Here is a 227,793-nt window from a genome sequence, read left to right on the forward strand (position 1 = left end):
AGAGTGAGATAGAGAAGAGCAACCAATCATAGCCCCGCCCACCCGGGCGGGGCTTCTTTATCCACCCATTACGTTGTCTCCCTCCCACCGCAGGCCCCATCCGGCACGACACTTGCGCCACGCTGCGCCGTTCCTTCTTCCCACTTCCTTCTTGCGCCTGCAGGGCGCACTTCGCGTTATACCTCGACCTTTTTGTCACAAACACGTTCCGAACATGTCTCGAATCAGCAACATCCTCACCCTCCTGGCCCTTCTGCTGGGCAGCGCCGCCTGCTTGAAGGCCGAACCGACCCAGTACTGGGCCGCCTGGGCCTTCGACGTCTGGGAAAGCGGTGACTTTTCCACCCAGACCAATCTGGAAAACCGCCACACCGATGGGCTGAAGCTCGACTACCTTCGCCTGACGCAAAAATTCGAGTACCAGCTCAACGACACCTGGGCCTTCGTCATCAGCCCCACCATCGAATCCCAGCGTCGCCCCGGCGACTGGCGCGAGACCTACCGCCTGGAATTCGAGCTCAACCCCACCTTCAAGCTGACGGACCGCCTCTCCCTCAAGCTGCGCAACCGCTACGAAGCACGCCGCCGCGAAGGCTCCGGCAACGAAGCCTTCGACCGCTTCCGCCACCGCACCATGCTGACCTACAAGGCCGCCTGGCTCCCCGGGATGACCTCCGTCAGCATCGCCAACGAGATCTACTACGACTTCAATGCCGAGCGCCTCATGACCAATCGCTTTTACCCGGTCATGCTCGGCTTCAAGATCAACGATCACATCAAGGCCAGCACCTACTACATGTATCAGTCGGGCCGCACCGCCGTGCAGAGCGACGACTGGGCGGGCTTCCACGTCATCGGCGTCTCCAGCACCTTCTCGTTTTAAGACCCGAGAAAACCATCCCTTTGATGAAGCCCCGTTTTAACCAACGGGGCTTTTTTGTGCGCGGTTCGCGAAGGCGATACGGGGGCACCCCACTACCCCACCGATTGCGCGAGCAGCATGAGGCCGAGCTGCACGAGGCCCACAATAAAGCCGATCACGCCGCCGAGCAGCTCGATCTGGCGAAACTCCTGCCCGGCCAAGCGGTGGATGACCGCCTCCAGCTGGCCCAAATCGAACGCCTCCACCTTTTCGCGCACGAGACGCTGCACATCGAGGTGCTGCTCCGCCTCGTTGGCAAAGCGCGCCTTGATCGGCTCCGCTTGCCGCGTCATCTCCTCCAGCGCGATCTTGTGCACCTGCCCCAACATGCTGTCGTTGAGGAAGCTACCGACCAGCGGCATCTTTTTCAGGCGCGGGCCCATGCGCTCGTAGATCAACGTGTCGGCCGCCTGACGTAGGTAGGGGTTGAGGTCGATCTTCTGGATCTCGGCCTTCAAGGTGTGGGAGGTCAGCAGCTCGGTCGCCACGATTTCGCCCGTCTTGGAGGCGATCTCACGCTGGCGGCGCGGGATCAGGCCCTGGTAGCGAATGCCGAGCAGCCGCTTCTCCTCGCGCGGGCTGAAGAGCATATGGATAGCCAGCCGATTGGTCAGCCAGCCAATCAGGGCGGAGATAAACGGGAGCGTTGCCAGAATGATCCACTGCATGGGGTTATGCAATAAGGCGCGGGATGGGCCGTAATGCAAGTTTTGGGGCCATGCTTGGCGCAGGCGCGCAAACGTGTCACTGGTAAAACCATGAGCGAGCGCGCACCCCTCGTGCAACCCACCGAGTCCGGCCCCTACTGCGCGGCGGGCGATTTTTACATCGACCCATGGCGCCCCGTCGACCGGGCAGTGATCACCCACGCGCACAGTGACCACGCGCGCCGGGGTGCCCGCATTTACCTGTGCGCCGAGGTGGGCCGCGAAATCCTGCGCGAACGCGTCGGCGGCAGCCAGTCCACGATCGAGACGCTGCCCTACGGCGGCTCGACCACGATCAACGGCGTCAAGGTGTCGCTGCACCCCGCCGGGCATATCCTCGGCAGCGCGCAGGTGCGGATCGAGCACCAAGGTGAGGTGTGGGTTGTCAGTGGAGACTACAACCCGACGCACGCCAGCAACTCCTGCACCCCGTGGGAGCCCGTGCGCTGCCACACCTTCATCACCGAATCGACCTTCGGGCTGCCGATCTACCGCTGGCCGGAGCCCCAGGAAGTCTTTGGCGAGATCCACGCCTGGTGGCGGCGCAATCAGGAGCAGGGCCTCGCCAGCGTATTGCCCGCCTACCCGCTCGGCAAGAGCCAGCGCCTACTGGCCGGGCTCGACGCTTCCCTCGGGCCGATTGCCGTGCACGGGAGCGTAAAGACCTACCTGCCGATGTACGAGCGCGCCGGGGTGAAGCTCGCGCCAACCATGCCCTTGAGCGAGGAATCCGTGCCCGAGCTGAAGGGCCGGGGCCTGATCGTGACCTCCTCCGCCGCGCAGGAAGTGGGGCTGATCCGCAAGCTCGGCGGCGTCAGTTGGGCCTTTGCCAGTGGCTGGATGATGACCCGCGCCGCCCGCCGCAATCGCGACTTCGACCGCGGCTTCGTGCTCAGCGACCACGCGGACTGGCCCGGCCTGCTCAAGGCCGTCGAAGCGACCGGGGCGGAGCGCATCGGTGTCACCCACGGCCAAGTCGACGCCTTCAGCCGCTACCTGCGCGAGCAGGGCAAAGACGCCTACGTTTTCCCCACCCGCTACGTCGGGGAAGCACAAGGCGAAGGCCTGCAGGAAGACACCCCCGCCGAAGCCGCCCGCCCTGAGTCGGTTGACACTCCCCGCGCCGAGGCCTAGACCCCGTAAACGATGTACGAGCTCCTTTACTTCCTCCAGCTTGCGCTGACGGTTTACGCCCTCTACCACGCCTTCCGGCATGGCGCACCCTGGTGGTGGTTCCTGCTCATCTTTTTCTTCCAGCCGCTGGGCGCGATCATCTACCTCGTGGTGGAAGTATTGCCGGGGATGCGCGCGCAAAACAACCAGGTGCGCATGGCCAGTGCGCATCGCTCCGAGCCGACCAAATCCGACGTAAAATCTCTGCGTCGACAGGCCGAGGAAACGCCTACGCCGCGCAATTACGCCCTGCTGGCCGATGCCCTCGCCCGCAACGGCGAGCCGGAAGAAGCCGTGCGCCTTTATCGCGAAGAGTGCCTGCACGGCCACAACGCGACCGATGCCGAGCTGCTGGAAGGCCTCGTGCGGGCCCAACTGGCGGCCAAGGACGGCCCCGGTGCGCTCGATACGCTCGACCGCATCCCCGACCAAGGCATCTCCGCCGAAAAGCAGGAGCGCCAGCTGTTGCGAGGGCGCGCGCTGATGCTGGCCGAGCGGAATGAGGAGGCGCTCGCTCTGCTGGAGCAGCTCGTGACCGTCTACCCCGGCGAAGAGGCCCGCGTCTGCCTCGGCGAAACGCAGGCCAAGCTCGGCCAGAGCGAAAAAGCCCGGGAGACCTTTCAGGAAGTGATCCGCAACGTGCGCCGCCTCAAGGGCAACTGGCGCCAGCGGCAAGTGACCTTCCTCCGGCGCGCCCAGCGAGGGTTGAAGAGCCTGTAGCGGCTTATTGAGTGGACAAAGACGGAGCCTTATTCACCACACGCGAGCTTTTATTTACACCACAGTGGCACCCATCTGGGGTGCATTCTTGATCCTTAGAAATCCCGGAGTGTCGGTCCGCTACTGCGGACCTCAACCCCGCGCTGAGAGCTGGCAAGCCTTTGGCTTGCTGGATGATGCAGCATCCCGGAGGGATGCCAGCAAGATAGCCGGTGGTTGAGGACGCTTGGCGTCCGACACCACCGGATAGTTTCGAACCAGAGTTTGCACCCTGGAAGGGTGCCACTGCGAAAGGGCTCGCTCAAAAGGACACTAGCAGGTTTTCGGCGGGTAGATGAGGATAGCCGCCTAGCGCGTTAGGCTTGTGGCCGGTGCGGTTGGTTGCTAATATCCAGACTGTTAGCCCAACCACCCGTCGATCTCCCTTGCCATGAAGTATTTTCGCCCCTGCCTCTGCCTGTTCCTCACCGGTACCCTCGGCCTTTCCGCCGCCCTCACCCCGCCCAGCTCCGACTGGAGGGACTACACCGCCTCCCAGCACCCCGACCTCGCCACCATGCGCTGGATGGGCTCGGGTGAAGATTTCTGGCCTTGGATCTGGTGGTACCCGCAGCTCAAGTGGATCTACCTCGACCACCAGGGCACCAGCGCAAGCGATCCCTACCGCTTCTGGGCAGGGCTGCTGCATCACGACCTGCTCTACGCCTACACCAGCCCGGAGGTGACGCTGCCCGGCGGCCTCTTGCCCGGCGCAAAGTTCCGACTCGCCCGCGATCCCGCCGCCACCGACCGTTTTCTCGACCTCGGCGTCTACCACTGGCGCGACGCCTTCATCGAGGTCGCGATCAACGACGTGGTGGTCCGCCGCCGCCAGATCGAGGCCTGGGAGCCCGCCTATTTCCACCTCGACCTCTATTACTTCGACGCCGGCATCATCCCGCCCGCCAGCGACGGCCAGTTGCGCATCGTCGTCCGCCAGACCACGACCGAAGACCTTGACCCGACCGATGGTATTCCTGATTCCGGGGACACACTGCCGCTGCACAGTATCCCGCTCGTGGCGCTCGACCACCGCGACACGCACCTCCCCGCCTACCGTGCCCACGAGAAAGACGCCCTCGTGGAGGCCTACGAAGACACCTTGGCCGAAGGCGGGCGCTGGGGCTCCAATTCCCACCTCTTCGCGCCCAATGAAGGCTTCCTGAGCCTCGACGGCGTCCACCGCAACCGGTACCCCACGGGGCACTACACGCCGTATACGGTTTTCGACTATATCGACGAGCTGGCGCGTAATTCCGAGGCGATGGACGCCGGCTCGTTCCGCCCCTGGGGCTATCCCTCGCTCGCGCAATATCCCGCCCCCGGCAGCGATCCCCGCGACTCGGTGGAGCCGATCAACCTCTACGCCCAGGACCAGTTTTACGAGCAGATGCTGGAACGCGGCATCCCGGCAGTAGGCACCGTCGTGCCTCCCACATTCCACCCCAGCGTGACATATACCGACAACGGCCAGACCGTAAGCCTGCCCGTGCTCGACGAAACGACCGTGCGCACGCACTACGCGACCGATTGGCCCACCGGCACCAACTTCCTGATCGACAACCCCACCCGCCTGGCCGACACCGGCGAATGGGTGCGCTATGAGGTGGGCCTCATCTTCAACGGCCAGAACCAGTTGCTCGACGGCCAGACGACCTTTTACTTTTACGCGCCCGACGGCACGGCCTACTTTGGCAACGGCCCCGTCATCAGCCCCACCGACCCGACCCGCATGCGCATCTGGCTCTTCGAGGGCGCCGACACGATCCCCGCCCTCGATACCACGGCTTACCACACCGCCTACCTGCAGCCGTGGGACGCCGAGCGTATCCTGACCCGCCTCAGCAATCAGGGCTACTCGTTCTTTGCCCACGACGAGGCGCTGCGCATCCCTCTCTTTTTCGTGCGCCGCTACCAGCACAGCGTGCCTGCCTGGGAGTTTGGCAACGAGCCCGATATCACCCCGCTCTTCTGGGATGCCTCTGGCGACACCATGCGCGCCGAAGCCCGCGCCGACTTCTTTGCCTGGCTCGACGCGCTCCTGACCGATCCCGCCACCGCCACGCAACACGTCTCCGCCGGTGCCTTCGCCGATGTCTCCAGCCTCATCACCGTCTACGGCGCGCCCGGCGGTGCCTTCCCCACCCTCCTCGACGGCCTGGAAGCCCGTGCGCTCGACGCCCTCAGCTTTCACCACTACTGGCGGGCGGACCGGCAGAACTACCTCAACTTCCTCTCTCGCCTGCAAAACGAAGCGCTCTACCTGCTCGACTATACCACCCGCCCCCTCGTGCTCTCCGAGATCGGCTACCTCGACTATGGCACGCTGGATGGCATTGCCGCGCAGCCTTACCTGATCCGCGACGTGGACGACCTGGTGGTCGACGCCCCCACCTACGGCGTCCATCACGCCCAGCTCTACGTGGGCAACGGCGAGAACTGGATGATCTACTTCGAGCCCTGGAGCGGCTGGCACGCGAGCGCCCCCTATCAGCTGACCAACGACGGCATCGACATCGTCTCGCAGCCCAACCAGCCCTTCCTCGACCAATTCCTCGATGCGCAGGATTGAGCGGTGCGGCTTGACTTACCGGGCAAAGCGGTCACGGTAGGAAGAAATCGTAGCACTGTAATATGGCATTGGGCGTTCAGATCCGGCGGTGTATTTACCGCGAACTGAACCGAGTCGCCTACCGAGGCGTTCCCGGTGTTTGCGGCTAAACGGATTGCAGGCCCATCGCGCCTGACCGAGCCGAGCGGACACCGGGCTTGACCACGATTCGAGCCGTCCAGAAACCGCGTCCGCCGCACCGATTCCTTACTCGGCGGGCGCAAAGCGACGGCTGGGAACCCTCGATTGCGCCCCACCTTACGCGGACCACTTCCGCGAGGGGCGCAGGAAGACCGCACCTGCCCTACAGTGAGAATACTTTTCGTTACGGACCTGCATTACCAGCAGCCGTGGTTTGACTGGATCCGCGATCAGGCCCCCGAGCACGACCTCTTGTGCCTCGGTGGCGACCTGCTCGACCAAAACCACCCGGCGCCCCACCACAAACAAGTCGACTGCGTGGGCCAATGGCTGCACGAGCTGACCCAGCCCACCTACCTCTGCAGCGGCAACCACGACCGCCCCTGGGACTCCGCCCGCAGCCGCTGGCTACCCGCCGACTGGCTACACGCGCTAGGCGACGTCCACCTCTGGGCGCACGCCTCCATTGTGCCCTGTGGCGACTTGCGCCTGCTCATCGGCCACTACCACGAGCCCCTGCCGCACGGTGAAGCCGACATCTGGCTCGTCCACACCCCACCGGCAGGCAGCTCGGTCTCTCGCCCCGCCCACGGTCGGGATATGGGCGACCGGCGCCTCGCGATCGAGCTGCACCAACGCCGCCCGGCCCTCGTGCTCTGCGGCCACCAGCACCGGCCCGCCTACTGGTATGCCCGCCTCGGCCCCACCCTCTGCGTCAACCCCGGCCTCAACTGGGGCGCTCCCTTCCCCAACCACGTCGTCGTCGACACCAGCACAGGCCTCGTGCACTGGCACTCCGCCAGCCGCCCGTATGCCGCCGCCACCACCCTCAACCTCCGCCCGCAACTGGCGTCCCTCGCCTGATCGGCCACCCACGACTTTACCATCATGAACACCAAGCCCATTTACCTCAGCCGTCCCGACTACAACCGCCTCAAGGCGCTCGTCAACGCCCTCATCGCCTCCGGCAACAAAGGCGTGGCCCTGCATAACCTCCATACCGAAATCAGCCGCGCGACCGTGCTAGACCCGGCCAGCATCCCCTCGTTGCTCGTCACCCTGGGCTCCCGCGTGCGTATTCGCGACCTCGATACCGACGAGCGCGAAACCTACACCGTTGTGATGCCGGCGGAAGCCCAAGGCGGCGACCGCATCTCCGTGCTCGCGCCCATCGGGGTGGCGCTGCTCGGCTATGGCGAGGGCGACGAAGTGGCGTGGCAAACCCCGGGTGGCCTGCGCCGCTTCTGGATCGAAGCTGTTGAACAGCCCGCGCCGGAGGCCAAAGCGCCCTCGCCCGACATCCTGGCGCAAATCCTCGGCACGCGCGGCTGATCAAGCTGCCCAAACATTCCGGGATGGTCGCGGGCGGCGCAAATGTCGATAATGTTGCCCCATGCGCCGCTTCACGCAGCTGTTCATCGAGCTCGACGCCTCCAACAAGACCAACGAGAAGGTGCGCGCGCTACGGGAATACTTCCAGAGCGCGCCGCCGGAGGATGCCGCATGGACGCTATGGTTCCTCATCGGCAAGCGCTTCCCGGCCCTCGTGAAGAGCGCCCGCCTGCGCGAGTGGACGAGCGACCTCTCCGGCTATCCCGACTGGCTCGTCGCCGAGTGCTACGAGCGCGTGGGTGACGGCGCGGAAACCGTCGCCCTGCTCCTGCCGGAGGCCCACCCCGAAGGGCTCGAAGAACCGCTGCACGACGTGGTGCAAGAGCGCCTGCTGGCCTTGCGCGACTGGGACGACCTCGTGCAATTCCAGCTCCTGCGCGAGACCTGGGCCCAGCTCGACCGCCGCCAGCTCTTCGTCTTCAACAAGATGCTGACGGGAGCCTTTCGTGTGGGAGTCAGCCGCAGCCTTGTGATCCGGGGCGTGGCGGAAGCGGCGGAGCTCGACCGCGGCACCGTCGCCCACCGCCTGATGGGCGACTGGCAGCCCTCGCCCGAGTTTTTCCAGCGCCTCATCGCCAAAGGCGAGACCGATGAAGACGCCTCGCGCCCGTATCCCTTTTACCTCGCCAGCCCGACCGACCAGCCAACGACCGAACTGGGTGAGCGCGCGCAGTGGCAGGTGGAGTGGAAGTGGGACGGCATCCGCGCCCAACTCATCAAGCGCCATGGCCAGCTTTACCTGTGGTCTCGCGGCGACGAACTCGTGACCGAGGCCTACCCGGAGGTGATCCAGGCGGCAGCGCGCCTGCCCAACGGCACCGTGCTCGACGGCGAGCTGCTCTGCTGGCGCGAGGGACGTCCGTTGGGCTTCAACGCCATGCAGACGCGGATCAGCCGCAAGCAACTGCCCGAACGCATCTTGCGCGACTGCCCGGTCAGCTTCCTCGCCTACGACTGCCTTGAAGACGGCGGGGACGACATCCGCCCGCTACCCCTGCGCGAACGTCGCGCCCGGCTGGAGCGCATCGTGGGCCGCTTGCACGCCGGCGAGCGCCTGTTGACCTCCGAAGTGGTCGACGCGCCCGACTGGGAGACGCTGGAGCAGCGTTGGCAGGAGAGCCGGCAGCGCGGGGTGGAGGGCTTCATGCTCAAGGGGCTCGACTCGCCCTACGAGTCTGGGCGCGTGCGCGGCCAATGGTGGAAGTGGAAGGTGGCGCCCTACACGGCCGATCTGGTCATGATTTACGCACAAGCCGGCCATGGCCGCCGCGCCAGCCTCTTTACCGATTACACCCTCGCGGCGTGGGATGGGGACGAGCTCGTGCCCGTGGCCAAGGCCTACAGCGGCTTGACCGACGCCGAGATCCGCGAGGTCGACCGCTGGGTGAAGCAGCACACGCTCGCCAAACGCGGTCCGGTCCGCACGGTGCCAGCGCATCATGTGTTCGAAATCGCGTTTGAAGGCATCCGCGCCAGCACCCGCCACAAGAGCGGCATCGCCTTCCGCTTCCCCCGCATCCACCGCTGGCGCCAAGACAAAAAGCCCGCCGACGCCGAGCAACTGGAAACCCTCAAGGCCCTCCTGCTTGAAGACGGCGGTCTACCCACCGAACAAAATGGCGAAGTCGCCAGCGGCCCGCTGCAGCAGGAGATGCTGTAGGCCCCCTACCGTCGCCGGCGCGGGAGATCGGTTTCCTTTTCGATCACCGTGTCATCCGGCAGCACGACTTTTTCCAGCTCGACCCAGAAGCTGCCGACCGCCACTTCGCTTTCCATGCGCAGGGGCAGTTGGCGTTTGTCGTCGGAGAACCAGAAATAGATGCTCGCGCCGTCGCTCTTTTTGAAGACGCCGCCGAGGTCCTTTACATTGGGCTCGACCAGTACCGTATCGTATTTGCCGATGCGGAACTTCTTTTCTTCCTTCTTCGTCACCTCCACCGTACTGAGCATCACTTCCTTGCCGTTGGTGGTCGGCGCGCTCAGCTCGGCTCCCAAATCCAGCGGCAGGGTGCGGAGCAGGAAGGTGAGGCCGATGACGTCGTAAATATGGTCCGGCACGGCAATCCATTCGCGGATGGTGCCGTCGGTCACGTTCTGGTAGCGCACGCGGTTCTCGTCCCAATCGAACTCGAAAAGCGTGTCCTTTTCGCTGCCACCCTCGCGCTGCGAATTGACGTAATGCAGGCTACGGGTCAGCCCCAGATCGGTATAGGAAGTGGCCTCGTTGCGCACCTTGTAAAACTTGTCGGCAAAGCTGTTGGTACGGGCCTGCATGGTGAATTTCCACGCGGGCTGGCCCTCCCATTCGGCCTTCTCGGTCTTGATCACGGCCGTGCCGACGGCAAAGATGCCCCAGCCGATCTTGTAATGCAGCTCTTCCCCGGCCTTGAAGGGGATGGGCCGCTCCCCGAGCAGCGGCGCCAACTCGTCCGAGAGCTGGCGCGCGGCAGGGTCGAGCACCGGTTGCGCCCCGGCAGAAATGCACAGGGCGAAGACGGCGCACAAGAGCCCCCAGAGGCGGTGCCGCTGAGGGCTGAACATCATGAAACAGGCGGGAGACACTACCCGTTTAGAGCTATTTGACGCGCATGGCGTTCAAATTCCAGATCTCCTTGGCGTATTGTGCGATCGTGCGGTCGGAAGAGAACTTGCCGACGCGGGCGGTGTTGTAGATCGCCATGCGGGCCCAACGCTTCTTGTCGGCGTAGGCATCGTTGGCCTGGCGCTGCGCCTCCACGTAGGCGCGGAAGTCGGCCAGCGCGAGGTAGGGGTCGCCGCCTTGCAGCAGGCTGTCCTTGATCGGCTTGAGCGCTTCCGGCTCGGAGGGGGTCCAGTAGTTGCTGCCCACCCAGTCGACCACCGCGCGCAGGTCCTCGTCCTGGTAATAGACGTCCCACGGGTTGTAGCCACGAGCGCGCAGGGCTTCGACTTCCTCGACCGTGAGGCCGAAGATGAAGATGTTTTCCGGGCCCACTTCTTCGCGGATTTCCACGTTCGCGCCGTCGAGGGTGCCGACGGTCAGCGCGCCGTTGAGGGCAAACTTCATGTTACCCGTACCGGAGGCTTCCTTGCCTGCGGTGGAGATCTGCTCGGAGATGTCGGCGGCAGGGATCATGCGCTCGGCCAACGTCACGCGGTAGTTGGGCATGAAGAGGACCTTCAGCTTGCCCTTGATCCGGTCGTCGTGGTTGATCTTGGCGCCCACCGCGTTGATCGCGTGGATGATGCGCTTGGCCAGGTAATAGCCCGGCGCGGCCTTGGCACCAAAGAGGAACACGCGCGGCTGCATCTCCATATCCGGATTTTGCAGCAGCTGGCGGTAAAGGTGCAGGATGTGGAGCAGGTTGAGGTGCTGGCGCTTGTATTCGTGCAAGCGCTTGATCTGCACGTCGAAGATCGCATGCGGGTCCACCTTTTCGCCCGTGCGATCGAGGATGATCTGGGCGAGGTGCTCCTTGTTGCGGTGCTTGATCTCCATGAACCGCTCGCGGAACGAGCTGTCGTCGGCGTATTTGTCGAGGCCGCGCAGCTTGTCGAGGTCGAACTGCCAGCCGTCGCCAATGCTGTCGGTAATGAGGGACGACAGCTCGGGGTTGCAGCCCTGCAGCCAGCGACGCGGGGTGATCCCGTTGGTCTTGTTCTGGAGCTTGCCCGGGTAGAGCTCGTCGAAGTCCTTGAAGAGGTCTTCCTTCAGCAAGCGGGTGTGCAGCGCGGCCACGCCGTTGACGGCGGTGGAGCCGATGACCGACAGGTAGGCCATGCGGATCATCTTGGGGCTGCCTTCCTCGATCAGCGAGAGGCGTTGCTTCATCTCGTTGTTGCCGGGCCACTTGGCCTCGACTTCTTCCTCCAGGAAGCGGCGATTCAGCTCGTAAATGATTTGCAGGTGGCGCGGCAGCACCTTTTCGAACAGCGGCACGCTCCACTTTTCCAGCGCCTCGGGCATGAGGGTGTGGTTGGTGTAGTTGAACACCTTGCGCGTAATCGACCAGGCTTCGTCCCAGGCGATTTCCTCTTCGTCGACGAGCAGGCGCATCAGCTCGGCCACGGCCACGGCCGGGTGCGTGTCGTTGAGCTGGATGGTGTTCTTCTCGTGGAACTTGGCCCAGTCGCTGTTGTGCTTGCGCCAGCGGCGGATCACGTCTTGCAGCGAGCAGCTGACGAAGAAGTATTGCTGCACGAGGCGCAGCTCCTTGCCGCTCTCCGAATTGTCGTTCGGGTAAAGGACCTTGGAAATAGTTTCGGCGATCGCCTTCTCACGCACGGCCTCCACGTAGCCGCCGTCGTTGAACACATCGAGGTTGAAGTCCTGCGAGGCACGGCTCTCCCAGAGGCGGAGGAAGTTGACCGTTTCGGCGCCATAGCCGCAGATCGGGATGTCGTAGGGCAGGCCCATGATCTCCTGCGTGTCGATCCACTTCGGGCGCGGGTTGCCGAATTCGTCGAACTGCATGTCGACGCGGCCGTAGACGCGCACGCTCTTCATGTACTCGGGGCGGCGGATCTCCCAGGGGCAGCCAAAGCTGCGCCAGCTGTCGGGGCGCTCCACCTGCTTGCCGCCGATGATCTCCTGGCGGAAAAGGCCAAACTCGTAATAGATACCGTAGCCCACCGCCGGGAGGTTGAGCGTGGCGAGCGAGTCGAGGAAGCAGGCGGCGAGGCGGCCCAAGCCCCCGTTGCCGAGGCCCATGTCGTGCTCTTCGTCGAGGATCTCTTCGAGGTCGAGCCCGAGGTCCTTCATCGCCTTTTCCACCGCCTTGTGCAGGCCGCTGTTCCAGATGTTGTTGTTCAGCATCCGGCCCATCAGGTATTCCAGGCTCAGGTAGTAGACGCGGCGGGCGTTACCCTCGTGGTGGGTACGCATGGTGGCGTTGAAGCGCTCCAGGATCCGGTCGTGGATCGCGTGGCAGGTAGCAATCCACCAGTCGCGCTTGGTCGCGGTTTCGGTATCGCGCGCCAGCGTAAACTTGAGGTGGTTGAGGATCGACTGCTTCAACCCTTTCGCGTCGGTATTGATGTTGAAATTAAAGTTCTTTTCAGCCTGGGCAGAGCTCATTACGACTTAGGTTCGAGTGTTATGCGGTAGAGATTCCTTCGGAGGAAATTGCTCATTGGGCGCCATTTAGCAAAACCGAATCGGAAAAAAAGCGTCCGTTTCGCCGCCCGCCCGCTCTCCGGGCAAAACGCATCTCCACCACATACGACTTCGATGTCGCTACACCGAGTGCTGCATTGCCCGCCGCAGGGCATCCCGGAGCGACTCGATCTTGATCGGCTTGGCCAGATAGTCGTTCATGCCCGCCGCCGCCGCGTTCTGGCGGTCGCCCTCCATCGCCCCTGCGGTCAACGCGATGATCCAGGGCAGCTCGGCGTCCTGCGACAAGGTGCGGATGTGCCGGGTGGCCATCAACCCGTCCATCTCCGGCATCTGCACGTCCATCAAAATGACGTCGAAATAGCCCTCCTGAAAGGCCATGACCGCCTCGATGCCGTTGGCCACCACCATCGGCTCGTAGCCCAGGCGGCTCAGCATCATGCGTACGACCCGCTGGTTGATGAGGTTGTCTTCCGCCACCAGAATGCTCAGGGGGGAAGTGGGCACGCCATCCGACCCCGCCCCTGCAGCCACTTCGCGCGCCGCATCCGGGCGAGAGAAAACCGCTCGCCAGAGCTGGCGCGGCTTGATCGGCTTACGCACGATCTCGTCGGCCTTCGGGTGCGAATCGCGCGCATGTGCGGCCATCAGCACCCGGGCCGGGCGCGAATCACCCGGCCACTCGTCGAGCAGGTACGAGACGCTGGCATCCACGATCAGGCACTCCGGCGACATCGTCCACTCGGCCCGCAAAGTATTGATATCGGAAAACAGGCGGGTGCGCAGGCCCCAGCGCTCGAGGTAAGCGGCCCACATGCGCCCGATCACCACATTGGGCATCACGACCCAGGCGGTGCGCAAAGCCTTGCTCGGCACCCGCTCCTCGTATTGCGCACCCATCGTCGCCGCCCCCGCCACCGGGATCTTGACGGTGAAGTGGAACGTCGCGCCGGCCCCCGGGCGTGATTCCACCCACATCGTGCCGCCCATCGTCTCGGCCAGGCGCTTGCTGATGGCCAGGCCCAGCCCCGTGCCCCCAAAGCGGCGCGTATTGGAAGCATCTACCTGCGAGAACGACTTGAAGAGACGGTCGATGCGATCTGCCGGGATGCCGATGCCCGAGTCTTCGACCCGGAAATGCAGCGTCGCCGCATCCTCCATCGCCACGTAAATGACCACCTGCCCCGCGTCGGTAAACTTGATGCCGTTGCTGAGCAGATTGACGAGGATCTGCCGCAGGCGGGTGACATCGCCCACCCAGCGCGCCGAAACCTCCGGCGCCACCTGCACGCCCAGCTCCAGCCCCTTGCGCGCGGCCTCCACCGCAAACAGGTCGAGCGAATCTTCGAGACACTGCTGCAAGTCGAACTCGCTGGCCTCCAGCTCCATCCGGCCCGCCTCGATCTTCGAGTAGTCGAGGATGTCGTTGATGATAGCCAGCAGGTTGTCGCCGCTCACCTGAATGGTGCGCAGGTAGTCGCGCTGCTGGTCGCTCAAATCGGTATTCAGCATCAGGCTGGCCGCACCGATGACGCCGTTCATGGGCGTGCGGATCTCGTGGCTCATCACCGCGAGGAACTCGCTCTTGGCGCGATTGGCCTTCTCCGCATCGTCGCGGGCCAGGATCAGCTTCTGCTCCGCCTCGACCGTGAGGGTGGCATCCCAGTTGGCGCCCACCACGCGCCGCACCTTGCCCTCTTCGTTGCGGAAGAGGCGGCAGACGGCCCGCAGGAAGCGCACCTCGCCCGTCGGCTGGCGGAAGATCCGGGACTGGAGCGAGATGGTCTTTTCCTCCGGCCCGGCATTGCGCGCCCGCTCGATAGCAGCGGCCAAATCCTCCGGATGGATCATCTCCGCCCACTTCTCGAAGTCCAGCGGGAAGGAAGCCCGGTCGACCCCGAAAATCTCGTACATGATGTCGTTCCAGACGATCCGGCCCGACTCGTATTCGTACTCCCAGATCCCGATCTCACCCGCGCGCGTGGCTACGTCGAGGCGCTGCGTCACTTCGCGCACATGGTTTTCGGCCTGGACCCGCTCCGTCACATCGCGGCTGATGCACAGCACGCCCGCCACCTCGCCATTGCGGTTGAGAATGGGAGAGCGCACGACATCGAGAATCACCTCGCGCCCACTCTTGCCCGTGACGATGGCTTCGCTACGCAGCGTCCGCCGCTCGGCCGCCACCTTGCGGTCCAGCTCCAGCCAGGTTTCGCCGATCTGCGGCCCGAAGATGTCCACATCGGTCTTGCCGATCAGCGACTCCGGGGGCTGCCCCACGAAGCGGCCAAACGCCGGATTGCCGCCGAGGTAGTTCCCGTACGGGTCTTTGTAAGATACGTGGTCGGTCAGGCTGCTGAAGAGCGAGCGGATCAGATCGCGGTCGCGCTCGGCCCGCAGCTGGGCCTGCTTCTGGCGCGTCAAGTCGTTGAAAAAGCCGTCCCAGATCACGCTGCCGTCGGGCAGGCGACGCGGGCGCGCCCGGCCCAGGATCCACCACTCCCAGCCATTGGTATGCACCACGCGAAACTCGCGGTACCACTCCTGCAGCGTGCGCCCCGAAGACAACAGCGATTCGCGCACCGCCTGCCGGTCTTCCGGGTGAATGCGGTCCCACAACAGCTGCACGTTTTCGCAAATCTCCTCCGGCCGCGCCTCGAAGAGCACCTGCGAAGCCTCGCTGCAAAACAGAACCTGCTCCACCCCGTTGGCGAGGCGCTGGTACTGGATCAGCAAGCCCGGGATCTGCGCGGCGATCTGCTGGTAGCGCGACACCACCTCGTCTCGCTGGGCCTGCAGGCGGCGCTCTTCCGTCACGTCCACCAACGCGAGCAGCAGCCCGCTCTTGCCGGTTTCGGGGTCCGTCAGGCGGGTCTTGTAGACCATCAGGCGCCGTTGGCCCATGGACCCAGGAAAAAGCACTTCCCGCACATCCTCGTCGCGCCCGCTGGCGAGAAACTCGCGGTCGTGCGCCTCGATCTCCTGGGCCACCTTCCGGTCGGGGGCAACCTCGCTCACCGTCTTGCCCAGAAGTTGGTGCACCGGCAGGCCATAAAACTCCGCCGCCGCCGCATTAATGGTGACGAAGCGGCCCTCGCTGTCCTTGAACAACACCGGCAAGGGTAAGGAGTCGATCAGCCCCAACAGAAACGTCCGGTCCTTTTGCTGCGCCTGATGGAGCGCCCGCTGGCGGCCCCATTTGCGCCCAATGATCATGGCGACCAGAAAGTAGATAAAGGACGCGGCGATCAAAAAGCCCAGGTACGGCCACGCCACCCCCCGCAGCCCCACCATCTCATCGACTTTTGGGTGGTAGGCAAACAGCCCCCAACGAAACGGCCCCACAAACCGGTGCCGCAGCTGACCGTCTTCGCTCTCCATCGTCTGGCTGAGCCGCAGCGTCATCGGGAAGTAGCTGATCAGGGCCTCATCGGTCACCTGCATGCGTTGCTCGCTGGCGCGGAGATCGCCCCACCATGGCGGCAGATGGTCCTGCAAACGCCGCCCCCGTGCATCCAAAGGGCCCGGTGCCGGCCAGATGCGCCCGTGAGTGTGATTGAGCAGATACAGGTTTTGTTGCTTGAGCACCCCCAGCAGCAGCGCCGACGTATGTTCGAGCAGCAGATAGCCCAGCCTGCCTTCCCCATCCTGCCAACGCGCGACCATCCAGCACGCCTCCGGGTTCCCGTCCCCATCCAGCGAAAATTCCCCGTAGTAGACTTCGCCGAGGGCCAATTCCGGCACCTCATCCCAAGGCAGACCTTTTTTCGCCTTCGCTAGAATCAACTCCGGCGAGTCGCCCTCAAGGGAGTAGCCGGAGATCAAAGCCCCGTCGGCATCCAGCAAGGCAGCGCTGCGAAAGAACGATGCTTTCGCTCTCAAATAAGCACTCAACACCTCGTTGAGGTGGTCTGCCCCATGATCGTGGTTGTGACTGTGCTGGTGCTCATGTTCGTGCTCGAACTCGAACTGCACAATCAGAAAGTCGAGGTCGCGCAGCAGGCTCTCGCCCGCCCCTCTCACCGCTACCAGGCCGGCGGAAAGATCCGCCCACTGGCGTTCCTGCACCACCGCCAGGCGGTGCGCACGGTCGTGGTTGAGCAGCCAACCCACCGCCGCAGCAGTCGCCAACGTCAGCAGCAGGAAGATGCTGACGCTCGCTCCGATCCACGAGGGCCGAGGGTGACGTGCTTTAACCATGGGGTTTACGTTATCTTAGAAGAAGGGAATTCGAAATGAAACTAGTGTTTTTCCTTCAAATTCGGCTTTTACTGCGGAAAGTTTACTCTTACCGCGGTCAACAATCCTTTACTCAGCACCGATAACGTCTCCTACAGCCCCAGCCGCTGGTCGATCTCGCCCTTGCGTAGCTCAAAGAAAGTCGGCTGCCCCTCCGGGTTGGTCAACGGCTGGCGACAGCGCAACAAGGCTTCGGCCAACGGCAATACCTCTGCCTCGGTCGGCAAAGGGGAGAGCCGCACCAGCCGCTTGACCGCCAGCCGATGCGCTGAAGCCCGGGCATCCTCCGCCCGAAACGAGCGCGCGCCCTGCTCGCGCACCAGCCCGATCAAATCGTGCAGATAATCGACCGCCGCCTCCGGCTCGAACCAGCCCGGGATGCTCGACACGCGGTAAAAATTCTTGCCGAAAGGCTCCAGCGTAAAGCCTAGCTCCTCCCAGAACCCCGGGTGCCGCTCCACCGTATCCACCTCCAGCGGCGAGAGCTCCAAGGAAAGCGGGAAAAGTAAAGTCTGGCTCGACTGCTCGGCCTGTGCCCCCTGCGCCTCGATCCGCTCAAATGTCACCCGCTCCTGCGCCGCCCGCAGGTTGAGGCACACCACACCCTCCCGCGATTCCAGCCAGGCCAGCCGATCCTGCACGATCCCCAGCACCTTCCAGCTCAACTGCGGGGCCGGGGCAGCGGTCGGCTTCGCCGCCAGCGGACGCGCCACCGGGGGGCTTGCCCGGGGCGGAGCAGGCTGAGGCGCTGCCGTTTCTTTCTTTGGCAACGGCGCAACGCGGATTGGCGGACGCGGCGCGGCTTTGGCGATCGGGGCCGGGCGCAAGGCAGGCTTGGGCGGCTCGGGGGGCGCCGCTGGCGGAGTCTCGGTCGCTTTGGCGGGGGGCGACGTCGGCTCCTCGGCGGGCGGCAACGGCTGCGCGGCAGGCACATCGTCGGCTTCCACCTCTTCCTCGGCCTCATCCTCTATCGGCTCGGGCTCCGGCGCAAAGTCCTCCACCCGCTCAGCTCGCTTCAAGGTATGCCGCGCCGCCTTGCGCAGCGTCTCCAGCACCGCCTCCATGATAAAGCGGCGCAAAAAACCCTCTTCGCGGAAGCGCACCTCGCGCTTGGCCGGGTGCACGTTCACATCCACCGTCGCCGGCGGCACGTCGAGAAACAAATACGCCACCGGGTAACGCCCGCTCGGCAAATAGCTGTGGTAGGCCTCGACCAACCCGTACTGGACCAGACGGCTGTCCACCGGGCGGCGATTGACGTAGGCCAGCATGTCGGCCCGGGTCGCCCGCCCCACCCCCGGCTCGCCCAACAGGCCCCAAACCCGGTAATTGCCGCCGTTGTGCGTCTCCTCCGCCAGCTCCAGCTCGACCAGCTCTTGCCCCAGGCGCGCGCCGTAGATCTCCTGCACGCGCTCGCGCAAAGTCGCGCACTCCGGACTGCGAAACACCTCCCGCCCGTCTTCGATCAACGTAAAGGCCACCTCCGGGTGCGCGACCGCCAAGAGGCGGCACAGGTGCGTGATGTGCGCCGCCTCCGTGCGGTCGGTCTTCAAAAACTTGCGGCGCGCCGGCACAGCGTTAAACAGCCGCGCCACCTCGATATGCGTGCCCTGACTCATGCCGCAGCCGCTCGGCGCGCTCCGGCGGCCCCGCGTCACCTTCACCTCCGTGCCCAACTCGGCCTCGGCCGGGCGCGAGCGCAGCAGGAAATCGCTCACGCTCGCGATACTGGGCAACGCCTCACCCCGAAAGCCGAAGCTCGCGATCCGGCTCAAATCATCTGCACTGCGGATCTTGCTCGTGGCGTGCCGCTCCAGGCAATTGACCACGTCCTCCGGGTCCATGCCGCAACCATTGTCGGTCACGCGGATCAGGCGTTTGCCGCCCTGGCGGAACTCGATCTCGATGCGCGTCGCCCCCGCATCCAGCGAATTCTCGACCAGCTCCTTCACGACAGCCACCGGGCGCTCGACGACTTCCCCGGCCGCGATCTGGTTGGCCACATGGTCGGGTAGTTGTACAATCCTCGGCATCGCAAACAGGATGCAAGCTCGCGCCCGCTTGGCAAGAATGGGAGCGAAGCCGAATCTTCGGCCGCAGATGGACGCAGATTTACGCGGATAGGAGTAGAGTGATCCGTGGACAGCGTAAACGTAAGCTTCCGAGCTTGTCCTTCCCGTGGGATTCTTCGGATATAAAAGAATCGGAGGCAATTACGCCTCCGATTAACAGAAAGGACATCAGGTGAATCGGTACGAACTGATCCTGATTCTGGCCATTATCCTCATGATCTTAGCCGTTCTGAGGTAGCCAGAGGGGGCCGCAAGGCCCCCGTTCTTTCCATCTTGTATCCGACAATTCCTGCAAAATTGCAAGCCGATTGCCAACCCGCATCGGCGCACCTCCTCACACCTCGCCTTCCCCTATTCTTGCAATCTGGCCGGGTTCCGCCACGGTACAGACATGCCGAATCGCCTGGCGCACGAAAAGTCCCTTTACCTCCGTCAACACGCCGACAACCCCGTGGACTGGTTCCCGTGGGGAGAAGAGGCCCTGGAGAAGGCCCGCAACGAAAACAAGCCGCTGCTTGTCTCCATCGGCTACAGCAGCTGCCACTGGTGCCACGTGATGGCACACGAGTCGTTTGAGAGCGTCTACATCGCGGAGCTGATGAACCGCCACTTCGTGTGCATCAAGGTGGACCGCGAGGAGCGGCCCGACCTCGACCGCCTTTATCTGGAGGCCGTGCAGATGATCAACGGCCACGGGGGCTGGCCGCTCAACGTCTTTTGCCTGCCCGACGGTCGCCCGTTTGCCGGCGGCACCTACTTCCCGCCCGAAGACCGCAACCAGGGCATCGTGCCGTGGCCGCAGTTGCTCATGCGCGTGTCCGACTACTTCAAGCGCAACCGCGCCGATCTCGAAGAAAACGCCACCGCCATCATCGGCAACCTCAAGCTGGCCAACGACCCGGTGGGCGCCACCGGCGACGGCTTTGAAAACGCCGCGCTGGTCGAGGCCCTGCAGCACCTGCAGCCCGGCTACGACAAGGAATACGGCGGCTTTGGCAGCGCGCCCAAGTTCCCGCCCACGGGCCTGCTCGAGTTCCTCTTCTCCATGCGCAACACGGCAGCGATCGATGACCGCCAGCCCCAGTTGCGCCAGGCCATCGACCAGATCGTGCCCCACACGCTGGAGGCGATGGCGCGCGGCGGCATCTACGACCAGGTGGGCGGCGGCTTCTGTCGCTACAGCGTCGACCGCTACTGGACGATCCCGCACTTCGAAAAGATGCTCTACGACAACGCGCTGCTCATCCAGGCCTACACCGAAGGCTGGCGGCGCTACCGCAACCCGCTCTTTGCCGCGGTGGTCGACGAGACCTGCCAGTGGCTGGAGCGCGAGATGATGCTGCAGCCGGGCGTCTTTGCCGCCAGCCTCGATGCCGACAGCGGGGGCGAAGAAGGCAGCTACTACGTGTGGACGCCCCAGCAGATCGAATTCGTGCTCGCCAACTTGCCCCGCAAGCAGACCGTCGACGCGGAAGACTTTTGCCGGGCCTACGGTGTGACCGAAGAGGGCAATTTTGAACACGGCACCACGCAGTTGACCCTAGTTGAGCGCGATTTTGACCAGCGCCAGTTGTACGAAAATGCGCGTCGCCTGCTTTTGGAAGATCGCCAAAGCCGTGTCGCCCCGGCGCGCGATGACAAAGTGCTCGTCTCGTGGAACGCGCTGCTCTGGAAATCCCTCGCCGAGGCCGCTTTCACCTTTGGCCGCTGGGATTGGATGAACTGGGCCAAGGCTGGCGTGGATTGGATGTGGGAGCACCAGATGCGCGACGCGGACAGCGACACCCCCCGCCTCTACGCGGTCAACTACGCCGGCGAGGCCCGCCAGAACGCCTTCCTCGACGACTATGTGGCCGCAGTCGAGGCCCTGCTGGCGGTCGCGAGCAAGGTCGAGTGGCTGGAGACGGAGAGCGCCGACACCTACCTCTACCGCGCCAAGCGACTCACCAACAGCATCTTGAAGCACTTCCGCGACCCCAACGCGGTCGGCTACTTCTTCACCAGCGACGACCACGAAGGCATCCCGCACCGTGCCAAGGAGTGGTTCGACACGGCCACCCCCGCCGGCAACAGCGGCCTCGTCTCTATCCTCTCCCAACTCTACACGCTCACCGGCGACGCCCGCTACGTGCAGGAGCTGGAGCGCCAACGCGTCTGCTACACCGGACTCATCGATCAGGCGCCGCAGGGCGTCGGCCACGCGATGGCCCACTGGGCGCAGGACGCCGTCGGCATCGCCGTGCTCAAGGCTGGCCGTGGGGTGAATTGGGAAGACGTCCGCCTCGCGCTGGAGACTCGCCCCTGGCGACCGCTCTTCCTCCAAACGGTAGAGGATCTGGAAGGCTACCAGCTCTGCGTGGGCACCCAATGCCTTGCACCGGAACGAGATTTGGACGCTCTAGTCGGAAAATTCTAGACACCCGGCGTTCTACCCTCAGAAAATCAGATACTCGCAACGTTAATGCTGGACGTGCGGGTATTTGCACGCAACTTTGAGAGCGTAAGCGTGTTTGAAATACTGATCTAAACGAGCGTTTATCCCCTGAACGATGTCCAGTGATACCAAGGAAAACATTCTGCAGGCGGCGGAGAGCCTCTTTGCGGAGCGCGGCTTTAACGGCACGAGTGTGCGCGACATAACCGACCGCGCAGGAGCGAATGTCGCCGCCGTCAATTACCACTTTGGCAGCAAGCACGACCTGTTTGTGGAGCTGATGCGCCGCCACGTAGAGCCGATCAACCGCCTGCGCCTTTCCTACCTGGAGGAACGCCGCGAGCGCAGCGGCGGCCTGCCCCTCACCGTCCAGCAGATTTTTGAAGCCTTCTTCGAGCCGATGGGGGAAACCCTTGTCGATGAGAACGGGCGCCCGAAACTGACCGCAATTCGATTGGCTTTTCGCGCCTTCCATGAAACTCCAGAGCTCCTCCAAGCGTTAAAGAGTGAGTGTTTTCGCGAGGTCTGCGACACCTTTGGTGCAGAACTCGCTAAGACCGTCCCGCACCTCTCATTCGACGATCTACTGATCCGCTTCAATTTCGCCCTGAGTACCATGGTCGGCACACTTCTGCACCTCCCGGATATGCCCTGCTTCTGCGCAGGCAAGACGGACGCGGCGGCGTTCCGGTCGATTATCCGGCAAATGACGCTCTTTGTCGCCGCCGGCTTTGTCTACGATCAGGCGGAAGTCACCCAGCGGTGATCCTTCCACCCACATGCCTCCCGCTCCGCCTCAGCTCACCACTCGCACACTTGTTTGTTTGATTTCCCTCGCGGGGCTCGCCGGTTGCTCGATCGGCCCGGCCCCCGATGTTGCTGAATTTGCACCCGCGTCCCCACCCTCCTGGGCCGGCACGGAAGTCCCTGAAACGGAGCCCGCCCAGCCCGTGGAGCTCCAATGGCTGGAGCAATGGCACGACCCGCAGCTCGCGGAGCTGATCCAGGAGGCACTTCGCTACAACCGCGACATTCTGGCCGCCGCCTCTCGCATGGAGGCCGCCGCCGCCCGGGCTCGCCGCGCCGGAGCCAACCTCTGGCCCAGTCTCGATGCCGACGCCAGCTTCAACCGTGGCGCGGGCGCTCAGGCCCAAGGCAACAACGCCACGACCAACCGCTTCGACGCCGGCCTTACCGCCAGCTGGGAAGTCGACCTCTGGGGTCGCCTGCGCCTCGCCCGCGACGCCGCCCGCCTCGACTACCAGGCCGCAGAGGCCGATTACGCCGCCGCCCAGCTCTCCATCGCCTTCCAGGTCTCCCAACTGTGGTTCGACTTGATCGAGGCCAACCAGCAGGTGCTGCTGGCCGAAGACACGCTGCAAAGCTTTCAGGCTGGCCAGAACATCATCCGTCAGCGCTTCGAGCGAGGCCTGAACGAGGCGCTCGACCTCCGCCTCGCCCGAGCCAATGTCGCCAGCGCCCGCAACCAGCTGGCCCAGCGCAACCTCCAGCGCGATACGATCGTCCGCAGCCTCGAAGCCCTGCTGGGGCGCTACCCCGGCGGTGAGCTCTCCACGCTGAAGGACCTGCCCACCCTGCCCCCGGCACTGCCCGCCGGCCTGCCCGCGCAGATCCTCGAACGTCGGCCCGACCTGGCCTCGCTCGCCCGGCAGCTCCAGTCTGCCGCGCGCGAGGTGGGCGTGGCCGAAAAAGCCTTCCTGCCCAGCCTGCGCCTCACCGCCAGCGGCGGCTACGTGAGCAGCGAGTTCGACCGCTGGCTGCGCGACGATGCCGGGCAATGGTCGATCGTCAGCGGCCTCACTGCGCCGATCTTCGACTCTGGTCGCCTGAAGGCAGACGAACGCCTTGCGCGCGCCAACTTTTCCCTCGCCGCCGCCACTTATCAGGACGCGGCCCTCAACGCCTTCCGCGAAGTCGAAACCGCCCTTGTCTCCCAACAATGGCTTTCGGAGCGCGAAGACGCCCTGCGCCTCGCGGCCGAAGAAAACGACCGGGCCGAAGAGCTGGCCTGGGATCAATACCAGCGCGGCCTCACCAACATCATCACCGTGCTGGAAAGCCAACGGCGCGCCTTCAACAGCCGCAGCGATTACCTCACCGTCCGCAACGCGCGCCTGCAAAACCGCCTCGACCTCTATCGGGCGCTTGGCGGCGCGCCCTTCGCGTGGGAGCAGATGCCCACCGTCCCGCTCGTCCAACTCGAACGCTAAACGCCTCTCTTTCAATGTCCCGCGCCAGTAAAATCGTTTCCGCCGTCCTCGTGACCGGCGGCATCCTCGCTGCCACCGGCGGCTTCGCCTGGTATTTGGTCAACTCCAAGCCGGAGGTCGCACCGGTCCCGCAACCCCGGAAGATCCCGCAGGTCGAGTATGTGACCGTGCAGCCGGAAGACTGGCAGCTGTGGGTCGATACGCAGGGCAACGTCACCGCCCGCACCGAGACTTCGCTCACCTCCGAGGTGGCGGGTCGGATCCTCCGCATCAGCCCCAGCTTCAAGCCCGGCGGCTTCTTCGAAGCGGGCGACGTGCTGCTGGAGATCGACCCGCTGGATTACGAGGCCGCCCTCGCCAACGCCCGCGCGCAACTGGCCCAGGCCCGCCTTGCCCTCGCGCAGGAAGTCGCCCAGGCCGAGCAGGCGCAGCAGGACTGGAGCGACCTCGGCCAAGGCGACACCCCTACCGAACTCGTCTTGCGCGAGCCTCAGCAGGCCATGGCCCGTGCCAATGTCGCTGCCGCCGAAGCCCGCGTAAAGCAGGCCGAGCGCGATCTGGAGCGCACCAAAGTCCGCGCCCCCTACGCCGGCCGCATCCGCGACAAGATGGTCGACATCGGCCAAAACGTCTCCGGCAGCACCACGCTCGCCTCCATCTACGCCGTCGACGTGGCCGAAGTGCGCTTCCCCCTTTCTCCCTTCGAGCTGAGCTACCTCGACCTGCCCGAAGCCTACCGCGACGACGAGAACTCCGAAGCCGCCCCGCGCGTGAAGCTGACCCAGACCCTCGGCAACGAGACCTACTCCTGGGACGGCTACCTCGACCGCACCGAAGGCACGGTCGACATGCGCTCCCGACTCACCTACGCCGTCGCCCGCGTGCCCGACCCCTACGGCTCGCCCGGAGGCGACCAGCCGCCGCTCAAGATCGGCTCCTTTGTGCAAGCCCACATCGCGGGGCGCTACCTGCAAGGTATCTACGTGGTGCCCCGCAAGGCGCTGATCGACCAGGACACGCTCTACGTGATCGAGCCCGAGAACGCTCTCACTGCCCGCGACGTCAGCGTCTATTGGTCGGACAGCGAGCGCGCCATCATCTCCGGCGGGCTCCAACCCGGCGAACGCGTCTGCCTCACCCCGATCATTTACTTCCTCGAAGGCATGCCCGTCCAGCCGCTCACGCCCGACCCGCTGGCCGAGGCCGAATCGCCCGTCGACGGCCCCAAGCCTGAAGCCTCCACCGCCAAGAGCGAACCTGCGGCGGAAAAGCGAGGTGATGCATGAGCGGCCTGATGGAGTGGTTTACGCGCAACGGCGTCGCGGCCAACCTCGTGATGTTCGTCGTGATCGTGGGCGGCATCTTTGCCATCCCTTCGCTCAATCTGGAGATGTTCCCCAAGATGACGCCCGACACCATCCGGGTGAACCTCTCCTACCCCGGCGCCACCCCCTCCGAAGCCGAAGAAGGCCTCGTGATGCGGGTCGAGGAAGCCATTCAGGGCCTGCAGGGCATCAAGGAAATCGACTCCATGGCCTGGGAAGGCGGCGGGCGCGTCTCGGTCGAGGCAGCGGACGGCTTTGACCTCAACCGCCTGAAGGAAGACATCAAAGGCCGCGTCGACGCCATCAGCTCGTTCCCGGCCGACGCCGAGCGCCCCACCGTCGAAGAACAGATCTGGACGCGCGACGTGCTCGAAATCGCCGTGTATGGCGATATGGACGAGAAATCGCTCCGCCGCGTGGCCGAAAAGGTGCGCGACGACCTCCTGCGCACCCCCGGCATCAGCCAAATCGAATTTCAAGGCGCTCGCGACTACGAGATCGCCATCGAGATCGACGAAGAGACCCTGCGTAAATACGGCCTCACGCTTGAACAAGTCGCCGCCAGGGTCAACGCCGCCTCGCGCGACGTGCCGGGCGGCTCCGTCAAGGCAACCAGCGGCGAGCTGCTCCTGCGCACCCTCGGCCAGGCCTACCGCCACGACGACTTTGCCGACATCACGCTCTTGACCCGCGAAGACGGTACCTCGATCAAGCTGGGCCAGATCGCCACCATCCGCGACGGCTTTACCGACGACGACATCATCAGCTACTTCAATGGCCACCCGGCGATCTTCGTCGAAGTCTTCGAAGTCGGCAACGAGAGCCCGCTCGACATCGCCTCCAAGACGCGCGCCTACATCGAGAACCAGAAAGACCAGTTCCCGCCCGGCGTGCACCTCGAGATCTTCAGCGACTCGTCGTTCTACCTCAACGCGCGCCTCAGCATGATGCTGACCAACGGCATGCTCGGCCTCCTGCTGGTCATGTGCGTGCTCACGCTCTTCCTGCGCCCCGCCCTCGCTTTTTACGTCGCGCTCGGCATCCCGGTCTCGTTCCTCGGTACGCTGATGGTCGCGCCGTGGGTCGACCTCTCGATCAACATGGTGTCGCTCTTCGCCTTCATCCTCGTGCTGGGGATCGTGGTCGACGACGCCATCGTAGTCGGCGAAAGCGTCTTTACCGAGTACCAGCACCGCAAGCCAAAGGACAAGGAAGGCCGCATCGTCGCCGCCATCCACGGCTCGCACCGCGTGTCGGTGCCGATCATCTTCGCCGTGCTCACCACGATGGTGGCCTTCGCGCCCGTATTCTTCCTGCCCGGCCCCGCTGGCGACCGCTTCCGGCCCATCCCATACGTGGTGATCCTCACGCTCGCGTTCTCACTGATCCAGAGCAAGCTGGTGCTGCCCTACCACCTCTCGACCCTCAAGGTGGGCACGGGCGACCGCAAGAAGCTGGGCCTGCTCACACGCATCCAGCGCAAGGTGGCCGATAGCCTCGAGCACTTCGTCACCCGCTTTTACCAACCGGTGCTCAGCTTTTGCCTGCGCCACCGCTATGCCACCTGCGCGGCCTTCATCGGCGTGCTGCTCATCACCATCGGCCTGGTGCGCGGCGGCCACATGCGCTATCAGCCCTTCCCCCGCGTGCAGAGCGACACCATCAACGTCTCGCTCGAATACCCCGACGGCACCGCACTGCCCACCACCATTGCCGGCCTCAACCAGCTGATGGACTCGTGGGAGAAAGTCGTCGACGACGTGATGGCCGAAGGCCATGCCGACCCGGTCAAGAACATCGCCATGAACTCGCGCTACAACGTGAGCCAGGGGCGCATCCAGATCGAGCTGACCAAGAGCGAAGACCGCGACATCACCACCCAGGAGATGGTCAACCGCTGGCGCCAGAAGCTGGGGCCGATGCCTGGCGTGCAAACCCTGAGCATGAGCGGCGAAATCGGCGGCGGCAGCTCGCGCCCGATCAACGTCCAGCTCGTCGGCGAAGACTTCGAAGAAATGGAAGTGGCGGCGCAGGAGATCAAGGACATGCTCGCCACCCTGCCCGACCTCTACGACATCTCCGACTCGTTCACCAGCGGGCGGCGCGAGATCAAGCTGTCGCTCAAGCCACGCGGCGAAGTGCTGGGGATCACCACCAACGACCTCGGGCGGCAAGTGCGCCAAGCCTTCTACGGCGCCGAAGCCCAGCGCATCCTGCGCGGGCGCGACGAAGTGAAGGTGATGGTGCGCTACCCGCGCGCCGACCGCGAGAGCCTCGCCGCGCTGCACAACCTGCGCATCCGCCTCGCCGACGGCAGCGAAGTGCCCTTCGACGAAGTCGCGGAGGCCGACATCGGCCATGGCTTTTCCTCCATTACGCGGATCGACCGCCAGCGCGTGATCAACGTGACCTCCGACGTCGACAAGACCTCGGCCAACATGACGACGCTGAACGCCCAGATCGAAAACAACGTGCGCGGCATCCTCGCCAAATACCCCGGCGTCTCCAGCTCGCTCGAAGGCGAGGCGAAAGACACCCGGGAGTCCAACCAGGCGCTGCAGATGGGCTTCTACTTCGTGCTCTTCCTCATCTACGTGCTGCTCGCGATCCCCTTCAAATCCTACTTCCAGCCGCTGATCGTGATGTCCGCGATCCCGTTTGGCATCGTCGGAGCAATCTGGGGCCACTTCGTCACCGGCACCTGGGGCGCCAGCGGCTACACGCCTCAGCCCATCACCCAGATGTCGATCATGGGCATCATCGCCGCCATCGGCGTGGTCGTAAACGACAGCCTCGTGCTGGTCGACTACGTCAACGACGAGCGCCGCCAGGGCAAGGACGTGGTGCAAGCCGCCCACGACGCCGGGGGTCAACGCTTCCGCCCGATCTTACTAACGTCGCTTACCACATTTTTCGGGCTTGTACCGATGCTGTTGGAGCGTAGTCTACAAGCACAGTTCCTGATCCCGATGGCCACCTCCCTTGCCTTCGGCGTGCTCTTTGCCACCTTCATCACCCTGCTGCTTGTCCCGGGGCTCTACGTGATCCTCGAAGACTGCAAGTGGGCGACCAAGAACTCCGTGCGCTGGCTGCGCGGCAAGCCCTTGATGCCCGTCCCCCGCCGCGACCTGAATCAGGAACCGGTCGTGATGACCTGAGCCACTTTTTCGAGGCCAGACTACAAACCTAAGACCATCCCCTAGAAAATAATGGGAGCGGGCCCTGACCAAGCCCGCTCCCATTTTTTTGTTTAAAGCATCGTAGCGTCTATGCCAGCTGCTGGCGCCATTGGGCGATCTGCCCTGCGACCTGCTTCGGGCCGGGCATACCGGGCCGCTCACGGGCCTGCAGTGCGCGCTCGACGTTGAAGACGTCGCGCCAGTCGCTCTCGAAAGCTTCGTGGATGGCCTGCACGTCGGAGTCGTCGAGCTGGTTGATCGCCACGCTCTTTTCCTCGGCCTTGGCCACAATGGCACCGATCACGTGGTGCGCCTGGCGGAAGGGGATGCCCTTGCGCACGAGATAGTCGACGAGGTCGGTCGCGAGCAGCGCGGCATCGGCCACGGCGGCATCGCAACGGGCCTTTTTCGCCTTCATGCCCTCGACGGTGCCAGCCAGCACGCGCAGGCAGGCCTGGAGCTGATCGAAGGCATCGAAGACCGGCGGCTTGTCTTCCTGCAAGTCGCGGTTGTAGGTGAGCGGCAGGCCCTTGACCATCGTGTAGAGCGCAGCCACGTGCCCGTGCAGGCGACCAGACTTGCCCCGCACCAGCTCGGCAGCGTCGGGGTTCTTCTTTTGTGGCATCAGGCTGGAGCCGGTGGTAAAGGTATCGGGCAGCCACACAAAGCCAAACTCGGCGCTGTTCCAGAGGATCAAGTCTTCCGAGAGACGCGAGAGGTGGATGCCGCAGAGGCCGCAGGCATGGGCGAAATCGAGGAACAAGTCGCGATCGCTCACGGCGTCCATACTATTGCGGGTGACGCGAGGGCGACCGTCGGCATCGACGAAGCCCAAGGCCCGGGCGGTGAACTCGCGGTTGATCGGCAGCGTCGTACCGGCGATGGCACCGGAGCCGAGCGGGCACCAGTTGGCGTCGTCGTGGATGCGCTCCAACCGCTTGGCATCGCGGCCGAGCATCTCGACATAGGCAAGGAGGTGGTGGGCAAACGACACCGGCTGAGCACGCTGCAGGTGCGTGTAACCGGGGATGTAAACCTGCTGGAGCGCCTCGGCCTGGGTGAGCAGCACGCGCATGAAGGCGTGCACGTCTTGCACCAGCTCCTGCGTGGCCCACTTGAACCAGAGGCGCATGTCGGTCGCCACCTGATCGTTGCGGCTGCGGGCCGTATGCAGCTTGGCCGCCGCCGGCACCCGCTGGGTCAGGGCCTGCTCGATGTTCATGTGCACGTCTTCGAGCGCGGTCTGCCACTCGAAGCGACCGGCGGCGATTTCTTCGCGCAGCTCGTCGAGGCCGGCGACGATCGCCTCGGCCTCATCGGTCGTGAGGATGCCCACGTGGGCCAGCATCCGCGCGTGGGCCTGGCTGCCCTGGATGTCGAACCGCGCCAGCCGCTGGTCGAAGCTGACGGATTCGCTGAAGTGCTGCATGAGTTCGGCCGGCCCGCTGGAAAAACGGCCGCCCCAGGTTGCTTGAGTCTGCATGGGCAGGAGGCTGGAGGCCCTTTGCCCAGCTGGCAACTGACAAAAAAGGCCAGCCGCGGTTTGCGGCTGGCCTTCTCTCAAAAGGGACGGCGGGCGTCCGGAAGCGACTAGTATTGGTTGGTCGCTTCGGTTTCGCGCACGATCCGGGTGATCTGGTCGCTCTCCATCGTGACCTGGAAGCGGACGTCGTCGGCTTCGAGGGCTTGGACAGTGACTTCCCACACCGCTTCGTCACCCGGGGCGATCGAGGGCACCGGATTCAGGACGATCGTCTGGCCATTGGCCGAGGAGACCGTGGTGCGGCCTTGGGCGTTCACGAAGCGCTGGCTGTCTTCGAGTTCGATCGTCACGCGGACGTTCGTGCCCGGAGCGGAACCTTGGTTCGTCACGGTGATTTCGTAGGTGACGTTGGAGCCGACTTCAACCGGGTCGTCGAGGTCGATCACCTCAAGCAGGATCGCCGGGATACCGGTCACGTTGGTCGTGCAGGTAGTGGAGATCGGGTTGGCGCAGAAGCCTTGGGTGGTGGCGGTGAAGGCCACGGTGCCGGCTTGCGAAGCGGTGAAGGTAGCGGTGATCTCGCTGGAGGCGCCCGGGGCGACATTGGCGAGGTTCCACACCACTTGGTTGCCTTCGACACGGCCGCCAGCGGTCGCACCTTGGAAGGTAACGCCAGCCGGGATCGGCAGGGTCACAACGGCGTCGCGGGCAGCGGCATCACCCACATTGCCAACCGACAAGGTCACGTTGATCGGGCGACCGATAAAGCGTTCTTGCGGGGCTTCGCAGGCGATCTGCAGTTGCGGGGCGCTGACGACGGTGGTCATCACATCTTCCGCGCTCACACCTTGGGCGCTGTTGGCCGTGGCGGTGTTTTCATACGAGCCGGCGCCATTGGCCTGCACGTCGACGGAGTAGGTCTGGGCCTGGCCCGGGGCGAGGTTACCCACATCGATGGTCACATTGCTGCGGCCGTCGGTGGTGGTCATGCCTTGGGGCAGCGGGTCGTTGATCACGACGCCGGTCAGCTGGCTGGAGCCGGTGTTGGTGATCGTAAAGGTGTAGGGGATCACGTCGCAGGGCAGCGCGGTGTCCGGACCGGTCTTGGTCAGCTGCAGGTCAGCACGCACCACGCGGATGGTTTCGCACAGCACGGGGCTGAAGGTGGCGATGCCGCAGAGCTCGATGATGCCTTCTTCCGGGGCGGTGCCGCGGACGGTGATCGTCTTGGTCTGGCCGGGCTCGAGGTCGCCGAGGGTCCAGATGGCGACGCCGCCTTCGACGGAGTCAGCCGCCGGGGAGGCGTCGGAGATGTCGAAATTGGAAGAGACCTGGTCGCGAACCGTCACATCGGTGATGCGGAAGTCGCTGGTATTGGTCGCGGCGAGGGTATACTGGAAGGGCGAGCCAACCATGACCTCCTGCGGGACGGTCTTCTCCAGCAACAGCACGCTGCTATCCTGGTCGCCCGTGGGGAATGCCATGGAGCCCTTCACGTAGGTAATGCCACCTTGCTGGAAGGTGGAGTGCGAGGGACCGTAGCCGCCCGTCGAGCGAGCGGAACGCTCGGCAGTGGGGGTGCCAGTGGGCGATTGTTGCTGGCTTGCGCAACCTGCGAGGAAAAGCACGGCAGACAGCAAAAGCCCAGCAGCACTCAAGAGGTGTTTCGGCCGATTGTTCATAGCTGGATACTTAAGAGACGTTGAGTTGACTGGTTATGAAATACGCGCGCAGCCACTGCAAGCAAATGTTTCTCCTGCAGCGACAAGCGAGGCATGTGGTCGGTTGATGCCCTTCAACGTGGGGCTACTGTGACAGAAAAAGCGATTCTGACCAGTTTTAAGCGCAAATAAGTATGCACCCTCCCAACGTGGCGGGGCGTTCAAGCCTTTCTGGGCCAAGGAAAAAAAAGCGGCCGCCCCGGGCAGGGCGGCCGCCGTATATAAAAAGCACAGGCAACTGCGTTTTACGCAGCGCCGAAGAAGCTCTTGACGCGGGCCACGGCGTAATCGCGGTTCATCATGGCGATGAAGTCCATGCTGATGCCCTTGGGGCAGGCTGCGGAACATTCGCCGATGTTGGTGCAGTTGCCGAAGCCTTCGGCATCCATCTGCCCCACCATCTTGAGGCTGCGGCGGTCTTTCTCCGGGCGGCCCTGCGGCAGCATGTTGAGCTGGCTGAGCTTGGCGGAGGTGAAGAGCATGGCGCTGGCGTTGGGGCACACGGCCACGCAGGCGCCACAGCCGATGCAGGCGGCGGCGTCCATCGCGCGGTCGGCCACGTCCTTGCCGATGGGCAGGGCGTTGGCGTCTTGCGCCGCACCGATGCGCTGGTCGACAAAGCCGCCCGACTGCATGATGCGCTCGAACGAGCTACGGTCGACCGCCAGGTCGCGCAGCACCGGGAAGGGCGCGGCACGGAAGGGCTCGATCGTGATCGTGTCGCCGTTGCCAAAGCTGCGCATGTGCAGCTGGCAGGTGGTTTGCAGGGCGTTCTTGCCGTGCGGGATGCCGTTGATCGTGAGCGAGCACATCCCGCAAATGCCTTCGCGGCAGTCGTGGTCGAACGCGACGGGCTCCTTGTCTTCGCTGATCAGCTTTTCGTTGAGCAGGTCGAGCATTTCGAGGAACGACGAAGAGGTGGACACCTCGTTCATCTGGTAATCTTCGAAATGACCGCCTTCCCCGGCGCTCTTTTGGCGCCAGACCTTCAGCTTAACGGAAATGGTACCTTCGGACATGGGTCTCGGTAGTTAAGGTTTTGAATCCGGGCGCGCTTACTTGTAGCTGCGGACGCCGAGTTTGACGTTTTCGAAATCCAGGTGCTCCACGTGGCGCACCGGCTCCTTGTCGTCGCCCTTGTACTCCCACACCGCCGCATGGCTATAGGTGTCGTCGTGGCGGAGGGCTTCGCCGTCGGGCGTCTGGTGCTCGACGCGGAAGTGACCGCCGCAGGACTCCTCACGGGTGAGGGCGTCGCGGCACATCAGCTCGCCGAATTCGAGGAAGTCGGCCACGCGGCCCGCGCGTTCGAGCTCGATGTTGAGCTCGTTGTTGGTGCCGGGCAGCTTCAAGTCTTGCCAGAAGCGCTGGCGGAGCTGCTGGATCTCGCCGATCGCCTCGGTCAGCCCTTCCTTCGTCCGGGCCATGCCGCACTTGTCGAGCATGATCTTGCCCAGCTCGATGTGCAGGCTGCGCGGGCTGGAAGAGCCCTTGATGTTGAGCATGCGGTCGATCTTGGACTGGACGAAGTTTTCGGCCTCGTCGAAGCCCTTGTCGGCCGTGGTCGTCTCGCCGGCGCGGCCGATCGGCAGCTCCGAGCCAAGGTAGTTGCCCACCACCGCCGGGGTGACGAAGTAGCCGTCGGCCAGGCCCTGCATGAGGGCGGAGGCGCCGAGGCGATTCGCACCGTGGTCGGAGAAGTTGGCCTCACCGGTGGCAAAGCAGCCTGGGATCGTCGTCATGAGGTTATAGTCTACCCAGAGGCCGCCCATCGTATAGTGGGGCGCCGGGTAGATCATCATCGGCTCCTTGTAGGCGCTGGTGCCGGTGATGTTCTCATACATGTCGAAGAGGTTGCCGTAGCGCTCGGCGATGGTGTGCTCGCCCAGGCGCTGGATCGCGTCGCGGAAGTCGAGGTAGACCCCGAAGCCCGTGGGTGCGATGCCGCGACCGTCGTCGCAGGCTTCCTTGGCCGAGCGGCTGGAGATGTCGCGCGGGGCCAGGTTACCGAAGCTCGGGTACTTGCGCTCGAGGTAGTAATCGCGATCCTCTTCGGCCACATCGCTGGGCTTGATCTCGCGGCGGCGCAGCTTGGCGGCGATTTCGCGGCTCTTGGGCACCCACACACGCCCGTCGTTGCGCAGCGACTCGGACATGAGCGTGAGCTTCGACTGGTGCTCGCCCTCCTGCGGGATGCAGGTCGGGTGAATCTGCGTGTAGCAGGGGTTGGCGAAGCCGGCACCGCGCTTGTAGGCGCGCCAGGCGGCCGTCACGTTACAGCCTGCGGCGTTGGTGGAGAGGAAGAAGACGTTGGAGTAGCCGCCGGTGGCGAGGACCACGGCATCGGCCGCCCAACGCTCGATCTTGCCCGTCACCATGTTACGGGTGATGATGCCCTTCGCGCGCTGCACGCCGTCCTTGTCCGTCACGAGGACGAGGTCGAGCATTTCGTGGCGGTTGTACATCTTCACCTGGCCGAGGCCGATCTGGCGGCTCAGGCTCTGGTAGGCACCGAGGAGCAGCTGCTGGCCCGTCTGGCCGCGAGCGTAGAAAGTGCGGGAGACCTGGGCACCACCGAAGGAGCGGTTGGCCAGCATACCGCCGTATTCGCGGGCAAAGGGCACGCCTTGCGCCACGCACTGGTCGATGATGTTGGTGCTGACTTCGGCGAGGCGGTAAACGTTGGCCTCACGGCTGCGGAAGTCGCCCCCCTTGACGGTGTCGTAGAAGAGGCGGTAGACCGAGTCGCCGTCGTTCTGGTAATTCTTGGCGGCATTGATACCGCCCTGGGCCGCGATCGAGTGAGCGCGGCGGGGGCTGTCCTGGTAACAGAAGCAGGAAACGTTGTAGCCCAGCTCGCCGAGGGTGGCCGCGCCGGCCCCGCCCGCCAGACCAGAGCCGACCACGATGATGTGGTACTTACGCTTGTTGGCCGGGTTGACGAGCTTGTACTTGAATTTGGCGCTGGTCCACTTTTGCGCCAGCGGACCTTCCGGAATTTTGGGATCGAGATTCATGGCTTGCGGTGTCCCTGCGAAATTAGTGGTTGGCTTCCGAGGCGGCATCGGCGTGGGCGCCGAAGTAGTGCTCGTACTGCGCGTTGATATGGTCCTGGTGCGGGAGGGCCTGCAACAGGCCGGCGGTGGGCAGGCTGGCAAAGCCGAGGAACACGACCCAGCCGATCACGGCGGCGAGCACGCGCAGGCGCGGCGTCCACACGCTGTTACGCAGGCCCAGGCTCTGGAACATGCTGGCCACGCCGTGGCTCAAGTGCAGGGCGAGCAGCGCCATCGAGACGATGTAGAACACCGACACGTACCAGAAGTGGGGGCCGAAGCCGATGCCCACCATCGCATACACGTCGTGCTGCTCGGTATGGCCCAGCGGCAGGAGCTTGTCGTGCACGCCCCACAGGGTGGAGGTGCCGGTAATCTCCGTGTGCAGCTCCTTGAACTCCGGGTGCACGCTCTGCACCGTGAAGTGCAGGATGTGGAAGATGATGAACGCCAACAGCACCAGGCCGGTGTAGCGCATCGTCTTGCTCGCAAGGGTCGCCTGCAGCTTGGCTTTGGCGGAGTAGCCGAGAGGGCCACGCGCGCGACGATTTTCCAGCACGAGCTGGACCGCCACCACGACGTGTACGACTACCGCCGCCAGGAGCACCAGGCGGACGACCCACAGAGACCCGTAAGGCAGGTGCTGCAGCTTGTAAGCATATTCGTTAATCCAGTCCGGGTGCAGGAACATCTGCAGGTTACCCAGCATGTGGCCACAAACAAAGCCTACCAGTACAAAACCAGTCAGGGCCATGAGGTATTTCTTGAACAACGAACTCATGGAAAGCGGTAATTAGAAGCAGTTGCAGTCAAAATTCAGGATTTTGTGCTAATGAACGGGGCAAGTACAGTAAAGCTTATTGAATTGTATTGGATAATTCAATCCCGCTTATAACAGAAATACGCCCCTCCCTTAAGCATATCTAATCGACCTCTTTCGAGAATATGTTAGCCCGCCGTATCTTTGGCTTGAACAGCCCTGTCGGGCAGGATTAAAAAACATGGGAAACACCCCAACGCGCCCCTGAGGCAAACCACGCCATTATCTACCGGCGGTTTCTCTCCGGCGCATCAGGCGGTCGGCTCGGCAACCCGCTCTTCCCCTCCCTTTGCGCCCCCACCCGGCGGCGCAAAAGGAAAAAACGCTGCTCATTTGAAATGCGTAGCGGGATAGAGTCTTGCCTTTCCTCCGCAAACCTATTGACTGAACCCAGCGACCAACCGCCAGCCCACGCGCGTCCATGCTGTCCAGCACGCCTACTGTCACCTCCCAGCCGACGATCACCGATGCCATTTCGGCCATCGATACGGCTCAGCGGTCCGCCCGCCAGCAGCAAGGGCTGATGGACGACTTCGTCACGACGGCGGAAAAACTCCTCGTCGAAGCCGAGCAGATCCTCGACAAGGCCGAGCGCATCCAGGACTCCGGCAGCACGGTCGACCTGCTCATCGTCGAGAGCAGCACCAAATTTGAAGGCATCGTCTCGCTGACCGAGAAGGTCTCCAACCAGGTCCAGAACTTCTCGATGCTGGTGGAAAACCTGCAGGACAACCTGCGCCAGATCATCAACATCCTCGACCACCTGCAGGACTCGATCAGCAGCAGCGGCGAGCTGAGCGGGCGACGCAGCCACGAAGACGAAGACGAGGAAACCGGCGCCGGCGTGCACATGTTTGGCGACGAAGGGGAAGACGACAACACCTCCCTCACCAACCCGTCCAAGATCCAGGCCATCATCAGCGAGACGACGAAGGACATCGACAGCCTGCACGAGACCGTCCTCCTCGTCTACGAAGACACCCAACTCGCTCAGGAAGCTTCCGAAGACCTGCGCCTGCGCATCAGCGAAGTGCGTGGCCACATCGAAAACCTCAAGGGCGACTACGCCGCCAACAGCCGCCTGATCGAGCAGTTCAAAAGCCTCAGCGAGCACATCCACCGCCTGACCGATCCCATCAGCCACAATCGTACGCAGATCGAGATGGGCCTCGAGGCCGTGGCACGCCTCAGCGACGGCTCCAGCAAGTCCAAGGCGGCCCTCAAGCGCTATTTCAAGAAGGTCAACAAGGAGACGGAGCGCCAGCACAACCCCGTCACCTTCTCCCAGGCCGCCAGCAGCAAGCCCGTCATCGTGCGCAGCTTCCTCTCCTCCCTGCTCGTGGGAGGCGTGGCTGCAGTGATCAACCTCGCTCTGCCCATCGCCCAAGGCCTGACCGTCGAGCCCCTCGCGCTGGGCCAGGTGCTCTTCATCGGCCTCGCCACCTACCTCGTGGCCACCATCGCCAGCGCCCAGGCCATCACCAACGCCGAGCACGAAACCGCTGGCGAATAAGCGCGGCCAGCAGGATGTTATTTTACGAGCGCCGGAAGTGATTCCGGCGCTTTTTCGCGTTTTTTGGGCAGAGGATTTGGTCTCACGCCAAGCCGCGAAGGCGCAAAGGAAATTCAGTCCTTCGCCTTAAAGCAGGGCCTACCCTTTCTATCCTCTACAAAACTCTCTGCGTCTTTGGCGCCTTGGCGTGAGGCCCATCTTCTTCAGTCCTTATCTGCGCTTCATCTGCGGCTAAAATACCCTCTTTCTTTTTGCTTAAGGCAGCTCCTGCCCGCGACCTGCCAAAAAGAGGCGGTACCAGTCTTCGCGGCCCAGCTCGATTTTCTGGGCGGCGGCGCAAGCCTTGATCCGCGCAGGGTCGCGCGTCCCCACCACCGGCTGCACGCCGGCGGGCAAGCGTAGCAGCCAACCCACTACGATCGCTTCCGGCGCCACGCGGTACTTCTGCGCCAGCTCGCTGACCAGGGCGCTCGTGGCCTCGATCCGCGCCTTCACCTCCGAGCCCTGCTTAAACTCGTCCCCTACCCGGCGACCGGAAAGATAGCCGTAAGCCAAAGGTGCCCAGGCCTGGGTGCGAATCTTGTGCAACTGATGAAAATCGAGCGTCCCATCTGCCACCGTGCCCACCATCGGCTGGCGATCGGCCCCCGAGACGACCGCGCAATCGAGCAAGCTGCTCTTGATCAGACTCAGCTCGATCTGGTTGACGACGAGCGGCTGGTCGAGCGCGGCCTGCAGACGCATGATCTGCCACGGGGTATGGTTGGAGACGCCGAAATGCCGCACCCGCCCCTGCGCATGCAGCTCGCGAAAAGCCTGCGCCACCTCGTCGATCTCCATCAGCAGATCGGGCCGATGGAGCAGGAGGCAGTCGAGATAATCCGTCTGCAGGCGCTCCAGCGAGGCGTTGACCGTGCGCATGATGTGCGCGTAGGAAAAATCGAAACGCTTGGGCGCGCCCGCCTCCGGCTCGTCGGCAAAGCGGATGCCCACCTTGCTCTGCAGCACATAATCGCGCCGCTTCAGGCCCAGCTCGCGCGCCAACTCCCCGAACAGGCGCTCGCTGCGGCCCCGACAATAAATGTCGGCGTGGTCGAAGAAGTTGATGCCCGCCTCTTGGGCCGCGACCAGCGCCGCGCGCGCCTGCCGACGGGCATCTTCGGAAATGTCCGTCCCCGGGGCCCAGTCGCCGCCGAAGTGCATACACCCCAGCGCCAACCGGCTCACGCTCTTGCCTTGGAAATCGATCTCGCCGCTCATGCCGCCAGCTTATCGCCTACCGGCGGGCTGACAACCATTTGCGACCGATTAACGGTGCGGAGCGTATATCATAGCGTTGAGGACCAAAAAAAAGCTGAGGCCATCGACGGCCTCAGCTGAAAGGTTTTTCTCTGCAGCCCCTCAACTAGCGATGAGCCTTGCGGCGCTCGAGCGAGGCCTTGATGAAGGCGGCGAAGAGCGGGTGCGGCAGGCGGGGCTTCGACTGGAACTCGGGGTGGAACTGCACGCCCACAAACCACGGGTGGTCGGGGTTTTCGACGATTTCCACCAAGTCGCGCTGCGGATTGACGCCCGCCAGACGCAGACCCGCCTGTTGCAAGGCCTCGCGGAACTGGTTGTTGAACTCGTAGCGGTGGCGGTGGCGCTCCGACACGGTCGGCTTGCCATAGGCCGCGCGCGACCAGCTGCCATCGAGCAGAGCACACTCGTAGGCCCCCAGGCGCATGGTCGCACCCTTGTCGCGCACGTCGCGCTGGTCTTCCATCAGGTTGATCACCGGGTAGGCCGTCTGCGGGTTGAACTCCATGCTGTTCGCGCCCTCGAGGCCGGCCACGTTGCGGGCAAACTCGATCACCGCGATCTGCATCCCCAGGCAAAGACCAAAGTAAGGGATCTTCTGCTCGCGGGCAAAACGGGCGGCCTGCACCTTGCCCTCGATCCCGCGCGAGCCGAAGCCGCCAGGCACGAGGATGCCGTCGTATTTCGCCAGCTCGGCGACCGCTTCGCGGGCCTCCAGATGCTCGGAGTCGATCCGGTGGACCTCCACCGCGCAGTCGTGAGCGATACCGCCGTGGGTGATCGACTCGTAGACGCTCTTGTAGGCGTCCTGCAGCTCGATGTACTTGCCCACCACCGCGATGTCGATCCGGTGCTTGGGGTATTTGAGGATGCGCACCACTTCCGGCCACGCGTCTTCCTTCACCTCAAGATTGCCGAGGCCCAGCTGGTCGAGCACGAGCTGGTCGACGCCCTCGTTTTCGAGCATCAGCGGCACTTCGTAAATCGAAGTCTCCACGTCGCGCTCTTCGATCACGGCCTTGACGGGCACGTTGCAGAAAAGGCTCAGCTTTTGGCGCAGGTCGCGGGCCAACGGCTTTTCCGTACGGCAGACGAGGATATCGGGCTGGATGCCGATCTCGCGCAGCTTGGCCACGCTCATCTGGGTCGGTTTGGTCTTCAGCTCACCGGCGGCGGCGAGGTAGGGCACCAGCGTCACGTGGATCGTGACCACATTTTGGCGCCCCTGCTCGAGCACGAACTGGCGGATGGCTTCCATGAAGGGCAGGCCCTCGATGTCGCCCACCGTGCCGCCGATCTCGGTGATGCACACGTCGACCTCTTCGTCGTTCGGGTCGAAGCGGCTCTTGATCTCGTTCGTCACGTGCGGGATCACCTGGATCGTCTGGCCCAGGAAGTCGCCCCGGCGCTCGCGGCGGATGATCGTGTCGTAGATCTGGCCGGAGGTCAGGTTGTTGTGGCGCGAGAGGTTGCCGTTGGTAAAACGCTCGTAGTGGCCGAGGTCGAGGTCGGTCTCCGAGCCGTCGTCGAGCACGTAGACTTCGCCGTGCTGGAAGGGGTTCATCGTCCCCGGGTCGACGTTGAGGTAGGGGTCGAACTTCTGCAGCTTCACCCGCAGCCCGCGCTGCTCAAGCAGAGCGCCGAGCGCGGCCGCCGTGAGGCCCTTGCCCAAGGATGAAACTACGCCACCGGTGACAAAAATGTATTTGGTCATGATCCAGAAAAACAATCGCGCCGCGCGTACGCACGGAAGTGGATACGGTCGTGGAAACAGACATCTAAGGGGTCACAAGGCGCGGCAGGCAAATGAAAATTCCACCGACTCGCCACCTCATGTCTCAAGCCCCGCTCCCACGCCGGTTCAGTTGGCGCCCGATACGGTCGGGATCACGGCGACAATCGATAACCGCATAGATCGAAACCACCCCGTCTTCTACCCGGTAATAAATCGCATAAGGGAAGCGCCTGGAGAGCATCCAGTGAAAGCCCGCCTTCAACCGGTGGACGCCAGCGATATGGTTCAGCCGGTCAATATCGGAATAGAGAGTATTCAGGAAGTAGTCACCCAACTTGGGTTCCCTAAACTCATAGAAGCGATACCCCTCCAGCAGGTCAGCCCTGGCTTCCTCAAGAATCCTGATCTTCATGAGCAGCGCGCCTGATCTCTACCTTTGCAATCTCCCAGTCCGAAAATGAAGAAGCCCCCGTAGCCGCTCTTCGCTCACGCTCCCGCAGCACGTCTTCATGCCACGCCGGGGGACTGAACGTGCTCTCCTCGCCACTGATGTCGGCCCAGAGGGTTTCCATCACTTCGAGTTTCTCCGCCAAGGTCATCTCCTCTAAAGGAAGCACGACTTTCATAGCCTCAGGTTGCCTTCAGTCGGGCGAGATCGCAACTTCGTTTTTCGAGCACCCAAACGATCTCAAACCTCCTCAAGACCTGTAATTTGGCCGATACGCTCAACAGCTTAAATTCAGAAAACTCTTGGCCGAGCTGGGCGATAAACTGGCAGAGGAGGCCAATGCCAAGCCCAAACCGAAGACGTCTCTCTGAAGCCTTGGAACAGCAGATTGATCGGACAAAATTTGGCGGAAAGACAAAGCCGGCTTAAGCTCCTGATGGGATGAAGACAGCTCCTCTTGCCCCGCCCAATTCGATGGCGTTTGTAAAAAGCCGGTGACGGCCTTTTTACAGCAGGGGCTTCCCTTCAGTCTTTTCCGCAAGTTGTTCTAAACCGGGGCGCGCTAAAACCGTATTTTACCGTTGCCAGAGGCCATCCGGCCCCTAGCGTCTGCCCAATGGCAACCGTACCCCAACTCCTCGCTTGGCACATCTGTGACAACGTCCACGTCGATCCTTCGACGGGCAAGACCTTCTTGCTCGGCTGTTTCTCGGCGGTTCGTTCCCGACAGTTCCCGGCGACACACCCTCGCATGATCTGGTTCCTCACGATTGGGGACGTCGCGCAGGGCAAACACATGCTTCGCATCTCCATGGGCTTGGAGATGGACAAGCTGGAAAAGCTCGTAGAGCGCGAATTCGAGTCTCCCGGCCCCCAGCAGCAAATCAACCTCATCAATCAGATGCAAAACCTGCAGTTCGAAACTCCGGGCAATTACCAGATTCTGATCGAGGTCGATGGCGAACCGCTGTTGGTGACGAGCCTCATCATTGCGGAATAGCCATCACCTGAATATGGATAATCACGAGAAGCATACCGAATTTGACCTGATCGGCGTGGGTTCTCCCATCGTGGACACGCTGGTCCATATCGACGAAGCCTTCCTCACCTCCCGCCAAGCTGAAAAGGGCGGGATGGTGCTGATCGACGAAGAGAACATGCAGGAGCTGCTCAAGGCCGTGCCCGCGGGAGCGGACATGCCCGGCGGCTCCTCCGGCAACACAGCCTACACCTGCTCCATCCTGGGCTTGAGGACGACCTTCCTCGGCAAGCTCGGGTCGGACGAAGGCGGCAAGTTCTACCGCAAGAGCTTCCAGGAAGTTGGGGGTAATGACGAACGCTTCAAGGTCGGCCGTATGGCCAACGGGCGTTGCCTCTCGCTGATCACGCCCGATGGCGAGCGTACCATGCGGACCCACCTCGGGGCCGCCGCCACGCTCAACCCCGCCGATCTCTCGCCGCTTGACTTCGCGGGCTGCCGCCACGCCCACATCGAAGGCTACCTCGCCTTCAACCCCGACCTGCTGGAGGCCGTGCTCCTCAGCGCTCACCGCGCCGGTTGCACGATCAGCCTCGACCTCGCCTCGTTTGAGGTGGTGCGTGCCGCGCGTGAAACGCTGCCCCGCACCCTGCAGCACTATGTGGATGTGGCCCTCGCCAACGAAGAAGAGGCGGAAGCCTTTTTCGGAGCCGGCAAGACCCACGCCGAGATGGCCCTCCAACTCGCCAAGTACTGCCGCATCGGCATCGTCAAGGCGGGCAAGGACGGCGCTTACCTCGCCGAAGGCAGCAGCGTCGTGCACGTGCCCGCCGAAGTCGTGGCCAAGCCGGTCGACACCACCGGCGCGGGCGACATCTGGGCCGCAGGCTTCCTCTACGCCTGGCTCAACGGCGAATCGCTCGAGGTGGCCGGCCAATACGGCTCGATCCTCGGCTCCGCCATCGTCCAGCACCTCGGGCCCCATCTGCCCGCAGACGCCTGGCCAGCCGTCCAAGAGCGCCTGAAGGCCGTCAAGGCCATCGCCTAAGCGCCCTGCATCAGGTCCCGCACATTTTCATCCCCGCCCGGCATGCTTCCCGGGCGGGGATTTTTTATAGATACCTCTCCACATCCATGCGCTGATGCAGGATGCGGACAACCTCAAGCGCATCGGGCTGCACGCGATAGTAAATCACATGACGCCCGACCGGGTATTTACGATAACCAACCCGGACATATGCGCAGGAAAACCCGAGATCCGGAAAGCGCTCAAGATCCTTGATCGCCTTGGGACGGAGCTTCAGGCTGCGGCTCATGCTCGCCTGCCAGCGCGACAGGTCGCCAGAAAAGACTGGAAGTCAAACGCCACCGCTTCCCCACTCTGCTCGCCCTCTTCAAGGGCTTGGCGGAGTGCATCCAATCGCGTGGATTCCTGCGTCAACATCTCGAGGCCGGCGTCCACCACATCCAACTCGGAACGAAAGCGACCGCTGGCCACTTCTTTTTGCGCCAAGGTAGCTTGTGCGGATGTCAGGTGAATGTGCGGAGGGTGTTGCATCGACTTCTTTCTTTCAGCATAGGCACTCTTCGCTCCTCTTCAAGCCAGATCACGCCTGCCCTTGACTCCGGGCGGACCGAGTTGTTCACTGATGGGATCATGAGCGCAACCGCCGAAGTCTCCCTCGAAGCAACGATCCAGCAGCTAGCCCGGCAGGCCTACGCCGCCTCTCTCAGCCTGGCCACGCTGCCGACGGAGACGAAGAACGCCGTGCTCGAAACCCTCGCCGGGCTGATCGAAAGCCGCGCCAATGACCTACGTGCAGCCAACGCCAAGGATCTGCAGGCCGGGGCCGCCGCCGGGCTGAGCAAGCCCATGCTCGACCGCCTGGAGCTGACGCCCAAACGCATCGCCGGCATGACCCAAGGCGTCCGCGAAGTCGCCGCCCTGCCCGACCCCGTAGGCCGCGAGCTGGACACCTACCAGCACCCCCAAGACTTTACCATCCGTAAGGTTTCGGTCCCGATCGGCGTCGTGGGCATCATCTACGAATCGCGCCCCAACGTGACGATCGACTGCGCGGCCCTCTGCCTCAAGAGCGGCAACGCCACCATTTTGCGCGGCGGCAAGGAAGCCTTCCATAGCAACGGCGCGCTGGCGGAGCTGATCCAGGAAGCCCTGCGCCAGCACGGCGTAAATCCCCACGCCGTGCAGCTCGTCCCCACGACCGACCGCGCGGCCCTCAACATCCTGCTGAAGCTCGACGACTACATCCACTGCATCATCCCCCGCGGTGGTGAGTCGCTGATCCGCTTTACGGCCGAGCACGCCCGGATGCCCGTGATCAAGCACTACACCGGCGTCTGCAACGTTTACGTCGACGCAGCAGCGGAAGCCGAAATGGCCGCCAAGGTAGCGGTCAACGCCAAGTGCCAGCGCCCCAGCGTCTGTAACGCGGCGGAAAACCTCATCGTCCACTCCTCGATCCTCGACACCACCTGGCTCGTCGTGGCCAAGGCCCTGGCTGACGCAGGCGTGGAGCTGCGTTGCGACGAGGCGAGCGCGGCGGCCCTGCAAAAGGCCGGCATCCCCCATGCCCCCGTCGACCCCGAGACGGATTACGACGAGGAGTACCTCGACCTGATCCTCGCGGTCAAGACGGTGGACAACGCCGACGAGGCGATCGACTTCATCAACGAGCACGGCTCGGCCCACAGCGACGCCATCGTGACGGGCGACGCAGCTACCGCGCAGCGCTTCCTCAACGGCGTCGACTCGGCCACCTGCTACTGGAACGTCTCCACCCGCTTCACCGATGGCTACGAGTTTGGCCTCGGCGCGGAGATCGGGATCTCGACCGACAAGCTGCACGCCCGCGGGCCCATGGGCCTCAACGAGCTGACGACCTACAAGTACCAGATCGTCGGCAACGGGCAGATTCGCGGCTAGAGCGTTTCGCTGCTTCAGATTAAAACGGAACGGCTCTCAAGTCTAACCTTGCGGCGCTTTACAGGCTCGCCTCTCCCGGCTGGATGCTTTAGCCCGGGGACATGAGTGCTGCATTTGCTTCCGACTGGAGCCAACAGATTACTTGGGCCGAGCTCGACCCCGCCTCGCTGCGCGAACTGATCGCACGTGCGCGCGATGAAGACCTCGCGGGAGCCGGGCTGCGCGAAGCCCCCCGCTACCGGTTCGATGTGACCAGCGCCCTGTTGCCGCACGAGAAGCAAGGGCGTGCGGCCGTCGTGGCCCGGGAGGAAATCGCCGTCGCCGGCCTCCCCCTGATCCCTCTGCTGATCGAAGCCTACGGCGCCCAATGCGCGTGGACGCCCTATGTGCAAGACGGCGCGGTGGCCCAGCCCAAAGACGAGCTGGGGCTGCTCGAAGGCAGCGCGCGCGACATCCTGCAGCTCGAGCGCTTACTGCTCAACTTCCTCCAGAAGCTCAGTGGCGTCGCCACCGAGACCCGCGCCTACGTCATCGCGCTCGGCGACAGCCCCACCCGCCTGCTCGACACCCGCAAGACCACCCCCGGCTACCGTTTGCTGGAAAAATACGCCGTTGCCCAAGCCGGAGGTTGGAATCATCGCCTGGGCCTCTACGACCGGGTGATGCTGAAGGATAACCACCTGGCAGCAACCGGGGCCACCGCCGGCGCCTCCCTCACCGACGTCGTGCGTCAGGCACGCGAACGCTATCCGGATTTGCTCATCCAGGTGGAGGTGGATGCGGTGGAACAAATCCAGCCTGCCCTCGACGCAGGGGCTCACTGGTTCCTGCTCGACAATTTTTCCACTTCGGAACTCGCCCAGGCTGTCGATCTGATTGGGGTGAAAGCAGCGACCGAAGCCAGCGGCGGCATCACGCTCGCGAGACTGGCGGAACTGTCCACGTTGGGCCTCGATTTTATTTCCACCGGGGCCACCGTGCACCAAAGTCGTTGGAAAGATATCGGTCTGGACTGGAGAATATAGGAATTTACCTAAAGGAAGATACTTAAAGCGCCGTTTTATACACTTGATATGATAATTTCATCTTAATATCGTCAGTTTGTTTACATCTTACACCCTATATTTACACTAAGGTATTCCACCCATCGAACGATTTACCATGTAGGAAGCAACCCCTCCTTTACCACATGTCACAGACCGACGTCATCATCCTCAAATCCCTCCTCACGGCCAAAGGCGACTTTGTCTCGGGCAACGACCTTGCCCAGCAACTCGGCATCTCGCGGGTCGGAGTCTGGGCGCGGCTAGAAAAGCTGCGGGAGAGCGGCTTCGCGGTAGAAGCGATCCGCCACCGCGGTTATCGCCTGCTCGAGGAGCCCCGCCGCCTCAACGAACCCCTGCTCCAGGCCTATCTGGAGTTGGCTGAGGCCCGGATCCCGGTCTTTTTCCACGAAACCCTCGACAGCACCAACAGCGAAGCGGAACGCCGCCTCGCCAATGGCCAGGCCGCCCCGTTTGTAGTCGTCTCCGGCTCGCAGACGCGTGGCCGCGGTCGCCTCGGTCGCCGCTGGTACAGCCCGGAAGAAGGCAACCTCTACGCCAGCTTTGCCTTCCGCCCCGAGACGAGCCACGCCCGCATGCAGGCCATCACCATCTGGCTCGGCCTCTGCGTGTGCCATTACCTGCACGAAGCCCACGAGATGCCCGTGCGCATCAAGTGGCCCAACGATTTGATCCTCGAAGGCAAGAAGGTGGCCGGCATGTTGACCGAAGCCCGCATCGACGCCGACCGCACGCGCGACCTCGTTTTCGGCCTCGGCCTCAACGTCTCGGGCGACCTGGTCGACTGGCCGAGCGACGTGGCCGAAGTTGCCACCACCCTCAGCGCCCACGCCGGCAAGCAACTCAGCATCAACCAGCTGGCCGCCGGCCTCGTGAAGTGCTGCGCCGAAGCCTACGATGCTTTTCTGCAAGGCACCCACCTCCCGGCCATGCTCGAGCTGTGGCAGCAATACGACGCCTTCGAAGGCCAGATCATCCGCGCCGAATACCGCGGAAAGATGATCGAAGGCCGCGCCGAAGGCATCGACGAGACGGGCGCGCTCAAGGTACGCCTCGACAGCGAGACCCTGATCAGCGTCAACTCGGGCGAAATTACCATCGGCACTTCTGCCTGGGCCCGCCAGCGCGCCGCCGAGGCCGAGCAGGCTGCCGAGCGCAGCTAGTGTCTGTTTTCGCCAGACACTAGGGGAAGGAGTGCGGGCAAACCGCTATCCTTCCTTTACAGCGCGCGTCGCACCTGCACACTGGAGCAGGTATTTGCGATGCCAAAAGCGACGCCGGAGTTCAGTATCGTGGCCGAGGGCCTCAGCAAGACCTATGGCCGCGCCAAGGTCCTCCACCAGCTGAGCTTCTCCGTGCGCCCGGGAGAAGTGGTCGGCTTCCTAGGGCCCAATGGGGCCGGGAAAAGCACGACCATGCGGATCCTCACCGGGCTCATCCGGGCCGACTCCGGGGAAGCCTTCGTGGACGGCATCTCCGTGGCCCGCGAGCCGCAAAAAGTGCAGGAGCGGCTCGGCTACATGCCGGAGAACAACCCGCTGCCCGAAGACCTGCGCGTCAAGGACTACCTGCGCTTCCGCGGGCGCCTCAAAGGCCTGCACGGCAAGAAGCTGCGCACCCAGGTCAGCCAGTCGCTGGAGTGGTGCGACTTGCACCGCAAGCACAGCCGCCGCCTGATCGGGCAACTCTCCAAAGGCCTGCGCCAGCGCGTGGGCATTGCCGAGGCCGTGCTCGCCAACCCGGCCGTCACCATCCTCGACGAGCCCACCATCGGCCTCGACCCGCACCAGATCCTGCTCATCCGCCGCCTGATCGAGCAACTACGCGGCAAGACGACCGTCATCCTCTCCAGCCACATCCTGGCCGAAGTCGAAGTCTCGTGCGACCGCGTGCTGATCATCAACCAGGGGCACCTCGTCGCTGCTGGCACGCTGGAAGAGCTGCGACACGAATTCGTGCAGGGCGAAGCCTTCGAGCTGGTCTTCAAAGGCACGCCGGAAGACCTTACGGCCGTCCTCGCCGAGCACTTCCCCACCATGCAGGTGACTCAGCACGAACCGTTGGAAGGTGACTGGCACGAGGCCCACCTCAGCGCAGGCGAGCAAGGCACCCCGGCAGAAGAGGTCCTGCGCCGCCTGCAGGAGCACCCCAACATTACCGTCCGCGAGTGGCGCGAACGCCGGGCACGCCTGGAAGACATCTTCCTCGCCGCCACCCGCCGCAGCTGGGACCTCGAAAACGCCAACCCGCACACGCACGCCGACGCCTGATGCGCCTCTTTACCCTCATCCACCACGAGGCCCGCAATCTCTACGCCAGCGCCTCCACCTATGTCGCCGCCGTGCTCACCCTGATGGTGATGGGCATCTGGTACAGCGTGGTGCTGTTCGACTTGGCGGCGCAGGAGCAGGAAGCGGCCCCCGCCACGCTCTTTTTCGGCTTTTTCTTCATTCCCGCGCTCGTTTTCGTGCCCCTGCTCACCATGCGCAGCGTAGCGGAAGAGCGGCGGCTTGGCACCCTGCAGTCGCTCCTCGCCACCCCCGTCACCGCGCTGGAGGTGGTGTTTGCGAAGTTTGTGGCCGCGTATGCCTTTTACATCTTCGTCTGGGCGCTCTCGCTGGCCTTCCCGCTCATTACCGTCAATTATTTCGACCAGCCCGATGTGACGCAGCGGCTGCTGGAGACAGGGCCCCTCATCGGCGGCTACACCTTCATCGCACTTTCCGGCGCACTCTTTGTGGCGGTGGGCATCTTCAGCAGCAGCCTCACGCGCACGCAACTTGTGGCCGGGATGCTGTGTTTCAGCATTATCTTCATCCTCCTCGTCGGCGTGCCCGTGATCCAGAATACCGGCTTTGCGCCCGACCTCAACCTGCTGGTGCCCGACAGCCTGCTGGCCTACCTGCAAGTGACGCATCACTTCAACGATTTCGTGCGCGGCGTGATCGACACCCGCCCCGTCGTCTACTACCTCAGCAGCACCCTCGTGGTCCTGGGCCTGGCCGTGCTCGTGGTGGAAAGCAAAGTGTAACCCCATGCCCGCGCTCGACCAGTTTCGCATGACCAACCTGGGGCGGCGGGCCAACCGCCTGCTCCAGACGGCGCTGATCCTGTGCCTGCTCGGCGGGATCAACTACCTGGCGATGAACCACTACCATCGCCAGGACCTCAGCCAGCGCCACCTCTACGCCCTCTCGCCCGAGACCCGCGCCTACCTGCGCGAGCTGGAAAACCCGGTGCGCGTGATCGTCACCTTTACCGGCAACCCGGAGACCGGCAGCGACCGCCTCAAGACCTACCTCGAAGGCCTCCTGCGCGAATACCAGGAAGCCGCCCGCATGGGGCCCAACGACATCGAAGTCGAATTCGTCAACATCTTCCAAGACCTCGCCCGCGCCGAGCAACTGCAGCAACGCTACGGCCTCCAGCAGCCCGAGGCGATCCTCGTCGTCTCCGACCAACGCCAGCGCATCCTCCTGCCGCCCGACCTCGCGGAATTCGACGGCGAAGACACCCCGACCGCGTTCAAGGGCGAGCAGGCGCTGACCAGCGCCATCCTCGAAGTCACCGCCCCCCGCCAGCCCACGATCTACTTTACCTCCGGCCACGACGAGATGCGACTCGACGACGTGAGCCCGAGCCGCGGCCTCTCCGTCGTCGCCGGGGCCCTGCGCGAGCGGAACTTTGCCGTCGGCACCCTCGACCTCACGCAGGTCGAAAACGTGCCCGAGACGACCGACCTTGTGGTGATTGCCGGCCCGCGCGGCCCCTTTACCCGCGCCGAGCAGGAAAAGCTGCGCCGCTACCTCAACGATGAGGCGGGCCGCGTCATGCTCCTCCTCGGGCCGGGGCGCGACTACGGGCTCGACGAGCTGATCGCCAGTTGGGGGATCCGGATGGACGACATGATGGTGCTCGAAGACAGCAGCGACTTCCTCGTCGACTCCGGCAGCTACCTCATCCGCCAGTTCGCGGAGCACCCCATCACCCAGTTTCACATCAACAACGAAGTCTACGTCGTCGGCGGGCTCAGCCGGCCTGCCCGCGCCTCCGGTCAGCCCATGGGCGACGAGCGCCTGACGGTGACCAACATCATGGGCAGCTCGGCCACCAGCTGGGGCGAGCGCGCCTACCGCACCGGCCCCGCCCGCTACGATGCCGGCGTCGACCTAGCCGGGCCCGTGCCGCTGGCCGTAGCCGCCGAGCGCCGCACCTCCTCACAGCTGCAGATCAACATCCCCGGGGGCCGCGTGGTCGCCTTCGGCTGTGGCGAGCTGTTTGCCAACCAGCGCATGAGTGCGCCCGGCAACCAGGCCCTGCTGCTGCAATCCATCAACTGGCTGCTCAACCGCGACCAGTTCCTCGCCATCCCGCCGCGCCCCGTCGACTCCTACCGGCTCACCGCCAGCCGGGGCGAGCTGCAAGAGCTGTCCCTTTACTTCCTGCTGGTGCCAGGCGCGGTTGGCCTCGCCGGCTTCATCCTCTACTGGCTGCGCCGCATCTAGGCCTTCCTCGCCATGCGCTTCCGACTCACCCTCTTTCTCCTGCTGGCCAACCTGGTCGTCTTCGGCACCATCCTGCTGCTCGAGCAGCGAGGCGAAGTCGTCTCCGCCGAGTCCATCCACCGGCGCGTGCTGCCCGTTGGATTCATCGAGCAGCTGGAAGCAGTCGAGCTGAGCGGCAACCAGGCCAACCGCACCTGGACGCTCGAACGCCAGGACCGCGACTGGTGGGTGCAGGCCCCCGTGCGCTGGCCCGCCAACCGCTTTGCCCTCGAGCGCCTGCTCGACCAACTGCTGCACCTGCGTTGGGAGACCCGCTTTTCCATGCGCGAACTGGAGTCGAGCGGTCGCAGCCTCGGCGAATACGGGCTCGACCCGGCGCAGGCCACCCTCGTCCTCACCACCCCCAAGGACACCCTGCGCCTGCACATCGGCTCCCCCACCGAGTTGGGCGCCAAGCTTTACCTGCAGCTCGAAGGGCGCGACGAAGTGCTGGTGGTCGACCGTCAGCTGCTCGCCAGCCTCTTTCTGGAGCTCGACAACCTCGTCGACCACCGCGTGCTGCAGATCCACCCCAGCGAGGTGCGCCTGCTGAGCCTGCAGGAAAACGGCACCCGCGTGCGCCTGCGCGCCCAACAGGGCGAGTGGCAGCTCGAAGCCCCCGTGCAGGCCCCCGCCGACGAGCTGGCCGTGCAGCGCGCCATCGAAGCGCTCTACCAGATGGAGGCCGCCGAATTTGTGACGCCCGACCTCGGCGAGCAGGGGCTGAACAACCCCGACCTGCGGATCGCCCTCGAAAGCGCCCAACGCAACCAGAGCCTGCTGGTGGGCAGCCAGGTGCCAGGCAACGACCTGCCGCGCCGCCGCTTCGCCAAGCTCGAAGACCGCGACGCCGTCTTCACTGTCGCCGCCGATAACTTTGCCCTCATCGCCGGCGCCCAGGAGACGCTGCGCCAAAAACGCCTGCTCTCCTTCTCGCCCAGCCGCCTCAACACGATCGAGATCCGCCTCGACGAGCAGAAAACCACGCTGCAGAAGCTCGAAAACGGCACCTGGCAAGTCCTCTTCGATCAGCCGCAAGACGGCCTGCAATCGTCCACGGCCGATCCGCAGATCCTCAACCGCGTGATCGACGCGCTCGAAGAGCTGGAAGCCGTCTCGTTTGTGACCGACGCGCCCGCCGAGTCCGACCTGCAGCGCTTCGGGCTCCAGCAGCCGCAGCGCATCGTGACTTTGCGCCGCGAAGGCAGCGACCAGCCCCTCGTCTTGCGCCTGGGTACCCTCGCCAGCGACCGCAACGTGATCTACGCGCAGACCAACCAGGCAGCGACCGTCTACCAAGTACGCCCGGCCATCCTTTACAACCTGCCGCTCTCCCCGCTCTTTTACCGCAACCGCATCGTTCAGACCCTGCCCAACTCGGTCGAAATCCGCCGGATGCGACTGGTCAAGGACGCAACCAACGAAGTGATCTTCGAGCGCGCCTTGGGCGAGCAACCGAGCTGGGAAGCGCTGGAGGTGCTCGAAAACGAGCCCGACCGCACGCTGATCGAGACCCTGCGCCACCAACTGCGCAACTTCGAGGTGCGCAACTATCTGCGGCGCGGCTTTACGCGGCCCTTCCAGCTCGACCCGCAGACGAGCATCCCGTGGGACTTCCGCCTCGAAGCCGATGTAACGCAGCCGGGCTCCGCCGAAGCCCCCACACGCACCATTGTCTACTTCCTGAGCCAGCGCCGGGGCGGCATGACCCAATACGCCGCCTCGCCCGAGGCCGACCTCGTCTTTACGCTGCCCCACTTCATGATCGAAGCGCTCGAGCCCTTCCTCGGGCCGCTCGACCAGGCTCGCGGCCCCGCCGCCATCCCCCCTGCGGCCTCCGCACCCGAAGCCGAAGCCGAGGCCGCGCCCGCCAGCGCCAACTGAGCCCATGCGCAAGCGGCCCACCTTCCGGTTCTGTTGCCTCGTCTGCTGGCGCGGCTGCTGCCTCACGGCCAATTGCATCCTCACCGGCATCCTCGCCATCCAGGCCGTCATCGCGATCCTGTTGCTGACCTCGCCCGACCTGCCGGTCCCGAAGTTTCTCGAAAGCCGGATCAACCGCTCCTTCGAATCCCACGAACTGACCGCGAGCTGGGAGAATGCCTACATCGACTTGCGGGGCCGCCTCAGCGTCGACGGGCTGGCGCTGCACCACCGCTTTGATCAGGACCAGCTGCTCCGCATCGGCACCGCCCGCATCGACATCAACTGGCTGGCCCTGCGCGACCGCGAAGAAGTGCTCATCGAGTCGGTCCTCGCCCGCGACATCCGCCTCTATGGCCGCAACTCGCTCGACCCGGTGCTGCGCCTGAGCAACCTGGAGCTGGACCACGGGCGCACCTGGCACCTGCAGGAAGCAGCCGGGCGCTGGCAAGGCATCAACTTTTTTGCCGCCGGCCCCATCCCCACCGAGCTGCCGCAACAGGAGCCGCAACCCGACCAGCCTCTCGCCCAGCGCCTGCGCCAAGCCGCCGAAAAAATCGAAAGCATTGCCGCCCAGCTGCCTCCTATCGAGGGCGCGGGCCTCCAAGTGCGCCTGCTGCCCGCCACCGATTCCCTGCCCGAATGGCAGGCGCAGGCCTACCTGAGCAGCGTCCAGTTCCCCGAGCCCGCAGTGCGCGTCGACGGCCTCCTGCTCGACGCCAGCGGCTGGATCAACCCCGCCTACGCCTGGCGCGAAGCGGCCCTGCACGTCCGCAACCTCCAGTATCAGGACGCGACCGCCCACCATCTTGAGCTGACTGCCCTGCCCGGCGACCCCGAGTGGCTCGCGACCGGCACCCTGCGCGTCGAAGACCTCGCCCAGCGCGACATCCGCCTGCAAAACACCCTCCTGCACTGGCAGGCGCCCCGGCTGACCGAAGGCGAAAGCACCTGGCAACTCGAAGCCGTCACCAATGCGATCGGCGGACTCTGGACCGCCTCCGGCCAGTTCGACACCGCCCGCAAGAGCGGCTCCATCGACCTTTTTACCGAGATCGATCCCGACAACATCCTCGGCCTCCCCCGCCTCAACCTCGAAAAGGCGCAAAAGGAAGTGCGTTTCGAAGGCACTTCGCGGGTGGAAGCGCAGATCGAGCTGCTCGAAGACGCCCAACTCGGCCCCATCGACCTTCAGGTGCGCCTCGACGGCCTCACCGTGCGCGACGTGACCTTCGACTGGGGCGTAGCCCATGGCCGCATGGCCGACGGCTGGCTCCACCTCGAAGACATCCAAGTCACCTCGGGCGACGGCCAACACGCCGTCGGCGCCTTCGGGCAGAGCCTCGACAGCCGCGATTTTTACCTCCGCTTCGAAGGCAACCTCTACCCCCAGTCGCTCAACCCCATGTTTGGCAACTGGTACGACAGCCTCTGGGAAGGGCTTAACATCCCTGGGCCGCCTCCCTGGGCCAGCATCCAGGTCCGCAGCAGCTGGGGCCTCGACTACGCCCACCGCCACCAGCTGGCGCTGGATATGCGCGACATCCTCTACCGCGACCAGCCGCTGGAAGTGGTGGACCTGCGTATCCGGCAAAACGACGACCAGATCCAGCTCGTACACCTCGACGCGCGCAGCGGCCCCGGCCGCGCCATCACCGGGCAAGTCTCGTGGCAGCTCGACCCGGCCGACCCCGCCTATCGCGTCCAGCGGGTCAACATCCGCAGCACCCTGCCGGTTCCCGCGCTCGAAGCCGCCCTCAAGCTCGCCCCCGGCACCGTAAGCGAGCGCCTCCAGAGCCCCAACAAACCGCCGCGCGTCGCCTTCAGCGGCCAGATTCGCACCGAGATCGAGAGCCGCACCCAAACGCCTTACATCGACTTTTCTTTCAGCAACGACACGCCGTTCACCACCTTCACCCTGCCGGTCGACTCCCTGGTGATGGAAGGCTCCCTGAAGGACAAACTGATAAGCCTGACGAAGGTAAAAGGCCAAGTCTTCGGCGGAGCGGCCGATGCCACCGCCAACCTGAAAATGCAGCCCGAGGCCGGCCCGATCTTCGACCTGCAGCTGACCCTCAAAGACGCCAACTACACCCGCGCGATCACCTGGATCCAGAACCGAGGCAAGGACGCGCCCGAAGCCACGCCCGCCAACCCCGACGCGCCGCCCGGCCTGCTCAACCTCAGCACCACCCTCCACGGCCAGGGCGCGCAAACGGAGACCTACTCTGGCCAGGGCCACCTGAAAATTTCCGAGGCCGAGCTGCAACGCGTGCGCCTGCTCGGCGGCCTCTCCCGCCTGCTGGAGGAAGTGGGCATCACCATCACCACCTCCCCCCTGCGCGAGCTGGAGACGGAGCTGCAACTGACCTCCGGCGACCTCACCCTGCCCGATGTGAGCATCAGCGGCCCCGGCCTGCGCATCCGGGCCGACGGCACTGTATCGCTGCCCACCCAGGCGCTCGACTTCAACGTGCGCGCGTCCCCCGGCGTCATGCGCGGCACCATCGTGGGCAACGTCGTAACGGGCCTGCTCTCGCCCCTTGGCGGCGTGCTGGAGATGCGCGTGACGGGCACCCTGTCCGATCCCGACTGGGGCTGGAAATGGAACCCGTTTCGCGGCAGCGGCTCTCCCCCCGCCGAAAAAGCTAAAGAAACGGCACCTGCCCCTAAAAGCGGACCTGCAAATCGCGAACCGTAACTCGCTAGTAAAAGAATTTGCATTGCACCGTCTTAGGTGAATCCTCTTCATTATTCTCCCAACGCGTAAACCTTACCCAGGAGCTGGCTTTGGATATCAAGGAAATTAAAACCATCGTCGATCTGATGAAGCGGTCCGACCTGACCGAATTTGAGATCGAAGAAGAAGGCCTGCGGCTGCGTATCAGCCGTAAGGGCACGACCGAATACACGGTGGCAGCTCCCCTGCCCGCCGCCGCCTATGCCCAACACATGCCGGCCCCCGTGGCTGCGGAAGCCCCCACCGCGCCCAAGGAAGAAATCGGCCGCGTGATCAAGAGCCCCATGGTCGGCACGTTCTACGGCGCGCCGTCTCCCGACAGCCCTTCGTTCGTCAAGGCCGGCGACACCGTCAACCCCGAGTCCGTCGTGTGCATCATCGAAGCCATGAAGGTGATGAACGAGATCAAGGCTGAGCTTTCGGGCACGATCACCGAAATCCTCGCCAAAAACGGCGAACCGGTCGAATACGGCCAACCCCTCTTCCGCGTGAAGTAGCGCGCCACCGCTGGCCTCATGCTGAAAAAGATCCTCATCGCCAATCGCGGAGAAATCGCGCTCCGCATCATCCGCGCCTGCCGCGAACTCGGCATCGAGACGGTTGCCGTCTATTCCGAGGCCGACGAGCAGTCCCTGCACGTGCAGCTGGCCGATGGTGCCATCTGTATCGGGCCCGGGCCGTCGGGTGAAAGTTACTTGCGCCCCGAGCGCATCATCTCCGCCGCCGAAATCGCCGACGTCGATGCCATTCACCCCGGCTACGGCTTCCTTGCGGAAGACGAAGACTTCGCCGAGCAGTGCGAGGAGTGCAAAATCAAGTTTATCGGCCCCCGCTCCGAGACCATCGCGCTGATGGGCAACAAGGCCCGCGCGCGCGAAACGGTCAAGAAAGCAGGCGTGCCCACCGTGCCCGGCAGCGCCGGCGCGATTGAAGACCCCAAGGAAGCCGTGAAGGTGGCCGAGGAAATCGGCTTCCCCGTCATCATCAAGGCGGTGGCAGGCGGTGGCGGGCGCGGAATGCGCCTGGCCCACAACGCCATCACCTTCCAGAAGGAATTCAACGCCGCCAGCAACGAAGCGGCCAAGGCCTTCGGCGACGGCTCGGTCTACATCGAGAAGTACATCGAAGAGCCCCGCCACATCGAGTTCCAGATCCTGGCCGACGAGCATGGCAACGTGATCCACCTCGGCGAACGCGACTGCTCCGTGCAGCGCCGCCACCAGAAGGTGATCGAAGAAGCCCCGAGCCCCTTCCTCACGCCCGAGCTGCGCGAAGAGATGGGCAAAGCCGCCATTGCCGCCGCCAAGGCCTGCAATTACTGGAACGCGGGCACGATCGAGTTCCTCGTCGACAAGAATCGGAACTTCTACTTCATCGAGATGAACACGCGCATCCAGGTGGAGCACCCCGTGACCGAAGAGGTGACCGGGATCGACCTGATCAAGCAGCAGTTGCGCGTGGCGGCGGGCGAGAAGCTCCAGTACAAGCAGGAAGACGTGCAGATCAAGGCCCACGCCATCGAGATCCGCGTCTGCGCCGAAGACCCGGCCCGCAACTTCGCCCCCAGCCCGGGCGAGATCACCCTCTACTACCCTCCGGGTGGCCACGGGGTGCGCGTCGACAGCCACGTCTACGGCGGCTACCACATCCCGCCCTACTACGATAGTATGATCGCCAAGGTCATCGCCTACGGCCCCACCCGCCAGGTGGCGCTCGACCGAGGCTACCGCGCCTTGAGTGAATACTTGATCCGCGGCATCAAAACGAATATCAGTTTCTGCCGGGCAATCTTGCGAGACCCCGTGTTTGTGGAACAAGGTGCCACGACGCGTTTCATTGAAGATTTCTTCAAGCGCGCGCCCAAAGACCTCCTCGAACCGCCGCAAGGCCCCAGCGCTAACGTTTAAGCCGTCGCCATGAGCCCAGACGATAACGAAAATACCTACACCGATCCGCAGGACTCCTTCGATCACTACCAGGAACACGATACCGGTTCCGGTGCGATCAAGATTGCCCTCGGCGTGGTCCAGAACATCGCCACCCTCGCTGCCGAGGAGACCAAAGGCGTGCTCAGCGTCAGCCAAGGCGGGATCCCCCTCTTCGGCGGGCGCGGCGGCAGCGGAGTCGTCGTGGAGCATGACGACCAGGAGCGCTACATCATCGATGTGCACGTCGTGCTCGTGCTCGGCGTAAAGCTCCACCAGGTGGCCCAGGAAATCCAGATCCGCGTGCGCGACGAAGTCGAAAACATGACTGGCAACGAAGTCGCCCAAGTCAACGTATTCGTCGAAGCCGTGCGCAAGCCCGAGGCCAAGCCCACCCACTCCGAAGGCGAACGCCGCGAGAAGCCGGCGGCCAAGACCCCGCGCGATTAACCCGATCGCGGCACTTGCCTCCATTTCAGCCACCGCTCGTCGGTGGCTTTTTTGTATCCCCAAACCCCGCCAGCATGTCCGCGTAGGACTTGCTGAAGCCGCTTTTTCGTGGTTTAATAAACTCAGGAACCTATGGAAACTTACTGGCAATCAATCGTGGAATGGCTCCAGGACCCGGTGCACCTCGCTATCCTTGGCGCCGCACTGATCGTGGCCATCTTCCTCCTCGTGACCCTCGTCAAGTGGCGCCGCAACCACGCCCCCATCGTGCCCTTCCGGGCCCAGGGCGGCCGCGTCGAGATTGCCCCTCGCACCCTGCGCAACCTTATCAACCATGCGGTGATGGGCGTGCCCGGGGTGGAGAAGCTGCACAGTAAGTTTGGCACCCGCCGCCGCAAGCTGCACATCCACTGCTACCTCGACCTCATGGCCACGGCCAAGCTGCCCGAGGTGGAAGCCGAGTTGAAGCACCGCATCCGCGAAGCCCTGCGTAACCAGTTCGGCCTCGAAAACATCGGCGATATCGATGTGACGGTGAAAAAGATCGTCGGCGACCCGCCCGTGGCCCCCCGCACGCCCCTGCTCGAAAGCCGCCGCGACACCACGACCAAAACGAGCAGCCCCTCCCATCTGGTCTCCCATTCCGAGACGGAGCCCCAGCGCAACGCCAGCGCCACCAAGACCTACGAGACGACCAAGGTGGACGAAGCTGGTGCCTACGACGAAACCGACAACCTCGAAGCGCGCGAAGCCGAAGAGGAAGAGTCGAAGAAGCGACTTGGCTAACCCGCCCCTGCCCGCCTAACCTGCGTGCATGCAAGACCTCTCCGCCGCCCGCTTTTACGGCATCCTCGACACCGGCTACGTCGCCCCCGCCGATTGGGAGCGCAAGTGCCAGGCCCTCATCGAAGGTGGTGCCGACATTATCCAACTGCGGGCCAAGCGAGAAACGCCTACCGAACGCCAGGCCCTGCTCGAGCGCATCCTGCCCTTGTTTGACGGGCTCGACATCCCGCTGGTGATCAACGACCACCTCGAGCTGGCCCTCGCCTATCCCCGCCTCGGCCTGCACGTGGGGCAAGACGACCTCTCGGTGGCCGAAGCCCGCGCAAAGCTCGGGCCCGACCGCGTGCTCGGCCTCTCCACCCACTCCCCGCAACAGGCAGCCGACGCAATGCTCCAGCACCGCGAGCATCTAGACTACTTTGCCGTCGGCCCCGTCTACGCCACGCAGACCAAGCCCACTTACGAACCCGTTGGGCTGGAACTCGTCCGCCACGTAGCGAGCCTGAACGCTCCGCTCCCGTGGTTCGCCATTGGAGGCATCAACCGCCGCACCGTCGCCGAAGTTAAAGCTGCCGGTGCCCGCCGCGTCGTCGTCGTGTCCGACGTCCTGCAGGCAGATGATACGCCCGCCGCCGTCCAGGAAATCCGGCAGGCGCTGGGATAGGATCGACCGTCGCGGTTGGGCGGGATTACTCTCACCAAGAACACAGAGGCACAAAGATCCCTAAACGAATCTCTGCGCTCGCTGCCTGAGATTATAGCGTCTCATGGAGTGGACAAAGCCGGATGTTAGTGCTCTTTATTCGAGCGTTGGCAGGTCTGATGGTGGCACCCCGCCGGGGTGCATTCTTGATCCTGAAGAACCCGGGGTGCCGGTCCGCTGGAGCGGACCTCAACCCCGCGCTAAGAGCTGGCAAGCCTCTGGCTTGCTGGATGATGCAGCATCCCGAAGGGATGCCATCCCTTAGCCTGCAGTTGAGGTTCGCAAAGCGAACCGACACTGCAGGTAACCGTCCGAAGAAGGTGCTGTTTCCAGCGCCTCGTTACAGCTCTCGCGCTCCTCTTACTCGCCGCGGCGAAGGAGCACGTCGGCCCAGTCGTTTTCGGTGCGCTGGTCGATGTAGACCGCGCCTTCGGGCCAGGCCTTTTGGGCGGCAGCTTCGAAGAACGCGCGCACTTCGTCGACTTCCTTGGCCAGAATGCCGCTCAAGGCGAGGTCGCCACCGGGCTTCACCGTGGCCAGTAGCTGGTCGGCGTAGGCCATGAGCACGTTGGCGAGGATGTTGGCCATCACGAGGTCGGCCGGGCCGCGCTCGAGGCCTTCGGTCAACTCCATCCAGAGGAATTCCACCTCGTCCTTCACCTCGCACAGCTCGGCATTTTCGATGCTGATGCGGACGGATTCAGGGTCGTTGTCGAAGCCGAAGACAGGCTGGTAGCCCAGCTTTCGGGCGGAAATCGCGAGAATGCCCGAGCCGCAACCGGCGTCGATCACGTTACGCTGGGCCACGGTATCGCCCCAGCGGTCGCGCGCATCAATCAGGCGGCGGATGCAAAGGCGCGTCGTCTCGTGATTACCGGTGCCGAAGGCCATGCCCGGGTCGAGGTAGACGATCTGATCGCCCGCTGGCAGCGGATAAGTATCGCGCTCCCACACCGGCACGAAGTGCAGCCCCCGGTCGCTCCAGGCCTTGAAGTGCAGCTTGTAGGCGTCCTTCCAGTCCTGATCGTCGAGCTGGCGCACCTCCGACGGCTCGGGCAGGCTAGGCACGGCAGAGCGCAAGGCGGCTTGTTGCTCGGCGGCTTCCTCCTCGGAGGCGAAGAAGCCACGCAGCTCGTTCTGCTTGGTCTTGTCGTTTTCGTAGAGCATCCAGAAGGTCTGATACTCTTCGCAGAAGTATTCTTCGAGCCGATTGGCCTGCTCGGCCGAGACGGGGAAACGCAATTCGATCATGTGATTGGCAAAGGGTTGGGTATGGAATTCAGGCGGGCAAGGCGGCACGCACATCGGTCTGACCGAAATCGTTGCCCTTGTAGAGCAGCGGGGCCGCCTTGTCTTGCGCCAGCGCATAGGCAAAGCAATCGCCAAAATTGAGCGAGGAAAATCGTCGGTAAGCTTCGCGCGCCAACAGGGCCTGGTCATGGGTCAGCGGCTCGATCTGCACCCCTACTGCGGCTAGCAAGCGGTCAACGATCTGCCCCGCCGCCTCGCCTCGCTTACGGATCATCACGGCCGAAAGCTCGACCAGTGTGGCGGCCGACATCACGGGAAGCTCTGCCGCCAGTAGCGCCTGCAAAAACCGCTCGGCCTCCGGCTCCTGCTCCAGAATCGCCACTATGGCGGAGGTATCGACCACGATCATGCGCGGGAACGAGGCAAACCCTCGGCGTCGTAAAGAATCTCGTCGGCAGGGCGTGGATCCACCACCGGCAAGCGTTGAAACTCCGCCACCAGCGTCTGCACTGCGGTGCGACGATTACCCTCCAGAGCCCGCCGTTGCTCGCGCTCACGTTCCAGACGCTCAGCGATGGCCTCCGTCACGGCCTCGGTCAGGCTCTCACCGGTCAACTCGGTCAACTCCCGGGCCAAACGGTGGGCGCGCTCGCTTTTGATGTTGATCTGCATGGACGGCGGCATGTTCTAGTTGGTATTCTAGAATGCACACGCCGCCCGCAGAGGTCAAGCCTACTGCCCCCACTCGTCGGCCAGTTGGCGGACGACTTGGGGGAGCAGGCGGTGTTCGGCCGCGTGGATTTTGGCGGCAAGGTCTTCAACCGTCTCGCCGCGCTCGATGCGCACCGGCTCCTGGTCGAGGATGGGGCCGCCATCGAGCTCGCCCGTGACCCAGTGGACCGTGCAGCCGGTCACTTTGACACCATAGTCGTAAGCCTGCTGGATGCCGTTGAGGCCCTTGAACGAGGGCAGGAGGCTCGGGTGCAGGTTGATGATGCGGCGGGGAAACGCGGTCAGGAAGCCCTCCTTGAGCACGCGCATGTAGCCGGCGAGCACCACCAGCTCTGCCCCGGTGGCGCGAATGGCGGCGATCAGATCCTGCTCGGCCTCGTCGGTCAGCTTGGTCTTGAACTTGCCGGGGTCGACGAAGCGGGAGGGCACGCCGAAGCTCTCGCCGAGCTGGAGGATGCGCGCGTCGGGCTTGTCGCTGAAGATGGCCACGGGCTCGGCCTTGCCGAGTTGCCCTTGCTGCCAGGCGCGCAGCAGAGCCTCGGCATTCGAGCCGCGACCGGATCCGAGCATTACGAACTTCATGTGGGCCTATTCGAAGATTTTCTTGGCCTTTTCCCAGAAGCTTTCTTCGACCGGCTGATCGGCGTCGCCACTGGCGCGGGCGAAGGCTTCGAGGTGTTTGCGCTGCTCGGTGCTCAGCTTCTTGGGCACTTCGATGTGCACGCGCACATACTGGTCGCCATGGCCGCCGCCACGCAAGTGGGGCATGCCGCGGTCGCGCAGCTTGAAGACGGTGCCGCTCTGGGTGCCGGCGGGGATCTTGAGGGCCACCATACCGCTCTCGTTGGAGAGCGTGGGCACCTCGATCTGGCCGCCGAGGGCTGCAAGGGTAAACTTGATCGGCACATCGCAGTAGAGGTCGTCGCCCTGGCGCTCGAACACCGAGTGAGGCTTGACCTGGATGACGACGTAAAGGTCGCCCGCCGGGCCACCCATCATGCCCGCCTCACCGTTGCCGGTGGAGCGCAGGCGCTGCCCGGTGTCGATACCGGCAGGGATGCGGAGCTTTACCTTGCGCTGCTCCAGTACGCGGCCTTCGCCGCTGCACTTCGTGCACTTGCGCTCGGGCACGCGACCGGCACCGCCACAGGTGGGGCAAGTCTGCTGCACCTGGAAGAAACCGCGCGAGGTCACGACGCGGCCCGCACCGCCACAGGTCGGGCAAGTGATGACGCTCGAGCCGGGCTCCGCTCCGTCGCCGTGGCAGCGATCGCAGGCGACCGCCGAACGGTAGGTGATCTCCTTTTCGACGCCCTTGTAGGCTTCGACGAGCGAGATTTCGAGGTTGTAGCGCAGGTCGGCACCGCCACGCGCGCCACCGGCCCCGCCGCCACCGCCAAAGAGGTCGTCAAACGGGCTGCCACCACCGCCTCCGCCGCCGCCGAAGACTTCGCGGAAGAGGTCGAAGGGGTCGACGTGTGGGCCGCCGCGGAAGCCACCCATGCCGCCGGGGCCACCGCCGCCGTTTTCGAAGGCCGAGTGGCCGTAACGGTCGTAGGCGGCGCGCTTGTCGGCGTCCTTGAGCACCTCGTAGGCTTCGGAGATTTCCTTGAACTTCTCCTCCATGGCCTTGTCCCCCTTGTGCTTGTCGGGGTGGTACTTCAAGGCCTGCTTGCGGTACGCCTTCTTGATGTCTTCTGCAGAAGCGTCGCGGGCGACGCCGAGCAATTCGTAATAGTCGGTCTTTGCCATGGTGAGATGCGTCAGGGCCGGCGGTCAATTAACCTTGGCTGGCTTCTCCTTCCGACTTTTGGGCGGGGCCGCTGGACACCACCACGGAGGCGGGGCGCAGCAGGCGGTCGTGCAATTGATAACCGACGCGGTGGACGGCGATGACGTTGCCCTCCTCCACTTCCTCGCTCGGCTGGTAGGCCAGCGACTCGTGGCGGTGGGGGTCGAAGGCTTCGCCCACGGGGTTGATCGACTGGATGCCGTTGCTTTCGAGCACCTGGCGGATCTGGGTCTGCACCATGGCAAAGCCTTCGGCAAAGACCTTGCCGGCCTCGTGCTGGCTCGCGGCCTGGAGGCCGAGCGTAAAGTTGTCGAGCACGGGCAGCAGGTCGCCGGCGAGGTTTTCGGCCCCATAACGGCGGGCTTCGTCCTTTTCGCGCATGGCGCGCTTGCGGTAATTCTCCAGATCGGCCACCGCGCGGAGGTAGCGGCGCTGGTTTTCTTCGGCCTCGGCCGTTACTTGCTCCAGTTGCTGGAGCAGCTGGCTATGTTCTTCGGCCGACACCGCGCTGGCGTTCTCCGTCGTTTCGGGTTCTGGTTGATTCACAGTAGGTTCCGGCGCCGATTGGGCGCTTTCGGGTTGGGAGGATTGCGTCTTTTTCGCTTCTTCCGCCATAGGAAAAACAGTTTTGAATAACGTTTTTATACGTCGATAGACAAGCCGACGACCTTGGTGGACGCCGGCTGACCAAACCTTAAACATGGGCTACTCCGCCCTCTTTTCAAAGAGATTCTGCAAACCTTGCTCGAGTTGGCCGCGCACGCCTTCTTCGACGCCCGCATCATCGAGCAGGTCGTTCATCGAATTGCGCAGGTAGGGCATGGCTTCCTGCAGGCCACGACGCGAGAGCTCGTTGAGCACCTGGCGGTAGACGCTTTCCAGGTCGGTCACGTCCTTCAGTTCCAGCGTGTAGTTCACTTCCTTCACCTGATCTTGCTGGCCCACGTAGGGGATGCGGCCCGAGTCGTCCTTGAAGCGCACGCTGCCGATGCGGAGCTTGAGGTCGCGGATCAGGTAATCGAGCGGCTCGCCTGCTTCGCTGGGCTGCTCTTCGGGCTGGGGCGCCGTCTGCCCGCTGGCCATGGCCTCATCAATCCGGTCGCTCAACTCCTTGAAGTTGTTCACCCCGTCCTTGTTCGTCAGCACCGAGATTTGCTCGATGTCGAGCACCACTTGTTCGACGACGACGCGGTTGATGCCTGAGACGCTGATTTCGCTGTCTTCCTCATTCACATCGACGAGGAACTGCTTGATCACGATCATCTCGGGGATGTCGAAGAGCTCGGGCGGGTTTCCGATCGTAGTGCCGTCTAGGCGCACAAAGAGGTCGGTGAGCTTCAGCTCGGAATCTTCAACCGTGATCGGATAGCCGGTTTCCTTGCTCAGCGCTTTAGCAAACTGGTCCACCCCCTTGGCTTCAACAAACCAGATGAGGCCGAAGGCGAGGGCGAGCAGCACGACGATCAGCGAAACGAGGCCGATCAGAAATTTGACAAAGCAACCCATATGAAAACGAGATTGAGGTTTGTGCGGGTAGTCGAGAGAGAGGGGCCAGTTACGCTTGAGCGGCGGAGCCGGCAAAACGGTGCGTGATGAGCACGACGGCGGATTCCTCCGCCACAAAGGAGAATTTACCCGCGTAGGGCAAGAGCGCATTGTCGCCCGCGTTGAGGGCCATTTCGCTCGTCTCGTCGTGCAGGCGGCCGCTGACGACGCTGATGATGCGCGGCTCGTCCCCGGCGGCAAAGGCCAGGTTGTCGCCGCCGTCCAGCTCGATACGGTCGAGGTGGAATTCCTTGGCCTGGACGAGCTTCGTCACCTTACCCTGGGGCTTGGTGAGGGTCGGCGAAAAGTCGTTAAAGTCGATCGAGCGCATGCTTTGCTCGACGTGGAGCTGGCGGGGCTTGCCGTCGAGCCCCACGCGGCCCCAGTCGTAAACGCGGTAGGTGGTGTCGCTGTTTTGCTGGATCTCGAGGATCAGGTTGCCGCCGTCGATGGCGTGCAGGCGGCCGCTGGGCACAAAGAGGGCGTCACCAGGCTCGGTCTTGAGGCGGCAGACGAGGGGCTCCAGCTCGTCCTTTTTCAGCGCGTCCTCAAACTGTTCGCGCGTCACGCCCGGGTTGAGGCCGGCGAGCACCGCGCTGTCGCCCTCGGTCGCCACGACGTACCAGTTTTCGGTCTTGGGCTCGCCCTTCAGCTCATCGGCCACGCTGGCCGGGGGGTGCACCTGCAGACTGAGGCGCTCGGCGCAGTCGAGCCACTTGACGAGGATGGGGAAGGGTTGCTCGGCCTTCCAGCCGGGCCCCATGATATCCTGCGGCTGCTCTTCGATCAGCTGACGCAGCGTCTGGCCGGAGAAAGCGCCGCTGGCCACTTCGGAATTGGCCTCGGGGCGGTCCACGATCTCCCAGCTTTCGCCGATGACACCTGCGGGTAAGTTGCGCCCGAGCGCGGTCTCGAAGCGGCGGCTGCCCCACACACGCTCCTGGTAGATAGGATTGAAGAGTAGAAAATTCATGGTCAGGAGTTTCCGATAGCCGGATGAGAGAGATGAAACAGGACTCTGGAGCGTAGCTGCCAATCTGCCCTTGTCAAACCAGCCTCGCCAGCGCATCCTTTGCTGTTTACTGTATTCGCAATGGCATCCAAAGGAAAGGACAAGGCGAAGCCTTCGCCCAAGTTCAAGCCCCGTGGCGCGCGTCCTCGCCCGCTGGTGGGCGTCGTCTTCCTGATTTTCGCGCTTTTGGCCCTCGTGGCCTTCGTGGACTATAACCCCGCGCAACTGCCCCGGCAGTTCGATACCCGCAGCGCGGAGACCAACCTCGTCGGCGCCTTTGGCGTCAACCTCGTCTACTATGCCTACATGCTGGTGGGCCTGGCGGGGTGGTGCGTGCCGGCCTTTTCGCTGTGGCTCTCGTATCTGTTTTTCCGCGGGCAAGGCTACGTGATCAACCTGCCCAAGGGCTTCAGCATGCCGGTCTTTGCCGTCTGCATGAGCGTTTTTGCCGCGGTGCAGCAGGAGGAAGTCTGGCACGACTTCGATCACAACACCTTTCCCTCTGGCTTGGGCGGGATCACCGGCAGCGCCCTGTACCAAGACTTCCTGCGCGACTTTCTGGGCATGGTGGGCACGCTCGTCGTCTTCGGCGTATTCACGGTCTTCCTCAGCTTCAACCTGTTTTACGACAACGTTTTCAAAGACTTGGGCAGCTCCAGCTTCAAGGGGATGTCTGCCTGGTGGGCTGAGCGTGAAGCCAAGAGCCGCCAGCGCGCTCAGGAAAAGAAGCAGGCCAAGGAGCGCCTGAAGAAGGAAAAAGGCCGCATCAAGGAGCTGAAGGCCGAGCTGGCCCAGGAAAAGAAGAAGCTGCGCGCCAGCGAAAAGCAGGCCGAGAAAGCCGTCGCCGCCGCCTCCACCCCGGCCCCGCGCGAAAAGCCGGCCAAGGTGGAGAAGGAAAAGGTGGTCGCGCCCGTCAACACCGGCGGCTTCAGCCCCCTCAAGGACGACGCGCTGGAGCGCCTGCAGGCCAAGACCGGCAAGCTCAACGGCGTGACCGACATTCCAGAGCCGGAGCCAGAGGAAAAGCGCGGGCTCTTCGGGCGAAAGAAGAAGGAAGCGCCCAAGGCCGAAGCCTCCCCCGTCGCCTCCGAGCCGGAGACGCCAATGGACGAGTTCGACGACGCCCTGACGCCTTTTGACGACACCCTCGACCGCGAGCTCGACCCCCGCTCGATGGATCCCGAGCGCGCGCTGGAAGCCCTCGACGAGCCGGTCGAGCCCGAGCCGCCCGTGCGCCGCCGCACCCTGCCCCCGATGGAGAGCCCGCAGACCGGTAACGACTGGAACCCCTCCGTGCCGCCCCCGCCTGCCGCCATCGAAGAACCGCCGGCGGACAGCCTGCGCATCATCGCCAGCGAGCGCACCCGCCGCGCCAGCGAGCCGCTGCCCGACCGCAAGGGCGACTACCGCTTCCCGCCGCGCGACCTGTTGACCGAGCCGACTGAGACCGATAACAGCGGCGACACCGAATTTCACCGCACCACGGCCGACGCTCTCAAGCAGACCCTCGACGAGTTCAACGTGAAGGTAGAGCTGGGCGAGGTGCACGCCGGCCCCGTGATCACCCGCTACGACGTGCACCCGGCCCCGGGCGTACGCGTGGAGAAGATCCAGAGCCTGGACAAGAACCTTGCGCTCAACCTCAAGGCCCTGTCGGTCCGCATTCTCGCCCCCGTGCCCGGCAAGGGCTGCGTGGGCGTCGAAGTGCCCAACAAGAACCCGCAGGCCGTCTTCATCCGCGACATCCTCGACAGCGAAGACTGGGCCAAGACCAAGGCGGAGATCCCGATCGCGCTCGGCAAGGAAGTCAGCGGCAAGCCCCTGATCGCAGACCTGACCAAGATGCCTCACTTGCTCATCGCCGGCTCCACCGGCTCGGGCAAGACGGTGTGTATCAACGCGATCATCACCTCGCTGCTTTATCGCGCCACGCCGGACGACCTCAAGTTTGTGATGGTCGACCCCAAGATCGTGGAAATGCAGGTCTACAACAGCCTGCCGCACATGCTCATCCCGGTCGTGACCGACCCGAAGAAGGTGCCCAACGCGCTCAAATACCTTCTCGGCGAGATGGAACGCCGCTACCAGATGTTTGCCAGCATCGGCGTGCGTAACATCGCCGGCTTTAACGGCAAGATGGCGAAGGACAAGGCCGAGCGCAAGGAGGCCGAAGCGCGTGCGGCCGAGATGGACGCCGCCATGAGCCCCGAAGAGCGTGCGGCCCTCTCCAACCGCGACATCTCCGTGCGCCGCGAGCTGGACTTTGAAGACGGTGGCGAGCTGCCCGAAAAGCTGCCCTACATCGTCTGCATCGTCGACGAGCTGGCCGACCTCATGATGGTGGCCCCGGCCGACATCGAGACCGGCATCGCCCGACTCGCCCAGCTCGCCCGTGCCGCCGGCATCCACCTGATCCTCGCCACGCAGCGCCCGTCGGTGAACGTCATTACGGGTGTGATCAAGGCCAACCTGCCGAGCCGGATCGCGTTCAAGGTGGCCTCGAAGGTCGACAGCCGCACCATTCTCGACACCGGCGGCGCCGACCACCTCATCGGCAAAGGCGACATGCTCTTCCTGCCGCCCGGTAGCGCCGACCTGCTGCGCTCGCAAGGCGCCTTCGTGGGCGACGACGAGATCAACGGCATCGTGGAGTGGATCAAGCAGGAGAACGGCGAGCCGGAGTTCGACGAAGCCTTCCAGCGCCAGGTGGAAGCCCCGGACGAAGAAGGTGGCGACGACGAGGAAGACGGCGACTTTGGCGACAACCTCACCAACAAGGCCCTCGGCGTGATCAAGGCCGAGAAAAAGGCCTCCACCTCCATGCTCCAGCGTCGCCTCAAGATCGGCTATACCCGAGCCGCCCGCATCATGGACGAGCTGGAAGAGAAAGGCTACGTGGGCCCCGACAACGGACCGCCCGTCGGTCGCGAAATCCTTTTCGACGTCGATTAGACGAAGCACCCCCTCCCCCACCCCAGCGGAGGGGTTCTTTTTTGTCCAAACGATGCGGCAGCAGCCTTCCACGATGTGCTCATGTCGCGCTTTCAGGTTGTGGCGCGGCGCAGGTTCCCTTGAATGGGGGGATGCCGCGTACCATCATCCTGATCATTTCCGGGCCCGCCGGTTCGGGCAAGACGACGCTCTGCGAAGCCTTGCTCGGGTACTACCCTGACCAGGTGGAGCGCATCGTCACCACCACTACGCGTGCGCCCCGCGAAGGCGAAATCAACGGGCTCGACTACCACTTCCTGGAGCGCGAGACCTTCCAGAAGCGCGTCGAGGCGGGCGAGTTCCTCGAATGGGCCGAGATTCACGGCAACCTTTACGGCAGCCAGAAGCGCCACCTCGTCGACAAGCTGCGGTCGGATGTCGACCTGCTGCTCAATATCGACGTGCAGGGCGCCGCCACCTTCCGTGAGGCCGCCCAGAGCGAGCCCTACCTGTCCGAACGCCTCGTCTCCATCTTCGTCCGCCCCAGCAGCCTCAGCCAGTTGCGCGACCGCCTGCAAGGCCGGGGCAGCGAAAACCCGGAAACCCTCGCCCGCCGCCTCAAGACCGCCGAAGAGGAAATCCCCCGCGCGGCCGAGTTCGACTACGTGATCGAAAGCCAGAGCCGTGAAGACGACTTCAACCGGCTCCTGCAATTCTACCACCGGGCCAAAGGTCTGGAGTAGGCATGAAAAAACCTGCCCCAAGACGGGACAGGCGTTCAGGCAAAGGCTGCTGCAAAACCGACCTTTACGCGCGACGGCGGCGCCACGCGGCAAAGCCGAGGGCAGCCACGCCACCCAGCAGGGCATAGGTTGTGGGCTCGGGTACGACCGGGGCAGGATTGCCCACCGTCAAGATGATCGAATCCGTGTTTTCGCCGGAGCCGAAGGTCCAGGTGTAGACGCCTTCGCTGAGGCCGATATCGGCAAACGCAGCGTCGGGAAAAGTCGTCGAGCCGGAGAGCGGAGCGCCGGAAGTGTAACCGACGGGCACCACCAGCCGGTTCGAATCGAGCATAATCCCAAAGTGATCGCCTGTGCCATAAGGGTTGGCGATCACGCTACCGGCACCGAAGGAAGGACCACTCACCACCGTGTAATAATCGAACAACGTGGCTGGTCCCAAAATCAGCCAACCCCAGTCCGGGTAAATGACGCCGGAAACGCTGCTCGGCGAGCTGCCGGAAGATACCGCCCCCGTAAGGTCGATGCTGCCGGAGCCTACGAGCAGGATGTCGCCATCGACCTCCTGCGCATTGAAGTAGATGATCGCGTGCGCGGCAGGCGAGAGCAACGCCGCCAAAAGAAGAGAGATAGAGTGCCTCATGATTAGGTGGAGAAATCCTCCATACCAGAAGCCCTAACCCTGTCTACACTCTTCTCTCGCTCCTTCGCCGTTTACGCGCGCCGGCGGCGCCATGCGGCAAAGCCGAAGGCCGCCACGCCACCCAGCAGGGCGTACGTCGTCGGTTCCGGCACGGCGGGAGTACCGCCAATCGTCAGCGTGGCCAGATCGGCATTGACACCGCTGCCCCAGTTATAGGTGTAGACGCCCGCGTCCATCCCCAGGGATTCGAAGGTAGCATTCTCGATCTTGAAGGTGCTCGACAGAGAGGCGCCGGACACATAGCCCACCGGGAGGAAGATGGACGTCGCATCGATGCCGAAAAGGGAACCTTCACTCGTATCAAACGTCGTAGAAGCGCCGCTGCCAAAATCCATCGGGGCAGAGGTGATACCGACGAACACCAACATAGGCGTCAAATCAGTGCCGGGGGAATTGATGAATGAGGCAAAAGAAGGCGTGAGGTTGCCGTGAAGCGAATACGTATCGACGAGGCTAAGCCCCGCAGTGTCCACACTGCCCGAAAGCGTAAAGACGACATCGTCCAGAGATTCGTAAGCGGTGATGTTGACCGCCCCGTGGGCCCAGGAAGTTGCGGCAAGCAGAGTAAGAAGGGAGAAGAATCGCATGTGTCGTTAAGTTGAAGTTGAGAAGGTCGAGATACCTACCCACCCCTTCGGCAAGGGGTTAACTCCACTTAAGCAAAAAATTACCCCTCAAGGCGTGATTCAGCCCGCCATAACGTTTACCAACTGAGAAAACAAAAGCCGTAGGTGTTGTCACCCACGGCCTTGGAAAAGCTGAACGATCCTCGCGTTTTTACAAGATCGCGCCCGGCTCGTATTTCGCGGCGTCGGGGTATTGTTCTGCAATCTGCCCGACGGCTTCGCTGAAGGCCTGGACTTGCGCTTCGGCCATGCCCACGAGGCTGGCGGCGCGGTCGAGGATGCTTTGGAGCTGCGGACGGCTGAGGCCGAGGCGCTCGTCGGCGGCAAGGCGGTCGAGCAAGTCGTTGTGGCTCGTCTGGCCGCCGCGCAGGTCGTTGACGGTCGCCACCGCGTGCTCCTTGATCGCCTCGTGCGCGGTCTCGCGACCGGCCCCGCGCTTCACCGCCTCCATCATGAAGGTGGTCGTGGCGAGGAAGGGCAGGTAGTAGGCCTTTTCGCGTTCGATCACTGCCGGGTAGACTTCCATCTGGTTGAGCACCGTGAGGAAGGTCTCCAGCAGGCCGTCGATGGCAAAGAAGGCGTCGGGCAGCATCACGCGGCGCACGACGCTGCAGGAGACGTCGCCCTCGTTCCACTGGTCGCCCGCGAGGCCACTGGCCATCGTGAGGTAGCCCTTGAGGATGTTGGCAAAACCGTTGATACGCTCGCAACTGCGGGCGTTCATCTTGTGCGGCATGGCGCTGGAGCCCACCTGGCCCTTGGCAAAGCCCTCGCTCGCCAGCTCGTGCCCGGCCATCAGGCGCAGGGTCTTGGCGAGGCTGCTGGGGGCGGCGGCGAGCTGATTGAGCGTGCTCACCACCTCGAAATCGAGGCTGCGCGGGTAGACCTGGCCGACGTTGGTGAAGTGCGCCGGCATGCCGAGGTGCTCGAAGATGCGGTTTTCGAGATCCGTGACCTGCTGCGCGTCGTTGGCGAACAGCGAAAGCTGGTCGAGCTGGGTGCCCACGGCGCCCTTGAGGCCGCGCGCCGGGTAGGTGGCGGTCAGCGACTCCAGATGGCGGAAGGCGAGCAGCATCTCTTCGCCAAACATGGCGATGCGCTTGCCGAAAGTGGTCGGCTGGGCCGCGACGTTGTGCGTGCGTGCGGTAAAGACGAGCTGCTTCCACTCGTCCGCACGCTGGCTCAGCTTGTTCAGGGCCGCCACGACCTTGCCGCGGATCACTTCCAGCGAGCGGTAGACCTGCAGCTGCTCGACGTTTTCCGTCAAGTCGCGCGAAGTCATGCCCTTGTGGATGTGCTGGACGCCTGCCAAGCCGTTGAATGCCTCGATGCGGGCCTTCACGTCGTGACGCGTCACACGCTCGCGGGCCTCGATCGCGGGCAAGTCCACCTGGTGCTTCACGCGCTCGTAGAGGTCGATCGCTTCGGCGGAGATTTCGAGCCCGAGGGAGCGCTGCGCCTTGAGCACGGCGATCCAGAATTCGCGCTCGAGCACGATCTTGCCGCGCGGCGACCAGATGTCGCGCATGGAAGTAGAAGCATAGCGCTCGGCGAGCACATTGGGAATACGGTCGGCAGCATTCGGATCAGCCATGCGTGGCAGTCTTGGCGTGTCGCGACGCTTGGCAAGTTCCAAGGTGGCCGCTAAGGTCATTCGCCATGCCTTCGGCCGCCCCCGACTACGCCACGCTGCCAGCAGCCGCCCAGCGCTGGGCCCGCCAGCTCCAGTTGCAACCGATCCCGCACGAGGGCGCGTGGTTCGCCCCCGGCTGCCGCACCGCCCATTACTCGACCATCTACGGGCTCGTCACCACGCAAGATTTCTCCGCCCTGCACCGCCTGAAGTGCGACGAGCTGTGGTTTTACCACGCCGGCAGCCCCATCGAGCTGTTACTGCTCCACCCCAACGGCGAGGGCGAAAAGGCAATCCTCGGGCCCGACCTCGCCGCCGGCCAACGCCCGCAACTGCAAGTGCCCGCCGGCACCTGGATGGGCGGCCGCCCGGTGGGTACGGGCGACGATGGCTGGTCCGTCTTCTCCAACGCCGTCATCCCGGCCTTCGAATATGATGCCTACGAGCCCGGCCACCGCGAAGGCCTGCTCCGCGCCTACCCCGCCTGGGCCGATGCGATCAAGGCACTGACGCGAGTGGAGTTAAATCCTTCCTTCGTCGAATATTTCAAGAAGGTCGACTTTAGCTGGCTCGGAGTGGATGAAAGCGATTGTCTGGCGGTGCTCTTTCCCAACGATTACATAGAGTTAGTTCCGGAGAGTGTAAAACTCGCGTTTAGCCCAGAGGCCTACCAGGCCTTCATGGATTATCTGCTTGATGATCTGCAACCCTATACTGCGATAGAAGCCCTTCCCGGGGACTATCCGCCGGGGATCCTAAACGATGTAAAGAAAGGATTCTATGTTTACCAAGCAGATAATTCCGGTTCTCATTACCACCTCGTAGGCAAGCCTCTGATTCCTTTTAAGGCCTCTCGGATCCAGTCAGAGCATTACCTTGCAGGAGCGCCCCTTGTCCGCCTGAGATTCCAGGATACTCTTTCGATTACGAATGACTGTTGGAGATGATCTTTTAGCCGCAGATGAAACACGGATTTGCGCGGATGATTTTTCCTCACGCGAAGGCGCAAAGCCGCAAAGAGTTTATCTACACTCGAAAGCGTGTTTCTGATGATTTAAGGATAGATCGGATCCAGGGCATTCTTGGCGGCTTTGCGCCTTCGCGCGAGATCATCCCCATGCGTCCCCTTCATCCGCGCAAATCCGCGTTTCATCCGTGGCCAACTTACCGTCACAAAAAAAACCGGGAGCGCGTGTGCACTCCCGGCTGAAATGGATCGAAACGATACCTGTAAATGAAGCTTACGCTTCGATTTGCGGGCGGTCGCTCTTGGGCCAGTCGATGTGGTAGAACTTGCCGCGGGGCTGGTCGACGCGCTCGTAGGTGTGGGCGCCGAAGTAGTCGCGCTGGGCCTGAAGCAGGTTTTGCGGCAGCCGGGCGCTGCGGTAGCCGTCGTAGTAGCTGAGCGCGCTGGAGAAGCAGGGGATGCTGATGCCAGCGGTCGAGGCGATGGCCACCATCTTGCGCCAGTTGGCCTGGCCTTCGGCGATGGCGTCCTTGAAGTAGGGGTCGAGGAACAGGTTGGCGAGGTCGCCGTCGCGCTCGAAAGCTTCGGTGATCTTTTGGAGGAAGCGGGCACGGATGATGCAACCGCCGCGCCAGATCTGGGCGATTTCGCCGAAGTTGAGCTTCCAGCCGGCTTCCTTTTGCGCCTCGGCCATCAGGGCAAAGCCTTGGGCGTAGGAGCAGATCTTGGAGCAATACAGCGCGTCCATGACGGCCTGGATGAAGTCTTCCTTGCTGCCCTCGTACTTGTAGGGGGCGGCGGCGGGGAGCACCTTCTCGGCGGCCACACGCTCTTCCTTGATCGCGCTGAGGCAGCGGGCAAAGACGGCTTCGGCGACGGTCGGGGCCGGCACGCCCAGGTCGAGGGCGTTGACGGAGGTCCACTTGCCGGTGCCCTTTTGGCCAGCGGTGTCGAGCACCACGTCGACGAAGGGCTTGCCGGTCACCGGGTCGGCTTGCTGGAGGATGTCGGCAGTGATTTCGATCAGGAAGCTGTCGAGCGCGCCTTCGTTCCACTTAGCGAAGATCTTGCCGATTTCGGCCGGGGCGAGGCCCAGCACGCGGTGCAGCAGGTCGTAGGCTTCGCAGATCATCTGCATGTCGCCATACTCGATGCCGTTGTGCACCATCTTGACGTAGTGGCCGGCGCCATCGGGGCCGATGTAGGCGGTGCAGGGCACGCCGCCCACCACGGGCTTGCCGGGCTCGGCGCCTTCGAGGGGCTTGCCGGTCTTGGCGTCGACCTTGGCGGCGACGGCTTCCCAGATGGGCTTGAGGTATTGCCAGGCTTCGGGGGTGCCGCCGGGCATGAGGCTCGGGCCGAAACGCGCACCTTCTTCGCCACCGCTCACGCCGCTGCCGATGAAGCGCAGGTTCTTGGCGGTGAGGGCCTTTTCGCGGCGGATGGTGTCGTTCCACTTGGCGTTGCCGCCGTCGATGATGATGTCACCTTCTTCGAGCAGCGGGATGAGGCCGTCGATCACGGCGTCGGTCGGGCGACCGGCCTGCACGAGGATGATGATCTTGCGCGGCTTGGCGAGGGACTGCACGAACTCCTTCAGCTCGGCGCAACCGACGAGGCCGCCGGGGGTGTTCGGGTTCGCGGCCACGAATTCTTCCATCTTGGAGGTCGTCCGGTTGTAGACGGAGATCTGGAAGCCGTGGTCGGCGATGTTCAGAGCCAGATTCTGGCCCATGACGGCGAGGCCAATCAGGCCAATGTCGGAGAGTTTCTCGGGCATGTTGTGTCGGTAGTCGAGGTTTTGAAGGTGCTAAGATTGGAGCCTAGAACGGGGCGACAATGGGGATGACGCGGCGCCCGAGGCGTTTGTAAACGGTGAAATCGTGGTCGAAGGTGAGCACACGGGCCTCCGGGAAGAGCTCGCTCATGCGCACGAGGCAGGCGTCACCGAGCGACATGGGCTGGGAGGCGTATTTACGCATTAACTGCGTAATGGCTTCCCGCTCGCGCATCAAGTCGAAGTCGACCACCAGCAGGCCGCGCTCCAGCAGCTTGAAGAGCGCCTCTACCCCGCCAGGCAGTTGCCCCAGCAGGTGTGCGGCCTCCGTCAACACCGGGCCGCAGGTGATCCACGGGGTCGGCAGGTGCTGGGCCTGACGGCGCACCCACGCATGGTGATGGTCGCGGCGGTAAAGGAAGGCCACCAGCGGGCCTTCGTCGACGATGATCTGCCCGCTAGTCATGGCCGAAGGAGTCGAACCACTTCTTGTTGCTGGAGAGGTCCAGAGGGGACTCTTCGTCGTTCAGGATACCGCAGAGGTCGCGGGCCGCCTCGAAAAACGAGCCCGGCTCCGCCGCACCCTCTTCCTCCGGCGCCTGCCGGATCAGCTCGCGAATAATGTCGGACTTGGTGAGCGAGCGCGCGGCACAGAGCCGGTCCAGCCGGTTCAGCTCCTCGTCCGTCAGTTTTACGCTCACCGTAGGCATGGGTAATACGAAAGAGCCACTGAGGTAAGACAAGCTAATCAGCCAAGTCAAGTACCGGGGAAAGGAAAAAGGGGGCGCTTGAGAATATGACCCGGCGCTGGGGGGCTGGCGTAGACTTGACTCCGGGAGGGCTTCAAGTAAGATAACCCAACGAAAGACGAGGAGCCGGACCAACGGCCCCTCGGGATGCTATAGGTTTTGCCCTTTATTCATCCTTCTGCCGGATGATCGACCCGACTGCCAAAACAATCAGGAAGATCACGAGCAGGATCAGGAACAGAACAATAAGGTATTCCATTCCAACCTCCTTTCGTTGGGATTATCTGAGAAGCCCCCTGTTAGCAGCAGGGGGTTTTCCGTTTCTTTACGGAAAGTAACCCAACGTGCCCATGTAAGCCGCTAGCGAAGATTCGGTCAAGCCTGCACGGACTTGACTCCGAGCGGCCTTCAAGTAAGATAACCCTACGAAAGGCGAGGAACCGTGCTCCATCACGGCTCCCCGGAAGGCTAAAGGGCTCTCGCCCTATTGCTCCTTCAACTGCTTAATGATCAGATAGATCACCAGCAGGATCAGAAATAGAATAGTGAGATATTCCATTTCAGACCTCCTTTCGTTAGGGTTATCTATGAGCCCCCTGCTATAAACAGGGGGTTTCCCGTATCTACGGAAAATAACCCAACGGCGGCATGTAAGTCGCTTCTGTCTGGTTGGTCAAGCGCGCCCGATGCCGCCTGAGTCCCTAGGCCAGATAGGCCCACAGCTTGTCCTGTGAGGCGGCGTCGAGCTCGGTGAGCACGGGGATGACGTAAAGGTCGCCCGCGATGTCGCGGATCAAGATCTGGCCGTTTTGCTTCTGCTCGGGCCAGTCTTCGAGCTTGGTGGTGAAGGTGCGCGGCCCCTGCCTGGTGTCGACCTTCCAGAGGCGCAGCTCGAAGCGGCGGCTGATGCTTCTTACTCGGGTAATGCAGAAGACGAACGTCGTCTGTTCGAGTGCTTTCTTGACGGCCTCGCAGCTCTCGCGGTCGAGGTGACTCAGTTTCTCGACCAGCGCCAGTTCCTTGTCGTCTTCATCGCGTAACGACAGGAACTCCCCCGCCCGCGACCACGGGAAGCATGGTCGCAAGCGCACACTGATCCACTGCTCCCCTTGCTGCAGGAGCAGGCGGCCGTCGTCCGCGAGCTTGAGGTGAGGTTGTTCCGTCTTCGTCATAAGAAATTTATTGGAACAGGAGTTTGGGGAGTGAAAGGAGTTTTAAACAGAAGAACACAAAGAGCGCCAAGACGGTAAATTGGCCTCACTCCTATTTGCTTTCTTTGTGCTCTTTGCGGTCTTCTGTTAAACCTTTTTCTGAAGAACTCCTTTTTATTCTTTTTAAACTCCTGTTCAAAATCGAATTCCCTACACCGCGTACATCTCATGTAGCTCGCGCTGGATGTTGTGCAGCTTGGTGTAGACGCCGTCGGGGTTGTTCAATAGCTCGGCGTGGGTACCCGTTTCGACGAGCTTGCCGTCCTTCATCACAAAGAGGCGGTTGGCGCGGCTGAGGGTGCTGAGGCGGTGGGCGATGGCGATGACCGTGCGGCCATGGATCAGGCGGTCGATGGCCTCCTGGATCTTGCGCTCGGTCTCGGTGTCGACACTGCTGGTGGCCTCGTCGAGGATCAACACCCGTGGGTTGTGCAAGACAGCACGGGCAATCGACACCCGTTGGCGCTCGCCGCCGCTAAGCGTATGGCCGCGCTCGCCCACAATCGTGTCGTAGCCGTTGGGCAGCTTGCAGATAAAGTCGTGCGCGTTGGCGGCGCGGGCGGCCCCGATCACCTCGTCATAAGTGGCGTCCGGCTTCCCATAGCGAATGTTGTCGAGCACGCTGCCGTGGAAGAGATACGGGTCTTGCAACACCATACCGATCTGCTGACGCAGCGCGCCCAGCTCTACCTCGCGGATGTCGTGCCCATCGACGCGGATGGTGCCGGTGGTGGTGTCGAAGAAGCGCGCGATGAGGTTGATCACGGTCGTCTTGCCCGCGCCACTGGGGCCGACGAGGCCGATCATCTCACCCGGCTGGATCTCGAAGCTGACGCCCTTGAGGATCTGCCGCACCGGGTCGTAGCCAAAAGTAACGTCTTCGAAGACGATGTGGCCCTGCAGCGGGCGGATCTCGATGGGGTTCTCGACCTCGCGCACCTCGGGCTCGGTATCGAGCACCTCGAAGACCCGCTGGGCGCTGGACACGCTGCGGTTGATCATGCGCGTGAGGTAGCCAAACATCTCCAGCGGCATCACAAACATGCCCATGTAGAAGAGGAACGCCACAAACGTGCCTGTGCTCATCGAGCGGTAGCCCTCCACGCCCAACATGCGCGGGATGCCGAGGAACCACACGACCACAATCAGGATGTTGACGCCCAGGTAGATCAACGGCCAGTGGCTCGTCCAGATCTGGTGCACCCGGCGCGCCTCCTCAAAGACCTTGTCGTTGCGCTGGTGAAAGCGGGCGCGCTCGTAGTCGCTCTGGTCGAAGGCCTGCACCACGCGGATGCCCGGCATGGTGTCAGACACGGTCGAAGTCATCTCGCTCCAACGCTGCCAGATGCGCAGGAACACGCGGTGCAGCTTGCGCCCCATCCACCAGAGCAGCAGGAAGAGCAGCGGCATGGGCAGCACGAGGATCAGGCCCAGTTGCCAGTCGAGGTACAGGAGGATGATGCCGAGCCCCGCCATCAGCGTGAGCCCAAAGAGCAGCTCGGCCACGCCAAACGCGATAAAGTCCCAGATACGGTCGGTATCGCTCGAGACGCGGCTGATGATGCTGCCCGTCTGGTGGCGCGAAAAAAAGCTGACCGACAGCCGGTGGAGGTGGTCGTAAAGCGTCCGGCGCAGGTCGCGCGCGATGTATTCGCCCAGGATCGAAAGCTGGTTGAGCCGCAGCCAGAGGAAAAATTCGCGGATCAGGTAGGTGCCGAGCAGGATGCCCGCGAGCCACCACCCTTGCCGCAGGGCCTCGTTGGTCGTGATGTCGCCCTGCGTGGCCGGCGTCACCACATCGTCGATGATGTGACGCGTGAGGTAGGGCGGGACCAGCATCATGGCGGTGAGGCCGATGGCGCCCAAAAGCCCTAGCGCGAGGTTGCGCCAATAGGGCTTGGCAAAGCCGGCCAGCCGCCGCAGCACCGAGGCCTGGTTTTGCGCTACTGTCGCCTGCGCGTCTCGGTTGGGCTTGGCCACGGCATCCGCATACAGGCTGTCGGGGTCGCCTTCGTAATGGATACGGTGCCCCTCCAGCGCCTGCTTGAGCACGAAGGCAATCGCGCCGACGGCGTTTTGCTGGCGAAAGCTGTAGCGCAGCGTGGCGAGGGCCGGCTGAGCCGGGTCCTTCCCCACCAGAATGAGCGTCGTGGCGCTGAGGCCCGTATGCTCCTCCACCTTGCCGATCTTGGCCCGCTGGATGAAGCGGATGTCGCCCTCGGCCCCGACCACCGCCAGCTGATGCTCGCTCATGGCCACCCAGCGCTCCGTTTGGTGCAAGTGCTCGTCGAGGTCGAGCAGGCCGTAGAGCATGACCGGCTCTCCGCCCCACCCTTCCTCGATCCGGGCCTTCAGCTCCGCCGGCATCGCCTCCGGTTGGTCCGTATAGGCGCGCAACATGGCGCGATCACGATCATGGGCGGCTGAAGGCATAGCAAGAGGCAGGCTCGAAGCCGCAGCTAAGCACGAGATAGAGCCACTGTCGAATGAAACGCATGTTTAGGCCCTTGCGCACGGCTCACAACTTATAACCCCAAGAAGGGCTGTTTCTGGAATGGTGATTGACCCAACCGCGTTACCCGCTAAATCCGGAGGTGCAATGCGCACATTGATTACGCTCTCTACCGTTTTCACCGTCTCTCTCACCGCCCACGCCGCCGTCAACATCACGGCTCTCGAAGTCTCGGGAGACGTCGTCTTCACCGCCGCTGGCACGCTCGACTTGAGCTCGCTGACTTTTGCGGGCTCAGGCCTGGCCTTTAACCAGATCAACGCCTCGGCGAGCTACCTCTCGATGGGGAGTGGTTTCGCGGACTCGTATATTTCGGTGACGGGGCCCTCCAGCTTTGGCACTAGTGAGTTTACCTCCTCCACCACCTTCAGCGGCGACGGCATCGTGTTCACGAGCACCAACTTGCTGGTCCCCGCTGGCTACGTCTCCGGCACCGCGCTCTCCAGCACGATGACTTTTGAAGACGCCACCCTCGAAAGCCTCGGACTGACACCCGGCAGCTATACCTGGTCGTGGGGTTCGGACTCAGCCACGCTCACCATCAGCGCCCCTGCGGTGCCCGAGCCCACCACCTACGCCCTGCTCGGTGGATTGGCGGCCTTGGGCTTCGCGGCATGGCGGCGGAGGCGCGGGTAAGCCCCCATCAGGTTCAGGTGCTCTCTTTCGCCACGGCGCTCGACTCGCCGGATGGCGGGGTGTTTTCGAGTAGCTGATTACTGCGGCAGCTCCTCGCTGCGGGTCTTATCGACGAGGTTGGCGCGCTGGGGGCGACGGGCGGCGCGGATGCGGTCGGCCGAATAGAGCGCCAGCCCCGCCCAGATGAAGCCGAAGGCGAGTTGCTTATAGGGCGGGAAGGGCTCGTGGAACATGAAGACTGCGATCAGCATCGAGACGGTGGGCACCACATACTGGTAGAGCCCGAGCGAGGTGAGGCTGACCCGCTTGGCGGCTTCGGCATAGAGCAGCAGGGGCAGGGCCGTGATGAAGCCAGTTGAAACCAGCCAGAGCCAGGTACTGGCGGGCGCATCGTTCATCATACTGTCGCCCTGCGCATACCAGTAGCCGAGGCCGGCCAGCGCGAGCGGCAGCGTGGCGATCACTTCGTGGCTGAGCGAGGTGACGGGGCCGAGCCGGGTCCGGCGTTTGACGAGGCTGTAAATGCCCCAGGTAAGCGCGATGAGCAGCGAATCGCGGGGCAGGCTCCCGCTGTGCCACGCCATCACGCCTACGCCGACCACCGCGCAGCCGACGGACGTCATTTGCACGCGCGTCAGCCGCTCTTGCTCGAAGATGCTGGCGAGGGCGATACTGAGCAGCGGGCTGAGGAAGTAGCCGAGGCTGGTGTCGAGAATGCGGTCCTGGCTGATGGCCCAGACGTAGACGAGCCAGTTGACGACCACCAGCAGGCCGTCGATGCCGCAAATGAGCCAGCCCTGGCGGCTGCGCAGGCTCGCCCACAGCTCGCCCAACTTGCCGCGCGCCGCCAGCAGCGGCAGCAGCCACAACAGCGTCCAGAAGACGCGGTGCGCCACCAGCTCCAGAGCCGCGTGCCCGGGGAAGAACTTCCAGTAGATCGCGGTGCAGGCCCAGATGAAGTAAGCGAGCAATGCCAGCAGTATGCCCATGCGTTCGTTCCGGATTCAAAAAAGCCCTGCCTCCGGGAAGAAGGCAAGGGCTGGGGTAAAAGAGATGTGGGCGGGAAGGGGCTATTCCCAGCGGTGGGCGCGCAGGCGCTTGTCGACCGGGATCTTGGAGAGGTGCACGAAGGCGGGCAGACCGTGCTCGTAGGGCACCTGAACTTCGCCCTGGATGAGCGGGGTGGCGTACTTCACGTACTGGTAGCTCATCGAGATGCCGTCTTCGTTGATCCACTGGGGCGGCAGGTGCTTGATGCCGTTGGCGACTTCGTCGAGGTCGGCCAGGCCGGTTTCGCAGGTGTAGTAGTCGGTATCGCCGCGCATCAGGGTCACCATCTTGTCGGTCACGCCATTGAGCGCCGCCTTGACGGCAGCCTGGCCGGCCATGAAGGCCTCATTGTTGTCCGTCTGGCTGGCATGGGTAGCCGCAGCGCGCTGGGTGTGGCCCAGGCGGCTGGTGCGGGTCTTGACGCCCTGAATGTGACCGTCGATCATCTCCTTGAGGTAATCGCTGATCCCGCCGAGCTGGGAGTGGCCGAAATTGTCGGTCGAGGAAGAGGTGGAGATGTAGTTGCCTTCACCGTCCACGAGACCTTCGCCCACCACGATCATGCAGTAGCGCTGGCGCTTGAGCACCGCCGCCACGTCGTCGAGGAACTTGTTGGGGTCGAAGGCGACTTCGGGCAGCAGGATGATGTGGGGGGCATCGTGCGGGTGGTCGCGGCGCTTGGCCAGCGAGGCACCGGCGGCGACCCAGCCGGCGCTGCGGCCCATCACCTCGACGATGTGCACGAGGTCGTGGTTGGCCATCGAGTCGGCATCGCAGGCGAGCTGGCGCACGGTGGTGGCGACGTGCTTCACGATGCTGCCGTAGCCGGGCGTATGGTCGGTGCGGGGCAGGTCGTTGTCGACCGTCTTGGGGATGCCGATCACGCGCATTTCCCAGCCGCTGGCGTGGGCCATCTTGCTGATCTGGCTGGCGGTATCCTGGCTGTCGTTGCCGCCGATGTAGAAGAAGTAGCGGATGTTGTGCGCGTGGAAGACTTCCAGGATGCGCTGGTAGTCGGCCTCGCGGCGCAGCTTGTAGCGGCAGGTGCCGAGTGCCGAGGCGGGGGTGTAGCGCAGGCCGCGGATGGCCTGTTGCGACTCGCCGGCCAGGTCGATCAGGTCTTCGTTGAGAATACCCTGAATGCCGTTGAGGCCGCCGTACACTTCCTCGATGCACTCGTGGTTGAGAGCTTCGGAGATCACGCCTGCGAGGCTTGCGTTGATCACCGCCGTCGGTCCGCCGCTTTGAGCGACCAAAATATTACCAGTCAATTCAGCTGCCATGGGTTAAGCACTATTTGGCTCCCTCGACGATTTGCAAGGCAGCGCTGCGCAGAGGCTGAAAACAACCGATGAATCGCTTGGCTTACCGGCCTCGAAGGCTTCACAGGGAGGGCCAAACCGCCCACGGCCCACCCCTGTTGCCGCCCACGCAGATTTCTTGCATCGCTCCGACTTGCATGGGCAGACAAATCGGTCTAGCTTGGAGGCCATGAAAGCCGTCGCCCTCACTGAATACCTCCCGATCGACAACCCGCGCTCGCTCCTCGATACCGAGCTGCCCTCGCCGCCCGCCCCCACCGGTCACGACCTGCTGGTCGAAGTCCGCGCCGTGTCGGTCAACCCGGTGGACACCAAAGTCCGTGCGCCCAAGGACAAGCGCGAAGATGCCCCCAAGGTGCTCGGCTGGGACGCCGCCGGGGTGGTCAAGGCCGTTGGGCCGGGCGTGACCGCTTTCAAACCGGGAGACGAGGTCTACTACGCGGGCGACCTCACCCGCCCGGGCAGCAACTCCCAGCAGCAGCTCGTCGACAGCCGCATCGTGGGCCGCAAGCCGAAGAGCCTCAGCTTTGCGCAGGCTTCCGCACTGCCGCTGGTCGCGATTACCGCCTGGGAAGCCTTTTTCCTTCACCTCGGCCTCGCGCCCGACGGCAGCGCACAGGGCAAGTCGCTCCTCATCATCGGCGGCGCAGGCGGGGTAGGCTCCATCGCGATCCAGCTGGCGAAGCTGGCCGGGCTCACGGTACTGGCGACCGCCTCTCGCGGTGAAACGCAGGCCTGGGTGCAGCAACTGGGCGCCGACCACGTCATCAACCACCGCGAGCCGCTGCCGCCCCAACTCAAGGCCGCTGGCTTCCCGCAAGTGGACTACATCGCCAATTTCAACAATACCGACGCCTACTGGGCCGTGATGGCCGAGGTGATCCGCCCCTTGGGCAAGATCGTCTCCATCGTCGAAAACAGTGCCCCGCTCGACCTCAACCTGCTGAAGGCCAAGAGCGTCTCCTTTCACTGGGAGCTCATGTTTACGCGCTCGATGTTCCAGACGGCCGACCTCGCGGAGCAGGGTAAGCTGCTCGATGCCGTAGCCGAACTGATCGACCAGGGCCGCCTGCAACGCATCGACCGCGAGCACCACACCCCCATCAATGCCGCCAACCTCCGTGCCGTGCATGCCCGCCTCGAAAGCGGCAAAGCCATCGGCAAGATCGTGCTCGAAGGCTGGGAAGGGTAGAACCCCGATGAGGTGGCACCCGCTCCGGGGTGTCGGTTTACAAGTGAAACCTCGCCTCCGGGCCAAGGTCTGGCCAGCGTCCCACCCCGGCCTCAAACCAAAAACCGACTCCCCACTTCACAAAAAAACCCGCCGGGTGATTCCCGACGGGTTTTCCAAATCATAGGCGACTGCCTGCGCGCCTACGCCTTGCGGTAGATCGGCGTGGCGGAGGCGAAGACTTCGTCGACGTGGTCTTGCTGACCGAGGCGGTAGAAGTCGACCGGCGGCTTGACCGCATTCTTCGGGTTTTCGAAGTTCTTGGCGGCGGCCTGGCAAATCTTGTCCCAACTGCCCTTGGCATCGACGGCCACGATCGTCACGCGGCGGTTGTCGTTGGGGAAGACAAGCTCGGCGAGGAACGCGCGGTCCACCTTGGGCTGGCGACGGAAGAACGTGCGGAGGTCTTCCGCCAGCGGGCCATGCTCGCCCTGATCGTCGAGCGCCTGCAGCTCGAAGCCTTCCGGGATCTCGTTGCGCAGGCTGCGGTTGAGCCACACGTCTTGCAGCAGTTGCTCGATTTCCTCCTTCTTGAAGATCTTGCCCGCCTGGTGGGAGGGGTTGAGGAAGAAGTCGACGCCGCGCGCCATGCGGAAGAGGTCGAAGCCGCGGATGGCGAGGAACTGAGCCTTGGGGCCGTGGGCCTGACGCAGGATGTTGGGCGAGGAGAACACGGAGAGGTAGCGCTGGCCCTTGTAGCCCACGGAGGGCAAGTGCAGCGTGGTCGTGTTCACGAGGCGGCCCTTGTCGTCGGTCTGCAGGTCTTCGTTGTCCTTGTTGACGAAGTAGAGCTGGCTGCCGAGCAGGGCGGTGAAAAAGGCGTTGGTGTCGGCCTTGCCCTTCATCGCCTTCCAGATCTGCTGTTCGAGATGGTTGGCGGGCTGGAAGGGTGCGCGGCTTTGCTGGAGGGCGGAGCCGGGGGCGGGCTTAGCGGGGAATGGGGTAGTCGATTCGGCCATAGAAAAAGGGTTTGAAAAAGGTTACTCTTCGATGAGTTCGGGTGCGATTTCAGAGTTGTCGTAAACATTCTGGACGTCGTCGAGCATATCGAGCGCGTCGATCAGGCGCAGCACCTTGGCGGCGGTGTCCTTGTCCGTCACCGGCACGAGGTTGAGCGGGATGTAGACCAGCTCGGCGCTTTCGGCCTCGATCTTGGCCGCCTCCAGCGCACCGGAGACGTTCATGAACTCCGTCACCGGGCAGCGCACTTCGAAGTGGTCCTCGTTGTCGATGATGTCTTCGGCCCCGGCTTCGAGCGCGACTTCCATCAGCTGCTCTTCGCTCGTCTTGTCGGCCGAGATGAGGAACTGGCCCATGCGGCTGAAGAAGGCCGCGGTGGAGCCCGGGCCACCGAGGCTGCCGCCGTGCTTGGTGAAGGTGGCGCGCACTTCGCTGGCGGCGCGGTTCTTGTTGTCGGTGGTGGCTTCGACGATGATGCCGATACCGCCCGGGCCGAAGCCTTCGTAAAGGATTTCGAGGTATTCGACGCCCGGGAGCTCGCCGGTGCCTTTTTTCACCGCGCGGTCGATATTGTCGGCCGGCATGTTGGAAGCCTTGGCCTTGTTGATGACCTGCCGCAGGCGCGGGTTGAAGTTAATATCCCCACCGCCGGCGCGGGCCGACATGGTGATTTCCTTGGCGATGGCGCTGAAGATCTTGCCGCGCTTCGCGTCAACCGCCGCCTTGTGGCGCTTGGTATTCGCCCATTTACTGTGTCCGGCCATGTAGCTGTCTCTCGGGGGTTCGTCGGATAGAACGGAAAAATCCCAAACTGTGAGGTTTGCTCGCCTGAATCAATCGGAAAAGCGCGCCCCGTGCGGCCCGACGCCCACCCGCCCCGGGTAAGAAACCGCAGGGTCGGGTGGCGGGCGGCCAAGATCGCAAGCGTTACCGCGATTCGAGGCGCAGGTAGTAGAAGAGCGCCGTGGTGGCATCCACCGGCTGGGCCGAGCGATAACGACGCGTCTCGGTGCCGTCGTCGTGCAGCGTGGGGGGCTCGACCAGCACGGCATGGCCGGGCGTCCAGCTGCGGAGATCGTTACTACCTTGCACGGAGAAGGCCACGCCCTCGGCCAGCGGATCGTAGCGGAAGGTGAAGACGGCGTAGGTCGCAAGCCCAGCCCCGGCGTCGAGCGCCTCCAGGGTGATGAGCGGGCGGGCTTCGTAGGCCGTAGCCTCCTTCGGGTCGGTAGCGAGGAAGTGCTCTTCGAGGTTGGTCAGCCCATCGCCATCGGCATCGGCATCCGGGGCGGCGACCTGCGGGTAGCCCGGATCGGCGGCGGAGAACCATGCGGCGGCCCAGGCGGCATAGGTCAGGTAATCGTCGGCGGCAGGGGAGCCGCTGTCGCTGATGCTTGCGCGCCAGTTCCAGCCCTGCGTATAGTCGCGCAGGCCCGGTTGGATCAAGACCAGCGAGGGGCCGTCGCCATCGGGCGAAGTCGGCCAGGGCGCACCGTCGTCGTATTCGAAATCGACGATGGTCGAGCCGTCTGCCGCGTTGAGCTGCAGCTGCTCGCCACCGTTGCTCAAGGCCGTATCGTTGATGAAGCGGCCCGCAATCGGGAAGCCCGGGCCGTAGCGCAGGGCAAATGCCTCGGGGTTCGAGACATACAGCGCGGTCGCACCTGGCGCGAGCACCGTCACGCCACCGTCGATCGCCTCGATGTCCGCGCCCCGGGGCATGGTGATGCCTTCCAGCGAGATCACGACGCTGCCGATGTTGCGCACCTCGAAGTATTCAAAGAAGCCGTCGTCGTCGAAACCGGCGTCGACTTCCGCCTGCGAGGGGTTGGCGGGGTGGTAGTGCACCTCGGAGATCACGAGGTTGCCCGCTGCGGCCGGCTCGACCACGTCGCCCACCTGGAAGGTAGCCTCGTTGAGTGCGCTCCACTCGCCGTTGAGCAGCACGCGCGACTTGACCGTGGTTGTGGCGTCGAGCGTAACGGGCACACCATAGAGCTGCGCGGTGTCGTTGACCGTGCCGGAGAAGTACGCGCCGGTGCCGGAGCCCGGTTTGCGCGGGTCGCTACCGTCGAGCGTGTAATAGACTTCGCCCGCGCCACTGGCGTTGGGGTTGAGGATTGAGAGCGCGAAGCCCTCCGCCACCTGACCGCCGTGCTGGCTGAAGGCGGGCGCGTCGGTCTGCGGGTAAAGCGGGTTGGCCTGCAGGCTTTTCGGGTGGTCTTCGTGGTAAGTCGCGTTGCGCATCTGGGCCACAAAGCGCGTGATGCGGTTGGGCTCTGCGCCGAGCACTTTGGTGCGGATGCGCTCGCGCTCGTGCCACCACGAGGCAAAGTCGGTCGTGTCGCTCTGGCCGAAAGAACTCGGGTTCACGCCGCTGCTGGGCACGTTGGTGTAGCGCAGGTGCAGCTCGCCCGGGATCGGCGGATTGTCGCCCCAGCGCGCGGATTCGGCCCGCACGGCCTCGTCGATGTCGTTGAAGCGGCGCTCGAAGGCGGCCCAGACACGCTCGGCCGAAAGCGGCCCGCCGTTAAAGAGCAGGCAGTGAGCGGTGTCGGCAAAGAGGAAGCGGTATTCCGCGTTTTCCAGCAGCTGGAGGTTGATCCCGTCGGGGCGGTCCCAACCCTCGAACTTGTTCGTCACGTCGTCGAAGCGCGGGTAATCCTCGTATTTGAAGACGTGCTCGGCGTCCCAGGAGTGGAAGCGCCATTTGCCCTCCCCGCTCTCGCGGTTATAGCTGGCGTACCAGTTGTGCTGCGGCCAGTCGTAATTGCCGCCCGCGAAGTTACCGAGGATGTGGACGATGAAGGCGGGGATGTCGAGCACCTCGGCCAACGCGTCGTAATTGGCCGGTACGCTCAGGTCTTGCTGCGAGAGCGCGACCATCGCGAGGTAGTTGACGCCCGCCGAGTAATTGCTGTTGGAGATCGAGCGGGTCGGGTCGAGCCGCACGCCATCGACGAGGAACCCTTCGTTGCTCGGCCCGTGCTTCACGATGTCGTAGTCGTCGGAATCGCCGCCGAAATACGCCTCCGCAAAGTGGTTATCGGGCCGCTCGTGCAGGGTATAGATGCCCCAGTAGAGCCCGTTGAGATAGAGGTGCACGTGCTGGCTGTGCACGGCGGGGGCCACACCGATCTCGTTCTCCAGGTCCGTCAGTACGGCGTCGCGCGCAAAGTCCGAAAACTGACGCTGTTCGAGGTTTTGCGACTGGTTCCAGACGTTGTTGAGGCGTGCGTCGAGCACCAGGCGGTCGTACTCGCCGATGGCGCCCTCGCCCAAGACGTCGCTCTCGAAATTGTCCCAGAAATTGAAGCGGAACGACAACTTGTCGGTCTTCCAGCGCGTCGTGCTCGAGCCGCCGAAGACGCGGATCATGCCGCGCCCGAGCTGCCCGGCCAGCGCATTGGGGTCAAAGTCATTGCCATCGGGGTTGAGCAGCTCGAACGAGGCCGGCTTGTCCACGCCTTCGCCCAAGATGTAGATGCCGCGCCCGGCGCTGCCAAAGAGGTCCGTCCAGCTCATGGCGACGGAGACGGTGGGGATCTTCTCCAGGTCGCTGGCCACCGCGCGGTCTTCAGGGTTCGGGTGACCCGTCACCCGCGGGTCCATCGCCCAGTCCGGGCCGCTGTGGCCCCAGTTGGCGTATGCCTGCTTGACCGAGGCATTCGACTGCTGGAGCACGTGGGCCGGGAAGAGGAAGGTCTGCGTGTCGATATTTGTCGGTGCCATCCCGTCTTTCACCGCACGAGCACGTACGATGGTAGTGGTCGATACCTCCAGAGTCGCGACCGGGGTCGCTTCCGCATTGGCCGGGTTGACCAGATAGCCGTTGCCGTTGCCCGGTTCGCTGCCATCGAGCGTGTAGACGATGCTCGCGCCGGGCGTGGGGGACGTGACCGTAAGCGTGAATGCCGCGTCGTAAAAGCCCCGATGGTGGCTGAAGGCCGTGTCTTCTACAAACTCGTGCACGACTGCCGAAACGTTGACGAAACCGGGCGTGGGCGTGACGAGGTAGCCCGCTTCCCCGCTTTCGACCGACCCGGCCAGCCCGTAGGTAAAGCCGTTGAACTGCTCCGGGAAGTCGACGAACGCATGCTCCGTAATCCAGCCGCCAGAGCCGTCGGGTCGGCTGAGCACAAGGTCTTCCCCGCCGTCGGAAAGGCTGAAATTGGTGTGCAGCTGGACGCCCGCGATGCTCCAGTCTTTGCTCGAAGCGAAGACGATCAGGTAACCGCCTGCCGGGATGCTGACCGACGGGAAGACCCACTTGCCGGGGTTGTCGGCCTTGTCGCTGATCGCCCAGCCGGCGAGGTTGACGCTGCTGGCGCCGGTATTGCGCAGCTCGATCCAGTCATTCGTGCTGCCGTCGGCGTCGTCGAGGATGTTACGGTTGGTGGCGTCGAATTCGGTGATGATGACTTTGGCGGTCGCCTGACCCGCCAGACAGGCGGCAAGCAGACACACCGGCAGACGCGAGAGCCGGGAGAGCAACATAGGATAAAGGGGAGTAGGTGGGGGATGAGCCGACGCATAGGGGGTGCGCCGGGGTCTCTATTAGTTGGAGGTGTTTGCGGGTAACGTAAAGGTGAAATTGAGGTTACGACCGCATGACAGGCCGAAAGGCACGATTTCAGGCCGCCGCCAGAGCACCCTCGCCACTTTTTGCAGAAACGTGTAACAATTCGCGCCGCTGTTTCGTCTCCTCCACAGAACATGCCGAAGACCCTCCAGTTCAAGGCGCTTTGCCACCTCTACGCGGACGACGTCTACCGCTTTGCCCGCCACCTGCTCGGCAGCGAGGCAGACGCGGAAGATGCCTCGCAAGAAGTGCTGCTGAAGCTCTGGCACGGGCTGGGCGACGTAAACCTGCTCAAAGCCCGCTCGTGGCTGATGCAGACGACGCGCAACCACTGCCTCGACCTGCTGCGCCGGCGACAGCGCCACGGCCTCGAGCCGCTGCCGGAGGACGACTTCGCCCACGACCACGCCCGCTCCAGCGAGCCCGACCCGCGCGAAAGTACCCAATGGGCCGACCTCCGCGAGGATCTGGCCGCCGCCCTGCAGCTCCTCCCCGAGAAGCAGCGCAGCGTCTTTGTCCTCGTCGAGATCAACGGCCTGCGCTACCGCGAAGTCGCAACCACGCTCGAATTGCCGCTCAACAGCGTCAAAGTCTACCTCAGCCGGGCCAAACAAACCCTGCAGGGCCACCTGCAACGCCACCACCCTTCCACCTCCAACGCCAAAGACCATGAAACGGCCTCTGAACAAGCTCACGCGTGAGTTGCGCCGCGAAAAGTGCCCGCCGCAGGTGCTCGACCGGGTCTTCGCCGAAGTCGACCGTGCCCCCCGCCAGTCGGGTGCCTGGTGGTGGCTCGCCCCCGCGCTGACCCTCGGTGCGCTCGCCCTCGCCTTCGCTCTCTGGCCCGAGCCGACCGCCCCCCAAGCCCCGGCCATCGCCACCGTGCCCGACACCACTTCCACCCAGGCCCAGGCCGCCGAAGTCGAAGCCTCGCTGGTGCTCGTCGGCCACCTGCTGCGCGAAAACGGGCTCAAAGGCGGCCAGCAAGCCATCGACGGTGCGCTACCTCAGCTCCAGTCGAGCCTCCAGACTTTACAATCCATTCTCCAGACCGAAACCACCGAACAAACGCCGAACAATGAAACGTAATTACCTGCTGCTAGCCATCGTGCTCCTGACCGGGCTCTCCCTCTTCGGGCAAGCCCCCGCCAAGATCAAGAGCGACCCGGCCTACCTCGACATCGACGCCGTGATCGACGTCAACGCCGCTCAGCCCAAGGTCAACATCAACCTCCCCCGCTTCCTGCTGCTCAACGCCACGCAAGACCTCGCGGCTCAGAATGCGGATGTCGCCAGCATCGTCCAAGGCATCCAGCACCTCCGGCTGGTCGTCTTCGAGCCCAGCAACGCCAACCGCGACAAGGTCCTCGCCGGGGCCGACAAGATTCGCGCCACACTCAAGCAAAACTGGATGCCGCTCGTGAGCGTGCCGGATGATGGCGTCGGCATCTACGTGATGAGCGACGAAAGCGGCGACGAAATGGCCGGCCTCGCCGCCCTCATTGCCAACGGATCCGGCGAAGTCGTCTTCATCAACCTCGTGGGCAATGTGCCGATCGCCAAGGTCATCAACCTCGCCCAGCAGATGGACAATCCGGAGATCCAGAAGGCGCTCGCCAACATCCAGGGCCAGATCGGCGGCGGCACCCCTCCGCCAGCCGCCGAGTCCGAAAAACCGGAGACCTCCAATAACTAACTGCACACACTTTTGATTGGGTATCACTAGTTCAGGGTTAGAAACTACAGTGTAACAGGAGCCGGCCGCTCTGACGAGAGTGGCCCGACCAGACCGAGCTAGCGCGGTCTGGTTTTCCGGCGTTCGGTGGCCGGAGATGGAGAAGATTGCGATAGGAGAATTGGCTTTTCGCGGTATCGGGATCCGTTTAGCTTCGTGGTAAACCTCAACCTGTTTACGCAATGCAGCTCGACTCTTCCTGGCGTTACGACGAATTCAAACAGATCGGCAAGGACTACGGCGACCCGGCAGAAGTGGCGGTCTACGACTCCAGCCACGCCGATTTTCGCGACATCGCGGCCGAAGCCCGTAAGGTGCTCGACCGCCTCGGCGTGGGCGCGAGCGACGTCCTGATCGACTTTGGCGCGGGCACGGGGATCTTCGCGCGGGAAGCCGCCAAGCGTTGCGCGCGCGTCTACGCCGTCGACGTCTCGGAAACGATGATCGCGCATGCCAGCGCGCAAGCTCAGGCCGAAGGGCTCGACAACCTGGTGTTCGCGCACCGAGGCTTTCTCACCTACGAGCACGAGAGCGCCCCCGCCGCCGCCATCACCAGCACCTTTGCCTTTCACCACCTGCCCGATTTCTGGAAGGGCATCGCCCTGCAGCGCATGTTTGCGATGCTCAAGCCCGGAGGCCGCCTCTACCTGCACGACGTGGTGCTGCCCTCCGAGCAGCCGCTGGAGACGATCGCCGCCTTCGTCGAAGCCCAGGCCGCCGCCGGAGGCGACTTCCTCCGCGACGACGCCGAAGGCCACTTCCGCGAAGAGTTCTCCACCTACGACTGGGTGATGGAGGGCCTGCTGACCCGCGCCGGCTTTACCATCCTCGAAGCCGACTACGACGGCGTCATGGCCACCTACCTCTGCGCGAAGGAGGAGTAAATTCCGGCCACAAAAAAGCCCGGGTCGCGTTGATCCGGGCTTGGTAGAAAAGACGGTTACTTCTTTTGCCAGGGCAGACGGGGCTGCTCGGGCTCCTTTTTCTTCTTCTTTTTGATCAGGGGCTCGGTCGAAGAAGACTTCTTGTGGCTTTCGACTTCGGCCACTTCGGCCTCGATGATCTCATCTTCGCGGTCCTTGTGGCGGTTGATGTACCAGCCCTGGAAGATCGAGAAGGTGTTGGTCGTCGTCCAGTAGAGCACGAGGCCGCTGGAGAAGTGATAGGTGAAGAAGAAGAACACGAAGGGCATGTACTTCATCACCTTGTAGGCCGGGTTGTCGGCGGCGGCAGCCGGCTGCGGGGTGAACTTCATCAGCAGCACCATACTCACGAGCCAGAAGAACGGCAGGATGTTGATCGCGTCGCCCACCAGCGGGACGACGGTGCCGAGCGGGATCGTAGCGTCGGGCATCGAGAGGTCCGAAATCCAGAGGAAGTCGGAGTAACGCAGCTCGCTGGCATTGCGCAGCAGGTTGAAGAACGCGATGAAGATCGGGAACTGGATCAGGATGGGCCAGCAGCCGGAGAGCGGGTTGATCTTGTGCTTCTTCCAGAGCTTGGCCATCTCCTGGTTGAGCGCCATCGGGTCGTCCGCGTACTTTTCGCGCAGCTCCTTGAGGGGGGCTTGCAGCTCTTGCATGCGCTTGCTGGAGCGCGCGGCCTTGGCCGTGAGCGGCAGCAGCACGAGGCGGATCGTGAGCGTGGCGGCGATGATCGCGAAGCCCCAGCTACCGAGGAAGCCTTGATAGAAGGCGAGCAGCTTGAGGAACGCCTTCGCGATAAAGGAGATCAGGCCGACGGTGAGGCCGATGAACCAGCCGAGCTGCAGCACGGCGTCCTGGCCCGGGTCGAGCTCTTCGAGGTGGCTGTAGTCCTTCGGGCCGGCATAAAGCTCAACCTCCAGCGTGTGGCTGGCATTGGGCGCCAGATCCGGCAAAAGGAACTCCAGCGCGGCGGCTACCCCTACCGGGGCTTCTCCGCTGACAGGATCGACCATGAAGCGGCGCGGCACTGCGACCAGCGCCGTGGCGGGCTGGTCGGGCGTGGCGATCATCGCAAAAAACTGGTTCTTGACCGCGCCCCAAAGGATCGGGGCCTGCTCTTCGATCCGGTCGCGGGGCGCACCGCCGCCGAGCCCAAGGAAGCCGCCGCCCCCGCGGAACTTCGAAGAGGAGATGGCGTGGTAGTCCTTGTCGGTATCGTAATAGCTGGCGTTGAGGTTCTGGCCCGTCGGGTCGGCATCGCTGGGGGCGCTGGTGCCAATGTGCAGGAACTGACCGCTGAGCGGGCGAGGCGTGCTGCCGGTGTTGATGTATTCCACCGTGTGGTGCACGATGTAAGGCGCAGCGCCCGTCGTGCCGGCCACAATCTCGTAGGTGCGGCGCAGCTTCAGCGAATCGTCGGCCTGGCCTTCCAGCACCACGCGCATCGGCGATTGCTCAACCACGTCGTAATAGCGCACGACGTCGGGCCCGAAGCGCTGGCCGCTCTCGTAGGTCAGCCCAAGGATCGGGTACTGGCCGCCTCGGTTGAGCACCACCGGGTCGGGGTTCTCGACCTTGGAGGGGTTTTGCGCCGGGTAATTCTTGAGCGTAATCGTGCCGATACCGCCCCCAAGGGTGCTGATCTCGGCGCGAATGACCTCGTTTTCCAACACCAGCGTTTGCTCTTCGACTTCGAAGGCCGGCTGCTCTTGCTCCGGCGTCGGGCGCGGGGGCAAGCCGGGGCCGGAGCCATCGGGCGAGCGCAGCTCATCGGGGCGCGTGCCGGGGGCAGCAGCCTCGGCGGTCGCACGCTCTTGCTCGTCGATCGCGGCCTGTTCGGCGCGCTGGCGGGCCTGCTCCTGGTCGTACGAAGCTTGCTGGGTGGTGTGCCAAAACATCAGGCCCAACCCCGCAAGCAGCAGGGCGATGCCTAGAAACAGGTTCTTCTTATCCATGATGTGCCAAAGTCTGGGGATCCGGGCGCTCCGGCGGTTGGGACGCGGAGGCGCGGGGTGGGACGGGGTCGAAGCCGCAGCCACCCCACGGATGGCAGCGGGAGAGCCGCCGGATGGCAAGCCAACTCCCGTACAAGGGTCCATGTTCCTGCAGCGCCTGCAGCGCATAGCGCGAACATGTGGGCTCAAAACGACAACCGCTGCCCGGCACGAGCGTGTGCAGCAGCGGCGACAAAAACCAGCGGTAGAGGGTTACGAGCACCACCAGCGGGAACGCCAGAATGCGCCCCACCCCGCTCACGGTGCGGCGGCGGGCGCTCATGATGAGGCCTCCGGGGCAGGTATGCTGGCGGGCAGGCGCTCGGCCGTAAGGCAAAAGCGGTGCACGCAGGTCTCCCAATCCATTTCGAGGATGCGGCGGCGGGCGACCAGCACCACGTCGCAATTCGGCGGCAGGCGGTCCTGATACAAGCGAAACAGCTCGCGCAGGCGGCGCTTGGCGCGGTTGCGGTGCACGGCATTGCCCGTGCGCTTGGAGGCGATTACGCCTACGCGCCGCAACGGGGGGCGTTCCGCCTCCGGCACCACGTGCAGTTGAAACAAAAAAGGGCCGCATTCGCGGCCACGACCATGTTGGCGGACAACTTCAAATTCCGCCGTCCGTCGGATATGCTGGCGTGGGTGGAACCGCATGGCCAGCGCCTCCGGGAAAAATTAGGCGCTCAGGCGCTTGCGACCACGGGCGCGACGGGCGTTCAGCACCTTGCGGCCGCCACGGGTGGCCATACGGGCACGGAAGCCAAACTTGCGTTGGCGCTTGAGACGGTGGGGGCGATAAGTCGGCATCATGGCGATCCTTGGGCTGAAAGATAAAAACGGGTAGAACAGCGCAGCCCAGTTAGTACGTCAAGGGGAAAAGGTACAGTTGTTCACAGTCGACGGGCCATATCCATCTAGTGCCGCGTAGAGTGGACGTTTCCGCAGTAGCACCCATCCAGGGTGCATCTTTTCTTCAACCCATTACCTGCAGTATCGGTTCCTTTCGGGAACCTCAACTGCAGGCAAAGGGATGGCATCCTTCCAGGATGCTGGATCATCCAGCAAGCCAGAGGCTTGCCAGATCTTAGCGCGGGGTTGAGGTCCGCATCAGCGGACCGACACCCCGGGTATTTTGCCCTCGCCTCATAGCACCCTGGAAGGGGTGCCACGGTGAAGGTCCACACGATGAGCCACTACAATGTGAAGATTCTGGTCCGTGAAAATCCGTGCTCTATCTGTGGCTCGCGAAATTTCTCCTTGGCCGAACGGCGCGGCTTGGCTTGAGATGGGGGCGATGCCGTCTACCGATCTGCCCGTCTGGCAAGTGCGCGAGGCCCTGCTGGCCGCCTGTCGCGACTCCCGCCGTTTTGCCCTCGCCGCGCCCACGGGCTCCGGCAAGTCCACCCAAGTGCCCTCCATCCTGCTCGATGGCGGTGTGGCGGGCGACGGCCAGATCGTAATCCTCCAGCCTCGGCGCATGGCCGCCCGCCTGCTGGCCAAGCGCGTGGCCTACGAGCGCGGCGGGCAAGTCGGCGGCGAGGTGGGCTACTCCGTCCGCCTCGAAAACCGTACCAGCGCCGACACCCGGATCGTTTACCTGACGGAGGGCCTCTTGCTGCGCCGCCTGCAGAGCGATCCCCTGCTGCGCGGCGTGAGCGTGATCCTGTTCGACGAATTCCACGAGCGCCACCTCGATGGCGACCTCTCCCTCGCGCTGGCCCGGCAGGTGCAGGAGCGTCGCCCGGAGCTGATCCTCGGCGTGATGTCGGCCACGCTCGACATCGACCGCGTGGTCTCCTACCTCGGCCCCTGCGCGAAGGTCGAGGCGATGGGCCGGGCCTACCCAGTGGATGTGCAATACGTGAAGCCGGGCGACACCGCCGAAGCCGTGCCGATGTGGGAGGCCGTGGCGAAGGCTTTCAAGCGCTCCGGCCCCAGTCTGCCTGCGGGCGACGTGCTGGTCTTCATGCCCGGCAGCTACGAGATCCGCCGCACGATCGAGGTGCTGGGCCAGCTCAGCCAGACGCGCGGCTACGAGATTTTGCCCCTGCACGGCGAATTGCCCCCCGAGCAGCAGGACGCCGCCGTCACGCCCGGCCCGCAGCCCAAGATCATTGTCTCGACCAATGTGGCGGAAACGTCGCTCACGATCGAGGGCGTACGGGTGGTGATCGACGCCGGTTACGCCCGCCAGGCTGCCCACGACCCGCGTCGCGGCCTCGACACGCTGCTGACGGAGAAGATTTCCATCGCCTCGGCCGAGCAGCGCACCGGTCGCGCGGGCCGCGTGGCCGCAGGCCTGGCGATTCGCCTGTGGACGGAGGCGGAGCATGCGAGCCGCCCGTTGCAGACGGCCCCCGAGATCCAGCGCCTCGACCTCGCCGGTGCCGTGCTCTCTTTAAAAAGAGCGGGCATCAGCGATCTGCAGGCCTTCCCGTGGTTCGAGAAGCCCGAAGCGCTGCGGCTGGAACGCGCGGTGGCCCTGCTGCACGACCTGGGCGCGCTCGACCACGACGAGCGCCTGACGCGCGTAGGCCAGCAGATGGCCGCCTTCCCCGCCGCCCCACGGCTCGCCCGGATGCTGATTGCCGCCAGCGAACACCGTTGCCTGCCCTCCATTGCCCTGCTCGCCGCCTTGAGCGAAGGCCGCCGCATCGTGATGCCACTCGGTCAGCGCCGCGACGAAGACGCCCGCGAGCGTGAACTGCTGCTGCCCGACGACCCGCCCTCGGACCACATCATGGCCCTGCGCGCGTGGCAGGCCGCTTACCAGCAGCGCTTCGACCTCGGCTACTGCCAACGGCTGGGCATCCATGCCGGGGCGGCGCGCGAAGCCGGGCGTATGGCGGGTCAGTACCTCCGGCTCGCCCACAGCCAGAGCCTGAACACCGAGGAAGACTGTGCGACGGCCGACGCCATCATCCCCGCCATCCTCGCCGGCTTCTCCGACCAAGTGGGCAAGCGGCTCAACGAAACCAACCTGCGCTGCGCCTTGCCCCACGGGCGACGCGGCGAAGTGGGCCGCCACAGCCTCGTCAAGGACGCCCCCCTGCTCGTCTCGACCGAAATCGAAGAGCGCGAAGCCAAGGGGGAGGTCACCACACTGCTGCAGCTCAACTCGCCGGTGGAAGAGGCGTGGCTGCAGGAGTTCTTCCCCGACGACTTTACCGAGCAGACGCAGACGGCGTTCCGCCCGGGCAGCAAACGGGTCGTGACCGTGCGGCAGCGCATGTTCCGCGACCTCGTGCTGGAGTCCAAGGAGCTGAACGAGCCCGACCCGGAGGAGGCTGCGGCGATCATCGCCCGCGAGGTGCAGGCGGGCAACCTGCAGCTGAAGCACTGGAACGAGAAGGTCGAAAACTACATCGCCCGCGTCAACGTCCTCGCCAAGGCGATGCCCGACTACGGCTTCACCCCCATCGACGACGAAGCGCGCCAGCTGATCCTGGAGCAACTCTGCCTCGGCCTGAAGAGCGTGCGCGACCTGGCCGACGTGCAGGTAATGCCGGCGGTGCAGGAGTGGCTGCCCGTTGCGGTGCGCTGGGAAGTCGACCCCCTCGCGCCCGAACGCTTTACCCTGCCCAACGGCTTCAACGCCCGCCTGCGCTACGAAGCCGACGGCACCGTCGTGCTCTCGGCCAAGATCCAGCAGCTCTACGACTGCCCGCAAGCCAAGCTCAAGATCGCTGACGGCCGCATCTCGCTCGTACTCGAGCTGCTTGCCCCCAACATGCGGCCCGTGCAAAAGACGGCCGATCTCGACGCCTTCTGGGGCAGTAGCTACTTGCAGATCAAGAAAGACCTGCGGGGCCGCTACCCGAAACATGAGTGGCGTTAGCATACGGGGCATCTACCCAAAAAATTTCAAAAATCGGTTGCATTATGGCCGTTTGGATGGATGGTACGGCGATTCAGTCTTTGAACCACTTGAACTGAGCAATGATGAAAACTCTCTCGACTCTCGCTTCCCTCACGCTGTTGGCGGCTTCCAGCCAAGCTGCGATCCTCGGCCTCGACCTGCAAGGGCTTGGCGGCTACGGGCTGAAGACCTCCAATCAGGTCCCGGCCGTCTCCGGCAGTGCTTCCGGCGGTGAAATTGGGGACGGTATCTATTACAATACCGAAACCAATATCCTCTATATCAACTTTGCCTGGGGCAGCGCTTTCGGCTTCAACGACCTCAGCTCTGAGATCGACACCAGCATTGCAGGCGGCCTGCACATCCACGCCTTGGCCGGCTTCGACGAAACCGCCAACGTGGCCTACCAGCTGTTCGAAGACGGCCCGAGCGACAACGGCAGCTTTGTCCGCGTCGACAACGGCCTCTCCGGCTCCTTTAGCGGCAGCATCGTGCTGGACGACAAAAAGGAAGCCAACCTGCTGAACGGCCTCTACTACATCAACCTGCACACGCTGAACAACCCGAGCGGCGAAATCCGTGGCAACATCGTGTGGGGCCCGAACGTGCCCGAGCCCAGCACCTACGCCGCCATCGCCGGCCTGCTGACCCTCGGTGCAGTGGCTTACGCCCGCCGTCGCCAGCGCCAGAGCTAGGGCATTTCTACGCAGCATCCATCACTTTCGCCGCCAACGGAGACCCGTCGGCGGCTTTTTTTTTGGACAGAGTACGGCAAAACGCCGCCATACATAGAATCCTGCACGTCTCCTGCTGCAGCTACTCCTGCATGCACCGCTGTTTGATCCTGTTCACGCTACTGACCCTGTGGCTCAACGCTGCCCGCGCCCAAGACGTCTATCGAGAGCCACCGCTCGGCTTCCTGTTCTATGCCCCCTACGTGCTAATCGAGGGGCAGGCCTGCCGCATCGTCCACTTCGACCGTGATATTCCCATCGCTCTCGTCCGCGAAGGGGAGACCCAACGGGTGCGCGGCAAACCGAAATACCTGTTTCTTCCCTCCGGCAGCGCTTACCCGGCAGGAATCAAACGTGAAAGATCGGTTCACTTGTCCGCAAATACGAACTCGCTTGAGTTCGAGATCGAAGTCGATCGTGAGGTGGAAGACCTCTTCTATTTCGTAATCACCACCGACAACCAGAGCGGGGACGAGTTCTGGATCAACGGCTACGATCTGGGCGATGCACAGCCGGACAAGATGCTGGCCTTCCGGGCGAAAGCAGGGCGGATGGGTGATGATTTTAGCGGCAACCGTATCTACACCTGCGTCACCTACTTCAAGGATGGGCTTCCCCTCTACCAACAGTACAGCACGCAGGCCCTCCACCTGTTCAAGCAAAGCTCCGATGCCTTCTTCCGCGCTCTGCTCGCCGAATATCTGGAGACTCAGCAGGGCCAAACACGCCCGATGAAGCTGGTCCACGCGCCTTTACCCGGCCTGCCGCCCGAAGTACGGGACGAGCTGGAACCCCGCCGGCTGGTATTCAAAGTCACCTTCGATGACAAAGGTGAGGTGACGCAAGTCGAGCCGCAGGACCAAACGGGTGTACCCCACGCCCAGACCTCTGCCGCCATCCAAGCCCTGTTTGGCTGGCGCTGTCTACCGCCGCGGGAAGATGGCCAGCCGACCGGATACAGCGTGCTCGTACCGATCAAGATCTAGCGAGAGCCGGGTTTGACGGCACACCCGGCACTGCCCATCCTCGAGCGCGATGCACACGTCTGAATTTCACCATGCCTGGCTAACGGCGGAAGGCGACAACGGCCACTCCGGTCAGCCGGAAGCGACCTTCCCGTGGTGGAGCTTTACCAAGACGGTGCTCGCCGCCGCCGTCCTGCGGCTGGTCGAAGCCGGTCGCCTGCAGCTGGATACGCCGTGGCGGGGCAAGCCGTTTACGCTGCGCCAGCTATTGCAACACCGGGCAGGGCTGCCCGATTACGGTCATCTGGAGGCTTACAAACACGCCGTAGCCGCCGGGGAAGAGCCCTGGCCGCGTAAGCGCCTGCTGGCGGAAGCCGAGGCCGACCGCCTGCGCTACGAGCCCGACACCGGCTGGGCTTACAGCAACGTAGGCTACCTCTACGTACGGGAGGCGGTCGAAGAAGCGACGGGGCAGCACCTTGGCGCGGCGCTGCGGACGCTGGTGCTGGAGCCGCTGGGCTTCACCCGCCCCTATTTGGCGGAGACAGTCGCAGATTTACAGCAAACCGCCACGCCTCCCCCGGCAGGTTACGCGCCGGGCTGGGTCTACCATGGCTCGCTCATCGGCACGCTACCGGATGCGGCGGGCCTCCTGCAGGCCCTCCTCACGACCGATTTTCTCCGTCCGGAGACGCGGGCCCAGTTTACCGCGCGCCACCCGCTCGACTTCATGATGCCCGACCGCCCATGGAGCGCCTGTGGTTACGGGCTGGGTCTCATGGCCGGCGCGATCGACGACCTGGGGCCGACCTTCGGGCATACGGGCCAAGGCCCCGGCTCGGTCATCGGCGTCTGCCACTTCCCAGAGGCTCACCCTCCGGTGACGGCGGCGGTTGCCTGCGCATCGGAGCCGATGGGCGTAATGGAGTTCGAGCTGGTGCGGGTAGCCGCTAGGCGTTCAGAGGCAGCGAATCACGCTTTTGCCCCAAGTCGGCTTCAAGATTGAGGTCGCCCACGTCCCAGCCGTCGTGGTGGAGCATGCTGGCCAAGGTGCGGCGGCGTTCATCGAGGCGGCGGTAGCCTTCCCGGATCGTCGCTTCGTCTTCCAAGGGGATGCCCGCATGGCGCAGCGAATCGAGCTCCGGTAGTGGCAGCGCCGCATCGCTGCGCCGGGTAACGCCGTGTTCGAGCGTTTCCAGGTAGGCATCGAGAGCGCCCCGCATGTTTTGCAACACCCGGTCGTTGGGCCGCACGTCGCGGTGCACTGCCACTTCGAGCAGCGTCACGACCTCATCGAGCTTGGCAATGGCGAGGTAGATCGACTTGCGCGGCTCGCGCTGGTGGAAGTAGTTGAGGATCGGGTAAACGAGGTGCGACTGGCCCTGCAGGATCACTTGCTGGCTGAGCGAGGGGCCGAGGAAAGGCGGGTCGCCGAAGTCGCTACCGCTCCACTCACGCGTGATCATGTCTTGCGGGCTGCGCCCAAAGCAGGCGAGCTGGATCGCAAGGCACTTGCCACTGAGCACGTTGGACACCACCGGCACAAAGTAGGTGATGGCCACCGTGAGGTAGGTAATGCCGCAGAACGAGAGAAAGGCGGCGTAGAGCTGCCAGGCGCCCCCGGCAGGCGTGTAGCCGCCCAGCCCGAGGGTGGAAATCGTATAGCCGACGAAGTAGATCGTCTCGTCCACGCCGGCCACCTCGCCGGTGCTGGAGTGCGTCACCGCGCCCGGCTGGGCCAGAAAGATCAGGCTGTTACCCGCCCAAATCCAGAACGTCCAGTGCGCAAAGAGCAGCACGAGGATGATCATGCCGCCCTGGCTGAGCAGGCCGCTGTCGCTGCGGTGGCCGCTGAGCTTGAGCAACAGGCGCCACAAGGCGTGCCCCAGGCGTGCCGTGATCGGGCCCGCTCCGGTCGACGAGATGGCAGTGAGCGCAAAATCGTAGGCGATGAGCACGAAAATCAGGACCCCCAGCCCCAGGAACAGCCAATTCATACCGTTCCATGAGGCTGGTTTCGTGCCAGTTTGGCCAAATGGGCCGTTAGCGCGTCACATCGGTAGTGTCGCCGCGCAGCGCCACCGGCCTGCCGAAGATCTCGGCCAGCACGATGCCTTTGCGGGCGGCTTCCGGATCGTGCAGGATCTGGTGCATCGCCTCCTGGATCGGCACGTCGCTACCGCCCCAGCCTTCCAGCCCCGGAGACGCAGCCGCACTCTGGCCGTGCCCCCATGAGTCGGATTTGGCGCGCGAGCGTCGAGAGATTTCCTCCGCCTTTGCACGCGCGATTTGATGTTCGCGTTCGGCCTCACGAATGCGTTGCTGCTGCTCGCGCAGGCGCTGCATCACATCTTCCTGCGGGCGAGGCTCGGCCGGCATACTGCGCGGCGCTGGCACCGGCCGCTCGCGGGCAATGTCGCGCACCGGGCGTGGCAGCGGCGGGGGCGCATCCACTTCTGCGGGGCGAGACTGCTCGGCGTCGGACTTGAAGGGATCGTAGCGGCGCTGCGAGCCTTCGACAGGCTCGGGAGCATGCACCGGACGGATCTCGCCCGTACGCTCCTGGCGCTGCTCGGCGTAGCGGCGACGCAGCTCTTCCTGCAAGCGGCGGGCTTCGTCTTCGGAAGTCTCCCGCCTCTCCTCCATGCGCCGCTTCACCTCGGCCCATTCGCCGCCCGTGCTTTGCTCGGAGGGTTCCTCTTCGCCGTCGTTTTTCTTCTTTTGCGACGACGCGAACATCTGGAACAGCACCCAGAGGATCACGAAGATCACCGGGAGCAGCTCCTCGAAGTTGAATGCGAGATAAGGCATCATGCGTCAAAGAGCCGGGCGCGATGGGCACGCCCGGCAGAGGGGCTTACAGTTTGCCTTGCTCGCTGCCCTTGCCCGGCTTGGCGATAGAGCCGCGCATGTCGGTGTCGGACTCGATGTTCTTGATGCGCATGTAGTCCATCACGCCGAGGTTGCCGCTGCGGAAGGCTTCGGCGATGGCCAGCGGCACTTCGGCCTGAGCTTCGACCACCTTGGCCTGCATCTCCTGCACCTTGGCGCGCATTTCCTGCTCGAGCGCCACGGCGGCGGCACGGCGGATTTCGGCCTGGGCCTGCGCCATGTTCTTGTTGGCCACAGCCTGGGCTTCCTGCAGCTGGGCGCCGATGTTTTCGCCCACGTCCACGTCGGCGATGTCGATGGAAAGGATTTCGAAGGCCGTACCCTTGTCGAGGCCGCGGCCCAGCACGTTGCGGGAAATCGAGTCCGGGTTTTCGAGCACCCACTTGTAGGAATCGGCCGAGCCGATAGTGGTGACGATGCCTTCGCCCACCCGTGCGATAATGGTCTCTTCCTGCGCGCTACCCACGTAATCCTTCAGGTTGGTGCGCACGGTCACACGGGCCCGCGCCTTCACTTGAATGCCGTCCTTGGCCACACCGTCGATTGTGACGCGCCCGGAGCTTGCTGCCGGGCAGTCGATCACCTTGGGATTGATGGAGGTGCGCACCGCCTCCATCACGCTCTTTTCGGTGCCCTTGGTCGCGAGGTCGATGCCGCAGGCGGTGTCCCAATCGAGGGGGATGTTGGCCTTCTGGGCGTTGATCAGCGCGGCAGTGGTGCGGATGATATCGCCACCCGCCATGTAGTGGGTCTCGATCTCGTCGGTGCTGATGTTGAGGCCGGCCTTGACCGCCATGATGCGCGCATCGACGATGGCGGAATACGGCAGCTTACGAAACAGCGCCATCACCACGATGCGGAAGAACGGGACCTCCGCACCGGAAGACTTGGCCTTGATCCACGCGCTGCCAAACGACAGGGCGAGGAAAATAAATACCAAGAGGAAAAGACCGAGCAAACCGAGGCCGATCAGAGAGAGAAACGTCATGTCCATAGGGTCGGGAATCAGGAAGTTGATAGATTAACGCGCAATAAATTCAGGATGAACGGAGCGGACGCACCACGATGTGAAAGACGGTCTGGCCAATGACTTCCACTTCGGTGCCGCGCGTCAGATAGTCGCCCTCGGAGCGGGCGGTGTAGGAGCCCTCGCCTACGCGCACCGTGCCGGTGGGCGAAAGATCGCTGATCACGTGGCCACGCTGGCCGATCAGCTCGGCCGGGGCCGTGGTGGCTTCGCGGCCGGTGCCGGTCGACTGGCTGGAGTGGCGGAACCACTTGGCCACGCGCGAGCTGGAGAGGAACTTCAGCTCCGCCACGAACATGCCGATCGTGACCACCAGCCCGGCGAAGAGTACCCAGAAGCCCGTGGCCAGGCCGTCCGTAAAAGTGGCGGTGGCGGCGGCGATAAAAATCAGGAAGACGGCGATGAGCCCAAGGATCCCGCCCGGCAGCAGGAACTCCATGGCGAAAAGGACGCCGGCGATACCCAGGATGACAAGCCAACTCATGCGTCCTCGCGCTCCACGATAAGGTTGAAGGTGCCGTAGGCGGTCACCTTGATGCGTTCGCCGCGCTTGAGCAGGCCTACCGGCACGCTGGCGGCAAAGCGCTGGCCGTCGACCTCCACCTCGCCCAGCGGGTGCAAGTCGCGCGTGACGACGCCGCAGGTGCCGAGGTCGGGCCAGTCGGGCCGTTTGCGCTGGCTGCCCAACTGCACGGCGGGGATGTCTTGCGCGGCCCCGGCGGGGGTAGGCGCGCTCGTCAGCACCAGATCGCGGTGGAAGGGCAGTCGGTGCATGTTTTTGACCGCCAAGGCGAAAAGTATGATCGCCGCGATGACGATGGCCACCAGCTCCCACGCTGCCGCCAGCACGCTGCCGAGCGATACGGTGACGCCCACCGGGCTGGTGTCGCTCGGCCAGACGTCGGCCAGGCCCCAAACGAGGCTGCCCAGCAGCATACACGCACCGATCAGCCCCAGTACGAAGCCGCCGGGCGTGATGAAAATCTCGACAAAGAGGAGGATACAGCCGACCGCGAAAATCACGAATACCTCGTAGCCCGCGAGGCCCGCCACAAACTGACTGGCGAAAAAGACGCCGATCAGCGTCAGCCCCGTCGCACCAAAGACGCCGAAGCCGGGCGTCTTGAACTCGATGAAGAGCAACATGATGCCGATCGTCAGGAGCAGCGGCGACACCATGTCGAGGTACTTGGCAAAATGCTCCGCCGCGCTCACCTCGTAGCGTTCGAGCGTCCAGATGCCCTCGCCGAAACGCTGATCGAGCAGGGCCTCGACGCCCGGGGCGATGCCGACGCCAAAGAGCGGCACGGGCGGCTCGCCGTAGCGGGCCATCGCCTCCTCTGCCGTCAGCGAAAGCAGGCTGCCGGAGGTCTTGAGCACCTGGCCGTCGCGCTCCAGCACAAAATCGGGGTCGCTCATCGCTCGCATCACGTCGGCCTTGTGCGGGTGCTCGGCCTGCATGGCGCGCATCTTGGCCTGCATGTAACTGTCGAGCTTGCGCTTCATGCCGCCCTCGATGGATTCGCCGGTAGAGGTAATGGCTTCGGCCGCCCCGATCACCGCGCCGGGGGCATACCAGATTTCGTCGGCCGCAAAGGCAATAAACGCCCCTGCCGACACCGCCTCCTTGTTGACGTAAGCGATGGTCAGCCCGTCGAAGCTCTGCAGTCCTTCCATGATCTCCAGCATCACATCGAGCCGACCACCCGGGGTGTTCATGTCGAGCACCAGCACATCGACATTGTGTGCGATGGCTTCCTTGCTCGCCCGGCGCAGGATAAACTCGTTGGGCTTGGAGATGACGTCCGTAATAGGCACGACGTAGACCGTAAGAGGCGAGCCGTCGTGGGCCTCAAAGGCTGGGGACAGGTCGTCTGCACTCGAAACGCGGCGCAAAGGCTCGGCAGCGGGAGTGTTGGCAGGATCGGCAGCGGGCTCCGGGTCAGATGGCTGCTCGGTGATTTCGTCCTCGCCCTTGAGACGGTCGAGCAACGATTGGGCGGTCAGGGCCGGGCTCAAACCGAGCCAGCAACCGACCACCAATCCCAAAAACGCCGTCCAGCTCCTCAGGTGCATAACTCTATCCTGCAAAAGAAAAAGCGTGGAAGCAAGTCAACCCGTGCGAGTTCCGACGCGAATGGCATTACAACTTTGCGCCGTTTCTGGAATCGGCCGCGCTGACGCAATCCGATTTGATCCGCCGCCGCTTTTGCCCCAGCGTGTCTTCCCCTTGGAAACCGACGCCACAGTTGCCGCCGCCCGCAAGGACGCCCTGCGCGCCCAAGCCCTCGAATTGGGGGTCGATGCCTTTGGCGTGGCCCCCATCCGCCCCGAGCTGCGCCGCGAGTATTTCCTGCAGTGGCTCGCGGAGGGCCAGCATGCCGAAATGGCCTGGATGGCGCGCGATCCGGAGCGCCGCCTCGACCCGCAACTCGTCTTGCCCGAGGCGCGCTCGATCATCGTCTGCGGCTTCAATTACCTGCAGCCTGAGCCCGAGCGCCGGGGCCGCATCGCCAAGTACGCCCTGGGCAAAGACTACCACAACGTATTGCTCAAGAAGCTGAAGCGGCTCTGCCAGACGCTGCGCGAGTGGGGCGGTATCAACAAGCCCTACGTCGACACCGGGCCCGTGCTCGAAAAACCCATCGCCGAAGCCGCCGGGCTGGGCTGGCAGGCCAAGAATACCCTGGTGATCAACCCCGACAACGGCCAGTACCTCTTCCTCGCGCTGATCCTGACCAGTATCGAGCTACCGGAAGACGTGGCGCCGCGCGAACGTTGCGGCTCCTGCACGCGCTGCATCGACGTCTGCCCCACCCGCGCCATCACCGCACCCTTCCAACTGGATGCGCGCCGCTGCATCGCGTACCTCACGATCGAGCACCAGGGCAGCATCCCGCTGGAGTTCCGCCGCGCGATGGGCGACCACCTTTTCGGCTGCGACGAGTGCCTCGACGTCTGCCCGTGGAACCGCTGGGCGCAAGCCACCCGCGAAGAAAAATTCGAGGCGCGCACCTACCCGGACTTGCGCGAAATGCTCGCTTGGCAGGACGAGGATTTCAACTCCGCCACCTCCGGCACTCCCATCCGGCGCCTGAAGCTGCCCCGCTGGAAGCGCAACATCTGCATCGTCCTCGGCAACACCGGCACCCCCGCCGACCTCCCCGCCCTCCAGCGCACGGCAACCGACCCCGACCCCATGATCGCCGAACACGCGCAATGGGCCATCGAAGAAATCAGGCTGAGAAACGAGGTTGTTTGAACAGGAGTTTGAGGAGTAAAAGAAGTTCCCAGCAATGAAAGAGGTGGAACAGAAGAACTCAAAGGACGCGAAGACTGAGCATTGAATCCGGGCTTTGCGCTCTTCGTGTTCTTCTGTTGAAATTCAACTCCCTCAACTTCCTAAACTCCTGTTCAATCCTCCCTTCCTATGTCCGACGAACCGATCCACCTCCCGATTGATGGCGTGCTGGATTTGCACCAGTTCATGCCGAAGGAGGCCATTGCGGTGGTGGAGGCGTATCTGGAAGAGTGCCAGAAGGCCGGGATCAAGGTGGTGCGGATCATCCACGGCAAGGGCAAGGGCGTGATGCGCGACCAGGTGCACGCCTACCTCAAGCGCCACCCCGAAGTGATCGGTTACAAGCTGGGCGGCGAGATCGGCGGCTGGGGGGCCACGGTCGCCCGCCTACGGTAGCGTCATTGTGACACAGCGGACGAGCTGACATACGAGCGTGCCAAAATGTCTCACATGGGTTTTAAAGGCAGCGGCAGCTTTTGTTGTAAATCAACGACTTAAGCATGCCATTTCGTCTGGCATCGCGCCTGCATTATAGGTCGGCATCAACTGAAACCGAACCTTTAACACCTGAACTACCATGACCTTGATCCGCTACCCGCAAAACGTCTTCAACAGCATCCAGGAACTCGACCGCTTCTTTGACGAAGCGTTCACTGCCTTCTCTCGCGGCAACGGCACCGCAGCCGGCGTCCAGCGCCCGGCGGCCGACTGGCTCGAGGAAGACAAGAATTACCTCGTCCACCTCGAACTGCCCGGCGTGCCCAAGGAAGCCGTCAACATCTCCGTCCAGGACGGCGTGCTGACGGTCGAAGCCAAGCAGGAGGCGAAGGAAGAAAATCGCCAGCGCCGCTTCCACTACCGCCGCAGCTTCCACCTGCCCGACACGGTGGATGCCGAGGCCGTAACCGCCAAGCTGGAACACGGCGTCTTGCAGCTGACTTTGCCCAAAGCAGAAAAAGCGCAACCGCGACAAATTGCCGTGGAATAAACAAATGTTTTGCAACTCTTACCTTTATTCGACGATGAATAACTTAGTTCCTTCCCAGTCGAATCGTATCGCTGACTCCGCTACCGCCCTGCGCCGCCCTCAATATGAAGCTGAGCGCCGGGATTCCGGTTACCAAGTGCAGGTTTACCTCCCTGGGGTAGCCCGCGATGCGATCCAGCTCACCTTCGAAAACGAAGTGCTCAGCGTCCGTGGACGCCGCCTTGCGACGGTCGGCGAACAGCAGAAAGTGCTGCACCGGGAAACTTTTCTCGGAGAATATCGCCTCGATTTGAACGTTGACGCAAAGATCGACGTCGAAGGTATTAAAGCAACTTACGAAAATGGCGTGTTAAGCGTCGAGCTGCCCTTCGCTCCGGAGGTCCAGCCCCGCCAAATCGCCATCCAGTAAAAAAGAGAATTTTATGCAGCTGCGGCGTGAGACACCGCAAGACTGCCAGCGACCAACAGACAGACAGCGACAGGACAGAGAGAAAGCAGAGAGTAAGCGAGACAGGGTAACCGGGTAATTTTACCTGGAAACCAAGGGCCGGTCCGAAAGCAGCGGACCGGCCTTCTTATGTACCGGTTTAGCCGCCCCCCGCAAAAGTCCACGCGCGCAAAAAAAAATGCATCACCGTTTGGGGATGCAGCTAGAATGTAGTGGCAGTGGGCTTACGATTGCTCCGAGACCATCCGGTGGCGTGGCACACCCTCCGAGGTGCATTTTGGAGAGGAAACGGCCCGGGGGTCTTCGCTTCGCTCGACGCCCCGGCTAAGCGATGGCGTCCCTCACGGGATACCTGGATCACGCAGCAAGCGGAAGTTGGCCAGACCTTTGGCGCGGGGTGAGGCCACGGGTGGTTTCTCAACGCCCGCTCTTACCTAGCACCGCAGGCACTCGAGCAGATCGTAGGCGGCGTATTTCTTCAGCTTGCGGTAGATGAAGTCGAGGGAGCTGTTCACGGCGCGCTGCTTCACCGCCTGGCGCTGGCCAGGGTGGATCAGCTTGCACGACCACACGCCGACGGGGCTGTGGTAGCCGATGTAAATCGTGCCGGGCGGTTCGCCATTGCCGCCTTCCGGGCCGGCAAAACCGGTGATTGCCACCGCGTAGTCTGCCTCCAGCCGTTCGGCGACGCCCGTCGCCATGGCGACCGCGCACTCCGCACTGACCGCTCCGTGCTGCTCCAGCAGGCAACCAGGCACGCCCAACAGGGCTTCCTTTACCTCGTTCTGGTAGCACACGATGCCGCCGGCAAAGACCTGCGAAGCCCCGGGCACATCGGTAAAGCGGCTGGCCAGCAGGCCTCCGGTGCACGATTCGGCCACCGCGAGGCGGCTGTTGAGACTGCGCAGCTTGCGCAAGATCCAGTCTTCAACTTCGGGCGTACCATAGCCGAGGAAACCGTCGCCAAGCAGCTCCGCACATTCTTCGCCGATGTCTTGAAGCTGGCTCCACTCCACGCGACCGCCGATGGGGCGCAACCGCAGGTCGACCAAGCCGTTGTGGGCGCAGTAGGCCGTACTGATCTGCCCGGCGTGGCGGTTGAAAATAGGCTCCAGGCGCGTCTGCAAGTAGCTCTCGCCCACCCCGATGGTGCGCAGTTGCAGGTAGGCAGGCCGCTCGAGCGCGAGGCCTCGGTTGATCAGGCGCGGCAACACCTGCTCTTCGAACATCGGCTTCAGCTCGTGGGCGGGGCCGGGCAGCATGATCAGCAGCTTGCCGTCGATCTCCAGCCACTGGCCGGGCGCCGTCCCGTTGCTGTTTTTCAAGCGCTCGGCGCCGTCGACCACGTAGCACTGCCGCAGATTGTTGGGCGTCACTTCTCGACCGCGCAGGGCGAAAAATTCGTGCAACTCTTTGCCTTGGGCTTCGTTGAATACCAGGTCGCGGCCCAACGAGGCGGCGATCGTCTCGCGCGTCAGGTCATCCGTCGTGGGGCCCAGGCCACCGGTGGTGATCACGATGTCCGAGCGCTCCCAGGCGGAGAGGAAGGCGGTGCGGATATCGTCCTCCTCATCGCGGATTTCCTGCGTGCGCTGGATGGGCAGGCCATGACGCGTCAACCTGTCGCCCAGGTAGACCAGATGGCCGTTGCTGCGGATGCCGAGCAAAAGCTCGTCGCCTAAAAAAATGATTTCGAGGTGCTTGGGAGAGTCCATACCAGCGAGCTTGCGTGATGGAAACGCGGGCGTTTGCGTTGTGCCGCCCTCTGTGACTACTATATTACGAAAAGTGCGGGATGCCACCCCCTGACCAGAGTAAACTCAAGGAAAAAGTTCGCCGCCTGCCGGAGAGCCCGGGCGTATACCTGATGAAGGACCGCTTTGGCTCCGTCTTGTACGTCGGCAAGGCGAAGCGGCTGAAGCACCGCGTGAGCAGCTATTTCCAGCGTTCGCGCCGCCACCAGCTGCAACAACCCAAGGTCGTGGCCATGCTCGACCTGATCTACGACTTCGACTACATCGAGGTAAACAGCGAGAGCGAAGCCCTGTTGCTCGAAGGTCGGCTGATCAAGGAGTGGAAGCCGAAGTACAATACCGACTTTACCGACGACAAGCGCTTCCTGCTCGTACGCGTCGACGTGGAAAACCCGCTGCCCCGCTTCCGCCTCGTGCGCTTTCGGCAAAGCGAGCAGAGCCTCTACTTCGGGCCCTTTGCCCACGCCGGGCGCCTGCGCAAGACGCTGGGCGAGCTGCGCCTGAAATACGGCATCCTCCTCAGTGACGCCTCCCCCACCCGTCAGGAAGACGGCACCTGGCGGCTCTACGACGACGTGCGCGCGGAGATCTACGGTCACGAAAACGTGCTGACCGAAGAGGATTACCAGGAGCGGGTGCGCGCAGCCTGCGTCTTCCTCGAAGGCAAGAGCCGCGAATGGCTGGCCGATCTGGAAGACGAGATGCGCAAGGCGGCCGAAAATCGCGAGTTCGAGCGGGCGGCGGAGCTGCGCGACGTGCTCTTTGCCCTCAAGGGCACGATCGAACGCACCCGCAAATTTACCCGACGCGACGTGCTCAAGCCGACCAATACCAATACCGAGCCGGTGCTGGACGCACTCGCGGAAGCCCTCAAGCTGCCCCACCCGCCCAAGCACATCGAGTGCTTCGACATCTCGCACGTCAGCGGCACCTTCTGCGTCGCCTCGATGGTCCACTTTACCGACGGCCTGCCCGACAAGGCCAATTACCGCCGCTTCAAGATCAAGACCTTCATCGGCAACGACGACTTTCGCTCGATGGAAGAAGTGGTGGGCCGCCGCTACCGCCGCCTGCACGAGGAAGGCAAGCCCTTCCCCGACCTGGTGGTGATCGACGGCGGGCGTGGGCAAGTCGGCGCGGCCCTGAAGGCCTTCCTGATGCACGAGCTGGAGCCTCCCCCCTTGATCGGCCTCGCCAAAAAGGAGGAAACCATCCACTTCAGCGACGCACGAGAGCCCTTGCAGCTCCCCAACCACAGCGCGCCCCGCCTCTTGCTGCAGCGCATCCGCGACGAGGCTCACCGTTTTGCCAACACCTTTAATGCCGAGCTGCGCCGCAAACGCATGAAAGAGACGGTGCTGCACGAGTTTGATGGACTCGGCCCCGTCCGCCGGGAAGCGTTATGGGAGCGCTTCAAAAATCTCCCCCGCCTCAAGCAGGCGACCGTGGATGAGTTGCAACTGGTCGAAGGCATAGGCCCAAAGCTTGCGCAACGCCTCCATGAATTTCTGCAGAAGGCTTGAGAAATATACCTAATGCTAGGAATTCCTCCTATTATGAGGGATGCTCTTGTTAAAATGCACGAGCAAAGGCCGATTAGCCATACTGTGGAACGAGAGTCGCCAACTATGATCAGTTATCCCGGCACCCATTTGCCGCAGGCACGCCGCGCGGAGCTGAGAAATCAGTTGAGCGACGCGCTTTCGGTCATCCTTCTGCAGACGGACCTCCTGCAGGACGACCATCTAACGGTCGACCTGGCCCATGAAACGGCTCTGGAAATCCGCCGCTCCGTCCAGCAGATGCGCAGCCTTCTGCGTTACCTGTAAGCGGCATATCTGGGCCTGAATCCTCAGGCCATGCCTAAGCGCTTGCCACCCGGGCCGGTCTGGCAAGAATCCCGGCGTTGCAGGCGCAGATGCCTGCACGTGTCTCCACTTCTCACCTCCCGCTCGGACCATGCAGCAAGAGATCGAAGTCTCGCCCGGCCAAACGATCATTCAGCAAGGCGAAGAGGGTATTGGCTTTTTCATCCTCAAAAGCGGCACCCTCGAAGTCTACAAGGACGACGTGCTGCTCGCGATGCTGATGTATCCCGGCACCGTCTTCGGCGAAATGGGCGGCATCCTCGGCCGCCCCCGCACCTGTACCATCCGCGCCAAGACGCAGGTCTCCATCATCCACGTGCAGATGGAGACGGTGGAAGAGCTGGTGCACGAGCAGCCCGAGATCGCGATCAAGATCATCAAGACCCTCGCCAACCGCCTCGACCGCACGACGCAAAAGCTGATCGACACCGCGCTCGAAAACCCGGTGTGGGCGGCGCGGTAGCCCTTAGGGCATCACCAGGCGCGGATCAAAATTAAAGGGTTCTGGCCCGCGTACCACCCATTTCAGGTCGAAATCGGGATGCTCTGGATTCACGAGCATATTCTGCTCGGTCGGCACGATGACGCTAGGCACCAGCACAGCCGGAGCATCCTTGCTTGCTGCCCATGCCTCACCCCAGGCCCGGGTCGCTTCCAGATTGGTCGCCCAGTCTTCCGGAAGGTTGGTTGCCGCAGTCACCGCGTTGTCCGGCAGCTTCGCTTCCCAAAAGACGAACTCGCGCGATACCTTTCCCTGACGCAGGTGGACCAGCACCTCCAGGGCGCTGAGCGACAGCACCTCCGCCAGATAAACCATGCGGCAGCCGGGAGGATTCCAACGGCCTCCCGCATAAAACGCACCCATTCCGCCAAATGCATCCTTCACCGCCGAGGCGAAGGGTTTCGTCCCAAGTCTAAAGCCACGCATGTCGTTTACTGGAAGACGCCATGGGCGAGGCCGAGCACGTAGCCGTGGACTTGATCGTAGCCGATGTCGGTATCGACGAGCTCCAGCATGGCAGCCCCGCCGAAAGCCGGCGTGGGTTCGCTCAACCAGGCGCCTGCAGCCTCGTCCGTCGCATACAGGATACGCGCGAGGTGGTGCAGACGGGCAGCTCGCAACACCCGCTCCGACTCAACGTGGCCGAGGTGCGCACCGTCTTTCTTCTTACGGTTGACCGTACGGATCGAGAGCCCAAGCTTGTCGGCAAAAGCCTCGCGCGAGAGGCCATAAGTCTCCGCCACCGCGTCAAACACAGCAGTCGAAATCCCCGCGCGGATTAGATTGATCTGCTCCTTGGGCGACAGTTCCACCAGTTCTTGAATCGCGCTCATGAGGTCAACCTAAGACAGATGTCTTATTTTTCAAGTCAAATCGCCCAATTCCTGCTGATTGTAGATCACCACTCGCCGCCCGTGGAGCCACCTCTGGCGGGCGGTTTTGTCCATTTGGAGAACGTAGCTTGCCGCTCCCTCTATTCGGCGTGATAATCGGAGGATGAAAAAGATCTTCTGGTTGTTGATGGGATTGTTTAGCCTACCTTTCATGCTTAAAGCCGAGCCACTTTCCAAGGGTGCCGAAGCTCCGGCGCTGCAAGTGACCACGCACGAGGGCAAGACGCTCGACCTTGCCGAGGCCTATGCCGAAGGCCCCGTGCTCGTCTATTTCTACCCGAAGGCCGATACGCCCGGCTGCACGGCCCAGGCCTGCAACCTGCGCGACCACTTCGAAGCCGTGAAAGACGCCGGCATCACCGTGATCGGCGTCAGTGCCGACGGCGTGGACGCCCAAAAGGCCTTCGCCGAGAAATACCACCTGCCCTTTACCCTCGTGGCCGACCACGACAAGAAGCTTGGCAAGGCCTTCGGTGTCGACTCGATTATGGGCCGCGTCTTCTCGCGCCAGTCATTCCTCGTCGTCGACGGCAAGGTCGTGTGGAGCGACCTCAAGGCCACGCCCGATTCCCAGGCCCAGGACGCCGTCGCCGCCCTCGAAAGCTACCGCAAAGAGCACCACAGCTGAGGCTCCCCCCTTGCAGCGTGATCTTTCTCTAAGCCGCCTCGATTGCCGGGGCGGTTTTTTCGTGCGCAGCGGCCCGCTGCTGGCCACGTTGCCAAAGCAGTCGACCGGCCCAGATCAGCAGGAAGTAGCCGAGGGCAACAGTCGCCACCGCCCCCGAAGTGGTCGTATCGAGCCATACGGCGAGGTGGAAGCCGCTGATCGCATATAGCGCCGACAGTAGAACGCTGACCAGCAGCACGTGCGGCAGGCGACTCGCCACCAGCAACGCGCTCGCGCCCGGGATGATCAGCATGGCGATGACCACGATCGGCCCGACTGCCTCGAAGGCGCTGACGATGACGAGCGAGAGCACGAACATCATGCCGTAGTGGAAGGTCTTGGGCTTGAGGCCCAGCGAACGCCCCAGCCCAGGGTCGAAGGTATTGACCACCAGCGGACGATAAAACGCCACGATCAGCGCCACCAGCCCGAGCAGCACCAGCCCCATCCGTACCAACGGCACAGTCCCCAAGGGCAGCCCCAGGAACTCTACCGGGTAGAAGAGCGGGATAAACTCCAGCTCGCCATACAGCACGCAGTCCGCATCCAAGTCGATCTGGTCGGCAAAGACGGCAATCGCCAGCACCCCCAGCGCAAAGAAGCTGGAAAAGGTGATGCCCATGGCGGCGTCGGCCTTCACGCGACTGCTCTTGTGGATGTATTCGACCAGCAGCACCGTGAGGATGCCCGCCACCGCCGCCCCGATGAACATCGGCAGTGTCGCCCGGGAGCCCGAAATGAAGAACGCCGCCACGATGCCCGGCAACAGGCTGTGGCTGATCGTATCGCCCATCAGCGCCATGCGACGCAGGAGCAGAAAGGTGCCGATGAGCCCGCTGGCGGCCGAGACGAAGAACGCCATCAGCACCATCTGCAGACTGCCGGCAAAGTCGATCTGCCAAGGCTCCACGAATACACGTTGAAAATCGAAGGCGGGAATCAAGTCCATGGCATCAATGGGTATGCGGGTGCGGATCGAGGTCTTGACGCCCCGGGATCAGCTTGCCGTGGGGGTCGCGCGAAGGGTAGTCGAGTCGACGTTCGAGCTGCCGCACCACGTCGTCGCCCAGGATGTGCTCGATAATGTCGGCATCGTCGTGCACGTGGTCGGACTGGATGGAGGCCGCGTGCGTCAGGTAGAGCTCCCAGAGGCGGTGGTTGCGCACGATGCGGCAAGCCTCCTCCCAACCCTTTGGGGTCAGCATCAAACGGCGCTGGTCGACCATGCCGCCCGCTTGCGAAGCGTCGAACGTAGCCAATCCCGCCTGCAAGAGCTGCCGCACGTCGTGCTCAGCATCGTTGAGCGACTGGTTGCGGCGCTGCGCCAGCTCCCCCAGCGTGACGGCAGCATGAGCAAAGTCGGCGTTCTCGCGCACCTGGAAGATCGCCTTGAGCGTGTTCTCGCGCTGGATCTTGCGGTCGCGGTGGAAACGGCGAACCAGTCGCGGAACCACCCCGTGGTGCGGGCCGAAGAGGAACGCCACGATAAAGACCAGCGTGGCGGAGAGCACGATCAGCGGCCCCGTCGGCAGGCTGTTTTCGAGGAATGACAGGAAGGCGCCCAAGATACCCGAAACGAGCCCGAAAGCCGCCGCCAGCCACAGCATCCGGTGCATGCGATCGGTCAAAAGGTAGGCCGTCGCCGCCGGAGTGATCAGGAGTGCCGAAACGAGCACGATGCCCACCGCCTGCAGCGACACGACCACCGCAAACGTGAGCAGCAGCATCACGAGGTAGTGGAACACGCCCGCGGGCAGGCCCAGTGCGCGCGCAAAGTCCATGTCGAAGCTCGTTGCCAGCAGCTCCTTGTAGCAGAGCAGCACGAGCAGCACCGCGAGGCCGGTGACGGTGGCGATCAGCACCACGTCGCCCTGCCCCAGTGCAGCCGCCTGACCGAAGAAAAACTTGTCGAGGCCCGCCTTGTTGCCCTCCGGCAGGTTCTGGACCATGCGAACGAGCATGATACCCGCGCCGTAAAACCCGCCCAGCACCAGCCCGAGCGCGGCATCTTCCTTGAGCAGCGTGGTCCGCCGCACGAGGTTAGTCAGCAGCGTGCCAATCAAGCCCACCACCACCGCGCCGACGAAGATCGCCAGCGGGTCTTTGGTCATGTTCCACATGAAGCCGAGCGCGACCCCCGGCAACACAGCGTGCGAGAGCGTGTCGCCCATCAGCGAGAGCTTGCGCACGAGGATGAAGCTGCCCATGAGCCCGCAGGAGAGCCCGAGCAGACCACAGCCGACCACGACGTAGCGCACGCTCGCGTCCTGAAAACTCAGGAAACGCAGCGCCTGGTCTTGCCAGTTCACGTCGGTCAGGTCGCCGATCTTCGCGCCCCAGAGCAGCGCGGGCAGCAGCAGCCATAAGCCGAGAAGGAAAATGCGTCGCCGGGACATACTAACCGCGCAGGTTGGTTTCGCGGGAGCGCGTATCAGCCACGGAACTGAGGATCGTGAGCCGCCCGCCGTAGGCCCGCTGCAGATTTTCCTCCGTAAAGACGTCTTCCGTCTTCCCATAGGTGACGAGGCGCATGTTGATCAGCACCAGCCGGTCGAAATAAGTCTGGGCAGTCGGCAAGTCGTGGTGCACCACGAGGATCGTCTTCCCGCGGTCGCGCAGCTCGCGCAGGATTTCGATGATGGCCGATTCCGTCGCCGCATCCACCCCAACAAACGGCTCGTCCATGAAGTAGAGGTCGCTCTCCTGGGCGAGGGCGCGCGCGAGGAAGACCCGTTGCTGCTGGCCGCCGGAAAGGTTCGCGATCTGGCGGTCGGCGTAAGGCAGCATCTTGACGCGATCGAGACAGGCGCGGGCGATCTCGATATCGTCCTTGCCCGGGCGGCGGAACAGGCCGAGCCGCCCAAAGCGACCCATCAACACCACATCGAGCGCGTTGACCGGGAAGTCCCAGTCGACGCTCTCCCGCTGCGGCACGTAGCCGATGCGCGTCACGGCCTTCTTGAAGGGCAGGCCGAAAAACTTCACCCAACCGCTACTGGCCGGCACGATGCCCATGCAGGCCTTGATCAGTGTCGATTTGCCCGCGCCGTTGGGGCCTACGATGCCCACGAGTTGCCCGGCCGGCACCTGCAAGTCGATCCCGTAGAGCACGGGTTTCTTGCGGTAGGCGACCGTGAGGTCGTGGATTTCGAGCGGCGGCGCTCCGCTTTGCGGGGCAGAGGCGGCGGGGTTGGCGGTATCAGCGCGCGAAAAGAGCATAGGCGGTAACGGAAACGGCAGCGCGGCGGCTATTTGAGCGCGTCCACGATGGTGTTGACGTTGTGTTTGATCATGCCCCGGTAGGTTCCGAGGTCATATGTCTCGCCGTGGGCCTCGGCCATGTCGCCAAGGGTGCCCAAGGCATCGGAAAAGAGTTCGCCGCCGACCTTCGCCCCCGAGTCTTCGCTGACGCGGCGGATCGTGCGGGGCGAGACCGAGCTTTCGACAAAGATGGCGGGGATCTTCTTGTCGCGGATGTAGTCGATCAACCGCGCCACGTCGGCCAGCCCGGCCTCGGTCACGGTCGAGATGCCCTGCACCCCGATCACTTCAAAGCCGAAGGAGCGGCCAAAATAGTTGTAGGCGTCGTGGCTCGTGATGAGGACGCGGCGCTCGGGCGGCAGCTCGTCTACGCGGCCCTGCGCCCAGGCGTGCAGCGCGTCCAGCTCGGCCTCGGCCCGCTGGCCGCGCTCGCGGTAGGCGGCAGCATTGGCGGGGTCGGCCTTGGCAAAGGCCTCCACGACGGCGGGCACCGTGCGCTTCCACAGCAGCGGATCGCCCCAGATATGCGGGTCGGGATGGCCTTCAAAAGCCTCTGGATGCAGCCGCAGATCCTCCGGGACCGCTTCGCCAATCGCAGCCACCGGCCGCCCGGAGCCCTCCATCACCCGCAGCACATCAGTCATGCGCCCTTCGAGGTGCAGCCCGTTGAAGAGCACCACATCGGCCCGGCGCAGCGCCACGATGTCGCGACGGGTCGGCTTGTAAAGGTGCGGGTCGACGCCCGCGCCCATCAACGCTTCGACTTCTACGGCATCTTCCCCCACCTGACGGGCGAGATCGGCCACCATCGTCGTCGTGGCGACCACTTGCAGCTTGGCCGCCAGGCCCGGAGCCAGCACACCCAGCAGGGCCGCCAGACCCAACAGCCTTCCAATCCAAAATACGCTTGCTCGCATCAAGCCCTAATCAAGCAGCAACGAAAGCCCTTTTGCAAGCGGTAGCGGAAAGTATTTTGATGAATCAAAATAGCGAATCGAGCAAACGCCCGCTGACTGAAACTAGAGACTTCCCCCTTCCATACGCCGATACAGCTCAAAGTACCGATGTCGCCCATATAGGTCGAGCAGACGAACCTCCTTCTGCCGCTCATCGATTTCAAAAAGGATCAGATGCCCTTTCCATTTCAGGTAGCCGGTGCCGGGTACACGTGGCCGACTAAAAGCGGAGGGTGCACTGCCCAAAACGGAACGGCAGTGTAGCTCCAGTTCGGCAAAATACTGCTTTGAGTGCGCATCGCCCCACTGTTTGCGGGAATAGAGCACTTCTTTCCGCAACTCAGCGATGAATTCGTCGGAAAGCGAGACCCTATATGTGCTCATCGTCCGCACTCTCCAAGGCTTCGTTGACTGTCGCCGCGAAGGCACTGAAGTCGTGGAAATTGCGGTAACGCCCTTTTTGGCGCTCTTCTTCGATCAGTTCAAAAGCACGATCCATCACCTCTTCCTCGGTGGGGCGGGCGAAATACTGATGCAGGGCCGCTTCCACCACTTCGCTGGCCGAGCGGTAGCGCCCGGCCGCGATCCGGCGGCGGATCTGTTCCTCCAACTGCGGCGGCAAATCGACCTGCATGCCCGAAACCTAGCGAAAGTGGGGGGCGTCGTCAATGCGGTGAGGAAGCTCCGGAACCGAATCTTGCCAATCGGCTTTGGGCCACCAAAATACGGAGGATGATGCCGCGTTGCGTTCGCTACCTGATGATCCTGGCCGGGCTCTGCCTCGCCCTGCCCTTGCGGGCGGCGGAGTGGCGGGAGACCCAGGACCTGCCAACCGTGCTGCAGGAGGCCCAAGCCAAGGGCCGCTACGTCTACCTTGCCTTTCTCGGGCTGGAGTGGTCGGTCGCGAGTCGCAAATGGTGGCAGGAAGTCGGTCAGCAGCCGGAGTTTCTGAAGTTTGCCGACGAACGCATGATTCTCGTGCTGGCCAACGGCACCGCGCGCAAGCTGCCCAAGGAGGAGGAAGCCGCCTACCAGGCCCTCGTGCAGCATTACGACGTGCAGGCCTACCCCGCGTTTTACATCCTCGCGCCCGATGGCTCGGTGCTGTTGCAACACGGCACCACCCCGGCCAGCCCCGCCCAATACCTCCAGGCGCTCGACACCCTGCTCGTTCCCCTTTCGCCCCAGTAGGCACCGCATGGCGACTCCCACTTCCACCGTCGAAGATTACCTGAAGGAGATCTACCTCGCGCAGGAGCGGCAGGGCGACCGACCCGTCGCAATGGGCGAAGTGGCGCGCAGCCTGGGCGTCGTGCCCGGTACCGCCACCGCCATGATCAAGAACCTCGCACGCCGCGGCTGGGCCGAGTATTCCCCCCGCGTGGGGGTGCGGCTGACGGACGACGGCGAGGCGATGGCACTCAACATGATCCGCCGCCACCGCCTGCTGGAACTCTTCCTCGTGAAAACGCTCGGGCTCGACTGGTCGGAGATCCACGAAGAGGCGGAGCAGCTCGAGCACGCCATCTCCGAGCGGGTGCTGGATGCGATGGACAATTTCCTTGGCCGCCCGACCACCGACCCGCATGGCGACCCGATCCCGAGCGCCAACGGCAAGATGCGCAAGCGCAAGCTGGTGGCGCTGCACGAGTGCCCGGTGGGTGAAAGCGCCAAAGTGGCCCGCATCACCGATCAGGACAGTGATTTCCTGCAATTCGTTGAAGTCCAGGGGCTCAAACCCGGCACCGAGCTGACGGTCAAGGGTCGCCTGCCCGGTGCCGACGCTACCACGATCGAACTCGGCACGACCACCGTCACCCTCGGCACCCGCGCGGCCGAGAAGATCCTCGTGGAAGTACAGTAGTTCGGGCCGTCGCCCAAGAAAAAGGCGACTCCGTCTCCGAAGCCGCCTGAAGTGGTAAACTATCGCCCGGATCAATCCGGCATTTCGACGCGGCGGGGCCCGCCTTCGAGGCGTTGCTGTTCGAGGTGCTCTTCGCGCGAGATTTCGCCGCTGAGGCGGGCACCGAGCACCAGCAGGCAGGGCGTCAGTACGAGCGTCAGCACGGTGGCGAAGGCCAGGCCGAAGGCGATCGAGGTCGAAAGCTGCACCCACCATTGGCTCGACGGCGCGTTGTAGCTGACCTTGAAGTTCACGAAGTCGATATTGAGCTTCAGCACCATCGGCATCAGGCCGAGAATCGTCGTCACGGTCGTCAGCATCACCGGGCGCAAACGTTGCGCGCAGCAGCGCAGCGCCGCCTCAAAGCTGTGGAGGCCGCGTTTGTGCAGGCTGTCGAAGGTGTCGATGAGCACGATGTTGTTGTTGACCACGATACCCGCCAGCGCGATGACCCCGATGCCGTTCATGACCACGCCAAAGGGCTGGTGCGTGATGAGCAGGCCGAGGAACACCCCGATGGTCGAAAACAACACCGCCAGCAGGATCAACAGCGACTGGTAGATGCTGTTGAACTGCGTGACGAGGATGATGAACATGATCGCCATGGCGACGAGGAAGGCCTGCGAGAGGAACGCCATCGACTCGGCCTGGTCTTCGTTCTGGCCGCGGAAGCGCACGCTGAGGCCCTCCGGGATGTCGTAGTTCTGCGCCCAGTCCTGCAGCTCGCGCACCTTCGTGTCGGTCAGGTAGCCCTCATCGACATTGGCGGTCACGCGGAGCACCCGGCGGGCGTCGACGCGTTCGATCTGGCCGACTTTCTCCGCCGGGGCGAAATCGACGAAGTTCTTGAGCGGCACGACGCCTTGGGTGGTCGTCACCTTGAGGTTGCCGATCTCGGTCAAGTGGCGGTTGCCTTCGGGGAAGCGGACGCGGATATCGACCTCGTCGTCGGCATAATCCGGGCGGTAAGTGCCCAGCATGAGGCCATTGGTAACAAACTGCACGTAGCTGCCCACCGTCGCGATGTCGGCCCCGTAACGGGCGGCTTCCGAGCGGTCGACCAACACCTGCCACTCCACACCGGGCACCGGGCGGCTGTCGTCCACGTCTTTCAGGCCCTCGGTCGTTTCGAGGATGCCGCGCACGGTGCGCACGGCCTGTTCCAGCAGCTCGGGGCTGTGGCTGGAAAGCTCGATCTGCACGTCCTTGCCCTGGGGCGGGCCGGCCTCGGCCGCCTGTTGCTCCACCACCACCCCGGGGATGCCCACGAGGAAGGGCTTTACGTTGGCCAAGATACTCTCCCATTGGGCCTGCTGCCCGGAAACGCCGTCGCCAAAGTTCAGGTAAACGCGGCCGACCAAGGTATTTTCTTCCAACAGGCCGCCATCCGGCACCGGGCCCATGCGGTAGGAGACGAAGCGGATCTCGTCCGTCTTCTCCAGCGCAGCCTTCAGGTCTTTAAGAATTGCGCCATCACTCTGCAGCGAGCCGCCCTTATCGGTGCGGACGACGCGGATGTGGCCGCGCGCCGCTTCGCCTTCCGGCTCCACAAAGGAAATCGAGAGGTTCTCGCGCTCTTCCATCACCTCGCGGGCCGCTTCCTTGAGCTGCGCCCAGGTGTAGGTGGGCGGCGGAGACGCCTCTTCACCTTCCTTGGCAGGAGGCACAATCGGCTTTCTCATCATCTTCTCGAGCAAGTTACGGTTGTCGACTACGCCAGGGATCAGCGTCATGTCGCCGATCATCTTTTCGCCCGTCTGCAACTGAGAGCCGCTTTCGATCAGAGAGCCTGCCACCGGGCGCACCAGCGCGATACGGTCGACCAGCCCTTGCAGGTTGCGCTCGAGGCGGGTACCGCCCAGCGGCACGCGGCTGCGCACCGCCAAGCCAAGGTCGTAGCCCTCGGCGGCGGGGATCGTCTCGTAGGCAAAGTCCGTAATGCCGTTGGAGCGCAGCTCGATTTCGCGCAGGAGGGCAAAGCCGGTCTGGCGCTGGTCCCAATCGAGGAAATTGAGCTGGATGAGGCCGTGGGTGTCTTCCGTGACGCCGTCGCCCGTGAGGCTGATGCCAGAGCGGGCCACCACCGACTCGATGCCGGGCACTTGCGCGATCCGGCGCTCCACTTCCTGCACCTGGCGGTCGATCTCGTCGATCGAAAGATTGCCGCGCGTACGGACTTTGATCGTCGCCGTCTCCGGGTCGACGTTGGGGAAGAATTCCACGCCCTTGCCAAAGGTAAAGTAGATCGGAATGACCAGCAGGAAGAGCAGGATCATGCCGAACAGGATCTTGACCGGGTGGTGCAGCGCACGATTGAGCACGCGCACGTAGGTGCCCGTGAGGCCGCCGATGGAGAGGATGTCGCCACCCTCCGCCGCCGCGAGCGACTTCATTTGCGCCTCGCTGGCCGGGCCGGGCTTACCCCAGAAGGAGCCCATCACCGGCACGAAAATAAGGGCCATCACGAGCGAAGCCGAGAGTGTGGCGATGAGCGTGATGGGCAGGAACTTCATGAACTCGCCCACGATGCCGGGCCAGAAGAGCAGCGGCATGAAGGCGGCCAGCGTCGTGGCGGTCGAGGAAATGATCGGCCAGGCCATGCGTTGAGAGGCGATGGCGTAGGCCTCCTTGCGGTGCAGACCCTCGTTCATCTTCCGGTCGGCCAGCTCCGTCACCACAATGGCGCCGTCGACGAGCATCCCCACCGCCATGATCAGCGAGAAGAGCACGATCATATTGACCGTTAGCCCCATGAAATAAAGGATGAGAATGCCAGCGAGGAACGAACCGGGGATCGCGATGCCCACCAGCAGACCGCCCCGGATGCCGAGCGCGATGATGCACACCACCATCACCAGCAGGATCGCGCTGATGACGTTGTTCTGCAGATCGAGCAACATGCTGCGGATGTCGTCGGACTGGTCTTGCGAAAACGTGACCTCCATGCCTTCGGGCCAACGCGCACTCTCCTGCTTCACTACCTCACGCACCTGGTCGACCGCGCTGACGAGGTTTTCGCCCACGCGCTTTTTCACGTAGAGGTTGAGCGCGGGCTGCCCGTTGAGGCGCGAAAAGCCGTCCGGGTCCTTGAAAGTCGGGCGCACCGTGGCGATGTCGCGCACGCGGATCACCGTATCGCCCACCGTTTTGATCGGCAGATTGAAAAACTCCTCCGGCGCCTCGAAGAGGCCAGGGACCTTCACCGGCAGCCGGCCCGTGCCGCTGTCGAGGTCGCCCGCAGCCACCAGCACGTTGTTGCGCGAAGCGGCCTGGCCGATTTCGTTGAGGTTGAGCTGGTAGGTGTCGAACATCAGCGGATCGACCACGATCTCGACCACTTCTTCGCGCAGGCCGCCGATGTCGACTTCGAGCACTTCGGAAATGCCTTCGATCGCGTCGCGCAAGTCCTTGGCCGTGCGGACGAGCTGGCGCTCGGGGATGTTGCCGGAGAGCGAGACCACGACCACGGGCATGAGGGCGAGGTTGACTTCGTTGACCGTCGGCTCGTCGGTCTCTTCCGGCAGCTCGGCCTTGGCGATGTCGACCGCCTCCCGCACGTCCTGCAGGGCGGTGTCGATGTCCATCCCGGCCTGGAATTCGAGCATGACGTTGGCACCGCTCTGGTAGGCGGTGGCGGTCATTTCCTTGAGCCCGTCCATGCCGCGCAGCTCTTTTTCCATCGGCCGGATCAGCATGCGCTCCGCGTCTTCGGGCGAGATGCCCTCGTGGTGCATGCTGACGTATACGATCGGGATCGTGATGTCGGGCTGCGACTCCTTGGGAATGGAGACGTAGGCAATGGTACCGGCCACGAGGACCAGCAGGAAGACGAGCATCACCGTGCGCCCACGCGAGAGGACGCCTGAAATTATCTGGTTCATAGGAGCGAGGTAGGCCCGGCGAGCGGGCGAGATGAGACCCTATTGAAGAAAGGCGGTATTTTCCGCCTCAGGCTCTACGAGGTCACCTTCCTTGGTGAACCCTTGGCCCGAGGTGATAAGCTGGATCTGGTCGGGCAGGCCCGTGACCCAGATCGCATCGGGGGTGGAGCGGACGAGGTCGGCCTCGACGAAGCGCACCCGCTGCTCGTCGTCGACGTACTTGACGCCGAAGCGCCCGTCGTCGTCGATCGACACGTAGGCGATGGAGACGCGGTGGGCGGGCACCCGATCGGTCTCGATCACGATTTCGGCCGATTGGCCGGCGGGGATGCGCAGGTCGGAATTCGGCACCGTCAGCTCGACCGTAAAGGTGCGGGTCTGCGCATTGGCGAGGGCCGAGACATACGTGATCTCGCCCTGCACGCGGCGTCCGCCGGGCAGCACCGCTGCGGCCGACTCGCCCTCGTGCACCTGATTGATCTGCAGCTCCGTCACTTCGCCACGCACCACAATGGGGTCGAGCTCGAGCACCTGGGCCACCTGATCGCCCACGCCCACGTAGTCGCCCACTTCGACAAAGCGCTCCTGAAAGATGCCGGCGAAGGGAGCCTTGACCGTCGTCTTGCCGAGGTCGAGCTGCAGCGCCTCCAGCTCTTGCTGCGCCTGGCGGAAGGTCGCCCGCGCCTGCGCCACACCAGACTCCGCCGTCAACGAACGCTCGGCCAGCCGCTGGGAGGCCTCGTATTGCAAGCGGGCCTGCTCCAGCGAAGCCTCTGCGCGCGCCACACGGGCCGCACGATCTTCGGGCGAAAGCCGGGCGAGCACGGTGCCCGCCTCGACGCGGGAGCCTTCGGCCGCCGGCGTCTCCTGGACCTGCCCCGGCGTCTCCGCCCGGATGGTCACCGCGCGATTAGCCGCAGTGTAACCAGCGGCGCGGATTTCACGGGCGATTTCTTCGGCTTGCAGTTCCACCACTTTTACCTTCATGATGGGAGGAGCTTGGGTATCGCCCAGTGGACCTTCTGCGGCAGGGGCTCCCCCACCGCAACCGGCATACAATAAAGTCAAGGCAAGGCCAGCGACAGCCAACAAGACACGGTTTGAAGAGATGCGAGCCTTCATACTAGTTTGAAACAAATGATCGTTTGAATCACCGAGGATAGGACGAGCCGGGGAAAAATCAATGGTAGAGACCGAGAAAGTGCAAGCAGTTCGTGGTACCGTCATGCTTCTTGAAGCCCAGCGCGGCTTCCACGCAGGAAAAAACAAAAAAACGCAGATTTTCTAAAATAAGCCTTGCACAGGACGATCTATCATGTAGGTTAAGCATCAAGAAATTTCCCGTAAGGGAGTTTTGGGGTAACATATAAGGAGTAGTGAAATAGAAAATAATGGCTGGTAGTCTAGGGGTAGACTACCAGCCTTCTTAATTTTAAAGCCGGAGAATCGAGGCACGGCGGGTGCGTGCAAATCTCCGACTGCCACGAGACGATGGGGATGCCGAGAGCACCCAAGGCAGTAGCGCAAAAGCCCTCTAAAACGGCCCTGGGCTCTGAACGCGCCTGGATGAAGCGCAGCGAGGCTCCTTTACGACAACGGCTCTAGTAAGCCGGGATCCACTTTTCCAGCAGCTGGCGCAGCGTTTCGATCTGCACGGGCTTGCTGATATAGTCGTCCATCCCCACGGCGAGGCAGCGGTCGCGATCGCCTTCCAGGCGGTGGGCCGTCATGGCGACGATCGGGCGCAGGTGTTCAGGGTCGTGCTCTTTGCGGATGCGGCGGGCCACTTCAAAGCCGTCGATGTCCGGCAACTGGCAGTCGAGCAGCATCAGCTGGTGGCGGCCTTCCTTCCAGCGCTCGATCCCTTCCCGGCCGCTGCGCGCAATGTCCACGCTGTAGCCGAGCTTGTTCAGGATCAAAGTGGCGACGCGCTGGTTGACCTGGTTGTCTTCCACCACGAGGACGCAGCCCCGGGCGTGGCCGTTGGCCGAAGGTGCCTCGACCATGATGGGCGGAATCGCCGGCGCTTCCTGCATCCGTGCGAGGCTCAGCTGCTGCAGGCGCTCGACCGTCGACTCCACCTCGGAAGCGTCCATTGGCGGGCCCTCCGGCAGCTCCACCTCAAAGAAAAAGCTCGTGCCCTTGCCCTCTTCGCTCTCGAACCACAGGCGCGCGTCCATCGCCTCCGCGATCTGGCGCGAGATCGCGAGGCCGAGGCCGGTCCCTTCGCTGCTATTGGCGCGGTGCGCCTGCTGGAAGGCCTGGAACAGCTTGCCCTGTTGCTCCTGCGGGATGCCGAGACCGGAGTCCTGCACCTCATAGACAATGCGGATACGGCCACGCGTGGGCCGTTCCAGTACGCAGCGCAGGGCCACGAAGCCGTAGGGCGTGAACTTGAGGGCGTTGCCCAACAGGTTGATCACGATCTGGCTGATCCGGGCGGGATCTCCCAGCGCCACGTGGTCGTCCGCCGGGGCCGGCAGTTCGAGATTGAAGGCGAGGCCACGCTGGCGGGCGTTGACGGTAAAGATCGAGGCAATCTGACGCGCCAGATCACCCGGCATGAAGGGCCGCTCGTCCAGCTCCAGCTTGCCTGCCTCCAGTTTGCTGTAGTCGAGAATGTCGTTGATGATCGCCAGCAGGACGTTCGAGCTCTGGTGGATGATGTCGGCGTACTCGCGCTGCGTGGCGCGCAGGTCGGACTCGCGCAACAGCTCGCTCGTGGCGATGATGCCGTTGAGCGGAGTGCGGATCTCGTGGCTCATGGTGGCCAGGAAGGTGCCTTTGGCCTGAGTCAGCTGCTCGGCCTTTTCCTTGGCTTCGGCCAGCTGCTGGGTGCGCTGCCGCACCTCGTGCTGGATGGCCTCGTGCCGCTGGAACATGGCCAGGCAAAGCAGCGAAAGCAGCGTGGTAAAGCCCACGCTGCCCAAAGTGATCGTCAAAGGGATCGACTCTTCAAACCACGGGATGTCGGGCATCTCGCCATCGAGCATCAGGCCCCAGGTGCGGCCCGAGCTGGTGATCTCGACCCAGTTGCAATAGGCGCTACGACACTCCGCCGGCGCAGGCTGGCTCTCCAGCGGCAGTACCTCGCCCGGCATCACGGCCGAGAGCAGGATGGGCGACTTTCGATCCGTCACATCGTAGGCGATGACGCGGTAGCCCTGCTCGGGGCGTTCCTTCAACAGGCCGAGCAACACGTCGTCGATCCGCAGCACGACAGAAAAGAGCGCCACCCGGCCCGTCGGCATCTCGTTCAGCTCCGCCAGGTCGGGCACCGCCTCGGTCGCAAGGTAAATCACCGCCCCACGTCGCCCGTCACGCTCCTGCACCAGCTCCATCGGAGGAGACATGCGCGACTCGCCCGCCACCAAAGTGCCAAAAATGGCTTCGCCCGCCTCCCGGTGGTGCAACACGTCCAGCCCGAGAGAAGCCATGTTGCCGTCGAGCGGGTAGGTATAGGCGATCGGCACATGTGCCTTCACCGGAGAAGCAGCAGCGGCGGCCTCGTCCTGCGGGCGGATATAAATACGGTAATGGCGCCCATAGAGGGCGCGCTCCTCCGCCTCAAAAGCCTCGACACCGTCTGGTGCGACGATTGGCATCCACGTCACCGCCTGCACATCGCGCACCGATTGATGGATGTCGGTCGCCAGATTGCGAAACAGCTCCGGCGGCAGCTCATGGTTTACGGCGTAGTGCCGGGCGAGCAGCTGGAGGTCTTGCGCGGCATTGTCGAGGCGCTGCTGCAGGCCCTTCTCGATCAGGCGCATCTCGCTCGCGTAGTAGGCCTCCTGCCGCTCCACATGCTGGCGGCAGTAGATCGCAAAAACGAGTGTCACGATGAGGATTGCCCCGCTGAGGAGACTGCCGAACGACAAGAGCCGGGTGGCCCATTCGTTGCGCGGCGTGCGGCTGAGGATCACCGCCAGCGGCAGCAACGCCACCAGACCCATCGTATCGCCTACCCACCACACGTTCCAGAAGTGCAGCGTCACGCCCGAGCGGTTGAAGACCATGAGCACGACGGCCACCCAGGTACAGCTGATCAGACCGCCGCCGGGCCCGGCCTTGAAGTAGAGTTCCAGCCAGTCCTTCGGGTTGCTGAGACGACCGCCCTTGACCATCAGGGGCCGCGTCCAGGCGTAGATGGCGGCCATCATCACGACGGGCCCGAGGGCCATCAGCGCGTATTCCAGAAAGTAATCCCACGGGCTCTCCTGCCACCGCGAGGGGATGTTGGTGATGTTGACCAGAAACTGCCCCAGGAACACGCCCGGCAGGATGCCGTAGCCATAGCGCATCACGCCGATCAAGGCGATGCCAGCCGCCGGCCAGAAAGGCGAAGGCAGGTTGGCAATGCCGAGCAGCCCCTGCGGGATCGTCAACCATAGGCTAGCCGTCCCTACCAACCAGTAGAGGATCCCGAGTGCTATGGCATGAGGTAAGAGGCGGCCCACCAAAAGATAAGATCGTTTCGATCCGTGCCCAATAAAGCCGGAGGTGAGAAATAATCAGTGGTTTTACCCTACATTTGCTGAAAACGCAGCAAATACTTATACTTTATAGTGAAACAGCTTACCCAAAAGCAAGATATACGCTATTACGTTACTGAACTTTCATCAAACGGCCCAGTCGGGTACTGTAAACGCACGCGTGGAGCGCCGCGCCGCCATGCCTTTGCAAGCCAGCAAGATAAGCGCGAATTTGCGGACCGTAACGCTCTATTAGATCGGATCCTTCGCCCGCAGTGAGATCCGTCTTCCAATCGACGAGCAATAATTCGTCCGGCTCCTCCAGCCAGCCCAGCCAGTCGATGATCCCCTCCATCGCGATCCCCCCGTCGGCGGGGTCGAGGAAGGGCACCTCGCAGCGTACCTGACGCGGGCGGTCGCCCAGCAAGGTCGCAAAGTCGCTCTGCTCCAGCAATTCCAGCTCGCGTTGGCCCCGCTCGGCATCCGGGCAGGCGGGCAAACAGCCCTCCCAATGTGCCCGCCAGGCCTCCCGCGCCTGCTCCCACGGCGTATGCTCCATCGTCTCGTGCCACCAGTTGCCGTAGGCCGTTGGGTCGAAGGGCACGGTGGCGGTTTCTTCGTCGAAATCGTTGGCCACCCGCCGCTCGCGCCGCGTCTCCTCGGGGGCCGCATGGTGGGCCAGCGAGCTGGGTAAAGTCCGCTGCCACCCCTCTGCGGCCGCCGCCCGGGCCTGTTCCAGCTCAAAGGACACCTCGGGCAGCTCCGGGGCTGGGGTGGGCGCGACGCGCGGCGGGGCAGCTTCGGCCACCGCCGCCAATTCCGTCGGCAAAGCCTGCCAGAGCTTCCGGTTTTCGCCCCCCAAGGGCACGCGTAGCAGGGCGCCGAGCGAACGGTCGGGCTTTTTCATCCACGCCTCGTCGTCGACAAAGACCAACGTCTGGCGCGCACGGGTGCAGGCGACATACAGCAAGCGCTCCAGCTCGCGCTCGCGACGCAGGTTCTTGTCGTCCTTCCAGTTATCCGGCTGCCAGTGCTTGGTCAGCGCCACCTGCGCGCCCTCCCGCGAATCCCAGAGCACGCGGGGGAAGCGGTCTTCCATGAAGCCGATGGGGCGGAAAAAATATGGCAGCACCACGGCGTCCCAGCCCAGCCCCTTGGCCTTGAAGCAGGTCAGCAGATTGCAGGCGGTCAGCTCTTCTCCCGCCTCAACCGCGGTACGCTCGACCCAGCTGCGCAACTTCGCCACCCACTCGGGCAAGGTCACGCGCTGCTCTTCGGCCTCTGCCGACTGGCGCAAGATCGCCTGCACGACGGCCTCGGCCTCCCCCGCCACCGATTCCGGCAGCGAAGCCAGCCGCTCGACCAGTTGCAGGCCCTCCAGCCAGCGGCGCACCCGCACATAAAGCGGCGCTTCCTCCAGCTCTTGCCAGCGCTGCCGCAGCGCCTCCAATACCTTGCCCACCGGGTGACCGATCCACGGCTGCGGTGCCTGCAGGCTCAGCGGGTGGACGGCGGGCCAAGTGCCGTTGCGGCGGAAGCGGCGGGTGTAGGTCGCAATCGCGTCGTCCGAAAAACCGAGGATTTCGCGCAGCAGGCCGTACATCTCAAACGCGTTGTCTGGATCGGCCAGCACTTCGAGCGCGGCCACCGTCCACGCCCACGCGGGCTGATCGCGGCGTTGCAGGCGCGTGGTGAGTAGCTGCACGGGCAACCCCCGGTGCTTCAGCTCGCGAGAGAGGGGGGTCAGCCACTCGTTGCGCGGGCACAGGATCGCCACCTGGCTCCAACTGCGCGCCCGCCATGCTTCGAGCCCCACCCCTTCCAGCCGGTCCACCAGCGCCCGGGCGTAATCGCGCTCCAGGTCCGGCTTTTCGTCTTCCGGCGCCGCGAGTTCCAGCCGCACGACCTGCCCCTCGTCCGCGTCCGGGCGGGCGTGCAGCGTGATGTAAGGCACCTGACTGCCCGGCTCGTCGCCACCCGCCAAAACGAGCGGCAAGAGAGCGTTCAGGCTGTCGACCACCGTTTGCTGGCAGCGCATCGTCACCTCAAAACGCAGCTCCTCGCCCCCGTCGTCGAGCAGGCGACGGTGCAGCGCGCGGTAGAAGCCCAAGTCGGCCCGGTCGCTGTAAATACTCTGCTGCGGGTCGCCCACCATGCAGAAAAAGCCGGCGCGCGGCCCCTGCCCTGCTCCGTCGGCCCAGCAATCGGTAGCGTCGGGCGCGCGGGTAATCTCGGTGAGGATGCGGAACTGCAGCGGGTCGGTGTCCTGCGCCTCGTCTAGCAGCACCCGCAGGCCCTGCTGGCGGATCTCCTTGACCGTCTCCGGGTGACGCACGAGCCGGAAGGCGAGCGAAATGGCGTCGTCGAAGCTCGCGCGGCCTCGGGCCAGCTTGAAGGCCTGAAAACGGCGCGCCAGCAACACCGCGAGTTGAAAGACCGCCTCCGTGTACCAGCCCTGCAAGGGAGCACAGGCCGCACGGGCGGCGCCCACGATCTCGCTGCCGCCGCTCGATACCTCCGGCAAGGGTAGCGACGGAGCCTCGCCGGGCGGCGTCTCCGGGTGCGCCAACAGCTCCAGCCAGCCCTCACGCCAGGCTCGCAACTGCTGCTTGTAGGCCTCCTGCGTCTCCTTTTTGCCACGCCCCCCGGCCGCCATCACCTCCTGCAAGTCGACGGGCGGCGGCGCGCCGAGCTGTTGCAGAGCCGCAACGGGATCGGGCGAAAGCGCCAGCACCTCCGGCGGCAGCTTCGGCGCGAGCCCAAACACCTCCGACACGGCTCCGAGCGCTGCCAAGGGCGCGCGCCAGGCCTCCGGGGCAGGCTCCAGCAGCCCGGCCACCTCACGGCGAAACGTCTCCCACAGCTCCTCGCTCTCGGCCTCCATCTCCAGTTGAGCCGGGAGGTTGAGCCGCCATCCGTGGAGCTGCACCAGACGCAGGCAAAAGCTATGGATCGTGCCGAAAAACGCCTGCCCCAGCTCACCCAGCGCACGCGGGCCGGATCCACGCTCGACGAGCGCATACTTGGCGCGCTGGTACATCTCGTCCGCCGCCTGCCGGGTATACGTCACCACCACGAGGTCGCGCAACGACTGGCCTTCGCGGGCCGCCTGCTCGGCCAGCGCCACGATGCGGTTGACGATCGAAGTCGTCTTGCCGACCCCCGCCGGGGCCAACACGGAAAAATTGCGGGCGTGCTCCGCCACAAAGCGGTCGCGCGCGGATTGGTCGACAAGCGGCAACATCAGGCGGGGCAGGCGAGGTTGGGGTGCGTGAGGGTCCATTTGGCCTGCACCACCCAGGGTGGCAGCGGCAGCAGGGCGAACGGGTAAGGCTCGGCAAAGCCCCAGCGCGCCCGCACCGGGCCCGTGAAGCCGAAAGTGCCGGTGCGTTGGATCGCGGCCAGCGTTTCAAGGACCGGCGCAAGGTCTTCCAGCTCGCCGGTATGGATCTGCACCACGTCGGAGACCTGCTCCGAGAGCAGCGAAACCCGCGTGGGCCCGACCGCCGGCGGCATCGCCAGCGCGTAGAGCAGCAGTTGCAGGCTATCGCCCTGGACGGCTTGCCTGGCCTTGAGCGCGGCACGGTTGCCCGTTTTGTAATCCACGATCCAGTATTCCGGACCGCTCGCGCTCTGCCGCTCGAGGATCAAGTCGACCTTGCCCGTGATCTGCAGGCGATGGCCCGCGAGCACCGCTGCGCTGCCGTCGGGCAGGCGAAACTCGGGCCGCGCCCGCCAATCGCCGCCAATCGAAGCCACCAAGCCCGCGCAGTAGGCGGCAATCCGAAGCGCCTCCTGCCAGACCGACGGCCACAGCTCAGGACGCGGGCGGTGCACCTTTTGCCAAGCCTGCTCGACGAACACCCGTTCCTGCTCCGCCAAGGTACGCACGCGCTCGGGCAACTGAGCGGAAAAATCGGGCGCGTCCTTGGCCGCATCGACTCCCTGCTCCAGCCAGCGGTGCACCCAGATGCCTCGCGCAAGGCCCTCGTCGGCCCGCTCGCGGTAGTGGCCCTTCGCCTCCAGCCCAAGGACCGATTGCATCCAGACCTGAGCGGGCGCCGACAGCACCTTCTCCCAATCGCGCGCACTCAACACCAGCGGCTCTTGCGGCGGGCGCGCGAAGCCACCGTCCCACTCGCCAAACGGCGTATCCATCCGCAGCCGGGCCACCTGAGCGGCCTGCGTGGCCGCCACCGGGGCCAACTCGACCACCGGCTCGGGGCCATGACCCAGCAACGGCTCCAGCCAGCGGCGGGCGGTCGTGCCTTGCTGGCGGTTCACCTCGGCATCTTCCCACAAGCGGCCTTCCTGGGCGTAGACAAGCTCCCAAAAGAGTTCGCCCGGCTGCAGCGGCTCGCCCACTTCGCGGTCGCGGTGCACGGTGCAGCTGGCGTAGGCACTTACAGTCGTATGGCGCAGCACTTCCAGCAAGCCCTCGCGCGCCAACACCCGACGCTCACCAAAGGTCGGCAAATAGCCCCGGTCGCCCAATAGCGCGAGCTGGCCCTCGCCCGCCCGGCCCATGCTTACCACCTCCTGGTTGAGGCGCTGGCGGTCCGCATCGGTTAAAAACGCGGCCTCGCGCTCCTGCGGCGGCCATTGACCGTCGGAAAGCCCGGCGAGGATCACGTGGCTAAACACCTGCCCGCCCGCCTCGCGGTAATCCAGTAGCTGGACGCGCGCAAAAGCATCGCGGCCCAAGGCTTGCCGCTGCCGGCCCGGCGTCCGCAGCGTCTCCGCCAGCCAGCGCAGGAAGGTGTCGCGCGGGCATGGCTCTTCGAGCTGGCGCAGCTCCTCGCAGGCCGTCGAAAGCTTTTCCAACCCCTGCGCCCAACCCAGTTGCTGCAAGGCCGCCGTCGACAGCTCGACGTAACGGGCCCAGGTCGCCTGATTCTCGAGCAAGGCCCACCCGTCGAGCGCATCCAGCAGCGTCTGGTCGTTACCGCGCAGGCGCAGCCATTCCAGCGTCACGGCAAAGTCGTCGCTGATGAGGGCTTCGATGGCGTTTTCCCAGCCCCGGTGCGCGCGCTTGAGGACCACGGGATCGAACTTCCCGAGGTCGGCCAAGAGGCGGAAAAACGCGTAGGCGTCATCGACCCGACGGTCCTGTTGCCAGGCCACCCAGTGGTTGAAGAGACGCTGCTCGGCACTCGCGGCCGCAAAAAAGCCAAACGTGTCGTGGTGCGGGATCTGGAGATCTTGCAGACGCTGGGCGACCAATCGCGCGAGGCCCTGCGTATTGGGCAGCAGCACGCCGATGCGCTCCGCTTCCGGCTCGGCCAAGGCCGCGACCACCTGACGCGCCACCAGATCGGCCTCCTGACTGAGGCTGCGGGCGACGTTCAGCTCCAACGGCACGGTGGTGGTAAGGCGTCCGCTCGTTTCCAAGGCCTCGACCAGCGGGGTGAGAGGACTGGTACGGGCCTCGCCGGTTTCGATCACGCTCGGCTCGCCCGCCAACGACTCCCACAAGCTCCACCAGACCTGCCCCCACGTGGTCTCCGCCGGGCGTGGAAAGACAAAAGTCACGTCCTGGGCCTGCCGAACGGCCCCGCGCAACAGCGTCTGCCAACGGTGATGCCCCGGCCCGAACCCCACCAGCAAGACGCGCCCGAGGCGAGGCTCCGCCGGGCGTTCCTCCGCAAAGGCCACCTCCGCTTTGGGGGTGGTGAGCAGGCCGATCTTGTCCAAAAGCTTCTCAAAACGCTCCGTCCACTGCTGTGCAAACGGGATGGAAAACGCCTCCGCGCCCCAACCGGCCGAAGCCAATTCGTCCCAGGCGGTCAACCAGGCGTCCGGTGAGGGCGGGATGCCCTCGACCGCGTCTGCCGGCAGCTCCGGGCGGGCCAGGGCGGCGAGCAACTGGAGGTCTTCCCGCGTAGCCAGCTTGCGCCCCTCGTACCGCGCACGCACGAGGTGGCGGCGCAGGTCGGAGGGGGTCCAGAATTGCAGGCCCACCGTGCCCACCCCTGCATCGAGCAGGCGCGTCTTGAGCGCAGCGGAGAGCGCGCGCGAGGGTGCCACCACCACATCGGGCCTCTTGGGCGGGGCGAGGCTCAGGCGATAGAGACGGCACCACGCCTCCACCACCGGCCAAAGGTCGTCGGCGTGATGAGCGGCATAGAATGCGGTGGAGGTCTCCATCTATATAGAGAGGCGAAGTCTAGTTGGGGAACTGCGGGCCACCGTCGCCAGGTAAAGGCTGGCCCTGGTTGAGGCGCTGCCATTCGTCGCCCGCGAGGTGAAGCGTGCGGGTGGGAAAGGCGACACTGCTGCCGCGCTTGGTCACCGCCTGCGCTATCTTGGTATTGATCCGCTGGCGCACGTTCATGTGCTCGACCCAAGCAATCGTGGTGGTGAAATAATACACGAGGATATCGAGACTGGAAGCGCCGAAATCGGTCCAGTTGACGAGGATGAAGTCTTGCTGCACGCCCTCGTCTTCCCGCAGGAGCTGGCGAATGTCGTCGACCAGCTGGTTCATCGTCTCGGGCGAAGTGTCGTACGTCACGCCAATCACCTGCTTCACGCGGCGCTTGGGCATGCGCGACCAGTTGTTGATCATCGCGTTGGCCAGCACGCTGTTGGGGATCGAGATCACGGTCTTGGGCCAGGTACGGACCTTCGTCGAACGTAGGCCAATGGATTCCACGTCGCCGTCGACTTCGCTGCCCACCTGGATCCAGTCGCCGACCCGGAAAGGCCGGTCGAGCGCGAGCGCGATGGAGCCGTAGAGGTTGGCGATGGTGTCCTTGGAAGCGAAAGCCAGCGCAGCGCCGCCGATGCCAAGGGTGGCGAGGATGCCCCCGATGTCGTACCCAAGGTTGTCGACCACCATGACGGTTCCCAGGACGCAGAGGAAGATGCGGAGGCTCTTCTTGACCAGCGGAGCGAAGCCAGCCAGGCCCTTGTCGCCCGCGCCGGTCACCGTCATCGCCACATCGATCAGCACATCGACCACCCGGATGAGGCCCCAGAAGAAGAGGACCATCGAAACCCCGCGGAAAAGCAGGCTAGAGATGTTGGACCACTCGTCGCTGAGCGGCAGCACCGCAATCGCCAGGTAGATGCCGAAAACCGGCATGAAGTTGGCCAGCGGCTTTTCGAGCGCCGTCAGCAGCCGGTCGTCGTAGTCGCTATTGGTCTTGCTGGTAAAGAGACGGGCTCCCCGCAGGATGACATTGGTAAAGAGCCCGCGGAAGCCGAAGCCAGCCAGCACGAAAATGAAGCTGAGCAAGAGCTCACGCACCGTATAGGGGCCCACCGCCCACTCCAGAAACACAGCCATGGGGCAAATCCAAAAAGCGGCGGGCCCCTAGGCAACGAAATTGTGCCGTCGGCCGTCGGCACTTGCGAAGCCGCCCCGGGCGCTTATGCTTCAAAAATATCATGTCCACGTCCGATTCTCCTTCGCAATCGAGTTACCAGACCCTTGGCCGTCGCTCCAGCGGGTTCTTCCAGGTCACTTTCAGCGACCAAGCCATGAAGATGCTCAACCAGCTGCCGGTCGACGACCAGTTGCGCATGGTCAGCGAAATGAGCGAACTCAACGAGGAGGCCCTGAAGCGCCACAGCGAGAAGATCCGCGAGTTCTCCCGCGACGGCAAAACCTTCTACCGCCTCTCGGCAGGTGAATTCCGCTGCTACTTCGAGGTCCGGGGCTCCGTGCTCTACGCCCACTACATTCTCCACCAGCACACGATCGCGGATTTTCTCTTCCGCAACAATCGCCCGCTGACGGACGAAATCCTCGCCGAAAAGGAAGCCAGCTTCTGGAAGTACCTGGAGGCCACGATCAAGTGGTAGTTGCTCACACAGTGTGGGTAACAACGTGCATAACATCCTGGGTACAACGTGTGAATAACTCGTGAGTTATTCTTACCCCCAATCTGCTGGCAAAGTACGAGTACAGTTATCCCCATCGGGGTACGGTTTTAAAGTCCTTGTATTTAAACCACTTCTGGAGTTATCCCCGCTTGTTCACAGCCCATAAGAAGACGAAGAGAGCTTTTAAATATAAGTACCCAATCCCCAGTACTGGCCGGGGCTCAGCGCCAGCGGAGTCCGGCAACAAAAAGCTTGCCACTCCTGTCTCCTCGTCATGATGGTGAGGACGTCGAGCAGGTGTTGCCCTGCCCCTGTCCCGTTGCGCCTTTACCCTCCATTGTCGTTGACCGCATGAAGTTTAAGATCAACCGCGACCATTTCACCAGCGGCCTCCAACAGGTCCTAAACGTTGTCGGCACCCGCGCGACCATGCCGATCCTCAGCAATGTGCTCATCAATGCCGAGGACGACCACATCACGCTGACCACGACGAACCTGGACCTTGGCATCCGCTGCCAGATCCGCTGCGACGTGAGCGAGAAGGGCACGCTGACCCTGCCCGTTCGCAAGCTGGCCTCGATCGTGCGCGACCTGCCCAACCTCGACGTGGAGGTGGAGACCTATTCCAACCAGCAGGCCAAGATCAGCTCCGGCACCTCGACCTTCCGCATCATGGGCATCAGCTCGGAGGAGTTCCCTCCGCTGCCCGAGTTCGCCGACCAGCACAGCTTCCTCCTGCGCCAGGACGAGCTGCAGCGCATGCTCAAGAGCGTCTCCTACGCCCAGTCGTCGGATGAGACCCGTTACATCATGAACGGCGTCTACTTCAATTTTGAGGACGCCAAGCTGACCCTCGCCGCCACCGACGGCCGCCGCCTCGCCGTGGTGAGCAAAGAGCTGGAAGTGACGGAGGAAAACGCCGGCAGTCTCATTCTGCCCGCCAAGACCGTTTCCGAAGTGGAGCGCCTGCTCGGCCAGGGCGAAACCGTCCGCATCGCGTTCAACGATCGCCAGGTCGCCTTCGAGATCAGCAGCGCCACCGAGAACGACGACAAGGGGCTGATGGACAACATCTACCTCGTATCCAAGGTGGTTGAGGGCAAGTATCCCAACTACCGGCAGGTGATCCCCAAGGAGAACGACCAGCACCTCAAGGTGAGCCGCGAGTCGTTCCTCAACTGCGTGCGCCGCGCTTCCCTCGTCACGACGGACAAGAACCACGCGATCAAAGTCCACGTGCACGACAACACGCTGGAGATCACGGGCGAAAGCAGCGAATTCGGCAATTCCAACGTCACCCTGCTCGTCGAGTACAACGGCCCGGGCGTAACGGTGGCCTTCAACCCGAACTACATCATCGAGCCGCTCAAGGCGCTGACCCGCGACGAGGTGATCTTCGAGTTCAAGGACGAGCTGAGCCCCGGCGTAATCCGTACGCCCGACAGCTTCCTCTGTGTGATCATGCCCTTGCGCCTGACTTGATTACCGGGCCCCGCCTGAAGGAAATCGCCGGCATTGCCAAGAGCGCTCGTATCCGTATCCTGTAGCCCATGGGTTTAGATCTCAATGCAGTGCCGGAGTGGGGCTGGACCAGCCTCGCCCTCGCACTGGTGGCGCTCGAAGTGTTGGTCATGATCGCGGTCAACTCGCTCGCTCAGCGTTCGCAGTTCAGCGGCGCCTCCGGGCTGGCGATATTTGCCCGCTGGCTGCGCTGGGTCACGATCGCCGTGCTTGGCGCCTCTCTCACCTTCAGCCTCACGCAGGATTATCCCTTCTGGGTGCTGTTCCTGGTCTGCTTCCTCGTGTGGTTCCTGCTGGAGACAGGCTATAACTGGTTGGCGATCAATGCGATCAGCCACAGCGAGATCCCGCTCTTCCCGCGCTTCGAGCCCAATCGCCGGGGCGACGAATGGCCCAGCCAACCCCGCTTTATCGAGCTGCGCAACTGGCTGCGCGAGCACAACCTGCAGCGCGCCGACGCACTGGTGACGCGGGCGGGGCAGCACGAGCTGCGGCGCGTGTCGATCTACCGCAACGAGGACGACAGCATCCGCGTGCAAATCCTCTTCATCCCGGCAGTGCGCCAGCAGATCATCACCTGCTACGCCTTGCACTCGGTGACGGAAGACGGCGAGCGCATCATCACCGACAACATTTTCCTGCCCTACGGCGGTTTTTATCCGGAAAAGTGGCTCCTGGAGCGCCGCCCGGGTAAAAGCAGCCTTGCGAGCCTCTGGAAGCGCCACCTGGAGCGCATGGATGCCCACGGCGGGCCCTTTGTGCCGATCGAGGTCGACCCGCAGCTGGTGATCAACGACGACCAGCGCGTGCTCGAACGCCTCAACCGCCAGCTCGGCTTCCTCAACAACGACGAGGAAGAGGAAGAAATGGTCGGCCGCATCACTGCCGCCGGTCGCTTCCGGATCTGGACGGAGATGTGGATGCTTGGCTATCTGGGCCGTTCGCATCGCTATTAAGACCGTTGGCATGATTTGGGCGGAAGGCCCGTCGCAACTCGCCTACGCTGCACGATGGATTACTCGGAAATGCTCCGGCTGACCGCCCCAGAGCGAGTCGGCACCCTCCAACCCCATAGCATCGAAAGCAAGCGGGCGATGGAGCGCTTTCAGGACTTCATGCGCGATCTGAAGCCAGACCAGGTGCGCGCGCAGGCCTGCGACGTCTATGGGCCCGAGGCGATCCTTTACGACACGCTGGCGACCAAAGTCGGCAACGAGAACATCCGCGACTATTTTGCCAAGACCGCCCAAAAAGCGGAAGCGGTGCGTGTCGACTTTCAGGAAGTAATTACTAACGGTCACGATCATTACGTGCGCTGGGAGATGGCGATCACCTGGAAGCTCTTCAGGCGCCACACCACCCGCTCGGTCGGAATGTCGCAAGTCCGCTTTGGCGGCGACGGTCGAGTGGCGCTGCACTACGATTTCTGGGACTCGGGCAGCCATTTCTACGCGCAAATTCCAGGGCTCGGCGGGCTGATCCGATTGATCCAGAAGCAGGCCTGAAGATGAGGCAGACGCGAGAAATTTCGCGTCAACGTCAAGCTACGCGGCATCACCGGCTTGCATTTGGGCCACGTCCATGCTAACAACGCGCTTTCATGCTTACCCGGTGGTCGTAGAAAATCCCCCTTCTCCTGCCGATTCCGCACCCTCTTTGTATATTTTTGTTTTTGTATGGACGTAGCAATTGTGACTGGAGCTTCGACCGGCCTGGGTGCCGCGATTTCCCGTAAGCTCCTGGAATTGGGCTTTCGCGTTTACGGCCTTGGTGGCAACTACACGCAGATGCCGTTCAACAACGTGGACTTTCGTCCCGTGCCGTGCGATCTCAGCGATCCGGCCGCCGTCGAACGCTGCACACGTGACATCATTGAGCAGGAAGACGCTGTTTACGTAGTCGTCAACAATGCCAAGATGGTCCCCCGCCAGGACTGGCACGAAGTGACCGGCCCGGAGCTGCAGCGCTGCCTCGCCGTCAACCTCCTTTGCCCGCTCGTCATCACCCGCACCGTGCTGGAAGGCCTGTGCCGGATGCAGGGCTACATCATCAACATCGGCTCGTCGGACCCGGAAACGGCTCGTGGCGGCCCGGTGGGTGCGGCCTCCGCCGGTGGCCTGCGCTGGATGGGCGAGGCCCTCTTTGCCGAACTGCGCGACTACGGCGTGAAGGTGACGAACGTCTGCCCCATGCCCAACCGCTGGCGCCCGAGCGATGCCCCGCCCGCCAACGACCGCCGCCCGCAGAGCGTGATCGACCCCAACATGGTCGCCCAGGCCGTGGCCGACGTGCTCAGCAATCGCACCGGTAACATCGTGACGGATGTCGTCATCCGCCCGCAGCGCCTCGTTGAAAAGCCGCTGGCACCCGTCCGCGAGATCCCCTACCCCGACCCGCAGCCCATCCCCTACACTGTCCCGCGCGAAGAGATCGAGGCCGAAGAGCGCCGCGACCTCGAAGTCGATACGGACGATAGCGAGGGTGACGAGCAGCCCAAGGGCGAAGGTGAGGACGATGGCGGCAACCGCGACAAGAAGCGCCGCCGCCGCCGCCGTCGTCGCAAGAACCGCGACCGCAGCGGTGAAGACGCCGAGGCCAACGCCGCCGAAGCCAACGCCGCCGAAGTTTCCGACATTACGGGCTCCGAAGAGCCGGGACCCGCTCCCGAAGCCGACGAAGAGCCCACCGAAAAGCAGCCCGAGCCGCGTCGTGAAGATCGCCGCGAAAAGGGCCGCCGCGAAGAGCGTGAAGGCCGCCCGGAGCGTGCCGAACGCGCCGAACGTAGCGAGCAGCGCGAAGACCGCCCCGAAAAGGGCGAGCGTCGCGAACGCCGTGAGCGTGAAGACCGTGGCGACCGCCGCGAAGGCCGGGGTGAGCGCCGTGAACGCGACGACCGTCGCGAAGGGAAGCGCGGAGGCGACCGTGATCGTGACCGCGACCGCCGTGGGCCGCGCGACGAGGAACGCCTCGAGCGCACCCGCCAGCAGCGTGAAAAGCGCGAAGGCCAGCCGGAGCCCATGCAGGCCGGCGAGCCCTCCGTGGCCGCCGTCGAAGCCGCTCTGGCCCCGACTGAGCCCGCTGCCCAGCCGACCGCGCAACCCGCAGCAGAAGCCGGTGCCGCCAAGCCCGCCGTCCGTTCTCCCCTCGACGCGTTGAAGGCCTACCAAGGCCCCGGCGACGCCAAGTCGGAAGCCGGCTCCGGAAGCGACGCCAGCCGCCGCCGTGGTCGCAAAGGCCGCAAGGGTGGTTCGGGTGAAGGCTTCAAAGCCAAGAACCCGCTCGAAGCGCTCGCCAAGCTGCCCGGCAAGACTCTCGTAAACCAGTTTGCACCGCAACCGGGCGAGTTGGAGCCGGCCAAGCGCGAAGAACGTGCCCAGGCCGTCCCCTCCACGCAAGAAGCCAAGACCGCTGCCTCCAAGGAGCAACCGGCCAAGGCCGAAGCTGCCCCGGCTGTCGCCCAGCCTGCTGAAAAGCCGGCGAAGAAGGCCGCCAAAAAGGCCGCTCGCAAGACGGCAGCGAAGAAAACCGCCGCCAAGAAGGCTGCGGCCAAGCCGGCAGAGCCCAAGGTGGAAGCCGCTCCGGCCCCTGAGCCTGAGCCCGCCCCAGCACCTACCCCGGAAGTGAAGCCGGTGGAAACCGCCAAGCCGGCCGCGAAAAAGGCGGCCAAAAAGGCCACGACCAAGAAGGTTGCGGCCAAGAAAACCGCCACCAAAAAGACGGCGACGAAGAAAACGGCCCGCAAGGCCGCCGCCAAAAAGACTGCCCGTAAAACGGCGGCCAAGAAGGCTGCTTCTTCGGACGAGGCTTAAACCGCCCGCCGACAAGGCCCGGATATAATTTGGCCGGATGCGCTTTAACCCGCATCCGGCCTTTTTGTTTTTCGAATTCAGTAAAGACGGACCTCAGCTCTTGGTCGAGACGACGTGGTTGGGCAGCTTGACGGTGAAGGTGGTGCCGACGCCCAGCTCCGACTCGACTTCGATCGCGCCGTGGTTGCGCTGCACAAAGCTCTTTACGAGCATCAGGCCCAGCCCGTGGCCCGCTTCGTTGCTCGTGCCGGGCCGCGAGGTCTTCTTGCGCTGGTCGAAGAGGCTGGCGCGCAGCTCCTCGCCCATCCCCAGGCCTTCGTCGCGCACGATCAGGTGCGTTTCGTCCTTCACCGTGCGGATGGTGAGGTAGACGGTCTTGCCGTGGTGGGAGAACTTGATCGCGTTGCTCAGCAGGTTGCGCAGCACCGTTTCGACCATTTCGCGGTCGGCGTAGATGATGGCGTCTTGTTCGACTTCAGCCACCAGCTCAAGCTCCTTGCCGTGCAGCACAGGCTCGAGGGCCGCATGCACGGTGCGAATGAGGTCGACGCATTCGATGACTTCGGGCGCGACGACGAGATGGTCGGTCTGGGCGCGGGCCCAGTGCAGGAGCTTGGTCGTGAGGTCGAGCAGTTGCTCGGCATTGGTTTCCCCGCGCGAAAGGAACTTCTTGAGCGTAGGGGTAGGCTGCTGCTCCACCTGCTCGGCGCAAAACTTGAAGGTGCTACGGAGGGTGGCGATGGGCGCGCAAATGTCGTGCGAAATGATGGAGAGCATCTGGTCGCGCACGTTGAGGGCCGCCTTCAGGTCCTGCTCGGCCTGGTGGTTGCGCAGCGTATAGCGGATCGTGCGGTCGAGCAGCTCGGAGGTCATGGAGCCCTTCTTGAGGTATTCCTTGGCCCCGGCGCGCATGCAGGCGATGTCGACCTCCCGCTGGTCCATCGAGGTGATCATGATGACGGGGGGAGCCGTTTCCGATTTGCGGAGGTGCTTCAGCAGGTCGAGCCCGCTTTCGAGTCCGAGCACAAAGTCGCTGATGATCAAGTCTATATGCTGCTGGTCCAGGATCTTCAGGGCTTCCTTGACGCCTTCGCATACCACGAGGTCGAAGCGTAGCGGGCGGATCTTGTTGAGCAGCTTGCGAAAGAGAAAAACGTCCTCTCGGTCGTCTTCTACGAGCAGGAGGCGGATGACGGGAGATTCCATAATATGCGGGAAGCGGGCCGGAAAAGATTAGCAGGCAGAGGGGATCAGCGCGGTTTTCAGCCAGTATTCGCTGAGGCAGTGCACGGTCTGGACAAGGGTGTCGAAAGTTACGGGCTTGGTCATGTAAGCGTTGACGCCGAGGTCGTACATGCGGTGCACGTCTTCGGGCGCGGCGGAGCTGCTGACGATGATCACGGGGATGTGTCGCAGCGCCGGGTCCGACTTGAGCTCCTGTAGGGTTTCTCGACCGTCCATGACTGGCATGTTGAGGTCGAGAATGATCAGGCCGGGCAGCCGAGGTCGAGCCGCTTTGGTGGCCGTGGGCAGCGCGCGCAGGTGGTTCAGCAATTCCTCTCCGTTGTGCAGGATCGTAAGGGGATTCTGCAGATCGTTGCGTTGAAATGCCTTGCGCATGAGCATGCAATCGTCGGCGTCGTCGTCCACGATGAAGACGGCGGCGTGATCCGCTGCCGATCTTTTTGCGTGTGGCTGGGAGCTGATCATGGTTAGAAAGCGGGGAGGTGGAGGGTGAACGTAGCCCCTTGGTCGGGTCGGCCGGTGGCTTCGATGCGGCCGCGGTGGCGCTCCACAATGCGGCGGCAGATGGCCAGGCCGATGCCGGTGCCTTCATACTGCTGGCGGGTATGCAGGCGGCGAAACGGCTTGAAGATACGCTCCGCGTGCTTTGGGTCAAAGCCGATCCCGTTGTCGCGCACGGTAATGACGTGCCAGGCCTTGGGTCCGCCGCCCGGCTCGGGTGGCTCGACTTCGGTGCGGGCGAGCACTTCGATGCGCGGGGGCACCTCGTTGCGCCGATACTTCAGGGCATTGCTGATGAGGTTCTGGAAGAGCTGGCGCAGGAGGGTCGGCTGACCGGGCACGCTGGGCAGCTCGCCGATCGTGATCTGTGCCTCTGCCTCGCGCACTGCAAACTCGAGCACTTCGTAGACTTCGCCGAGGATCTGCTGCAGGTCGACTTGCTCGGGCTCAAAGCTGGCGGTGGAGGCGCGCGAATACTGCAGCAGGTCGTCGATCAGCTTTTCCATGCGTTCGGCGGCGCGCTGCATGCTGGTAAGGTAGCCGCGCCCTTCTTCGGCGATGCCTTCGCCAAACTCTTCGTTGAAGAGGTTGGAGTAGGCCTGGATCTTGCGCAGTGGCTCGCGCAGGTCGTGCGAGGCGGCGTAGGCAAACTCCTGCAGGTAGTCGTTGCGCGCCTGCAGCTCGCGCGCGTAATTGCGGAGCTGCTTTTCGTCGTCTTTCTGCGCCTGGATATCCGTCATGCTGCCGACCCATTCCAGCACGCTGGCCTCCCCGCGCAGCAGGGGCAGGGCTTTGACGGCAAAGTAGCGGTAGCGGCGGATCTGCTGGCACCAGAGGCGGCACTCGGCAGCAAACGCCTTTACCTCATGGAGCGAGTCTTTCCACTCGCGCAGGAAGTGCTCGGCGTCGTCTTCATGGATCATGCGGTGCCAGCCCAGGCCGGCGGCGTCTTCTTCGCTCTGGCCTGTGTATTCCTGCCAGGAGGGTTGCGGCTCCACGAAGTTGCCCGCCTTGTCGGTCGTCCAGATGATCGAGGCGGCAGCTTCGGTCAACATGCGCAGGCGGCGCTCGTTCAGGGCCAGCTCTCGGCTGGAGGCGGCCTCCCGCTTCAGCGCTTCGCGCAGGGCAGAGTTGACGTCTTCCAGCTCTTGGGTGCGGTTTTTTACGCGCTGCTCCAGGCGCTCGTTGGCCTGCTCGATCTGGAGCTGGGTGGTCTTGCGGTCATGGATGTCGGTGAGGGTGCCGACGAGGCGGGAGACGACACCTTTTTCGTCGCGCAAGGTCCGCCCGACGCAGTTGAACCAGCGCCAGTTGTCGCCGCAGCGCAGGCGCATTTCGAGCCCCAGCTGGTCGTTGGCCTCGGTCGCGTTGTTGACGCGCTCGAGCACCACCGGCCGGTCGTCGGGGTGGATGAAGAGCAGGGCCTTCTGGAAGCGCTCGGGCCGCTCTTCTTCCGGGATGCGGAGCAGGTGGAGCGCCTGGTCGGAAAACCAGATTTCGCCGGTCTTGAGGTTGTAGAAGTCCCAGACGATATCGTTGGAAGCGTCGAGGGCCAGCTCGAGGCGTTCCTTGGTGTAGCGGAGCTCCTGCTCGGTCTCGTGCTGTTCGTGGATGTCGTCCAGCGTGCCCATACCCCGGATGCGCCCGTCGTGCTCGCGCAGCATGATCGCCCGGATGCGGAACCAGCGGTAGCCTCGGTCGCGGGTATTCAGGCGGAGATCGATGCTGCGCCCGCCGCCGCTCCGGATGTGGCCTTCCACCGTTTCATCCAGGCGCAAGCGGTCGTCGGGGTGGACGTGGCTTTTGACCCAGTTGGCAGTCGCGGGCAGGGACTGCGGCTCGTAGCCGAGCAGCTGGTAATACCGGTCCGACCACCACATGTCGTCGCTTTCGACATCGGGCCAGTCCCACAGGCCCTCGTGGATCGAGGCCATCGCCAGCTCCAGCCGCTGATGCTCCTGCAGGCCGTGCACAGCGGAGGTTTCGCTGGATTTGACGAGCACGCCGTCGTCGCAAGGGGCGGCCTTCATCAGGTAACGCACGTCCCGATAGGTGCAGACGCGCTCGTGCTGTTGGCGGGTTTGCTGCACTTCCTCCAGCAGGGCGAACATCTGGTTGGCCTCGGCATCGGAAGCGCAGGTGCCGATGACGGTGCCAAATTCGAGGCCGAATTTGTTGATCGCGACCTGGGAAGCCCACTTCACCGTCCACTCGTCGCGCTCGGGCGTGTGCACGACCAGAAACAGCGCTTCGTCGCTCAGGTTGAGAAGCGCGGCGGACCAAGTCTGGTTTTGGCTGCTCACGGGAGGTTTACCCATTGCTGCTACCACTCCATCAGATCGACCATTGTGGCTGCCTCCTTAGCCCGGTGAAAGGAGAAAGGGTGCCCGTTTGGCGGGCGAAAGGCGAAGGCCCCCGATGATTGACAATAATTGCGGCCGTACGCCATGCTAAAAGCTCCTTTCTGACTGCCATGAACCGCGTTTATATCAAGACTTACGGCTGCCAAATGAACGAGCGCGACTCGGAAGCGGTGGCCGAAATGTTGCGTGGCCGCGGCTATTCGATCGTCGAAAGCGAGCACGATGCGGATGTGGTGCTGCTCAACACCTGCGCCGTGCGCGACCAGGCGGAGCAAAAGGCGATCGGCAAGGCCGGGCACCTCGTGCGCCGTAAGCGCGCCAATCCCAACTTTGTCGTAGGCGTAATGGGCTGCATGGCGCAGAATCGCGGCGAAGAGCTCGTCGACCGCCTGCCCGACCTCGATTTGCTGGTGGGCACCCAGAAGTTTCACCGTGTGCCGGACTTGCTCGACCGCATGATCGCTACCCAACGCGGCCTTGGCCCCCGCCCGGAGACGCTGGTGGAGCTGGCCGAGGAGGCTGGCAGCGAAGAGACGATCAAGGGCCACAGCCAGGGCGAGCGGCAGGTCAGCGCCTTCGTCAGCATCATGCAGGGCTGTAACATGCACTGCAGCTTTTGCATCGTCCCCAAGACACGCGGCGCCGAGCGCTACCGCTCGATGGACGCCATTTGCGCCGAAATCGAAGGCCTGGTGGCCAACGGCACCAAGGAAGTGACGCTGCTGGGCCAGATCGTGAACAGCTACGGTATGCGCCAGATCCCTTATCGCGACGGCATCAGCCCCTTTGTGCAGCTGCTGGAGCGCGTCAATGCGATCGACGGCTTGGAGCGCATCCGCTTCACCTCCCCCCACCCGCGCGGCTTCCAGCGCGACTTGGTGGAGGCCTATGGGCGTCTGGAAAAGCTGATGCCTTACGTGCACCTGCCTCTCCAGAGCGGCAGCGACCGCGTGCTGCGGATCATGCGCCGCCCCTACACGGTGCGTCGCTTCCGCGAGATCGTGGCCCAGCTGAGGGAGGTACGCCCCGATATCTGCCTCTCGACCGACGTTATCGTGGGCTTTCCGGGGGAGACGGACGACGATTTTGCCCAAACGCAGGCCTTGTTCGACGAGCTGGCCTTCGACATGGCCTTCATCTTCCGCTATTCCCCCCGCCCCGGTACCAAGGCGGCGGAAATGCTCGACAACGTGCCCGAAGAGGTGAAGGAAGCGCGCAACCAGGCGCTGCTCGACATCCTCGCCGGGCACTCTCTGGCCTGCAACGCCGCGCTGGTCGGCACCGTGCAGCCAGTGTTGGTCGAAGGGCCGGCGCGCAAGGGCGAAGGCATCTTCATGGGCCGCACGCCCAACTACCGCAAAGTCCTCTTCCCCGCAAGCGAGCGCCTGGTGGGCCAGATCGTGCCCGTGCATATCCACGAGCACTCGACCACCATCGTCAAAGGCGAGCTGGTGCTGAAGGAAGACGAGCCGGAAGTGACGGTCGGAGAGGCATTGCTGGCCACGGATTAGCACGGATAAACACGGATTCTTCGATTCGTGAAGTTCTTGCCAAAGTCGTAGTCCCAGCTTTGATCCGCTAGGTGGATCTGGCATTCGAAAATATCACGCGCGAGATCATTGGTGCTTCCTTTCAGGTTCATCGCGAGTTGGGCTACGGCTTTCTGGAGAAGGTTTATCAGAGGGCGATGCAAGTTGAACTACTACACCGTGGTTTGAAGGCCGAAGCTGAGGTCGCTTTGAAAGTACATTACCGGGGAGTGGTTGTGGGCGACTACTTCGCGGATTTGCTGATCGAAAATACCGTTATGGTGGAGTTGAAGGTGGCGGCTGGCTACTGTTCCCGCGATGAAGCCCAATTGATTAATGAGCTTAAGGCCACGGATGTTCCAGTCGGCTTGCTGATCAACTTTGGACGCGAGAAGGTGGAGTTCAAACGCCTCATGTCGCCCAATTTGCTCAAGCGGATTTAGTCTTTATCCGTGTTTGATCCTGATCATCCGTGGCTCTAATTGGCCCCCGCCTGCTTTTATCTTTCCAATCTGGCGGAGGCGTGTTGTGCTGCGAGGAAGCGTCATGACGTTGTCTCTTGCCCCAACCACTCTATTGACCGGCCTAGTGCTGCTGGTGCTCGGCGTGCTATTTGTGCTCAACCACCCGGCGTGGCAGCGAGCGATGCAGGCTTTCCCGCGCAGCGTGCTGGCCAGCTATGTGTTCATGGGCGCAGGCGGCGTATGGTTTCTCTACAAGATGCTGAACCTTTCGCCGGCGGACTTCGGGAGCTACCGGCACCTGATCTTCGGCCTCTTCGCGCTGGTGCTGGTCGGGAGCTTCGTCTACGTGAAGGATTTCCTCGCCGTGCGCGGCCTGTGTGCGCTTAGCCTGCTGCTCTGCCTGGAGATCCTGCGCAGCGCCTTTGGCTGGTACGAGCTGCCGCAGCGGCTCTTCCTCGTCGGCTTTGCCTACCTCGTGATCCTGGCCTGCCTGGTGCTCGGCCATTCGCCGTGGATCCTGCGCAACTTTTTCGAATGGCTCTACGCGGGCGCGGGCCGCAGCCGGATGGTGGGTGGCGCGATGGCCGTGTATGGCTTGCTCTTGATCGGCGTTACGTTTACCTACTAATCGGCGGTGGGTGACATTCCGGTTGCACATGCCCTCGCCACCCCACTATAAACAGACCACCGAACACACACTTTGAGCGGGATTATGACCATCGGCGAACGACTGGAAGAAGCACGGAAGCGTAAAGGAATCTCCATCCGAGAGGCGGCGGAGGCGACCAAGATCCGGGCCGACTACCTGATGGCGATGGAAGACGGCTCGATGACCGTGCCCCTCCCCGAGATCTACCGCCGAGGCTTTCTCCGCAATTACGCCAAGTTTCTCCGCCTCGATCCCGATCAGATCCTGACCGATTACGAGACCAACAATGCGCGGCTGGCGCAGCAAGCGGCCAACCAGAGCCATCGAGGGGGCGGCCTGCGCGAGACCTTTGGTCGCATGGAGCTGCCGGGTCAGGAAGACGTGTTGGCCGAGAGCGAATACACCGGCCGTCCACGGCGTCAGGGTGAAGAGGAAGAAGACCGTAGCGATGCCAAGGAAAAGAAGGAAGACACTTCCAAGAGCCTGCCCATCCCTACCTCCTACCTGATGGCCGCCGTCGGGGTGGTCGCATTTGTCATCGTAGGCATCCTGGTGTGGCTCATCGTCCTGCTGAGCCGCGGCGATTCCTCGCCTGAAGTCGTCTCGCCCCCCACCACGCAAGGGCAAAGCCTGGGCGGCGGTCCTCGCCCGCTCAACAGCTCGCCCTACGCCACCGACAGCCTGATCATCCGGGCCACCGATACGGTTACGCTGATCGTGACCAACGATACCACCGGCGAGCGCCTCTTCCGCGGCACCCTGCTCGCGGGCGAAAGCACCGACCCCATCCCGCGCAATGGCCCGCTCCAGATTCGTTTTACCGACGGCGAGGCGCTCGTGCTCGAATACGACGGCCAGCAACACACCCTGCAGGCCGGCGGTCGCGGTTATACGACGATCGATTAGAGTCGGTTAAGGCTATACGCCAACGTAGTTTTGCGCTTGCCAAGGGGTTGATTCTCACGCCATTACGCGAGGTCAAAAACCTCTTGGTCTAACTGTTTTTTAGCTTAATCTTCCCAGGCATTGGCCGTAAGAAAAAGCCTTTAAATTGTATAGACTTGTCATTACATAACGCCCAATTAGATTATCCATGAAAGATTTCGTTTGCTCTCTTCTTTTCGCCTCTGTCGCGCCACTGGCGACCAATGCAGCCATTGTCCTTTTCGAAGATTTTGAAGATTCCGCGGTAGCCTACAGCCTGTCGGATGCGGAAGCTTCCGATGGCCTCAACGACTACTGGGGCCGCGTCGACAGCGACGGCATCAGCATTAGCGCGGCGAATTCCTTCGGCACCCCTCCCTCGGGCACGAGCTTCTTTGCGGCCGAAGATATTGGTAAGGATCCCGGCATTACGGGCACCGGCTATGTCACCTTCGAAAACGTCGCCATTGCCGGGCTGGCGGACCTGTCGATTGGCGCCTATTTTGCCTCCTCCTACGAGAGCGGCTACTTTTGGTCCGACGGTGATCTCGTGACCGTGCAATATCAGATCGACGGCGGCGGCTACACTGATCTCTTTCAGATCACCCACAACGGCTCCGGCCGGGCGGCAGTGGACAGCAATTTCGACGGCTTAGGCGAAGGTACCACCATCGGCCAATTCCAGCCGTTTTCGTGGGCTATCGAGGGGACTGGCTCCCTGCTAGATTTGCGCATCGGCGCGGCCAGCCTGGGTGGCGCCGTGAGCATCGCATTTGACGATGTGAGCGTCTCTGGCACGGCCATCCCCGAGCCCAAGACCTACGCCCTGGTGCTCGGCTCACTCGCCGCGTTCGGCCTCGCCTTCCGGCGCCGCCAAGCCTAGTCGACCACAATCGGTGAGCTATACTTTGAGCCCGCGAAGGATTGCTTCGCGGCTTTTTTAGGCGGCCTCCAGCAAATCCGAGCTGGAAGCTGACGATGTCGACGGTTCGGTCGACTTCAACGGTACCACCTTCAAGCTCAACGCCGCCTACTTCATCACCAACGCCCTGTCGGTCGGTGGCGATTTCAACTACCGCCCCTGTGCTTAGGTGCGGATGAGGGGCTACAACTACGTCATGACGGGCGATGTGGGCTATCTGGACGACGTGACGGCCAAGGGCTTTACCTTCAGCCTCGGCCTGACGGTGTTCTTCTTCGGCAATTAAGCCGCCTAAAGTTAGGATCTGCCCTTTAAAAGCCTTTTAGCCCGTTCGCTGGTCGCGGACGGGCTTGTTTGTTTAGTGCGATCTGTGCGTGGCTTTACAGCGACGCGGCAGGCTTGACGAGTCCGAACTGGATCGAGGCGCGGGTGAGGCCAGCCACATTGTGCACCTTCAGCTTTTGCATCAGGTGTGTGCGGTGGACGTCGGCCGTGCGCACGGAGATGCTCAACTTGGAGGCAATCTCCTTGGTCGTATGGCCTTCTCCAATCAGCTGCAGCACCTCGCGCTCACGCGTGGTGAGGCTCTCCAGGCTGCCGTCGGAAGGCTGCACGCTGAGCAGCTCCGGCATGCGGCGCAGGATTTCGGGGCTGTAATACGATTGGCCCGAGGCGACCGACTTGAGGGCCTTGCGCATTTCTTCGAGGCCGGCGGTCTTTTCGATGATGCCGTCGGCTTTCGACAGCAATACCCGCTTGATGCGTGCGAGGTTGAAGATGCCGCTCACCACGAGGATCCGGATCTCCGGGCGGTCGGCCTTCAGGCGCTGCACGATCTCCATCCCATTGAGCCCTGGCAGATGCAGGTCGCAGATGAGGACGTCGGGTTTCTTCAGTTGGCATTGGCGGAGGCCTTCGGTGCCATCGCCATGAGCACCGACCACTTCGAGGTCGATCTCAGTCTCGATCAAGCCCGACAGCAGATCACACAATAGCTTGTCGTCTTCTATGATGTAGACTGTTTGCATTCCAGGGTTTGCTCCTTCGACCGGGGGAATTCCCAGTAGTTCCAACTGTAATATTACGGCAGCAACGCAAGTAAATTTACCAGCTCTTGCCAGAAAATGCAAAGGGCGGATAGGTCAAAGACCTATCCGCCCCAGTTTTATTTCTAGTTTAGCTTAGGATGTTCCCGTGATTAGCGGAAACGGAAACCCGTCCAGGAACCCCCGGTGTAGGAGGACACGGAGCTGAGGCTGAGCGGTTGACGACGCACCAGCGGCTTCGCGGGACGAGACTCCTTATGATTACGGATCGCAGTGTTTTGCGTATTCATTGTCTGTGTTGGTAGATGACCGGAAAAATTTCCCGTCAAAAGTCTCTTTCCGTAATCTTTCTTAAAGAACTGACACGAACGTATTACGCCCGGGTGAAAAATGCAAGCAAAATCCGAGAAAATCGTTGACACTTTTGATCTGATCTCGTTTTAGCCGCCAAAATAGCGGTACCGCAGACAAAGGGCGGGCAGATTTTGGTCTGCCCGCCCCGTTTATTTTCTATTTTATCGTGTAGGTACCCTTACCGGAGCTTGGCGAACGTCCAGGCCGTCCCGATGCGGTTCGACTTGGTGAGCGCTTTCCAGGTCTCGGCCAGGGCCAGTTGCTTGGTCGCACTAGCTGCTTTCTGGTCGCGGATCCGAGGTGTGCGCGGTGTCATTTTTCGCTTCCTGGGTTGGAATGGCGGGCTGATTCCCGCCAAAGACCGGACCCGAACCGCGGAAAGAACTGGTGCCAAGCTAGCCGGAGGGACGTTTTATTGCAAGCATGGCCGCCTTTTAGGGCTCGGTTACGGCGCTCGGTAGGTTGTTTTACGTATGCACTCGTGGAATAGACCCAGAATCGGGAGCGTAATCCGCTATCTTTGGCATGATGGTTAGGCTTATGCCTGATCCGCAGGATAACAGGATAGCGTAAGTGTAATTGGCGCTTGCGTCTAATCCAGATACCCTCCTGAAGACGAGCAACTTACGCAGCAAGTTACGCGATTCCACGAATAGTTTGGAAGACAATAAGCGAGTATTCTAGGATCATGGCAACAACCCTGCGATTCCTGGTCTGCTTCTTCTCCATCCTCTGTGGCACCCAATTGACTTTCGCAGGTGCGCCCGTCTCCTCCGTCTCGCCCGAGCAAGCTCTGAGCGATGCCGAGCAACTGGCGAGCCTCCGCCCCGACTGGAGCGTGTTTCAGGCCGCCGGTAATTCGATGGAGCCTTTTTTCGGCAGCAACTCGCTGCTGATCGTGCAAGCGGTTGACACTGCGAGCCTGCGCCCCGGCATGATCGCTGTCTACCGCGACGCCGAAGGCGATCTGGTCGGCCACCAAGTGGTGAGCATTGGCGCTGAGATCCTGGCCAAGGGCGCCAACAATGCGGTGATCGACCCGACCGTCGTCCGCGCCGACAACCTGGTGGGCATCGTGGTGGGCATGCTCCACGCCGCCGATACTCAGACGACCGCCCTGCAAGTCGTCCACGGGAAGCGCTACTAGCCTTTAGCAGACAGAGACAAGACAGATAGACAGAATCGTTGTTGCCGAAAAGGGCCGGTATCGCAGCCGGCTCTTTTCTTTTGACTGCGGGAAGGGCCCGCTAAGGCCGCTCAGGGCGCCGTGGTGGGCGTATTGGTGTAGAGCACGGTATAGACGACGCCGATGAGGTTATCGGGCGTCACATACTCATCGTCGAGCGTGCGGTTGTTATCGCCCATCGCGATCCAGCCTTTGGGCGAGCGCTTGAGCAGCCGGTGCGTCACGATCTTGTTCTGTGCGTTGCGGTAGGCCACCACCATCTCGGCCTCCAGGTCTTCAAAGGCGATGGGGGCGTAGACGATGACGGTGTCTTCGCCGTAGAGCGGCATCATGGAGGTGCCGCCGCCGAGGACGGAGGAGCGCCCTTCCCCACCCTGCTCCACACGCTTGGCCGCCACGATGGCCTGCCGTACGGTGGTGGGCGAGGTGGGCGGTGGCGTGGCCTGGCTGCCGGTGGTTTCGCAGCCGGCGAGGGCCAGCAGCGCGATTGCAGGCAGGGAGGCAAAAAAAGACCGATGCTCGGAAGCCATCGCTTCTGAACATCGGTCGATTGCGGAAATCCTTTACGCAGTAGGGCTACGAGCGCTTGCTCTCGGCCACGATCTTTTGGACGACTGCGAAGCGGGCCTTGGTCTCGAGCTCTTCGAGCACGGCCGGGTCTTCGCCGGAGGTGCGGGCCTCGGTGAGGGCTTGCTCGGCATCCAGGCGCGCGCGTTCGAGCACGCTGGCGTCGATGGCCTTCACTTCGATGGCGGCCTCGGTCAGCACGCGCACTTCGTCGCCGATGACTTCGATGAAGCCTTTGTCGATGGCGATGGACTCGGAGCCTTGGCCCTGGAAGTAGCGCAGCTCACCCGGTTCGATCATGGTGAGCAGCGGGATGTGGCCCGGCAGCACGTCGATCTCGCCGCCCTCTTCGGTGGGCAGCACCACGTGGTCCACCATACTGCTGAAGACGAGGCGTTCGGGGGTGACGATTTCGAGCTTGAGCGGCATGGGCTTAGTCCTGGTTGCTCTCGTGGGCCTTGATCACGGCGTCGATGCTCGACTTGTAGCGGAAGTCGGCTTCGTCGATGTGGTCGAGCTCGCCATCGAGGATCATCTTGAAGCCCTTGATGGTTTCCTCGATCGGCACGATCACACCGGGGATACCGGTGAAGACTTCGGCCACGTGGAAGGGCTGCGAGAGGAAGTTCTGGATCTTGCGGGCGCGGTAGACGGAGAGCTTGTCGTCGGGCGAGAGCTCGTCGATACCGAGAATCGCGATGATGTCCTGCAGGTCCTTGTAGCGCTGGAGCACGCTTTGCACGCCACGGGCCACTTCGAAGTGCTCCTTGCCCACCACTGCGGGGTCGAGGGCGGTGGAGGTGGAGGAAAGCGGGTCGACGGCCGGGTAGATGCCCAGCTCGGCAATACGGCGCTCGAGCACGATGGTGGAGTCCAAGTGGGCGAAGGTGTTGGCCGGCGCAGGGTCGGTCAAGTCGTCGGCCGGCACGTAAACCGCCTGGAAGGAGGTGATGGAGCCCTTCTTGGTGGAGGTAATGCGCTCCTGGAGGTTACCCATCTCGGTGGCGAGCGTCGGCTGGTAGCCCACCGCGGAGGGGGAGCGACCGAGCAGCGCGGACACTTCGGAACCGGCTTGCGAGAAACGGAAGATGTTGTCGACGAAGAGCAGCACGTCCAGGCCTTGCTCGTCGCGGAAGTATTCCGCCATCGAGAGGCCGGTGAGGGCCACGCGCATACGGGCGCCGGGCGGCTCGTTCATCTGGCCGTAGCACAGGGCCACCTTGGAGTTTTCGATGTTCTTCTGGTCGATCACGCCAGCATCGCTCATTTCCCAGTAAAGGTCGTTACCTTCGCGGGAGCGCTCACCGACGCCGCAGAACACGGAGTAACCGCCGTAGCTCTTCGCGATGTTGTTGATGAGCTCCATGATGACGACGGTCTTGCCCACGCCGGCACCGCCGAACGCGCCGACCTTGCCACCCTTGGTGAAGGGGCAGATCAGGTCGATCACCTTGATGCCGGTCGCGAGGATCTCGGCCTTGGTCGATTGCTCGACGAGGGGGGGCGGCTGGCGGTGGATCTCGTAACGCTTTTCGTAGGTCACGGGGCCGCGCTCGTCGACGGGGTCGCCCACGACGTTGAAGATACGGCCGAGCACGCCTTCACCGACGGGCACGGAGATGGCGGCCTGGGTGTCGACGATGTCCATGCCGCGCACGAGGCCTTCGGTGCTGCTCATGGCAACGGCGCGGACGCGGCCTTCGCCCAAGTGCTGCTGCACTTCGAGCACCAGCTTGGTCTCTTGGCCGTCGACTGTGTAGTGCACTTCGAGCGCACCGTAAATGGCGGGCACTTTCTCAGCGGAAAATTGCGCGTCGACAACGGCGCCGAGGACTTGAACGATTTTACCAACGTTTTGGCTCATGAGCGTAAAGGTGAGAAATGGTTTGGGAAAAGTCGCCGGGCTTTAGTTGGAAGAGGCGGCGGCGGTGATTTCGAGAATTTCTTGAGTGATGGCGGCTTGGCGCGCCTTGTTGTACTGGAGCGTCAGCGAGTTGCCGAGCTTCTTGGCGTTGTCGGTGGCGGCCTTCATGGCCACCATCCGCGCACTGTGCTCGGAGGCGCGTGCGTCGAGCAGGCGCTGGTAGATTTCGCGCTTGATGAAGCGGTCGAGGAGCTGTTCGAGGATGGCCTCGGGGCTGGGCTCGAACTTCATGTCGCGCTGGTCTTGCACGCGCTCAATGCCGGCGGCTTCGTGGGCTGCAGTCAGCTGCACGTGGAACTCGGGCAGCGGCAGGAAGGTCTCGCGGGTGGGCACCTGCACGAGGGTGTTCTTGAACTTGGGGTAGAGCACCTCGACAGTGTCGATCTCGCCCTTCTTGTAGAGATCGATCATCATTTCGACGATCGGGCGCAGCTCGGCAAAGCGGGCCTCCTCCGTCACCTCAAAGCTGGCTTCGAGGTTGCGGTGGGTGCGCGCGATGAACTGCTTGATCTTGCGGCCCACGGTAAAGAACTTCGTCTCGGCCGGGAGCTGCGTCACCTCACGGAAGAGGTTGGAGTTGAGCGGGCCCGCCAGGCCGCGGTCGGAGCTGATGACCAGCACACCGCGCACGTTGACCGGGCGCTCTTCGAAGAACGGGTGCTCGAACTCCGGCTGATTCTCCAGCAGGGCGTCCAGCAGGCGGGCGAGCAGCTCGGCGTAAGGGCGGCCTTGGATGGCCGCGTCTTGGGCGCGCTTCATCTTGGAAGCGGCGACCAGCTGCATTGCCCGGGTGATCTTGCCGGTGTTCTTGACCGCGCGGATGCGGTTGCGGATGTCGCGAAGGTTGGCCATGGGAGCGGTGGGAGGGAGAGCTGGGAAGCGCCGCTAATGGGCGCTCCCCGGTGAGACTTGTTAGCCGTTCCAGCTTTGCTTCCAGGCATCGACCGCCGCACGCAGCTTGGCAGTCGAATCGTCCGTCAGCTTCTTTTCCTTGAGGATCAGGTCGAGCACGTCGCGCTTGCCGGTCTCGAGGTATTCCTGGAGGTTTTCGGAGGCGGCGCGGACCTTCTCCGTCGCGATGTCGTCGAAGTAGTTGTTCTGGAGGGCCCAGAGGATCGACACCTGCACTTCGGTCGGCTTGGGGCTGTAGGCGGGCTGCTTGAAGAGCTCGACCGTACGGGCACCGCGCTCGAGTTGGCGCTTGGTGCGCGCGTCGAGGTCGGAGCCGAACTGGGCGAAGGCGGCCAGTTCGCGGTAGGCGGCCAGCTCGAGCTTCACCTTGCCGGCGACTTGCTTGGTGGCCTTGATCTGGGCGGCAGAACCCACGCGGCTCACCGAGATACCGACGTTGACGGCGGGGCGGATACCTTGGTTGAAGAGGTCCGTCTCGAGGAAGATCTGGCCGTCGGTGATGGAAATGACGTTGGTCGGGATGTAGGCCGAAACGTCGCCCGCCTGGGTTTCGATGATCGGCAGCGCCGTGAGCGAGCCGTTGCCGTTGTCTTCGTTGACGCGGGCGGAGCGCTCGAGCAGGCGGCTGTGCAGGTAGAACACGTCACCGGGGTAGGCTTCGCGGCCGGCCGGGCGCTTGAGGATCAGCGAGATCTGGCGGTAGGCGGCGGCGTGCTTGGAAAGGTCGTCATACACGATCAGCGCGTCCATGCCGTTGAGCATGAACCACTCGCCCATGGCGCAACCGGCGTAGGGGGCCAGGTATTGGTTGGTGGCGTTTTCGGCCGCCGCAGCGGTGACGATGATGGTGTATTCGAGGGCACCGGCGCGCTCGAGGGCGTTGACGGTGCGGGCGATGTTGGCCTGCTTTTGGCCGACTGCCACGTAAATGCTGTAGACCGGGCGGAAGCCTTCGGGGAAGGTGCCGTCGGCTTGCTTGGCCTGGTTGTTGATGTTGGCCTGGTTGATGATCGTGTCGATCGCGATCGTCGTCTTGCCGGTCTGGCGGTCGCCAATGATCAGCTCGCGCTGGCCACGGCCGATCGGGATCATCGAGTCGACGGCCATGATGCCGGTTTGCATCGGCTGGTCGACGCCCTTGCGGGGGATGATGCCCGGGGCGATCTTTTCGATCGGGTAGTATTCGGTGGCCTCGATCGGGCCTTTGCCGTCGACCGGCTGGCCGAGGGCGTCGACCGTGCGGCCGAGCATGACGCGGCCGACGGGCACCTGGAGGAGGCGGCCGGTCGTCTTGACGGTGTCCCCTTCCTTCAGCTCGGCGACGTCGCCGAGGGCCACAACGCCCACGGTGTCTTCTTCGAGGTTGAGGGCGATGCCCTTGATGCCGTTGTCGAACTCGAGGAGCTCGTTATACATGACGGCGGAAAGGCCTTCGACGCGGGCGACGCCGTCGGCGACGGTCACGACTTTGCCGGTGTTGGTCTGCGCAACGCCGGTCGTCAGGCTCGCGATTTCTTTTTCAATCTGTTCCAGCAGGCTACTCATCGCTTGGGAGGGAAAGGTAAATTAGTTTACGGAAAGGGCCAGGCGGTTCAGGGAACCTGCCACGGAAGCATCATACACATTGTCGCCCACGGTCACACGCAGGCCACCGATCAGGTCGGGGTTTTCGACCAGGCGGGGCGTCACCTGATGGCCGGTCTCGGCCGTAAAGCGGGCGACGAGGGCGTCGACTTCGCTTGGGGTGACGGGCCCGGCATGCTCGATGCGTACCTCGCGGGCGCGGATCTCGCGGTCGAGGTAGCGGATAAAGGCCTTGCAGAAGGCGCGGCGGGTGGCCAAGGGCTCGCTGCCGATCAGCTTCTGGAGGGTCGGCTGCACCTGCGCGATGGCAGGGTCGCCTTGCTCGGCCACGAGCACGGCCAGGCGCTTGGCCAACTTGGTGTGGTAAGGGTCGAGCGACATGGGAAAGTTTTAGTTGCGGGCGGCAGCCAGTTGCTCGGCGGCGGACTGGTTCAGGCGGGCCTTCTGCTCTTCGGTCAGCTCGCTACGCAGCACCTTGCTGCTGGTGAGCACGACGAGGCGGGCCACTTCCTGGCGGATTTCGGAAAGGGACTTTTCGCGTTCGAGGCGGATGGAGTCTTCCGCCCGGCGGCGCATTTCGGTGAGCTCGTTGGCCACCTTGGCGCGTTGCTCGTCCTCGTAGGCGCCGGCGCGTTCGCGGGCTTCGTGGAGGATGGCTTGGGCCTGGGCGTTGGCTTCGCGCAGGGTTTCGGCCTGGCGCTTCTCCGTCTCGGCCAGTTGGCGCTTGGATTCTTCGGCAAACTGGAGGCCGTCGGAGATCTTCTTCTGGCGCTCGTCGATGGTCTTGACCACCGGCTTGTAGGCGAAGAACCAGAGGGCGGCCATCACCAGCAGGAAGTTGATTACCTGGGCGATGAACGCGGGGCCGTTGAGGCCGAAGTCCTCGGTCAGCATCCAGTAAATGCTGTCGATGACACCTTCGGGCGCCGCGCCGGCTTCGGCGGCATGGCCCGCTTCGGCAGCGGCTAGGAAAATGAGATTCAACATGGCGGGAAGGATTGGGTGAGGCCCGAGGATAAAGAGGAGAAAAGCCGGTGCGGCCGGAGCCGCACCGGGCTAAAGGAATGACTAGAGGAAGAGGGCGTAGAACGCGATAGCTTCGGCCAGCGCCATACCGATGATGGATTGGACGAGCACCTTGCCGGAAGCACCGGGGTTGCGACCGACGGATTCGACAGCCTTGGTGCCGACGAGGCCCACACCGATAGCAGCCGCGGCGCAACCGATAGCGCCTTGGAGTTCACCCGCTTCAGCCGTGAAGGCCGCGATTTGATTGATCAGTTCCATTTGTAGGGTTCTTTAGTCGTTAACGTTGCTTCTCAATGCCCGGCACTCGGTGAGGATTGGCTACCTCTGGCACCGGTCCCATTGAAGAAAGTGTCTAAAATTGTCTAGTGGGCGTGCTCTTCGTCGCCGTGGTTGCAGATCAGGCCGATGTAAACCGCAGTCAGCAAAGTAAAGACCAAGGCTTGCACCAAACCAATCAGCAGCTCCAGGAAGTAGAAGGGCGTGGGCACGATATAAGCGACCAGCGTCGTCATGTTGGTCAGCAGGTTCTCACCGCCGAAGACGTTACCGTAGAGACGGAAGGCGAGCGAGAAGGGGCGCACCGCGATGGAGAGCACTTCGATCAGGCCCACCGCGAAGAAGATCGGGATCAGCGCCACCCAGATGCCGGTGCCGACGTCGTTGCGGTCGGCCTTGTTACCAAAGAGGTCTTTGAGCAACACGCCGGGGCCGGCGTAGCGGAAGACGAAGAAGGCCCAAGCAGCCACGGCAGAGATCACGCCGAGCGCGAAGGTGGTGTTGAAGTCCGAATTGGCGGGGCGGAACCAGTAGGTGAAGTGCCCGTGGTCGAAGGTGCCAAAAGTGCCCACGCCGGGGAGCAGGCCGCTCCAGTTGTGCATGAGGACGAAGGTAAAAATGCCCAGCAGCAGGGGCGACGTCGGGCCGATCAGCTTTTTTCCGACGATCGGCTCCATAATGTCACGAATACTGCTTACAACATTCTCTACTACTGCCTGACCACGATGAGGAACCAGTTGAGGCTTTTTGACCAGCAAGCGCACAATCAAGATCAGTATGGCCGATATCACCCAGCCCGTGACCATCGCATTGGTGATGGGTAGGCCGAGGAACTCGGTAATCTGATACGCCGTGGGGGAAACCCCGTCGGCTGCTGACAAAGGGGATGCGGCCAGAGCTGCGAAAGCAGCCAGGGAGCCGTAGAGAGGGATACGTGTGCCACCGATCATAACCAGGAGTCGCTGCAAAGCGAGAGAGTTAAAACAATGGGGATGGATAGAATGGGGGGTAGCGTCAACCCCGTAGTTGGCATTTTCTGTTGAATTGTCAGATAATTTGCGCCTGAACTTCAAGGTATTTTATAGGACCCTGCACATTGTTCGCGCGCGCCTGTAAGCAAGCGGAATCACTTTGATAAGAAAATGGAATCAAACGACCGTTCTGACTGGTCAGTCAATCTGACCCATAAACCTGATTATACCGCTTGGTTTTGCTGGGCGCTCACCGGCATCGCGCTCGTGCTGCAACCCCTGATCGCCTGGTGGCTGGTGCAGGCCTGAGCAGCACAAAAGAAGGCCTATACAGTGTTTCTGTGGCCGGGTCTAGGGTGAAACGTGTGTAAAATTTGGAGCGACTCTATATGAGGAATTAGCCCTAGTATTCCGTTTTATTAGGCATGCTGCAAAAACACCCAAAGCTTCCCTTCACTTCCCTTCAACAGAGTGCGCTGCCCCAAGGCGGCCATCCTTTCCACCTGGACGCCAGTACGGCGGTAGGCTGGTGTTTGACCACTTGCGTGCTCGTGGCGCAGCCGCTGTTGTTGCACTACCTCCGTTAAGAGGCGGAGAAGGTAGGCGCGTGCGGCAAAGGTTGGGGGCGACGGAGCCCCCGTTTTTTTGGTCGCGGTGATGGGGCGGGAGGTGCTTAGGCCTCGTCGCCTTCTTCGTCCCTTAGATCCAGCTCCGGCTCGGGCTTCTCGGGCAGCGGGAAGGGGACGGGCTCTGCCGCTACTTCCGTGCGCAGGGCCACGACCGATTGGTAACTGGCGGCGTAGTCCTGAAAAATCGAGGGGGCTTCGAAGCACCACGGCGCCGCTGCGTCGATCTGCCAGCAGGGGTGCTTGTGCAGGTGGTTGAGCGTCCAGGTAAAGAAACCGGCGTGGTCGGTCCGGAAATAGAGGGGCGCACCAGGGGAGCACTTCCCGGCGAGCAGGTGGAGGAAGTCGGCCTGGATCAGGCGGTTTTTATGATGTCGAGACTTCGGCCACGGGTCGTTGAACAAAATCAGGCAACGGCCAATGCGCACGTGCTCGGGCAGGCAGTGCAAGAATTCGCGCGCCTCGGCCCGGATGAAGCGGAGGTTGTCGAGGCCTTGATTTCCTCGCTTGCGGTTGGCGCGGGCGATGCGCTGGCGGATGATGTCGATGCCGATGCAGGGCTCCGTGGGGAAGGCCTCGGCGTAGGCGGTGAGGTAGTGGCCGTGGCCGCAACCCAGCTCGACGGTCAGCTCGACCGGCTCGGGGAAGAGGCTCAGCAGTTCCTGGCGGAGGTCCTCGCGGCGGGTGCGGACGTGGTCGACAAATTGCGCGTAGCTTTCTTCTTTCGGTGCTTTCACGGAAAGGCTCATGAAAAGGTGTGCAGCCCCTTCCCCACCCTACCCGGCGAGGGCTTCGGTGGAGGCGAAGGGCAGGTAGAAGCCCATGCGGGTAAACTCGTGCACGCGGCTTTCGACGCGTACCTCGCCGCCGTGCAGCATGATGATGTGCTTGGCGATGCTGAGGCCCAGGCCGGTGCCGCCGGACTCGCGGGAGCGGCCTTTGTCGACGCGGTAGAAGCGCTCGAAGACGTGCGGCAGGTCGTTGGGCGGGATGCCTTGCCCGTTGTCTTCGATGAAGGCCCAGACGCCCTTGGCTTCGACTTTGGTCTGCACCTTCAGGCGCGTGAAACCGCGGGCGTGGCGCAGGACGTTTTCGAGCATGTTTTCCACCACCTGCGTGAGGCGGATGGTATCGACCGGAACCTTGTCGTGCTCCTGATCCCATTCGCAGACCAGCTCCGTGCCTTCGGGCAGGCGCATGGAAAAGTTGTCGACGATCTCGGCAAGGAGGAGGCGCAGCGAGGCGGCCTCGCGCTTGAGGATGCGGTCGTTGCCTTCGAGGCGGGAGAGCAGCAGCAGCTCTTCGAGCAGGTTGTGCAGGCGCACGGAGTTCTTCTGCACCTTCACCAGAAAGTGGCGCACCTCATCGCGGTCGAGGTCGTCCAGGTCGTCGAGCAGGGTATCGACGAAGCCCTTGATGATGGTGACGGGGGTGCGCAGCTCGTGCGAGACGTTGGCGACGAATTCGGTCCGGACGCGCTCGAGTCGCTTCTGCCGCGTCACATCGTGCAGCACGTAGATGGTCAGCGAGCCTTGCCCGGGGCCTTGGGCGGGCAGGAGGGCGCCAGCGACTTCGAACCACCGGTGGTTGCGGCCGATCTGCACCTCGATCTCCAACTGGGTAGGCTGCGCGCCGAGGCGGATCTGCTGTACGTAGTTGAGGAAGTCGGCGTTGCGGATGAGCGACTCGATGCGCTGGCCGTCGGGCAGTGCGCGCACGTTGAAGAGGTCGAGCAGGGCCTGATTGGCCAGCACCACCTGGTTTTGGCTATCGGCCATCATCACGGCTTCGCGCAGGCTGCCGAGGGTGGCGTTGATCTGCTCCAGGTAGCTGCGGCCGGTGGAGCTGACGCGCTCGTTTTCCTCCAGTAGTTCGTTGCAGACGGCGGCGAGGCGATCTAGCCCCGAATCGGCGGCGATGTCGCCTGCGCCGGCTTGCTCCACGAGATAGGCGCGGCGATCGCGGAGGGCGTTGGTCATCCCCTGGATGAGCCGCGTCATACGGTGCTGCCGCCAAAGGAGGAAGACGACCGTGGCCAGGAGAATGAGCCAGATCAAACCAGTCATGCCGAAGGTGGGAAGCGCCTAGCTCTCGTTGATGCGGTAGCCGACGCCGCGGACCGTCTCGATGAGGGCGGAGCGGTGGCCCAGCTTTTCGCGCAGGCGGCGGATGTGGGTGTCGATGGTGCGCGTCTCCGTGTCGGTGTCGTAGTTCCAGACGTTGACGAGGAGGTTTTCGCGCGACTGCACCCGGCCCTTGCGCTCCATCAGCAGTTTGAGCAGTTTGAACTCGGTTGCGGTGAGGTCGATGGGCTCTTCGGCCACCGTCACGGTGTGCATCTCTTCGTCGAGCAGCACGTCGGCGACTTGCAGGCGGCGGGTCGGCTCGCGGCTGTCGTTGGTCATGCGGCGGAAGATCAGGCCGATGCGCAGCACGAGTTCCTTCGCGTCGAAGGGCTTGGCGATGTAATCGTCGGCGCCGCTTTCGAGGCCCTTGATCCGGTCTTCGACTTCGCCGCGTGCGGTCAGGAAAATGATCGGCACGGTGCGGAGCTTGTTGTCCGCCCGGATCATTCGGCAAATCTTCATGCCGTCCAGATCCGGCATCATGATGTCGAGCAGGAACAGGTCGGGATTGAACTCCCGGGCCTTGCCCATGATTTGCAAAGGATCGTTGATCACTTCGACTTCGTAACCTTCGCGACGAAGCCGGTAGCTGACCAGCTCGGTCACATCCGGCTCATCGTCGACGACGAGAATGCGTTTTCCACCCGAGTTTTGCATGACCGCGACAGTTGCGCTGCCATGTAACAAACCTTTCAACGGGGGAAGCAACCTCAAAATCCCGTCGCGCTCCCCCACCCTACTGCGCCTTTCGGCCCAGGGAGATCATCAGGATGGTGATGTCGGTGGGGTTGACGCCGCTGATGCGGGAGGCTTGGCCCAGGTTGTCGGGGCGCACCGTCTGGAGTTTTTGCGCGCTCTCGGCCCGCAGGCCCGGCACCTTCTTGTAGTCGAACTCGCGGGGGATGCGGATGCGCTCAGCCTGGTCCAGTTTGGCCACCAGGCGGGCTTCGCGCTCCAGGTAGCCGGCGTAGCGGATGCGGTAGAGGATCTCGTCCTTCGTCTCGTCGCGCAGGCCATGGAACTCGGGCGGCAGCTCTACCTCGCGCTCCTTACGGATAAGGTCGGCATAGGTGCCGCCGCTGGTGGTCTGCTTTTCGAAGCGCTCGACCCATGCGTCGACGTCGCGCTTCTTTTGCTGGACGCGTGCCAGACGGTCGTCGGGCAAGAGGCCGCAGTGCTCCACATGGTGCAAGAGGCGTAGCTCGGAGCTGCTGTGGTTGAAGAGCAGGCGGTGCTCGGCCCGGCTGGTGAACATCCGGTACGGCTCCTTCGTGCCCTTCGTCACTAGGTCGTCGATCAACACGCCCGTGTAGCCCTCGTGACGGCGCAGGATGATGGGGTCTTGACCGCGCACCTTGAGGGCAGCGTTGACCCCGGCGATCAGGCCCTGTGCGCCCGCCTCTTCGTAGCCGGAAGTGCCGTTGATCTGCCCGGCGAAAAAGAGGTTTTCCACCTTCTTCGATTCGAGAGAGGCGAAGAGCTGCGTCGGTGGCGCGAAGTCGTACTCCACCGCGTAGGCCGGGCGGAGCATGACGGCATGTTCGAGGCCCGGAATGCTGTGCAGCATCTCCAGCTGGACCTCGAAGGGTAGGCTAGTTGATAGACCGTTAATATACCACTCGTCGGTGTGGCGGCCTTCCGGTTCGAGGAAGAGGCGATGTTGCTCCTTATCCTCAAACCTCACAAACTTATCCTCAATGCTTGGGCAGTAGCGCGGCCCCACCCCTTTGATCTCGCCCGAATACATGGCCGAGCGGTGGAGGTTGGCGCGCACGATCTGCTCCGTCTTTTCGCCGGTGTAGGTGATGTAGCAGGAGACCTGTTCCCAGCCGGGGTACCAGCCTTGCTTGGTCTGGCCGGGCATGCCGGCGTCAAACAGCAGCCCTCTGCCTTCTGCGGTCGGCACCTTTACGCCTTGTTCCACGTGGAACAATGGCTGGTCGGCGCGCGTGTCGTAGAAGGCGAAAAGCGTCGGCTCGGGGTCGCCCGGTTGCTCTTCCATCCCGGTGAAATCCACGGATGAGCCCAGCAGGCGGCACGGGGTGCCGGTCTTGAGGCGCTCCAGCTCGATGCCCGCCTCCAGGAAGCTGCCGGAGAGCGTGTTGGCGGAGAAATCGCCCATGCGCCCGCCTTCGGCCTTCTTTTCGCCGATGTGCATGAGGGCCTTGAGGAAGGTACCGGTGGTGACGACGACTGTCTTGGCGTGGAAGTCGATGCCGAGCTGCGTCTGCACGCCCACCACCTTGTCGCCCTTGAAGATAAGGCCCGTTACCATCGCCTGGAAGAGCGTCAAGTTCTTCTGGCGCTCCAGCGTGTGCTTCATGCGGAACTGGTAGGCCTTCTTGTCGCACTGGGCACGGGGGGCTTGCACCGCCAGTCCTTTCGATGCGTTGAGTAGGCGAAACTGGATGGCGGTGGTGTCGGTGTTGATCGCCATTTCGCCTCCGAGGGCGTCGATCTCGCGCACCATGTGGCCCTTGGCCAGCCCCCCGATGGCAGGGTTGCAACTCATGGCGGCTACCGTGTCGAGATTTCCGGTGAGCATGAGCACGCGCACGCCCATGCGGGCGGCGGCTAACGCAGCTTCGCAACCGGCGTGGCCGGCGCCGCAAACGATCACATCAAATTCCTGAGGCATAATCACTTACCGATACAAAATTTGGCAAACAGGGCGTCGAGCATCGCTTCGTTGTCGATTCGCCCGACGATTTCGCCCATGGCGTCGATGGCTTCGCGGATATCGACCGCCACCAGCTCTGTTTCAACGTCCTTGCGGAGCTTTTCGCGGGCTTTTTCCAGGCTTTCACGGGCTTTGGCGAGTGCGGTGGCGTGTCGGGCAGAGACTAAAACCGTATCTTCCTGTGGCATCACGACTTGTTCGCGCAGTAATTGTTCCACGTGGAACATTAAGTCGTTCATCCCCTGCCCGGTCTTCGCGGAGACGCGGATTTGGGGGAGATCGGCCAGTTCTGGCAGGCTCGCAGGCGTGGATGCGACGTCAATTTTGTTGAACACCACGGCCGCCGGTTTGTTGCGCAGCGCGTCTCGCACGGCTGTCGGGAGTTCGGGCATCGGGCGCGACGCGTCGACGATCAGTAGCAGGAGATCGGCGCGATTGACTTGATCCAAAGCGCGTTCAACTCCTTGCTGTTCAATCGCATCGGCGGTTTGGTGGATGCCGGCAGTGTCGACCACGCGTAGCAGAAACGGGCCGATCATCAAGCTGGCCTCAAGGTAATCGCGCGTCGTGCCGGGGATGTCGCTGACGATGGCGCGCTCTTCGCCGAGGATGCGGTTGAGCAGGCTGCTCTTGCCCGCATTCGGTTCGCCCAGGATGACGGTGCGCACGCCGTCCTGCAAAAGCTGCTTGTAATGGCTGGTTGCTTCCAGCCGTTGCATTTCGTCGATCAAGGCGGCGAGTTCCTGCGCCGGGCCGGCCTGGTCTTCGGGAGGAAGGTCTTCTTCCGGGAAGTCGATATAGGCTTCAAGGTGAGCGGAGACGCCGAGCAAGCGCATGACAAAAGCGTCGATGGTGCGGCCGACTTCACCGGAGAGCTGGCGTTGCGCGGCGGCCAGGCCGGCTTTGCTTCGGGCGTTGATCACCTCGACGATGGATTCGGCCTGTGTGAGGTCGAGTTTGCCGTTGAGGAAGGCGCGGCGGGTGAATTCTCCGGGCTCTGCGAGGCGACAGCCGCGATTGACCAAGTCTTCAAGGATGAGCTGGAGGATCAAGGGGCTCCCGTGCGGCATCAATTCCAGCATGGCTTCGCCGGTGAAGCTGTGGCCTTGCGGGTATTGCAGACAGACCAGTTCGTCTATGTGCGTGCCGTTGGAATCCTGATACTTGGCCAAGGTGGCTTGGCGAGACTGTAGTGGTTTTGTTCGTACAAAAACTTGGTCCGCAAGTTGGGCCGCCTTCGGGCCGCTGACCCGGATGATGGCAAGTGCGCCACTCCCGGGCGGCGTCGCCACCGCCACAATAGTATCCGATCCATCCATCCCTTTAAGATAGAACAACTCCGGCCTCGGGTGCAATCGCCGTCGTCAGCAGTCTTTAAGGGGCCTTTGGGGGTGGTGTTCCACGTGGAACAATGGCTTTAGAGGCGTAGATTTTTGGCTGAGAAAGCAGAAAATTTCAAAAAAGGCCCGTAAGAATGCATTTCTTCGTCGCCTTTTGATCGCCTGAAACGGGTTTTTACGCTGTGCAGTGTGCATTTCTCTGCCCTTTTCGACGCCGAAAATTGATTTTGTCTTCATAAACGTTCCACGTGGAACAAAAAAAGCCCGCCGGCAGATGCACTGCGGGGCGGGTGGTAAAGTGGCAGGGTGGGGGAGGGGTCGACCTAGTTGTTGCTGTCGTCGAAGCTGTCGTCCCCGCTGTCGCCGGAGTCTGCTGGTTCGAGCTCGTCCGGCCCCATCGCGCCGGTCGCGAGGGAGGCGCCGCCGGTCACTTGCACCTTTTCGTAGATACCCTTCGTGACTTGTTCCATCGTCTCGGGGTGCTCCATCAGGTGCTGCTTGGCGGCTTCACGGCCTTGGCCGAGCAGGTTGCCGTCGTAGGAGATCCAGGAGCCCTTCTTTTCGAGGATCTTGTATTCGATGCCGAGGTCGAGCACCGAGCCGGTGCGCGAGATGCCCTCGTTATACATGATGTCGAATTCGCACTCGGTGAAGGGCGGGGCGACCTTGTTCTTGACCACCTTGAGGCGGGTACGGTTGCCGATCACCTTGCCGCCGGGGTCCTTGATCTGGCCGATGCGGCGGATGTCCATGCGCACGGAGGCGGCGAACTTCAGCGCGCGACCGCCGGGCTGTGTTTCCGGGTTACCGAACATCACCCCGATCTTTTCACGGATCTGGTTGGTGAAGAGGCAGACGCACTTGGTGCGGGCGATGGCTCCCGTGAGGCGACGCATGGCCTGGCTCATCATGCGGGCCTGGAGGCCCACGGTGCTGTCGCCAAATTGGCCGTCGAGTTCGTTCTTGGACACGAGGGCGGCCACGGAGTCGATCACGATGATGTCGATCGCACCGCTGCGGATCAGGGTCTCGGTAATGTTAAGGGCGTCTTCACCGCTCTCGGGCTGGGACACCATCAGGTTGTCGACGTCTACGCCCACCACGCGGGCATAGCGGGGGTCGAGGGCGTGCTCCACGTCGATGAAGACGGCGTTGCCACCTTGGCGCTGGGCTTGGGCGATGAGGGCTAGGCAAAGGGTCGTCTTACCGGAAGACTCCGGGCCGTAGATCTCGCAGACGCGACCGCGGGGCAGGCCGCCGACGCCGAGGGCGAGGTCGATCGAGGGGCAGCCGGAGGGAATGACCTGGACGTCGAGCTTCGTGGCTTCGCCGAGGCGCATGACGCTGCCTTCGCCATACTGCTTGGAAATTGCGGAGAGGGCCAGGTCGAGCGCCTTCTTGGTGTCGCTCGCGGGACCGGGGGTAGGCTTGGAAGTTCGGGCCATGAAAATTCAGTCGTTAAAGATGCTCCAATGGGTGAGAGTATGCTCCATCATCCTCACCCGGAGACGGAGGCGCAAGGAAAAAGTGTCAGTTTGTTCACGTGTTCACTTGGGTTGACACCTTTGAGTGCTGTGCAAACCTTGATGCTATGGGAGCCTTTCTCACCGAGCTGCTGGCTGACGTGCGACACGTGATCTGGGACTGGAACGGTACATTGCTGGACGACCGCTGGCTGTGCGTGATGACCCTCAACGGCCTCTTGAGGCAAGAGGGCAGGGCGCCGATTGGCGAGGTCGACTACCTGGAGCACTTCGGCTTCCCGGTGGTGCATTTTTACGACTGGCTGGGCTTCGACGTGAACGGCCCGAGCTTCGAAGACGTGTCGCAACGCTTCATCAGCGGCTACCACGCCCGGGCGGAAGAGCTGGCCCTGCAGCCGCACACCGAAGAGGTGCTGGAGGCCTGGCGCTCCCTTGGTATCGCGCAGAGCGTGCTCAGTGCGAGTCGGCAAGACCACCTGGAGAAGCAGATCCGCCACGCCGACCTCGGGCGCTACTTCGGTGCCTTGTGCGGCACCGACACGATCCACGCCCATGGCAAGATCGAGCGCGGGCGTCAGCGTATTGCCGAGCTGGACGTGCCGCCGGAGCGCGTGCTGATGGTGGGCGATACCACGCACGACCTGGAGGTGGCGGAGGCGATGGGGGTGCGCTGCCTGCTCGTCGCCCATGGGCACCACAGCCAGGCGCGGCTGGAGGCGACGGGCGCGCCGGTCGTGGCCGACTTCGTGGCGCTACGGCACCACCTGCTGGCAGCCAGCGAAGCTTGAGGCCGCCTAACCGGCCATTCCCCATTTTCGCCCTCGCCAAACTACGCGAACCGCATAGCGTCGGCTGCTAATGTGGGGTTCCATGCTTGATGTCACGAGCCCGCTGCTGGCGGCGGGCCAGATTGGTGAGGGGCTGAGCCATACCATGATGCTCACCCTCTCGACCGCGATTGCGGCGGGTGGCTTGCTCATGGCGTTGGCCAAGCGTCTGCGTCTTCCCGGGATCGTCTTGCTGCTCTACGGCGGCATTACCCTTGGCCCGGAAGGGTGGGGGATCGTCCAGCCCAACTCGCTGGGCCCGATTCTCAACGTGCTGGTGTCGCTCGCGGTCGGCCTGATCCTTTTCGAGGGCGGGCTGACGCTCAACGTGGCCGGCTACAAGACCGCGCCGCAGATCATCCGCAACCTGCTCACGATCGGGGTGCTGACGACCTGGCTGCTCACCAGCGGGGTCATCTGGCTGGTCACCGGCTGCGAGCCGACTTTTGCCTTGCTGGCCGGCACGCTGGTGACGGTGACGGGCCCGACGGTGATCTCGCCCATCCTGAAGCGTATTCGGCTCAAATGGAACCTGCACCACATCCTGCACTGGGAGGGCGTGTTGATCGACCCGGTGGGCGTGTTCCTCGCGGTGCTCGCCTATGAGTGGGTGGTCGTCGGCGGGGGCGAGGTGGCGATGATCAACCTGCTGCTGCGGATCGTGGGCGGCCTGGGCATCGGCTTTATCGCCGGCCAGCTCATCTGTTGGCTGCTCAAGCGGCGCTTCATCCCGGAAGACATGGTCAACGTCTTCATGCTCAGCAGTGCGGTGGCGACTTTTGGGGTCACAGATGCGCTGATCTCCGAAGGCGGTCTGCTTTCGGTGACGGTGGCGGGCCTGATTGTGGGTTCGCGCCAGCCTCCGGGCTTGGAGCCGATCATCGAATTCAAATCGGTAATCGTCGACCTGCTGATCGGCTTCGTCTTCATCCTGCTTACCGCCCGGCTCGACCTCGACCAGTTTGCCAACTTCGGCTGGCAGGGCTTCCTCGTGGTGGGTGCGGTCGTGGCGTTGATCCGCCCGGCGTCCATCCTGCTCAGCTCCTGGAATCAGGGGCTCGACTGGCGCGAAAAGACTTTCCTCTCCTGGGTGGCCCCGCGGGGCGTCGTGGCGGCCTCCATGGCTTCCCTTTTCACCCTCTCGCTCAGTGAGCAGGGGCGCTTCGCCAACCCGGAATTTATCGAGACCTTCGTCTACTCCGTCATCGTGGTGACGGTCGTCCTGCAAGGCTTCTCGGCCGGTCCGCTGGCCGCGATTCTGCGCCTGCAGGAAAAGCCGCGCATGGGCTGGCTGATCATCGGGGCGCATCCCTTGGCGCGTTCGGTGGCCAAGTTCCTGCGCGACCGGCGTCAGGTGCCCGTGGCGCTGATCGACGGCAACCGCCGCGCGGTGGGAGAGGCGCAGGCCGAGGGGCTCGTGGCGCTCTTTGCCGACGCGCGCGATGTGTCCAACCTCGAAGAGCGCGAAGAGCTGCGGGGCATCGGCCGCCTGCTAGCCTTTACGGATAATGAGGACCTGAACGAGCTGCTGTGCCAGAAATGGGCCGGCGCGTTTGGCAAGACGCACGTCTACCGCTGGTCGTCCAACGTGCAGAAGGAGGAGGCTATCGGCACCGTGCTGTGGAGCTGGATGCCCAAGCCCAGTATGATCAGCAGCGAAGTGATGCTCGGTGAGGCCGCCATTGTGGAGCTGACGGGCGAGCGCCTTCGTACCCCCGGTAACCTGTCGGCCTTGATGACCGCGAACCCCCGCGAGGTCTTGCTCGACCCCGGGCCCGAGACCCGCCTCAAGGCCGACCGCAACGTGGAGCCCGTGACGCTTTACCTCCAGCGCGAGGCAGACCACCTGTTACAGGCCCTGCGCGCCGAGCTGGTGCTGAGGGTCAAGGCCGAGACCCGCAATGAGCTGCTCGAAGAGTTGGTCACGCATCTGGCGGGGCAATTCCCGGCCCTCTCGATCAGCCGCACGCTCACCGAGATTCAGGAGCGCGAGAATGCCGCCCCCACGCTCATCGGCCACGGCATCGCCCTGCCGCACGCCCACATCAGCGGCTTGGATGAGACCATCGCGGTGCTGGCCCAGATCCCCGGAGGTATGACTTATTACCCCGGCGAGACGGAGCCTGTGCGGCTGGTCTTCCTGCTCCTGAGCCCGCCGGAGCAGCCCGAGATGCACCTGGCGGTGCTCAGCGAGATCGCGCGCCTCTGCAGCGATGCGCAGGTGCGTCAGGAGCTGATGGAGTGCGAGGACCAGGAGGAAATCCTGATCATCGTCCGCCGCCATCGGCGGCAGCACACCCCCTACGCCGATGTCCGGGGCTAATAGGGCTCATGTGAAAAGTAGATAAAAATATAGGTGTGATTCCTTATTTCCGTACTAAGCTGCACGTCCGACAAACCGATCTTTTCTCAGCAATGAACGACCGCATCTCCTCTGCCTCTACCACGCGCTTCCCGATCGTTTCCTATGAGGAGGCATCTCCCGAGGTCCGCGCCGTCTATGACGATGCGATGCGGACGCTGCAGCTGCCCTTTGTGCTCAACTGGTTCAAGTGTCAAGGGGGCAACGCCACGCTGCTGCGGGGCAACTGGGCAAAGCTGAAGAGCACGCTGCTGGAGGGCGAGGTGCCCAATGTGCTCAAGCAACTCATCATCTACAACGTGTCGAAGCAGCGGGGCTGCGAATACTGCGCGCGCGCACACGCCATCTTTGCCGACAGCATGAGCAGCATGATCTCGACTGCTCCGGGTTTCCGCGCCACCAACCTCGAAAGCCCGGAGATTCCCGAGAGCTTCAAGGTGGCGGTGAGGCTGACGACCAAGGCGGCCATGTATCCCCAGGATTTTTCGAACCAGGATTACGCCGCGCTGCTCGATGTGGGCTTTACGACCGATGAGACCCAGGAGTTGCTCGCTCAGGCAGACCTCGTGAACATGCTCAATACGATCGCCGACCTTTCCGGCATCCGTATCGACAACGAACTCGTCGAAATCGAACAGTGATCACGACGGTGGAGACGGGCACCCAGCAGGGATACCGGATCGCCTACGAGGCCTTTGCCCAGCTGTCGGCCAAGCTCAACAAGCTGCACCGGCTGGAGGAGGTCCAGGCCTGTCTCGCGCGCAACCTCAAATACCTTTTCAGCTTCCGCCTGCTGCGCGTGGTCTTCAACTACGAGCGGCGTTGGATCCTCTCGGAGACGCAACCGGGCGAGTCATACATCGGCCCGTACCCGTCTGGCAGCCTCCTGAAGCTCGAGCGCCAGCTCTACGAGCACGGGCTGCCCGTGGTGCTGGGCGGCGAAGCATTGCTGCCGCACGCTGCCGATCTGCAGCAGCCGGCCGAAGAATTGCACGAGCTGTGGGGCTGGGTCTTTGGTGAAGAGCACAATCGCCGGATCATGATCATGCTCGCGCCCGGCCCTTCCTACCAGATCACGCACAAAGACGTGGTCATCATCCGGCTGCTGGCGGAGGTGCTCGAAGCCAAGCTGATGGAAGTGTGTCTCTTTGATGAGGTGGCGGAGAAAAACCGCCGGATCGAGACGATGGTCCGTACCCAGAGCCAGATCATCAAGCTGCAGACCAAGGATCTGGAGGAGAAAAACCACAAGCTGCTGGAAATCCTCTCCATCAACGCCCACCACATGCGGGAACCCTTGACGCGGATCATGGGGCTGCTTTCCCTGCTCCAGAGTGATCCGGCGATGGTGGAAGAATTGCTGCCCATGTTGAAGGTTTCTTCGCAAGACCTCGACGAAACCCTGCAGAACGTGATCCGCATTGCCGATACTGAACTGAGTAAACCAGCGCCGAACGCTACATGAGCCGCAAATGTATCATGCTGGTCGACGACCAGCAGATCGCCAATTTCATCCTGCGCAAGCTGATCCTCAAGCACGGACCGGAGGCGGACGTCCATGACTTCACGGCGCCGGCCGATGCCTTGCGCGCGATTTCCGAGCTGGGGCCCGACGTCATTTTCCTCGATCTCAATATGCCGGGGATCGACGGCTGGGGCTTTCTCGACCGGATGCGCGAGTTTGGCTACGAGCAACCCGTCGTGATCGTCACCTCCTCCACCAGTGAGGTCGACCGCTCGCGTGCGCTCGGCTATGGCAACGTCGTCACCTTCTGCTCCAAGCCCATGCTCGCCCAGGACCTTGGGCAGGCCCTGGCGAAGGTGGGGTAGGAGTTCAATTTCCGGCCCGTAGGAGAGCGCGCGAAAGCACAAGCAGCAGGATCAGGTGCACCCAGCCGGCCGCAAAGTGGCCGGTGGTGGCAAAGAGATAGAGATTCAGTAAGACTTCAATCGCTACAAGGATCGCGGTCAGGATAAAAGCGTAGCCTCCTCGCGCACGCCATCCGTAGCAGGCCAGTAAATACGAAACTGCCAGTAGACCCGCTCCGATACGCTCCGGCATAGGCAGGGTGGGGGTGCCGGCGATCCAGCCGTAGAGCAGTCCGAAGCAGAGACAGCCGACTGCACCGAGCGTGCGGCTGAGCGCGGCGCCTTTCGGGGACGCGGGGTGGGCTTTGATCCGGCGGTCGACGCGTTGGCGCAGGCGGCTCATGCTAGCTGAGGCAGCGGAGGAAAAGGGTGCGGAAGATGCCCTCCTGCTCGCCCTTGGCGGCGCCGGAGATCTGGCGAAAGGCTTCCAGAAATTCCTGCTGGAAGCGCAATAGCTGCTTGAGCGTGAAGTTGTGGGCGTCTTTCGCCGCCTGCCCGGCCTGCCACGGGGCCATGTTGAGCACCGAGAGCCCCACCTTGCCCCCGCTGTCGGCAAAATAGTGGCCAAATTGCGAACTGGCGCGATCAAGCGATACGCCCCGCCCGCCGCCGAGGTAGCCCGCGTCGTCGAGCGCCCGCAGCTGGATGAGCTGGCTGTTGCGCTTTTGCAGCATCACCAGCAGGGCCCGGCCCTCGCGCCCGGCAAAGAAGTAGCGCCGCAGCGCTTCCATTGCCCAGGGGAGGCGACCGGAGTGGAAGGCAAGCACGGGCTCGTAAAAGCTGCTTTCGCCCGCTTCGGCCACCATCTCGGTCGCGAGTGCTTCGGAGATAGTGGTCGTCTCGCCCGCGACATACGTGGCGAGTTTCTGAAATTCGGAGAGGGCCATGCGCCCGTTGCCGCCCGTCTTCTCGGCGATGATCTCGGCCGCGTTGCCGCCAAAGCTGAGCCCTTCGCGCTTGGCCTCCTGTCGGAGTAGATCCACTACACCTTGGCTGTCGCGCGCCTTTTTGTGCACCGTGGCGTCGCACACCTTCATCAGGGCCTTCTGGGCCTTGCGGCGGCTGTCGAAGGGGCTGGCGCTGAGCAGCACGCTCACGCTTGGGTCGAGCCGTTCGACGAATTCCGCCAGTTGCTCCGCCGTCTTCAGCGCCGCCTCGGTCTTGCCCACCCGATTATCGCCCAGGAAGGTGATGTTGCGAAACCAGACCGCCTTGCGGTCGCTGAACATCGGGAGGGTCCGTACCGCGCTGGTGAAGCGGGCCATCGCTTGCTCCACCTCGTCCGCCACGCTCACCTGGCCGTCTACGACTTCCTTTGCCAGGTCGTCATCCAGGTCGCGCGTCATCTGCTCCCACTGCCGCTTGGCATCGAGCGTCACCTGAAACTCGTCTTCCGGTCCAGCGATGAGAATGGCTTGGGACATGCGATGAGTTTAGGAAACAGCAGAAAAATGAACAGGAGTTAAAAGGGGTTAAAAGGAGTTAAAAGGAGTTTTTTGGCCCAGACGAGGTGCACTCGGCGAAGCGTGGATCATGCTCGATGCCCCGCTTCCTCCTTTTCACTCTTTTTAACTCCTGTTCCAAAATCCCCAGCTTTACTGGCGGACGAGTTTTTCGAGGGCGGCCCAGTAGCGTTGTAGGGTGCCCTGCACTACGTTTTCGGGCAGGTCGGGGGCGGGCGGCGCTTTGTCCCAGGTGAGGCTTTCAAGGTAGTCGCGCACGAACTGCTTGTCGTAAGCCGGTTGAGCGCCGCCGGGCTGGTAGTGCTCTGCGGGCCAGAAGCGGGAGCTGTCGGGCGTCAACACCTCGTCGATCAGCACCAGGTTGCCTTCTTCGTCGGTGCCGAACTCGAACTTGGTATCGGCGAGCAGCAGGTTGCTCTTGCGGGCGGCTGCGGTGCCGAGGGCAAAGAGTTGCAGGCTCACGTCGCGCACCTCGGTGAAGCGTTCGACTCCCAGCAGCTCGACTGCCTGTTCGTGGGTCAGCGGCATGTCGTGGCCGGCCTTGGCCTTGGTGGTGGGGGTGAAGAGCGGCACGGGTAGTTTGTCGCTCTCGCGCAGGCCCTCGGGCAGCGGCTGGCCGAAGAGCTTGCCGGTGCGCACGTAGTCCTTCCAGCCCGAGCCGGCGAGGTAGCCGCGCGCCACGGCCTCGATCGGTAGCGGCTTGAGCTTGCGCACGAGCATGGAGCGCATGATCAGCTCCGGGCGGTCGGCCAGCAGCTCGCGCACGCGGGCATCGTGGTCGGGCACGAGGTGGTTCGTCACGAGGCCCTCGGTCTCACCAAACCAGAAGAGGCTGATTTGGGTGAGGATCATGCCCTTGCCGGGGATGCCCTGCGGCAGGATCACGTCGAAGGCGGAAATTCGGTCGGTCGCGATCATGAGCCAAGCGTCGCCCGCGTCGAACAGCTCACGGACTTTGCCGGTCGCGACTTTCGGGAACGGGAGGCCCTCCACAGTCTGGAGCGGCTCGGTGGGCAGGGCGGATCGGATCTCTTCCAGGCGATACATGATACTAGGGATCGGCGGTAAAAGCGCCATCTTGCGGGTAAATGCGCGCGACGCAAAATTTTTCTCAAAAAAGTCTTGCGCAACCCTACCTGCCTCTTCATGGTCTTGGTCTTTCGCTTCTGAAGAGATTCGAGCGAGAAAACAGTAAGTCCCGTTCGTCTAGCCAGGCCTAGGACACTGGGTTTTCATCCCAGCGACAGGGGTTCGAATCCCCTACGGGACGCCACTTTCTGAAAGACCGCTTTTAACGAAGCGGTCTTTTTGTTTATTAAGATCAGGATCCGGCTGTCCTGTTGCGCGGATAAAGGTGGAATTCGATTTTATCCATTTGACCGTTGTTAACGCTATGGTGGCACCCCTGCCGGGGTGCATTTTTGACCTTGATTCCCCGGGGGGTCGGCCCGCTGATGCGGACCTCAACCCCGCGCAAAGAGCTGACAAGCCTCCGGCTTGCTGGATGATCCAGCATCCCGGAGGGATGTCAGCGAGATAGCCGGTGGTTGAGGACGCTTGGCGTCCGACACCACAGGACCGTACCGAACCAAAGTCCGTACCCTGAAGGGGTGCCACTACGGAAAGGTCCACTCAACGAGACACTAGTTGCCCGCGAGGGCCGTCACTCAGGCAATCCCTACCCCCGCAGGATGCCATCGATCTCCTCCAGCTCGTCGGGGCTGAATTCCAGGTGTTTCAGGGTCTTGAGGTTGTCTTCGAGTTGGGAGACGCGGCTGGCACCGATGAGGACGGAGGTGATGGTGTCGAGGCGGAGGATCCAGGCGAGGGCCATTTGGGCGAGCGTCTGTCCACGGCCTTCGGCAATGACGTTGAGGCGGCGCGCTCGCTCGATCTTCTTTTCCGAGACGTCGTCTGCGCGGATGGCACCGTTGCCGCGTCCTTTGCCGGCGCGGGAGTCGTCCGGGATGTTGCCGCCCAGATAGCGCGAGGTGAGGAAGCCTTGGTCGAGCGGGCTGAAGGGGATGCAGCCGATGCCTTCGCGCTCCAGCACGTCGAGCAGGCCGTCTTCGATCCAGCGCTGGTTCATGTTGTAGCGCGGCTGGTGGATCAGGCAGGGCACGCCCATCTCGCGCAGCAGGGCGGCCGCTTCGGCGGTGCGTTCGGGCTCGTAATTGGAGATGCCGGCGTAAAGCGCCTTGCCTTGGTGCACGGCCTGGGCGAGCGCGCCCATGGTCTCTTCCAGCGGGGTATCCGGGTCGGGCCGGTGATGGTAAAAGATGTCGACGTATTCGAGGCCGAGGCGCTGGAGGCTCTGGTCGAGGCTGGCGAGCAGGTATTTGCGGCTGCCGAAATTGCCGTAGGGGCCAGCCCACATGCCGTAGCCGGCTTTGGTGGAGACGACCAGCTCGTCGCGGTAGGGGCGGAGGTCTTTGGCGAGCATCTGGCCAAAATTCTCTTCCGCCGAGCCGTGGGGCGGGCCGTAGTTGTTGGCCAGGTCGAAGTGCGTGATCCCGGCATCGAAGGCGCGGCGGACGATGGCACGTCCGTTTTCGAACGAGTCGAAGGCGCCGAAATTTTGCCAGAGGCCGAGTGAGATCGCCGGCAGCTTGAGGCCGGAGCGACCGCTGCGGCGGTACTGCATGTTTTCGTAGCGGGTGGAGTCGGCGAGGTAAGGCATGGGCAGTGGGTGAAGGGGGTAAAGCCCAAGTTATCGCCCCGCTGCCTGCTCGCCGTCAACGAAGCGGTCGCCTTTTACGGCCTGACCGTCCGCATGTAAGCCTCTAACGGCGTTGATAGAAATCTTCGGAGAGGCCGGATTCGAGCGCTCTGGCGTCGGGAATCTCGTAGGCGTCGAGGATGTTGATCATGCGCTTCATGTCGGCTTCCCACTCGCGGTTTTTCTCCCACTGCTCGAGGCGGATGGCGCGGGCTTGTGCGCTTTCGCCCCAGGGGAGCACCCAGCGGTTGAGCAGCTCGGTGTCGATCGAATCGAGGTGCTTGGCCATCATACGCTCGCCCCAGCCTTCGTAGGTAAAGAAGCGTTCGGGGTTGCGTTCCATTTCCTCCTCCATCGCACGCTCGGCGTCGAAGGCCCGGACTTCGAAGGCGGGGAATACAAAATCGACCGGCACTTCCTTGATCTCACCCACCGCGCTTTCCCGCTTTTCCTTCTCCTGCTCTTCGGGGATATACTGCTTCAGCTTTTCCTCCAGGCGGGCAAAGTAAGCCTTGTCGGCGGCGGACATCTCCAGCGCTTCCTCGGGCGTCTGTTCGGGCTCCTCCTTGGCCTTCAGCGGGCCGTCGCGGACGGCGGGGTCGGATTCCAGGATACGCCGGGGCCGCTGAGCTTCCAGGCACGAAAGCAGCACCACTACCGCGGCAACCGTCCAGAGCACGCGCTTCATGCCACCAATATAGCCGGTTTTAGGGAAAATGCTGCAGCAAAAGCGCTGCTTATTTCACTTTCGTGGCCAAGGCTGATCCTCTCGCGTCGACTGCTGATAGAGCGGGAAGGCGTAGGTGGGGTTCAGCAGGTTGTCGAGCATCGAGCGGTCTGGGTCGTAGACGATGTCGGCTTGCTTCATGTTGCGCAGCCAGGTGGGCTCTCGGCGCCATTCGGGCAAGAGCGTAACGGCGACCTTGCCCGATGGCTCGGGAGGCATTGGCCCGACTATCGCGGGGGCGGTCGTCGCCTCTTTTTCCTTCAGGGGCCCGTGCGAGGCGTCTGGATCTGCGAGTTTGGGGCGTGGCTGCTGGCTCCAGGCCGTTGTGGCCAAGAGAAACGAGCAGAGCAGGCACCATCGCAAGTTCATGGGTTTACGATAAGAGAGAAACGGCTGCTCGACGAGTCGAAACCAGCGTTTCCTAATCTTCCCACTCCACGACCGACTGGGCTTCGATTTCTTCGATCGTGGTGAGGCCGAGCAGAACTTTTTTCAGCCCGTCGTAGCGCAGCGAGCGGTAACCGGCTTTGCGGGCGGCGACCAGCATCTCGGCCTCGCTGGCGCTGCGGTTGATCAGGCTGCGCAGCTCGTTGGTGACGACGAGGAGCTCGTGGAAGGCGATACGACCGCGCAAGCCGCTCTGGCGGCAGTGGTTGCAACCCCGCCCGTGGTAAAACGGCACTTCGCGGTCGTCGGGGATGTCCTTGAAATAGCGCTCCAACTGGTTGCGGCTGGGGTAATAGGGCTCCTTGCACTTTTCGCAAATGCGGGCGGCCAGGCGCTGGGCCAGCACGCCGAGCATCGAGGGCGCGACCATGTAGGGCTCGATCCCGATTTCGATCAGGCGGGTGACGGCCTGGATGGCGTTGTTGGTGTGCAGGGTGCTCAGCACAAGGTGGCCCGTCAGTGCCGCTTCGCAGGCGATCTTGGCTGTTTCGAGGTCGCGGATTTCTCCCACCAGCAGCACGTCAGGGTCTTGCCGCAGCATGGAGCGCAGCAGAGTGCTGAACTTGAGGTCGATCTGCGAATTGACCTGCGTCTGCGTCAGCCCGGCCATCTGTACTTCCACCGGGTCTTCGATCGTGGAGATATTGAGGTCCGCCGTGTTGATCTCCTGCAGGGCGGAGTAAAGCGTCGTCGTCTTGCCCGAGCCGGTGGGGCCGGTGACGAAGATGATGCCATTGGGGCTCTGCACGAGGCGGCGAAACGGGTCCAGCACGTTGCGCGAGACCATCATCTCGTCGAGCGTCATCAGGCGCGTGCGACCGACGCCGGCGAGGATGCGCAGTACGATCTTGGGCCCGTGCACCGTCGGGCAAAAGCTGAGGCGGAAGTCGGCCTTGCCCATGCCGAGAGGCATGCTGAAGCGGCCGTCTTGCGGGAAGCGTGATTCGGCGATGTCGAGCTTGCAGAGCACCTTCAGGCGGATGGCGAAGGCGCGGTGCACGGCGCGGTTGTAGGTGTAGATGTGGATCAGCTTGCCGTCGATGCGGAAGCGGATGCGCGCCTGGTCCTCGGTCGCCTCAAAGTGGATGTCCGAAGCGCGCTCGCGAATGGCGAAGAGGATCAGCTCGTCGAGGATCTGGGAGAGCAGATTGCTGTCGGCAAAGCGCTTGAGGTCGTCCTCGCTCAGCTTCTCGATCTCGTTGGTCTGCTTGCGCTCGAAGGCGGCGATGGCGCTCTGGACGGTGTCCTGCGAAAGGTAGTAAAGGTTGATCGCGTCCTGGATCTCGCGCGGGAGGCCAAACACGGCGGAGATGGGCACCCCGGCGATGCTGGCGATGCGCTGCTGCATGCGCTGGTCGCGCGGGTCGGCCATGGCCACGGTCAGCACGCCCTCGATCATGTAGAGGGGCAAGACGGCGGCCTTTTCGCAGATTTCCTTGGGCAGGCGCTCGGTGGCCTCGGTCGTCACGATGGCCATCAGCGGGTTGACGTAGGCGACGTGGATGGAATCGCCCCAGAGGCGTGCGGCGCGCTCCTTGGAGATCACGCCGCTCTCGATGAGGTCTTCGAGGAAGCCGAGCGTGGGCCCGCCGTGCTTGGCCAGCAGCGGCTGGATATCGTCCAGCATGAGGCGGAACTCGCCAGAGCTCAGCAAATCGAGCAGGTGCGGGTTAGGATCCTGGAGCACGATTCTTGGCGGGTTGGCGGCGGAAGAGTTTCGAAATGTCGCCCTGTTCCAGCTTTTCCTGGCCGATGGCGGTGTCGATGCGCTCGGCGTCTACCTGCTCCAGCATCCGGCGCAGCGAGTAGCGCACCTCCCGGAGTGGGGTGGTAGAGGGGGCAGGGAGACTGGGGTCTGGGTCGGCGGACATAGGGAGAGAAAGGGGGCGTGCGGCTCAGGTAAGGGTGGCGTTGAAGGTCTCTTGCAACAGCTCCTGGATCTGCTGGCGCGGGGTGTCTTTGCGGATGTAGTAGCTGGCGCCGGCGCGTTGGCACTCTTCCACCAGTTGGCGGGATGCCTGCGCGGTCAGCATGACGACGATCGCCTGCGGGTTGTGCTTCTGGATGGCCTGGAGCGCTTCGATGCCCGTCATGCCCGGCATATTGATGTCCATCAGCACGGCTTCGGGCTGCTCCTGCTGGAAGCGCTCAAGGGCTTCGCGGCCGCTGGTCGCCTCAACGATTTGCGAGACTCCCATCTGCCGCAGGATCATTTTTACATAAAGGCGGACGTGGGCTTCGTCGTCGACCAGCAAGACTTTCTTGGGTACGCTCATGTATCTGCGTGCATGGGTAATCTACTTGGCCCAGCGGTGCAAGTCATGTCGCACACGCACGGGTGAATTGGCTGCCGACCTTACGGCTGGTTTTACCATCGCGTCACATTAAAAATGAGCCCGAATCTCAGAAAGCGATTGAATCTGGAATTATTCTAAATACAGTTTACTCACTTTGAAACCCGAGATGCAGTCCATTCCAGCCCTGGCCAAGGAGGCGCTCGAAGCAGCGCTTGCCCAGCAGGGGCTGCGCAATACCCGGCAGCGTGAGCAAGTCTTCTCTGTGCTCCTCCTCCGGCGCGATCACCCGACGGCGGACGAGGTTTACGCACGTTGCAAGGAGCTGATGCCCAGCATCTCGCTCGCCACCGTCTACAATTGCCTGGAGACGCTGGTCACCTGCGGGCTGGTGCGCGCCGTCAATTACGAGCGCGAGCCGACCCGCTACTGCCCCAACCTGCACGAGCACGCCCACTTCCAGGACAAATCGTCGGGCCGCGTCTACGACATCGACCTGCCGGAAGACGTGATGGCGCAGTTGAAGAAGATCCTCCCCGCCGGCTTCGAGGCCGACAACGTGGAGATCTACTTCCACGGCAGCCTGAGTCGTAACGGCTCTCAGCGCGTCGGCTAACCTGCATTCGGCGCTTTTTCCAAATCCTTACTTGCACCTTTTATTCCCAAAGACCACGACACCAACATGGCAGCTCTGGAAATCCGCAACCTGAACGTATCCATCGAGGAGAAGCACATCCTCAAAGACTTCTCCCTCACCGTGCCCAAGGGTGAGGTCCACGCCATCATGGGGCCCAACGGCACCGGCAAAAGCACGCTGGCCAAGGCGCTCGCCGGGCACGAAGACTACGCGATCGACAGCGGCTCGGCCCTGCTCGACGGCGTCGATATCGTGGGCATGGAAGCCGACGAGATCAGCCGCGAAGGCCTCTTCATGGCCTTCCAGTACCCGAGCGAGATCCCCGGCGTCTCCATCGCCAACTTCATCCGCGCGGCCCTCAACGCCCGCCTCGAAGAAGGCCAGACCTTCAAGGCCCCCGCTTTTTATCAGGAGCTGTACCAGAAGATGGACCTGCTCCAGATCCCCCGCGAGTTCACTAGCCGCTCGATCAACGAAGGCTTCTCCGGCGGTGAAAAGAAGCGCTGCGAGATCCTCCAGATGGCCATGCTCAAGCCCAAGTATGCCATTATGGACGAGACCGACTCCGGCCTCGATATCGACGCGCTGCGCATCGTCTCCGAAGGCGTCAACGCCATGCGCGGGCCCGACCTCGGCATCCTCGTCATCACCCACTACCAGCGCCTGCTCAACTACATCAAGCCCGACGTCGTGCACGTGATGTACGACGGCCAGATCGTGAAGAGCGGCGGCCCCGAACTCGCCCTCGAGCTCGAAGAAAAGGGCTACGACTGGGTCAAGGAAGAGTTCGCCGGCGCAAAGGCGTAACCGCTCGCCCCGTTTCGTCGCGTATGACGCTTGCCACCACCAGTGCAGATCTCATCCCCACGCTTCAGAGTATCCTGGAGCGGCGGGACGACCTGCGCCTGGCGATCCTTTACGGGTCGGCAGTGGCAGGGCGTCTGCACGCGCAAAGCGATGTGGATGTCGCGATCCTGGGGCAGGGTCCACTCACCGTGGAGCAACGTCTCGAGTTGATGCGCGACTTGGCCGTGGCCGTTGGGCGCGAAGTCGACCTGCTCGATCTGCACGACTCGACGGGAGTGATCCTGACGGAGGTGCTGACGAAGGGAACCATCCTGCTCAAGCGGGATACGGCAGCGTACTCCGAGCTGATTCGCCGGATGTTCTATTACAACGAGGATGAGCTGCCCAACCTGCGGATGATCCTCAACGAGCGGAGGAGGCGCTTCGTCAATGCCGTCTGATGCGTTGCTCCTCAAGGCAGAGTCCATTCGCCGGTGCGTCCTGCGCGTCGAACGCTTCCTGCACCTTTCACCGGAGCAGCTTCAGGCCGATGTGGATGCGCAAGATATTGTCGCACTCAATCTGCAGCGCGCCGTCCAGCTCGCTGTCGATATGGTGGCAATGGTGCTCGCGGAAGACGATCATCCCGTTATGCCCACCATGGCGGACGGTTTTCGCCTGCTGGCCCGAGAGCAGAGGCTCGATCCAGAGCTGGCCGAGCGCATGGCTCGATCCGTCGGTCTTCGCAACCTTATCGTCCATGATTACGCGGAAATCAACTGGGAGATCGTGCACCGCGTGATGCACGCACACCTGAACGACTTCCGCTTATTTCTTCACCAAATTTTCCAATCCTAGCCACTTTTCATACCATGGCCACCACACCCGACCTCAACTTCGAACGAGACCAGGGCAATTTCCACTACGAAACCACGTACGACTACGATGCCGGCATCGGCCTGACGGAGTCGACCATCGACTATATCTCCGACGTCAAAGGCGAAGACGACTGGATTCGTGAGTTCCGGAAAAAGGCCCTCAAGGTTTTCCAGGACAAGCCCATGCCGACGCACTGGGCCTCGCAGGACCTCAACAACATCGATTTCGACAAGATCCGCTACTACCTCTCCAAGGGCCAGCGCCCCACACGCTCGTGGGATGAAGTGCCTGCGGAGATCAAGGAGACCTTCGAGCGTCTCGGCATCCCGGAGAAGGAGCGTGCGTTCCTCGCCGGGGTCGAAGCCCAGTTCGACTCCGAGTCCAGCTATTCCAACATGAAGGAAGAGCTGGCCAAGCAAGGCGTGCTCTTCGTCAGCTCCAGCGAAGGCCTCAAGGAGCACCCCGAGATCTTCCGCAAGTGGTTCGGCAAGGTCATCCCGATCGGCGACAACAAGTTTTCGGCCCTCAATGCGGCCGTGTTCTCGGGCGGTTCGTTCATCTACATCCCCCCGGGCGTGAAGGTGAAGCAGCCGCTGCAAGCCTACTTCCGCATCAACGCGGAGCAGTTCGGCCAGTTCGAGCGCACGCTGATCATCGCCGACGAAGGCGCGGAAGTCACCTACATGGAAGGCTGCACCGCCCCGAAGTTCGAGACCAGCACGCTCCACAGCGCCGTCGTGGAGCTGGTGGCGCTCAAGGGCGCGAAGATCCAGTATATCACCGTGCAAAACTGGTCGGCCAACGTCTTCAACCTCGTGACGAAGCGCGGTCTGGCGATGGAAGACGCGCAGGTGAAGTGGATCGATTGCAACATCGGCAGCCGCCTCACCATGAAGTACCCCGGCGTCGTCATGCGCGGCGAGCGGGCACGCGGCGAAGTGCTCTCCATCGCGCTGGCCCACGACGGCCAGACGCAGGACACGGGGGCCAAGATGATCCACGCCGCCGATCACACCACGTCGAACATCGTCTCCAAGTCGATCTCGATCGGCAAGGGCGTGTCGACCTACCGTGGCGTGGTGGCGATGCCGAAGCACCTCAAGGGTTGCAAGAACAACACCGAGTGCGACGCGCTGCTGATCAACACCAACAGCCGCACCAACACCTACCCGGCCATCACCGTGCGCGGCAACAGCAACACCGTGCAGCACGAGGCCAGCGTCTCCAAGGTTAGCGCCGAGCAGATCTTCTACATGATGCAGCGCGGCCTGAGCGAAGGCGAAGCGATGTCCCTCTCGGTCAACGGCTTCGTCAACGACCTCATCCGCGAGTTCCCGATGGAATACTCCGTGGAGCTGAAGCGCCTGATCGACCTCGAAATGGAAGGCAGCGTCGGGTAAGCGCCCATCGCTTGAGCACATGGACAAGACTGCCGTACTGATCGACGGATCCTTCTTCCTGCGTCGCTACCGCCGGCTGGTAAAGCCGCGCGGCGGCGATGCGCTGGCTACCGCACGCTACCTGCACTGGTACGCGCTGCAGCACGCCAACGACGAAGGTGCCACTCTCTATCGGATCTTCTATTACGATTGCCCGCCCCTCAACCGAGTCGTGCAGGCCCCCATCAGCGGGCAAGAGCTCGACTTTGGGGCGTCCGGCGAGGCCGACTTCCGCCGCGAGCTCTTCAGCTCGCTCAAGCGGCAACGCAAGCTGGCCATCCGACTCGGCGAGCTGCGCGACGGTCGCCGCTGGAATCTGCGGCCCGATGCGATGGAGCAGCTCCTGCGAGGCGACATGACGATCGAGGACCTGGCCGACGAGCACTTCAGCTACGACGTGCGCCAGGACCACCTCGATACCAAGATCGCCCTCGACATCGCCTCGCTCGCCCTTAAGGGCCTCGTGCAGCGCATCGTGTTGATTTCCGGCGACAGCAACTTTGTCCCCGCCGCCAAGCTGGCCCGGCGCGAAGGCATCGACTTCGTGCTCGACCCCATGTGGTCCAAAATCTCCGAAGAACTCTTCGAACATATCGACGGCCTCAAGACCTTCATCCAGAAGGCCGACGACGACGCCTAAATATCTCCCTCCCGATACCTTTTTTGATCCCATGAGCGATTCATTGACCGCCCCCGCCGACAATCTGGCCTCGCCCGAGGTCTTCCGCCAACGCCAGCAAAGCCTGGCCCTGGCCGCCGAATGGTTTGTGGAGCGTCAACAGGAGGCGTGGCAGCGCTACCTCACCCTCCCGTGGCCGACGCGCGTCCAGGAAAAGTGGCGCTTTGCCAACCTCAAGGCCGTGCAGGACATCGAGCGCTTTGCGCCCGCCCCCTTCGCCGTGCCCGAGGCCGACGAGCTGGTCGCCCGCAGCAACGTGCTCAGCGAGACGGCCGGCCGCCTGATCTTTGTCGACGACAACATCGCCGCCCCCATCGAGCTGAAGCCCGAGCTGGCCCAGCAAGGCGTGATCTTCACCCCGCTGATCGACGCGCTCAACCGCTACCCGGAGCTGGTCCAGAAGTATTTCATGGCCCAGACGCCCGAGCTGGGCAGCGAGAAGTTTGAAAACCTGCACGTGGCCATGCTGCGCGCCGGTGTCTTCCTCTACGTGCCCAAGGGCGTCGAAATCAAGGAGCCCTTCGCCGTCTACCACTGGACGAAGCAGGACGGCACCGCCATCTTCCCGCACACCATCGTCGTGTGCGAAGACAACGCCAGCGGCACCCTGGTGGAGTTCCAGAACGGCGCGGCCGCCGACACCGAGCATCTGGTGATCGCCAACGCCCACCTTTACGCCGGCAACGGCGCCAAGCCGCAGCACCGCATCATCCAGAACTGGAACGAGCGCACCCTCAGCTTCCAGCTCAACACCAGCAACGCCCAGCGCGATGTGGAGAGCAAGCAGGTGATCATCAACGTCGGCTCCAAGCAGGCCCGCCAGGAGATCCACGGCAAGATCTTCGGCAGCGGCAGCAACGTGGAGCTGTATTCGCTCGGCGTGCCGCGCGGTGAGCAGGAGTTTGACCAGCGCACGCTGCAGACCCACATCGCCCCCAACAGCCGGAGCGACCTGCTCTACAAGAACGCCCTCAGCGACGACACCCGCACCATCTTCAGCGGCCTGATCATCGTCGAAGAAGGCGCGCAGCAGACCGACGCCTACCAGACCAACAACAACCTGATGCTCAGCGACAAGGCCGAGGCCAACAGCCTGCCCGGCCTCGAGATCGGCGCCAACGACGTCAAGTGCTCGCACGGTGCCACCAGCGGACGCATCGACGACAGCGAGATCTTCTACTTCCTCGCCCGCGGCATCCCCCGCAACAAGGCCCAGGAGCTGATGGTCTTCGGTTTCTGTGAAGAAATTCTGGAAAAATTCAATAACCAGGAACTCGCCACCTTCGTCCGCGACCTCGTCACGGCTAAGTTTACAGCGTAGAACCTGCTGATTCACAGTGCTTTATGAACGGGCCGATCTCCGCAATGGGGTCGGCCCGTTTTGCGTCGGGATTTCACGGGAGTAGCGTTGAGCGAACAAAGATGGGTAGCTGTTATATTTTCTGGGCGTTAGTCGGCTCTATAGTGGCACCCAAAGGGTGCTTTTCCAAAGGGAACGTAAACCGGAAGTCGCCTGCGGCGAAATCCGGCTAGTCCGCTGGCATCCCATAAAGGGATGCTGATGCTGTGCTAGCCCTTCATCGGAAGCATAGGTAAGAGACCCCGCGCACCCGCAAGGGTGCCAGCTGATAGCCGGATGTCGGAGCCGGAGCGACGACTTCCGGTAGGCCACAAAACAAGATGCATCCGTCAGGATGCCAGCGGGTAGTCGGGCAACGAAGCTCCATTACCGCTCGCTATTTTGATGGCTTTGCCCGCCCGCCTTGACGCCCCGACGCCACATAGCACAATGAGAGGCATGGGCGGCGCGGAATCCATAGAGTCTGATTACATGGAGATCGGGCCTCATGGTCTTCCACGGCTTAGGCGCACATTGACCAGTAAGGTGACATCCGAAATGATTTACCAGCTGCTGGAAGAGGCAGACGTCGAGGATTTGCAACGGCATCTGGACCTTCGGAAGGAAAAGAAAAGTTAGTTTGTCTCTACTTTCCCCTCACGCTCCCGAGCTTGCGGTACCGTCGTGTCGGCCATAAGCTCGGCTGCATGCCCCGAATCTGTTACCTCATGTGCCTGTGCGGTCTGCTGGCCGCGTTTGTCCGTGCTGCCCCGGCGGACACCGCCGACTTTAGGATCCTCGTTTTTACCAAGACCGAGGGCTTCCGACACTCGTCGATCCCGCACGGCGTGGCGGCACTGGAAAAGCTGGCGCGTGAAAATGGTTTTGCGCTCGATCACACCGAAGACGCTGCCGTGTTTACACCCAAGCGGCTTCGGCAATATCAGGCGGTCGTCTTTCTGCTCACGACCGGCAACGTGCTGGACGAATCGCAGCAGCAGGCGTTGGAGCGCTATATCCAGGCCGGAGGCGGTTACGTTGGCATCCACTCCGCCAGCGATACGGAACTGGAGTGGCCGTGGTACGCGCAACTGGTCGGTGCGCAGTTCCGGGATCATCCCGCAATTCAGGAGGCCGACGTGATCCGCATGGACCCGAGCGATCCCTCCACCGCGCACCTGCCCGACACTTGGACTCGTACCGACGAGTGGTACAACTTCCGTGCCGCCCCCGATCAGGACCAGCTCCACCTCCTCCTGCGGCTCGACGAGTCGACCTACGAAGGGGGCAAAATGGGCGAGCTGCACCCGCTCAGTTGGCGACAGGAGTACGACGGCGGCCGCAGCTGGTATACCGCCATGGGCCACACCGAGGAGAGCTACGAAGAACCCAAGTTCCTCCAGCACATCTTGGCAGGGATCCGCTACGCGGCTGGCAAGTAGTGTTGCCGCCCGCCGCTCGTCATGTCATGGTTGAAGCCTATGAGCAACAGGACTTGGGCATGCCTTAGCTGTGGTAAGACCTATCGGCGAAATCAGTATTTGGCTGAGGCGGTGAAGTGTGGCCTTTGTGGAAGTGAGTGCGAATACGTCCACTGGAAGATTCATATCCCATCTCCGCAAAACAAGCGTCGCTGGAGGCGATTCTGGAATACATATCTGAACGAAAAGTCGGCGCTTCGGGCTTGGGCTCAGCAAGGAAGTGAGCAGGCAGTGGAATTGAAGCTACTCAATATGCGTCTCAAGCCAGCGAAGCGGCGTCATCGCTGAATATGTTCTTTCGCGCCTCTGCTTTAGGCTCGTTCATCACCCTATCGCACAAAAAAGGAGGCGTTTCCGCCCCCTTGGTCGTACGTTACTCTGTCTTTTCCGCGGGCTCGAACTGGAGCGCGGCGCTGTTGATGCAATAGCGGATGCCGGTGGGCGGAGGGCCGTCGGGGAAGCGGTGGCCGAGGTGGCTGTCGCAGGTGGCGCAGACGACTTCTTCGCGCACCATGCCGTGGCTGTAGTCCATCTTGATCGCGACCGCGTCCTTCTTCACTGGCTGGAAGTAGCTCGGCCAGCCAGAGCCGGACTCGAACTTCGTGTCGGAGCCAAAGAGCGGGGTGCCACAGGCGACGCAGTTGTACGTGCCCTTTTCGTGGTGGTCCCAATACTTGTTGTTAAAGGGCTGCTCGGTCTGGCCCAGACGGGCGACGCAAAAGGATTCGTGGGAGAGTTCCTGTTTCCACTCTTCGTTGGTTTTGACGACTTTTTCGGGCATGTTCTTATTCTCGCTGGTAGAGGCGGCAGACTCAACTTTGGGCGCGGGATTGGCGGGAGTCTGGTGGGGGGAGCGCGCCTGAAGGGTGAACCAGCCAAAGACGGCCAGCGAACCCGCGGCGGCGAGGGCGGGCAGGAGTCGCTTCATGCCTGTTAGAACACCTGGCGCGGCGTTTTGTTCCCGTACGCCTCATTTTGGTGATATTGCCCGCTTCGGGTTTACTGTGGTGCGCGCTGTGCTAAATTTGGCGGCAGACCGACCGGTCCGCGTCCTCACTCAAACTACCTGACCAGATGATCCACGCCTACGCAATCAAGGAAAAGGGCGGCAAGCTTGAGCCGTTCGAATACGATCCAGGCCCCCTCGGGCCTTACTCCGTTGAGATCGAAGTCGACCACTGTGGCGTTTGCCACAGTGACCTTTCGATGACCCAAAACGACTGGGGCATGACGAAGTATCCACTCATCCCGGGGCACGAAGTCTCCGGCCGCATCGGGGCGGTGGGCGAGATGGTCGAACACCTCAAGGTGGGCCAGCGCGTCGGCCTCGGTTGGCACAAGGGCTACTGCCTGCACTGCGAGCACTGTATGGATGGCGACCACAACCTTTGCCCCGACGCGGCGGAAACCATCGTGGGACACCACGGCGGATTTGCTGACCGCGTGCGCGCGCAGGCTACGGCGGTGTTCCCGCTGCCGGATGCGCTCGACCCGGCTGATGCGGGTCCGCTGCTCTGCGGCGGCATCACCGTTTTTCACCCGATGGTCGAGTTTGGCCTGCGCCCGACGGATCGCGTGGGCGTGATCGGCATTGGCGGTCTGGGACACCTGGCGCTGCAGTTTGCCAACGCCTGGGGCTGCGAGGTTACCGCCTTTACCAGCGAATCGAAATTCGAGGAGGCGAAGCAGATGGGCGCACACCACACGGTCAACAGCCGTGACGACGACGCGATCAAGCAGCTCGGCAAGCGCTTCGACCTGATCATCTCGACCGTCAACGTGTCGCTGAATTGGGACCAGTTACTCGGCACGCTGCGCCCCAAGGGACGCTTTCACCAGGTGGGCGCAGTGCTGGAGCCGATGAAGCTGAGCGCCTTTTCGCTCCTGACCGGCCAGAAATCGCTCTCCGCCTCGCCGGTCGGCAGCCCGAGCAACATCACCAAGATGCTCGACTTCGCCGCCCGCCACGAGATCAAGCCCGTGACCGAGCACTTCAAGATGGCCGACGTCAACGAAGCCTTCGAGCACCTCGAAAGCGGCAAGGCCCGCTACCGCATCGTGCTGGACCGGTAGAGGGCTCTAATCGCCCAACGCGCTCTGGGAGTGCTGCGCTCCGCCCAGATCTGGATTCTGAAGTAGGCTTCTTTTGTTCGCGGAGGTTCGATCTGTGGACGGACTCGCAAAACCAGATCGGTGCAGAGCACCGCACTCCATAACTCGCTCGGCCTCGCCGCGATGCAAGGCAGGGCTCCAAAAAAAGCCGGACGCCTCGATGGAAGCGCCCGGCCTGGGTGTAAAATCGACTGCAGGATCGGTTATTCGTGCTCGGCGAGCCAGCGCTCGGCTTCGATTGCCGCCTGGCAACCCATGCCGGCGGCGGTGATGGCCTGGCGGTAGTGCTCGTCGGCGCAATCGCCGGCCACGTAAACGCCGGGGATGTGGGTGCGCACCTGGCTGCCAGCCTCGGGCACGAAATACCCAGCTTCGTTCAGCTTCAGCGTGCCCTCAAACGGGGCCGTGTTGGGCGTGTGGCCGATGGCGATGAAGAAGCCGATGCAGGGCACTTCGCTTTCTTCGCCCGTCTCGACGTTTTTCACGACGACGGCTCGGGTGTTGCCTTGGTCGTCGGGCAGCACGCGCTCGCACACGGTGTGCCAGAGGGTGCGGATCTTCGGGTGCTTAGCCACGCGCTCGGCCATGATACGGGAAGCGCGCAGCTCGCCGCGGCGGTGGATGAGGATCACTTCGCTGGCAAAGCGGGTGAGGAAGAGGGCTTCTTCCGCCGCGCTGTCGCCCCCGCCGACCACGACCACCGGCACGTCGCGATAAAAGGCTCCGTCGCAGGTGGCGCAGGTGCTCACGCCCTTGCCGCCCCACATTTCCTTTTCGCCGGGGATGTGGAGCACTTTGGGGCTCGCGCCGGTGGAGATGATGACGGATTGAGCTTCGAAGGTGCGGCCGCTCTCGTCGGTCAGCTTGCGGGTGGGGCCGCTGAAATCGACGCTCTCGATGCGGGCGTATTCAAAACGCGCGCCAAAGCGGGCGGCCTGCTGACGCAGCTTGTCCATCAGTTCAAAGCCGTTGATGCCCTCGGGCCAGCCGGGGAAGTTCTCCACGTCGCTGGTGGTCGTGAGCTGGCCGCCGGGCTGGCTGCCTTCGAGCACGAGAGGGTTGAGGTTGGCGCGGGCGGCGTAGATGGCCGCCGTAAGGCCGGCGCAACCAGTTCCAAGTATGATGATCTTTTCCATTGCGGCTGTCTTCGGGACGTAAGTAGGAGAAGCAGTTCGGTCAGATTATTCCGTAAAGTGAATAAAGGCAAGCGGGCGCCTGCTCAGGCAAAGTAGTTCTTCGTGTTCAGGTGCACATTCGGGTCGGCCAGCAGCCTGCTGGGCGAGAGCCAGCGAAAGGAATGGTGCTGGTCGTCGGGGCGGATGGCGGCGGCCTGCTCTGCGGTGAGGCGGAAGCGGTGGCCGAGGCACACGTAGTGGGTCGTCACCCCCGGCTCGTGCAGCGCGTTGTCCGGGTAAAAATGGTCGTAGGCGCCCAGCAGTTCGGCATCGCGGCGGTGCAGCTCGATGCCCAGCTCGCGTTGGCTGATGCGGCGGCAGGCCTTGTCGAGCGACTCGTCTTTGCGTACGCGGCCGCCCGGGGCGAACCACCAGTCGCGTGCGGGCGAGTTGAGGCGCAGGCCCACCAAGGTCTTGCCAGCGGGGTCGAGCAGCACCAGGTCGATCGAGACCAGGGGCGTCGTCCGCAAGATGTGCAGGAAATCGGTGGGGGAGAGGTCGCCAGCCATCTTGCGACGCTGGCAGTGAGCTTGCGGATGGGCAAGCCCGAGCGCACAAAAAAACCGGCTCAAGGGGGGGTATCCTGAGCCGGTCTTTAGCACTTTGGAGGTGTATCTAACTACCTGAACAATCTAAGGCTTGAACGAACTAAAACACTATTGTGCTCCAGTTGCCGGAGAGTACAAGCGAAAACGGTACGGAAGTACAACGTTTTTTTAACGCGATTGTTTCCGACGCCGGAAAATGCATTTTTGCTGACGATCCCACCCGCCCGGCCTTCATTAGCCCCATGCCTGCTCCCGAATGCCGCTTTACCTTCCGCGTGCGCTATGCCGAGACCGACCAGATGGGCACGTTTTACAACGCCCGGGCGCTCGAATGGTTTGAAGTGGGTCGCAGCGAGCTGTCGCGTGCGATGGGCCTGCCCTACCGCGAGTGGGAAGCACGGGGCATCTTCCTGCCCCTGATCGAGGCGCATGTGAAGTTCCGGGGCCGCGCCCAGTACGACGACCTGCTGGAGATGCACGTGACGGTCGTGCCCGAACGCTCGGCGCGCCTGCGCTTCAGCAACCACGTCTGCCACGCCGAAAGCCGCCAGCCCGTGTGCGAAGGCTACACTATCCACGCGCTGATCAACCCCGAAGGCCGCCCCGTGCGCATCCCGGAGTGGATCCGGGAGGTGTTGGGCGAGGAGTAATAGAATTAAGCAGAAAAAGCAGAGAAGGACAGAAAAGCCCGAGTTCAAGATCCCTTGGATTCCAGATTTGGAGAGGAAGCGTTGAATCAGTGCCGAATGTGTTCCTCCATTTGGCGACACCTTTTCTGGCTTCTCTGGCTAATTACATTCTCACTTCCACTTGCTGCTGATGCCGATGAGTTCGATCTCGATCACGCTGGCACCGGGGGTGGCTTCGACCGGGAAGGCCGTGCGGATGGGCTTGGTTGGGTTGAGCTTCGGGTGGTTGAAGAAGCGCCCGTAGGCCTGATTCCACGCGCCGAACTCGCTCCCGAAGTCCTCCTCGATGTCGAGGTAGGCGCGCAGTTGCACGATGTCGCTGGTGGTGACTCCGGCGACGGTCATGCGGTCGGTCAGGGTCAATAGCGCCCCTGCGCCTTGGCCGTGGTGGCCTTGTCGGCTGGTATCGACCACGCCGGAGAACCACGTTAGCGCGGCCTCGCGCCCGACCAGAGTCGAGCGGCTGAGGAACGAGGCCTCGTCGCCTTCGCGCTGGGCCGTGGCGCCCGGGCCGGCTGCGGTTGGCAGAGCGGCGTAGAATTCAATCTCCACCAGCATGCCGTTGGCGTTAAAACCGGGGGCGGCAAATTCGCTCAAGGCCGGGGCGGGCATGCGGCGCGCGGCCCAATACTCCTTCCAGGCGGCGGCAAAGCCCTCGAAATCCACGGGCTGGGCCGGTGCGCCTTCTGCGGGCAGCGGCGGGGAAAGCATGGCGCGGGCAAAGACGACATCGCGCGGGGAGGCACCCCAATGGGCGAGCGCTTCGGCCAGCTTGTCCATCGTCGAAAGGCTCTGTGCCTGCATGTCGCCTAGCTGGCCGTCCTTGCCCGGGCTGGCGAGCATGCCAGAGGTGAGGACCAGCGCGCTGAAGGGCTGCACGGCGGTCAGGCGCGGCGAAAGATCCACCACGCGGCCATTGGAGAGGCGGGGCGACTGTTGCGGCCACTTGTCGGTCGGGAGGGCGACGACCGCGTCGAAGGCCACCTTCGCCTGTGCCTCGGGCAGCTTGGTCACGCCAATGGTGGTGCGGGTGGGCGGGAGGCGGTCGCCCTGGCCAAAGTGCTGGTTGAAGGCCCCGTTCCATGCGTTCATCGCCCCTTCCATCTGGCTGTCGGCCGGGTCGACCAGCAGGTAGCCGCGGATGTTGACGACATCCGCGAGGGAGCCGCCCGCCTTCTTCAGGTCGGCCGCGAGGGCGGCGAAGGCGGCGTCGGCCTGGGCTTCGAGCGTGCGACCGCTCGCAGTATAGGTGCCGGTGAAGATCTTGACCGCTTCAGGGGCGACCGTGGCGGAGGCGCTGTAGGGCGCGCCGGAGAGCGGGACGATTTCGGCCACCTGGGCGCTGAGAGGCGTCAGCAAGGTGCAGGCGAGGGTCCAAAGAGCAGGAATGCGCATGCCCGGCAGTGAGCAGCTTTTATGCAGGGCGGCGGCGTGGCGCGCGAATGCCAAATATTAAGCATCCTGATACGTGCGGCGTACAGTTTTGGGCATTTTGCGCCCGCATCGGCCCCCGGCACGTCGGCTGCTGAACTTAGGTATGTCCGTCACACTGGCGCGCCGCCGTTTCCTTCAAACTGCCAGTCTTGGTCTACTTTCGGGTTACGTTGCTCGCTCTTCACTACAAGCTGCTACAGATAATCACTCGCCGAAACGTTCGGCGGCGCGCCAGTCCCTTTCCTACGCCCCCATTCGCGCCTCGCGCGACCGGGTGATCAAGACGACGGTAGGCCTGCGGCCCTTCCGCCGCTCCGGCCCCAACCTGAGCGTGGAACCGCTCGGCAACAAGACGCTCGTGCACAATTACGGCCACGGCGGCTCCGGGTGGTCGCTCTCCTGGGGCTCCAGCCGCGAAGCGGTCGACAAGGCGCTCGAAGCCGGTCGCGGCGATGCCGTGGCGGTGATCGGCTGCGGGGCTCTCGGGATGACGTCGGCCCTGCTGCTCCAGCGTGCGGGCAAGAAAGTCACGATCTACACCAAAGACCGGCACCCCAACATCACCTCCAGCGTCGCCACGGGGGTGTGGTCGCCCGATTCGCGGATCTGCCTCAGCTCCGCCGCACCTGCGGGCTTTGGCGATTGGTGGGAGAAGACTTGCCGCACCTCTTTCAAGCATTACCAAAACCTGCTGGGCCTGCCCGGGCATCCGGTGGAGTGGGTCGATACGCTGGCCGTCTTCAACCGCCCGCCCGGTGAGGCCCGCGAAGGCGACGCCCGGGCTGACACGCACGAATTCGCCCACTACTACGACCGTGTGCGCGATTTGACCCCGATGGGCGTCGAACTGGCGCCGGGCGATCACCCTTTCTCCGAAAAATACGCGATCCAGGGCACGACGATGATCTACAACATCCCGGCCTACGCGCAGTACCTGCTCGGCGAATTTACCTCCCTCGGCGGCCGCATCGTGGTCAAGGAATTCCATTCGCCGGAAGAAATGAAGGGGCTGGAAGAGCAGATGATCCTCAACTGCACGGGCCTGGGCGCGCAGACCTTGTTTGACGACCGCGAGATGGTGCCGGTGCGCGGCCAACTATCGTTCCTCATCCCGCAGGAAGAGGTGCGTTACAACTTTTCCAACGAGACGGCCTACACTATCGCCCGTCGCGACGGCATCATCATCGGCGACATGGACAATGGGCGCTACGATTCGACCGACCTTAGCGTCGATCCGGCGCAATCAGACAACTCCGTCGACGCTATTGCCGCTTCCATGGCGGCGCGACTCCGGTGAGGGATCGTAACCCGCCTGCAGCTCTTCGGTCATCGGCTTGGGCTTCTGGTAGCCGCGGATGAACCACCAGATGAGGACGAGGCAGCCGTAGTAGCAGATCGTGCCCACGATCTCGTGCATCAGGTGGTAGTTGTCCATCCCCACCACCGGCGCGAGCAGGATGATGATGAAGATGCGAACGAGGTTGAAGACGTAGGCCGCGACGCCCGAGAGCCCGACCAGTAACACGCGGTCGATCCACTTCAGGCGCAGCACGATCACCAGCAGGGTGCTGAGCAACAGGCTGGCGGTGATCACCCCGAACCCGTTACACTCCGGCGCGACGTGAAAGGGAAAACCGTCTACGCGCAGCAACAGGATCGGCTCACCCGCCTGTTTGGCCAGTTGCAGCGTCGTGTCTTTGCCGAGCAGGCTCAGCAGCCAACCCGCGCCTTGACCCGCAAACGCCCGCAGCGGCCAATCGAAGAGCGGCATCAACAGGGCGAGCGTGGCAAACACGGCAAAGGCCGAGAGCAGGCCGCGCCCGATCTGCTCCGACTTGCGGCCAAAGATGAAGCGCATCAGCGAACCCGTCAGCGCGATCAAGCCGGGCAAAAGCAACAGCCCGTAGCCCAGCAAGGTCGCGGCCGCCACAAAGCCGAGGGAGATCACGAGGCTGACCTGCGCCATGCGGTCGAACTGCAGGGAAGGCCGCCAGCGCCCGCGCCGCTCGGTAATCAGGAGGAAGGCGGCCAGCGCGAGCACCAGAAACGCGTGCAGCAACTGGGTATGCGCCTGCGTCTGACGGAACAGCCACGACGCCACCGGCCCATAGGCCAGGCCGGCAAACACATACGCCGCCAGCCCCAGACCGGCTTCGCTCCAGTTGACCTTGTTGCTGGGTTGAGGCTTTTGCTGCTCCGCTGCCATACGCCCCTATGGATGTCACTATCCCGGCCCGGGGGCAAGCATGCTCCGGCGGTAAGTGGCAACGGGATAAATCCGAACTGCGGATGCGGCCCATTGCGCTATGGAGTGCTCGGCTCAGCCGAGATCTGGATTCCTTTGGTGATGCGCAGCTCGCTTTCCAATCCAGATCGGTGCAGAGCACCGCACTCCATAACCTCTTGAATGCACCTTCTACACCTGCCTCCACAGAAACGCCCCGGCTGCGCGGGCAACCGGGGCGGGGTGAAGTCACTCTTGATCTACAGTTTCTCTCGGTCGCTAAAAGTTGAAGCGGGCTTCGATCGGGTCGTGGTCCGACGAGCGCAGGGCCGTGGTGGCGTCGGCTTCGAGGTTGCCCGGCCAGGCGGCATTGACGTGCAGGATGTCCTGGCCGCGCAGGTTATCGAGCAAGGCGGGGCTCACGATCATGTAGTCGAGCACCTGGGCGTTGCCGACATACATGTAGGTGTAGCGGTCGTGGGCTGGTACCAGCTCGATCAGGTTCGTCAGCTCCACATCGCCATTTGCGCCATCGACCACGATACCGACCGGGTCCTGACCTTCACCCGGCTCAGGGAACCAGAAGTCGTTCAGGTCGCCACCGATCACGATGTTGGCGTCGGCATCTGCCGCCAGTAGCTGGTTCACGTAGTCGCGGACCACCTGGGCCTGCAGCTTGCGCTGGGCTTCGGTGCTGCGGACGAAGGGCTGGCCGGTGCCCCAGAGCGCGCCGTCGCCCCCTTTGGACTTGAAGTGGTTGGCGATCACGGTCACTTGCTCGCCGCCCATCTGGAAGATTCCGACGTAGGGCTCGCGACCGGGGCTTTCCGACGGCGGGCCAAAGGCGGCTTCCGTCCCCGGCACGATGCTCTCGGTGATGAGGAAAGAGTCGAGCAGGTCGACGGTGTCGTCGTTGTAAAGCAGGGCGCACTCGATGCCGCGGCCGTCGCTGCTGCCGCCGGAGACGGCGACGTAGTTGGTCCCGGCGAGAGCGTTCACGCGGTCGGCGAGGACTTGGAGGATGGCGGTGTTCTCGGTCTCCTCGATCGTGATGACGTCGGGCAGTTGCAGCTCCTGGATCAGGGCCAGCGTCAGCTTGGAGAGCTTGGTCTCGAGCTCGGCGGCGGTGGGGGTGCTGCCTTCGTCGTCTTTGGTGGGGTCGTCGACGAGGTCGAAAAGGTTTTCGACGTTGAAGGTCGCGATCTTGTAGTTCCACGGGCCGGAGTCGGCGCTGCGGCGGGCGACCGGGCTGGTCGGAATCGGGCGGATCGTCGGGGTGATCGTGTCGTAGATGACCTTGTAGTCGCTGAAGGTGTAGTCCATTACGCCCACGAGGTTGCGGATGAAGTCACCGGGCTTGACGTTGATCGTGGTGCGGGCGGCGTCGTCGATCAGGATGCGCTCGGGGTTGTAATCGACGCTGTCGGGGCCGGTCGGCGTCACCATCAGCACCTTGTGCGTCGGGTTGTAACCAGAGCCGAGGGCCATGTCGGCACGGGTCACGACGGCAAACTCGCCGTAGTTGTTGGTCGGGCTCACCACGTAGCCGAGGGCGAGGCTCACGCGCATACCTTCGAGCGATTCGTAAAACGCGCCGCCGACATCCATGCTGCTGTTTTCCATGTCGCTCAGGACGATGGGGGCGGGCAGTGGCTGGGCCTTGTCGAGCACTTCGACACTCGCCGGCTGCTCGGTCTCGGTCAGGTTGTAATACTCGGTGATCTCGGCCACGATTTCGACGAGGTCGCCCACTTCCACCGCGCTGTTGGTGGAGAGACCGCGGTAGACGTAGAGGCCGTCAGACGTGCTGCTGTCGCCGTCGCCGACCGGATCCTGCACCCAGAAGTTGTTGCCCGCGATCAGCGTGACGACGCCGGAGAAACGCACCACGTCGCCCACGCGCGGGCTGGTGTAGCCGTTGCCCTGGATCTGCATGATCGTCACCTCGTCGATTTCAGTCGGCGCGAGCGTCGGGTTTTCGGAGTAAGAGACGCTGGTGGCCGCCGGGTTGGCCGCGCCGGGCGTATTGGCGGCGAGGTTGGAGAAAGCCACAACCGAGTAACCGCCGTCGGCATTGCGCTGGACGGAGCCGGGGACAAAGGAGCCGTCGGGGCCGATGAAGAGGTCGCCGTACAGGAATTCGCCCGGCATCCCGGCAAAGAGGCCGATGCTGGAGACAATGCTCGTCCACGGCGTCACATCGAGCATCCCATCGTCATCGGTATCGAGGTCCTGACCGTTGGAGCCGGTGAAACCGGAGACGAGTAGGTGGGTGAGGTTGTCGCTGTTCTCGAAGTTGAGGTTGGCCACGAGGTCGGGCGTGCCGAGCGTGAAGGTGCTTTCGGCCGCCACGAAGTAGCCGCTGGCAGGGATCACCTGACCGGCGAGGGAGGTGACGCTTTCAATCACACCGCTGCCGCCGCTGCCGTCGCCAATTACGAGGTAGGTCAGGCCATCGAGGCTGGCGCCGGGGGTGCCGGCGAGCTCGAAGAACTCGTCGTCGTCGGTGCTGTTCTGGTCGATGCGCAGTTCGCTGATCACGGCCTGGCCGTGGAGCGGGGCGGCCAGTGCGGCCAACGCCAGCAGGCGGAGAGAGGAGAGGTGCTGCATGGGCAAGAGATAGGGCTGAGTTTGAATTTTCGACCCCCGAGTGAGAGAGATGGGGCCGGTACCGCCGGGCAACGGGCGGAGCGTGTCCGTTTTCTCATATCCTTGCGGCAAGGGTTTCGCGAACGGGTAAAGTTTAGGTGAACTACCTTCACGTTTTCGAAAGATAGATTAGGTTGTGAGGCGCCCTGTAATTCGTTTAACTGGTAGTCCTTATGAAAGTCGGCCACCTCTCCGAAGTCCCTGTCGATGCCGTGCGTTCGCCCAGCGGGCGCTACCAGCTCACGCGGCTGTTGCTCAGCCAGCACCTCGGCGCGCCCAAGGACGCCCCGCCGAGCAAGGGCGGGCACCCCTTCGAGGTCGAGATTTGCCGGATCCTGCCCGGCGCCTGGAATTGGCCGCTGCACGCCCACTCCACGCAGTGGGAGTTCTTTGTCGTCCAAAGCGGCGAGGGCATCGTCGAGACAACCGAGGGGCAGACGCCGATTCGTGCGGGCGACTTCTTCATGCAGCCGCCGATGCAGGCGCATCACATCCGCAACACCGGCACGGCAGACCTCGAGCTGCTGATCGTCGCCAACAACAGCGAGGCCGACATTGTGCAATACCCCCGCTCCGGCCGCTTCTTCATCAAGCCCCAACGCATCATGGGCTACCTGCAGCCCGTCGACTTCTACGAAGGCGAAGACGAGGAATAAGGAAGGTGAGGTAAGCAGGTTCTCTCACCAAGGGCACGAAGACACAAAGAGGAGATCTTCATTCCTTTGTGCCTTTGTGAACTCCGTGAGAGAAATGCCCTATTCTTTTTGTTTGGGGCGACGAGCGCTGTTTCCGGCTACTTGCAGGAGTCGCTTGTCGAAGGTGTAGAGCACGTACCCGAGCCGGTTGGCCAACGCCAAGTAGTGGGCATCGTAGCCGCTGCAACCGGTTTGCTTCGCAGTCTCAAGGACATCGGCTGCCTCAACGGGATAGATGCGCGTTCCCAGAAGCAGTTGGGCATCATTGTAGGCGATCATGGCCTGGTCGCGAGATAGCATCCCATTTCGCTCATAGGTTGCCATGACGTTGAGAAACTCGGGCTCCCAGAGTATTGGAGCCGCCCACTCAGGGTCTTGTTGGTACAGCTCTTCGCATGCGGCGGCGTGTTCGCCTTGGAGCAGAAGATAGATCAGGACATTGACGTCGACGACGATCATCGACGCCCTTCGCGAATAATACTTTCCACTTCGCCCTCCCGCAGAAAGATCTGCTGTTGGGCGCGGTGGGAGCGAATGCGCTGAAGCGTCTCTTGCGGGGGACTTAACTCGGCCACGATTTGCTGGTCAAGCGTTCGCCCGCTCTTCGCCGCGCTTTGCTGCAGGCGGCGAAGTAGTTGATCCGGGAAGTTCTCGATCGTCAGCCTCATGCTTCTAGAATGGGAATGCTTGGGCTGTTTGGCAAGCCGCTCTACCGCTTGGCGATGAGGTCGTAGCCGCGCCAGTCGGCGATCTCGATATCGGCAAAGGTGCCGACCGGGATTTCGGGGTCGACGAACACCATGCCGTCGATGTCGGGGGCGTCCCACTCGGTGCGACCGTGGCCGGGCTTTTCGACCAGCACGCGGCGTTGGCGGCCGACCATGCTCTGGTTGCGCTCTTCGGCCAGGCGCTGGAGCACGGCCATGGCGCGGCTGTAGCGGCTCTTCTTGGACGCGTGGTGGACCTGCGGGGCCAGCTTGTAGGCCTTGGTGCCCTCTTCGCGGGAGTATTGGAAGATGCCGGCGCGCTCGAACTTGAACTCTTCCATGAATTCGAGCAGCTCCTGGAAGTCTTCCTCCAGCTCGCCGGGGAAGCCGACGATGAAAGTGGTGCGGATGCCGATGTCGGGGATGCCCGCGCGCATGCGGCGGATGAGGTCGCGAATGTAATCACCGCTGGTCTCGCGCTTCATCGCGGTAAGCATGCGGTCGCTGATGTGTTGCAGCGGGATGTCGACATACTTGACCGTGTGGCGGCTCTCGGCGATGGCCTGGATCAGTTCGTCGCTCCAGTGGGCCGGGTGGGTGTAGAGCAGGCGGACCCAGAAGTCGCCTTCGATCTCGTCGAGCGCACGCACGAGGGTGGCGAGGCTTTCGCCGCGGGTGCTGTCGACCTTGCTGCGCGGGTTGGGACGCTCGTCGGTCCAGCGGTCCATGCCGAAATAGGTGGTGTCTTGCGAGATCAGGTTGATCTCCTTCACCCCGCTGGCCACGAGTTGCTGGGCTTCGCGCACCACGCTCTCTTGGGAGCGGCTGCGGTGGCGACCGCGGATCTGCGGGATGATGCAGAAGGTGCAGGTGTGGTTGCAGCCCTCGGCGATCTTGATGTAGGCCGAGTGGGCGGGCGTGAGGCGGAAGCGCGGCGTATCGTAGTCCGGAATATAGACCGGGCGGGCGGTGACGAGATTCTGGCCCTGTTCCTCGGGGCTCTCCTTGGTGTAGCCCAGCACGTCGCGCACGACCTTGGGCACATCCTTGAGCTGGTCGAGGCCGATGAAGGCGTCCACCTCGGGCATCAGGTTGGGCAGCTCCTTGCGGAAGCGCTGGCTGAGGCAGCCGGCCACGACGATCTTCTGGCGCTGGCGGCGGATGTCGGCCGCGCGGCTGTCGCTCGCCTCGTAGATGGCGTCAATGCTCTCGCGCTTGGCCATGTCGATAAACGAGCAGGTGTTGATGATCAACACGTCTGCATCGCCCGCATCGTTGGTCATGGTCATGCCCTCCTGCTGGAGGTGCCCGATCATGATTTCCGAATCGATGAGGTTTTTTGCGCAACCCAAGGATACCAGTCCGACTTTCACCATCGCTTGTGCTAATTCAGGATAGAAAAACGGTTGTATATGCTCCCGTTTCAGTTCGCCAGCGAGAAAAAAGCGCAGGGACGTGGCGTGAGGGTCTGGAACCTTGAAAATTTAAAGACCGGCTTTAAATCTTCAAGGGTCTTTCGGATTCGGATGTGGTAGTGGACCTTCCTTGATCCGCCATTTTCTTCCCGAATCGTCTCAAACCGTGCGCGAAATTTTAACACGGAGGGCGTAGGCTGGATGCCGAAAGAAACCATTCTGGCGTGGAATCCGCCACCTGTTTGCGAGTTATGCACATTTTCGCACACGATTTACAGGTGGCATGGGTACTGCACTAGAAGGGGCCTAACACAAAACCACTATGCGTCACACATCCTCGATCCTGAACAGTTCCCTCCGCTTGCTGCACCTGGTGTGGCTTTTGGCGATTGGCTGCTTCCGCGCCATGGCCCCGGTGAGCTGCTCCCAGGTACAGAAGGCGTGAACCATACTGGAAACACTATGATCGCCCGGGCAAAATGATGCCTGTTGCGGACGTGATTTCATGCGCTTTGCATGAGGTACATGGATGAAATGCACGACACAGGGCGCCATTCGAGCGCCCTTTTTACTTTTAAACTGCCGTGCCTGTATGCGTGACATCCTTACCCGGGTGTGACACGCTGGCCCCCATGGCATCGACTGAATCGGCGACGGAGCCGTCTGAATCGTTGAGAGCTCTCCAGGCTGCGCTACCCGAGTGCGTGCAGACCGCTCAGGCCGAGCGCTACCGCGCCTCGCTGGACAACCTGCGCCTTTCGCACTTGCCGGAGGCGGTCGTCATCCCGCGCGACGAGGAGGATGTCGCCACGGTGCTCAAGCTGGCTAACCGCATGCGCGTGCCGGTGACTGCGCGCGGCGCCGGCAGCTCCACCACGGGCTCCGCCACGCCGATCAAGGGCGGCTGGGTGCTCGATTTTGCCGGTTGGAAAAATTTGCACATCGACCGTGCCGCCCGCATGGCCTACGTCCAGCCGGGCGTAACGGTGGAGGAGCTCGATGCCGCCGCTCGCGCCGAAGGCCTCTTTTATCCGCCCGACCCCGGCTCGAAGAAGCATGCCACCATCGGCGGTACGCTTGCCTGCAATGCCGGGGGCCTGCGCGGGGCCAAATACGGCGTCACCCGCGACTACGTCTACGCGCTGGAAGGCTTCCTGCCCACAGGGGAATTTGTGAAGTGGGGCGGCGACGTGAAAAAATACGTCAGCGGCTACAACATGCGCGACCTCTGGATCGGCAGCGAAGGCACGCTGGGTCTGATTACGGGGGCGGTGCTCAAGCTGTTGCCCGCCCCGGGTGCGGTGGCGACTTTCCTGGCCTCTTTCCCGGACGACGCGGCCGCGCTCAAGGTCGTGCGCACAATGCTGGAAGAGGGCCACAACCCGAGCATCCTGGAGCTGATCGACCGCCAGACGAGCGAGTGCTTCCAGATCTGGGCCCAGCGCCCGGATCGCCCGGAGCACCTCTTCAAGCACCCCGTCATCAGCCGCTTCATCAGCCAGCCGGGCGCGTATCTGTTGATCGAACTCGACGGCCACCCGGCGGAGGTGGAGGAAGGCAAGACGCGCCTCGAAGCCCTTTTGCGCGACGAAACCCCGAGCTGGTACCGGGCCGATTCCGCCCAGGAGGCTGCCGCGCTGTGGCAAGTCCGCCGCGCCAGCAGCCAGAGCATGTTCCGCCTCGGCGACACCAAGCTCAACGAAGACGTGGTCGTGCCGCTGCGCTCCTATGAGGCGCTCTTTGCCTATACGCTGGAGTTGCGCGACCGGATCGGCCTTGGCACGCCTACCTTTGGCCACGCCGCCGACGGCAACTTCCACGTGCACATCATGTATAACCGGGGAGATGCCGAGCAGGCGCTGCGGGCGGAGAAGGGCATCCACGAGTTGATGGCCAAGGTGGTGGAGCTGGGCGGCGTCATCACCGGCGAGCACGGGGTCGGCCTGGCCAAGTCGCCCTTCCTGGAGCTGCAGCACAGCCCGGCCGAGATCCGCGCGATGCGGGCGATCAAAAAGGCGCTCGACCCCTACGACATCATGAACCCCGGCAAGATGTGGGAGCCCTTCAAGGTCTGGGAACACCCGCGCGAAGAAGTCGACCTCCCCTGGGACCACAAGTAGGCATGCGTTTCGACCCCGCTCCCGTTTTCCCGCTGCTGCCCTATGCGGACATGCCGTACGTGCGCACGCACGAGCGGCGCTATGCCGAAACGCTGCCGCAAGTGCCGACGGATGGGCAGCGCATCCTGGAGCTGGGCGCGAACTGGCCGTATACCTTTGCCAACCTGCTGCGTGCTCGCCAGCCGGGCGTCGACGTGGTGCTGGCCGAGAATCGCGAAGAAAGCCTGGGCCGCCTGCGTGGCCGTCCGGGCTCCCAGCCGCGCACCTTACCCGCGATCGACGGCTATTGCGGGGAGCAACCTGCGCAGGCGCATTACTTCAACTGCGAGCTGGAGCGCTGGCCCTTCGCCGACGCCACCTTCGACGGCATCGTGTGCCTGGAGCTGCTGGAGCACTTGCTGGTCGATCCGTTTTTCCTCTGCTGCGAGGCGTCCCGTGTGCTGCGCCCCGGTGGTTGGTTTGTGCTGACGACGCCCAACATCGCCTCGCTCGAAGGTGTCGCCCGTCTGCTTCACGGTGCGAGCCCCTACCTCTACGGCCCTTATTCGGGACACGGCCCCTACGGTCGCCACAGCCGGGAATACACGCCCGATGAGGTGAAACGGCTGGGGGAAGCTGCGCACTTCGACACCATCTCGCTCGACACGTTCAGCCCTTATCCGTCGGAGCCCCGGCCCTCGTGGGTCGAGCAGGTGTTGCATACGGTGGGCGACGATCCGGCCCGGCGCGGCCAAGCCATCTGCTGGGTCGGTCGGCGGCGGGAAGAGACTCTGCCGCAGTTCCCCGCCCCGCCGGAGGGTTTGTTCGACTACGACCCCTCCGCCTTCAATTTCCACGCTGAGTTGACGACCGACGCCCTCCGCCTGAAGACGGGCGAAGCGTCAACGGTCGAGGTGCGCTACCAAAACGTCGGGTCGCAACCCTGGCCTGCGCAGGAGTCGCGGGCAGTGCTCAGCCTGCTCGACGCCTACGGCAGCCCTTTGAGCCTCTACCATGTCGACCAGCCGCTCGACCACCCGGTGCAGCCCGGCGAAACCCTCGCGCTACGCCTGTCGCTGCCCGCCCCCGCTCAAGCTGGCGATTACCTCGTGCGGGCCGACCTGATTCTCCCCGGCACCTGGCTCGGCCACACGGTCAACCCCCGCAACACTACCGCCTGGGCTCGGTTGCGGGTGGAGTAGGGGGTGGCTATTCTTTGCTGTTGTAATCGCCCGGGAGGAAGTCACATAGGGGTTCATCCATCTCGGCCAACAACTCTTTCAACCGGCTCGGCGAGTAGTCAAAACTGCCGTCGGCGGCCTCCGGGAATATAGGCAACGCTTCTGCAGGTGTTTTGGGAAATTCATCTGGTCGCGTATGCACTGGTCAAGGGTACGCAAATCTACCTGTTCCAGTCAATCTCGCTGCAGTATTAGCTCTCGCGCTACATATTAGCAGCAGCTCTGGCAGTTCGGGATTTGCTCTTGTGCGGAAATCGCCTAAGTTGGCCGCAATGGCTGGGGAAAAAAACGTCGAAAAATTCGATGTGCTCGTTCTGGGCGCAGGCTTCGCGGGCGTGAATTGCGCCAAGGAACTGGGTAAATACGCCCGCAAGCATCCCGACTTCAAAGTCGCGCTGGTGGCGGCGGAGAATTACATGGTGTTTCAGCCCATGTTGCCCGAGGTGGCGTCGGCGTCGATCTCGCCCCGGCACGTAATCAGCCCGGTGCGGCAGCTCTGCCCCCACGTCACCGTCTTCAAGGGGACGGTGCGCGACGTAGACGAAAAGGGCAAAGTGGTGCACGTCAACGCCGGCGACTTCACGCCCGATGTGCACCTGCAGTTCGACCAGCTGGTGATCGCCCTCGGGGCCACGATCGACCTCAGCCGCGTGCCCGGCATGAGCGAGCACTCGCTGCTGATGCAAAACGTGGGTGACGCCATGAAGCTGCGCACACACATCATCAGCCGCTTTGAGGAGGCCAACCTCGTGACGGATCCCGCGACCAAGCGGCGCCTGCTGCGCTTTGTGGTGGTTGGCGGCGGCTACTCCGGGGTCGAGACCGCTGGCGAAATCGAAGACATGATGCGCAGCATGGTGCGCTATTACGAGTACATCACGCCCGAAGACTATGAGGTGGTGCTGGTGCACTCCCGCGACCACCTGCTGCCGACGCTGACGAGCAAGCTGGGCGACTATTGCCAGCGCGCGCTCGAAAAACGGGGCCTGCGCATCATCCTCAACCAGCGCGTAAAGGCCGTCACCTCCAAGACGGTCATCCTCGACAACGGGGAAGTCATCAACGCCACCACCATCATTTCCACCATCGGCAACTCGCCCCACCCGCACGTGCTCAAGCTGGGGCGCGAGCTGAATCTGGACGTCGACCACGGACGCCTGAAGGCCGACCGCACCGCGCGCGTGCCTCAAGTCGATTGGCTCTGGGCGGCGGGGGACTGCGCGGCCATCCCGCTGAAAAATGGAGAAATGAGCCCGCCGACGGCCCAGTTTGCCCAACGCCAGGGCACGCTGGTGGCCAAAAACATTGTCGCGCTGCAGGAAAAGCGCGAGCCGAAGACCTTCGACTTTGCCGGCCTCGGCGAGCTGGCGGCTATCGGCCACCGTAGCGCCGTGGGTGACGTCATGGGCATCAAGATCTCCGGCTTCATCGCCTGGTGGATTTGGCGGACGGTCTACCTGAGCAAGCTGCCCGGCTTCCAGAAAAAGCTGCGCGTGATGATCGACTGGTCGTTCGACCTCTTCTTCCCGCGCGACATCAACATGCTCAGCCCGCAGTATTCCAAGCTGCTCAAGACCATCCACCTCGAGCCGGGCGACGTGCTCTTTTACAAGGACGAGCCCGCCTTCTCCCTCTACTTCGTCCAGCGTGGCGAGATGGAGCTGAAGGAGGGCGACCACGTGATCAAGACCGTGCCCGAGGGCGACTATTTTGGCGAAGCGGCCCTGCTCAGCAACCGCATCTGGCGGTATACGGCCACGGCCAAGACGGCGACCAACCTAGTGGCGCTCGGGGCCAAGGAATTTTACGCCATCACCGCCGGCAGCGACGCCCTGCGCCGCATGTTCCAACGCTCGGCCCAAGCCTACCTGCGGCACGACGAAGTGGAGGCCCTGCGCAGCCGCCTCGGCCAGGAAACGCTCCGCAAGCAGGCCCGCGAGGTGATGAATACCAAGATCGACGGTCTCAAACCCGCCATGACCTTGCGGCAAACGATGGAATTCCTCCGCGACCACCGCCACGGCTCTTATCCGGTGCTGGAGGAGGGCGGCAAGCTGGTCGGTGTGCTCAAGCGCGACGACGTGTTCGACTACCTCAAGGCCGGTGGCAGCCCCGACGCCTTTATCACCGAGCTATCGTTCAGTCAGCTCCCCACCGCCTCGGCCGAGACCCCCGTCTCCGACCTCGTGGAAATCCTCCTGCGCTCCGGCCGCAACAAGCTGATCATTGTAGACGAAGAGCGCCGCCTCCAAGGCATCGTCACCCTGCTCGACCTAGTCGCCGGCGTCGCCGTCCACCAGAACGCAGCGGAGATGAGTTGAGGGAGGGGCGGGGTTTCAGTTAATGGTGAGGTGTTACTTGGGAAGCGGGTAAAGTGTCAGGTCATTTATTCGATGCTTAGTCCAAATACTTCGCTGGTATGAAGGCTGGAGAAAAAGTAAAAACTCAAAAGATCATACAAAAAGTTGAGCAGGGCTCGTTTGATGAAAACGATGTCGACAATATTCTGATGAAGTTGAGGGATTATGCGCAAAGAAGGCGGGATTCTGTATTTGTCGAAATAGCGGATTTTGTGGCGCATTCAAAGACGAGGAATAGAGGAATTTCAGTCGACGTGATGAAGACGATGTATCTGAACGTCAAATTCTTATCTGAATATAAGTTTAAAGGTAGGTTGTTGGATATGTCATCACCTTTTCCGCGCTGGATATTCGATTTTATGAAACTCCAGTTAGATAGGCCGTTTGCCATTGATTTGGAGGGAGAGTTCGGTGTAAAGCTTTCTAAGTTAAGAACAGACTTATGCCAAGCGTTTACGATCAATGGCGATGATGCCAAACTCAAGTCGGGTAGAATCCCAAGTCATGTGTATCCTGCGGTTACCAGGTTGTTGAGTTTTATTGATGGTCGTGCCGCTTACTCGCAAGATGCGCTAAAGACCGAGTTTATGCGAATTTTGCGTGAATGCAACATGCAACTAAATGGTGATCTTTTCGAGGAGCAATTCGATAGGATTACACTTTGCGTTTTATTGCTGATACATAATGCAAATGTTGAGTATGGTGGATATAGGCATGGAATCTGTAAAATGTATGCGAAACCCCAAAGCATTTGGGGTTATGTCGACCCCAGGGGAAGCGTCGTTTATGAAGGAGATTTTGGGTGTCTCGGAATCTCAGCGGAGACTGCCGTCAACTTTGGAGGGCAAGATAGAGTCTTCATACACGGGCTGATGGAGTCCAATCTCGACCCGAAAGACTACTGTGATCCATCCCTTTTTCTACAAGAGGTATACAAATCTGAAGATCATCAAGTTAAACTAAATCTGAAGTTAGATTTATCTCATGAGTTGATGATAAATGCAGATTTTCGCCTCGTTCCTATTGGAAGCTAATGGCCACCAGCTGCTAGTTAGTTTGAGTTCGAGATTCAAAAAAAACAGGCCGCATGTGCTGCGGCCTGTGGAGGTGAATCGTATAACGTCCTGTGCGTGCTAGCCTAGCTGCGCTTGCGGCGGTAGGAGGCGAGGCCGAGGGCGGCGAGGCCGCCGAGGAGGGCGTAGGTGGTGGGCTCGGGTACCACCGTGAGGCTGCCCAGGCCGTTGGCGTCGAAGACGAGGTATTGGTCGTCGAGCGGGTCGCTGGGGTCGCCGATGCCGATGTAGAACAGGCCCATCAGGCCGGATTCGTCGAATTGGTCGCCGATGAGGCTGATCGAGCCGGAGCCCATGCCGAGGGCGGTAAACTGCAGGGTGCCGAGGTTGATCGTGACGGTGGTGGCGCCGCCGTCGAGGTCGGCCAGGCCGACGACTTCATCGGCTTCGAGCGAGCCCGGGAACACTTCGTAGGGGCTGGCGTAGGTGAAGCCGTCGAAGCTGAACAGGGGGGAGGAGGCGACGCGGAAGCCGAACGAGGTCAGCTCTGCGTCGTAGCCCAGCTCGGCCTGCGCGTCGTAGATCGCGAAGACGTCGACCGTGAAGGTGTCGCCGACATCGACGGTCGTGCTGAGGGGCTGGAGGACGATGGCCGGGTCGACGGCGGTCACGGTGGCGGCCGTGCTGCCGAGGAGGGCGAGGGTGGTGATAAGCTTATACATGGAGTGAGTGATCGGAGAGGGTTAGGGTTGGCTTTGGAAGGCGGCGTAGTAGCCGCGCCAGAGGGCGTAGTCGACGTTGTCGACGCAGCCGTTGTCGTCGAGGTCGGCCGCGGGGTTGTAGCCGGGCTGGCCTTCGCAGCGGCGCAGGCTGGCGAGCAGGAGGTTCCGGTCGGCCACGTCCACGTCGTTATCGCCGTCGAGGTCGCCGGGGATGGAGGTGTCGATGGTGAACTCGGTGCTGGAGCTGGCCAGGAGGTTGTCGTCGCCGTCGTAGGTGCGGAACTCCACCGTGTGGGCGCCGTCGCCGTTGACCACAAATGAGCTGACGTAGTCCGCCCAGGTACCGCCATCGACGCGGTATTCGTTGCGCAGCGGGCTGCGGAGGTTGGCGTTGAGGATCACGCGTACGCCGGTGGTGTAGCTGCCGCCGTCCATGAGGCCGACGAGCTCGGGCACCGGGTCGGTGAAGATGTCGGGCATGGCGACGGCGGGCATGTCGTGGCCGATGAAGAACGACGGGTGCGGGGGCTGGTTGTAGGCGCTGTTTTGCCAGGCTACGGCCACGCGGTAGGTCGGGTCGTGCATCAGGGTGGGGATGCGGATGGTGGTGGGGTAGGGCGTGGAGTAGATGCGCAGCTCGGTGTTGTCGTTGCTGCGGAGCATTACTTCTTCGCGCCAGTCGCCCATCAAGTCGGCCTGGAGTGCGGGGGTGGCCTTGCTGCCGTTGTTGGAGCTGGCGCCGTCGGCGATGAGCAGGGGCACTTCGGTCTGGTTGACCCAGTCCCACTTGCGCACGGAGTTGCCGTCCATCAGCTCGCTGAGGGGGTCGCCGTCCCAGTAGATCGAGAAGTTGATCGAGGGGCGCACGGTGCCGATGACTTCGCCGCTGGCGGCCCAGACGTTGAGGTTGGCCGCGCCCCAGGACTCGGAGCCGGCGTAGTTCGGGTCGATATCGGCGGAGAGGCCGCGGCCGGTGTCGCTGCCGTTGAAGACGCCCCAGATGGTGGTGCCGGTGGCGGCATCGGACATGACGGAATGGAACTCCACGCCGCCGGATTCCTTGACGGAGAAGAGCTCCATGCCGGGGCGGCCGGGGATGAGGTCGCCATAATGCATGGCGTCGCCGTGGCCGAGGCCGCTGCTCCAGAGCACGCTGCCATCGTCGTCGAAGGTAATGGAGCCGTGCATCAGCTCGTCCTTGCCGTCGCCATCGACGTCGCCGACGGAGGTCTGGTGGTTGCCTTGAGCGATGTATTGCTGGCCATCCACTTCGGTGTCGAAGACCCAGCGCTCGACGAGCTCGCCGTTGATCAGGTCGAAAGCGGCGATCACGGTGCGGCCGGGGCCCTGGCCCGATTGGCCGCCGTAGTAGCCGCGGGCAGCGTAAACGCTCGGGCGCACCCCGTCGAAATAGGCGATGCCAGCGTTGAAGCGGTCGACGCGGTTGCCGTAGGTGTCGCCCCACACGGTGAGGCTGCCGCGCTGGGGTACGTAGTCGATCGTGTCGATGATCGAGCCGTCGGTGCCGCGGAAGGCGGTGTAGTATTCGGGCCCTTCGAGGATGTAGCCGTCGGTCCTGCGGTAGTCGGCATTGATGTCGCCGATGACGGTGCCCTGGCCGTCGATGGTGGCGTCGGCCGTCTTGCAGACGACTTCGGCCATGCCATCGCCGTCGAGGTCGTAGACCATGAACTGGGTGTAGTGGGCCCCGGCGCGGATGTTGCGGCCGAGGTCGATCCGCCACAGCTGGGTGCCGTCGAGCTCGTAGGCGTCGAGGTAGACGTTTCCGGTGTAGCCGTCCTGCGCATTGTCCTTGGCGTTGGTCGGGTCCCACTTCAGCACGATTTCATATTCGCCGTCGCCGTCGAGGTCGCCCACGCTGGCGTCGTTGGCCACGTAGGAGTAGGGGTCGTTGAGCGGGGTGGTGCCGCCGGGCGGGGCCTGGATCGGCACGCTGTGGTAGCCGTTTTCGAGCACACGGGCGATTTCGCCCTGCGGGATCTCATAGGCGCCGAGTACAGTGCGGACCTCGTAGGTGGAGGCGGTGGTGCCGTTGGGGTCGAAGTGATTCGTGGCACCGGTGATGGGCGTGTTGTTGAGGCGCTGACCGTCGCGGTAGATGCGGAAGCTCGTGGCGTCGCCATCGGTGCCGAGCAGGCGCCAGCTCACGAGCATGCCGCCCGAGCTGGGCACGGCGACCGGGGCGCGCGTGATGTTCTCCATCTGCCGGTAGGTGTGCAGGGTCGCATCGACGCCGAAAGTGGCCGAGGCGGCGGAGAGCCCGGCGGCGCCAGCCGTCTTCACTTGGTAGTAATAGGCGTTTTGCGGCATTACCGCGTAGGTGTCGTTCAGCGAGTTACTCTCGGTGATGCCGACGAGGGTATAGCCGTCGTTCGCACGGGTTGAGCGGTAGACGTAGTAGGCTTGCGCACCGACCACGGCGTCCCAGCTCAGCTCGGTCGAGTAGAGCGTGTTGCCGACCAGCGAGAGGTTTTGCGGCGCGGCCGGCAGGGTGCCGGAGACGAAGCGCGGGCCCACCTCGTGCGTGGCGCTAGCGGCGGAGATGCCGCCGGCGCCGATCGTGCGTACCCGGTAGTAATAGCTACGGTAGCCTTCCACTGCGCTGTCGGTATAGGCAGGGGCGGCCACGGTATCGACGAGGCTGAAGTCGCGGTCGGGGTGGATGGAGCGGTAGACGTCGTAGAGGAAGGCGCCCGGTGCGGGGCTCCAGGTGATCTGGACCGTGCTGGGGGTGGCGCTGGCGGTGGCAAAGCCTTGGGGGGCGGGGGGCAGGCCGGCGTTGGTGTCGCGCACTTCCACACGGTGCTCGGTCGTGGTGACGGAGGTGCCGGCAGAGGTGGTGACGCTTACGGTGTAGAAATAGACGCCGTAGAGCGCGACATCGTCGTCGAAAAAGCTCGTGCTGGCAGTCGTGTCGAGGAGCGTGGCTTCCTCTTCATCGGCCGCGCGGCGGTAGACCTGGTAGGAGATGGCGCCGTCGCTCGGGTCCCAGCCGATCGTCAGCGTCGGGTCGGCTGAATAGTTGATGCCGCTGGTCGAAAGGCCGTCGGGCGGCGAGGGCAGGCTGGCGTCGGAGAAGGCGACCTCAAGTGTCGGGCGCAGCGTCTCGTCGGTCGTGTAAGTGCCGGAGGCGAGGCTGTAGCTCTTGTCGTTGCTGCCGCCCTGGCTGGGCATGGTGATGAGGAAGGTGACCATGCCGCCCTCGGCCACGCGGTCTTGCAAAAAGGCCTCCAGTTCGTCGCCGCTGAGGGTGATCGTGTTGCCGGCGATGCTTTCCAGCACGCTGAAGTCGGCCACGTTGCTGAGGTTGACGGGCGAGGCACCGGGGGTGGAGGCTCCGTCGTTGAACATCGCGGGATCGAACTCGGCCCCATAGGCAAAGGTGCCGGCGGTCCAGTCCTGGGCGAGGTTGCCGTCTGCATCGAGCAGGCCGAAGATCGCGACGCGTCCTTCGTTGGCGGTATCCCCGCTCACCTTGTTGAAGCGCAGCGAGGCCGTCTGGATAATGTCGGTCGTTTCGAGGCTGGAAAGGTCGAAACGCAGATAGGCGACGTTGTTGCGCACGGCGTTGGCCGAAAAGTCGCGCATGCGGATGTAGATCGTCTCGCCGACGCCGCCGGTGGAGATGGAAGGCGAGCCGTCGTTGCCGGAGATATTGACCGAAGCCTGCTCGATCGGGATGACCGCGAGCGACTCCGCGTGGAGAGAGGGATAGAGGGTAAGCGGTAGCACAACCACCGCCAGGTGGGTCTTCTTCATGAGTAGAGCGGGAGTTCGCGTTTCCGGCATCGAGCGCTGGAACGCGAGGAGTGGGGGGTATGATAGGTTGGGTAGGGTAAGAGCGCCGGGCCGAGGCCGCAGGTGCTCCACCGTGCACGCTAACCGCCCCCCCCGCTCACCGACAAATCACGCAAAATCGGACAGTATGAGCGAAACCGGTGTCGTAGGTCTTGTACTTTAGCCCGTGCTTGGGAAGGTTTGGCTGGGAGGGGTGAGGCCTCCCTCTCTGGGAGTGCGGCGCTCCGCGCCGATCTGGATATTGAAACCATAGCGGCAAGCAAGGTCCGACTAGCTCAGGCAGGGGCGCGGGCCACGTGCGAAAAACCAGATCGGTGCGAAGCACCGCACTCCCAGAGCGCCAAATATCGTGGAGGTCTGCAGTTTCGCTTTAGCTATCCCCGAGCGGGCTAGAGATCGAAGACTTTCAAGCGATCGGTCCTGATCCCGTAGATACTGCGTACAGTGGAGGCTGCACAAGTCGTCTCAAACCAGCGAGCAGAGCACCAACGGTATTCGTTGGCCACGCGTACCAGCCCGTGGTGCACGGCATTCTGGTGAACGTAGCAGAGGCGAGCCAGTAGCTGCTCTGGTGGGTGAGGCGCGTCTCCCAGAAGTTGTGCCACACTTTTCGTCCGCGCGCTCCGTCTTGCCGATTGACCCAAGCGGCTGATTTTTGGTGCAGCTCGGCCAGGAACACTGCCAGCCCCTCTGCACCGTCGGGCGGAGAATGGGCAACAAAGTGGTAGTGGTTGGGGAAAACGGCCCAAGCCTCGAGCTGCCATCCGTATTTTCGGGCATATTTCAGCAGGCCGCCCTGAAGTGCATCCAGATAAGATTCCTGATGGAAGAAGGGCTGCTTCAGGTAGGTTCCACTTGTCACCATATAGGTGCCCGCTTCGCTCACATGGTGGAGAGGGGCGTGCGGCCAAGGGATTCTTTCTGCAGCGGGAGGCGGATGCGACATCGGCAGACGATCCTCTAAGGAGCCCTCTCACGCCTGTCGCTCCCATAATCGAGTGTGCTCTGGGAGTGCGGCGCTCCGCGCCGATCTGGATCTTGAAACCGTAGCGGCAAGCAAGATCCGACTAGCTCAGGCAGGGGCGCGGGCCACGTACGAAAAACCAGATCGGTGCGAAGCACCGCATTCCCAGGGTACGTTAGGTGCTCGTTCAACCGCCCCCCCCTTAAATCACTCCCGCGTCGAGAGCGTCCCAGAGGTAGCGGGCGAGAGTGGTGCGATAGGGGCGGGCGGCTTCCGGGTTGCTGAGGTCGAGCCCATAGCGCTCCTGGCAGAGCTTGAGCGCACGCACCATGGCACCATCGGTATGGGGAAAGACGTCGGGCAGGCCAAAGTAGAAGATTGCCAGGATATCCGCTGACCAGATGGAAAGTCCCCAGTGTTGCGATACTTCGCGCCGTAGCTCGTCGATTTCCAGTTGGCGCCAGCCTTCGATGGTCGCTGTGTGCTGCGCGTAATGGCGCCCGAAACGCTGAATGGCATCCGCCTTGCGGCGCGAGAGCCCGCACGCGAGCATCGTCTCGGTCGGTAGCAGGCAGGGGCGGTTGTGCCCCTCCACTTGCGCGGCCTGTTCGAGTCGGGCAAAAATTTTGTCAGCCGAGGTGCGGGAGAGCATCTGACCGGTGACGATCCGCGCCACCGAGTCGGCTACCGCTTCATTGCGAATCGGGAGTGGCTCGAGTGGCCCGATGCGGCGCAAGACAGGCTCCAGCGCGGTGTAGTGATGGAGCAGGTGATTGAACTCGTGCATGCGTCGAAAAGGGGGGGCAGGTTGCTGACTTAGCTTCCATGGGATTTCATTTGACTGTCAAGTGAGATGGGCATTTCCATCAGGAGCGTACCTTTGCAGGCTTCGCGCAGGTCAGGCAGCAGTGGTGGCCAGGCTGCCTGGCACCCCCCTTCGTTTTTCCGCGCCACCCCTTTTTTCGAACTGTACCCCACTCCACCCAAGGAGACCCCATGCATTGGTTAGACTGGTCAATCATCGCGCTCTATTTCTTTTTTATAGCGGGCATTACCCTCTGGGCAGGGCGCCAGAACAACAGCACGGAAGACTACTTCCTGGCCGGTCGTCACGCCGGCTTCTTCCTCATCGGTGCTTCGATTTTCTCCTCCAACATCGGTTCGGAGCACATCGTGGGCCTCGCCGGTTCGGGCGCCTCGACGGGCCTGGCGATGGCGCACTGGGAGTTGCACGCCTGGGTACTCGTGATCCTGGCCTACATCTTCGTGCCGTTTTACTACAAGTCGGGCGTTTACACGATGCCCGAGTATCTGGAGCGCCGCTTCGGCCCCACTTCACGGTGGATCCTGAGCATCGTGTCGCTCACGGCCTACGTGCTGACGAAGGTCAGCGTCACGATTTACGCGGGCGCGCTCGTATTTGAATCGCTGTTGCCGACGACCTTCGGTACGCCGGAAAACGCCTTCTGGGTGGGGGCATTCTCGACCGTTATCCTCACCGGTATCTACACCGTCATCGGCGGGATGCGGGCGGTTATCTACACCGAGGCCCCGCAGGCCGTGCTGCTGATCATCGGCTCCTGCATCATCACTTTCATTGGCCTGCACCATCTCGGTGGCTGGGGCGAACTCGTGGCCATGGCTTCGGAGCGCAAGGAAGAGCTGGCCCTATGGCGCCCGCTCGACGATCCCGACCTGCCCTGGCTGGCCGTGCTGATCGCCTCGCCCATCATCGGTATCTGGTACTGGTGTACCGACCAATATATCGTGCAGCGCACCCTCACTGGTCGCAACCTGAAGGAAGCCCGTCGCGGTGCGCTCTTCGGCGGCTTGCTCAAGGTGACCCCCGTGCTGATCTTCCTCATCCCCGGCCTCATCGGCTGGGCGCTGCACCAGAAGGGCATCATCAGCATTGAGACGGTGATGGGTGCGGATGGCTCCGAAGTGATCGTGGGCGACAAGATTTTCCCGACCATGGTCTCCGAGCTGCTGCCGATCGGCCTGCGCGGCCTGATCATCGCCTGTATGCTGGCGGCCCTCATGAGTTCGCTGGCTTCGCTCTTCAACTCGTGCGCCACGCTCTTCACGGTCGACATCTACGAAAAGCTGAAGCCCAACCAGAGCCAGGGCCACTATGTGCTCGTGGGCCGGCTCGCGACCACCGTGGTGGTGGGCCTCGGCATCCTCTGGATCCCGATCATGCGCGCCATCTCCAGCGGCGGTTTGTATGACTACCTGCAAGGCGTGCAGGGCTACCTCGCCCCGCCCATCGCCGCCGTGTTCCTGCTCGGCCTCTTCTGGAAGCGCATCAACTCGGCCGGTGCCGCCTGGTGCCTGGGCCTAGGCTTCACCCTGGGCATGTCCAAGCTGGCGATCGAGAGCATCTTCGGCACGGCAGCGGGCAAGGTCTCCAACCCGGCCTTCCTCGCAGCGATTGGGGACTTTAACAAGTTCTACGCCGCCGGTGTGCTCTTCCTGATCAGCATCTTTATCCTGATCGCAGTCTCGTTCATGACGAAGGCCCCCGCCGCGATCAAGACCGACAAGCTCACCTACGCCTCTGTCAGCGGCGATCCCGAAGTCAAGGAAAGCTGGGATGTCGGCAACACGATCCTCGCGACCGTGGTGCTCCTGCTGGTGCTCGGCATGTATGGTTACTTCACCTTCTGGCTTAGCTTCTAGCCAAGGTTTATTCCAAAGCAAAAGGCACTCCTGTTGATCGGGAGTGCCTTTTTTGTCGGAAAATGGGGGGGAACAGGAGTTGGAGGAGTTTAAGGAGTCAGAAGCAAAAGGATATGCTCTGGGGCTCTAGTAACTTTCTGAATTCCTGTTCCAGAAACCTCTACTCCGCGTGTCGGTCCAGGAACTTGCGGTAGGGTGGGAAGAAGCGGTCGAAGGCCTCGATGTGGGGCAGGTGGCCGATGCCGTCCAGCTCGACCAGCTTGGCGTCGGGGATCGCCTTTTTGGCCGCGCGGCCCAGCTTCGGATAATTGCCGAGGTCCTGCTGGTCCTCCTTCGAGGCGCGGCCCTTGCCGATGGCCGTGCGGTCGCGCTGGCCGATGATCAGCAGGGTAGGGGCCTCGATGTCACCAAATTCGTAGACCACTGGCTGCGTGAAGACCATGTCGGAGGTCAGGGCCTGGTTCCAGGCCATGCGCGGGTAGTCGTCGCCCTCGATGAACGAGGTGAGCTGCTCGACCCACGGGTCGTAGGCTTCCTTCCACTGGCCGTCATAGTAAAACTCGAGCTGGTATTGGCGGATCTGTTCCGGCGTCTTGTTCAGCTCTTCCTGATAGCCCTCGTCGATCGGCTGGTAGGGCACGCCCTTGGCCTTCCAGTCTTCGAGACCGATCGGGTTCATCAAGGTCAGCGTCACCGTTTCATCCGGGAACATCAGGGCGTAGCGGGTGGCGACCATGCCGCCCATTGAGTGGCCGAGTACGTGTGCCTCGTCGACGCCCAACTGCTTCAGCAGCTCGTGCGTATTGGTCGCGAGCTGTTGAAACGAATACTGGTAATGCTCCGGCTTGGTCGACTTGCCGAAGCCGATCTGGTCGGGGATGACCACGCGGTAGCCCGCCTGGCTCAGCTGCTCGGCCGTCTGCTCGAAGTATGAGCCGGAGAAGTTTTTGCCATGGAGCAGCAGCACGGTGCCCTGCGGCTCACCCTTGGCCGGCACGTCCATATACACCATTTCGAGCTCTTGTTGCTGGCTCTCAAAGGTATATGTCTGCTCCGGGAAGGGATAATCGAAGTCTTCCAGCCGGATGTTGGCACTGAGAGCCGACGCCACCGACGCCAGCCCGAGGAGAACAAGGGAACGAACCATACCTACGGGTACGGGGCCGCAGGCTTCGCGCAACTGGATGGCGTCAAAATTGCGGCTTGTCGCTCTTTAATGAGCCTTCGCCGCCTGCCGTCGTTCGTAGACGAGGCAGGCATTTTTCATCCGCCCGAGCACGTAGTAGACAGTTTGCGAACGCTGCCGCACGAGCTGGCCGCCCACAATTTTCGGCACAAAATCCGCCGGTACGTCGCGCACCGTCTGCGGGGTTGAGCCGCTGAGGCCCTCGCAGAGGATCGCCGTCATCGCTCGAGTCAGCGTCTGCACCTGCGGCCCGAGGGACACGCGAAAGGTCACGCGCCCCTCACCGTCGTCCCGCAGGAAGATGCCGACCGTATCGGTGCATTCCTCGTCCTTGCGCACATCTTCGAGCGCATAGGCTTCGCCTTCCACCGGCGCGTGGGCTTCCGCCTGGTCGGCATACACGATCAGGTTTTCGCGTTTCTCCGGCTCGCTCAGGTGCTCGAAAAGGTCGATGATTTCCTGCAGTTTTGCGGGGTAGGCAGCCATGGCGTTACCTTTCGATGGGGGAGCGCACCATGTTGCCCCACTCGGTCCACGAGCCGTCGTAATTGCGCACCTTCTGGTAGCCGAGCAGGTATTGCAGGACGAACCAGGTGTGGCTGGACCGCTCGCCGATGCGGCAATAGGCCACAATGTCGTCGTCGGGCTTCAGGTTGAGGTCTTGCGTGTAGATCTTTTGCAGCTCTTCGCGGCTTTTGAAGGTGCCGTCATCATTGGCTGCCGTCTTCCACGGCACGCTCTTCGCGCCCGGAATGTGGCCGCCGCGCAGCACGCCCTCCTGCGGGTATTCTGGCATGTGGGTGATCTCGCCGCTGAACTCACCGGGCGAGCGCACGTCGATCAAGGGCTTTTTCGCGAGGGAGTGAGCCAGCGTGTCCGCATAAAATGCCCGGATCTCGTCGTCGCGGCGGCGGTCGGGCACGGGGTAAGAGGTGGCGTCGTAGCGCGGCACCTCACGGGTGATTTCGCGCTTTTCGGCCAGCCACTTCTGGCGGCCACCATCCATCACGCGCACATCGCGGTGCCCGAACAGGCGGAAGACCCACAAGGCGTAGCAAGCCCACCAGTTGCTCTTGTCACCATAAAAGACGACCGTCGTCTCGGGCGTGATGCCGTGGCGCTGGCACAGCTCGGCAAAGGCCTGCGGGTCGACATAATCGCGGATCAGGTCGTCGTTGAGGTCGGCTCGCCAGTCGATGTGGACGGCGCCCGGGATGTGCCCGGTGTCGTAAAGCAGCACGTCTTCGTTGCTCTCGACGAGGCGCACCTGCGGGTCGTGCAGATGTTTCGCGACCCAGTCCGTGCTCACAAGGGCTTCCGGATGGGCATAGGCAGCAAATTTGCTCTGGGAATCGGCGGCTACTGGCATGATGGAGTCACAATAAATAGAATGATTCTAAAATGCAACAAGCCATGAGAGAAAAAACGCCCCCTCAGCCAATAGCTTTCGCATTGTGCCGCCGGGCAGGCTGTATTTGCATGCGCTCATGCCTGCCGCCCGTGCCGAGAGCCAAGTCGATCCCCTGTCGCTGGGGGAGGTGTTGCGTATCTTGCGCGTCCACTGGCTGGTCGTTTTCACGGTCACGGCCCTGGCGGTATTTGCGGCGGCGGCGTGGACGCAGTTGTTTCTGCAGCCGTGGTATTACGCCGAGTCGACCATCCGGGTGGAGCGGCCCGACCAGGAAAACGAGGTCTTGCGCCCCGTCGGCTTCGACACGATCGACCGCACCTTCATCAACAACCAGTTCGAGACACTGCAGAGCCGCACTGTGCTTTTGCCCGTGATCGAGCGGCTGGGGCTGGAGCAGCGGTTGAGTCGCGCCCTCGACCTCAATGGCACGCTCGACCGCGAGCAGACTTACCTGTATCTGACGCGCAAGATGCTGGAGGTGCGCGACCGCCCCAATACCTCCGTGCTCGACATCGGCGTATGGGCGCCCGACCGCCAGTTGAGCGCCGACATCGCCAACGAGATCGCGCGGGTCTACGAGCAGAACCGCATTACCTTTGCCACCGCCACGCAAAACCAGGCGCTGACCAAGCTGCAGGAGCAACTGGCCTTGCAGGATGACGAGGTGCGAGCACGCCGCGACAAGGTGGAGGCGCTGCGGCAAGAGCTGGGCCTCGCGGGCTATGATTTGAACCTGCAAGACTCGCAGCCGGAGTTGGAGGCGCTGCGCCAGCTCGAGCGTACGCTGATCAACCTGCGGGTGGAGGCGCTGGCCCGCAAGACGCGCTGGCAGCAATTTGCCCGTGTGGCCCCGGAAGACCGCCTCTCGGTGGTCAACAACGAGCTGATTTCCGACCAGAACATCCAGCAACTCGCTCAAGCCTACCTCATCCAGCAACAGGAGGTGGAGCAGCTCCGCAACCAGCTTGGCGAAAATCACCCCGACCTCGCCTCCCGCGTCGCCCGTCTGCGGGTGCTGCGCGAACAGCTCGACGGCCTGCTGAAGGGTTATGAGCGGGCCTTGGAAATCGCTTACCTCGAAGCGCAGGCGCGGGTGACGGCGATGGAGCAGGAGCTGGCGCAGGCGCGCGCGGAGCAGATCAACGTGGCGGGCGAAAAATACCGCCTCTTCGACGATGCGGTGAAGGACGTGCGCGAGGCGGAGACGGTCCTGCGCTCGATGCGCCTCCAGCTGCGCCAGCGCGAGATCGAGCTGCAGGTGCCCAAGCGCACGATCGAGCTGCTCAACCTCGCCGCGCCGCCGCTCAAGGCCGGTCGCCCCAACTGGGCGCTCAACCTTTCCGTGGCCGCCTTCCTCGGCCTCATCCTGGGCGGGGCAGGGGCCATGCTGCTGGAGTTGATCGACAGCAGCTTTCGCGATCTCGATACGCTGGAAGAGCGCCTCGGGCTGCCCGTGCTAGGCGTAGTGCCGCGCGAAGATGCGCTCGTTACGCGCGACAATTTTGAATCGCCCACGGCGGAGGTCTACCGCGTGATCGGCGCGCACCTCCAGTTGGCGAACAGCGGTGCCGCTCAAATCCTGCTCGTGCAATCCGCGGGCGCCGGGGAGGGTAAATCGACCGTGTTGCGTAACCTCGCGGCCTGTGCGGCCCTGGCAGGCGAGCGCGTCCTGGTGATCGACAGCGATTTGCGCCGGCCCACGCAGCACCAGCTCTTGCAGACCCCGAACCAGCCGGGCCTGGTCGACTACCTGCTTGGGCAGCAGCCGGCGGAGGCACTGGTACAAGCGACGCATGTGCCGGGGCTCGATTTGATCCCGGCGGGCAGCGGCGCGCTCCACTCCCTCACCCTGCTGCACCGCGAAAAGCTGCAACAGCTGCTCGATGGCCTGCGGGGCCGCTACGCGCATATTTTCCTCGATTCGCCTCCCGTGCTGGGGGTCAGCGATGCCTCCGTGCTGCAGTTGCTGGCCGATGGGGTGTTGCTCATCGTGCAATACGGTCGCCTGCCGCAGCCGACGGTCGCCCGGGCCGCCCGGAGTGTGCAGCAGCGGGCCAAGGCCGTCGCGGGCGTCGTTTTCAACCAGGTGCCGGAGAGCCAGACGGCCGCTTACGGTTATTACGGCTACACGGCTGAGCGCACGCCCGAAAAGCCCTCGGCGGGTGAATCGGAAGGCGGCGCGGCCAGTCGTTGGCGAGAGTAGCTGCGCGAGGGCTTGCCAATAGGGCGGGTGGCCTTCTAGCGTGCACGCCTACAACCTGTGCCGATTTTCTTTCCCATGATGCCTACCCTTCGTCTGTTTCTTGCCTCATCCCTTCTCGCCGTCTTGCCGAGCGCCTTCGGCCTGACCATCGCCGGTAGTGACTTGCTCAAACCCGTGGTCGAGGCTCCGCTGCAGCAGTTCAGCCAGCAGGAGGGCGTGCCCGTGACGCTGAGCCTGGAGGGCAGCCAAAAGGGGCTCGACGCCGTGACCAGCGGCAAGGCCCCCATCGCACTCATCGCGCTGCCCCGTGGCGAGCAGCCCCCGGCCGATCTCGAATCGACCCCCTGGGCCTTCCTCGTCACCTCCGTCGTCGTGCACCGCGACAACCCGGTGGAAGACATGACGTACAACGACTTGATCGAAGCCTTCAGCACCGAGGGCGTGGCCGAGTCGTGGGAAGCCTTCACGTCGAACAGCTCTTGGTCGATCCGCAAGCTCTCGCTGCACACCGTGCGCGGCAACAGCACCGTGGGCCAGGAAATCTTCAAGGTCGAGGTGCTGGGCGAGCGCGAATTACGCGCCATCGTGCGCCCCCACGATACGCTGGCCACGTTCAACCGCGACGTGCGCGACACCTTCAACGTGCTGGCGATCATGCCCACCACGCGCCTGCCGGAGAACCTGCGTGCGGTGCCGGTGGGCCGGGGCGGCACCCAGCGCTCCTTCGCCCCCAACCCGCAAAACGTGCTCTTTGGCGACTACCCGCTGCAACTGCCCTTCTACCTCGTCTACCGTCGCGACTTTGCCGCCACCGCCGAGGGCAAGAAGCTGCTCACCTACCTCTTGAGCGACGAAATGGCCGAAAAGCTGAATGCGGCCGATGTGATGCCGCTGGTGGAGTCCGAGCGCGAAGACCGCCTGCGCCGCCTGCAGTAGAAGAAAATTCACTTTTTGAAAAAATGTCATTGACCAGTAGGATCCGATCTCTACTGTGAAGGACTTTCCCAAGCGGGAGTAGCTCAGCTGGTAGAGCACCACCTTGCCAAGGTGGATGTCGCGAGTTCGAATCTCGTCTCCCGCTCCATTTTTCCTTTTAAGGCCGACTGACCAGCAGTTGGCCTTTTCTTTTGCCCGGTTTTGTGGGTAATGGAGGGCGTTATGGGACGGACCTCTGGCACCCCTTGCGGGGTGCATTTATATTTTCGGGCTTACCGGAAGTCGTCGCTAGTGCTCCGACATCACGGCTAATCGCTGGCATCCCTGAAGGGATGCGGAGGAACAGCCTCCCGCCAAGGTTCAACATCCGTAGGATGTCAGCAATTAGCCGGATTTCGCCGTAGGCGACTTCCGGTTGCTGTTTTCTACAAAAAGCACCCTTTGGGTGCCAGCCCGATCGCCCTCTGCACTCAGCTGCTATCCCCTCTCCAAACCGCCCTGCGGAGTTGAAGAAGCGGGGGCTTGAGCCTAGGGTGGCGCGCATGATTGCCGCTGACCTCTTTGACTGGCCGGACTCGCTGCCCTTCGGCCACATCTTCTCGCTCGATCTCGAACCGTGGCGCTGGCTGCCCCTCATCGCCAAGGCGTTGAAGGAGTTCGACTTTGCTGCGCACCCGCCGCGGACCGACATCCCGCCCGGCCTGCACGTGGAAGGTCCCGTCTTTATCCACCCCACGGCCGAGCTGCCGCCCTTTGGCTACATCAAGGGCCCGGCCTATATCGGCGAAGGCTGCCAACTACGCCCGGGCGTGTATGTGCGCGGCAACGTGATCGCGGGCAAGGGCAGCGTGCTCGGCAACTCCTGCGAGTACAAGAACTGCCTGCTGCTCGAAAACGTCGAGACGCCCCACTATAACTACGTGGGCGATTCGATCCTCGGTAACAAGGCCCACCTCGGCGCCGGCGTGATCTGCGCCAACCTCAAGCTGGCGCGCGACGAGGTGAAGGTGAAGCTGGCGGACGACGTGCGCGCGCCCACCGGCCTGCGCAAGCTGGGCGCGATCCTCGGCGACGGCGCGGAGGTAGGCTGCAATGGCGTGCTCCAGCCCGGCTCGATCCTCGGGCGCCGCGCGGCCGTGATCAGCACCGTCTTCCAAGGCTACCTGCCGGCGGGCAAGCTTTGCATCCCGGAGCTGCGGCACCGGATTGTTGACCGGCCCGATTGAGGCGCGGCGGCTTTGAGCATAGGGTGGCGCATGGCCATCTCTCAGATCACCGCCTCACAACTCACGAAACGTTTGGAGGCGCACCCGTCTCCCGTGCTGCTCGACGTCAACGACGCCGACGCCTTTGCCGCCCAGCACCTGCCGGGTGCGGTCAACGCCAGCGTTTACGAGATGGCGTTTCTCGACCACGTGAAGGACAAGCTGGGCCTCCAGCCCTCCCAGCCCGTAATCGTCTATGGCACCGATGCACGTTCTTACGCCTCGCGGGTGGCCGCGCAAAAGCTGGCGGCGGCTGGCTTTGCCGAAGTGGAGGAGTTCCGGGGCGGGCTCGAAGCTGCACGCGAGGCTGGCCTGCCGCTGGAGGGCGATACCAAGGCCGCGCAATCCCCCGCCTCCGCCCAAGGTCAGTTGCAGGTAGACGCCGGGCAGAGCGAAGTGCGCTGGATTGGCCGCAACCTCGCCAACCAGCACCGTGGGCTGATGCCCATCCAGTCTGGCTACGTCAACCTCGTCGATGGTGTGCTCAAGGGCGGCGAACTGGTGTTCGACCTCGAAGCCCTCTCTTGTGAAGACATCGAGGACGACAAGGCAAACAAGATGCTGCTCCAGCACTTCCGCGACTGGGAGTTTTTCAACATCGGCGAGCACCCCACCGCCAAGGTGCAGCTCGAGCACGTCGCACACGATCCCCTCGCCCCGGTGGGCAGCCCCAACTACGAGGTGGCCGCCAGCCTCACGCTGCGCGGCGTCACCGCCCCCGTGCGAGGCCGGTTGGTCGGCGGCTGCAAGGACGGCAGCACCTGGGCCTGCCAGGGCACGGTGGAGTTTGACCGCACCCGTTGGAACGTGATCTACGGCAGCGGCAAGTTCTTCACCGGGCTCGGCATGCACGCCGTCAACGACCTCATCACGGTCGACCTGCGGCTGATCTTTGGCGGCAAACGGTAGGAGCAGGGGCCTTTAGCCCACCGATTCGCGGCATTGAGGGGTTGCTGTTCCCCGTTTCGACGGTACAAATGGAACCTTTTATGCGGCGGACTGACGACATCGCGTTGGGGGAGCGGCGGCTGGAGAGGAAAGACCAGCCCGGCTTCCGTGGGCGCCGGTGCCCGGAAAAACTGCGCCCGCAACTGGCAGGATGGGGTGGTTTGGCGCATTTTAACGCCTCACTACCCGCCCGCCCGATGAAGAATTACCTGTTGCGCCTCCTCCCGCTGTGCCTGGGGCTCTGCCTCACCGGTTGCAGCACCGTTTATTACAACACGCTCGAAAAGTTCGGCTACGAGAAGCGTGAAATCCTGGTCGACCGCGTGGATGACGCGCGCGACAGCCAACAAGAGGCGAAGGAGGAGTTCCGCGACGCGCTGGAGGCCTTCATGTCGGTCGTGGAAGTGGACGCGACGGAGCTGGAGCGCGCCTACCGCCGCCTCGACAGCGATTACACCCGTCTCAACCGCCGCGCCGAAGAAGTCAAAACCCGCATCGACAAGGTGGAGGAAGTCTCGCGCGCCCTCTTTGCCGAGTGGGAGCGCGAGCTGGAGAAATACCAGCGCGACGACCTCCGCCGCTCCAGTGAGCAGACCCTGCGCGAGACCCGCCACCGCGCCGAAGACCTCATCCGCACCATGCGCCGCGCCGAGTCGCGCATGTATCCTGTGCTCGACGCCTTCCAGGACCAGGTGTTATTCCTGAAGCACAACCTCAATGCGCGCGCCATCGCCTCTCTCCAGGCGGAGGCCACCCGCGTGCAAGGCGAAGTCGACGTTCTCGTGCAGGAAATGGAACGCGCGATTGACGAGGCCGAGCGGTTTATTGAAGAAATGCAGCTTTAATCCCCACCCTATACTCTACCATGTCGCTTAACATCAAAGCTTCCTCCGAATGCTTCTACGATTGCGTCTCGCTCGGCGAGATCATGCTGCGCCTCGACCCGGGCGAAGGTCGTGTGCGTACCGCACGCCAATTCACGGCCTGGGAAGGGGGCGGCGAGTATAACGTCTCCCGTGGCCTGCGCCGCTGCTTCGGCCTGCGCACCGCAGTCGTGACCGCTTTTGCCGATAACGAAGTCGGCCGCCTGATCGAAGACTTCGTCCTCCAGGGCGGCGTCGACACGCGCTTCATCCAGTGGAAGCCCTACGACGGCATTGGCCGCGACGTGCGCAACGGCCTCAACTTCACCGAGCGCGGCTTCGGCATCCGCGGCGCTGTGGGTGTGCCCGACCGCGCCAACACGGCCGCCAGCCAGATGAAGCCCGGCGACATCGACTGGGATTACATTTTTGGCAAGCTCGGTGCCCGCTGGTTCCACACGGGCGGCATCTACGCCGCGCTGAGCGAGTCGACCGCCGAAGTGACGCTGGAAGCCGTCAAGGCCGCCCAGAAGCACGGCACCATCGTCTCCTACGACCTCAACTACCGCCCCAGCCTCTGGAAGAGCATCGGCGGCCACGCCAAGGCCCAGGAAGTCAACCGCGAGATCGCGAAGTATGTCGATGTGATGATCGGCAACGAAGAAGACTTCACCGCCTGCCTCGGCTTCGAGATCGAAGGCGTCGATGAAAACCTCTCCGAGCTGCCCATCGAGAGCTTCAAGCGCATGATCAACGAGGCCACCAAGGCTTTCCCGAACTTCAAGGCCACCGCCACCACCCTGCGTGGCGTGAAGACCGCCACCGTCAACGACTGGGCCGCGATGGCCTGGATGGGCGGCGAGTTCTTCCAGAGCCGTGAATTCCCGGGCCTGGAGATCATGGACCGCGTGGGCGGCGGCGACAGCTTCGCCAGCGGCTTCATCTTCGGCCTGCTCGAAACGGGCGACGCCGGCAAGGCCGTCAACTACGGCGCGGCCCACGGTGCCCACGCCATGACGACCCCGGGCGACACCTCGATGGCCACCCGCGGCGAAATCGAAAAGTTGATGAAGGGCGGCAGCGCCCGCGTCGTGCGTTAAGGCTGTGCCGCGAAAGCGCCCACCCGGTCACGCCGGGTGACGCTCGCGTGACATCTCTTTGGACAAGCCGGCTTTCGCTTGAGCGAGGGCCGGCTTTCTTTTTGATCGGTGGGCGCGCCGGCTACTCTCAGGCTGGCGAGGCATTCTGTCTTAACACCTTCGCCCACCATGAAACTTGCCTTCTCTCTCGCGGCTTTGGCTGCGCTTGCCCCCATCGTTACAGCCCAGAACTTCAGCTATGAAATGGGCCTCGACGGCTGGACCACCGGCGGCAACGCCTATCAGGAGAGCGCCGCCTCCTTCGGCCCCTCCGCTACCGATGGCGACTTCTACGCCGTGATCGACTCCGGCGACCGCCCGCTCAATAACGACTTCTTCAACCCTACGACCAACCCGACTGGCGTCAGCGCCGATGACCTGACTTCGCTCGTCGGTCAGGACAAAGCCTCCCTCGACAGCGCCTTCGGCATCGACTCGTTCGATATCTCCTACCTCGCCTTCGAGTTCACCGTCACTGCGGGCGACGTGATCAGCTTCGACTGGAAGTTCCTCACCAACGAGTTTCCCGGTACCGAGATCCTCGACACCGCCTTCGTTGCCACCAGCCAAGGGGACCTGATCAGCCTGGCCAATGTCGACACCGCCACTTACCTCGACTTCCCGGATGCGGTCATGAGCTTCGAGACGGGCTGGACCCGCAGCTCGATCACCGCCCAGACGTCCGGGAGCCTCACGGTGCTGTTCGGGATCGCCGACGACTTCAGCACCGACATGGGCAGCGCGCTCGCGCTCGACAACGTAACGGTGACGCCCGTGCCCGAGCCATCGACCTACGCGGCCCTCGCCGGCCTGGGCGTGCTCGGCCTCGTAGCCCTGCGCCGCCGCCGCGCGTAAAATGCGCTTTTTAGAGTATTAGAGCATTTCAAAAACCTGTTGCCGCGCTTGCTTGGTCCTTTGAACAGGTCGCTGCGTTGCGAAGCCTCGACGTGCTTCAGCACGCCTTCTGCTCCGCAGCCTTGCGCTGCTGTCCAAATGACTGAGCGCAGAACGCGGCCACTTGCTCTTGAACTGCTCTAGGGGTAGGGGTGCCTGCTGGGAAGCGGTACCCCTTTTTCGTCGCCAAATCGGCAGGCCGGCCAAGGTGGCACCCGCTCCGGGGTGCTTCGGTTTTTATGCTCTACCGGAAGTCGTCGCTGAAGCTCCGACATCCGGCTATGTCGCTGGCATCCTGCGGATGCTCTGCGTCTTCGCGGGAAGAGGTTCCCCTGCATCCCGCTTGGGATGCCAGCAGCTAGCCGTGATGTCGCCATAGGCGACTTCCGGTAATCGTTCCCCCGCGAAAAGCACCCTTTGGGTGCCACCCCCTTCCTTGCCCTGATGCTTACACCCTCACCGGCGCGACGGCCCGTTGAGCGCTCCAGAAGATGATGCCGCCCGAGACGATGAGCAGCAGCAGGGCGAAGGGCAGGCCGATCAATCCGCTGAGGCTGGCGATGATGGGCGGCCCGATCAGAAAGCCCCCGAACCCCATTGTCGTGACCGTCGCGATGCCCGGGCCCGCCCCGGCGATGGGATCCTTCCCGGCGGCGCTGAAGAGTACCGGCACGAGGTTGGACACACCCAGCCCGGCGCTGATGATGCCAAGCACGATCCCCACCGGGCTGCCGAAGGCCACGCCCGCGACGACTGCCGCCGTGATGCCCAGCGCGATCAACGACCCACCGAGTCGCAAGACGTTGACCGGGCCCAGGCGGTCGATCGCCCAGTCTCCCGTAAAGCGCCCGATCGTCATGGCCAGCGCGAAGGAGGTAAAGCCCAGCGCCGAGGCCGCCGTCGACACCTCACCCGCTTCGCGCAGGTAGACGGAGGCCCAGTCGGCCATCACCCCCTCCGAGAACAGGGCGAGCATGGCCAGCAGGCCCAGCGTACGCAGGTGTGGGCTGTCGCGCAGGGCCTTCAGCACGTTGCTCTTGGGCGCGTCGCTGGCGTGGTTGTGGCGGTCGTCGACCAGGCCGGTGTGCGCCGCAAACCCCATCCCCACGAGCAGGAAGCTGGTGAAGATCAGGAACGGGATGATCAGCGCCTCCTGCCGCGAAATGAGCACCACCAGCCC

200 protein-coding genes and 2 tRNA genes (1 of these 202 running past the window's edge) are annotated in these 227,793 nt (G+C 63.1%); 95 read left to right on the forward strand and 107 right to left on the reverse strand.

The window, feature by feature from the left end; genetic code table 11:
• Positions 1-214 precede the first annotated feature (214 nt).
• On the forward strand, positions 215-883 hold the full coding sequence (locus tag Q7P63_09265; protein ID MDP0500274.1) for a DUF2490 domain-containing protein: 669 nt from the start codon (positions 215-217) through the stop codon (positions 881-883).
• Positions 884-975: 92 nt separating this feature from the next.
• On the opposite strand, the gene Q7P63_09270 is transcribed toward Q7P63_09265, so the two are convergent.
• Positions 976-1,590, reverse strand: a complete 615-nt coding sequence (locus tag Q7P63_09270; GenBank protein ID MDP0500275.1) for a DUF445 family protein — start codon at positions 1,588-1,590, stop codon at positions 976-978.
• 90 nt (positions 1,591-1,680) lie between these two features.
• Here Q7P63_09270 and Q7P63_09275 point away from each other — a divergent pair, with 90 nt between their 5' ends.
• The 6 genes from Q7P63_09275 (at position 1,681) to Q7P63_09300 (ending at position 9,365) form a co-directional block, all read left to right on the forward strand.
• Positions 1,681-2,763 carry a ligase-associated DNA damage response exonuclease gene (locus Q7P63_09275; protein MDP0500276.1) on the forward strand — a complete coding sequence of 361 codons (1,083 nt, stop codon included), beginning with the start codon at positions 1,681-1,683 and terminating at the stop codon, positions 2,761-2,763.
• 12 nt (positions 2,764-2,775) lie between these two features.
• Positions 2,776-3,522, forward strand: a complete 747-nt coding sequence (locus Q7P63_09280) for a tetratricopeptide repeat protein (protein MDP0500277.1) — start codon at positions 2,776-2,778, stop codon at positions 3,520-3,522.
• A gap of 430 nt (positions 3,523-3,952) precedes the next feature.
• Positions 3,953-6,133, forward strand: a complete 2,181-nt coding sequence (locus Q7P63_09285) for a hypothetical protein (GenBank protein MDP0500278.1) — start codon at positions 3,953-3,955, stop codon at positions 6,131-6,133.
• 348 nt (positions 6,134-6,481) lie between these two features.
• A complete protein-coding gene (locus tag Q7P63_09290; GenBank protein ID MDP0500279.1) occupies positions 6,482-7,177 on the forward strand; it encodes a metallophosphoesterase family protein in 696 nt (231 codons plus the stop codon).
• 24 nt (positions 7,178-7,201) lie between these two features.
• A complete protein-coding gene (locus Q7P63_09295) occupies positions 7,202-7,645 on the forward strand; it encodes a GreA/GreB family elongation factor (protein ID MDP0500280.1) in 444 nt (147 codons plus the stop codon).
• A 61-nt stretch (positions 7,646-7,706) separates the two neighbouring features.
• A complete protein-coding gene (locus Q7P63_09300) occupies positions 7,707-9,365 on the forward strand; it encodes an ATP-dependent DNA ligase (GenBank protein ID MDP0500281.1) in 1,659 nt (552 codons plus the stop codon).
• A 5-nt stretch (positions 9,366-9,370) separates the two neighbouring features.
• On the opposite strand, the gene Q7P63_09305 is transcribed toward Q7P63_09300, so the two are convergent.
• From Q7P63_09305 to mutL, 4 genes are all read right to left on the reverse strand, one after another.
• Positions 9,371-10,249, reverse strand: a complete 879-nt coding sequence (locus Q7P63_09305) for a DUF3108 domain-containing protein (protein MDP0500282.1) — start codon at positions 10,247-10,249, stop codon at positions 9,371-9,373.
• A 31-nt stretch (positions 10,250-10,280) separates the two neighbouring features.
• On the reverse strand, positions 10,281-12,761 hold the full coding sequence (locus tag Q7P63_09310) for a glycogen/starch/alpha-glucan phosphorylase (protein MDP0500283.1): 2,481 nt from the start codon (positions 12,759-12,761) through the stop codon (positions 10,281-10,283).
• A gap of 159 nt (positions 12,762-12,920) precedes the next feature.
• Entirely contained in the window at positions 12,921-17,000 is a 4,080-nt protein-coding gene (locus Q7P63_09315; GenBank protein MDP0500284.1) for a PAS domain-containing protein, read from the reverse strand.
• Positions 17,001-17,131: 131 nt separating this feature from the next.
• Positions 17,132-19,072 carry a DNA mismatch repair endonuclease MutL gene (gene mutL / locus Q7P63_09320; GenBank protein MDP0500285.1) on the reverse strand — a complete coding sequence of 647 codons (1,941 nt, stop codon included), beginning with the start codon at positions 19,070-19,072 and terminating at the stop codon, positions 17,132-17,134.
• Positions 19,073-19,502: 430 nt separating this feature from the next.
• Here mutL and Q7P63_09325 point away from each other — a divergent pair, with 430 nt between their 5' ends.
• From Q7P63_09325 to Q7P63_09345, 5 genes are all read left to right on the forward strand, one after another.
• Entirely contained in the window at positions 19,503-21,527 is a 2,025-nt protein-coding gene (locus tag Q7P63_09325; protein MDP0500286.1) for a thioredoxin domain-containing protein, read from the forward strand.
• 133 nt (positions 21,528-21,660) lie between these two features.
• Positions 21,661-22,311: a TetR family transcriptional regulator gene (locus Q7P63_09330; GenBank protein ID MDP0500287.1), complete on the forward strand. Its 651-nt coding sequence runs from the start codon at positions 21,661-21,663 to the stop codon at positions 22,309-22,311.
• Between the two features lie 58 nt (positions 22,312-22,369).
• Positions 22,370-23,776, forward strand: coding sequence for an efflux transporter outer membrane subunit (locus Q7P63_09335; GenBank protein ID MDP0500288.1), 1,407 nt, complete (start codon positions 22,370-22,372; stop codon positions 23,774-23,776).
• Positions 23,777-23,790: 14 nt separating this feature from the next.
• Positions 23,791-25,062, forward strand: coding sequence for an efflux RND transporter periplasmic adaptor subunit (locus tag Q7P63_09340; protein MDP0500289.1), 1,272 nt, complete (start codon positions 23,791-23,793; stop codon positions 25,060-25,062).
• Complete coding sequence (locus Q7P63_09345; protein MDP0500290.1) at positions 25,059-28,259, forward strand: efflux RND transporter permease subunit; 3,201 nt, start codon at positions 25,059-25,061, stop codon at positions 28,257-28,259. The genes Q7P63_09340 and Q7P63_09345 overlap by 4 nt, the downstream gene beginning before the upstream one ends.
• Before the next feature lie 109 nt (positions 28,260-28,368).
• Here Q7P63_09345 and argH read toward each other — a convergent pair whose 3' ends face one another.
• The 5 genes from argH to Q7P63_09370 all read right to left on the reverse strand — a co-directional run bounded on the left by argH (position 28,369) and on the right by Q7P63_09370 (position 35,321).
• A complete protein-coding gene (gene argH, locus Q7P63_09350) occupies positions 28,369-29,763 on the reverse strand; it encodes an argininosuccinate lyase (GenBank protein ID MDP0500291.1) in 1,395 nt (464 codons plus the stop codon).
• Between the two features lie 107 nt (positions 29,764-29,870).
• Entirely contained in the window at positions 29,871-31,391 is a 1,521-nt protein-coding gene (locus Q7P63_09355; GenBank protein ID MDP0500292.1) for a hypothetical protein, read from the reverse strand.
• Positions 31,392-31,729: 338 nt separating this feature from the next.
• Positions 31,730-32,503, reverse strand: a complete 774-nt coding sequence (locus tag Q7P63_09360; GenBank protein ID MDP0500293.1) for a succinate dehydrogenase/fumarate reductase iron-sulfur subunit — start codon at positions 32,501-32,503, stop codon at positions 31,730-31,732.
• Positions 32,504-32,539: 36 nt separating this feature from the next.
• The gene (locus tag Q7P63_09365; protein MDP0500294.1) at positions 32,540-34,501 is read right to left on the reverse strand and encodes a fumarate reductase/succinate dehydrogenase flavoprotein subunit; all 1,962 of its coding nucleotides are present in this window, start codon (positions 34,499-34,501) and stop codon (positions 32,540-32,542) included.
• Positions 34,502-34,523: 22 nt separating this feature from the next.
• Positions 34,524-35,321, reverse strand: coding sequence for a succinate dehydrogenase cytochrome b subunit (locus Q7P63_09370; protein MDP0500295.1), 798 nt, complete (start codon positions 35,319-35,321; stop codon positions 34,524-34,526).
• A gap of 460 nt (positions 35,322-35,781) precedes the next feature.
• On the opposite strand from Q7P63_09370, the gene Q7P63_09375 reads away from it, so the two are divergent.
• The gene (locus Q7P63_09375) at positions 35,782-36,873 is read left to right on the forward strand and encodes a hypothetical protein (GenBank protein MDP0500296.1); all 1,092 of its coding nucleotides are present in this window, start codon (positions 35,782-35,784) and stop codon (positions 36,871-36,873) included.
• A gap of 255 nt (positions 36,874-37,128) precedes the next feature.
• Here the strand turns inward: Q7P63_09375 and Q7P63_09380 are convergent, their stop codons facing one another.
• From Q7P63_09380 to Q7P63_09395, 4 genes are all read right to left on the reverse strand, one after another.
• The gene (locus tag Q7P63_09380) at positions 37,129-38,133 is read right to left on the reverse strand and encodes an aldo/keto reductase (protein MDP0500297.1); all 1,005 of its coding nucleotides are present in this window, start codon (positions 38,131-38,133) and stop codon (positions 37,129-37,131) included.
• A gap of 145 nt (positions 38,134-38,278) precedes the next feature.
• Positions 38,279-39,886, reverse strand: coding sequence for a CTP synthase (locus Q7P63_09385; protein MDP0500298.1), 1,608 nt, complete (start codon positions 39,884-39,886; stop codon positions 38,279-38,281).
• Positions 39,887-40,010: 124 nt separating this feature from the next.
• The gene (locus Q7P63_09390; protein ID MDP0500299.1) at positions 40,011-40,319 is read right to left on the reverse strand and encodes a type II toxin-antitoxin system RelE/ParE family toxin; all 309 of its coding nucleotides are present in this window, start codon (positions 40,317-40,319) and stop codon (positions 40,011-40,013) included.
• On the reverse strand, positions 40,300-40,533 hold the full coding sequence (locus Q7P63_09395) for an addiction module protein (GenBank protein ID MDP0500300.1): 234 nt from the start codon (positions 40,531-40,533) through the stop codon (positions 40,300-40,302). The genes Q7P63_09390 and Q7P63_09395 overlap by 20 nt, the downstream gene beginning before the upstream one ends.
• A gap of 438 nt (positions 40,534-40,971) precedes the next feature.
• Between Q7P63_09395 and Q7P63_09400 the strand changes: the two genes are divergently transcribed.
• A complete protein-coding gene (locus tag Q7P63_09400; protein MDP0500301.1) occupies positions 40,972-41,355 on the forward strand; it encodes a hypothetical protein in 384 nt (127 codons plus the stop codon).
• Positions 41,356-41,368: 13 nt separating this feature from the next.
• Positions 41,369-42,382, forward strand: coding sequence for an adenosine kinase (locus tag Q7P63_09405; protein MDP0500302.1), 1,014 nt, complete (start codon positions 41,369-41,371; stop codon positions 42,380-42,382).
• A gap of 64 nt (positions 42,383-42,446) precedes the next feature.
• Here the strand turns inward: Q7P63_09405 and Q7P63_09410 are convergent, their stop codons facing one another.
• Positions 42,447-42,650 (reverse strand): type II toxin-antitoxin system RelE/ParE family toxin, encoded by a 204-nt coding sequence (locus Q7P63_09410; GenBank protein MDP0500303.1) that lies wholly within the window; start codon positions 42,648-42,650, stop codon positions 42,447-42,449.
• On the reverse strand, positions 42,647-42,892 hold the full coding sequence (locus tag Q7P63_09415) for a type II toxin-antitoxin system ParD family antitoxin (GenBank protein MDP0500304.1): 246 nt from the start codon (positions 42,890-42,892) through the stop codon (positions 42,647-42,649). Before Q7P63_09415 ends, Q7P63_09410 begins: the two co-directional genes overlap by 4 nt.
• A 99-nt stretch (positions 42,893-42,991) precedes the next feature.
• Here Q7P63_09415 and Q7P63_09420 point away from each other — a divergent pair, with 99 nt between their 5' ends.
• The 13 genes from Q7P63_09420 (at position 42,992) to thiE (ending at position 58,377) form a co-directional block, all read left to right on the forward strand.
• Positions 42,992-44,281: a glutamate-5-semialdehyde dehydrogenase gene (locus tag Q7P63_09420; GenBank protein MDP0500305.1), complete on the forward strand. Its 1,290-nt coding sequence runs from the start codon at positions 42,992-42,994 to the stop codon at positions 44,279-44,281.
• Positions 44,282-44,382: 101 nt separating this feature from the next.
• Positions 44,383-45,306 carry a carboxylating nicotinate-nucleotide diphosphorylase gene (nadC, locus tag Q7P63_09425; GenBank protein ID MDP0500306.1) on the forward strand — a complete coding sequence of 308 codons (924 nt, stop codon included), beginning with the start codon at positions 44,383-44,385 and terminating at the stop codon, positions 45,304-45,306.
• Positions 45,307-45,470: 164 nt separating this feature from the next.
• Entirely contained in the window at positions 45,471-46,508 is a 1,038-nt protein-coding gene (locus Q7P63_09430) for a biotin--[acetyl-CoA-carboxylase] ligase (protein ID MDP0500307.1), read from the forward strand.
• Positions 46,509-46,607: 99 nt separating this feature from the next.
• Entirely contained in the window at positions 46,608-47,615 is a 1,008-nt protein-coding gene (locus tag Q7P63_09435; protein ID MDP0500308.1) for an ABC transporter ATP-binding protein, read from the forward strand.
• Positions 47,615-48,376: an ABC transporter permease subunit gene (locus tag Q7P63_09440; GenBank protein MDP0500309.1), complete on the forward strand. Its 762-nt coding sequence runs from the start codon at positions 47,615-47,617 to the stop codon at positions 48,374-48,376. Before Q7P63_09435 ends, Q7P63_09440 begins: the two co-directional genes overlap by 1 nt.
• 4 nt (positions 48,377-48,380) lie before the next feature.
• A complete protein-coding gene (locus Q7P63_09445) occupies positions 48,381-49,850 on the forward strand; it encodes a GldG family protein (GenBank protein MDP0500310.1) in 1,470 nt (489 codons plus the stop codon).
• 12 nt (positions 49,851-49,862) lie between these two features.
• Positions 49,863-51,773: a DUF4340 domain-containing protein gene (locus Q7P63_09450; GenBank protein MDP0500311.1), complete on the forward strand. Its 1,911-nt coding sequence runs from the start codon at positions 49,863-49,865 to the stop codon at positions 51,771-51,773.
• Between the two features lie 4 nt (positions 51,774-51,777).
• The gene (locus tag Q7P63_09455) at positions 51,778-54,513 is read left to right on the forward strand and encodes an AsmA-like C-terminal region-containing protein (GenBank protein ID MDP0500312.1); all 2,736 of its coding nucleotides are present in this window, start codon (positions 51,778-51,780) and stop codon (positions 54,511-54,513) included.
• Positions 54,514-54,602: 89 nt separating this feature from the next.
• Positions 54,603-55,049: an acetyl-CoA carboxylase biotin carboxyl carrier protein gene (gene accB, locus Q7P63_09460; protein MDP0500313.1), complete on the forward strand. Its 447-nt coding sequence runs from the start codon at positions 54,603-54,605 to the stop codon at positions 55,047-55,049.
• Between the two features lie 18 nt (positions 55,050-55,067).
• Entirely contained in the window at positions 55,068-56,459 is a 1,392-nt protein-coding gene (accC, locus tag Q7P63_09465; protein ID MDP0500314.1) for an acetyl-CoA carboxylase biotin carboxylase subunit, read from the forward strand.
• A gap of 9 nt (positions 56,460-56,468) precedes the next feature.
• Positions 56,469-56,927, forward strand: a complete 459-nt coding sequence (locus Q7P63_09470) for an Asp23/Gls24 family envelope stress response protein (protein MDP0500315.1) — start codon at positions 56,469-56,471, stop codon at positions 56,925-56,927.
• Between the two features lie 156 nt (positions 56,928-57,083).
• Positions 57,084-57,713: a hypothetical protein gene (locus Q7P63_09475; protein MDP0500316.1), complete on the forward strand. Its 630-nt coding sequence runs from the start codon at positions 57,084-57,086 to the stop codon at positions 57,711-57,713.
• Between the two features lie 28 nt (positions 57,714-57,741).
• A complete protein-coding gene (gene thiE / locus Q7P63_09480; protein ID MDP0500317.1) occupies positions 57,742-58,377 on the forward strand; it encodes a thiamine phosphate synthase in 636 nt (211 codons plus the stop codon).
• A gap of 399 nt (positions 58,378-58,776) precedes the next feature.
• On the opposite strand, the gene Q7P63_09485 is transcribed toward thiE, so the two are convergent.
• The 8 genes from Q7P63_09485 to Q7P63_09520 form a co-directional block, all read right to left on the reverse strand.
• The gene (locus Q7P63_09485; protein ID MDP0500318.1) at positions 58,777-59,667 is read right to left on the reverse strand and encodes a 50S ribosomal protein L11 methyltransferase; all 891 of its coding nucleotides are present in this window, start codon (positions 59,665-59,667) and stop codon (positions 58,777-58,779) included.
• 28 nt (positions 59,668-59,695) lie between these two features.
• Positions 59,696-60,076: a type II toxin-antitoxin system VapC family toxin gene (locus tag Q7P63_09490; protein MDP0500319.1), complete on the reverse strand. Its 381-nt coding sequence runs from the start codon at positions 60,074-60,076 to the stop codon at positions 59,696-59,698.
• The gene (locus Q7P63_09495) at positions 60,073-60,351 is read right to left on the reverse strand and encodes a type II toxin-antitoxin system VapB family antitoxin (protein MDP0500320.1); all 279 of its coding nucleotides are present in this window, start codon (positions 60,349-60,351) and stop codon (positions 60,073-60,075) included. Before Q7P63_09495 ends, Q7P63_09490 begins: the two co-directional genes overlap by 4 nt.
• 48 nt (positions 60,352-60,399) lie before the next feature.
• Positions 60,400-60,981, reverse strand: coding sequence for a phosphoribosylglycinamide formyltransferase (gene purN, locus Q7P63_09500; protein ID MDP0500321.1), 582 nt, complete (start codon positions 60,979-60,981; stop codon positions 60,400-60,402).
• A gap of 6 nt (positions 60,982-60,987) precedes the next feature.
• The gene (gene dnaJ / locus Q7P63_09505) at positions 60,988-62,151 is read right to left on the reverse strand and encodes a molecular chaperone DnaJ (protein ID MDP0500322.1); all 1,164 of its coding nucleotides are present in this window, start codon (positions 62,149-62,151) and stop codon (positions 60,988-60,990) included.
• A 28-nt stretch (positions 62,152-62,179) separates the two neighbouring features.
• Entirely contained in the window at positions 62,180-62,806 is a 627-nt protein-coding gene (gene grpE, locus Q7P63_09510) for a nucleotide exchange factor GrpE (protein MDP0500323.1), read from the reverse strand.
• A gap of 90 nt (positions 62,807-62,896) precedes the next feature.
• Entirely contained in the window at positions 62,897-63,697 is an 801-nt protein-coding gene (locus tag Q7P63_09515; GenBank protein MDP0500324.1) for a hypothetical protein, read from the reverse strand.
• Positions 63,698-63,746: 49 nt separating this feature from the next.
• Complete coding sequence (locus Q7P63_09520; protein ID MDP0500325.1) at positions 63,747-64,709, reverse strand: class I mannose-6-phosphate isomerase; 963 nt, start codon at positions 64,707-64,709, stop codon at positions 63,747-63,749.
• Positions 64,710-64,829: 120 nt separating this feature from the next.
• Here Q7P63_09520 and Q7P63_09525 point away from each other — a divergent pair, with 120 nt between their 5' ends.
• Both Q7P63_09525 and gmk read left to right on the forward strand, forming a co-directional pair.
• Positions 64,830-67,700, forward strand: a complete 2,871-nt coding sequence (locus Q7P63_09525) for a DNA translocase FtsK (GenBank protein MDP0500326.1) — start codon at positions 64,830-64,832, stop codon at positions 67,698-67,700.
• Positions 67,701-67,831: 131 nt separating this feature from the next.
• Positions 67,832-68,422, forward strand: a complete 591-nt coding sequence (gmk, locus tag Q7P63_09530) for a guanylate kinase (GenBank protein MDP0500327.1) — start codon at positions 67,832-67,834, stop codon at positions 68,420-68,422.
• 64 nt (positions 68,423-68,486) lie between these two features.
• On the opposite strand, the gene Q7P63_09535 is transcribed toward gmk, so the two are convergent.
• The 3 genes from Q7P63_09535 to purB all read right to left on the reverse strand — a co-directional run bounded on the left by Q7P63_09535 (position 68,487) and on the right by purB (position 71,345).
• Entirely contained in the window at positions 68,487-69,041 is a 555-nt protein-coding gene (locus tag Q7P63_09535; GenBank protein ID MDP0500328.1) for a PEP-CTERM sorting domain-containing protein, read from the reverse strand.
• Between the two features lie 95 nt (positions 69,042-69,136).
• On the reverse strand, positions 69,137-69,712 hold the full coding sequence (locus Q7P63_09540) for a PEP-CTERM sorting domain-containing protein (protein ID MDP0500329.1): 576 nt from the start codon (positions 69,710-69,712) through the stop codon (positions 69,137-69,139).
• Positions 69,713-69,902: 190 nt separating this feature from the next.
• Entirely contained in the window at positions 69,903-71,345 is a 1,443-nt protein-coding gene (purB, locus tag Q7P63_09545) for an adenylosuccinate lyase (protein MDP0500330.1), read from the reverse strand.
• Between the two features lie 65 nt (positions 71,346-71,410).
• Here purB and Q7P63_09550 point away from each other — a divergent pair, with 65 nt between their 5' ends.
• On the forward strand, positions 71,411-72,331 hold the full coding sequence (locus Q7P63_09550) for a cupin domain-containing protein (protein ID MDP0500331.1): 921 nt from the start codon (positions 71,411-71,413) through the stop codon (positions 72,329-72,331).
• 14 nt (positions 72,332-72,345) lie between these two features.
• Positions 72,346-72,594 carry a hypothetical protein gene (locus Q7P63_09555; protein MDP0500332.1) on the forward strand — a complete coding sequence of 83 codons (249 nt, stop codon included), beginning with the start codon at positions 72,346-72,348 and terminating at the stop codon, positions 72,592-72,594.
• 31 nt (positions 72,595-72,625) lie between these two features.
• Here Q7P63_09555 and gndA read toward each other — a convergent pair whose 3' ends face one another.
• The 5 genes from gndA to Q7P63_09580 all read right to left on the reverse strand — a co-directional run bounded on the left by gndA (position 72,626) and on the right by Q7P63_09580 (position 78,488).
• Positions 72,626-74,131 carry an NADP-dependent phosphogluconate dehydrogenase gene (gene gndA, locus Q7P63_09560; GenBank protein MDP0500333.1) on the reverse strand — a complete coding sequence of 502 codons (1,506 nt, stop codon included), beginning with the start codon at positions 74,129-74,131 and terminating at the stop codon, positions 72,626-72,628.
• Positions 74,132-74,174: 43 nt separating this feature from the next.
• Positions 74,175-74,594: a PIN domain-containing protein gene (locus Q7P63_09565; protein MDP0500334.1), complete on the reverse strand. Its 420-nt coding sequence runs from the start codon at positions 74,592-74,594 to the stop codon at positions 74,175-74,177.
• Positions 74,587-74,838 carry a CopG family transcriptional regulator gene (locus Q7P63_09570; GenBank protein MDP0500335.1) on the reverse strand — a complete coding sequence of 84 codons (252 nt, stop codon included), beginning with the start codon at positions 74,836-74,838 and terminating at the stop codon, positions 74,587-74,589. The genes Q7P63_09565 and Q7P63_09570 overlap by 8 nt, the downstream gene beginning before the upstream one ends.
• Before the next feature lie 740 nt (positions 74,839-75,578).
• Positions 75,579-76,049, reverse strand: a complete 471-nt coding sequence (locus Q7P63_09575; GenBank protein ID MDP0500336.1) for a DUF1854 domain-containing protein — start codon at positions 76,047-76,049, stop codon at positions 75,579-75,581.
• Between the two features lie 189 nt (positions 76,050-76,238).
• Positions 76,239-78,488 carry an ABC transporter ATP-binding protein gene (locus Q7P63_09580; GenBank protein MDP0500337.1) on the reverse strand — a complete coding sequence of 750 codons (2,250 nt, stop codon included), beginning with the start codon at positions 78,486-78,488 and terminating at the stop codon, positions 76,239-76,241.
• 199 nt (positions 78,489-78,687) lie between these two features.
• Between Q7P63_09580 and Q7P63_09585 the strand changes: the two genes are divergently transcribed.
• A complete protein-coding gene (locus tag Q7P63_09585; protein MDP0500338.1) occupies positions 78,688-79,236 on the forward strand; it encodes a PEP-CTERM sorting domain-containing protein in 549 nt (182 codons plus the stop codon).
• A gap of 77 nt (positions 79,237-79,313) precedes the next feature.
• Here Q7P63_09585 and rarD read toward each other — a convergent pair whose 3' ends face one another.
• Complete coding sequence (rarD, locus tag Q7P63_09590; protein ID MDP0500339.1) at positions 79,314-80,225, reverse strand: EamA family transporter RarD; 912 nt, start codon at positions 80,223-80,225, stop codon at positions 79,314-79,316.
• Between the two features lie 81 nt (positions 80,226-80,306).
• The gene (locus tag Q7P63_09595; protein ID MDP0500340.1) at positions 80,307-81,569 is read right to left on the reverse strand and encodes a 6-phosphofructokinase; all 1,263 of its coding nucleotides are present in this window, start codon (positions 81,567-81,569) and stop codon (positions 80,307-80,309) included.
• A 208-nt stretch (positions 81,570-81,777) separates the two neighbouring features.
• Here Q7P63_09595 and Q7P63_09600 point away from each other — a divergent pair, with 208 nt between their 5' ends.
• Positions 81,778-82,800 carry a zinc-binding alcohol dehydrogenase family protein gene (locus Q7P63_09600; GenBank protein ID MDP0500341.1) on the forward strand — a complete coding sequence of 341 codons (1,023 nt, stop codon included), beginning with the start codon at positions 81,778-81,780 and terminating at the stop codon, positions 82,798-82,800.
• A 182-nt stretch (positions 82,801-82,982) separates the two neighbouring features.
• Here the strand turns inward: Q7P63_09600 and Q7P63_09605 are convergent, their stop codons facing one another.
• The 3 genes from Q7P63_09605 to Q7P63_09615 form a co-directional block, all read right to left on the reverse strand.
• Positions 82,983-83,798: an enhanced serine sensitivity protein SseB C-terminal domain-containing protein gene (locus Q7P63_09605; protein MDP0500342.1), complete on the reverse strand. Its 816-nt coding sequence runs from the start codon at positions 83,796-83,798 to the stop codon at positions 82,983-82,985.
• A 21-nt stretch (positions 83,799-83,819) separates the two neighbouring features.
• The gene (locus Q7P63_09610) at positions 83,820-84,563 is read right to left on the reverse strand and encodes a YebC/PmpR family DNA-binding transcriptional regulator (GenBank protein MDP0500343.1); all 744 of its coding nucleotides are present in this window, start codon (positions 84,561-84,563) and stop codon (positions 83,820-83,822) included.
• Positions 84,564-84,726: 163 nt separating this feature from the next.
• Positions 84,727-88,296 (reverse strand): lamin tail domain-containing protein, encoded by a 3,570-nt coding sequence (locus tag Q7P63_09615; GenBank protein MDP0500344.1) that lies wholly within the window; start codon positions 88,294-88,296, stop codon positions 84,727-84,729.
• Between the two features lie 219 nt (positions 88,297-88,515).
• Between Q7P63_09615 and Q7P63_09620 the strand changes: the two genes are divergently transcribed.
• The 4 genes from Q7P63_09620 to Q7P63_09635 all read left to right on the forward strand — a co-directional run bounded on the left by Q7P63_09620 (position 88,516) and on the right by Q7P63_09635 (position 91,000).
• Positions 88,516-89,082, forward strand: coding sequence for an RNA polymerase sigma factor (locus tag Q7P63_09620; protein MDP0500345.1), 567 nt, complete (start codon positions 88,516-88,518; stop codon positions 89,080-89,082).
• The gene (locus Q7P63_09625) at positions 89,051-89,470 is read left to right on the forward strand and encodes a hypothetical protein (protein ID MDP0500346.1); all 420 of its coding nucleotides are present in this window, start codon (positions 89,051-89,053) and stop codon (positions 89,468-89,470) included. Before Q7P63_09620 ends, Q7P63_09625 begins: the two co-directional genes overlap by 32 nt.
• Positions 89,460-90,077, forward strand: coding sequence for a DUF4252 domain-containing protein (locus Q7P63_09630; protein ID MDP0500347.1), 618 nt, complete (start codon positions 89,460-89,462; stop codon positions 90,075-90,077). The genes Q7P63_09625 and Q7P63_09630 overlap by 11 nt, the downstream gene beginning before the upstream one ends.
• A gap of 221 nt (positions 90,078-90,298) precedes the next feature.
• Positions 90,299-91,000: a class I SAM-dependent methyltransferase gene (locus tag Q7P63_09635; GenBank protein ID MDP0500348.1), complete on the forward strand. Its 702-nt coding sequence runs from the start codon at positions 90,299-90,301 to the stop codon at positions 90,998-91,000.
• Positions 91,001-91,056: 56 nt separating this feature from the next.
• Here Q7P63_09635 and yidC read toward each other — a convergent pair whose 3' ends face one another.
• The 4 genes from yidC to rpmH are packed head-to-tail and all read right to left on the reverse strand — an operon-like array spanning position 91,057 to position 93,846.
• Positions 91,057-92,997, reverse strand: a complete 1,941-nt coding sequence (yidC, locus tag Q7P63_09640) for a membrane protein insertase YidC (protein MDP0500349.1) — start codon at positions 92,995-92,997, stop codon at positions 91,057-91,059.
• On the reverse strand, positions 92,990-93,319 hold the full coding sequence (yidD, locus tag Q7P63_09645) for a membrane protein insertion efficiency factor YidD (GenBank protein ID MDP0500350.1): 330 nt from the start codon (positions 93,317-93,319) through the stop codon (positions 92,990-92,992). Before yidD ends, yidC begins: the two co-directional genes overlap by 8 nt.
• Entirely contained in the window at positions 93,316-93,690 is a 375-nt protein-coding gene (gene rnpA, locus Q7P63_09650) for a ribonuclease P protein component (GenBank protein MDP0500351.1), read from the reverse strand. Before rnpA ends, yidD begins: the two co-directional genes overlap by 4 nt.
• Before the next feature lie 21 nt (positions 93,691-93,711).
• A complete protein-coding gene (rpmH, locus tag Q7P63_09655; protein ID MDP0500352.1) occupies positions 93,712-93,846 on the reverse strand; it encodes a 50S ribosomal protein L34 in 135 nt (44 codons plus the stop codon).
• Between the two features lie 484 nt (positions 93,847-94,330).
• On the opposite strand from rpmH, the gene hrpB reads away from it, so the two are divergent.
• The 4 genes from hrpB (at position 94,331) to Q7P63_09675 (ending at position 99,600) form a co-directional block, all read left to right on the forward strand.
• Entirely contained in the window at positions 94,331-96,874 is a 2,544-nt protein-coding gene (gene hrpB, locus Q7P63_09660; protein MDP0500353.1) for an ATP-dependent helicase HrpB, read from the forward strand.
• Between the two features lie 101 nt (positions 96,875-96,975).
• A complete protein-coding gene (locus Q7P63_09665; GenBank protein MDP0500354.1) occupies positions 96,976-97,590 on the forward strand; it encodes a CHRD domain-containing protein in 615 nt (204 codons plus the stop codon).
• A gap of 131 nt (positions 97,591-97,721) precedes the next feature.
• Complete coding sequence (locus Q7P63_09670) at positions 97,722-98,615, forward strand: hypothetical protein (GenBank protein ID MDP0500355.1); 894 nt, start codon at positions 97,722-97,724, stop codon at positions 98,613-98,615.
• Between the two features lie 49 nt (positions 98,616-98,664).
• Positions 98,665-99,600: a serine hydrolase domain-containing protein gene (locus Q7P63_09675; GenBank protein MDP0500356.1), complete on the forward strand. Its 936-nt coding sequence runs from the start codon at positions 98,665-98,667 to the stop codon at positions 99,598-99,600.
• Here Q7P63_09675 and Q7P63_09680 read toward each other — a convergent pair.
• From Q7P63_09680 to Q7P63_09700, 5 genes are read right to left on the reverse strand one after another with little or no spacing between them, the layout of a single operon-like run.
• Positions 99,545-100,591 (reverse strand): potassium channel family protein, encoded by a 1,047-nt coding sequence (locus Q7P63_09680; protein MDP0500357.1) that lies wholly within the window; start codon positions 100,589-100,591, stop codon positions 99,545-99,547. The genes Q7P63_09675 and Q7P63_09680 overlap by 56 nt on opposite strands.
• A 46-nt stretch (positions 100,592-100,637) precedes the next feature.
• Positions 100,638-101,405 carry a hypothetical protein gene (locus tag Q7P63_09685; protein MDP0500358.1) on the reverse strand — a complete coding sequence of 256 codons (768 nt, stop codon included), beginning with the start codon at positions 101,403-101,405 and terminating at the stop codon, positions 100,638-100,640.
• Positions 101,406-101,451: 46 nt separating this feature from the next.
• Positions 101,452-102,474 carry a flotillin-like protein FloA gene (gene floA, locus Q7P63_09690; GenBank protein ID MDP0500359.1) on the reverse strand — a complete coding sequence of 341 codons (1,023 nt, stop codon included), beginning with the start codon at positions 102,472-102,474 and terminating at the stop codon, positions 101,452-101,454.
• Between the two features lie 49 nt (positions 102,475-102,523).
• Positions 102,524-102,997 carry an NfeD family protein gene (locus Q7P63_09695; GenBank protein ID MDP0500360.1) on the reverse strand — a complete coding sequence of 158 codons (474 nt, stop codon included), beginning with the start codon at positions 102,995-102,997 and terminating at the stop codon, positions 102,524-102,526.
• Entirely contained in the window at positions 102,994-104,589 is a 1,596-nt protein-coding gene (locus Q7P63_09700; protein MDP0500361.1) for a hypothetical protein, read from the reverse strand. The genes Q7P63_09695 and Q7P63_09700 overlap by 4 nt, the downstream gene beginning before the upstream one ends.
• A gap of 133 nt (positions 104,590-104,722) precedes the next feature.
• Between Q7P63_09700 and queG the strand changes: the two genes are divergently transcribed.
• The 4 genes from queG (at position 104,723) to Q7P63_09720 (ending at position 107,211) form a co-directional block, all read left to right on the forward strand.
• Positions 104,723-105,775 carry a tRNA epoxyqueuosine(34) reductase QueG gene (queG, locus tag Q7P63_09705; protein ID MDP0500362.1) on the forward strand — a complete coding sequence of 351 codons (1,053 nt, stop codon included), beginning with the start codon at positions 104,723-104,725 and terminating at the stop codon, positions 105,773-105,775.
• 168 nt (positions 105,776-105,943) lie between these two features.
• A complete protein-coding gene (locus Q7P63_09710) occupies positions 105,944-106,210 on the forward strand; it encodes a Smr/MutS family protein (GenBank protein ID MDP0500363.1) in 267 nt (88 codons plus the stop codon).
• A 181-nt stretch (positions 106,211-106,391) separates the two neighbouring features.
• Positions 106,392-106,802 (forward strand): Hsp20/alpha crystallin family protein, encoded by a 411-nt coding sequence (locus tag Q7P63_09715; GenBank protein ID MDP0500364.1) that lies wholly within the window; start codon positions 106,392-106,394, stop codon positions 106,800-106,802.
• Between the two features lie 34 nt (positions 106,803-106,836).
• Positions 106,837-107,211 (forward strand): Hsp20/alpha crystallin family protein, encoded by a 375-nt coding sequence (locus Q7P63_09720; GenBank protein ID MDP0500365.1) that lies wholly within the window; start codon positions 106,837-106,839, stop codon positions 107,209-107,211.
• Between the two features lie 473 nt (positions 107,212-107,684).
• On the opposite strand, the gene Q7P63_09725 is transcribed toward Q7P63_09720, so the two are convergent.
• A complete protein-coding gene (locus Q7P63_09725; GenBank protein MDP0500366.1) occupies positions 107,685-108,965 on the reverse strand; it encodes a CinA family nicotinamide mononucleotide deamidase-related protein in 1,281 nt (426 codons plus the stop codon).
• Between the two features lie 80 nt (positions 108,966-109,045).
• Here Q7P63_09725 and Q7P63_09730 point away from each other — a divergent pair, with 80 nt between their 5' ends.
• The 3 genes from Q7P63_09730 to Q7P63_09740 all read left to right on the forward strand — a co-directional run bounded on the left by Q7P63_09730 (position 109,046) and on the right by Q7P63_09740 (position 111,335).
• Positions 109,046-110,527 carry an excinuclease ABC subunit UvrC gene (locus tag Q7P63_09730; protein MDP0500367.1) on the forward strand — a complete coding sequence of 494 codons (1,482 nt, stop codon included), beginning with the start codon at positions 109,046-109,048 and terminating at the stop codon, positions 110,525-110,527.
• A 105-nt stretch (positions 110,528-110,632) separates the two neighbouring features.
• Positions 110,633-110,833: a hypothetical protein gene (locus Q7P63_09735; GenBank protein ID MDP0500368.1), complete on the forward strand. Its 201-nt coding sequence runs from the start codon at positions 110,633-110,635 to the stop codon at positions 110,831-110,833.
• Between the two features lie 130 nt (positions 110,834-110,963).
• On the forward strand, positions 110,964-111,335 hold the full coding sequence (locus Q7P63_09740; GenBank protein MDP0500369.1) for a cyclic nucleotide-binding domain-containing protein: 372 nt from the start codon (positions 110,964-110,966) through the stop codon (positions 111,333-111,335).
• Between the two features lie 3 nt (positions 111,336-111,338).
• Here Q7P63_09740 and Q7P63_09745 read toward each other — a convergent pair whose 3' ends face one another.
• Positions 111,339-111,800, reverse strand: coding sequence for an RES family NAD+ phosphorylase (locus tag Q7P63_09745; protein ID MDP0500370.1), 462 nt, complete (start codon positions 111,798-111,800; stop codon positions 111,339-111,341).
• 5 nt (positions 111,801-111,805) lie between these two features.
• Positions 111,806-112,207: a DUF2384 domain-containing protein gene (locus tag Q7P63_09750; protein MDP0500371.1), complete on the reverse strand. Its 402-nt coding sequence runs from the start codon at positions 112,205-112,207 to the stop codon at positions 111,806-111,808.
• A gap of 211 nt (positions 112,208-112,418) precedes the next feature.
• On the opposite strand from Q7P63_09750, the gene Q7P63_09755 reads away from it, so the two are divergent.
• Positions 112,419-112,895: a peroxiredoxin gene (locus Q7P63_09755; GenBank protein ID MDP0500372.1), complete on the forward strand. Its 477-nt coding sequence runs from the start codon at positions 112,419-112,421 to the stop codon at positions 112,893-112,895.
• A 28-nt stretch (positions 112,896-112,923) separates the two neighbouring features.
• On the opposite strand, the gene Q7P63_09760 is transcribed toward Q7P63_09755, so the two are convergent.
• The 6 genes from Q7P63_09760 to Q7P63_09785 form a co-directional block, all read right to left on the reverse strand.
• Entirely contained in the window at positions 112,924-113,883 is a 960-nt protein-coding gene (locus Q7P63_09760; GenBank protein ID MDP0500373.1) for a metal ABC transporter permease, read from the reverse strand.
• A gap of 4 nt (positions 113,884-113,887) precedes the next feature.
• Entirely contained in the window at positions 113,888-115,330 is a 1,443-nt protein-coding gene (locus Q7P63_09765; protein MDP0500374.1) for a metal ABC transporter permease, read from the reverse strand.
• A 1-nt stretch (position 115,331) separates the two neighbouring features.
• A complete protein-coding gene (locus tag Q7P63_09770) occupies positions 115,332-116,153 on the reverse strand; it encodes a metal ABC transporter ATP-binding protein (GenBank protein MDP0500375.1) in 822 nt (273 codons plus the stop codon).
• A 29-nt stretch (positions 116,154-116,182) separates the two neighbouring features.
• Positions 116,183-117,112 carry a zinc ABC transporter substrate-binding protein gene (locus tag Q7P63_09775; protein MDP0500376.1) on the reverse strand — a complete coding sequence of 310 codons (930 nt, stop codon included), beginning with the start codon at positions 117,110-117,112 and terminating at the stop codon, positions 116,183-116,185.
• Positions 117,113-117,214: 102 nt separating this feature from the next.
• Positions 117,215-117,535, reverse strand: coding sequence for a type II toxin-antitoxin system RelE/ParE family toxin (locus tag Q7P63_09780; protein ID MDP0500377.1), 321 nt, complete (start codon positions 117,533-117,535; stop codon positions 117,215-117,217).
• A complete protein-coding gene (locus tag Q7P63_09785; protein ID MDP0500378.1) occupies positions 117,522-117,785 on the reverse strand; it encodes a type II toxin-antitoxin system ParD family antitoxin in 264 nt (87 codons plus the stop codon). Before Q7P63_09785 ends, Q7P63_09780 begins: the two co-directional genes overlap by 14 nt.
• 101 nt (positions 117,786-117,886) lie before the next feature.
• Between Q7P63_09785 and Q7P63_09790 the strand changes: the two genes are divergently transcribed.
• Both Q7P63_09790 and Q7P63_09795 read left to right on the forward strand, forming a co-directional pair.
• The gene (locus Q7P63_09790) at positions 117,887-118,342 is read left to right on the forward strand and encodes a hypothetical protein (protein ID MDP0500379.1); all 456 of its coding nucleotides are present in this window, start codon (positions 117,887-117,889) and stop codon (positions 118,340-118,342) included.
• Positions 118,343-118,349: 7 nt separating this feature from the next.
• Complete coding sequence (locus Q7P63_09795) at positions 118,350-119,015, forward strand: metal-dependent transcriptional regulator (GenBank protein ID MDP0500380.1); 666 nt, start codon at positions 118,350-118,352, stop codon at positions 119,013-119,015.
• Positions 119,016-119,086: 71 nt separating this feature from the next.
• Here Q7P63_09795 and Q7P63_09800 read toward each other — a convergent pair whose 3' ends face one another.
• The 6 genes from Q7P63_09800 to Q7P63_09825 form a co-directional block, all read right to left on the reverse strand.
• Positions 119,087-122,935, reverse strand: coding sequence for an efflux RND transporter permease subunit (locus Q7P63_09800; protein ID MDP0500381.1), 3,849 nt, complete (start codon positions 122,933-122,935; stop codon positions 119,087-119,089).
• A 39-nt stretch (positions 122,936-122,974) separates the two neighbouring features.
• Positions 122,975-123,922, reverse strand: coding sequence for an efflux RND transporter periplasmic adaptor subunit (locus Q7P63_09805; GenBank protein MDP0500382.1), 948 nt, complete (start codon positions 123,920-123,922; stop codon positions 122,975-122,977).
• A 614-nt stretch (positions 123,923-124,536) separates the two neighbouring features.
• A complete protein-coding gene (locus tag Q7P63_09810) occupies positions 124,537-127,323 on the reverse strand; it encodes a response regulator (protein MDP0500383.1) in 2,787 nt (928 codons plus the stop codon).
• Positions 127,324-127,543: 220 nt separating this feature from the next.
• Positions 127,544-130,654, reverse strand: coding sequence for a UvrD-helicase domain-containing protein (locus tag Q7P63_09815; protein MDP0500384.1), 3,111 nt, complete (start codon positions 130,652-130,654; stop codon positions 127,544-127,546).
• Positions 130,654-133,557 (reverse strand): PD-(D/E)XK nuclease family protein, encoded by a 2,904-nt coding sequence (locus Q7P63_09820; GenBank protein MDP0500385.1) that lies wholly within the window; start codon positions 133,555-133,557, stop codon positions 130,654-130,656. The genes Q7P63_09815 and Q7P63_09820 overlap by 1 nt, the downstream gene beginning before the upstream one ends.
• 19 nt (positions 133,558-133,576) lie before the next feature.
• Entirely contained in the window at positions 133,577-134,701 is a 1,125-nt protein-coding gene (locus tag Q7P63_09825; GenBank protein MDP0500386.1) for a mechanosensitive ion channel family protein, read from the reverse strand.
• A gap of 101 nt (positions 134,702-134,802) precedes the next feature.
• On the opposite strand from Q7P63_09825, the gene Q7P63_09830 reads away from it, so the two are divergent.
• The 5 genes from Q7P63_09830 to Q7P63_09850 all read left to right on the forward strand — a co-directional run bounded on the left by Q7P63_09830 (position 134,803) and on the right by Q7P63_09850 (position 140,570).
• A complete protein-coding gene (locus tag Q7P63_09830) occupies positions 134,803-135,219 on the forward strand; it encodes a cytotoxic translational repressor of toxin-antitoxin stability system (protein MDP0500387.1) in 417 nt (138 codons plus the stop codon).
• A gap of 372 nt (positions 135,220-135,591) precedes the next feature.
• Positions 135,592-136,722: a DNA polymerase III subunit beta gene (dnaN, locus tag Q7P63_09835; protein ID MDP0500388.1), complete on the forward strand. Its 1,131-nt coding sequence runs from the start codon at positions 135,592-135,594 to the stop codon at positions 136,720-136,722.
• A 68-nt stretch (positions 136,723-136,790) separates the two neighbouring features.
• The gene (locus tag Q7P63_09840; protein ID MDP0500389.1) at positions 136,791-137,717 is read left to right on the forward strand and encodes a hypothetical protein; all 927 of its coding nucleotides are present in this window, start codon (positions 136,791-136,793) and stop codon (positions 137,715-137,717) included.
• Positions 137,718-137,771: 54 nt separating this feature from the next.
• On the forward strand, positions 137,772-138,266 hold the full coding sequence (locus Q7P63_09845) for a nuclear transport factor 2 family protein (protein MDP0500390.1): 495 nt from the start codon (positions 137,772-137,774) through the stop codon (positions 138,264-138,266).
• Positions 138,267-138,437: 171 nt separating this feature from the next.
• Entirely contained in the window at positions 138,438-140,570 is a 2,133-nt protein-coding gene (locus Q7P63_09850) for an SDR family NAD(P)-dependent oxidoreductase (GenBank protein ID MDP0500391.1), read from the forward strand.
• 93 nt (positions 140,571-140,663) lie between these two features.
• Here the strand turns inward: Q7P63_09850 and Q7P63_09855 are convergent, their stop codons facing one another.
• Genes Q7P63_09855 through Q7P63_09865 form a run of 3 tightly spaced genes read right to left on the reverse strand, consistent with a single transcriptional unit; the run spans position 140,664 to position 144,634 of the window.
• Positions 140,664-141,776, reverse strand: a complete 1,113-nt coding sequence (locus Q7P63_09855) for a hybrid sensor histidine kinase/response regulator (protein MDP0500392.1) — start codon at positions 141,774-141,776, stop codon at positions 140,664-140,666.
• Positions 141,777-141,803: 27 nt separating this feature from the next.
• Positions 141,804-142,280 (reverse strand): response regulator, encoded by a 477-nt coding sequence (locus Q7P63_09860; GenBank protein ID MDP0500393.1) that lies wholly within the window; start codon positions 142,278-142,280, stop codon positions 141,804-141,806.
• A gap of 2 nt (positions 142,281-142,282) precedes the next feature.
• Positions 142,283-144,634, reverse strand: coding sequence for a PAS domain-containing protein (locus Q7P63_09865; GenBank protein ID MDP0500394.1), 2,352 nt, complete (start codon positions 144,632-144,634; stop codon positions 142,283-142,285).
• Between the two features lie 155 nt (positions 144,635-144,789).
• On the opposite strand from Q7P63_09865, the gene miaB reads away from it, so the two are divergent.
• From miaB to Q7P63_09890, 5 genes are all read left to right on the forward strand, one after another.
• Complete coding sequence (gene miaB / locus Q7P63_09870; protein ID MDP0500395.1) at positions 144,790-146,190, forward strand: tRNA (N6-isopentenyl adenosine(37)-C2)-methylthiotransferase MiaB; 1,401 nt, start codon at positions 144,790-144,792, stop codon at positions 146,188-146,190.
• Between the two features lie 71 nt (positions 146,191-146,261).
• Positions 146,262-146,651, forward strand: a complete 390-nt coding sequence (locus tag Q7P63_09875) for a GxxExxY protein (protein ID MDP0500396.1) — start codon at positions 146,262-146,264, stop codon at positions 146,649-146,651.
• Positions 146,652-146,754: 103 nt separating this feature from the next.
• Complete coding sequence (locus tag Q7P63_09880) at positions 146,755-147,300, forward strand: hypothetical protein (protein MDP0500397.1); 546 nt, start codon at positions 146,755-146,757, stop codon at positions 147,298-147,300.
• 84 nt (positions 147,301-147,384) lie between these two features.
• Positions 147,385-148,227: a helix-turn-helix domain-containing protein gene (locus Q7P63_09885; protein ID MDP0500398.1), complete on the forward strand. Its 843-nt coding sequence runs from the start codon at positions 147,385-147,387 to the stop codon at positions 148,225-148,227.
• Between the two features lie 187 nt (positions 148,228-148,414).
• Entirely contained in the window at positions 148,415-149,128 is a 714-nt protein-coding gene (locus tag Q7P63_09890) for a hypothetical protein (GenBank protein ID MDP0500399.1), read from the forward strand.
• A gap of 419 nt (positions 149,129-149,547) precedes the next feature.
• Here the strand turns inward: Q7P63_09890 and Q7P63_09895 are convergent, their stop codons facing one another.
• Complete coding sequence (locus Q7P63_09895; protein MDP0500400.1) at positions 149,548-150,195, reverse strand: response regulator transcription factor; 648 nt, start codon at positions 150,193-150,195, stop codon at positions 149,548-149,550.
• Between the two features lie 550 nt (positions 150,196-150,745).
• On the reverse strand, positions 150,746-150,883 hold the full coding sequence (locus Q7P63_09900) for a hypothetical protein (protein ID MDP0500401.1): 138 nt from the start codon (positions 150,881-150,883) through the stop codon (positions 150,746-150,748).
• Positions 150,884-151,255: 372 nt separating this feature from the next.
• Between Q7P63_09900 and Q7P63_09905 the strand changes: the two genes are divergently transcribed.
• On the forward strand, positions 151,256-151,714 hold the full coding sequence (locus tag Q7P63_09905) for a hypothetical protein (GenBank protein MDP0500402.1): 459 nt from the start codon (positions 151,256-151,258) through the stop codon (positions 151,712-151,714).
• A gap of 110 nt (positions 151,715-151,824) precedes the next feature.
• Here Q7P63_09905 and Q7P63_09910 read toward each other — a convergent pair whose 3' ends face one another.
• The 9 genes from Q7P63_09910 to Q7P63_09950 form a co-directional block, all read right to left on the reverse strand.
• A complete protein-coding gene (locus Q7P63_09910) occupies positions 151,825-152,283 on the reverse strand; it encodes a S24/S26 family peptidase (protein MDP0500403.1) in 459 nt (152 codons plus the stop codon).
• A gap of 46 nt (positions 152,284-152,329) precedes the next feature.
• Positions 152,330-152,749 (reverse strand): ATP synthase F1 subunit epsilon, encoded by a 420-nt coding sequence (gene atpC, locus Q7P63_09915; GenBank protein ID MDP0500404.1) that lies wholly within the window; start codon positions 152,747-152,749, stop codon positions 152,330-152,332.
• A 4-nt stretch (positions 152,750-152,753) separates the two neighbouring features.
• Positions 152,754-154,184 (reverse strand): F0F1 ATP synthase subunit beta, encoded by a 1,431-nt coding sequence (gene atpD, locus Q7P63_09920; GenBank protein ID MDP0500405.1) that lies wholly within the window; start codon positions 154,182-154,184, stop codon positions 152,754-152,756.
• 42 nt (positions 154,185-154,226) lie between these two features.
• Entirely contained in the window at positions 154,227-155,096 is an 870-nt protein-coding gene (gene atpG / locus Q7P63_09925; GenBank protein MDP0500406.1) for an ATP synthase F1 subunit gamma, read from the reverse strand.
• A gap of 60 nt (positions 155,097-155,156) precedes the next feature.
• Complete coding sequence (atpA, locus tag Q7P63_09930) at positions 155,157-156,701, reverse strand: F0F1 ATP synthase subunit alpha (protein ID MDP0500407.1); 1,545 nt, start codon at positions 156,699-156,701, stop codon at positions 155,157-155,159.
• Between the two features lie 21 nt (positions 156,702-156,722).
• Positions 156,723-157,121: a F0F1 ATP synthase subunit delta gene (locus Q7P63_09935; GenBank protein ID MDP0500408.1), complete on the reverse strand. Its 399-nt coding sequence runs from the start codon at positions 157,119-157,121 to the stop codon at positions 156,723-156,725.
• A 9-nt stretch (positions 157,122-157,130) separates the two neighbouring features.
• Positions 157,131-157,727 carry a F0F1 ATP synthase subunit B gene (atpF, locus tag Q7P63_09940; GenBank protein MDP0500409.1) on the reverse strand — a complete coding sequence of 199 codons (597 nt, stop codon included), beginning with the start codon at positions 157,725-157,727 and terminating at the stop codon, positions 157,131-157,133.
• Between the two features lie 81 nt (positions 157,728-157,808).
• A complete protein-coding gene (locus Q7P63_09945) occupies positions 157,809-158,027 on the reverse strand; it encodes an ATP synthase F0 subunit C (protein ID MDP0500410.1) in 219 nt (72 codons plus the stop codon).
• 104 nt (positions 158,028-158,131) lie between these two features.
• Positions 158,132-158,851, reverse strand: a complete 720-nt coding sequence (locus Q7P63_09950; GenBank protein MDP0500411.1) for a F0F1 ATP synthase subunit A — start codon at positions 158,849-158,851, stop codon at positions 158,132-158,134.
• 336 nt (positions 158,852-159,187) lie between these two features.
• On the opposite strand from Q7P63_09950, the gene Q7P63_09955 reads away from it, so the two are divergent.
• Positions 159,188-159,325 carry a hypothetical protein gene (locus Q7P63_09955; GenBank protein ID MDP0500412.1) on the forward strand — a complete coding sequence of 46 codons (138 nt, stop codon included), beginning with the start codon at positions 159,188-159,190 and terminating at the stop codon, positions 159,323-159,325.
• A 364-nt stretch (positions 159,326-159,689) separates the two neighbouring features.
• Here the strand turns inward: Q7P63_09955 and trmB are convergent, their stop codons facing one another.
• From trmB to recA, 6 genes are all read right to left on the reverse strand, one after another.
• Positions 159,690-160,379 carry a tRNA (guanosine(46)-N7)-methyltransferase TrmB gene (gene trmB / locus Q7P63_09960; GenBank protein MDP0500413.1) on the reverse strand — a complete coding sequence of 230 codons (690 nt, stop codon included), beginning with the start codon at positions 160,377-160,379 and terminating at the stop codon, positions 159,690-159,692.
• Positions 160,380-160,418: 39 nt separating this feature from the next.
• Positions 160,419-161,708, reverse strand: coding sequence for an ATP-binding protein (locus Q7P63_09965; GenBank protein MDP0500414.1), 1,290 nt, complete (start codon positions 161,706-161,708; stop codon positions 160,419-160,421).
• 18 nt (positions 161,709-161,726) lie between these two features.
• Positions 161,727-162,425, reverse strand: a complete 699-nt coding sequence (locus Q7P63_09970) for a response regulator transcription factor (GenBank protein ID MDP0500415.1) — start codon at positions 162,423-162,425, stop codon at positions 161,727-161,729.
• A 79-nt stretch (positions 162,426-162,504) separates the two neighbouring features.
• Positions 162,505-164,406, reverse strand: coding sequence for a tRNA uridine-5-carboxymethylaminomethyl(34) synthesis enzyme MnmG (locus Q7P63_09975; protein ID MDP0500416.1), 1,902 nt, complete (start codon positions 164,404-164,406; stop codon positions 162,505-162,507).
• A 2-nt stretch (positions 164,407-164,408) separates the two neighbouring features.
• Positions 164,409-165,767, reverse strand: coding sequence for a tRNA uridine-5-carboxymethylaminomethyl(34) synthesis GTPase MnmE (gene mnmE, locus Q7P63_09980; protein MDP0500417.1), 1,359 nt, complete (start codon positions 165,765-165,767; stop codon positions 164,409-164,411).
• A gap of 344 nt (positions 165,768-166,111) precedes the next feature.
• Positions 166,112-167,233, reverse strand: a complete 1,122-nt coding sequence (recA, locus tag Q7P63_09985) for a recombinase RecA (protein ID MDP0500418.1) — start codon at positions 167,231-167,233, stop codon at positions 166,112-166,114.
• Positions 167,234-167,379: 146 nt separating this feature from the next.
• Between recA and Q7P63_09990 the strand changes: the two genes are divergently transcribed.
• The 5 genes from Q7P63_09990 to Q7P63_10010 all read left to right on the forward strand — a co-directional run bounded on the left by Q7P63_09990 (position 167,380) and on the right by Q7P63_10010 (position 172,291).
• Positions 167,380-168,060, forward strand: a complete 681-nt coding sequence (locus tag Q7P63_09990; GenBank protein ID MDP0500419.1) for an HAD hydrolase-like protein — start codon at positions 167,380-167,382, stop codon at positions 168,058-168,060.
• A gap of 82 nt (positions 168,061-168,142) precedes the next feature.
• The gene (locus Q7P63_09995; GenBank protein ID MDP0500420.1) at positions 168,143-170,422 is read left to right on the forward strand and encodes a cation:proton antiporter; all 2,280 of its coding nucleotides are present in this window, start codon (positions 168,143-168,145) and stop codon (positions 170,420-170,422) included.
• A gap of 92 nt (positions 170,423-170,514) precedes the next feature.
• A complete protein-coding gene (locus tag Q7P63_10000; GenBank protein ID MDP0500421.1) occupies positions 170,515-171,102 on the forward strand; it encodes a carboxymuconolactone decarboxylase family protein in 588 nt (195 codons plus the stop codon).
• Positions 171,099-171,926 carry a hypothetical protein gene (locus Q7P63_10005; GenBank protein ID MDP0500422.1) on the forward strand — a complete coding sequence of 276 codons (828 nt, stop codon included), beginning with the start codon at positions 171,099-171,101 and terminating at the stop codon, positions 171,924-171,926. The genes Q7P63_10000 and Q7P63_10005 overlap by 4 nt, the downstream gene beginning before the upstream one ends.
• Positions 171,923-172,291 (forward strand): response regulator, encoded by a 369-nt coding sequence (locus Q7P63_10010; GenBank protein ID MDP0500423.1) that lies wholly within the window; start codon positions 171,923-171,925, stop codon positions 172,289-172,291. The genes Q7P63_10005 and Q7P63_10010 overlap by 4 nt, the downstream gene beginning before the upstream one ends.
• Positions 172,292-172,295: 4 nt before the next feature.
• Here the strand turns inward: Q7P63_10010 and Q7P63_10015 are convergent, their stop codons facing one another.
• From Q7P63_10015 to Q7P63_10025, 3 genes are all read right to left on the reverse strand, one after another.
• Positions 172,296-172,673 carry a hypothetical protein gene (locus tag Q7P63_10015; GenBank protein ID MDP0500424.1) on the reverse strand — a complete coding sequence of 126 codons (378 nt, stop codon included), beginning with the start codon at positions 172,671-172,673 and terminating at the stop codon, positions 172,296-172,298.
• Between the two features lies 1 nt (position 172,674).
• Entirely contained in the window at positions 172,675-173,754 is a 1,080-nt protein-coding gene (gene holA, locus Q7P63_10020) for a DNA polymerase III subunit delta (GenBank protein MDP0500425.1), read from the reverse strand.
• 171 nt (positions 173,755-173,925) lie between these two features.
• On the reverse strand, positions 173,926-174,840 hold the full coding sequence (locus tag Q7P63_10025) for a phosphoribosylaminoimidazolesuccinocarboxamide synthase (GenBank protein MDP0500426.1): 915 nt from the start codon (positions 174,838-174,840) through the stop codon (positions 173,926-173,928).
• Between the two features lie 148 nt (positions 174,841-174,988).
• Here Q7P63_10025 and Q7P63_10030 point away from each other — a divergent pair.
• A tRNA-Glu gene (locus tag Q7P63_10030) sits at positions 174,989-175,066 on the forward strand.
• Positions 175,067-175,471: 405 nt separating this feature from the next.
• Here Q7P63_10030 and mgrA read toward each other — a convergent pair.
• From mgrA to Q7P63_10060, 6 genes are all read right to left on the reverse strand, one after another.
• Positions 175,472-176,473 carry an L-glyceraldehyde 3-phosphate reductase gene (mgrA, locus tag Q7P63_10035; protein ID MDP0500427.1) on the reverse strand — a complete coding sequence of 334 codons (1,002 nt, stop codon included), beginning with the start codon at positions 176,471-176,473 and terminating at the stop codon, positions 175,472-175,474.
• 103 nt (positions 176,474-176,576) lie between these two features.
• Positions 176,577-177,200 (reverse strand): hypothetical protein, encoded by a 624-nt coding sequence (locus tag Q7P63_10040; GenBank protein ID MDP0500428.1) that lies wholly within the window; start codon positions 177,198-177,200, stop codon positions 176,577-176,579.
• A gap of 54 nt (positions 177,201-177,254) precedes the next feature.
• The gene (locus Q7P63_10045) at positions 177,255-177,608 is read right to left on the reverse strand and encodes a hypothetical protein (GenBank protein ID MDP0500429.1); all 354 of its coding nucleotides are present in this window, start codon (positions 177,606-177,608) and stop codon (positions 177,255-177,257) included.
• A gap of 52 nt (positions 177,609-177,660) precedes the next feature.
• Entirely contained in the window at positions 177,661-179,373 is a 1,713-nt protein-coding gene (locus Q7P63_10050) for a GspE/PulE family protein (protein MDP0500430.1), read from the reverse strand.
• Positions 179,357-179,557, reverse strand: coding sequence for a hypothetical protein (locus tag Q7P63_10055; GenBank protein MDP0500431.1), 201 nt, complete (start codon positions 179,555-179,557; stop codon positions 179,357-179,359). The genes Q7P63_10050 and Q7P63_10055 overlap by 17 nt, the downstream gene beginning before the upstream one ends.
• A gap of 24 nt (positions 179,558-179,581) precedes the next feature.
• On the reverse strand, positions 179,582-179,962 hold the full coding sequence (locus Q7P63_10060) for a response regulator transcription factor (GenBank protein MDP0500432.1): 381 nt from the start codon (positions 179,960-179,962) through the stop codon (positions 179,582-179,584).
• 187 nt (positions 179,963-180,149) lie between these two features.
• On the opposite strand from Q7P63_10060, the gene Q7P63_10065 reads away from it, so the two are divergent.
• From Q7P63_10065 to Q7P63_10100, 8 genes are all read left to right on the forward strand, one after another.
• Positions 180,150-180,596 carry a transcriptional repressor gene (locus Q7P63_10065; protein ID MDP0500433.1) on the forward strand — a complete coding sequence of 149 codons (447 nt, stop codon included), beginning with the start codon at positions 180,150-180,152 and terminating at the stop codon, positions 180,594-180,596.
• Between the two features lie 66 nt (positions 180,597-180,662).
• The gene (gene sufC / locus Q7P63_10070; protein MDP0500434.1) at positions 180,663-181,424 is read left to right on the forward strand and encodes a Fe-S cluster assembly ATPase SufC; all 762 of its coding nucleotides are present in this window, start codon (positions 180,663-180,665) and stop codon (positions 181,422-181,424) included.
• Between the two features lie 23 nt (positions 181,425-181,447).
• A complete protein-coding gene (locus tag Q7P63_10075; protein ID MDP0500435.1) occupies positions 181,448-181,864 on the forward strand; it encodes a nucleotidyltransferase domain-containing protein in 417 nt (138 codons plus the stop codon).
• Positions 181,854-182,261, forward strand: a complete 408-nt coding sequence (locus tag Q7P63_10080; protein MDP0500436.1) for a DUF86 domain-containing protein — start codon at positions 181,854-181,856, stop codon at positions 182,259-182,261. Before Q7P63_10075 ends, Q7P63_10080 begins: the two co-directional genes overlap by 11 nt.
• A gap of 14 nt (positions 182,262-182,275) precedes the next feature.
• Positions 182,276-183,682, forward strand: coding sequence for a Fe-S cluster assembly protein SufB (gene sufB, locus Q7P63_10085; protein ID MDP0500437.1), 1,407 nt, complete (start codon positions 182,276-182,278; stop codon positions 183,680-183,682).
• 19 nt (positions 183,683-183,701) lie between these two features.
• Entirely contained in the window at positions 183,702-184,361 is a 660-nt protein-coding gene (locus Q7P63_10090) for an NYN domain-containing protein (protein MDP0500438.1), read from the forward strand.
• Positions 184,362-184,392: 31 nt separating this feature from the next.
• Positions 184,393-185,721 (forward strand): Fe-S cluster assembly protein SufD, encoded by a 1,329-nt coding sequence (gene sufD, locus Q7P63_10095; GenBank protein MDP0500439.1) that lies wholly within the window; start codon positions 184,393-184,395, stop codon positions 185,719-185,721.
• Between the two features lie 725 nt (positions 185,722-186,446).
• Complete coding sequence (locus tag Q7P63_10100) at positions 186,447-187,181, forward strand: ThuA domain-containing protein (protein MDP0500440.1); 735 nt, start codon at positions 186,447-186,449, stop codon at positions 187,179-187,181.
• A 412-nt stretch (positions 187,182-187,593) separates the two neighbouring features.
• Here Q7P63_10100 and msrB read toward each other — a convergent pair whose 3' ends face one another.
• Positions 187,594-188,001: a peptide-methionine (R)-S-oxide reductase MsrB gene (gene msrB, locus Q7P63_10105; GenBank protein MDP0500441.1), complete on the reverse strand. Its 408-nt coding sequence runs from the start codon at positions 187,999-188,001 to the stop codon at positions 187,594-187,596.
• Positions 188,002-188,294: 293 nt separating this feature from the next.
• On the opposite strand from msrB, the gene Q7P63_10110 reads away from it, so the two are divergent.
• Complete coding sequence (locus tag Q7P63_10110) at positions 188,295-189,293, forward strand: NAD(P)-dependent alcohol dehydrogenase (GenBank protein ID MDP0500442.1); 999 nt, start codon at positions 188,295-188,297, stop codon at positions 189,291-189,293.
• Positions 189,294-189,535: 242 nt separating this feature from the next.
• Here Q7P63_10110 and trxB read toward each other — a convergent pair whose 3' ends face one another.
• Both trxB and Q7P63_10120 read right to left on the reverse strand, forming a co-directional pair.
• A complete protein-coding gene (gene trxB / locus Q7P63_10115; protein MDP0500443.1) occupies positions 189,536-190,468 on the reverse strand; it encodes a thioredoxin-disulfide reductase in 933 nt (310 codons plus the stop codon).
• An 83-nt stretch (positions 190,469-190,551) separates the two neighbouring features.
• Positions 190,552-191,016 carry a GDP-mannose mannosyl hydrolase gene (locus Q7P63_10120; protein MDP0500444.1) on the reverse strand — a complete coding sequence of 155 codons (465 nt, stop codon included), beginning with the start codon at positions 191,014-191,016 and terminating at the stop codon, positions 190,552-190,554.
• Positions 191,017-191,297: 281 nt separating this feature from the next.
• Between Q7P63_10120 and Q7P63_10125 the strand changes: the two genes are divergently transcribed.
• Entirely contained in the window at positions 191,298-191,705 is a 408-nt protein-coding gene (locus Q7P63_10125; GenBank protein ID MDP0500445.1) for a thioesterase family protein, read from the forward strand.
• Between the two features lie 150 nt (positions 191,706-191,855).
• Here the strand turns inward: Q7P63_10125 and Q7P63_10130 are convergent, their stop codons facing one another.
• Positions 191,856-193,139: a Rid family hydrolase gene (locus Q7P63_10130; protein ID MDP0500446.1), complete on the reverse strand. Its 1,284-nt coding sequence runs from the start codon at positions 193,137-193,139 to the stop codon at positions 191,856-191,858.
• A gap of 313 nt (positions 193,140-193,452) precedes the next feature.
• Here Q7P63_10130 and Q7P63_10135 point away from each other — a divergent pair, with 313 nt between their 5' ends.
• Positions 193,453-194,475: an FAD-dependent oxidoreductase gene (locus Q7P63_10135; GenBank protein MDP0500447.1), complete on the forward strand. Its 1,023-nt coding sequence runs from the start codon at positions 193,453-193,455 to the stop codon at positions 194,473-194,475.
• Here the strand turns inward: Q7P63_10135 and Q7P63_10140 are convergent.
• Entirely contained in the window at positions 194,422-195,384 is a 963-nt protein-coding gene (locus Q7P63_10140; GenBank protein ID MDP0500448.1) for an exosortase/archaeosortase family protein, read from the reverse strand. The two genes, Q7P63_10135 and Q7P63_10140, sit on opposite strands and share 54 nt — an antisense overlap.
• A 297-nt stretch (positions 195,385-195,681) precedes the next feature.
• Complete coding sequence (locus tag Q7P63_10145) at positions 195,682-198,012, reverse strand: hypothetical protein (protein ID MDP0500449.1); 2,331 nt, start codon at positions 198,010-198,012, stop codon at positions 195,682-195,684.
• 212 nt (positions 198,013-198,224) lie between these two features.
• Between Q7P63_10145 and Q7P63_10150 the strand changes: the two genes are divergently transcribed.
• Entirely contained in the window at positions 198,225-198,707 is a 483-nt protein-coding gene (locus tag Q7P63_10150) for a cupin domain-containing protein (GenBank protein ID MDP0500450.1), read from the forward strand.
• 99 nt (positions 198,708-198,806) lie between these two features.
• Here the strand turns inward: Q7P63_10150 and Q7P63_10155 are convergent, their stop codons facing one another.
• The 3 genes from Q7P63_10155 to rimO are packed head-to-tail and all read right to left on the reverse strand — an operon-like array spanning position 198,807 to position 200,829.
• Positions 198,807-199,205 carry a type II toxin-antitoxin system VapC family toxin gene (locus Q7P63_10155; protein MDP0500451.1) on the reverse strand — a complete coding sequence of 133 codons (399 nt, stop codon included), beginning with the start codon at positions 199,203-199,205 and terminating at the stop codon, positions 198,807-198,809.
• Positions 199,202-199,414, reverse strand: coding sequence for a hypothetical protein (locus Q7P63_10160; protein MDP0500452.1), 213 nt, complete (start codon positions 199,412-199,414; stop codon positions 199,202-199,204). Before Q7P63_10160 ends, Q7P63_10155 begins: the two co-directional genes overlap by 4 nt.
• 41 nt (positions 199,415-199,455) lie before the next feature.
• Complete coding sequence (rimO, locus tag Q7P63_10165) at positions 199,456-200,829, reverse strand: 30S ribosomal protein S12 methylthiotransferase RimO (protein MDP0500453.1); 1,374 nt, start codon at positions 200,827-200,829, stop codon at positions 199,456-199,458.
• Positions 200,830-201,500: 671 nt separating this feature from the next.
• Between rimO and Q7P63_10170 the strand changes: the two genes are divergently transcribed.
• From Q7P63_10170 to Q7P63_10185, 4 genes are all read left to right on the forward strand, one after another.
• Positions 201,501-202,988, forward strand: coding sequence for an FAD-linked oxidase C-terminal domain-containing protein (locus Q7P63_10170; GenBank protein ID MDP0500454.1), 1,488 nt, complete (start codon positions 201,501-201,503; stop codon positions 202,986-202,988).
• Between the two features lie 2 nt (positions 202,989-202,990).
• On the forward strand, positions 202,991-204,169 hold the full coding sequence (locus Q7P63_10175) for a methyltransferase domain-containing protein (GenBank protein MDP0500455.1): 1,179 nt from the start codon (positions 202,991-202,993) through the stop codon (positions 204,167-204,169).
• Between the two features lie 311 nt (positions 204,170-204,480).
• Positions 204,481-206,529 carry an FAD-dependent oxidoreductase gene (locus tag Q7P63_10180; protein MDP0500456.1) on the forward strand — a complete coding sequence of 683 codons (2,049 nt, stop codon included), beginning with the start codon at positions 204,481-204,483 and terminating at the stop codon, positions 206,527-206,529.
• Positions 206,530-206,627: 98 nt separating this feature from the next.
• On the forward strand, positions 206,628-207,602 hold the full coding sequence (locus Q7P63_10185) for a hypothetical protein (GenBank protein MDP0500457.1): 975 nt from the start codon (positions 206,628-206,630) through the stop codon (positions 207,600-207,602).
• A gap of 104 nt (positions 207,603-207,706) precedes the next feature.
• On the opposite strand, the gene Q7P63_10190 is transcribed toward Q7P63_10185, so the two are convergent.
• The 4 genes from Q7P63_10190 to Q7P63_10205 all read right to left on the reverse strand — a co-directional run bounded on the left by Q7P63_10190 (position 207,707) and on the right by Q7P63_10205 (position 213,873).
• Positions 207,707-208,303, reverse strand: coding sequence for a PEP-CTERM sorting domain-containing protein (locus tag Q7P63_10190; protein MDP0500458.1), 597 nt, complete (start codon positions 208,301-208,303; stop codon positions 207,707-207,709).
• Between the two features lie 21 nt (positions 208,304-208,324).
• Entirely contained in the window at positions 208,325-212,083 is a 3,759-nt protein-coding gene (locus Q7P63_10195) for a hypothetical protein (GenBank protein ID MDP0500459.1), read from the reverse strand.
• Between the two features lie 445 nt (positions 212,084-212,528).
• Positions 212,529-213,008, reverse strand: a complete 480-nt coding sequence (locus tag Q7P63_10200; GenBank protein MDP0500460.1) for a transposase — start codon at positions 213,006-213,008, stop codon at positions 212,529-212,531.
• 280 nt (positions 213,009-213,288) lie between these two features.
• On the reverse strand, positions 213,289-213,873 hold the full coding sequence (locus Q7P63_10205) for a hypothetical protein (protein MDP0500461.1): 585 nt from the start codon (positions 213,871-213,873) through the stop codon (positions 213,289-213,291).
• 209 nt (positions 213,874-214,082) lie between these two features.
• Here Q7P63_10205 and Q7P63_10210 point away from each other — a divergent pair, with 209 nt between their 5' ends.
• Positions 214,083-215,768, forward strand: coding sequence for a sodium:solute symporter (locus tag Q7P63_10210; GenBank protein MDP0500462.1), 1,686 nt, complete (start codon positions 214,083-214,085; stop codon positions 215,766-215,768).
• Between the two features lie 160 nt (positions 215,769-215,928).
• Here Q7P63_10210 and Q7P63_10215 read toward each other — a convergent pair whose 3' ends face one another.
• The 3 genes from Q7P63_10215 to Q7P63_10225 all read right to left on the reverse strand — a co-directional run bounded on the left by Q7P63_10215 (position 215,929) and on the right by Q7P63_10225 (position 218,323).
• On the reverse strand, positions 215,929-216,915 hold the full coding sequence (locus Q7P63_10215; protein ID MDP0500463.1) for an alpha/beta hydrolase: 987 nt from the start codon (positions 216,913-216,915) through the stop codon (positions 215,929-215,931).
• 66 nt (positions 216,916-216,981) lie between these two features.
• Positions 216,982-217,440, reverse strand: coding sequence for a SufE family protein (locus tag Q7P63_10220; protein ID MDP0500464.1), 459 nt, complete (start codon positions 217,438-217,440; stop codon positions 216,982-216,984).
• A 4-nt stretch (positions 217,441-217,444) separates the two neighbouring features.
• A complete protein-coding gene (locus Q7P63_10225; GenBank protein MDP0500465.1) occupies positions 217,445-218,323 on the reverse strand; it encodes a sulfurtransferase in 879 nt (292 codons plus the stop codon).
• 118 nt (positions 218,324-218,441) lie between these two features.
• Here Q7P63_10225 and Q7P63_10230 point away from each other — a divergent pair, with 118 nt between their 5' ends.
• The 8 genes from Q7P63_10230 (at position 218,442) to Q7P63_10265 (ending at position 226,574) form a co-directional block, all read left to right on the forward strand.
• The gene (locus tag Q7P63_10230) at positions 218,442-220,568 is read left to right on the forward strand and encodes a polysaccharide biosynthesis tyrosine autokinase (GenBank protein ID MDP0500466.1); all 2,127 of its coding nucleotides are present in this window, start codon (positions 218,442-218,444) and stop codon (positions 220,566-220,568) included.
• A 75-nt stretch (positions 220,569-220,643) separates the two neighbouring features.
• A complete protein-coding gene (locus Q7P63_10235; GenBank protein ID MDP0500467.1) occupies positions 220,644-221,504 on the forward strand; it encodes a hypothetical protein in 861 nt (286 codons plus the stop codon).
• 72 nt (positions 221,505-221,576) lie between these two features.
• Positions 221,577-221,652, forward strand: a tRNA-Gly gene (locus tag Q7P63_10240).
• A 394-nt stretch (positions 221,653-222,046) separates the two neighbouring features.
• On the forward strand, positions 222,047-222,730 hold the full coding sequence (locus tag Q7P63_10245) for a UDP-N-acetylglucosamine diphosphorylase (GenBank protein ID MDP0500468.1): 684 nt from the start codon (positions 222,047-222,049) through the stop codon (positions 222,728-222,730).
• A 30-nt stretch (positions 222,731-222,760) separates the two neighbouring features.
• Positions 222,761-223,678, forward strand: a complete 918-nt coding sequence (locus Q7P63_10250) for a YceI family protein (GenBank protein ID MDP0500469.1) — start codon at positions 222,761-222,763, stop codon at positions 223,676-223,678.
• A 236-nt stretch (positions 223,679-223,914) separates the two neighbouring features.
• A complete protein-coding gene (locus Q7P63_10255; GenBank protein ID MDP0500470.1) occupies positions 223,915-224,562 on the forward strand; it encodes a DUF2959 domain-containing protein in 648 nt (215 codons plus the stop codon).
• A 20-nt stretch (positions 224,563-224,582) separates the two neighbouring features.
• On the forward strand, positions 224,583-225,680 hold the full coding sequence (locus tag Q7P63_10260) for a sugar kinase (GenBank protein ID MDP0500471.1): 1,098 nt from the start codon (positions 224,583-224,585) through the stop codon (positions 225,678-225,680).
• Between the two features lie 168 nt (positions 225,681-225,848).
• Positions 225,849-226,574, forward strand: coding sequence for a PEP-CTERM sorting domain-containing protein (locus tag Q7P63_10265; protein ID MDP0500472.1), 726 nt, complete (start codon positions 225,849-225,851; stop codon positions 226,572-226,574).
• Between the two features lie 487 nt (positions 226,575-227,061).
• Here the strand turns inward: Q7P63_10265 and Q7P63_10270 are convergent, their stop codons facing one another.
• Positions 227,062-227,793, reverse strand: partial view of an MFS transporter gene (locus Q7P63_10270; protein MDP0500473.1) — the 3' portion only. Its footprint extends 474 nt past the window's final position; the window shows 732 of its 1,206 coding nt (coding positions 475-1,206); its start codon lies beyond the right edge, outside the window; it ends in the stop codon at positions 227,062-227,064.

The sequence above is a fragment of the Verrucomicrobiota bacterium JB022 genome, from assembly GCA_030673845.1.
Classification (GTDB): Bacteria; Verrucomicrobiota; Verrucomicrobiia; order Opitutales; family Oceanipulchritudinaceae; genus WOUP01.

Excerpts from the sequence above, each read along its gene's own strand:
- rnpA (MDP0500351.1), bottom strand. The coding sequence starts at position 93,690 with ATGCGGTTCCACCCACGCCAGCATATCCGACGGACGGCGGAATTTGAA.
- nadC (MDP0500306.1), top strand. The coding sequence starts at position 44,383 with ATGAGTGCTGCATTTGCTTCCGACTGGAGCCAACAGATTACTTGGGCC.
- Q7P63_09965 (MDP0500414.1), bottom strand. The coding sequence starts at position 161,708 with ATGACTGGTTTGATCTGGCTCATTCTCCTGGCCACGGTCGTCTTCCTC.
- Q7P63_09265 (MDP0500274.1), top strand. The coding sequence starts at position 215 with ATGTCTCGAATCAGCAACATCCTCACCCTCCTGGCCCTTCTGCTGGGC.
- yidC (MDP0500349.1), bottom strand. The coding sequence starts at position 92,997 with ATGGATAAGAAGAACCTGTTTCTAGGCATCGCCCTGCTGCTTGCGGGG.
- Q7P63_09750 (MDP0500371.1), bottom strand. The coding sequence starts at position 112,207 with ATGAGCGCGATTCAAGAACTGGTGGAACTGTCGCCCAAGGAGCAGATC.
- Q7P63_10235 (MDP0500467.1), top strand. The coding sequence starts at position 220,644 with ATGATGCCTACCCTTCGTCTGTTTCTTGCCTCATCCCTTCTCGCCGTC.
- atpC (MDP0500404.1), bottom strand. The coding sequence starts at position 152,749 with ATGCCGCTCAAGCTCGAAATCGTCACCCCCGAACGCCTCGTCTTCAGC.
- Q7P63_09275 (MDP0500276.1), top strand. The coding sequence starts at position 1,681 with ATGAGCGAGCGCGCACCCCTCGTGCAACCCACCGAGTCCGGCCCCTAC.
- Q7P63_10225 (MDP0500465.1), bottom strand. The coding sequence starts at position 218,323 with ATGCCAGTAGCCGCCGATTCCCAGAGCAAATTTGCTGCCTATGCCCAT.
- Q7P63_09575 (MDP0500336.1), bottom strand. The coding sequence starts at position 76,049 with ATGACGAAGACGGAACAACCTCACCTCAAGCTCGCGGACGACGGCCGC.
- Q7P63_09910 (MDP0500403.1), bottom strand. The coding sequence starts at position 152,283 with ATGGCTTCCGAGCATCGGTCTTTTTTTGCCTCCCTGCCTGCAATCGCG.
- Q7P63_09955 (MDP0500412.1), top strand. The coding sequence starts at position 159,188 with ATGGAATCAAACGACCGTTCTGACTGGTCAGTCAATCTGACCCATAAA.
- Q7P63_10010 (MDP0500423.1), top strand. The coding sequence starts at position 171,923 with ATGAGCCGCAAATGTATCATGCTGGTCGACGACCAGCAGATCGCCAAT.
- Q7P63_09815 (MDP0500384.1), bottom strand. The coding sequence starts at position 130,654 with ATGTTGCCGCTTGTCGACCAATCCGCGCGCGACCGCTTTGTGGCGGAG.
- Q7P63_09770 (MDP0500375.1), bottom strand. The coding sequence starts at position 116,153 with ATGCTCTTTTCGCGCGCTGATACCGCCAACCCCGCCGCCTCTGCCCCG.
- gndA (MDP0500333.1), bottom strand. The coding sequence starts at position 74,131 with ATGCCCGAGAAACTCTCCGACATTGGCCTGATTGGCCTCGCCGTCATG.
- Q7P63_10210 (MDP0500462.1), top strand. The coding sequence starts at position 214,083 with ATGCATTGGTTAGACTGGTCAATCATCGCGCTCTATTTCTTTTTTATA.
- Q7P63_09745 (MDP0500370.1), bottom strand. The coding sequence starts at position 111,800 with ATGCGTGGCTTTAGACTTGGGACGAAACCCTTCGCCTCGGCGGTGAAG.
- atpA (MDP0500407.1), bottom strand. The coding sequence starts at position 156,701 with ATGAGTAGCCTGCTGGAACAGATTGAAAAAGAAATCGCGAGCCTGACG.
- Q7P63_09845 (MDP0500390.1), top strand. The coding sequence starts at position 137,772 with ATGGATTACTCGGAAATGCTCCGGCTGACCGCCCCAGAGCGAGTCGGC.
- Q7P63_09525 (MDP0500326.1), top strand. The coding sequence starts at position 64,830 with ATGGCATCCAAAGGAAAGGACAAGGCGAAGCCTTCGCCCAAGTTCAAG.
- Q7P63_09840 (MDP0500389.1), top strand. The coding sequence starts at position 136,791 with ATGGGTTTAGATCTCAATGCAGTGCCGGAGTGGGGCTGGACCAGCCTC.
- Q7P63_10260 (MDP0500471.1), top strand. The coding sequence starts at position 224,583 with ATGTCGCTTAACATCAAAGCTTCCTCCGAATGCTTCTACGATTGCGTC.
- Q7P63_10160 (MDP0500452.1), bottom strand. The coding sequence starts at position 199,414 with ATGAGGCTGACGATCGAGAACTTCCCGGATCAACTACTTCGCCGCCTG.
- Q7P63_09385 (MDP0500298.1), bottom strand. The coding sequence starts at position 39,886 with ATGACCAAATACATTTTTGTCACCGGTGGCGTAGTTTCATCCTTGGGC.
- Q7P63_09780 (MDP0500377.1), bottom strand. The coding sequence starts at position 117,535 with ATGAGCACATATAGGGTCTCGCTTTCCGACGAATTCATCGCTGAGTTG.
- Q7P63_09865 (MDP0500394.1), bottom strand. The coding sequence starts at position 144,634 with ATGGGTAAACCTCCCGTGAGCAGCCAAAACCAGACTTGGTCCGCCGCG.
- Q7P63_09680 (MDP0500357.1), bottom strand. The coding sequence starts at position 100,591 with ATGAATTGGCTGTTCCTGGGGCTGGGGGTCCTGATTTTCGTGCTCATC.
- Q7P63_09490 (MDP0500319.1), bottom strand. The coding sequence starts at position 60,076 with ATGATCGTGGTCGATACCTCCGCCATAGTGGCGATTCTGGAGCAGGAG.
- hrpB (MDP0500353.1), top strand. The coding sequence starts at position 94,331 with ATGCCGTCTACCGATCTGCCCGTCTGGCAAGTGCGCGAGGCCCTGCTG.
- Q7P63_10120 (MDP0500444.1), bottom strand. The coding sequence starts at position 191,016 with ATGGCTGGCGACCTCTCCCCCACCGATTTCCTGCACATCTTGCGGACG.
- Q7P63_09435 (MDP0500308.1), top strand. The coding sequence starts at position 46,608 with ATGCCAAAAGCGACGCCGGAGTTCAGTATCGTGGCCGAGGGCCTCAGC.
- Q7P63_10180 (MDP0500456.1), top strand. The coding sequence starts at position 204,481 with ATGGCTGGGGAAAAAAACGTCGAAAAATTCGATGTGCTCGTTCTGGGC.
- Q7P63_10045 (MDP0500429.1), bottom strand. The coding sequence starts at position 177,608 with ATGAACTTGCGATGGTGCCTGCTCTGCTCGTTTCTCTTGGCCACAACG.
- sufB (MDP0500437.1), top strand. The coding sequence starts at position 182,276 with ATGGCCACCACACCCGACCTCAACTTCGAACGAGACCAGGGCAATTTC.
- Q7P63_09540 (MDP0500329.1), bottom strand. The coding sequence starts at position 69,712 with ATGCGATTCTTCTCCCTTCTTACTCTGCTTGCCGCAACTTCCTGGGCC.
- Q7P63_09825 (MDP0500386.1), bottom strand. The coding sequence starts at position 134,701 with ATGGCTGTGTTTCTGGAGTGGGCGGTGGGCCCCTATACGGTGCGTGAG.
- Q7P63_09375 (MDP0500296.1), top strand. The coding sequence starts at position 35,782 with ATGCTGTCCAGCACGCCTACTGTCACCTCCCAGCCGACGATCACCGAT.
- Q7P63_09595 (MDP0500340.1), bottom strand. The coding sequence starts at position 81,569 with ATGGCAGCTGAATTGACTGGTAATATTTTGGTCGCTCAAAGCGGCGGA.
- Q7P63_10060 (MDP0500432.1), bottom strand. The coding sequence starts at position 179,962 with ATGAGCGTACCCAAGAAAGTCTTGCTGGTCGACGACGAAGCCCACGTC.
- Q7P63_09895 (MDP0500400.1), bottom strand. The coding sequence starts at position 150,195 with ATGCAAACAGTCTACATCATAGAAGACGACAAGCTATTGTGTGATCTG.
- Q7P63_09580 (MDP0500337.1), bottom strand. The coding sequence starts at position 78,488 with ATGTTGCGCGCCTATACGGACCAACCGGAGGCGATGCCGGCGGAGCTG.
- Q7P63_09605 (MDP0500342.1), bottom strand. The coding sequence starts at position 83,798 with ATGGCCGAATCGACTACCCCATTCCCCGCTAAGCCCGCCCCCGGCTCC.
- atpF (MDP0500409.1), bottom strand. The coding sequence starts at position 157,727 with ATGTTGAATCTCATTTTCCTAGCCGCTGCCGAAGCGGGCCATGCCGCC.
- Q7P63_09315 (MDP0500284.1), bottom strand. The coding sequence starts at position 17,000 with ATGGTTAAAGCACGTCACCCTCGGCCCTCGTGGATCGGAGCGAGCGTC.
- Q7P63_09300 (MDP0500281.1), top strand. The coding sequence starts at position 7,707 with ATGCGCCGCTTCACGCAGCTGTTCATCGAGCTCGACGCCTCCAACAAG.
- Q7P63_09515 (MDP0500324.1), bottom strand. The coding sequence starts at position 63,697 with ATGGGTTGCTTTGTCAAATTTCTGATCGGCCTCGTTTCGCTGATCGTC.
- Q7P63_10170 (MDP0500454.1), top strand. The coding sequence starts at position 201,501 with ATGGCATCGACTGAATCGGCGACGGAGCCGTCTGAATCGTTGAGAGCT.
- Q7P63_09370 (MDP0500295.1), bottom strand. The coding sequence starts at position 35,321 with ATGAGTTCGTTGTTCAAGAAATACCTCATGGCCCTGACTGGTTTTGTA.
- Q7P63_10250 (MDP0500469.1), top strand. The coding sequence starts at position 222,761 with ATGGCCATCTCTCAGATCACCGCCTCACAACTCACGAAACGTTTGGAG.
- Q7P63_09570 (MDP0500335.1), bottom strand. The coding sequence starts at position 74,838 with ATGCCTACGGTGAGCGTAAAACTGACGGACGAGGAGCTGAACCGGCTG.
- mutL (MDP0500285.1), bottom strand. The coding sequence starts at position 19,072 with ATGCCGAGGATTGTACAACTACCCGACCATGTGGCCAACCAGATCGCG.
- Q7P63_09700 (MDP0500361.1), bottom strand. The coding sequence starts at position 104,589 with ATGCACCTGAGGAGCTGGACGGCGTTTTTGGGATTGGTGGTCGGTTGC.
- Q7P63_10025 (MDP0500426.1), bottom strand. The coding sequence starts at position 174,840 with ATGTATCGCCTGGAAGAGATCCGATCCGCCCTGCCCACCGAGCCGCTC.
- Q7P63_09720 (MDP0500365.1), top strand. The coding sequence starts at position 106,837 with ATGAATAACTTAGTTCCTTCCCAGTCGAATCGTATCGCTGACTCCGCT.
- Q7P63_10145 (MDP0500449.1), bottom strand. The coding sequence starts at position 198,012 with ATGCAGCACCTCTCCTCTCTCCGCCTGCTGGCGTTGGCCGCACTGGCC.
- Q7P63_09820 (MDP0500385.1), bottom strand. The coding sequence starts at position 133,557 with ATGGAGACCTCCACCGCATTCTATGCCGCTCATCACGCCGACGACCTT.
- Q7P63_09345 (MDP0500290.1), top strand. The coding sequence starts at position 25,059 with ATGAGCGGCCTGATGGAGTGGTTTACGCGCAACGGCGTCGCGGCCAAC.
- thiE (MDP0500317.1), top strand. The coding sequence starts at position 57,742 with ATGCAAGACCTCTCCGCCGCCCGCTTTTACGGCATCCTCGACACCGGC.
- Q7P63_10195 (MDP0500459.1), bottom strand. The coding sequence starts at position 212,083 with ATGAAGAAGACCCACCTGGCGGTGGTTGTGCTACCGCTTACCCTCTAT.
- Q7P63_10080 (MDP0500436.1), top strand. The coding sequence starts at position 181,854 with ATGCCGTCTGATGCGTTGCTCCTCAAGGCAGAGTCCATTCGCCGGTGC.
- rpmH (MDP0500352.1), bottom strand. The coding sequence starts at position 93,846 with ATGATGCCGACTTATCGCCCCCACCGTCTCAAGCGCCAACGCAAGTTT.
- Q7P63_09860 (MDP0500393.1), bottom strand. The coding sequence starts at position 142,280 with ATGATCAGCTCCCAGCCACACGCAAAAAGATCGGCAGCGGATCACGCC.
- atpD (MDP0500405.1), bottom strand. The coding sequence starts at position 154,184 with ATGAGCCAAAACGTTGGTAAAATCGTTCAAGTCCTCGGCGCCGTTGTC.
- Q7P63_09800 (MDP0500381.1), bottom strand. The coding sequence starts at position 122,935 with ATGAACCAGATAATTTCAGGCGTCCTCTCGCGTGGGCGCACGGTGATG.
- Q7P63_10245 (MDP0500468.1), top strand. The coding sequence starts at position 222,047 with ATGATTGCCGCTGACCTCTTTGACTGGCCGGACTCGCTGCCCTTCGGC.
- mgrA (MDP0500427.1), bottom strand. The coding sequence starts at position 176,473 with ATGCCTTACCTCGCCGACTCCACCCGCTACGAAAACATGCAGTACCGC.
- Q7P63_09995 (MDP0500420.1), top strand. The coding sequence starts at position 168,143 with ATGCTTGATGTCACGAGCCCGCTGCTGGCGGCGGGCCAGATTGGTGAG.
- Q7P63_09975 (MDP0500416.1), bottom strand. The coding sequence starts at position 164,406 with ATGCCTCAGGAATTTGATGTGATCGTTTGCGGCGCCGGCCACGCCGGT.
- Q7P63_09305 (MDP0500282.1), bottom strand. The coding sequence starts at position 10,249 with ATGATGTTCAGCCCTCAGCGGCACCGCCTCTGGGGGCTCTTGTGCGCC.
- Q7P63_09795 (MDP0500380.1), top strand. The coding sequence starts at position 118,350 with ATGGCGACTCCCACTTCCACCGTCGAAGATTACCTGAAGGAGATCTAC.
- Q7P63_09550 (MDP0500331.1), top strand. The coding sequence starts at position 71,411 with ATGCCTTCGGCCGCCCCCGACTACGCCACGCTGCCAGCAGCCGCCCAG.
- Q7P63_09665 (MDP0500354.1), top strand. The coding sequence starts at position 96,976 with ATGATGAAAACTCTCTCGACTCTCGCTTCCCTCACGCTGTTGGCGGCT.
- Q7P63_09880 (MDP0500397.1), top strand. The coding sequence starts at position 146,755 with ATGACGTTGTCTCTTGCCCCAACCACTCTATTGACCGGCCTAGTGCTG.
- Q7P63_09455 (MDP0500312.1), top strand. The coding sequence starts at position 51,778 with ATGCGCAAGCGGCCCACCTTCCGGTTCTGTTGCCTCGTCTGCTGGCGC.
- dnaN (MDP0500388.1), top strand. The coding sequence starts at position 135,592 with ATGAAGTTTAAGATCAACCGCGACCATTTCACCAGCGGCCTCCAACAG.
- holA (MDP0500425.1), bottom strand. The coding sequence starts at position 173,754 with ATGTCCCAAGCCATTCTCATCGCTGGACCGGAAGACGAGTTTCAGGTG.
- Q7P63_09740 (MDP0500369.1), top strand. The coding sequence starts at position 110,964 with ATGCAGCAAGAGATCGAAGTCTCGCCCGGCCAAACGATCATTCAGCAA.
- Q7P63_09855 (MDP0500392.1), bottom strand. The coding sequence starts at position 141,776 with ATGGAATCTCCCGTCATCCGCCTCCTGCTCGTAGAAGACGACCGAGAG.
- Q7P63_09765 (MDP0500374.1), bottom strand. The coding sequence starts at position 115,330 with ATGTCCCGGCGACGCATTTTCCTTCTCGGCTTATGGCTGCTGCTGCCC.
- purN (MDP0500321.1), bottom strand. The coding sequence starts at position 60,981 with ATGAAGTTCGTAATGCTCGGATCCGGTCGCGGCTCGAATGCCGAGGCT.
- sufC (MDP0500434.1), top strand. The coding sequence starts at position 180,663 with ATGGCAGCTCTGGAAATCCGCAACCTGAACGTATCCATCGAGGAGAAG.
- Q7P63_09600 (MDP0500341.1), top strand. The coding sequence starts at position 81,778 with ATGAAAGCCGTCGCCCTCACTGAATACCTCCCGATCGACAACCCGCGC.
- Q7P63_09485 (MDP0500318.1), bottom strand. The coding sequence starts at position 59,667 with ATGATCGAATTGCGTTTCCCCGTCTCGGCCGAGCAGGCCAATCGGCTC.
- Q7P63_10230 (MDP0500466.1), top strand. The coding sequence starts at position 218,442 with ATGCCTGCCGCCCGTGCCGAGAGCCAAGTCGATCCCCTGTCGCTGGGG.
- Q7P63_09785 (MDP0500378.1), bottom strand. The coding sequence starts at position 117,785 with ATGCAGGTCGATTTGCCGCCGCAGTTGGAGGAACAGATCCGCCGCCGG.
- Q7P63_10055 (MDP0500431.1), bottom strand. The coding sequence starts at position 179,557 with ATGTCCGCCGACCCAGACCCCAGTCTCCCTGCCCCCTCTACCACCCCA.
- rarD (MDP0500339.1), bottom strand. The coding sequence starts at position 80,225 with ATGGGCATACTGCTGGCATTGCTCGCTTACTTCATCTGGGCCTGCACC.
- Q7P63_09495 (MDP0500320.1), bottom strand. The coding sequence starts at position 60,351 with ATGCCGCCGTCCATGCAGATCAACATCAAAAGCGAGCGCGCCCACCGT.
- Q7P63_10100 (MDP0500440.1), top strand. The coding sequence starts at position 186,447 with ATGCCCCGAATCTGTTACCTCATGTGCCTGTGCGGTCTGCTGGCCGCG.
- Q7P63_09430 (MDP0500307.1), top strand. The coding sequence starts at position 45,471 with ATGTCACAGACCGACGTCATCATCCTCAAATCCCTCCTCACGGCCAAA.
- accC (MDP0500314.1), top strand. The coding sequence starts at position 55,068 with ATGCTGAAAAAGATCCTCATCGCCAATCGCGGAGAAATCGCGCTCCGC.
- Q7P63_10205 (MDP0500461.1), bottom strand. The coding sequence starts at position 213,873 with ATGCACGAGTTCAATCACCTGCTCCATCACTACACCGCGCTGGAGCCT.
- Q7P63_10185 (MDP0500457.1), top strand. The coding sequence starts at position 206,628 with ATGAAGGCTGGAGAAAAAGTAAAAACTCAAAAGATCATACAAAAAGTT.
- Q7P63_09410 (MDP0500303.1), bottom strand. The coding sequence starts at position 42,650 with ATGAGCCGCAGCCTGAAGCTCCGTCCCAAGGCGATCAAGGATCTTGAG.
- Q7P63_09400 (MDP0500301.1), top strand. The coding sequence starts at position 40,972 with ATGGCAACCGTACCCCAACTCCTCGCTTGGCACATCTGTGACAACGTC.
- purB (MDP0500330.1), bottom strand. The coding sequence starts at position 71,345 with ATGGCTGATCCGAATGCTGCCGACCGTATTCCCAATGTGCTCGCCGAG.
- Q7P63_09685 (MDP0500358.1), bottom strand. The coding sequence starts at position 101,405 with ATGCCTTATCTCGCATTCAACTTCGAGGAGCTGCTCCCGGTGATCTTC.
- Q7P63_09620 (MDP0500345.1), top strand. The coding sequence starts at position 88,516 with ATGCCGAAGACCCTCCAGTTCAAGGCGCTTTGCCACCTCTACGCGGAC.
- Q7P63_10140 (MDP0500448.1), bottom strand. The coding sequence starts at position 195,384 with ATGGCAGCGGAGCAGCAAAAGCCTCAACCCAGCAACAAGGTCAACTGG.
- Q7P63_09420 (MDP0500305.1), top strand. The coding sequence starts at position 42,992 with ATGAGCGCAACCGCCGAAGTCTCCCTCGAAGCAACGATCCAGCAGCTA.
- yidD (MDP0500350.1), bottom strand. The coding sequence starts at position 93,319 with ATGAGCGCCCGCCGCCGCACCGTGAGCGGGGTGGGGCGCATTCTGGCG.
- Q7P63_09905 (MDP0500402.1), top strand. The coding sequence starts at position 151,256 with ATGGCAACAACCCTGCGATTCCTGGTCTGCTTCTTCTCCATCCTCTGT.
- Q7P63_10155 (MDP0500451.1), bottom strand. The coding sequence starts at position 199,205 with ATGATCGTCGTCGACGTCAATGTCCTGATCTATCTTCTGCTCCAAGGC.
- Q7P63_09715 (MDP0500364.1), top strand. The coding sequence starts at position 106,392 with ATGACCTTGATCCGCTACCCGCAAAACGTCTTCAACAGCATCCAGGAA.
- Q7P63_09450 (MDP0500311.1), top strand. The coding sequence starts at position 49,863 with ATGCGCTTCCGACTCACCCTCTTTCTCCTGCTGGCCAACCTGGTCGTC.
- Q7P63_09280 (MDP0500277.1), top strand. The coding sequence starts at position 2,776 with ATGTACGAGCTCCTTTACTTCCTCCAGCTTGCGCTGACGGTTTACGCC.
- Q7P63_09945 (MDP0500410.1), bottom strand. The coding sequence starts at position 158,027 with ATGGAACTGATCAATCAAATCGCGGCCTTCACGGCTGAAGCGGGTGAA.
- Q7P63_09950 (MDP0500411.1), bottom strand. The coding sequence starts at position 158,851 with ATGGTCACGGGCTGGGTGATATCGGCCATACTGATCTTGATTGTGCGC.
- Q7P63_10265 (MDP0500472.1), top strand. The coding sequence starts at position 225,849 with ATGAAACTTGCCTTCTCTCTCGCGGCTTTGGCTGCGCTTGCCCCCATC.
- Q7P63_09725 (MDP0500366.1), bottom strand. The coding sequence starts at position 108,965 with ATGGACTCTCCCAAGCACCTCGAAATCATTTTTTTAGGCGACGAGCTT.
- Q7P63_10040 (MDP0500428.1), bottom strand. The coding sequence starts at position 177,200 with ATGAAGCGCGTGCTCTGGACGGTTGCCGCGGTAGTGGTGCTGCTTTCG.
- Q7P63_09470 (MDP0500315.1), top strand. The coding sequence starts at position 56,469 with ATGAGCCCAGACGATAACGAAAATACCTACACCGATCCGCAGGACTCC.
- Q7P63_10130 (MDP0500446.1), bottom strand. The coding sequence starts at position 193,139 with ATGCGCATTCCTGCTCTTTGGACCCTCGCCTGCACCTTGCTGACGCCT.
- Q7P63_09850 (MDP0500391.1), top strand. The coding sequence starts at position 138,438 with ATGGACGTAGCAATTGTGACTGGAGCTTCGACCGGCCTGGGTGCCGCG.
- Q7P63_09695 (MDP0500360.1), bottom strand. The coding sequence starts at position 102,997 with ATGAGTTGGCTTGTCATCCTGGGTATCGCCGGCGTCCTTTTCGCCATG.
- Q7P63_09970 (MDP0500415.1), bottom strand. The coding sequence starts at position 162,425 with ATGCAAAACTCGGGTGGAAAACGCATTCTCGTCGTCGACGATGAGCCG.
- Q7P63_09775 (MDP0500376.1), bottom strand. The coding sequence starts at position 117,112 with ATGCGAGCAAGCGTATTTTGGATTGGAAGGCTGTTGGGTCTGGCGGCC.
- Q7P63_09395 (MDP0500300.1), bottom strand. The coding sequence starts at position 40,533 with ATGAAAGTCGTGCTTCCTTTAGAGGAGATGACCTTGGCGGAGAAACTC.
- rimO (MDP0500453.1), bottom strand. The coding sequence starts at position 200,829 with ATGGTGAAAGTCGGACTGGTATCCTTGGGTTGCGCAAAAAACCTCATC.
- Q7P63_09670 (MDP0500355.1), top strand. The coding sequence starts at position 97,722 with ATGCACCGCTGTTTGATCCTGTTCACGCTACTGACCCTGTGGCTCAAC.
- Q7P63_09625 (MDP0500346.1), top strand. The coding sequence starts at position 89,051 with ATGAAACGGCCTCTGAACAAGCTCACGCGTGAGTTGCGCCGCGAAAAG.
- Q7P63_09270 (MDP0500275.1), bottom strand. The coding sequence starts at position 1,590 with ATGCAGTGGATCATTCTGGCAACGCTCCCGTTTATCTCCGCCCTGATT.
- Q7P63_09710 (MDP0500363.1), top strand. The coding sequence starts at position 105,944 with ATGTCCGACGAACCGATCCACCTCCCGATTGATGGCGTGCTGGATTTG.
- Q7P63_09935 (MDP0500408.1), bottom strand. The coding sequence starts at position 157,121 with ATGTCGCTCGACCCTTACCACACCAAGTTGGCCAAGCGCCTGGCCGTG.
- Q7P63_09615 (MDP0500344.1), bottom strand. The coding sequence starts at position 88,296 with ATGTTGCTCTCCCGGCTCTCGCGTCTGCCGGTGTGTCTGCTTGCCGCC.
- Q7P63_09635 (MDP0500348.1), top strand. The coding sequence starts at position 90,299 with ATGCAGCTCGACTCTTCCTGGCGTTACGACGAATTCAAACAGATCGGC.
- Q7P63_09310 (MDP0500283.1), bottom strand. The coding sequence starts at position 12,761 with ATGAGCTCTGCCCAGGCTGAAAAGAACTTTAATTTCAACATCAATACC.
- Q7P63_10150 (MDP0500450.1), top strand. The coding sequence starts at position 198,225 with ATGAAAGTCGGCCACCTCTCCGAAGTCCCTGTCGATGCCGTGCGTTCG.
- Q7P63_09790 (MDP0500379.1), top strand. The coding sequence starts at position 117,887 with ATGCCGCGTTGCGTTCGCTACCTGATGATCCTGGCCGGGCTCTGCCTC.
- Q7P63_09555 (MDP0500332.1), top strand. The coding sequence starts at position 72,346 with ATGAAACACGGATTTGCGCGGATGATTTTTCCTCACGCGAAGGCGCAA.
- Q7P63_09760 (MDP0500373.1), bottom strand. The coding sequence starts at position 113,883 with ATGGACTTGATTCCCGCCTTCGATTTTCAACGTGTATTCGTGGAGCCT.
- msrB (MDP0500441.1), bottom strand. The coding sequence starts at position 188,001 with ATGCCCGAAAAAGTCGTCAAAACCAACGAAGAGTGGAAACAGGAACTC.
- trxB (MDP0500443.1), bottom strand. The coding sequence starts at position 190,468 with ATGGAAAAGATCATCATACTTGGAACTGGTTGCGCCGGCCTTACGGCG.
- gmk (MDP0500327.1), top strand. The coding sequence starts at position 67,832 with ATGCCGCGTACCATCATCCTGATCATTTCCGGGCCCGCCGGTTCGGGC.
- Q7P63_09730 (MDP0500367.1), top strand. The coding sequence starts at position 109,046 with ATGCCACCCCCTGACCAGAGTAAACTCAAGGAAAAAGTTCGCCGCCTG.
- Q7P63_10215 (MDP0500463.1), bottom strand. The coding sequence starts at position 216,915 with ATGGTTCGTTCCCTTGTTCTCCTCGGGCTGGCGTCGGTGGCGTCGGCT.
- Q7P63_09990 (MDP0500419.1), top strand. The coding sequence starts at position 167,380 with ATGGGAGCCTTTCTCACCGAGCTGCTGGCTGACGTGCGACACGTGATC.
- mnmE (MDP0500417.1), bottom strand. The coding sequence starts at position 165,767 with ATGGATGGATCGGATACTATTGTGGCGGTGGCGACGCCGCCCGGGAGT.
- recA (MDP0500418.1), bottom strand. The coding sequence starts at position 167,233 with ATGGCCCGAACTTCCAAGCCTACCCCCGGTCCCGCGAGCGACACCAAG.
- Q7P63_10175 (MDP0500455.1), top strand. The coding sequence starts at position 202,991 with ATGCGTTTCGACCCCGCTCCCGTTTTCCCGCTGCTGCCCTATGCGGAC.
- Q7P63_09520 (MDP0500325.1), bottom strand. The coding sequence starts at position 64,709 with ATGAATTTTCTACTCTTCAATCCTATCTACCAGGAGCGTGTGTGGGGC.
- Q7P63_09295 (MDP0500280.1), top strand. The coding sequence starts at position 7,202 with ATGAACACCAAGCCCATTTACCTCAGCCGTCCCGACTACAACCGCCTC.
- sufD (MDP0500439.1), top strand. The coding sequence starts at position 184,393 with ATGAGCGATTCATTGACCGCCCCCGCCGACAATCTGGCCTCGCCCGAG.
- Q7P63_09415 (MDP0500304.1), bottom strand. The coding sequence starts at position 42,892 with ATGCAACACCCTCCGCACATTCACCTGACATCCGCACAAGCTACCTTG.
- dnaJ (MDP0500322.1), bottom strand. The coding sequence starts at position 62,151 with ATGGCAAAGACCGACTATTACGAATTGCTCGGCGTCGCCCGCGACGCT.
- Q7P63_09340 (MDP0500289.1), top strand. The coding sequence starts at position 23,791 with ATGTCCCGCGCCAGTAAAATCGTTTCCGCCGTCCTCGTGACCGGCGGC.
- Q7P63_09565 (MDP0500334.1), bottom strand. The coding sequence starts at position 74,594 with ATGACTAGCGGGCAGATCATCGTCGACGAAGGCCCGCTGGTGGCCTTC.
- Q7P63_09755 (MDP0500372.1), top strand. The coding sequence starts at position 112,419 with ATGCTTAAAGCCGAGCCACTTTCCAAGGGTGCCGAAGCTCCGGCGCTG.
- Q7P63_09360 (MDP0500293.1), bottom strand. The coding sequence starts at position 32,503 with ATGTCCGAAGGTACCATTTCCGTTAAGCTGAAGGTCTGGCGCCAAAAG.
- Q7P63_09330 (MDP0500287.1), top strand. The coding sequence starts at position 21,661 with ATGTCCAGTGATACCAAGGAAAACATTCTGCAGGCGGCGGAGAGCCTC.
- Q7P63_09405 (MDP0500302.1), top strand. The coding sequence starts at position 41,369 with ATGGATAATCACGAGAAGCATACCGAATTTGACCTGATCGGCGTGGGT.
- Q7P63_10075 (MDP0500435.1), top strand. The coding sequence starts at position 181,448 with ATGACGCTTGCCACCACCAGTGCAGATCTCATCCCCACGCTTCAGAGT.
- Q7P63_09380 (MDP0500297.1), bottom strand. The coding sequence starts at position 38,133 with ATGAGCGGCGAGATCGATTTCCAAGGCAAGAGCGTGAGCCGGTTGGCG.
- Q7P63_09445 (MDP0500310.1), top strand. The coding sequence starts at position 48,381 with ATGCCCGCGCTCGACCAGTTTCGCATGACCAACCTGGGGCGGCGGGCC.
- Q7P63_10220 (MDP0500464.1), bottom strand. The coding sequence starts at position 217,440 with ATGGCTGCCTACCCCGCAAAACTGCAGGAAATCATCGACCTTTTCGAG.
- Q7P63_10090 (MDP0500438.1), top strand. The coding sequence starts at position 183,702 with ATGGACAAGACTGCCGTACTGATCGACGGATCCTTCTTCCTGCGTCGC.
- Q7P63_10000 (MDP0500421.1), top strand. The coding sequence starts at position 170,515 with ATGAACGACCGCATCTCCTCTGCCTCTACCACGCGCTTCCCGATCGTT.
- Q7P63_09440 (MDP0500309.1), top strand. The coding sequence starts at position 47,615 with ATGCGCCTCTTTACCCTCATCCACCACGAGGCCCGCAATCTCTACGCC.
- Q7P63_09610 (MDP0500343.1), bottom strand. The coding sequence starts at position 84,563 with ATGGCCGGACACAGTAAATGGGCGAATACCAAGCGCCACAAGGCGGCG.
- miaB (MDP0500395.1), top strand. The coding sequence starts at position 144,790 with ATGAACCGCGTTTATATCAAGACTTACGGCTGCCAAATGAACGAGCGC.
- floA (MDP0500359.1), bottom strand. The coding sequence starts at position 102,474 with ATGACGTTTCTCTCTCTGATCGGCCTCGGTTTGCTCGGTCTTTTCCTC.
- Q7P63_10125 (MDP0500445.1), top strand. The coding sequence starts at position 191,298 with ATGCCTGCTCCCGAATGCCGCTTTACCTTCCGCGTGCGCTATGCCGAG.
- Q7P63_09630 (MDP0500347.1), top strand. The coding sequence starts at position 89,460 with ATGAAACGTAATTACCTGCTGCTAGCCATCGTGCTCCTGACCGGGCTC.
- Q7P63_09735 (MDP0500368.1), top strand. The coding sequence starts at position 110,633 with ATGATCAGTTATCCCGGCACCCATTTGCCGCAGGCACGCCGCGCGGAG.
- Q7P63_10015 (MDP0500424.1), bottom strand. The coding sequence starts at position 172,673 with ATGAGCCGCCTGCGCCAACGCGTCGACCGCCGGATCAAAGCCCACCCC.
- Q7P63_09390 (MDP0500299.1), bottom strand. The coding sequence starts at position 40,319 with ATGAAGATCAGGATTCTTGAGGAAGCCAGGGCTGACCTGCTGGAGGGG.
- Q7P63_09325 (MDP0500286.1), top strand. The coding sequence starts at position 19,503 with ATGCCGAATCGCCTGGCGCACGAAAAGTCCCTTTACCTCCGTCAACAC.
- Q7P63_10190 (MDP0500458.1), bottom strand. The coding sequence starts at position 208,303 with ATGTATAAGCTTATCACCACCCTCGCCCTCCTCGGCAGCACGGCCGCC.
- Q7P63_09675 (MDP0500356.1), top strand. The coding sequence starts at position 98,665 with ATGCACACGTCTGAATTTCACCATGCCTGGCTAACGGCGGAAGGCGAC.
- Q7P63_09365 (MDP0500294.1), bottom strand. The coding sequence starts at position 34,501 with ATGAATCTCGATCCCAAAATTCCGGAAGGTCCGCTGGCGCAAAAGTGG.
- Q7P63_09285 (MDP0500278.1), top strand. The coding sequence starts at position 3,953 with ATGAAGTATTTTCGCCCCTGCCTCTGCCTGTTCCTCACCGGTACCCTC.
- Q7P63_09805 (MDP0500382.1), bottom strand. The coding sequence starts at position 123,922 with ATGAAGGTAAAAGTGGTGGAACTGCAAGCCGAAGAAATCGCCCGTGAA.
- Q7P63_09885 (MDP0500398.1), top strand. The coding sequence starts at position 147,385 with ATGACCATCGGCGAACGACTGGAAGAAGCACGGAAGCGTAAAGGAATC.
- Q7P63_10065 (MDP0500433.1), top strand. The coding sequence starts at position 180,150 with ATGCAGTCCATTCCAGCCCTGGCCAAGGAGGCGCTCGAAGCAGCGCTT.
- Q7P63_09585 (MDP0500338.1), top strand. The coding sequence starts at position 78,688 with ATGCGCACATTGATTACGCTCTCTACCGTTTTCACCGTCTCTCTCACC.
- Q7P63_10110 (MDP0500442.1), top strand. The coding sequence starts at position 188,295 with ATGATCCACGCCTACGCAATCAAGGAAAAGGGCGGCAAGCTTGAGCCG.
- Q7P63_09900 (MDP0500401.1), bottom strand. The coding sequence starts at position 150,883 with ATGACACCGCGCACACCTCGGATCCGCGACCAGAAAGCAGCTAGTGCG.
- Q7P63_10255 (MDP0500470.1), top strand. The coding sequence starts at position 223,915 with ATGAAGAATTACCTGTTGCGCCTCCTCCCGCTGTGCCTGGGGCTCTGC.
- grpE (MDP0500323.1), bottom strand. The coding sequence starts at position 62,806 with ATGGCGGAAGAAGCGAAAAAGACGCAATCCTCCCAACCCGAAAGCGCC.
- Q7P63_09890 (MDP0500399.1), top strand. The coding sequence starts at position 148,415 with ATGAAAGATTTCGTTTGCTCTCTTCTTTTCGCCTCTGTCGCGCCACTG.
- atpG (MDP0500406.1), bottom strand. The coding sequence starts at position 155,096 with ATGGCCAACCTTCGCGACATCCGCAACCGCATCCGCGCGGTCAAGAAC.
- argH (MDP0500291.1), bottom strand. The coding sequence starts at position 29,763 with ATGCAGACTCAAGCAACCTGGGGCGGCCGTTTTTCCAGCGGGCCGGCC.
- Q7P63_09830 (MDP0500387.1), top strand. The coding sequence starts at position 134,803 with ATGTCCACGTCCGATTCTCCTTCGCAATCGAGTTACCAGACCCTTGGC.